The following is a 229,647-nucleotide window of genomic DNA, read 5'->3' as shown; positions in this document are numbered from 1 at the left end:
GTCGACCTGTCCGAGCTTGCCCATGGGGAGGGTGCTGCCCGCACGTTCCTGCCAGTCGTCACCAGCGTCGTGAAAAGCTCTCTGCGTGAGGTCTTCACCCTCGGTCTGTGTCCACCCGATGTCGAGACCGTTGATCCGGATACGATCCCAGCGATGCGCATGGGCGGCGTTGCGGGTCAGCCCCGCCAGCCCGGCCTTCGCTGCCACGTACGGCGCGAGATACGGCTGCCCGCCGAGTTCGGACGTGGAGATGATGTTGACGATGGACCCGGGGACCGCACGCTCGCGCATGTCTTTGACTGCTGCCTGCATCGTGAAGAACGGACCGCGAAGGTTCACCGCGATGTGCTGGTCGAAGAGTTCTTCGGTGGTGTCGAGCAGCGTTCCGCGTGAAGTGAGCCCGGCGGAATTGACCAGAGCATCCACGCGGCCGAAGTGAGAGATCGTCTCGGCCACGCTGTCGAGCGCGGAATCCGTTTGTGCCACATCGGCTTCGATGAAGTGAGTTCCCGGAAGTTCTGTCTCGAGAGCCTTTCCGACGTCCGGGCGTCGGCCGGTGAAAGCCACCTGAGCGCCCTCACGGACTGCGGCGCGTACGATTCCGGCGCCGACGCCTTGCGAGCCGCCACTGACCAGTAAGACGGTGTCGGCCAGGAGTGCGGGCCTGGTTACGCCCGGCGTAGAAGTCATGGGTTTAGTCTGGCTGTGACGAAGACCTCGAGCAACAGCAAAAAACCATCAAATATCCATCATCGTGAGGTAGTTGTGGCGCATCGATTCAAAGTACGGGAGATCGCTCAGCAGTCGGGCCTGAGTGAGGCCACCGTCGACCGGGTGCTCAACGACCGTCCTGGAGTTCGCGACGGCACACGATCGGAGGTTCGCCAGGCGATCACGGACCTGGAACGTCAACGCTCGCAACTGAAACTGGTCGGTCGCACGTTCATCGTCGACGTCGTGTTGCAAACTCCTGCAAGGTTTTCCGACGCCGTCCGTGACGCGCTCGAGGCCGAACTGCCCACCCTTGCACCCGCTGTTGTTCGTTCCAGGTTTCACTTTCGTGAAACCGGTTCGGTAGAAGCGATGACGTCGACGCTCGACAAGATTCGCCGGCGCGGCTCCCACGGAGTCATCGTCAAGGCTCCCGACACTCCGGAAGTCGTGTCGGCGATCGACCGGTTGGTGGCGGCAAGGATTCCGGTCGTCACGTTGGTGACCGACGTTGCCGGCAGCAGGCGAGCCGCCTACATCGGCATCGACAACCGAGCCGCCGGGGCCACCGCCGCGTACTTGATAGATCAGTGGCTGGGGGATCGGGAAGGCAACGTGCTGGTCAGCATGAGCAGCGGGTTCTTCCGCGGGGAGGAAGAACGGGAGATGGGATTTCGCTCCGCCATGCGAGTCTCGGCTCCGCATCGACGGTTGATCGACATTCCGAACAGTGACGGTCTGGATCAGACGAGTAGGAAACTGGTGCGAGCGGCACTCGAATCCGATCCGCAGATCCGTGCCGTGTATTCGATCGGTGGTGGCAACCTGGCCACGGTCGACGCGTTCGACGAACTGAACCGGGAGTGCAGTGTCTTCATCGCCCACGATCTCGACGGTGACAATCGAAAGTTGCTGGGGGAGAGGCGAATATCAGCGGTGCTCCACCACGATCTGCGTGCGGATGTTCGCACTGCCTGTCAGGTGGTCATGAAGGAACACGGCGCCATGGGCGCTCACTTCGGCTTTACGACGTCACCGGTTCAAGTCGTGACACCGCTCAACATGCCCCCGACATAGCTGTGCGCGGTTAAGGAGTCCGGAGACTCCCTAACCGCGCACAGGGCCGAAGGCCTGACTATCGAGCGAAGAGCAGTGCTCGCTTGACTTCCTGAATAGCCTTTGTCACCTGGATGCCGCGGGGGCACGCGTCGGTGCAGTTGAACGTGGTGCGGCAACGCCACACGCCGTCCTTGTCGTTCAGGATGTCGAGACGCTCGGAAGCGGCCTCGTCACGGCTGTCGAAGATGAACCGGTGTGCGTTCACGATGGCAGCGGGACCGAAGTAGCTGCCGTCGCTCCAGTACACGGGGCACGACGTGGTGCAGCATGCGCAGAGGATGCACTTCGTCGTGTCGTCGAAACGAGCACGGTCGTGCTGGCTCTGGATGCGCTCACGAGTGGGCTCGTTGCCACTGGTGATGAGGAACGGCTTCACGGCGCGGAATGCGTCGAAGAAGGGTTCCATGTCGACAACCAGGTCCTTCTCGACGGGCAGGCCCTTGATGGGCTCGACCGTGATGGTGACCGGCTTGCCGTCCTTGGGCAGCATGTCCTTCATCAGCAGCTTGCAGGCCAGACGGTTCACACCGTTGATCCGCATGGCGTCCGATCCACAGACACCGTGTGCGCAACTGCGACGGAACGTGAGGGTGCCGTCGAGGTAACCCTTTACGTACAGCAGCAGGTTGAGCAGACGGTCGGTGGGCAGTGCCGGGACCTGGAAACTGTCCCAGTGCTGGCCCTCGCCCGATTCGGGATTCATCCGCGCGATCTTGAGAGTGACCATGACGGCCCCCTCGGGAACAGCGGGGAGTTTGGGTGCATCTACAGCAGGCGCAGACATCAGTACTTACGCTCCATCGGCTCGTAGCGGGTCTGGATCACCGGCTTGTAGTCCAGACGGATGTCGGAGAGCAGGCCGTCACCCTCCTTGTACGCCATCGTGTGCTTCATGTACTCGGCGTCGTTGCGATCCGGGAAGTCCTCGCGAGCGTGGCCGCCGCGCGATTCCTTGCGGTTGAGGGCGCCGACGACGGTGACCTCTGCCATTTCGAGGAGGAAGCCCAGCTCGATGGCCTCGAGCAGGTCGCTGTTGTAGCGCTTGCCCTTGTCCTGGACCGTGATGTGGTTGTAGCGCTCCTTGAGAGCACGCACATCCTTGAGAGCCTGGGTGAGGCGCTCTTCGGTGCGGAAGACGGAGGCGTTGTTGTCCATCGACTGCTGCAGCTCGGTGCGGATGTCCGCAACGCGCTCGTGGCCGTGATCGGACAGGATGACGCCGACCCAGTCTTCGACCATCGCGGCCGGGGTTTCCGGCATGTCGACGAACTCGGTGGAGTTCGCGTACTCGGCGGCAGCGATGCCGGCGCGACGGCCGAACACGTTGATGTCGAGGAGCGAGTTGGTACCGAGACGGTTTGCACCGTGTACGGAGACACAGGCGCATTCGCCGGCCGCGTACAGACCCTTGACGATCTCGTCGTTGTTGCGCAGCACCTCACCGTTGATCTTGGTGGGGATACCGCCCATGACGTAGTGGCACGTCGGGTAGACGGGCACGGGCTCCTTGACGGGGTCCACGCCGAGGTAGGTGCGCGAGAACTCCATGATGTCGGGGAGCTTCTCGTCGAGAACTTCCTCGGGGATGTGCGTCACGTCGATGTAGACGTAGTCCTTGTTCGGGCCGGCGCCGCGGCCTTCGAGAACCTCGAGGACCATCGAACGCGCCACGATGTCACGAGGAGCGAGGTCCTTGATGGTGGGTGCGTAACGCTCCATGAAGCGTTCACCATCGGCATTACGGAGAATGCCACCTTCACCGCGGACGGCTTCCGAGATCAGGATGCCGAGACCGGCGAGTCCTGTCGGGTGGAACTGGTGGAACTCCATGTCCTCGAGGGGCAGGCCCTTGCGGAAGATGATGCCCATGCCGTCACCGGTGAGGGTGTGCGCGTTGGACGTCGTCTTGTACATGCGTCCCGAGCCGCCGGTCGCGAAGACGATCGACTTGGCGTGGAAGATGTGCAGCTCGCCGGTCGAGAGCTCGTAGCAGATGACACCGGTGGCAACCGGGCCGTCCTCGGTCTCGGTGATGGCGATGTCGAGGGCGTAGAACTCGTTGAAGAACTCGACGTCGTGCTTGACGCAGTTCTGGTAGAGCGTCTGCAGGATCATGTGACCGGTGCGGTCGGCGGCGTAACACGCACGGCGGACGGGTGCCTTGCCGTGGTCGCGTGTGTGGCCACCGAATCGACGCTGGTCGATCTTGCCTTCGGGCGTGCGGTTGAACGGCAGACCCATCTTCTCGAGGTCGAGCACCGCATCGATGGCCTCCTTGGCCATGATCTCGACGGCGTCCTGGTCGGCGAGGTAGTCGCCGCCCTTGACGGTGTCGAAGGTGTGCCACTCCCAGTTGTCTTCCTCCACGTTCGCCAGTGCGGCACACATGCCGCCCTGGGCCGCGCCGGTGTGGCTGCGGGTGGGGTAGAGCTTGGTCAGTACGGCCGTGCGGGCACGGGGGCCAGCTTCGATTGCCGCACGCATGCCTGCGCCACCGGCGCCGACGATGACCACGTCATAACGATGTTCCTGCATGAAGTCTGTGCTCCCCTAGCTCGCCGAGATATTGGGGTCGAAGGTGAAGATGACGTACGTGCCCAGGCCCATGATCAGGATCATCGAGAGAACGAGGATCGTGGTCAGCCAGAAGCGCGTGGAGTCCTTGCGGGAGTAGTCCGCGATGACCGTGCGCAGACCGTTACCGCCGTGCAGCTGTGCCAGCCACAACATCGTCAGATCCCAGAACTGCCAGAACGGGCTGGACCAGCGACCTGCGACGAACGCGAAGTTCAGACGGTGAACGCCACCGTCGAGCATCAGCATGATGAACATGTGGCCCAGGACCAGAACGATCAGGGCGACGCCGGAGAAGCGCATGAACAGCCATGCGTACAACTCGAAGTTGTTCCGAGCCTTCGCGCGCGGGGACCGCGGGTTGTCCAGGCTTGCGGGACGGTCGTATGAGGTGCCCAGGCTCTTGGCTTCGGGTCCGTGAGTAGTCGCCATGTCAGTGCTCCGCAAACATGTTGATGAGGATGCGTCCGGCGCCTGGGATCATCACCAGGAACCAGATCGTCAGAATGGTCCAGAGCATGACGCGCTGGTACTTCGGGCCCTTCGACCAGAAGTCCACCAACATCACGCGCACGCCGTTGAGGGCGTGGTAGAGGACTACGCCGACGAGGCCGATCTCCATGAGGCCGACGAGGGGGTTCTTGTACGTGTCGATGACGGCGTCGTACGTATCGGGATTGACCCGAACGAGTGCCGTATCGAGAACGTGTACGAATAGGAAGAAGAAAGTAGCGACGCCTGTGATCCGGTGTAGAACCCAGGACCACATTCCGGGGTCGCCCCGGTAAAGCGACCTCGTGCGCTCCTTCTGAGGAGCGGCTTCAGTCGTAGTACTCATCGAGTGCTGTGCCTCCAACGTCATTGGTGGACGCGTCGAGCCTGCAGAGAGCTTCGATGTACCTCAGCCCGGGCTCGACGGGATCCTGAACCGACTTGACTCAGACTCTAAACCTATGTGAAACCGGGAACTAATCAGATGCGGGATTCGTACGCGTACCAAACTCTTTGTAAGGTTTGCCTTTCCAATCTCGCCGAGACTGTTTCGGCGTGGTTTCTGCATCCATTCAGTCGGCGTGATTGGATAACGAACCATGGGCGACATCGACTGGAAGTTGTTGCGGCACAACGCGCAAGTGGTCATGCGGCAGGCTTATGCACCGTACTCGGGCTATGCAGTGGGTGCAGCTGCCCTGGTAGACGATGGTCGGATCGTCTCAGGATGCAATGTGGAAAATGTCTCATACGGTTTGAGCCTGTGTGCCGAATGTGGACTCGTCGGTAACTTGGCCGCCACCGGGGGCGGGCGGCTGATTGCCTTCACGTGCTGCGACGCGAAGGGCTCGATTCTGATGCCGTGCGGCCGGTGCAGACAGCTTCTCCTCGAGCACGGCGGGGGTGAGATGCTTGTCGACACGAGCAGTGGGTTCAAGCCGCTGAGCGAGCTGTTGCCTGATGCTTTCGGGCCGGAACAAGCAGAGGGGCTCCGCCATGTTTGACGCAGTTTCCATCATCGGCGCCAAGCGTGACGGCCGCGAGCTGTCGGGAACCGAGATCGACTGGATAGTTCAGGCGTTCACACAGGGGATCGTCGGTGACGAGCAGATGTCGGCGCTCGCGATGGCGATCTACTTCCGCGGAATGTCGCGAGCAGAGACCGGTCGATGGACCGAGGCGATGATCGAATCCGGCGGGAGGATGGACTTTTCGGACTTGCCGCTGCCCACCGTCGACAAGCATTCGACCGGTGGAGTGGGGGACAAGATCACCCTTCCGCTTGCACCCCTCGTCGCTGCCTGTGGTCTTGCAGTCCCGCAGTTGTCGGGCCGCGGACTCGGCCACACCGGTGGAACTCTCGACAAGCTCGAGGCCATTCCAGGTTGGCGAGCCGAGCTCACGGCGACGGAGATGGTCGACATTCTCTCGGACCCGAAAATCGGCGCGGTGATCTGCGCTGCCGGAGCGAATCTGGCCCCCGCGGACAAGAAGCTCTACGCGCTGCGCGACGTGACCGGAACGGTGGAATCCATTCCGCTGATCGCAAGTTCGATCATGAGCAAGAAGATTGCCGAGGGAACCGGCGCCCTGGTGCTCGACGTCAAGGTCGGTTCCGGAGCGTTCATGAAGGACCTCGGCGACGCGCGAGAGTTGGCACGCACGATGGTCGAGCTTGGCAACGACGCCGGCGTGCGTACAAGCGCTCTCATCACCGGGATGGACACCCCGCTCGGATTGACGGCGGGCAACGCCCTCGAGGTACGTGAATCCGTCGAGGTGCTGGCAGGCGGCGGGCCGTCGGACGTCGTCGAGCTGACCCTGGTCCTGGCTCGGGAGATGCTGTCAGCGGCTGGGATCGACGGTATCGACCCCGCCGACAAACTGGCCGACGGCACGGCAATGGACCGGTGGCGCGCGATGATCGCCGCCCAAGGTGGGGACCCACACGCGACGCTGCCGGTGGCCCGGCACAGCGACGTCGTCACCGCGGACCGAGACGGCGTACTGACCCGACTCGACGCCATGGCGGTGGGCATCGCGGCCTGGAAACTGGGAGCCGGACGCGAACGGCAGGGCGAAGCCGTTCAGGCCGGTGCCGGCATCGAGATGCATGCAAAGCCTGGCGACGTGGTCCGTGCCGGGCAGAAGCTGATGACACTGCACACCGACACTCCCGAGAGATTTGATGCAGCGCGACGAAGCCTCGGCGGTGGATGGTCGATCGGGACCGATTCCGACACCGTTTCGCGACCGTTGCTCATCGAGCGAATTGTGGGTGATTCGCGTTAGCGTTGGCGAATGAACGCACCGGAGTTGACCACGATCCGCAGCGCACCCAAAGTTCTTCTCCACGATCATCTCGACGGAGGACTCCGACCCGAGACCGTTCTCGAACTGGCCGAGCAATGTGGCTACGACGAGCTGCCGGCGAATACGGCATCCGAACTGGCGCAATGGTTCCGAACTGCCGCTGACAGTGGATCGCTCGAGCTCTACCTCGAAACGTTCGCGCACACAGTCGCCGTGATGCAGACCCCCGAAGGGCTTGCACGGGTGGCACGTGAGTGTGCCGAGGATCTGGCCGACGACAACGTCGTCTATGCCGAGGTCCGTTTTGCGCCCGAGCAGCACCTGGAACAAGGCCTGAGTTTGGACGAGGTCGTCGAGCACGTTCTCGAAGGTTTCCGGGCCGGCGAATCCGCTGCCAGGGTCGCGGGACGGGAGATCCGCATCGGCTGTCTTCTCACGGCGATGAGGCATGCCGCGCGGTCGCGGGAGATCGCCGAACTCGCGGTGCGATTCCGGGACCGCGGGGTTGTCGGGTTCGACATCGCCGGTGCCGAGGCCGGTAACCCACCGAGCCGGCACCTCGATGCTTTCGAGTACATGCGTGATGCGAACGCTCACTTCACGATTCACGCGGGTGAGGCTTTCGGGTTGCCGTCGATCCACGAAGCCATCGCCTTCTGCGGAGCGGATCGGTTGGGCCACGGCGTGCGGATCGTGGACGACATCGACGTAGGAGTGCAAGGTGGGGCAGAGTTGGGTCGGCTCGCGAACTACGTCCGTGACATGCGCATTCCCCTGGAACTGTGCCCGAGTTCGAACGTGCAGACCGGGGCCGTAGCCGCCCTGGCGGACCATCCGTTCGGACTCTTGGCGGACTTGCGCTTCCGAGTGACCGTCAACACCGACAACAGGCTGATGAGCGACACCACCATGAGCCGGGAAATGGCCGCGTTGGTCGAGACCTTCGGTTACGGATGGACCGATCTCGAACGCTTCACCATCAACGCGATGAAGTCGGCCTTCATCCCGTTCGACGAGCGCCTCGCGTTGATCGACGACGTCATCAAGCCGGGCTACGCCGTGCTCATCGGCTAGATGACGTGCGCCCGACTACTCAGATCGAAGCCGGGCCTCGAACTCGCGTTCGAGTTCGCGCCAGGCCTCGGATTCCTTGGTGAACGGCGCACTCGGAGCCATCCGCGACGGATCGGGGTTGAGGAGGTACGAGACGTACCAACCCAGCTCGTTCGACGCGGACAGAGCCTCCTCGGTGGAGTCGTCGTCGGCGAAATCTGCTGCATCGGTGAACAATTCGACTGCGAGTTCCAGCTGCTCGGCATCTACGACGTCCGGGCCCTGGGCGAGGTCGTCGGCGATACCGGGCAGAACGTAGACGTTCTCGTCCGTGACCTCGATTTCGAGTGAACCGTCGACGGCCGCATTCTGAATTTCGCCGTACGTACTGACCTGCGAGAGATCGTGTTCGTGGTTGTCGGCGAGGTAGCGAGCGAGTGCGCGCTCGCTACGGAAGACGGTGATCAGTCCGTCCTTGCCGAGGAAGATCGCCTGATCTCCCATGTAGCAGCGCAGAGTGTAGAACGTCTCGGCCGAGGTGATGATGCGGATCGGGTCGACACCGACCTCACCCCAGAAGGTCTCGACTTCGTCTTCGTCCTCTTCGAGGTCGTCTTCGTCGAATTCCTCGTCCTCGCCCTCCTCGGCGACATCGTCGGCGTCGACGGTGTTCTCGGCGGCAGCGAGCAGTTCAGCTTCGGCGACCGCCACAGCAGCTGCATCGACCTTCGGGGAGGTGACCACCTTGTCGATGGCGTCGAGAACGGCGTCCCAGTCCTTGACGATCGCAGCGCCGACCTGGTCCCACAGCTCCAGGCCTTCGCGGCCTTCGAAGGTGCCGGCGCCGGTGGCAAGCGCGCCGAGTACCGGATGGCCGCTGAAGAAGCGGATGACCGCGTCGAGTTCGCACACCTCACCGATGTTGCGAGCCATGTTCAGGGTGTCTTCGAGTTCCGAGACCACCAGTGCCTCAGGGTCACCTGCGGCCAGTTCCGGCACGCCGACGAAGTCGAACGTGAAGTTCTCTTCCGGTTCCAACTCGGCTGCCGACAGTCCGGAGACGACGGCCCACGCCGGATGCTCGACCAGGTCGTTGTCGGAGTCCGTTCGGATGAAGGCCGCGAGTTCCGCGACGGAGGAGAACCCGTAGAGGTCTTCCTCATGGCCGAGAAACGCTTCCCACTCGTCGTCGCCCTCGCGCCAGCGGGGTGCCCACAAAGTGACGAGGTCTCCGTCGGTGAGTCCGATTTCGATAGGGACGATGTCTCCAGCCATGGGCGGAAGCCTATCCACCGCAGAGCGAAAGGCATAGCGGGGGTTCGTCACGTTTGTTTCAGTGCCACTCGGAGCTCACTGACCAGTCGCTCTCGTTCGTCGTTGGACTGTTGAACTGCCTGGTGAATTGTTGCCACCGTCAATGCGGCCACCGTGCGAGAATTCATCGCGGTGATTGCGTCGGTAATCCGTAGGTCGACCAGAGCGCCCAGCCCGTCGACAGTCGCCGTGACTATCCCGCCCTCGCTCGAGACGACTGCCCGCAGAGCGCCGACCCCGTCGACGGCTTCCTGCAAGAGTCCGGTCCGGTGTTTCGCCAGCTCCATGATTCGATCAATCTCGCTCATATCGAACGCATCCAGCTCGACGGAAGGTTCTGGCCCTCGGCGGCGTCGACATCGGCCAGTTCGTCTCGGGTCGGTAGACCGAGCCGATCGAGGATCGCTGCCGGGACTCCGGTCTCCTCGAGCTCCACACGATGGCGGGCGCCGGCTTCGATTGCTGCATTTGAGCACAGCGTGAGTATCTGCTGCGCTAACCGCTGCCCGCCGTACCGCAGTTCGTCCTGGCTGATCCTCAGGTCCACGGGCACGGCGTGCTCCGTGGCGCGGACCGCGATGGTTCCGTTGCGGTTGACGGCTACGGCTGTGGTGATCGGCGGTGATTCGCGCTTGTTCTCGGGCATGATTCCCTGTCATTCCGTCGGACGGTAGAAGCCGTGAAAGCCCATGCCGCTGTTCGTGGTTCGGATGGCGCTGATTTCGACTGGGTCGCCGGCTTCGATCATCTGGCCGCCGCCGATCACCATCGCGACGTGGCCGTCCCAGACCGCGAGGTCGCCCGGCATCAGATTGTTCTGATCGACCTGGTTCCCGATTCCCTGTTCCTGAGCCAACCTCGGAATGTCGACTCCGGCCTGGCCGTACGCCCATTGAGTCAGCCCGCTGCAGTCCAGACCGACTCCCGGCGTAGTGCCTCCCCAGGCGTACGGGACACCCTGTTGAGTGAGCGCGTTGCGTACGGCAGCAGCGGCCTCGGCGTTCGGTGCGGTGGCAATCGAGCCGTCGGGAAGTTCGACCTCAACGCCACCTGAACTGCTGGCGCCGGTTGCTCCGGAGCGCGGTATCGCGAGGAGTGAATCGACAGAATCGCCGGAACCACCCGCCGAACCGGAGACTCCAGGTGCGGGATCGGGTATCGGGACGGACGGGACGAGTGCGGACATCTTGTCGGTCGACCCGGCCAACTCACCGCGTACCCGCTCGATAACCGATACCGCGCTTCCGAGGTGCTCCAACGCGGCCGACAACAACATCAATTGGCCCGTCGGTGTCATCAGCGTCGGCCCGGCCTTGATCGCGAGTGTCAGAAAGGACTGGAGAATCTCACCGAGTTCGGTCATTCCCGCGTACACGGACGTTGTCGCTTCGTCCACGACGCCGGCGATGTCGGTCCCACGATCGGCGAGGTTTCGCGTCGACGTCTGCGTCTGCTCGGTTTTGGTCACCGCAGCGGTGAGTGCCGTGGACGAGCTCTGAGAGGACGCCAGTTCGCTCAGAGCAGCGCTTCCCAATTGGTATGCGATCTCGAGGGCGTCCGTGGCGATTCGGATGCCGACGTCGGGTCCACTTGCGCTGGGGGCACCAGTCCCGACAGTGTCGACCAGATCGATGATCGGTCGTGCGAGTGCGTCGACGTCGATCATGAGCGTGCGGCTTCAGCGAGAGTCCTTCGTACCGATTCCTCGGAGTCGAGATAGACGGCATGAGCGTCGAGGGCGGCCGACCGGACACTGGAAATTACAGTGGACAGTCGATCGATGTCGTCGATGTGCGCTTGTTGTGCCCGGCCCGCGACGCCGACGAAGTCGCCGCCGATCAGCCCGAGCACAGCGGACAGAGCCAAGTGATCGCCACCCGCTGCGTCCTGTCGAGCTTGCGCGACGTTGTCGGCAACAGTGCCCAACCGCCTGGCGAACTCCGCGATGCTTTCAGTGTCCAGATCCAGATTTGTCAACTTGTCTTCCCCCCGTTGCGCTTACTCCTTCTTGGACGCCGCGCGGGGTGCTCCGGTTCCCGAGGAACTATTCTGATGGTCATGCAAACGCACGTAGTCGACCATCCGCTCGCGGCGGCCCTCTTGACGACAATGCGTGACGCACGCAGTGAGAACGCAACTTTTCGTTCCGCACTTCGCAGGCTCACGCACATGCTGGTCTACGAGGCCATGCGTGACGCGGAGGTCGAGGAGTTCCCGGTCGACACCCCGGTAGCAGCGACGACGGGCATCCGGCTCGCGAAGCCGCCGTTGTTGGTACCCGTGCTGCGGGCCGGTCTGGGCATGGTCGAACAGGCGAGTGCGCTGATTCCGTCGGCCGGCGTCGGCTTTGTCGGAATGGCACGTGACGAAGAGACTCATCAGCCGGTTCCGTACCTCGAATCCCTGCCGGCGGATCTGTCCGGGATCCCGGTGTTCGTGCTCGATCCGATGCTCGCCACCGGTGGTTCGATGGTGCACACCATCGACTTGCTGGTTGCGCGTGGCGCGACGGATGTCACGGCAGTGTGCGTCGTGGCCGCTCCGGCCGGCGTCGACGCGCTGGCAGCGTCCGGCCACCCGGTTCGTCTGGTCATCGCGAGCATCGATGACGGACTCGACGAGAACGCTTTCATCGTCCCCGGTCTCGGTGACGCCGGCGATCGGCAGTTCGGACCCCGCTAGAGCGAAAGGGCGAAGGTTCGGAGTTCGGCGAGCCGGGCCTTCGCCTGCTCTAGTGCGTTCGCGAGGTCGTCGCGGTTCGCCACCGGGACGACAACTTCGAGATAACACTTGAGCTTGGGCTCGGTGCCGGACGGTCGCACCACCACGCGGATCGACGGTCCGTCGAATATCACTGCGTCCGTGCGCATACCACCGCGAACCTCGGCCAAGTCCTCGACGGTGACCGGCTCGCCCGCGAGTTGGCTTGGCGGATCGGCGCGTAGTCGTTTCATCATTTCCGCGATGTCACTCGAGTCCTCGACGCGGCGGGATACTTGGTCCCCGCAATGCAGTCCGAATTCGACGGCATAGTCGCCCAGAACGTCCAACAGGGTTCTGTTGCTGCCCGCGAGGGTGGCAGCCAAGTCGGCCACCAGAACGGCAGCCGAGATTCCGTCCTTGTCCCGCACCACATCCGGATCGACGCAGTGCCCGATCGCTTCCTCGTAGGCGTAGACGAGTCCGTCGCCGGCGCGCGTGAGCCACTTGAAACCGGTGAGTGTCTGCGCAAACCTGGCTCCGCGGGCTCTCGCCAACTTCGAGAGCAGGGTCGAGGAGACGATCGTCGTCGCCACCAACGAATCTTCGGGCGCCGTGCTCAGTACGTGGTCGGCCAGGAGCACCCCGGTTTCGTCGCCGCGCAACATGCGCCACTGATCACCGTCGCGAACTCCGACGGCGCAGCGGTCGGCATCCGGGTCGAGTGCGATCGCCAGATCCGCGTCGACACGTCGGGCAAGGGCGAGCAGGCGGTCTGCGGCGCCGGGCTCTTCGGGATTGGGGAACTCGACGGTCGGAAACGTGGGGTCGGGATCGAACTGCTCCGCCACGACGTGCAGGTCCTCGAATCCTGCTGCTCGCAGAGTCGCGGCCGCAGTCTCGCCGCCGACGCCGTGCATTGCCGTGAGCGCAATCCGGATCGAGCGTGCGTCGCCGTGCGGGAGGGTCGCGATGCGGGCGATGTACTCCTCGACCAGAGAGTTGTCGGCCGGAATCACCGATGCTCGCGCGACGTCGGCGGCACTACCGATGCGAGCGATCTCGCTCTCGATTTCACGATCGGCGGGGGAGACGAGTTGCGCTCCGCCCGAGAGATACACCTTGTAACCGTTGTCGGCGGCAGGATTGTGGGAGGCGGTGATCTGGATACCTGCCGCTGCCCCGAGCCTGCGCACCGCGAACGCCACCAGCGGTGTCGGCAGTGGGCGGGGGAGCAGGGCCACCTCGAACCCGGCCGCTGCCATGACCTCGGCGGCGGCCAGAGCAAATGCCTCTGAACCGAGCCGGGCGTCGCGGCCGACCACAACGCGGGACCCGCCCTGGCAGCGAGCTGTCAGCCAGGCCGCCAGACCGGCCGTAGTCCGGATGACGACCGCGAGGTTCATTCCGTTGGGTCCGCCGCGCACCGGCCCGCGAAGCCCAGCAGTGCCGAACGTCAGTGGTGCGGAAAAGCGTTCGGTCAGTTCATGTTCCGAAAGGGCTGCTAATTCTGCGCGGGTAACTGGGTCCGGATCGGCGTCGATCCACTCGGTGACGTTCAGTGGTGTCACAGCTGCTCGACCAGTTGACGCAGCAGCACTCCCATCCGGGCCGCCGAGGCTTTGCCTGCCGCCAGCACTTCCTGATGGTCGAGCGGGGCGCCCGTGATTCCGGCGGCCAGATTGGTGACCATGGAGATGCCGAGAACGCGAGCGCCGAGCGCGCGAGCCGCGATGGTCTCGTGAACTGTCGACATGCCGACCAGATCGGCGCCGAGTGTACGAAGCATTCGAATCTCGGCTGGAGTCTCGTAGTGCGGACCGGGAAGCCCGGCGTAAACACCCTCGGCAAGGTCCGGGTCGATCGAGCGAGCCAGCGCACGCAGTTCCGGCGAGTAGGCGTCGACCAGGTCGACGAACTCTGCGCCGACGAGGGGAGAGCGGGCCGTCAGGTTCAGGTGGTCACTGATCAGCACCGGTTGACCGACTGTGTAGTTTTCAGCAATACCGCCGGCCGCATTGGTGAGGATGACCGTTTCGGCACCGGCAGCAATGGCTGTCCGGACCGGGTGGACGACGGTACCGAGATCGTGGCCCTCGTATGCGTGCGCGCGCCCGAGCAGCAGCAGGACTTCGGTGTTTTCGACGCGCACCGAACGAATGGTGCCCGCATGGCCGAGAGCGGACGGTGGGGCGAAGCCAGGAAGATCCGCCATCGAGACTTCGGCTGTCACGTCCGCACCGGCGTCGCCGAACACGTCTGCGGCATCGGTCCACCCCGACCCGAGCACGATGGCGACTGACGGTGACGAAGAGCCAGTCATGGCGGACAGAGCAGCGGCGGCGGCCTCGGCGATCGTTCCCATGTGAGCAACCCTACTGAGGAGTCGGGTCGGTTCGCCGGGTGAGTTGGCGGGCGTTACTCTCCCATCCATGCCTTATCTCGAACGCGACGGCGACGTATTCATCCTGTACCTCGGCAACGAGGGCGAAACGGACAACGAGAACCGCTTCGGCCCTGAGTGGATCGACGCTGTTCACAGCAAGTTGGACGAGGTCGAAGCGCACGAGGGGCCCGCAGCCCTGGTGACGACGGCGACGGGCAAGTTCTACACGAACGGCCTGGACACGACGTGGATCTTCGGCAATCTCGACGGTCTCCCCGGCTACCTGGACAAGGTCCACACCATCTACAGCCGTTTGCTGACCTTCCCGATGGCCACGGTCGCGGCCGTGCAGGGGCACGCGTTCGGCGCCGGCGCCATGCTCGCGTCCTCGCACGATTTCCAGATCATGCGCGCGGACCGCGGCTTCTACTGCCTCCCCGAGGTCGGACTGAACATGCCGTTCACTGTCGGCATGTCAGCACTGCTGAACAGTCGTCTGCCCAAGCAGACGGCGGTCGACGCGATGACGACGGGGCGTCGATTCGGCGGCGCCGACGCACTTGCTGCCGGCATCGTGCAGGAAACGGTCGACGGCGACGGAGTACTCGCCGCTGCTGTGGCCAAGGCGTCGGCACTGACGTCGACTCACGGCAAGAACTTGGCGGGAATCAAGGCAGGCATCCACCGCGATGCTCTTGCAGACCTCGCTCAGGTGACTGACAAGAGCAACTTCTCCTTCGGGTGAGACAATGATCGCGTGAACCAGAATGTCGACAGCGCAGTCAGGTCCGTAGAGGCCGATCTGATTGCGCTGTCGCATTCGATTCACAGCGACCCGGAACTCGCCTTCGAGGAGTTCCGCAGCGCTGCCAAAGTGTCGGACCTGCTGGCGCAGCACGGTTTCGCGGTCACTCGCGGGATCGTCGATCTGCCGACGGCTTTCGATGCCACCTACGGCAGCGGAGAGTTGGTCATCGCGATCTGCGCCGAGTACGACGCGCTGCCCGAGATCGGTCATGCCTGTGGGCACAACATCATTGCCGCCGCCGCGGTCGGGGCCGGCATCGCGTTGGCTACCGTGGCCGACGAACTGGGGATCACCATCCGAGTGATCGGTACTCCGGCTGAGGAAACCGGTGGCGGCAAGGTCCTGATGCTCGAGCGTGGTGCCTTCGACGGCGTCGGCGCCGCCATGATGGTTCATCCAGGGCCGATCGACATCATCGGTGCGACCTCGCTGGCCTTGGCGGACATCGCCGTGAGCTATCACGGTCGCGAGGCGCATGCGTCTGCTGCGCCGGAATTCGGGCGTAACGCCGCCGACGCAGCGACGCTCGCTCAGGTGGCGGTCGGACTGTTGCGTCAGCACCTGCAGCCAGGTCAGCAGATTCACGGAATCGTCAGTGACGGCGGCACGGCTCCCAACATCGTTCCGGCTCGGTCCGAATTGCTCTACTACCTGCGTGCCGAAACGGCCGCGTCGTTGGCCAATCTGTCCGAGCGTGCCGACGCGTGCTTCGCCTCGGGTGCACTCGGCACCGGGTGCACCCACGAAATCCGCACGGTATCGCCTACTTACACCGAGTTGACCCCCGATCCGTGGCTGGCGGCGGCGTACCGTGAACAGATCGTCGATCTCGGGCGGGTGCCACTGGCAGCGGAATGGGAGCGCTCCCGTCCACTGGGTAGTACGGATATGGGTAATGTGACCAATGTGATTCCGGGAATTCACCCGGTCATAGGCTTGGATTCATCGGGGGCAGTGACACATCAGCCGGAGTTCGCGGCTGCGTGTATCACCACCTCCGCAGATCGAGCGGTAGTCGACGGTGCAATTGCGTTGGCCCGCACTGCTGTCCGGGTAGCGTCCGATCCAGAACAACGCGCCCGTCTGTTGGAAGGGGTAGATCGCCGGTGAACGCGGCAATCGACACGTGGATTCACGCGCACACCGACGACCTCGTCGCGTGGCGTCGACACATCCATGCCAACCCGGAGTTGGCTCGCCGCGAATACGCGACCACCGAATTCGTCGCCACCCGCCTCACTGCCGCTGGATTGTCGCCGAAGATCCTTCCCGGTGGCACCGGTCTCACGTGCGATATCGGACCGGAGGGTCCACGAATCGCACTGCGCGCCGACATGGACGCTTTGCCGATGCAGGAAGCGACCGGGGCGACGTACTCGTCCACGGTCCCCGGTGTGTCCCATGCATGCGGGCACGACGCCCACACCACCATCTTGCTCGGCGCCGGACTGGCTCTGGCCACGCTGCCCGAACTTCCCGTCGGGGTTCGGCTGATATTCCAGCCCGCCGAGGAAGTCATGCCTGGCGGAGCACTCGACGTCATCGCCGCGGGCGCGCTCGACGGTGTGTCCAGAATCTTTGCTCTGCACTGCGATCCGCGACTCGAGGCAGGCCAGGTCGGAATGCGCCTGGGCGCGATCACCTCTGCTGCCGACACGATCGAGGTCGTCCTCGACTCTCCGGGTGGGCACACGTCGCGGCCGCATTTGACCACGGATCTGATCTACGCGCTCGGCACCGTCGTGACCGGGCTGCCGGGAATGCTCAGCCGTCGTATCGATCCGCGTACCGGAACCGTCATGGTGTGGGGCGCGGTCAGCGCAGGTCAGGCGCCCAACGCGATTCCGCAGACCGGCATGATGACGGGCACGGTACGTACCGGCGATCACGACACCTGGGAGTTGCTCGAACCGCTCGTGGAAGAAATCGTCCACGGACTGCTCGCACCCACCGGAGTTCGCTACCAACTCAACTATCGTCGCGGAGTGCCTCCGGTCGTCAACGACGAGGTGTCCACTCGGATGTTCGAGGACGCCATCGCGACCGTCGGACAAGATGCTTTGGCGGACACCCCGCAATCCGGTGGTGGCGAAGACTTTTCGTGGTACCTCGAAACCGTGCCGGGTGCCATGGCGCGGCTCGGCGTGTGGTCGGGTGAGGGCGATCAGCTCGACATCCACCAACCCACTTTCGATCTCGACGAGCGAGCACTCGGCGTCGGTGTGAAGGTTCTGACGAGCCTGGTTCTGGGATAGTTCCGGTTCCCGTCGGGGGTACCGTTTTTCGTGTCGTTCGAGTGAAGGTACGGGCATGTCCATAGGTGTGGGAGTGCGAATCGGCACATTGGTGTCGACGGCTGTCGTTGCGTCGAACGATCCGGGTTCGGCCGATCCGGTGGTATTGGTTCGGGACACGATCCTCAATCAACGCAAGGACGGAACGACGGTGCTCGGTGGCACCGAGCAACTGGGTGCCGGCCGTGAGTTCGCCGAGAGCTGGTCGGGCTTTGTCGGTCGCGTCGGGGACCCGAGTGGCGTCGCGGGAACTGCCGATACTCGTTACCGCGCCGAGGATTTGGTGGCGACCTCGATTCGCTGTCTGTTGCAGGAATGCGAGCCGCTGCCCGATCGTGGTGGTCGAAGCGGGGGAGCGCCCGACATCGTCGCGACCTACCCGTCACGCTGGGACTCGTCGACAGCGGCCCTCATGCAGGATTCGCTGGTCTACGCGGGCCTCGAACGGGTCACACTCGTCTCGGATGCCGAGGCCGTGTCGGCGTGGTTCGAGTCGGAAATCGCGGCACTCGCCGGCACGCTCATCGGCATCTATCACGTGGACGACACCGGGGCAGCGGTCACCCTCGTGCGTTCTGGTGTCGCGGCCGGCCGTGCATTCGGCTTTGCCGGCGACGGGAGTTCGCCGAGTTCACGCCTCGCGACGGCTCTGGGTGCGTTCGGTTGGATGCCGGAGAACCTGGACGCCGTAGTCGTCACCGGTGACGGCGAACCGGCGACAGACAAAGCGGCCATGATGTCCATAGCGGCCGGGATTGCCGAAAAGCTCGGTGTCAGATGTGAACTCGGTCCCGGACCTGAGCAGTCGGCTGCGCTGGGAGCCGCAATTCTGGCTGCCGGATTCACCTCGACGTCGCACACTATCGTGCCGATCGGATTGCCGCCTTCACACGACGTGACCGAGGTGTTCGACACCCTGGGACGCGAGAAGGTGGCGGCAGAAACCGCTGCCGGGGTGGCGACCGCCGAGCCGGAAACTGCAGTTGTCGCAGGCGAATCGGAGTCGCGCGGTTCCAAGCGTGTGCTCATCGGCGTGACGGTTGTGGTGGTGCTCGCAGCACTGGCAGTGCTCGCGTATTTCCTGCTGCTTTGAGCAGGACAGCTATCTAATCGGTAACACCGTTACCCGGACCGACATTGCGGCTGTTTCTCGTCCGCAACTCTCGTACGTACTCGGCCGGCGCTCCGGCAATCTCGGCAGCGTCGGCCATCACACCGATGTAGCGGGCCGACGGCAGCCCGCCTTCGTACGCATCCATGACGTAGAGCCACGCAAGTACCGCGTCGCCGGCGGTGTCGACCCGCACGCGGATCTTGCGGTGCAGACCCAGTTCGGCACCTTCCCAGCGGTCCAGACTCACTTCGTCCTCTTCCGGGACGTCGTAGAGCACCACGAAAACACTGGAATCGGGATCTTCGACCACGGTGGCGAGAGCACCCTCCCAGCCGAGGTCCTCGCCGCTGAAGGTCAGGCGCCAGCCTCGCAGCCACCCTGTCCCGGACATGGGGGAGTGTGGGCAGCGCAACAACATCTGCTCGGGATGCATGTTGGAACCGTAGGCGGCATAAATCGACACGGGCGCAAGCCTAAACCGTGGTCCGAGGGTGTGGCGAAGCGGACCACCGGACGCAAGTAATCTGGTACAAGCACTGCGCGACACGTGGTGCTCGAATAGCGTGACACTGGTCGACGGGAGACCCCTGCCGGCCACGCGAGGACTTGGAGGACACATGACCCGGATCGTGATCATCGGTGGCGGACCCGCCGGCTACGAGGCGGCACTGGTAGCCGCGCAGCACGGGGCCACGGTCACCCTGGTCGATTCGGACGGCGTCGGCGGTGCGTGTGTGCTGTTCGACTGTGTCCCGTCGAAGACGTTCATCGCGTCCACCGGAATCCGCACCGACATGCGTCGTGCATCCGACCTCGGCATCACTCTGGATCCGGAGCAGGCTTCGGTGTCACTGCCGAAGATCCACTCCCGAGTCAAGAGTCTCGCATTGTCCCAGTCCTCGGACATTCGCGCACGGTTGCAGACGGTAGGCGTCGAGGTTCTCTCCGGCACCGCCGAACTGACCGATCCACTCCTCGGCATGGCAGCACACCAGGTTCGCGCGACGCTCGGAAGCGGCGAGCAGAAGACCATCGACGCAGACGTCGTGTTGATCGCCACCGGCGCCAGCCCCCGCATCATCCCGGGAGCCGAGCCCGACGGTGAGCGAATCATGACGTGGCGCCAGCTCTACGACTTGGACGAGCTTCCCGAGCACCTGGTCGTGGTCGGTTCCGGTGTCACCGGTGCCGAGTTCGTCTCCGCGTACACCGAGATGGGCGTCAAGGTCACGCTCGTGTCCAGTCGCGACCGTGTTCTGCCCGGCGAGGATGCCGATGCGGCGCTCGTGCTCGAGGACGCCCTCGCCGAGCGCGGTGTCACCCTCGTCAAGCACGCCCGCGCGGACGCCGTCGAGCGCACCGAGAAGGGCATCGTCGTCAAGCTCTCCGACGGCCGCACGGTCGAAGGAAGCCACGCTCTGATGACCGTCGGTTCCGTCCCCAACACCAACGGTCTCGGCCTGGAGCGGGTCGGCATCGAGTTGGACAAGGGTGGATACCTGCGTGTCGACCGGGTCTCGCGCACCACGGTTTCCGGTATCTACGCTGCCGGTGACTGCACCGGACTGCTCCCGCTCGCGTCGGTGGCTGCGATGCAGGGACGTATCGCGATGTACCACGCACTGGGTGAAGGCGTCAGCCCGATCAAGTTGAAGACCGTCGCGTCGGCCGTCTTCACACGCCCCGAAATTGCAACGGTGGGTGTTTCGCAGGCAGCGATCGACAACGGAGAGGTGCCTGCGCGCACCGTCATGTTGCCGCTCAACACCAACCCGCGCGCCAAGATGTCCGGTTTGCGTCGCGGATTCGTGAAGATTTTCTGCCGCCCGGCTACCGGCGTGGTCATCGGCGGTGTTGTGGTCGCACCCACTGCTTCGGAACTGATCCTGCCGATCGCGATCGCCGTACAGAACAACCTGACGGTCAACGACCTGGCGCAGACGTTCTCGGTGTACCCGTCGCTGACCGGATCGATCACCGAGGCTGCTCGTCAGCTCATGCGTCACGACGACCTGGACTGACAACCGACCAGAGTCTTCTTACAATGTGGGAACTCTGTTTCATATACTGAAGTATTGGTGGGATAGTCGAGATACCGACCGAATCAAGGGTCGGTATCTCGGCGCTCTCCCGCCCCGTTGACCCAGGACGGCTCAGGGTGTTTTTCCTCTGACCTTCATTCTGCGTGCCTGGGAGCTTCATATGACACACGCCGCGCTGTCCGCTCGCATGGACGGACTCCGTAGTTCTGCAATTCGCGATCTGCTCACCCTGACTGCCCGGCCCGACGTCATCAGCTTGGCCGGCGGACTGCCCGATCCCGATTTCATTCCGCGGGAGCGAATCTCGAAGGCAGCCCACGACGCACTCGGTGACCCCTCGTCCGTTCAGTACGGCGAGACCTCCGGCCTGCTGCGCCTCCGTGAGGTGATCGCCGAGCGCGAATCATCCAAGATCGGGCGGACACTCGACGTGTCCGAAGTCGTGATCACCCACGGTTCTCAGCAAGGTTTGAGCTTGCTCGCGCAGGTCCTCCTCGACGCCGGTGACGTCGTGGTCGTGGAGGAACCGGCATATACCGGTGCGCTGCAGGTCTTTCGAACGGCGCAGGCCCGTCTCGTTCCCGTCCAGCTCGACGAGGACGGAATGGACACCGACGCGCTCGAAGCGAAACTCGACGCCGGTCTTCGGCCCAAAGTTGTTCACACCGTGAGCAATTTCCACAACCCGCGCGGCGCGGTGCTTTCGGCGCAGCGGCGAGCGCACTTGGCGGCACTGGCGGACCGATACGGGTTCTGGGTTCTCGAGGACGACCCGTACGGCGAACTGTACTTCGGCGAGAAACCGCCCGCACCGCTGGCGGCGTTGTCGGACAGGGTGATTCGGCTGTCCAGTGCTTCCAAAGTGTTGGCACCGGCGCTGCGCGTCGGCTGGCTGCACGGCGACCGAAAGGTCTGCGAGGCGGTCGAACTGATCAAGCAAGGCGCTGACCTGTGCGGGTCTTCGCTCACCCAGCAGATCGCCGCAGACCTCTTCTCCGACGTCGAATGGTTCGACGCGCATCTCGACGTGCTTCGAGCGGGGTACGGCGCGAGGGCGAAGGCGTTGGTCACGGCCGCCGAGACGGAATTGAGTGGGCGTGCACGCTTTTCCGAGGTCCGCGGCGGGATGTTCTGTTGGATGGATTTCCTCGACGACGTCGACACCACCGAACTCCTGGGTGCCGCGCTCGCGCATGGCGTGGCATTTGTCCCAGGTTCGGCCTTCGCGGTCGAAGCGGACCTTGGTCGAAGCGCTCGACTGTGTTTCGCGACGTATCCCGAAGCGGTGCTGGTCGACGCCGTCGGCAGGCTCCGGGACAGTGTCACCGCAGGTACAGCCTGACTTTGTCGATAGTGTTGCGGAGCAGATCGATCTCCGTACCGGACGGCGGGGTGGTGACGGTGACGTGGTCGGCGACGGCCAGATCCCATCCCGTCGCCTCTCGCACCTGATCGACCGAGATGCCTTCGTGGACACTGGTCAGCTCCAACTCGCCGCCGGGGCCCTGGTGTGTCAGGACACCGAGGTTGGTGAACACCTTTGTCACCCCTGCACCTGCCGGCATGATGCCCTTTCCGCTGGCGTGGGCGCGGGCGGGGCTGGGTGAGGTGCAGAAGTCGAGCGCGGCCGGAAAGGAACTGAGGTCGTGGCGACGCATCACGACGAAGATCTCGGCCGCGTTCGCGATGATCTCGACGGCCCCGCCTGCGCCGGGCAGTCTGACCGTCGGGTTCTTCCAGTCACCGATGAAACTTGTGTTCAGGCTTCCCGTTCGATCGATTTGAGCGGCCCCGAGAAAACCGACGTCGACGTTGCCACCTTGCAGGACATAACCGAAGAGTGCGGCCATACTGAGCACGGATTCGGCGCCGGAGACCACGACGGAGTCGGCGATACCTTCGGCCATCGCCGACGGATGCGCGCCGCACACTCCGGATTCGTAGATCAGTTCTACGTCCGGATTCGACGTGTGGCGCGCGAGATCGACTGCGAGCGTGGGGAGCCCGACTCCGGCGAAGACCCGGCGCTTACCCGCCAACTCGCGTGCCGCGACGGCGACGATCGTTTCGGTGGAGGTGGTGTTACCGCTGACAATCGTGGTGGTCACAGTCTGCTCCCGTAGTCGACAGGTGTGGAGAGTTTTGATCCGACCTCGAGATCCGACCAGTAGTCAGCTCCGAGCTTGGCGAGATATTCGTCGTGATCGCCGAGTGTGTACACCCATTCGTCGAGCCAATTTCTCAGCAACGAAGGGTCTTTGGAAATCTCGGTCCAGCGTCGGTAGAAGCCGCAATCGCGGTCGTAGTATCCCTGTGCGTACGACGGGTGCGCGCCGCGCGGGCAGACGACAACCGCGTCGACTGCATGCGAGGGAATCAGAGTTCGGCTCGGATCTGACCTGATGACCTCGTCGTCGACCAGCTCTTCCACAACGACGATCGCCTTCTTCGCGGCGTAAACGGCTTCTTGCTGCACCCCGGCGATGCCCCAGATCTGTGCGTTCCCGGACGTGTCCGCTCGCTGTGCGCCGATGATCGTCACATCCGGATTCAACGGCGGCACAACGTAGACGCTCCCGCCGCCGTACGGATCCTCGACGAGTCTCAGTTGTGGGTTGAGTGCGGGTAGATCACTACCGGCGTACGACCGCAGCGGGAAGAAGGGAAGCCTGGCCGCTCCCGCCTGATACCGGCACACCATGCCGTAATGACTGTATTCCTCGACTTCGAGGGGGAGCGGGTCCTGGTTCTCGATGCGTCTGCGTAACTCGTACAGAGAACCTGCGGAGCCGCTGGCGAAGAACGAGGCAACCAGCTTTCGGACGCAGCCGGCGGCGACGAGTTGATCGGAAACGATGTCCGGCGTCATCCGGCAGAGCGTGAGGTCCTTTCTGCCCTGCCGGATGATCTCGTGTGCCGCGGCAAAAGGAATGAGATGCGAAAATCCCTCCAGCGCAACGGTCATCCCGTCTTCGACGTATCGGCCGACGGCCTCTTTCATCGAGAGGGTCTTGTCCACGTGTGTACCTCTTCTTGTTCTTTCGCGCACTCGGTCGGTTTCGGAACTTGACATGTTCGGCCGGTGTGGCGCAACAATGTCGGGTGGAAATTCATCAGATCAACGCATTTCTCGCGGTGGCTGAGGAGCTACATTTCGGCCGTGCGGCGCAGCGGCTTCGGATTGCGCAACCGCCGCTGAGTCGAACGATCAGGCAATTCGAGAAACAGCTCGGTTCGCCGTTGTTCGATCGGAGCACTCGAACTGTGCGGCTCACTGCTGCCGGTGAAGCGCTGCTGCTTCCGGCGCGCGAGATTCTGGACGCGTGCCGGATGGCCGAGATCGCGGTGTCTGCGGCAGGCAAGGGAACGACAGGTCGCGTTCGCCTGGGTTTCGCGGGGACTTCTTCGCATCTGCTCGTCGGGCGGTGGGCGAAATTGGTGAGAAAGACCAATCCCGGTATCGAATTCGTGCTCGACAGTTCTGCTTTCGCGAACGAGGCGTTGTTGATGCTGCTCGATCGACGACTCGACATCGGGATGGTGCGGTGGACCGTACCGCCGCTCGGGATCACGTCGAGATTGATCGCCGAGGAGAACTTTCTGGTGGCCATGTCCAAAGACCACCCGTTGGCGTCGAGGGACTCGGTTCGGTTGATCGAATTGGAGTCCGAGAATTGGGTGACGCTTCCGGCGGAGCCAGGTTCGATTCTGCGGGAGTCTCTGCTCACTGCCTCGAAGAACGCAGGGTTCCTGGCTCGCATCGTGCAGACGGCACCGGATTCGATGTCGTTGATCGCGCTGGTGTCCGCGGAAATCGGATGCTCGTTGACCATTTCCTCGGTGGCCCAGAGCATCGTGAATCCTGATGTTGTCTTTGTTCCGGTCATGGACCCACCTCCTCCTCTTCAACTGCGTATCGCCTGGCGAGAGGGAGACGACAGACCTGCTCTTCTCGAAGTGTTGAAATTGTCCGAGCAGGCGCTGCCGTCCCTGGCCTAGACGGTTGCCCGACCGGTAGGAATCTCACCCGCTTCGGACTTCGGCGAGTTCGCAATATCGACAAGAGTGTTTTCGAGTTCGAGTTCGTCGTAGTCCGCTTGTTCGGCCGTCGAGAGTTCGCCCGCGTTGTAGCCGGTACGTCGGAGCAGGAGCAGGGTGCAGATCAGCGAGACAAGGGCGTACAGCCCGGATACGATCGCGACCCCGACGATATTGCCTGACGTGTTGAGCATCCACTGCGCCAGTACGGGAGTTCCGCCGCCGACGACAAGGGAACACAATTGGTACGCCGTCGACAGACCGGTGTAACGGATGTTGGCGGGGAAGGCCCGAGCGAGAACGCCGGCGATGGCGCCGTAGAACATCGAGTGCGGGATCGTGGCCAGACACATCGCGACGACTGCGATGGTGAAGTTCCCGGTTCGGATCGCGAAGAACATGGCGGGCATGAGGACGAACTCCGGTATCACCATCAGGCACATGGCTTTTCGCATGTCGATCTTGGAGACCAGGACGGCACCGAAAGGTTGGACGATGAACTGCACGACGAGCGCGATCGCGATGGCGGCCAGGAAGGTTCCTCGATCGTATCCGAGTTCTTTTGTAGCCCAGGACAATGCGAAGGTGTTCTTGAAATAGGTGACCTGGGCGAGGGGGAGTGCGCCGGCGCCGAGGAGAACCAGTACCCAGTGCTTGCGCAAGACTTCGGCGAGCGGAAGCTTGACGACCTTCTTGCGTGCGAGAACGGCCTTCATCTCGTCCGACTCTTCGAGTTTGAGGCGAATGATCATCCCGAGAATGACCAGCACCGCCGAGATGATGAACGGGATGCGCCATCCGTACAGGAGGAACGACGGCGTCGGCATCGAGGACAGAAGGAAGAACGCGATGGTGGCCAACAGATTTCCGGCGGGTGAGCCCTGTTGGGCGAACGCGGAGTAGAGGATGCTCTTGCCCTTCGGTGCATTCTCGCTGGCAATGAGCACTGCGCCGCCCCACTCGCCACCGACCGCGACTCCTTGGATGACGCGAAGGGTGACCAGACCGATCGGCGCCCAGATCCCGACCTGTGCGTAGGTGGGGAGGAGTCCGATGCCTACCGTGGCGACACCCATCATCATCAAGGTGATGACGAGAGTGTTCTTGCGTCCGATCCGGTCGCCGAGGTGACCGAAGATGATCCCGCCGATCGGCCTGGCGAGGAAGCCTGCCCAGAGTGTGATGAAGGCGAGGAGAGTTCCGACTCCGTTCGGGAGAGTGTCGGAGAAGAAGATGTCGCCGAATACCAGGGCAGCGGCAGTGCCGTAGATGTAGAAGTCGTACCACTCGATAGTGGTTCCGATGAACGAAGCGATACCGGCTCTTCGCGCCTTGGCGTTGATCTCCTCGGAACTGCGAGTGGGTGAACTCATGCGTGGCGACCTTTCTCTGCAACATTCGCGGCGCCGAAACGTGGCGTGCCTGAATGAGATTCGCAGAGTGGTGTAGGTCACGTCCAATACCAACTTGGTCGCCTATTGATACCTCAGGAGTATCAATAGGCGACCATGATCAGCTCTTCCGGTATGGAAGGATCGGGGTGATTACTCGGACCAGTTGTACGTCCGCTCGACGGCCTTGTTCCACTCCGCGTACAGCCGTGACCTTTCGGACTCGTCCATCGCCGGTTCCCAGGTTTGGCCGACGGCCCAGTTGTTGCGGATGTCTTCGGTGTCGGCCCAATAACCGATGGCGAGGCCCGCTGCGTATGCAGCACCGAGAGCTGTCGTTTCGTTGACCACCGGGCGGATGACGGGAACTCCGAGGATGTCCGACTGGAACTGCATCAGGGTTTCGTTGACCACCATGCCGCCGTCGACCTTCAGTGCGGACAGTTCGACTCCCGAATCCGCTCGCATGGCGTCGATGACCTCGCGGGTCTGGTATGCCGTCGCCTCGAGCGCTGCGCGGGCCAGGTGTCCCTTGTTGACGAACCGCGTCAGACCGACGATGACACCCCGGGCATCCGGTCGCCACCGAGGTGCGAACAGCCCGGAGAACGCGGGCACGAAGTAGGCGCCGCCGTTGTCGTCGACACTTGCGGCGAGCGGCTCGATGTCCTTGGCGTTCTGAATGATTCCGAGATTGTCTCGAAGCCACTGGACCAAGGAACCCGTCACGGCGACGGAACCTTCGAGTGCGTACACGGCTGGGGCTTCGCCGAGTTTGTAGCAGACGGTCGTCAGTAGTCCGTGCTTGCTGTGCACCGGCTTCGTGCCCGTATTGAGAAGCATGAAATTGCCGGTGCCGTAGGTGTTCTTGGCTTCACCCTCGGAGAGGCAGGCCTGGCCGAATGTGGCTGCCTGCTGGTCACCGAGGATTCCGGCGACCGGCACACCGGCGAGATTGCCGCGTGGACGTCCTGTGCCGTAGACCTCTGAGGAACTACGGATTTCCGGGAGCATCGACATCGGGATTCCGAAGTCCGCACAGATCGATTCGTCCCACTGGAGGGTCTCGAGATCCATCAGCATCGTGCGTGACGCATTGGTGACATCTGTCACGTGGACGCCCTCGGTCAGGTTCCACACGATCCACGTGTCGACAGTGCCGAAGCACAATTCGCCGGCCTCCGCTTTTGCTTTCGCACCGTCGACGTTGTCGAGAATCCAGCGGATCTTCGGCCCGGCGAAGTAGGTCGAGAGTGGTAGTCCGGTCTTGTCTCGATACTTGTCCGGACCCTCGTCGCCGCCCAGTTCGACACACAGTTGATCCGTGCGCGTGTCCTGCCACACGATCGCGTTGTAGATCGGCTCACCCGTCGAACGCTCCCAAACGACGGTCGTCTCACGCTGATTCGTGATTCCGACGGCAGCGATGTCGGCCCGCGTGAGATCGACCTTCGCGAGAGCGCCGGCCACCACCTCCCGAGTGTTGATCCACAGCGCCGCCGGATCGTGCTCGACCCAACCTGCTCGCGGGAAAATCTGCTCGTGTTCTTTCTGCGCAACGCTCACCACGGCGCCGTCGTGATCGAAGATCATGCAGCGGCTCGACGTCGTGCCTTGGTCGATGGCGGCGATGTATTGATTCACTGTGCTCCTAGGTTCGGGCGTGTTCGCAGTAATCCGTGCGCTGTCGCAGTATGTGGATCAAGCTACTAGCCTGTAAACGGATTCGTCGTCGACTTACAGGAGACCGGGTTGAGTAAGCAGCAAGGTGCGCAGTTTCTCGGCCCGCAGCAGCGCGAAGCTGCTTGGGAACAACTTCAGACCGAGCAATTCGACGTCGTCGTGGTGGGCGGTGGTGTCGTCGGTGTCGGAGCGGCCCTCGATGCGGCCACCCGCGGGCTGAAGGTTGCGTTGGTCGAGGCCCGTGACTACGCATCCGGTACGTCCAGTCGCTCGTCGAAGATGTTCCACGGCGGTCTCCGCTATCTCGAGCAACTCGAATTCGGCCTCGTTCGTGAAGCATTGCGTGAGCGCGAGCTCTCGCTGACCACGCTCGCTCCGCACCTGGTCAAGCCGCTGAAGTTCCTGTTCCCTCTGGCTCACCGCGTGTGGGAGCGCCCGTACATGGCCGCGGGAATCTTCCTCTACGACCGAATGGGCGGCGCCAAGTCGGTCCCCTCCCAGAAGCACTTGACGCGGGCGGGCGCACTGCGCATGTCGCCGAGCCTCAAGCGCAGTTCACTGACCGGTGGCATCCAGTACTACGACACCGTCGTCGACGACGCTCGGCACACCATGACCGTTGCACGGACCGCCGCCCACTACGGCGCGGTCGTCCGAACGTCGACGCAGGTCGTGGGATTTCTGCGTGAAGCGGACCGGGTCTCGGGAGTTCGTGTTCGCGACTGCGAAGACGGCCGTACCGCGGAGGTCAAGGGTCACGTCGTCATCAATGCAACCGGTGTCTGGACGGACGAAATCCAGGCCCTCTCACGTCAGCGCGGACGGTTCCGGGTGCGAGCGTCGAAGGGCGTACACATCGTCGTCCCGCGCGATCGCATCGTCAGTGAAGCCGCCATCATCCTGCGTACCGAGAAATCGGTGCTGTTCGTCATTCCGTGGGGCAGTCACTGGATCATCGGCACCACGGACACCGACTGGAACTTGGATCTCGCTCACCCAGCGGCAACCAAAGCAGATATCGACTACATCCTCGGCCACGTGAACTCCGTTCTGGTCACGCCGCTGACGCACGCCGACATCGACGGTGTCTACGCAGGCCTGCGTCCGCTGCTTGCCGGTGAGAGCGACGAGACGTCGAAGCTCTCGCGCGAGCACGCCGTTGCCCGTGTGGCTCCAGGCCTGGTCGCCATCGCCGGTGGAAAGTACACGACGTATCGGGTCATGGCGGAAGACGCCGTCGACGTCGCAGCAGAAGACATTCCGGCGCGAGTGGCATCGTCGATCACGGAGAAGGTGCCGCTCGTCGGCTCCGACGGATACTTCGCGTTGATCAATCAGACTGTGCAACTGGGCGAGCAGTACGGCTTGCATCCGTATCGCGTCAAGCACTTGCTCGACCGCTACGGTTCACTCATCACGGAGGTCCTCGAACTCGGCCGACAGACGCCGGAGTTGTTGCAGCCCATCACAGATGCCCCCGATTACCTTCAGGTCGAGGCTGTGTACGCCGCCGCGGCCGAGGGTGCATTGCACCTCGACGACATCCTGGCTCGCCGCATGCGCATCGCAATCGAGTACCCGCATCGTGGTGTCAACTGTGCGCAACAGGTTGCCGGATTGGTTGCCCCGATTCTCGGTTGGGATGCCGCCACCGTCGAGCGCGAGGTCGACACGTACCGAGCGCGCGTCGAAGCGGAGATCGAGTCGCAGACCCAGCCGGACGACGAGTCGGCCGACGCCTTGCGCGCCGCAGCGCCGGAGTCTCGGGCCGAGATCCTCGAACCCGTCGTCGTGGTGCCGGATCGGGTCTGAGTCGCCCGTCGTTTGTTCTCGGTCTGTCGCGGGTAGGCGGATGTCGAATCACCACCCGTGTCAGCACAGACCGGTCGAGCGTCGCCCAGGAGGATCCCAATGTTCGGTAGTCGGTCGAGATCTGCTGAGGAACACATAGCCACTGCTTATCTGGTCACTCACCTGTGCGGAGCGATGGTAGGGCTGCAACTCTCGCGGTCACTCTCGGACTCGTACGGCGCGTGGGCCGACGGTGAGCTGGACTCGTTGCCGGGTGAGCTCGAGTACGAGATCGAGCAGCTGCTGCAACTGATCGAGGACACCCAGGGCATATCTCTGCCGCGGTACTCCAAGATCGACGCGACGGTCAATCGGATCAGGCGCCTCGTCCATGTCGACGCCATCTGGCGCAACCGTCTCGTGAAGCTGGCAACTCTCGAGATCATGCGGACCGCTCTGTGCGGCAAGAGTGCGATGTGGGAGGTCCTGAGAGACATTCCGGCCGGGGAGACGGAGGAGCAGTACCGCGAGCTCAACGACCTGGTGTCCAAGCAGATCACCACCGTCACGGCTCTGCATCACCGCGCGGCTACGGAAGCTTTTCAGGGGACGGACGGGCGGGAATCGGCGAGCGGCGGCGACCCCATCCGCTCGAGTAAGTAAGGTTTGTACCGTTCGGTGAAGAATTCGATGAACGGTAGACCCCGAGGTGTATGGAGATGGCTGAGCGCGACCAAGCACTGACAGAACCCACGGCAGTGTTCGCGGCGTTGGCGGAGATCCTCTACTCCGCCGCAGACAGCGCCGAGGTGTACTCCGCGATCTGTTCGGCGGCTGTCGAGTTGATTCCCGGTTGCGATCACGCAAGCCTGATGCTGCGACGGGGAAACACCAACGTCACGGTAGCGGCAAGCGACGAGATCGCCGAGCATGCAGACGATCTCGAACGTGCGACTGGTGAGGGGCCGTGCATCGACGCCCTCGACACGGAGGCGCCGCAGCTCGAGTCAGATCTTCGCACTCCGAATCAGTGGCCCGAGTTCGCTCGGAAAGTAGTGGCAGAGACACCCATTCGTGGCTCGATGGGGTTCCGACTGATGGTCGATCGTCAGAAGTTCGGTGCCCTCAACCTCTTCTCCGACACTCCGGGAGCATTCACGGAAACTGTTGCCGACCACGCGATCATGTTGGCATCGTTTGCATCCGTGGCCGTCACCGCGCTGAACCGAGGAGAGGATGCCGACTCGCTGCGGCGAGGTCTGGCGAGCAGTCGCGAAATCGGTCAGGCCGTCGGTCTGCTGATGGCATTGCATCGGGTGTCCGACGACGAGGCCTTCGACATTCTGGTGCGAACCTCGCAGAACATGAACGTCAAGATCGCCGAGTTGGCGCGCAAGGTCATCGTCCAGCATCGTTCGACTCTGGACTGAGCGCTTCGTTCGCCCCGGGAGAGCCGAGGAGTTGAGATCGCTTGCGATCCACCGTCTCTCGAAGTGCCGTCACCACCGCTGCGACTTCCGGTCGGCGCAAGGATTCAGAACGAGCCACCAACCAGTACGAAAGTCTGACTTCGATGTGAGCCGGCAGCACGCGAATCAGATCGTCGTGCTGCTCGGCCATGAAGCAGGGGAGCAGGCCGATGCCGGCACCCGCGCGCGTTGCCTCGATGTGGACGAACACGTTGGTGGACGTGACGGCCTCGCGCATGGAAACCGTGAGCTTGCGGGCCAGATCGAGTTCGTCGACCTGCAGCATCGAGTCGATGAAATACACGAGCGAGTGTTCGGCCAGCTCTTCGGCACTTTCGGGCACTGCATTCTGACGTAGATACTCTCGGGAGGCGTACAAACCCAGCGCGTAGTCGGCCAGATGGACGGCCTCGGCGCGGTGAACTTGAGGTTTGCCGACAACAACCTCGATGTCGAGCCCCGAGCGTATCTGCGACGCCTTTCTGGTCGCGACGACTATCTCCACGCTCACGCGAGGATGGCGTCTGCGAACCGCTGCGCCGGCGGGGGCCGCGATGTATGCGCTGAAGCCGTCGGTGGCCGAGACCCGCACGACGCCGTCGAGTTGCTGCTGACCGGTGGAGTCGAGTGCCAGTTCGTTCACCGCGGCCTCGATGCGCTCGGCCGCGCTGAGGGCTTGTCTGCCCAGGTCGGTCAACTCCCAGCCGCCGGACGAGCGGACCAGTACACGGCCGCCGAGGCTCTTCTCGAGCGAGGCGATGCGGCGCGAAATGGTGGTGTGGTTGAGGCCCAGGTCGTCGGCGGCGGTGTTGAAGCGGCCGGTGCGACCGACCGCGAGAAGCACCAGTAGGTCGTCCGGGCTCAGTCCGAGTGTCATATCTGCATTTTTGCACCTGTATGGTGCGAGATTTGTCATTGTCGTGCCAAGAATCTGCACCGATACTCATCGAGTCACAAAAAATGTGCGAGCGGTCACATTCCTGATCGTGAAGAGCAGGCGAATCGCGAACTGAAGACGAGGGAGTCCACGATGAGCGTCGACAACATGCCGAAACCCGAGAGCCAAGCCCCACCATCGGGGCTGAAGAAGGTGGTCGGCGCCTCGATGGCGGGCACCGTGGTCGAGTGGTACGAGTTCTTTCTGTACGGCACGGCGGCCACGCTGGTCTTCAGCAAAGTCTTCTTTCCTGGCGGCGGCAACGAGCTGGATGCGATCATCGCGGCTTTCATCACCTACGCCGTCGGATTCGCCGCCCGGCCACTCGGCGGAATCGTCTTCGGATATTTCGGAGACAAGTTCGGCCGGAAGCAGTTGTTGCAGTTCAGTTTGCTGCTGGTCGGTGCCGCGACCTTCCTGATGGGCTGCCTACCGACCTACGGTCAGATCGGCTACTGGGCGCCGGCACTGCTGGTCACGCTGCGCTTCATCCAAGGATTTGCTGTCGGCGGCGAATGGGGTGGGGCGGTACTCCTTGTCGCCGAGCACAGCCCGAATCGATCTCGCGGGTTCTGGTCGTCCTGGCCTCAGGCCGGCGTGCCGATGGGCAACCTGGTGGCCACTGTCGTGCTGTTGATCCTGACGTCGACGCTCTCGGACGAATCCTTCATGAGTTGGGGCTGGCGCGTTGCCTTCTGGCTCTCCGCGGTGATCGTTCTGGTCGGGTACTACGTTCGGACCAAGGTCACCGACGCTCCCATTTTCATTGCGGCGCAGAAGGAAGCAGAACTGGTCAAGGCAACCTCGTACAGCGTTTTCGAGGTGGTCAAGCGTTACCCGCGCGGAGTGTTGACCGCGATGGGCCTGCGTTTCGCCGAAAACGTCATGTACTACCTCGTGGTGACCTTCTCGATCACCTACCTCAAGGTCGTCGTTCATGCGGACACGGCGCACATCCTCTGGTGGATGCTGATGGCACATGCCGTGCACTTCGCAGTGATTCCGTTGGTGGGCAAACTGTCCGACACGATCGGTCGACGCCCGGTGTACATGATCGGCGCCGTCACCGCCGGAACATGGGGATTCTTCGCCTTTCCGATGATGAACAGCGGGCACAATGCAGTCATCTTGTCGGCAATCATCATCGGGCTTGTGTTCCACGCGTTCATGTACGCCGGCCAACCCGCGATCATGGCCGAGATGTTCCCGACCCGGATGCGCTATTCCGGTGTCTCCCTGGGATATCAGGTCACGTCGATCGTGGCAGGTTCACTGGCTCCGATCATCGCGACCGGACTGCTGAGCAAGTTCGACTCCTCGGTCCCCATCGCGATCTATCTCCTGTTGGCATCCCTGGTCACCATCGTCGCAGTCGTTTTCGCGCGGGAGACCAAGGGAATCTCGCTCGAGTCCGTCGATGCCGCCGACGCACGAGTGCTCGCCGACGAGCGGGCCGGTGTTTCCGCATGACGCTCTCCGGCAAAACGGCACTGGTCACCGGTGGTGCCAGCGGTATCGGCGAGGCGTGTGCTCGACTCCTTGCCGCCCGCGGCGCCCACGTCACCGTCGCTGATCTCGACGACGTCGCTGCGAAGGCGCTGGCCGACGAGATCGACGGCACTGCGTGGGCCGTCGATCTCCTCGACACCGACCAACTCGTGGATCTGGCACTCGAGACGGACATACTTGTCAACAACGCCGGCATTCAACGGGTCAGTCCCATCGAGGATTTCGACGTCGAGGACTTCCGGAAGATTCAACGCCTCATGGTCGAAGCGCCGTTCCTCCTGGTCAGAGCGGCCCTGCCGTACATGTACCGCAAAGGATTCGGACGCATCGTGAACATTTCCTCGGTCCACGGGCTCCGCGCTTCGGCATTCAAGAGTGCGTACGTCACGGCAAAGCACGGACTCGAAGGGCTGTCGAAAGTTGTTGCGCTCGAAGGTGCCCCACACGGTGTCACCAGTAACTGTGTCAATCCGGGCTACGTCCTGACACCACTCGTGCGATCCCAGATCTCCGACCAGGCAAAGGTTCACGGAATCAGTGAATCCGAGGTTGTCGAGAAGGTGATGCTCACTGAGAGCGCGATCAAACGGATGGTCGAGCCCGCGGAAGTGGCATCGCTGGTGGGGTGGCTGGCATCGCCCGAGGCGTCGATGGTGACGGGGGCTTCGTACACCATCGACGGCGGGTGGAGCGCCAGCTAGATCACTGGGGCTGCTGTGTTGTTCAAGCTGCCGGGTTCAGGCTTCGGGAATATCGATTCCGAACTTCTCGCGGGTGATGACCTCGGGTTCGGGACCGCCGCGAACTCCGGTGTCGAGTGCGTCGATTGCGGAGAGTTCTTCGGCGGTGAGTTCGAAGTCGAACACGTCGAAGTTCTCCGCGATCCGCGAGGGAGTCACCGACTTGGGGATCACCTGGCGGCCCTGCTGGAGGTGCCAGCGCAGCATCACCTGTGCAGGCGACTTGCCGTGAGCGGTCGCGATGGCGCCGATGGTGGCGTCCTCGAGGGTCGAGCCGTGGGAGCCGTCGCGGTAGAACGTGATTCCGCCGATCGGTGACCATGCCTGAGACAGAATCCCGTGATCGGCGTCGGCCTCGAGCAAAGTCGACTGCCTGAAGTACGGATGAACCTCGATCTGGTTGACCGCCGGCACCACGGACGTTGCGTCCAGGAGTCGGGTGAGGTGATCCGGCATGAAGTTACTGACTCCGATGGCGCGGACCTTGCCGTCGGCCAGAAGCGTTTCCAACGCCCTGTACGCGTCGATCGTGCGCTCGAACTCGCTCGGCAACGCCTGATGGAGGATCAGGAGGTCGAGTTGTTCGACACCGAGTTTGCCTGCGCTCTTGTCGAAGGCATGCAGAGTCTCGTCGTATCCGTAGTCGGTGATCCAGACCTTCGTCTCGACGAAGATGTCCGCGCGATCGAGTCCGGATCGCCGGATCGCCTCACCGACGCCCTTCTCGTTGCCGTAGGCCGCGGCAGTGTCGATATGGCGATAACCCGTCGACAGCGCGGACTCGACGGCGGCGAGTGTTTCGTCCGGCGGCGTCTGGTACACGCCGAAGCCAAGCGCTGGGATGTCGACGCCGTTGTTCAGTTTCAGACTCGGGATGCTCATGTCGTCCACGGTAGCGGCGGCCGGGGGTTCGGCGGGAGTGACTGCTCAGCCGGGTAACGGCAGTACCTCCCTCGACCGGCAGTACTTCAGCTCGGTTGGCAGGTGCCGCCGATGGGTAAAGCCTGCGCTCGTTCGCCTACCCAGCGGCCGATGTCGCTGAGCATCGCAGTACCGTCGGCGAAAGTGCCCGAGTCCGGCTTGGCTGCGATGGCGACAGCGAGTTGTCCGGTGCCGCTGCTGATGATCCCGAATTGGCGGACCAGATAGCCGCCGTCGTCGTCCGGCCCCCACCCACCTTTGAATCGAGCGGCTGGGATCACTCCCAGGCCCCACTGTTGGTCGGGGCTGATGCTGCCCATGAGCCCGAAGACTTCGGTGGCGTCGCTCCGGCATGGCAGGGTGGCGGCGAATTGCGCTTGGACGGCAAGTGGCCATTGTGTTTGACCGAACGAGCTGAATTCTGGTCGTAGCGTGCGTGATTCCACGGTGGTGGACATATCGCCGGAGGCCACGAGGACTGACTCGACCTTCGCTGCGGCAGTGGTCGGATCGCCGAGGCCTCGCCACAGTTCTTCGGCTGATTCGTTGTCGGAGGTGGTGATCGCCTGCTTGACCGTTGTGAGTTCTGTGTTGTCGGGTTCGTGGAGGGCTGCGATGGACAGTGGGACTTTGATGGTGGACCAGGCGACTCCGTTCTGCCACTCGCCGGCAACGAGTGACTGACCTCCGCCGACGGGCACGAGTGCGATACCCACGGCGCCGCCGAGGGTGTTGCCCAGGGCCTCGAATCCGGCGAGCGGGCCGACACCGTTGCCCGGGGCGGCAGGAGTCTCTGTCGGCTCCGGTGGAACGACGACGATTTCGGTGATCGTCTCGACCTTCTCCGACGACTCGTCTCGCGTCGGAATCGTGCAGCCCGCGAGGGCTGCTGCAGAAGCAGTGGCGAGTGCAACCGCCAGGAGTCGTCGGCGCGTCCCGCTACGAGCCTCGACGCACTGCTCAATAGACATAGACCACCGCGTTGTTTCCGCCGGTACACGTGACGACTTTGTTGCCGGCGCAGTTCATCGAGTACCGAGTTCCCGTGACCGGACTGACCGCGCTGATGGAGACCGGGCCGCCGCGTCGACCCTGGCTCACGTACTGGTAGCGCACTTCTTCGGCGAACTCACAGGACGTCACGCTGGTGCCGACGGCGGACGTCGTGAATTCGTTGTTCGAGAACACCGATCCACAACGCGCTGCGCTGCCAGGGACCGACTCGTTGGGCGCGGGTGTGACGACGCCGTTCTGCGGCGCGGCCGCAGGTGAGGTGATCACCACGGTTTCCGTGCGTGCGGTGTTCTCGTCGGAATTGTCGTTCAAGACGAGAGGGAGAACCCATACGTAGACCACGACGGCGACGAGTGCGACTGTGACAACTCCCAGTAGGACCCACAGCCATGCATACGATTTCGGCGGGCGGGGAGGCATCGGCGAATATCCAGTGCCTTGACCGTATGGGGGCCGGGGCGGGGTGTAAGCAGGCTGATGTCCCGAGTACGGAGCCTGACCGGGTGTGATGCCCGGCGGCGGAGGAGGGGGCGGAGGGAGAGGTGTCGTGTGGTTGGGGTCGTTGTTCCAGGGATACGGCGACTGTGGTGTTGTCATTGCGGGCTGCTCCTCTGCCTACTTGATAGAAGTGGGCCGAGTTAGTCGTCGATCACCGCACATCGAAATTGCCGATTGTTAGGTTTCTGCGAATTGCCCGTCTTAGTTATATACGACCGGTCTGACTTCTTTTGCACTTGTGGCTCGTCAATGAGTGAGCACTATCTTCAACCCGACTATGAGGGTGGCGACGGCAGCGAGGCCGAAGGCTGCCAGATGTGTGTTCGTACTGACTTTCTCGCCGTGCAGTCGGCTGATCACGTAACTGGTGGAACCGATCCGCAGGATCAAGACGATTTCCGCGATCAACTGCGCCGTCCGTGGTTCCAGGAAGTTGAACCACGCCGTCGCGAGAATGACGACAGGAACAACCGCAGAGGTGAGGATCGGGACGGAATCGCGAAGCGAGTCGATTCTCTCCGCGGTCGTCAGTCGGCGATCGTTGCGAATGCTCTCGCCGACGCCCTCGGCAAATGTGTGGGCGATGTATGTCGACAATGCCGTGCCGACCACAATCGCGGCGCCGAGCGATTCCTGAGATTTCGTCACCGGTATGAGTGCGGCGAGGACAAGAATGTTGCCGTAGATGTACGCGGTGGTCCTCGCGGCCACACGTTCTTGTCCCAGCGGCGCACCGTGAGACGTGATCGGACGGTTCAGCAGGGTTCGCAGGTCCCACTCCATGTTCAGAGCATGGCAGATCAGACCCTGGGGCTGTAGTGCATCGGGTTATCTCGCTGCTCGAGCGGGGGCAGGTTGCGCGCCGGTGTGTGGACCAGTGGTGCATCGGCGGGGATTCGGCCGTCAGCTCGATCCCATCCCGCGCGAGCACGTGGCTGATACCGGTATCGCCACGGCACCAGACGGAAGACGGCGTTGACGGTGCGGCCGACAGCGTTGTGAATTTTCTGATCGCGACTGGTCCACGAGTAGCCGAGTAGGTCTCGAACCGGTTGGTCGTACATTCCGACCGTCAGCCACACGAATCCGCGGGCGAGGGGGATTCGGGCGAGCCGCCACAACGGATCGGGTAGCCACGTCATGTACGGGGGCTTGCCGAGTCCCGACAGGTCGAGGACGTCGCGGGTCGCCTTGTTGTCTTCGAGTACGTTGCGGCACATGTGGTCCCAGTACTCCTGAAATGCTTCCCAGGTCTCGGGAACAGGGCGCATGCTCATCTCGTACAGGCGGTACCACTGAATGTGCTCGGTGAAGAGCTGACGTTTCTGGGCCTCGGTCAAGCCACCGGAGAAGTTCTCGGCAGTGACGATGGTGCCCATGAAGAATGTTGCGTGCGCCCAGTAGAAAGTGTCGGGATCAAGTGCGTGATACCGACGCCCCAACTTGTCGACGCCCTTGATTCGTGTGTGATAGCCGCGGACTTCTTCGGCTGTCTGCTGCGCGCGATCGCCGTCGAAGACCACGCCTGCAATGGGATACAGCGAGCGGTACAGTCGTTCCCACCGCTCGTCGAAGAATTGCGAATGCTCCTCGACTCCGGCGCCGAGGCCGGGGTGCATGTTCTGCATCGAACCGGCCCAGACGCCTTGCAGCATCCCGCGCCAGTCGCCGAAATACTTCCACGTCAGGGAATCCGGACCGAGGGGAACCGGGGTGCTGCTGTCGTCAAGTTGACTACGCATGTTGTCAGATTAGGATCGACAACAGCGGTAGTCAAGGATCGGATACCGGGTGCATTGAAGATCAAGTGTCGGCGAAGTGGGGAAGTTGTGAGCATCGAAGAACGCAGGGCCACTCGAAAGGCGACGTTGTTCGACGTCGGAGTGACACTGCTCGGTGCGGTCGACGGTCCGGCCGTCAACGTGCGTGCGGTCTGCAAGGCTGCCGGTCTGACCGAGCGGTACTTCTACGAAAGCTTCACCGATCGCGATCAGTACGTTGTCGCGGTCCACACGTTTGTCGCCGAGCGTGCGCAGTCGGCGCTTGCGTCGGCAGTGGAGTCGGAGACGACATCCGAGGCGGTCGCCACCGCTGCGGTCGACGCTTTCGTCAAGCTCATGGTCGACGATCCGGCGATGGGGAGAGTGCTCCTGATCGCCCCGCTCTCGGAACCCGTCCTGAGCGGCCGCGGTATCGAATCGATGCCGGCGTTCGTGGACCTCGTGTACGACCAGTTGTCCGAGATCGCTGATCCCGTGGACAAGCAGCTGGTGGCAGTCGGGCTGGTCGGGGCGTTGTTCACACTGTTCATCGGTTATCTGGACGGCACGATCGTCGTGGACCGTGAACGATTTGTCCGCCACTGCGTCAGGCTGCTGATCAACGCTAACCAGGCGTGAAGGGCTGGCAGGCCGGGCAGAAGAAGATATTTCGCTCGGTGAGCTGATCCGGTCCGAGGGTGTCTTCTCTGATGCGAGTTCCGCAACGGCGGCATGGTTTTCCGCGTCTGCCGTACACCCACGTTTGCCTACCGGGGCGGGTGTCGCCGGTCGTGACCCGGATGCGACGCGACTTGTTGACGTTGATGGTGCGAAAAGACAGATCCACTATCGCGTCGAGATTCCCCGCGAGATGTGTCGGCGTTTTCGGGTGAATACCTCGTAGGAAGCAGATCTCGTTTCGGTACACGTTGCCCAGTCCGGCCATCACCCGCTGATCCAGGAGCGCGATTCCGATCGGTACGGAGTCGGCGGCCCGAAGATTTCGGGCGGCCACGGAACTGTCCCAATCGGTCCCGAGCAGATCCGGTCCGAGATGTCCGACGGCCTCCTGTTCCTGCCCGAGTTCGAGGATCTCGGTGATTCCCAGTGAAAAGCCAACTGCTACAGAGTCTTCGGTGGCCAAGATGATGCGCGCTTGATGGGCGGGTCGGCGCCAGCGCTCGCCGGGGCGATAAATCTGCCACTGACCTTCCATCTTCAGATGCGTGTGAATGGACGCTTCGCCCACTCGGATCAGGAGATGTTTTCCGCGGCTGGCGACGGAATCCACGCGGTGGCCCGAGAGATCAACCGTGGCGTAACGAGGAACGCGGACGTCGCAGGTGGTGAGTACCTTCTCGGCCAGGGCAGCGCGCAGTTCATTGGCGGCCCGCCACACGGTATCGCCCTCAGGCATGGTCGCCGCACCCACACTTCAGGATCTCAACTTCCACGATCTCAATCATCATGACCCCAATCCTCATGACCGCAACCGGAATCCGCGAGGGGTGGCCGCGAAGCCGGCTTCGACCAGGACCGGAGCAAAATCGTTGCCGTGGATGGTCTCTCCGTCGACCTTCTCCACTACCAACTTGTCGATGGCGCGAGAAGTCACCTTCTGAGCAAGTGACAGTGCTGCCAGGCGCAACGTTCCGCCGTCGTCGGTGAATGTCAGGATCGTGCGACCGCCGCGCTCGACGAACAGAACCAACTCACCCTCCACCAGAACTACCAGTGCGCCGGCTTTTCGTCCGGGTCGGTGTCCTGGTGACTCTTCGCCCCCCGACGCCGGCCACGGCAGCGCCGCGCCGTACGGGTTTGCCGGGTCGCACGCCGCGAGAGTGACTGCAGCCGAGGAGGTGTGGCGCCCCTCGATGGAATCACCGAACGTCCGCAAGCGGTCCACCACGGGAGGCGTCGAGAATTGAGCGCCGCCCAGGGTGTCCACGAAGTATCCGCGTCGAGCGCGCCCGTTGTCCTCGAACGTGCTCAGTACCTTGTAGATCAACGCGAAACCGCCCGGCACGTTCTCGCTCATCACCGAACCGCGGGTGACGACGCCGTATCGTTCGAGCAGCAGATCAGCCGTGGCGTGCGCCCGGATAGTGGGGTCAGGTTCGATACCTGGCAGCTGGAACCACCGACCGGAGGCGGTTGCCGGTCCCGTGCGCGCGGGCGTGGAAGCGCGGGCCATTCCGCGGTACGGACGGGCCCGCGGAACACGGCGAGGCGATCGGTGACTGGTTGTTGTTCTGGTGGTGTCGGAGAGAAGTGCGCGCAGCGGTGCAACGGTGTCGTTACCGATGTGTCCGAGCCACACCAACTCCCACAGTGCCGTCGTCACCGCACTGTCGACCGTGTCCGCAGCCGACTCCGTAGTTCGCAACGCGTCGACCAACTGGCGGAAGAAGTAGGCACCGCCGCCGGACAGCAGGTCGAGGATGCGCTTCTGCAATTCCGAGACGTCGGTGTCGGCGGGTGAATTGAGCGTGATCGGTGCCAGATCGGCGGGGTGCAGCACTACCCACCCGTCTTTGCCCGAGATAGCTCCCGATCCGGACCACAGGACTTCACCCGTCGACGTGAGTTCGTCCAACATCGCGGGAGAGTAGTCGGCAACTCGGCTCGGCAGGATCAACGATTCGAGAGCGGACGCCGGAATCGGAACGCCGGCAAGTTGATCGACCACCGTTGCAACACCGTCGATTCCTCGCAGCGTGCCGCCCACGTGCTGCCAACTGGGAAGGAATCGTCCGAGCGTCGCGGTGCTGACCGGCTCGACCTCCTGCCGTGCCGCGGCGAGCGAGCGACGCCGCAAGCGACGCAGGACCTCGGCGTCGCACCATTCGCTCCCGGTTGCAGACGGGCGGAATTCACCTTCCAGCACCCGCTTTTCGAGCGCGAGCCGACCGAGAACGTCACGCGCGACTGATACTCCGAGACCGAAGCGTGCAGCCGCGTCGGCGAGAGTGAAGGGACCGTGGGTGCGGGCGTACCGGCTCAGGAGGTCGTCGAGTGGTTGATCGACCGGCTCGATGAACGCGGCCGGAACGCCGATGGGTAGGGGAACGCCGAGTCCATCGCGAAGCCGCGCTGCATCTTCGACGACGGTCCACCAGCTCTCGCCCGCATACGAGACGTGGAGGGCGCGTTTGTCCGTAACCAACTTCTCGAGCCATGAGACCGGGTCCTCGAGACAGCGTTCGGTGACTTCTTCGGTGGTCAGCGGGCCGAGCATGCGGAGGAGGTCGGCAACACCCTCGAGGTCCTTGGCCTTTCGGTCAGGGACGAGCCGTTGCAGTTCACGTTCGGCCTGCTCGATCACTCCGGCGTCGAGGAGCTCGCGTAGTTCGACGCGGCCGAGGAGTTCGGCCAACAGCGTGGAGTCCAAGGACAAAGCGGCGGCGCGTCGCTCGGCGAGGGGGCTGTCGCCCTCGTACATGAACGCACCCACGTAGTTGAACAGGAGCGCACTGGCGAACGGAGACGGAGAGGCCGTCTCCACCTCGACGATTCGAATCTGCCTTTTCTCGATCTTGCCGAACAATTCCTTCAGTGCAGGCAGGTCGTAAACGTCCTGCAAGCACTCGCGTACGGTCTCGAGCAGGATCGGGAAGGTCGGGAACTTGCGGGCGACGTCCAGCAGTTGCGCCGACCGCTGACGCTGCTGCCACAGTGGTGCACGTTTTCCGGGATTGCGGCGGGGGAGAAGCAGTGCGCGGGCGGCACATTCGCGAAATCGGGAAGCGAAGAGAGCGGAGCCGCCCACCTCTTGGGTGACCAGATCTTCGATGTCCTCGACGTCGAAGGTGAACAGTTCGGCGCCGGGAGGTTCGTTCTCGGTGTCGGGGAGTCGGATGATGATGCCGTCGTCGGAGGCCGTCGGGCTGGAATCGACGCCGTATCGTTCCTGCAGGCGCGCCCCGATGGCGAGGGCCCACGGTGCGTGAACCCGTTGGCCGTACGGGGAATGCAGCACCAGACGCCAGTCACCGAGTTCGTCGCGGAAGCGTTCGACCACCAGGGTTCGATCCGACGGCACCTGCCCGGTGGCATTCTTCTGCTCACCGACGAGTTGGATCAGGTTGGTAGTCGCGTTGTGATCGAGCCCGCCCACGCGGCAACGCTCGACGACGTCGGCTTCGTTGCCGAGAGCCGTTTCGCGGACGAACTGCCCCAACGCCTGTCCGAGTTCGGCGGGGCGACCGAGTCCGTCGCCGTGCCAGAAGGGCAAACGACCCGGCATGCCGTAGGCGGGGCTGACCAGAACCCGATCGAAGGTGATCTCCTCGATCCGCCAACTGGTGGCGCCGAGCGCAAAGACGTCGCCGACCCGGGATTCGTAGACCATTTCCTCGTCGAGTTCGCCGACGCGGGACGCTTTCTCGCCAACCATGTAGACGGTGAAGAGGCCGCGGTCGGGGATTGCGCCGCCGGAAGTGACGGCCAAACGCTGCGAACCCGGGCGGCCCGTGAGCGTGTTGGACTCACGATCCCAGACAAGGCGAGGACGTAACTCGGCGAACTCGTCCGAGGGGTACCGCCCCGCCAGCAAGTCCAGAGTCGATTCGTACGCCGAACGGGGAAGCGTTGCAAAGGAACCGCTTCGGCGCACCGTCTCGAACCAGTCGTCGACGTCGATCGGTTCGAGAGCGGTGGCCGCAACAGTTTGCTGAGCGAGGATGTCGAGGGGATTGGCCGGAACGGCCATCGCTTCGATCTTGCCTTCGACCATGCGCTCGACGGTCACCGCGCAATGAATCAGGTCGGTGCGATGCTTGGGGAAGACGACGCCTCGCGATATCTCGCCGACCTGGTGGCCGGCGCGACCGACACGTTGCAGGCCGCTGGCAACAGAAGGCGGTGCCTCCACCTGGATGACCAAGTCGACGGCGCCCATGTCGATTCCGAGTTCGAGACTGCTGGTGGCGACGACGCATCGCAATCGACCCGATTTGAGGTCGTCTTCGATGAGGGCTCGCTGGTCTTTGCTGACCGATCCGTGGTGGGCGCGAGCAAGGAGGGGTTCTGCGCCGTAGTTGACCTCGGTGGGAGCCCCGATCTGCGCGGGCGGGCGAGATGTTTTCTCGACGGCCAGACCGATGCGTTCTGCATGAATCTCGTTGAGCCTGGCTGTCAATCGTTCGGCGAGGCGGCGAGAGTTGGCGAACACGATGGACGATCGGTGGTCGAGAACGAGGTCGACGATCTGTTCCTCGACGTGGGGCCAGATCGAACCGGCTTGCGGGGTGGGAGATTCGGAACCGTCGTCCGGCGTCGCGATCCCCAGTTCGGTCATGTCCTCGACGGGAACACGGACCGTGAGGTCGAATGTCTTGGCGGCAGGCGGTGCCACGATTCGGATCGGTGCCGAACCGGCGAGGAACCGCCCGATCTCCTCGTGCGGACGGACAGTGGCCGACAATCCGATGCGTTGCGCCGGACGCTCGAGCAAGCCGTCCAGGCGTTCCAGTGAGAGCGCAAGGTGCGAGCCACGCTTGGTACCCGCCACCGCGTGAACCTCGTCGACGATCACGGTGTCGACACCGACCAGTGTTTCCCGGGCAGCGGAGGTGAGCATCAGGAACAACGACTCAGGCGTGGTGATCAGGATGTCCGGAGGACGTTTGATCAACGAGCGTCGATCGGCCTGGGACGTATCGCCGGAACGGACACCGACGGTGATCTCGGGCGGGGTGAGGCCCAGACGCTTCGCCGTCTGCGTGATGCCGACCAGCGGCGCGCGAAGGTTCCGCTCGACGTCCACACCCAGCGCTTTGAGCGGCGAAATGTAGAGGACTTTGGTGGCGCGTTCGCCTTCGTCCTTGGCGGCGAGTTGATCGAGCGCCCACAGGAACGCCGACAATGTCTTGCCGGAGCCGGTGGGTGCGACGACAAGAGTGTGAGAGCCACTCGCGATGGATTCCCAGGCGCCGAGCTGCGCAGCAGTCGGAGCGCTGAAAGCGCCGCCGAACCACTCGCGTGTGGCGGGCGAGAACCTACCGAGGACGTTGGTCACGACCACCATATTGCCCCTTCCCACCGACAGCGTGTTCGTGCCTGCAGCCGAAGCGCAGAGCATACTATTTGCCCTGTTATAGCGATTCTCTTGTTATCGAGAAGGCGAGTGCCTGATGGAAGCAGTCAAGATTGTCCTCGAGCTGGCGGTAGTGCTCGGGGCGATTGTCATGGGTACCAGATCGAGCGGTGTCGCTCTCGGTCTGTGGGGCGGCGCAGGTGTTGCCGTCCTCGTGTTCGTCTTCGGAGAGGACGTCGGCAGTCCGCCGGTCGACGCTCTCCTCATCGTCCTGTCCGTCGTCCTCGCGTCGTCGATGATGCAGGCGGCCGGAGGTATCGACTGGATGGTCACCATCGCGGCCAAGTTGATCGAATCTCGCCCGAAACAGATCACGCTGATCGCGCCGTTGGTGTCATTCCTGTTCTCGGTCGGTGCCGGCACGTCCAACATCCTCTACCCGCTGCTCCCCGTCATCTACGACGTCTCGTACAAGAACGGTGTGCGGCCGTCACGACCGCTGTCGCTGTCAGTTGTCTCGACCGGTGTGGCGCTGGCGTGTAGTCCGGTGTCCGCGGCAATGGCGGCAATGGTCACGCTGACCGACGTGCCGCCTTACGATTTCGAACTCATCGACATCATCAAGATCACCTTCCCGGCTGCTGTTGTCGGCATCGTCCTTTCCTCCATCGCGGTCAACCGACTCGGCAAAGATCTCGACGACGACCCGGAGATACAGGCGAAGATGAAGTCGGGCGAATTGGCCGGACCTGGTGCAGCCTCCAAGACCGAACTCGTCTCGACGAAGACCGGACGAAACGCGGCACTGATCTTCCTCGCCGGCGTCCTGGCTATCGTGATCTTCGGCCTGTTCAAGGGGATTCGTCCCGAAGCTGCCGACGGTACTCCGATGGGGATGACACCGATCATCGAAATGCTGATGTTCGTCGTGGGTACGTTGATCCTGCTGGTGTGCCGCCCGAATGTCGCCGACGTGCCGTCGTCGACGGTGTTCCGTGCCGGTATGGTCTCGGCCATCGCGCTGTTCGGTCTGGCATGGCTGACGGACACGTTCATCAGCGCCCATTCCGAGCTGATCACGAGCACCGTCGGCGACTGGGTCAACGCCGCGCCGTGGATCTTCGCGCTCGGTGTCTTCCTGGTCTGTGTACTGACGACCAGTCAGTCGACCGCTACGAGGACCATCGTGCCGATCGGTCTCGCTGCCGGGATTGCACCCGGTCTGGTGAGCGGAATGTGGGCCGGAGCGTTTGCCGGCGTCTATCTGTTGCCGACAAACGGTTCGCAGATCGCGGCTGCGAACTTCGACCTCTCGGGCAGCACGAAGCTCGGTTCCAAGCTCGTCGACCACTCGTTCTTCCTGCCGACCATCATCTTGGCCGTCACGACGATTGCGGCCGGCGCGTTGTTCGGAGTGGTGCTCGGTTGAGTATTGCGGCTGAGTCAGCCCTGAGTGACAGCGCTGAGTCAGCTGTTGCGGTAGTGGTCCCAGCTCGCCTTGCACGCGTGGGCGAGCTGGTCCACCCGTTCGGCGTCGGGTGTAGGCCAGTCGACGCCGGGTTCCATGATGTAGGCGGCCAGTTCGTCTCCCAGTAGGAATTCTCGTTTGAATTCGGCCTGAACCGCGCTCAACGTGATCCCGGCTTCGGCGGCGCGGGCGCTCAATTCGGCGAATCTGGCTCCGGCTCGAATGATTTCGAAACTGCCGAGGTACGGCTGATTGAGAGCGACGGCATCCGGATCGTCGACCTGAAATCCCTTGCGATGTGAGACCGCCAGTGTGCGAATGAGCTCCGGATCCATCGTCACGGGATTGTCGCCGCGTCGATTACCGTCGTGATCGCCACGATTGGAGAGTGCGACGACGTCGGGGAGCCGATCTGCTTCCGGCCGTTCGACATTGACGGCGCCGTCCTGCCGGGTGGTGTGGTTCATCGTGTCGTGGAACGACAAGGTCGTGAACGATCGACCGAGTTCGAAGCTCTTCGCCACCATGGCTTCGATCAGTGCGTCGCGAGTTCTCTCGTAGACGCCCAAACCGTGTTTAGCTGTCTCGGTGAAGGTCTCGGCGAGGTCCTTCCAACCCGCGTCGTCGGTCGGCTCGAGCAGCAGGGGGTAGAACGAGAAGGTGACAGGGCGAACTGCGTCGACGCCGGTGAGGTCCGCTTTGTTGCCGGCACCGGCCTCGTGGACGCGGGCGAATGCTTCGCGCAGTGACGCTTCCAGGTTTTCGGGCTTCGCACGGTTGGGATCGCGAATCATGCGAGGGTGCGGATTCTCCACGTACACGATGCGCGAATCGATTTCGGCCCAACGGCGCACGATGGGACTGGTGGACATGTCGGTGAAGTCGAACTGCAGCCGCTGTGTGAACTCGGGTGCGAGAAAACGTGAGAGTTCTGCTGGAATCGCGGAACCCGAGTGTGGGCAACTGACAAGAAGGTCGGCTTCGGCGATGGCGTCGTCGAGACTGCGGGAGTCGCGATCGGCATAGAACGTCAGGTCCTCCGGCGTGAACACGGTTCCGGCCGGGATGAGTACTGGTTCTCCACTGGTCATGAGCCCCAGCGTAATCGAGTACAACCGTGCGTACTCAGTATCCGCTGAGTCGTTCCACGAGAGCTGTTTTGATCTCCGGGCGACCAGCCGCGACAAGAGTGAAGGTGGCTTCACGCATGAGCCGCTCGGGGGTGTTGCTGCCGACCAGAGCGCGGCTTCCGGTCGCAGTCACGAGTGCGGCCGACGCGCGTATCGCAAGTTCCGACGCTCGGGCGCGGGCGGCCGACATGTCGCCGCCGTCGCGCAGTGCTGCATCGAGATCGGCGCGCGCCCGGGTGGCTTGTTCCTCGAACGCGTCGGTGTCGACTCCCAGATCCGCAAGTTCGGTGACAGCGCGGCGGGTGATGCCCATGGCCATCGCGCCGTTGAGCCACAAGCCGGGGAGCTGGGTGCTCTGGAATTGTTCGTCGCTGACGACAGCACAGACGTCGGTATCGGGAATTTCGAAAGCGTCGAACACGATTCGGACGGTGTTGCTCCCGCGCGCCGCGATCAGTGGAAGCTCCTCGATCGTCAGACCCGGGGCCTCGCCCACCGGTACGACGGAATGAACGATGGAATTGTCGAACTCGTCGCGCGCCGACACCAAGAGAACATCGACGATGCCCCAACCGGTGACGAAGGGGGCGATCCCGTCGAGGACGTAGCCGTCGTTCACCCGCTTCGCCCACAGGAGCGGTGGGCGGGGGATGGCGCCGGCATAGGCAACCCCACCGCGAATCGTGCCGGAAACCAGACCGTCCCAGTATTGTTCGCGCAGAGGTGCATTGGGACTCGCCGCCAGGGCTCCGACGACGCCGTGATGCTGCATCCAGGTGAACGTCGTCGCGAGGCAACCGCCGCACAAGGTTTCGAGGACCTCGACCAGTTCTTCGCTGCTGGGGCCACCCTCACCGAGGGCGGCGATGCCGTAGAAGCCGTCGGCGGCGAGCGCGTCGAAATGGCTGCTGGGGATTTCTCCGTCGGCGTCGACGCTGTCGGCGACGGGAAACAGAACGGTATCGGCGATTTCGCGCGCAAGTTCCGGCCACATGGTCACGCTGTCAGGGTAAGCCGTGAGCCGGGGGTTGTGGTGTGGAACTACAGCCGCGCATCTAGAACGAGGGCGGCGAACTCACGATGAGGAACCTCGCGACCGCATCGGTGCGATTGAACCACCGGTGCGGGATGGTCGAGGTGTAGAGGAGGGTGTCGCCTACGTGAAGAACGTGATGCTCGTCCAGTCCCACCTCGACCTCGACAGATCCTTCGAGAACATGAATGAACTCTTCGCCGGCGTGCTCGGTGTGCTCACCTGCCTCGGAATGAGGTGCTGCCGTGATCTCGTTGGGTTCCATGGTCCGTGAGCCGGTGGAGCAGAATCGAATCACCGAATCGTGTGCCAGTTCGAAGGTTCGCCCCTCGCCGGCGCGGACGAGGCTGGACGGAGTTCGCTCACCCTGTGCCAAGAGTGCGTGCGCCGTGGTGCCGAGCGATTGCGCGAGGCGATGAAGGTTCATGACACTGGGTACTGCGTGGCCGTTTTCGGTCTGGCTCAGGAAGGGCTGGGACAAGCCCGACTTCACGGCAACCTCGCGCAACGTCAGTCCGGCTTCTTTTCGCGCCGTCCGCACGGCAGCCCCGATTGCGGTCGCTATCGCCTTCTGGTCGTCGTCCATGTGCCGAAGATAGCAGTGCTCTGGTGAAAGTTTTGATTACACAGACGAAACAAATTCGACCACGGTAAGAAATTATCGACGTGCTGAATAGTCCCGTACACGAAACACTTCCAGCTTCGGACGGAGATCGGCGCATGGCCATCCATCCTGTCGACCAGCGGCTCCCATTTGCCCGCCAGTCTGCTTTTGCTCTTCAGCACGTCCTCATCATGTACACCGGCTGCATCACGGTTCCGCTGGTTTTCGGTGCCGCCGTAGGGCTGGACCGCAGCACAGTCGCGATGCTGATCAGCGCGGACTTGCTCGTTGCAGGCATCATCACGATCATTCAGAGCCTGGGCGTCGGGAAGGTCGCCGGTGTCCGGCTGCCGATCGTCTGCGGGGCGACCTTCGCCGGGCTGACGCCGATGATTCTGATCGCCAAGGAGTACGGCCTGCAGGCGGTGTACGGGTCCATGCTGGTCGGTGGCGTAGTCGGCATTGCGTTGGCCGTGCCGTTCGCCAAGATCGTCCGATACTTCCCACCCCTGGTTACCGGCGTCGTCCTCACAGTGATCGGCATCTCGTTGATCGGTGTCGCAGGAGGACTGATCGTCGGAAACGACCCCACCTCCCCGTCGTTCGCCGACCCGAAGAATCTGGCGCTGGCTGCCGCAGTCGTTGTGGTCGCGGTGGCCTTCATCTGCCTCGGCCGCGGGATGTGGACGCAGCTCGGTGTACTGATGGCGCTTGTGATCGGCACCGTGATCGCCATCCCGATGGGCCTGATCGATCTGAGTGGCGTCGGCGGCTCGGCCTGGGTGGGCTTCCCGATGCCGTTCCACTTCGGCGCTCCGGAGTTTCCCGTCACCGCCGTGGTGGCGATGAGTATCGTCATGGCAGTCGTCTTCGCAGAGTCGACGGCGAGCATGCTGGCGGTCAGCGAGATCACCGGAAAGCCTTTGAAGAAAGCAGATCTCGCACGAGGGCTGGTGGCCGACGGGATGTCGGGAGTTCTGGGCGGAATCTTCAATGCCTTTGTCGACACCGTTTTCTCGCAGAATGTCGGCGCCGTTGCCACGACCCGGGTGTACAGCCGGTACGTGACCGCTACCAGCGGTGCCATTCTGATCGTCCTCGGCCTCATCCCGCGAATGGGTGAAGTGGTTGCAGCCCTGCCTGATCCGGTGGTCGGCGGTGTCGGAATCATCTTGTTCTCCACTGTCGCCGTGGTCGGAATCAACACGCTGCGCAAGGTCGATCTCAGCGACCCGATCAACACCACGATCGCCGCTGTATCGGTGGGGATCGGTATTCTTCCGGAATTTGCGGAGGGGATGTTCGAGCGATTCCCCTCCTCGGCTCAGATCCTCCTCGGTAGCGGCATCACCTTGGCTGCGGCCTCGGCCTTTTCGCTCAATCTGCTGTTCAATCACACCCGACTCGGTGAACTCGCGAGGCGATCGCGAGAGAGCCTCCATGCCACTGCAAAATCTGAACCCGCCACCAGCTCTGCAGGAGACGCCAGTGTCACAGTCCCAGTCTGATCCCTTCGAAGTGCCCGTCGTCGACATCTCGCCTTACGTGCTCGGTGGTGCCGACCAGGACAAGGCGCGAGTGGCTGCCGAAGTCGACCATGCTTGTCGGACTGTAGGTTTCATGCAGATTCGGGGCCACGGTGTTCCGGCCGCTGTTTCTTCCGGCCTCGCCGAAGCGATGGACGACTTCTTCGGGCTGCCGATGGAGACGAAGTCGGGCTACCGAATCGAGGGCGCGAATCGTGGGTACAGCCCGCCCAAGAGTGAGTCGCTGAGCCTGAGCCTCGGCGTCGAATCCGCGACCAGAATGAACGACTTTTTCGAGGCCTTCAACGTCGGAACCGAAGCCCGATCATTCACCGAACTCGAACTGTCGGAGGACGATTACGGAATCAACCTGTGGCCCGCAGTGTCTGGTTTCACGGAGCGGGTGGAGAATTACTACGCCCATGGCGAGCGGGTGGCACGCACACTGACCACCATTTTCGAAGACGCGCTCGGGCTGACCCCAGGATTCTTCGAGTCGATCACCGACCACTCCATCGACGTACTGCGGATGAACAACTACGCGTTACCCGAAGGGACGGTGACGTTGGACGGTGAGTTGAAGGGGATGGGCGAACATACCGATTTCGGGCTGGTCACCGTGCTGTGGGCGGATCAGGTCGAAGGTTTGCAAGTACTCGGGAGCGACCGACGCTGGCACGATGTCTGGCCGCACGACGGCGCGCTACTGGTCAACCTCGGGGATCTCACCGCGCGACTGACCAACGACAGGTGGATGTCCACGCTGCACCGAGTTGCGCCTCCGGTGGTGAACGGCACCATCAAGCGCCGGCGATCGGCGGCCTTCTTCCATGACGGAAACGTCGACGCGGTGATTGCGACCTTGCCGAGTTTTCAGGACGACTCCGGCTTGGAGTACGAACCCATTACCGTTCGCGATCACATCAAGGCCAAATTGGCCGGGTCGAGGCAGGGGAAGTCCAACGCCGCCGCAGGTCGTGAGGCGGCTCGGGTACTTTCGGCTGCAGAGCTCGAGGTCAAGCAGTGAGTGCACGGAACATCGTCCTGATCCACGGAGCATGGGCCGGCGGGTGGGTCTGGGATCGTGTGTGTGGCCCACTGAAATCGGCCGGCTTCAATCCTGTTGTGGTGGAGCTTCCCGGCTCGGGAAGTTGGAACTCAGACGACGTGATCGATCTCGATGTCGTTGCCGAACATGTTGTGGCAGTTGTCGAGTCCTTGGACGGGCAGTGCGCCCTCGTCGGTCACTCCGGCGGTGGCATCGTGGCCTCACAGGTGGCTGAGTTGCTGCCTTCGCGGGTAACGGGTCTTGTGTACGTCGCAGGGATGATGCTTCCATCGCAGACGGACTTCGGGATGCTCTGCATCGAACTCGGTCTGGAAAGTCCGGTCGGGATCTCACGTTGGTTGGTTCCCGCCGACGACGGGGATGCGACGGCTGTTCCGCCCGAAGCCGGTGCCGCTGTGTTCTTCCACGAAGCGCCGGTGGCTGATGCGATCTTCGCCGCGCGCATGCTCGTTCCACAACTGGAGTCAGCCCGCCTGATGGCACCGGTCTGGACGGAAGAGCGATTCGGAACCGTGCCGAGGTTGTATGTCGAATGCACGCTGGATCGAACCGTGCCGATCGAGGCTCAACGCGCCATGCAGAGACTTGTCCCCGGTGCCCAGGTGGTCAGCCTGGGCACCGACCATGCACCGCAGTTGTCGGCGCTCCCGGAGTTGATCGACGCGATCACCGATTTCGCCCGGCAGGTGTTCAGCCGAACTCGACCCCTTGAGCCAGCGGAAGCTGGTCCGAGTAATTGACGGTATTGGTGGCTCGGCGCATGTATGCCTTCCACGAATCCGAACCCGACTCGCGTCCGCCGCCAGTCTCCTTCTCCCCGCCGAATGCGCCGCCGATCTCCGCACCGGACGTTCCGATGTTCACGTTCGCGATGCCGCAATCGGAGCCGTCGGCGGCGAGGAAGCGCTCTGCTTCTCGCTGATCGAGTGTGAAGATCGAGGACGAAAGTCCTTGAGGCACGCCGTTGTGCAGCGCAATGGCGTCGTCGAAGTCGGTGTAGGTCAAGACGTAGAGGATGGGTGCAAAAGTCTCCGCCCGCACCACCTCGGTCTGTGCGGGCATACGAACGAGGGCAGGTGTCACGTAGAACCCGGAATCGCCGACGCGGTCCCCGCCACACACCACAGTTCCGCCGTCCGCGCGTGCGGCCGAGAGCGATTTCTGCATCGTCTCGAACGCGGCTTCGTTGATCAGCGGCCCGACCAGAACACCGGAATCGAAGGGACTGCCGACCTCGAGCTGTGCGTACGCGGCCGCAACGCGCTCGACGACGTGATCGGCGATCGACTCGTGCACGATGAGCCGACGAAGTGAGGTGCACCGCTGCCCCGCAGTTCCGGCGGCGGAGAACACGATTCCGCGTACGGCAAGCTCGAGATCTGCCGACGGTGTGACGACTGCGGCGTTGTTGCCACCCAACTCGAGGAGGCTTCGCCCGAAGCGTTCGGCGACCCGCGGAGCCACCGCGCGGCCCATCCGCACGGAACCGGTGGCGCTGACCAAGGCCACCAGTGGGTTGACCACCAAGGCCTCACCGACATCGCGTCCGCCGATGATCAACTGGTGCACGTCGATCGGTGCATCACAGTCGGCGAGGGCGCGTCGGAGGAGGGCGTCACATGCCAGCGCAGTCAGCGGCGTGGTCTCCGAAGGCTTCCAGACGACGGCGTCACCGCACACGAGAGCGATGGCGGTATTCCACGACCACACCGCGACGGGAAAGTTGAACGCGGAGATGACTCCGACAACGCCGAGAGGGTGCCACGTTTCCGTCAACCGGTGTCCGGGACGCTCGGACGGCATGGTGCGTCCGTAGAGCTGCCGGGAGAGACCGACGGCGAACTCGCAGATATCGATCATCTCCTGTACCTCGCCGAGAGCCTCCGAGGTGACCTTCCCGGCCTCCAACGTCACGATTTCCGCGAGGTCATCCTTGTGCTCGGTCAGTAGGCTGCCCAGCCGGCGCACGACCGCGCCGCGCGCCGGAGCGGGGACGGTGCGCCAGGTGAGGAACGCGCGATGCGCCGCGTCGACGGCGTCGTCGACTTCTCTACCGGAGTGCTGCCGAACGGTACGCAGTTGCGTACCGGTGATGGGGGTTCGTGCGCTCAGGTCGCCGGCGGGCCACTCGACACCGCACGCGGCAAGGGCGCTTTCGGCGCGATCGGCGAGGCTCGAAGAATCAGGCAGGTTCACTGGGGAGTCCTCTGTTGTTGTGGGCGGGAGGCAGCACGGCACGTGACGCCTCTTGTTGTGCGCGGTACAGCTCGAACGGATCTTCGATGGTGCGGTCGATGGCGCCCTCCAATCGATCCTGCCCGTATTCGGCGCCGGGCGCATCGGAAACGAATCCGGTCACGGAATCGAGATTGGATGCGAAGATCCCGGCCGCGGAGGCAGGTAGGAAGTCCTCGTAGACGATCGGGTCGCGGACGACAACAGTTCCTTCGTTTCGGTACGTGAAGTACGCCAACCCCGCGGCATCGAGTTCGCTTTCGGAGTGCGGAAATTCGCTGTCCCAATCGGCGTCCTCGGGCGTGGCGATCAGTCGGTCGTAGATCGCTCGCCCGCTGCGGGTCAACGCGATTCCGCGTGCCTCCACCTCGCCGAATCTGACGCGGACGGGCTCAGTGGTGACCGATCCGTCGTGCTGACGGAAGAGTCTGTCTTCGGCCAATGCACGAAACGACGTCTGCCGCAGAAGTAGTGGTGGTCCGCTCCATCTCGGCGGGCCTTGGATGCGGTCGATCATGGTGATACCGCGCTCGGTCATGCGGCGGTACAACTCGTCGATGTCGAGCACTCGCGGGGTGAGGTGATTGACGTGGGTCGAGCCCTGCCCCGCAATGTCTGCAGCGACCGGCGAGATTGCGGCGAGTTCGCGGTACCAGCCCGCGTCGATGGGATCGGTGCCGAGCCGAAACGCCGAGGTCGCTGCATCGACGAACTGTGTCGCCTCGGGCTCCGTCAGCCCGCCCTCGCGACTCGATTGCCGTGCCCACTGCAGAAGTTCGGGAGAGAACAGGGTCCGGCGACGCAGGAACCTGGTGATCCGACGCTCGAGGTCGGTGTCGAAGAACCTGGAATCGGAACTGGTCAGCACCGAGGTGAAAACGCGGAACGGGTTCCGGGCGAGTTCGGCGGGATCGGTGGGGCGAAATGCCGTCGAGACAACGGGAATGGGGGAGTCGGTGAGCCGGAGGTCGTAATAGCCGACCGGAAACATACCGAATCCGCCGAAGACGGTGGCTACGTCACGTAGTTCGTCGAGAGTCCCCAGTCTGATGGCGCCGTGACGCTCGGCGCTGACTCTCGCCAGGCTGCCCAGGCGCTCCGCAGAATCCGGATGTTCGGCGGCAAAATCACGGTTCACCTGCATCGTTACATCTACCAAGGTGTTGTAAGCGGGGACCTCGTCGCCATACATCTTGGCGAGGGCCGCTGCGAACCGTGCACGTAGCTCCCAGGTTTCAACCATACGAATGTCCGATTGCGTTAGCCTGCGCAGGTGCGAGAAACAGAAACCAGTGACGTTGCCGGTGTTCCGGTCGACGAAACCGATCGACTTTTGATGCGTGAATTGGTCTTGGACGGCCGTGCCACTCTCGCGAGTCTTGCTGAGAAGGCTGGACTCTCGATCTCCGCAGTCCAATCGCGAGTGCGTCGTTTGGAATCTCGCAAGGTGATCCGTGGGTACTCCGCGAAGATCGATCCGGAGGCACTCGGTCACAATCTGTCAGCATTTGTCGCCATCACTCCTCTCGATCCCTCGCAGCCCGACGATGCGCCTGCCCGCTTGCGTCATCTGCCGGCGGTCGTCTCGTGTCACTCGGTAGCCGGGAGCGAAAGCTACGTCCTCCTGGTCCGGGTGGCGTCACCTCGGGCGTTGGAGCGATTGCTGCAGGAGATCCGTACGGCAGCCAACGTCAACACACGAAGCACCATCATCCTACAAACTTTTTACGACGAATGACGCTTGTTCAATAACTTTTACGGTCCTCTATCGACACTCCCGGAAAATTGACATAGCCTTCGCGTATGAGTACTGCGATGCGAGACTTCGGTGACAGTGCGCTCTTTCCGGTCTACGACGTGTTGAAGGCCAGCATCCTCGTCGACGGATTCGATCTGATTCTCGACGTCGAAGGGTCGCGGGGTTCCTATCTCCGTGACCTGCGAGACGGAACCGAGTATCTGGACATGTTCGGTTTCTTCGGCTCTTCGGCCCTGGGTATGAATCACCCTGCGATCGCAGGCGACGAGGAGTTTCAACAGGAGTTGGCTGTCGTGGCCTCCAACAAGCCGAGTAACTCCGACATCTACACCGAACCCATGGCGCGCTTCGTTGCGGCTTTCGCTCGGGTACTGGGGGATTCGGCACTCCCACACTTGTTCTTCGTCGACGGCGGAGCCCTGGCGGTGGAAAATGCACTCAAGGTTGCCTTCGACTGGAAGAGTCGGTGGAACGAAAGCCGCGGGTTGTCAGCAGATCTGGGGACAAAGGTCCTGCACCTGACCGAGGCTTTTCACGGCCGCAGTGGTTACACGATGTCGCTCACCAACACCGAACCGGGCAAGGTCGCGCGATTCCCCAAGTTCGACTGGCCACGTATCGACTCGCCGTACCTGGCAGACGGCCGCGATGTCGAAGCTGCGGAGAGGCAAGCTCTCGATCAAGCGCGCCGAGCTTTCGCCGACAACCCCGACGACATTGCCTGTTTCATCGCCGAGCCGATCCAGGGCGAGGGCGGCGACCATCACCTCAGGCCGGAATTTCTGCAGGCGATGCAGGAGTTGTGCCACGAAAACGACGCCCTCTTCATTCTCGACGAAGTACAGACCGGTTGCGGAATCACCGGAACTGCCTGGGCCTACCAACAATTGGGTCTGAGTCCGGATGTGGTGGCGTTCGGCAAGAAAACGCAGGTGTGCGGAATCATGGCCGGCGGGCGCGTGGATGAAGTGCATGACAACGTGTTTCACGTCAGTTCTCGGATCAATTCGACGTGGGGTGGCAACCTCACCGACATGGTTCGTGCCCGGCGGATACTCGAAGTCGTCGAGCAGGACCGACTGATCGACCGCGTGCGATTCACGGGTGCGCATCTCCTTGCCCGGTTGACCGAAGTCTGCGGGCGGTACGCGGCGGCAACCGAGCCGCGCGGTCGTGGCCTCATGTGCGCGATCACTCTGGAAGACAGTGACCTTCGCGATCGCGTCGTACAGCGACTGCGTGAAGACGAGCACGTGATGATACTGCCCACCGGGAAGAGGGGAATCAGATTCCGGCCCGCGCTGACGGTGACCACCAGTGAGCTGGACGACGCGGTCGACGCGGTCGAGCGCGTGCTCGCACGCGAGACCTAGGGCCTCTGTAGCTGTTCCCACACTCGATCCGGTGACATCGGTGTGGAGTACATACGCACTCCACACGCGTTGGCAATCGCGTTTGCCAACGCCGGTGCTACAGGATTGAAGGGGGCCTCACTCATCGATTTCGCGCCGAAAGGCCCGAGCTTGTCGTACGTGTCGGCAAACAGTACTTCGGTGATCGGCAGATCCCCGATCTGGGGAACGTGATAATTGCGCAACTGCGGATTGATCACCCGACCTTCTTCGATGACGATCTCCTCCGACAGCGCAGCGCCGAGCGCTTGTCCCACACCGCCTTCCACCTGCCCGCGCAGTTGTGCCGGGTTCATGACGGTGCCGGCATCGGCGGCCTGAACCGACTGCAGGATCTTCACCCGGCCGGTGTTCGTGTCGACGGCAACGCGAAAACCGTGAACGTTGAACGAGACCGAGCGCGGTGTCCCGTCGTGGCGACCGTCAGCGGCGAGCGGGCCACCTTCGAGTAGCGTCGCGAAATCGAGGCAACCGTGGGACGTTTCGACACCGTCCGGCGAAAGGTCGTCGATCTGCGCGCCGCGACCGCTCGATCGCACCGCACGGGTCAGTATCCGCTCGCGAAGGCGCTCGCAGGCGATCAGGAGCGCCTTTCCGGCGACCACCGTTCCTGTCGACCCGAATGCTCCGGTGTCGTATCCGCCGGCATCGGTGTCGGATTGAACAATCGTGATGCGATCGACTGTCGTCCGCAATTCGGTGGCCGCGATCTGTTGGTGAATCGTAGTGGTTCCGTTGCCGAACTCAGCGGTGCCGATGTTCACGACGTACCGACCGTCGGCCTCGAGTGCGACGGTGGTGTCGGAGAAGTGACCACGCGGCGGGATCGTCGCGATCATGGCAATTGCCATGCCCCGACCGATCTGCCAACGCGACCCTGCCGGTGCAGCCTCTCCGCGTCCGCTCGACAGTGCACTGTCGACGAGGTCGATGCACTGGTCCAGCCCGTAGCTGCCGAATTCGAGATCACCGTCCTCGACGTGCCAGTCGACAAAATCGTCTCCGGGTACGACGACGTTTCGCCGCCGAAACTCGAAGGGGTCCATGCCGAGACGATCAGCGAGCTGATCCATGGCCGATTCGACGGCGAAGATGATCTGGCCGAGCCCGTAACCACGGAAGGCGCCGGACGGAACGTTGTTCGTGTAGACCGCTTCGGCGTCGACGCGTTTGGTTGCAGCGCGATAGACCGCCATGGATTCGGCGCAACCGTGGAACATGACTCCGATCGAATGGTTCCCGTACGCCCCGGCGTCGGAAAGGACGTCGATGGCCAGTGCAGTGAGAGTTCCGTCGGCATCGGCGCCGGCGCGAACCGAAACTCGCATCGGGTGCCGTGACGGTGCGATGGTGAACTGATCGCTGCGGCTGAACTCGTAAGCAACGGGCCTACCCGTTCGCAGGACGGCGAGTGCGACCAGATCTTCGGTGAGTAGTTCCTGCTTCCCGCCGAAGCCTCCACCGACCCGCTTGGCGAACACCCGGATTCGGCTGCGATCGAGATCGAAGATGTGCGCCAATTCGTCCCGAACCAGAAACGGCACCTGTGTGCTGCTTCTGATGACGAGACGGCCGTCCTCGTCGAGCCACCCCACTGCGCCGTGAGTTTCCAAGGCCACGTGCTGGACTCGCGCAGTTTTCCACGTACCTTCGACGACTGCAGTGGCATCCGCGAGCGCACGGTCCAGATCGCCGACACCATCGTGAAGCGCGGCAACCACGTTGCGAGGGACTTCGGCGATCCGCGAGCTCTCGTCTTTGTCGCCGTGTAGGAGCGGAGCGCCGGGGGAACGCGCCAGATCTGGTTCGAATACCGCGTCGCGTACCTCGTAGTCGACTTCGATCAGCGAGAGTGCACGTTCCGCCTGCGTCGGGGTTTCGGCGATGACCGCGGCGACGCGCTGGCCGCGGAAACGGACGGTCCTGTCGAACACCCGCGTGTCGTCCGGATCGTCGTTGCGGTCCTCGTGCCGGGCGGTCGAGAACAGCACGTCCGGACTGTCATGAAAAGTGAGGACCGCGGCGACGCCCGGCGCCGCTTCGGCTGCTGCCGTGTCTATCCGCGTTATGTGTGCGTGTGCGTGCGGACTGCCGAGTACTGCGACGTGAAGCAGGTCGACCGGCTTCTCACCCGGGGAGAAGTCCATGGTGTACTGCTCGGTTCCCGTGACGATGCGCGCGGACGCCGGTGCTGCGATCGAACGCCCTTGTGCTCCACCTATTTTGACAGTCTCCGTATTGGATGTACCGGCGAGAGCGTCACGAATGGACCGATAACCGGTGCAGCGGCACAGGTTACCTTTCATCGAGCACGCGAGATCGGATTTTTGCTCGACCGACAACGCTGATGCGGTGACTACCATTCCCGCTGTACAGAAACCGCATTGGAATCCGCCCGCGTCCACGAATGCCTGTTGAATGGGGTGAAGTTTCTCCGGGGTTCCGAGACCGGAGGCGGTGACGACGTCGCGGCCGTCGATGCGATGGGCGGGAAATATGCACGAATGGGTGGGGTGTCCGTCGACCAGCACCGAGCAGGCGCCGCAGTCTCCGGCATCGCACCCCTTCTTGACGGAGTTCGCTCCGTGCTCGCGGAGGAAAGTTCGCAGGCACTGTCCTGGGCGGGGCTGGTCGTCGCGCGGAACTCCGTCCACCGAGTACTTCATTCCAGTTCACCTCGGATTTCTTCGGCAAGAAGCTCGGTCATCGCCTTCCGCCACGGCGCAGTTCCATGGACATCGGTGAAGTAGGCGTCTTCCGGAATCCTGCTGCGCAACGCATCCGCAAGTGCTGTGGCGTCGGGGAGTTCGTCGAATTTGAGAGCGTACGGACGGCGGGTCGCGGCGGTGATCGCCAGCGTGAAACCGTCGGCGCCGCAGCGTCCGGCCACGGCTACGGCCGATCGCCCGAGTGACGTCTGAGCCAGCTTTCGCATCGCGGTACGTGCAGTCAATGCATGCACGGGAATCCGGATACTGCGGATGATCTCGCCGGACCTGAGTACGTTTCGAGAATCGTCGATAACGAAATCGACTACCGGGAACGAGTATTCGGTACCGTCCGGACGCCAGATCGTCAGTTCGGCATCGAGAGCGGTACACAGAGTCGTCATCGCTCCGGCCGGGAAGGAGAGCGCGATGTTGCCGCCGACTGTCGCGTATCGCAACACCTTCCACGATGCGAGTAGTGCGTCAGCGCAGTGTTGGAACAGCGCTGCGGCGCGCCAGGATGCGGGAAGTTCGGCGCGGCACAGTTCCTCGATGGTGCAGGTGGCCGCGATCTCGAGACCGAGATCGCCGACCGCCACAGCTTCCCAGTCGAAGCCCGCAAGGTCGACAAGGGTGGTCAGGTGCGGCTGCGGTTCCGAGTACAGCCAGGTGCCGCCACCGATGAACCCGATGCCGGGTGACGCACAGGGGAGTTCGGCGCGGGTCCGCGGCACCAGAACTTCGTCGACGCTGTGCAGGTCCATCGCGACCTCAAGCCTTTCCGAGTAGATCGCGGTGTGCGCGTGCGACATCCGAGGCCACGACGTCCTCGTCGACGGTGGTGACTCGTCCGTCGGCAACTACGATTCGCCCGTTGACGAGCAGTAACTTCAGCGGGGGAGTCGAGCCGAGTACGAGCGCCGCCACCGGATCGGTGATGCCGGCATGCGCGACGGTGTCGAGTTTCCACACCGCCAGGTCGGCAAGTTTTCCGACCTCGATCGATCCGATTTCGCCCTCGCGGCCCAGAACTCGTGCGCCGGCGATCGTTCCCAATTCCAAGGCTTTTCGCACCGTCATCGTCTGCGGTCCGCCCTTCGCGCGAGCAAACAGAAGTGCATGACGAGACTCCTCGATCAGGCTGCAAGCTTCATTGCTCGCCGCGCCGTCCACGCCGAGCCCCACGGTGACCCCGCCGTTCACCAGATCGGCGGCACGGGCGATACCGGCTCCCAGGCGCGCGTTGGAGGTCGGGCAGTGCGCCGCCGCAGTTCCGGTTCGCGCCATCGTCTCGATACCGGCGTCGTCGAGATGGACTGCGTGGGCGTACCAGACGTCCGGGCCCACCCAGCCGACTCGTTCCATGTATTCGACCGGCGTGCAACCGAAATGCTCGCGGCAGAATCTCTCCTCGTCCAGTGTCTCGGCCAGATGCGTGTGCATACGCACGCCGTTTTCGCGGGCCAGCGTCGCGGACTCGCGGAGCAATGCCTCCGTCACCGAGAAGGGTGAGCAGGGAGCTACCGCGATCTGCAGCATCGATCCGGGATTCGGGTCGTGCCAACGGTCGATCACCGACTGCGTGCCGGTCAGGATGTCATCGAGTTTTTCCACGACGTGATCCGGTGGCAGGCCGCCGGAACTCTGGCCGAGATCCATCGACCCACGACACGGGTGGAATCGAAGGCCGACCTGCGCAGCCGCGGTGATCTCGGCCTCGAAAACGTCGCCGGCGTCGCGGGGAACGACGTAGTGGTGGTCGGTGGTGGTCGTACATCCGGTTTTCGCCAACCACGTGAGGCCGCCGGTGGCCGCCACGTGGACGGCGTCGGCGTCGATACCTGCCCAGACGGGGTACAGGGTGGTCAGCCACTCGAAAAGCGTCGAGTCCGCGGCCAGGCCTCGGGTGATCCATTGGTAGAGATGATGATGTGTGTTGACCAGACCCGGCGTGATCAGGCAACCACTCCCGTCGATCACTTGCGCACCCGGGTATTCGGGTGGCGTTCCGGCGCCGACGTCGACGATCTTGTTGCCCGAGATCACCACATAGCCGTCGGAGTACTCGGAGCGGTCGCCGTCCATCGTGACCACATGAGCGCCCGCCACGACGAGTGTTGCCCCGAGAGCTGATTCGGTCACGACAACCAACCGGCGTAGGTGGTCCACGACGGTCCCGCGTCTGGTGCGTCGGATCGGGCGACCGCAGCTTGGATCAGGCCGTACGGACGATCCGCAGCGTGGAACACCTCGTTGTCGTTCTCCACTCCGAAGCGGCCGAGTGCATATTCGAAATGATGCTTGTTGGGTGCGGACAGTCGAACCTCCGCGATGATCGGGAATTCCTCGAGGATTGCCTTGCCGATGTGGAAGAGCGTCTGCTGCAGGGCAAGTGAATGTACCTGTGCGAACTGCTTGACGATCTGTGCCTTGATGCCCGCGTAGACCGATTCCCAGTCGACGTCGGTGGTGACGAATCGCCACTGGGCGACCAACGTCGTCGCCATGACGCGGTCGTCGGTCGGCTCGAGAACGGTGTACGGATCTTCGAGAAAACCCGAGAACTCACTACCGGTCGATTTGAGGATCACGAGGTCCTTCAGGCCGCCGATCACCCATGTCCCGGTATCGGCGATGGTGATCGACGCCGTCCGAACTTCCTGACCCTTCCGAATCCAGGTGTAGTCGTGCTCGCTGCCGTCGACAATCGCACGCTCCCAGGCGTATTCCTCGATCTCGATCCGCGCGCCACTGACCGGTTCGATGTCGTCGACGAAATGACGGGCGAGTTCGAGTCCGTACGTCTCGATCGAGATCAGACCCTTTTCCTTGGCGTAGGAGTAGGCCGTTTGTTTCTGCGTGTCGGTCGGCAGAACCTTCGATTGATCACCGGTGAGGTACGCGTCGGCGAAATCTCCACGCAGGCAGGTGGAGACGTTGATGTCGTGAATTTCGTGACGGGGGGTGTCTCGATAGATTCGGACTACTCGATTTTCCGCTTTGCCGTACTGGTGACCCGATAGTTCGATCGATCCGCTCAACCGTTCGGTGTTCGTACTGCCGGTTGTGATGTTGCCGGTCGTGATGTTTTCGGTAGTCACGTGTTCAGCTCCCGCGATAGGTGGAATAAGCAAAGGGAGACAGCAACAGTGGGACGTGATAGCCCCGTGCCGTGTCGTCCACCCGGAAGGTCACTGTCACTTCCGGGTAGAAGTTTTCTTGTCCGTTGGTCTCGAAATACGTTCCGGTGTCGAAAGTCAGGGTGTAGTGACCGGCGGTCAGGCCACCGGGAGCAAGTTCGGGGATGCGGCCGTCGGAGTCGGTCTCCGCAGTGGTGACGGAGGCGCCGTCTCGATCACGAAGTTCGACGCGAATCCCCGCCGCGGGGTTGCCCGTCGTCGCGTCGAGAACGTGCGTGCTGAGGGTCTTGCTCATGCTGTGCCTCCGGCGAGTGCATCGATCAGACGGGCGAGTCTGATCCGATTGATGGCGGCCAATTCGGTTCGAAGCACGGAACGCTCGGTCGCCGGGTCGTTTCGGAGACGACCTCGAAGGATGTCGAGGAGCTCCGTTCCAGATTTCCCCGACGCGCAGACCAGGTAAACATGGCCGAATGTCTCTTCGTACTCGGCGTTCTTCCGTCGAAGTTCCGCGAGTACGTCTTCTGTCGCCGACGAGACTCCCGACTGTTCACGGGTAGAGGCCGCGCTCTCGCTTCGCTCACCGATTCGTGGGTGGCCGGAGAGAGCGTCGTCGATCTCGGACTCGGGAAGCTCGGCCAGCACCGCATCTGCTTTGTCGAACAGAGCTTCCAGATCGGCGAACGGGCGAGACGAGGCGATTTCCTGTGCCCACACGGCGGAATGGCAACACTCGAGCAGCGCCGCGACTGCCTGGTGGTCACCGAGCGCATCGAAGGCTCCGAGACCACTGGAACTCGTTGTAGGCATGTCCACAGGATTACTTGAGCATGTTACGGATCTGTAGCGCAGCAATTACGGGAGATGATGTGTCTCGATCTTATTTCTCCGGCTGCTCTTCCCCGATCACGGTTTCTCGGCGACCGATACATTCTCAGGTATGACCGATACTCCGAAGCTGTCTTCCGTCGTACCGTCCCTGGCGAACCTCCGAGACATCGGTGGCCCCGAATCGAGCTTCGGTGGCACCGTCCGCACCGGGAGCGTGTTTCGTTCCACCGATCTGGCATCGCTCAGTGCGGACGGCGTACAGACCCTCGCCGATCTGGGCATCGTCACGATCTACGATCTGCGCACCGAATCCGAACGCGAGACGGCACCGGATCTGGCGCCGGACGGTATCCGAGAAATCGGCCTGGACGTATTGGCGGACAAGCAGTATCGCGCCATTCCGGCTCAGATGCAGCAGATGATCGCCGACCCGGCGTTTGCTGCCGAAGCGTTGGGCAGCGGCCAGGCGCTCGAGTACTTTCAGGGAAGTTACCGCGATTTCGTGACCTTGCCGAGTGCGGTCGCGTCGTACCGGCAACTGTTCGTCGACTTGGCGCAGCCGCCCAGCTCGCCGGCACTCATTCACTGCACCACGGGCAAGGATCGCACGGGTTGGGCAGCGGCCGCGTTACTGCTGTTCCTGGGTGCCTCCGAGGACGCGGTCTTCGCGGACTACCTCGAAACCAACAAGATTTTGTTGCCGATGTTCGCGCCGCTCCTCGAACGATTCGAGGCGAAGGGTATCGACCCGACCCTGCTCGAAGGTGTTCTCGGTGTCAGGCGCGAGTACCTGGAGGCGTCGATGGCAGAGCTCGCGCAGGTACACGGATCCATCGAGGCCTACTTCACCGACGGCTTGAAGATCGACGCGTCGACCCAGGACCAATTGCGGAGCAACCTGCTCAGCTGATCAGGACCTGCTCGGCTCGTCGCGGCGGGAAGTTCGTCGCCTCGTCACGAGGCTGACGATACCGATCCCGATGGCGATGCCGAGCAGGTCGGCGCTGCCGTCCCAGATCGAACCGGAACGCGAAATGGGCAGCGCTGCTTGAAGAACCTCGGACGTCGCGGCAAAAATCACGAGCCACACCGCGGTGAGCCACACCGGGATCCGCGCGTGCAACGAGGTGATCGCCAGCACCGCGAACATCAATGTGTGAGTGATCTTGTCGGTGTTCTCCGGGCTCGAGGGCACGGTGGAACCCGGGGAGAAGAGCATGATCAGGGCAATGACCACGGCGATCGCCAACGGCCAGTATCGGTTGTTCTTCAATTCGTCTGCCCCTCGACGACGACGAGTCCGAGTGCACCTTCGGCGAACCTGGTGACGGCGTCGGCGGCTGTCGTGAGCGCCTCGGTGTGCCCGTCGCGGGCCCAGCCGGTGAGCAGGGCGGTGGAGTCGAGAGGTGTCAGAACGACCTCGGCGAGAAGCTCACCGGTGTTGGGTTGGCACACTGCCCAGGAGTAGACGCTGTTTTCGTGCCACTGAGCGCTTCGCTGACTCACGTAATCGGGGTCGGTGATACCACCATCGGCAAGGGCGGGGCGGTCGTCCACACGCTCGTCTGCGCGCAGTGCGCGTAGATACCAGCCGCCTGCGTTGATCTCGATCGGCTCCATCAGTCGGAGTCCCGCTCGCGGCGGCGCTTGGCTTTGCGTTCCCGGTCGGTACCGAACAGCAGTGCACCGGCCAGGGGAATCGCGAGGAACCACAACCAGGTACCGGTGACGAAGAACAGGATCACCGCGAGAATCGGGACGACGGCCATGACGCGACCGGACCAGTCGGGGTTGAAGCCTCGCTCCGCCGGTGCGTCGGGAGGCGTCACCATCGACAGGGGAGCGGTGCCGGGGGCTTGGTAGTTGCCCGGAAGATCGGCGAACACCGGAACGAGTTCACTGCGAGTTGTTGCGGCACTGACGATTCCGCTTCTCTCGTCGAACTCGGTGACGGTGAGGCGGCCTGCGGCGAAGTGCTCGCTCAGGAGATCGAGTGCCTGCTCGCGTTCTGCAGTGCCGATGCGAATGTCGGGGACGTCAGCCATCGTTACAGCCTACTCAAACGACTGTGCGCCTTTCCGGTAGTGGGGACTACCGGAAAGGCGCACGGGGCCGGAGGCCCTACTTCAGTTCTGCGAGAACCGTTCCCTGCGTGATTGCTGCACCCGGCTCGACGGACAGTCCGGTGACGACACCGGCCTTGTGCGCGTTGACGGGGTTTTCCATCTTCATGGCTTCGAGAACGGCGATCAGATCGCCTTCTGCGACTTCCTGGCCTTCGGTCACTGCAACCTTGACGACGGTGCCCTGCATCGGAGCCGTGACAGCGTCACCCGATGCTGCACCTCCGCCGGCGCCGCCGCGCTTGCGCGCCTTCGGCTTCTTGCGGATCGCACCGGAGGCAGCGCCGCCGCCGTTGCCGAGCGAGAACTGGCCCGGGAGGGAAACCTCGACGCGACGTCCACCGACCTCGACGACGACGTTCTGACGCGGCAGAGCCTCGTCCTCGTCGTCTACGGGAGCACCGGCGCCTGCGTACGGCTCGATGGGGTTGACCCAGTCGGTTTCGATCCACTTGGTGTAGATGTCGAACTTCTCGCCGTCACCGATGAACGCCGGGTTCTCGACGATGTGGCGGTGGAACGGGAGAACGGTCGCGAGGCCGTCGATCTCGAACTCGGCCAGAGCGCGCGATGCCCGCTGGAGGGCTTCTTCGCGGGTGGCGCCGGTGACGATGAGCTTGGCGAGCATGGAGTCGAACTGTCCGCCGATGACGTCGCCGGCAACGACACCGGAATCGACGCGAACGCCGGGGCCCGTGGGCTCACGGTAGACGGAGACCGGGCCGGGGGCAGGCATGAAGCCGCGGCCGGCGTCTTCGCCGTTGATGCGGAACTCGAAGGAGTGTCCACGCGGGGTGGGATCTTCCTTGATGGAGAGTTCTTCGCCGTTGGCGATGAGGAACTGCTGACGCACGAGGTCGATGCCCGCGGTCTCTTCCGTGACGGGGTGCTCGACCTGCAGGCGGGTGTTGACCTCGAGGAAGGAGATGGTGTCGCCCTGAACCAGGTACTCGACCGTTCCGGCGCCGTAGTAGCCGGCTTCCTTGCAGATGGCCTTGGCGGATGCGTGGATGCGTGCGCGCTGGTCGTCCGTCAGGAAGGGAGCGGGAGCCTCTTCGACGAGCTTCTGGAAGCGACGCTGCAGCGAGCAGTCGCGGGTACCGGCGACGACGACGTTGCCGTGCTGGTCGGCGATGACCTGAGCCTCGACGTGGCGGGCCTTGTCCAGGTACTGCTCGACGAAGCACTCACCGCGACCGAAGGCTGCGATGGCCTCACGGGTGGCCGACTCGAACAGCTCGGGGATTTCCTCGATGGTCTGGGCGACCTTCATGCCGCGTCCACCGCCACCGAAGGCAGCCTTGATCGCAACCGGGACGCCGTATTCCTTGGCGAATGCGACGACCTCGTCGGCGCCCTTGACGGGATCCTTGGTGCCTGCTGCCATCGGCGCCTTCGCGCGTTCTGCGATATGGCGTGCCGTGACCTTGTCGCCGAGGTCGCGGATGGACTGCGGTGACGGACCGATCCAGATGAGGTTCGCGTCGATGACGGCCTGGGCGAAGTCGGCGTTCTCGGAGAGGAAACCGTAGCCGGGGTGGATGGCGTCGGCGCCGGACTTCTTGGCTGCGTCGAGGATCTTGTCGAACACGAGGTAGGACTCGGCGGACGTCTGTCCACCGAGGGCAAATGCCTCGTCTGCGAGCTTCACGAACTGCGCGTCTGCATCGGGCTCGGCGTAAACGGCAACGCTGCCGTAGCCGGCATCCTTGGCCGCCCGGATGACCCGTACCGCGATTTCACCGCGGTTCGCGACAAGCACCTTCGTAATGTGCGCGCTGGCATGACTGGGCACTGAGCCTCCTGTGGTTCGCATAGTCTGTCTCCGCGGTGTATTCCTCTGGGATTTCACCATCGGGGGATTGGCATCACTTCGGAGTGTATGCATCGCTTCGGCGCTGGTTGTAACCGGATCGCTAAAGCCCACTCCGGCTTAGGAAACGGTTTCGAAAACTACCGATGAGTAGCTGTCGGAGGTGGCGGCGTCCGGTTCGGTGACGATTTCTTCGATGGTCCGGCGCAGTGCGGCCACGTAGGCGTGAACCGCGGCGTTCGCCGTCTCGTTGCCTGGGTACCTGACCGCGAGGTTGAGTCCCTGGGGTGTGCGGTTGATCCAGATGTAGACGTCGTGCGTATATGCCTTGCTTCGAAGTGCTCTGGCGTTCCATTCGGGCCATTGTGCGGCTTCGGGCACGAAGCGAACGTCCATGTAGGACACGACGAATCGCGGTCGGATCGGGGTTTCGAGATGCTCACCGATCCGATCGAACGGGACAGCTGCGGCAGGCTTGACCGAAGCGATGGATTCGGCGGCGCGTGTCGCGAGGTCGCCGAACGAACAGTCCGATCCAACGGCGAACTCGACCGGGCACAGTCCGACGAACCAGCCGAGCGCACCCGCCCACTCCTGAGCGCTGCGGGTGTGAACCGGCGTCACGACCTCGAATCGATCGGATCCCGCGACTTCGCGACCTACAGCGGCAAGTCCGCCGAGAAGTCCGGCGAAGTACCCCACGCCGGTGGCTGCACACGTCGAACTGAAGGCCTTGGACTGGTCGGCGTCGAGCAGCCAGGTCGACAGGCCGTTCTGAGAATCGGTTCCACGGTCACCGATCGGTAGCGGGAACTGGGGTAGACCGTCCGTGCCGAGAGCCTTTCGCCAGATCTCGACCGCAGCCTTCTCGGCTTCCATGTCGGCCATCTGCTCGCGTTCGACGGCACCGAAATCGACGTAGCTGCCCACCGGAAACAGATTTGCAGCACTACCGGTCGAGGCCTCGCGGTACAGAGCTGCGATCTCGTGAGCGACCAGCACGATCGAGAACCCGTCGATGATCGAGTGGTCCGCCGCGAAGAACACGGTGAACGGACCGTCGCCACCGCGGGGCGTCAACGTCGCGAAGACGTACGACGGCCAACTGTGCGGGGACGCGTAATCGTCGAACAGGCGGTGAAGGTGGTCGAAGTTGTCCTGGCTGGACGCGTCGTAGCCGTGGCTGACGACCCCGATGTCGATTCCGCCGAGCGGGACCGTGTGCCGGGTGATCTCGCCGCTCGAGGGTTCGAGGACGGTATGCGAGCGCAGAACTTCGTGACGGTCGATCCACCGGCCGAGAGCGACTCGGAACGCATCGACGTCGAGCGGGCCGGAAATCTCGAAAGCTGTTCCCAGCCAAGACTTGTCGCCTGCGCCTGCAGCGGAACGGTTGAGATGTGCCTCGTGAATGTAGGAGACGGGCCGTGGATCCGGAACCCAGGGCCCGGTTGCGCACGGCAACCATTCGACGAGTGCGCCGGCCGGAATCGCATAGTCGGCCAGTTCGGTGAACTCCATGTTTTCAGCCCCGCAAGTGCCGCTTGATGCGCGCGAGCATGGCCGACATTCCGCGCAGACGGAGCGGGCTCACGGCTTCTGCGAGACCGAGCGCCGAATAGAAGTCGTCGGGTACACCGAGGATCTCGTCGGCGCTGTGGCCGTCGAGCCCCTGCGCGAGGATCGATGCGAAACCACGCGTCGTGGGAGCCTCGGGGGGAGCGCTGAAGTACAGACGGACGTTGTCGCGATCCGAATCGTCGACCGAGAGGAAGAGCGGCGACTGACATTCGGGGACCGGCTCCATCGCGCTCTGCTCGAGCTCCGCCGGCAACGGCGGCAGCTCTCGGCTGAACTCGAGAAGAAGGGTGAGCTTGTCCGAGGCGCCGACGGCCGCGAAGTCGTCGACGATCTCGGCCAGAGCCGAAGGAAGAGCGCTCATGACGCCGATACAGAGGACGGAACGGCGCCGGGCTCTTCGCCCTGGACGATCGGGACGCGCACGGCATTGCCCCACTCGGTCCACGAACCGTCGTAGTTACGAACGTTCGGGTAGCCGAGAAGATGAGTCAACACGAACCAGGTGTGACTGGAACGCTCACCGATGCGGCAGTACGCGACGATGTTGTCGTCGGCCGACAGGTCGCCGTAGATCTCGCCGAGTTCGGTACGGGTGCGGAAGCGGCTGTCCGGTGCCGCTGCCTTCGCCCACGGGATGCTGAGCGCGCTGGGAATGTGTCCACCACGCAACGCACCCTCTTCGGGGTAGTCGGGCATGTGGGTGCGCTCGCCGGTGTACTCCTGCGGAGATCGCACGTCGATGAGCGGCCCGTCGCCCAAGTGCGCGAGAACGTCGTCCTTGAATGCGCGGATGGGAGCGTCGTTGCGCTCGACGACCGGGTAATCGGTCGACGTGATGTCGGGAACGTCGAAAGCGGTGTCGCGGTTCTCGGCGATCCACGCATCGCGGCCACCGTCGAGAAGACGGACGTCCTCGTGGCCGAAAAGAGTGAAGACCCACAGTGCGTAGGCCGCCCACCAGTTGCTCTTGTCGCCGTAGATGACCACGGTGTCGTCGCGGCCGATGCCCTTGCGGTTCATCAACTCTGCGAACTTCGCACCGTCGATGTAGTCGCGGGTGACCGGATCGTTGAGGTCGAGATGCCAGTCGATCTTCACGGCTCCGGGGATGTGGCCGACGTCGTACAACAACACGTCTTCGTCGGATTCGACAACCTTGAGGCCCGGCGCACCGAGATTCGCCGAGAGCCATTCCGTCGAGACCAACCGGTCGGGATGCGCGAACTCGGCAAACGCGGTTGAGGGATCGGGGGCAACGGGCACGGGCGTACTCCTGAAGACGAATCGTTCGGTTCGAACACGGACTTGATCGATTCTATGCGCTGTGCGCAAGGTGAGACGCCCGGAAGCAGGTTCTGCCTGCTCGTGCCCGTTGCCGACCCTAAATCCTCGGTGTTCCTGCTCCGACGCTCGAATCTCTCAATTGTTCGGTGACACTTCCGATCGGCGTCACGCCCCGGGCGCAGACTTCTCTCAGAATCCGGTCGAGTTCGGTGAGGAAATTCACCATGGTTTCGTTTGCCGTCTCGGTATCGGGAAAGCGTGAACGCAGCGAGAGACCACGGTTCGTTCGCGAAATCCAGAACTGGGCATCGTCGGCGACCGTCACATTGCTGATGTGATGGGCGTTGAGGAGATCATGATCGTCTGTGCCGGGTAGTTTGCGGTAATCGATGTACGACACCATGAAGACGTCGGTGCGCGTGCGTCGAATCTTGTCGCCCAAAGCATCTCGAACCTGGGCCATGGTGACGCCCTCGAGCGTCAACGCAACTCGGAACGACGCGTGCGTATGTGCAAGGGATGCACCGAAATCCGCGTCGGGAGTGATCTGGACCGTGATCGGCGCGCTGGTGGTGAGCCAGCCGATCGCGTCGGCCCACCGCGGATCTTTGCGGATGTGAAGCGGAAATTGCAGCGGAAGCGTCGACCGCCCGGTGTACGAGTGGACGGAAAGTCCCATCGCAGTGAGGATTCCGGTGAACACGCTACCGCCGGCGGATAGGCAGATCTCGTCGAACGTCGCCGTCAGCTCCTCGTCGAGCAGCACGCGCACATCGGCGCCCTGCGGCGCGGGCTTTCCGCCCTCGACGCCGAGTTCCAAGGGGAAACTCGGTGATGTGCCACCGCAGATCTCGTAGAACCTTGCCCACTCTCGGATTCGAGGGTCGTTGTCGACGGGAAGCAGAGCGTCTGCCTCCAGTTCGCAGTACCGCACGAAACTTCCCGGGTCACCCAGTCGGCTCATCACTGCGTCGACGGCCTCGTGGTCGGTCAGGTCGGGTAGGGCGATCAGTCCCTCGTAGATCTGTCGCAGTTCCCCGAGAGCGATGACCAACGAGTAGCCGTCGACGAGTGTGTGATCGAACGCGCTCAGGACCGTGTAATGCTCTTCGCGTTCGACCGTGGCAAACGTGTATGCAGGGAAGGTCAGTGGATCGCATACCGTCGTGAATCGCTTCTTGAGATGCGCTCGGAGGTCTTCGGTCGAATCGAATTTCAGAGGTTCCGAAGTCTCGATGTGTGTGCCGTCGGGATCGAGTCCCATTCGGGTGGTGGTGAACTCGCCCACCTCGAATCCTGTGTGCAGAGTGTCATGGCGACTGATGAACAGGCGCAGCGCGAGATCGAGTGCAGGCCGATTCAGTTCTCCGGGAAGGTCGAATGCGGCTGCCATCCACACACTCCGGCCCATGCCGTGTGTTCGCGCAGTCTCGAGGTGAAAATGCTGGTTGTACGACGGTGGTACTTCCGACTCGGTGACGGCGCCGTCCGCGGGCTGAAGCGACCATTCGGTGACGATTCCGGGGTCGAGTCCGTATCGATCGATCGAGGTGACATGCATCAGGCCACTCCCTCTGGTGCCACGAACGAGTAGTCGCCTTGAGCTGCAACAGTTTTGATGATCTTCGAGACATGCTCGGCGAAGCGGGTGGCCGATTCGTGGGCAATGGGGGTGTCGGGGTGAGACACGGCGATCCAGGTTCCGGTGTGCATCCGGTTGATCCACATCGACGCGATCTGAGTCTCTTTGCCGCCGACGATTCCCGTTGCCTTCGTCTCGGCGTAACTGTATGGATCCGGCATGCGTCGGCCGTCGATGTATGAGACGATCGGCGGCGGGGTGAGCGTCTTCGACAGTCCGCCGGGTGCGGAATCCGACTCGGCCAAGCTCGACAGAACCAGATCGATGACCTGCTGCACAGAGACATCGAGGAGTGCCTTGCCGTCGTGGTACCCCTGCTGCCCGAGCTTTGCCAACTCGGTGAAGCGTCGCTTGTCGTCGACGTCGATGCCGACCGGGATCAGGTTGATGTACCAGCCCTGCGCAAACGAGTCGGCCTCGGTTCGTGTGCTGACCGGCGAGAGGGCGATGTACTTGTCGCGTCCGGCGAGTTCGAATTCCGCAATCGCGAGCGCGGTGAACATTCCGCCGATGAAGTTGGCGCCGTTGGCTTTACAAACCGCACCGAACTTCTCGCACTCGATGTCGTCAGCCAGGTCGAAGCGTGAACCGATAGCCGGTTTGGGCGCGTCTTCGGCCCCGAGAGGGAGCGGAAATCCGGGGAACGAGCCGCCGCTACGCATGAGGTAACCGAGCCACTGGTGCACTTCGGGTGACTGCATCGTCAGCTCGGTCGTCCGTGCGCGCTCGACGCGACCGAACTGCGCGTAACTTCCCGCGGGGCCCAGTTCGGGATGTGACCCGGTCGTTTCCGCTGCGTAGAGCTGACGCAATTCCGCGTACATCAACACCATCGAGTTCATGTCCGAATGGGCGTGGTCGACTGCATGGAACAGGGTGAAGCTCGGATCGGCTTCGAGGTCGGCATGGTGGTGCTCGACGGCACCGAACACGAAGGCCGGCCACTGCAGCGCGCTGGTTTCGGTGGCGAACTTGGTCGCGACGAGCGCGCGGATCGCCTCGGATTCGGAGACGTCGTCGCCCACGCGGTACTCGAGTTCGATGCTTTCGACCGGCACCACGTGTCGACGGACCTCGAACGAGGTGTCCGCAGCGTCGGTGGTTGCTTCGTCGAACGAGAACCAGCTGTGCAGCGTGTCGTGGCGACGGATGTAGCGCTGAAGTGCTCGCGTCATGGCGTCGCGGTCCAGTGTTCCTGCGAAATCGAAGGCGATACCGATCCACGGAGACTGCGGATCGCCCTTCTCTGCGGTGACGCGGGCGCGTCGCAGGTGGCGATCCTGCATCGTGGTCGGGGGTAGTTCTCGGTCGATCTCGGCTTCGGCGGCTCGTTGAGCGGAAGCATGCGTGACGCCCCATTCGATTACCCGCCCAGGAAGCGGGTGCCAATGGGTGATCAAGTTCAGATCCATCGAGTAGAACTCCTGCGTGTGTCGTCGAGAAGCCTGCTCTGAAAATGGGCAGACGACGAACTATCCCATCTGGGGGACTGAATTGTCCGAAATACTACAATCTAAACAAGAACAGGTTCTAGAAGCGTTGTATTCGATTAGGATCATTCGGTGCTTCCGGACCCTTTAGGTGACGCTGTCGGCGCCGACCACAAGGGCGGGCGGCGAGCTGGTTCTCTGACGCCCTGGCTCGGGTTGGCGACGAGTCTGGCGGCGGCATTCATGCAATTGCTCGACGCGACAATCGTCAACGTCGCGCTTCCGAGTATCGCCGTCGATCTTCAAGCAGGCGTATCGGCGCAGTTGCTCATGGTCAGCGTGTACATCCTGGCTTTCGCGTGTTCGTTGATCACTGCAGCGCGGCTGGGGGACCTGTTCGGCCGTAGGGTTGTTTTTCTGACCGCCCTGTCCGTATTCGTCGTTGCCTCGTTGTTGTGCGGGCTCGCGCAGAGCGCGACGATGTTGATCGTCTTCCGGGGTCTGCAAGGATTTGCGGCCGGTTCGATGTCAGCCCAGACGTTTGCCATCATCTCGGGTCTGTTTCCGAAGGCCAGGCATCCGCGAGTCTTCGGGATCTACGGTGCGACCATCGGGCTCGCAACAGTCAGTGGGCCTCTGATCGGTGGGCTGCTGATCGAGTGGAATCTGTTCGACTGGGGCTGGCGCCTGATCTTCTTCGTCAACATCCCGATCGGCATCGCCGCCTTGATTCTCGGATATTTCCATCTCGTCGATGCTCGCGCTGAGCATGTGCGCTCACTGGACCTCATCGGCGCCGCACTGTCATCACTGGCGCTGTTCCTGCTGATCCTTCCCCTGGCCGAGGGAAGGGCGCGTGGATGGCCCACAGGTCTTGTCGTAATGCTCGCGATGTCGGCGCCGGTGGCAGTGGCGTTTGTGCTCTACGAATCGCGTTTGGCGAAACGAGGCGGCGATCCGGTCCTTCGTCTCGAGCTTTTCCGCGACCGAGCCTTCACAATCGGCGCGGTTCTTGCGTTCGTTTTCTTCGGAACTCTGACTTCCTTGATCTTCACCATCAGTCTCACCCTGCAGTTCGGCTTCGGGTTCTCCGCATTGCGAGCGGGCGTCATGACGCTGCCGTGGGCCGTCGGAATGGGCGTGGCGGCGGTTCTCTCATCGGCGGTGTACCGGATGCTCGGAAACCGTGTTCTGATCCTGGGGATGGTCGTCTTTGCCGGCTCGCTGATCGCGCTGTCGATCATCCTCGAACGCGAAGGAACCGATCCACGCTGGCTCGCGCTCGCCGGTCCGCTGCTTCTCGGGGGCGCAGGTCTCGGACTGTTCGTGGCACCACTGCAAACCGCGATCCTTGCGACGGTCGAACCCGCGCACGCGGGTTCGGTGTCGGGACTGCTTCCTACCGTTCAGCAGGTTGGCAGCTCCATCGGACTGGCCTTGATCGGAGTGGTGTTCTTCTCGCTCGTCGCGGGGCAAGCTCCGCAAGCAGTGCAGGGGGAGCGGCCCGAGTACGTTGCGAACCTTGAAGCTGCCGGCGTTGGTCCCGGCCTGATCGACATCGCCGAAAAGGCCTTTGTCGATTGCGCAACAAGCCAATTGGCATCCGGAACACCGATGGAGGTGGCGCCGGAATGTCGCCGGGACGGCTCCGCCGGTGCCGGGGGTCAATCCGTTCAGGTGGCAGTTGATGCCGCGTACGCATCGACTCGCGCGGCGGCCGGCGAAGCATTTCTCCAAGCGCAGCGCCGTGTGCTCGCGATCATCGCAGCAATTGCGCTCGGTATCGGATTGGCGTCGACTGCTCTGCCGCGGGTCAATTCGCCGGTCTGAAAATTGCCCTTGACTCGAACAGGTGTTCGAGTACCCTGTGTGCAGGGGATCGGGGGATTCAATGAGTGTCTTGTTGTCGGACGTGGTGTCTGGTCCTGCGGTGGGGTTACGCGGACGGTTGTGGCAGTTGTCTGCTGCGGAGTTGCGTGCTGCTGCTGTCGAGGCGAGTGCTGAGATTCTGCGCCTCGAGGCGGTTCGTGTGGCCGTGGTGGACGAGTTGTCGTTGCGCCCGGATGATCAGGTGATTGCCAGTCGCGGGGTGGGTGCGTGGTTGGCGGCGAACACGATGTTGCAGGTTCGGGACGGGAAGAAGATCGCCGCGTTGGGTGCGGCTTTGCGGCCGTTTCCGGCGGTGGCGGCTCGGTTCGATGGTGGGGATTGCTCGTTCGATCATGCTGTGTTGATCGTGGCGTTCTGTGAGTCACCGCCGAAGGGGATGCCGGAGGAGGCGCTCCCTCGTTGTATCGACCTACTGTTGGCGGCTGCGTCGGGGGTGGAGGCGACGACGACGAAGGTGCGGAACGTGATCGCGACCTTGGAGCGAGTGTTCGAATCCGATGAGATTCCACCCGCCGAGGATACCGACCTCAACGAGCTCCGGATCGCGTCGACATTGAACGGTCGAGTGGTGGTGCGCGGCGATTTCGACGCCCTCACCGGCGAGATGTTGCTGTCGGCGTTGTCGAATCTGACGATGCCCACCCCGGCACCGGACGGCACTCCCGATGCCAGGTCGGCGGCGAAACGCACCGCGGACGGGTTCACCGAACTGATCCGGCGTTATCTGGACTGCGCCAAGACCGGTACCGATGGTGGTCAGCGTCCACACGTGAACGTGCACATCAACGCCCATGATCTCGCTGAGCATCGAGACTGCGCCGCAACACCCTCCACTGCTGATGGTGAAGAGTCTCTGTCGGATCTCGATGTCGGGCACATGCCCTGGCTCGGGCCACTCTCGGTGTCGCAGACCCGACTTCTCGGATGTGATTGTTTCCTCTCCACCGTCCTGCTCGACGATCACGGCGCGCCGTTGGATGCGAAACCCGGGAAACGGTTGGTGACCGCGGAGCAGCGAGTGGCGTTGATCGCCCGAGACAAAGGCTGCGCGTTCCCCGGCTGCACGTGTGTACCGGCGTGGACTGATGCGCACCATATCCGGCACTGGGCGAACGGTGGCCCGACGGTGATGAACAACCTGGTCCTGCTGTGCCGTTCACATCATCGGTTGATGCACCGGAAATCCGGGTTCGTCGGGAAGTGGGAGATTCGGATCGGTGTCGACAACAAGCCGTGGTTCATTCCGCCGCCCTCGATCGACCCGCAGCAGCACCCGCGGCCGGCCAACACCACCTTCAAAACCTGAAGGGTCAAACCTTTTCGGTGACAACAAAAACGACCAGCTTCGCATCGGCATGGACCCGATGCGGGGCTGGTCAGTGGTGCTTAGAGAAAACGTGCTTGGAGAAAACGCGTCAGAAGATGCTCTGCGTGCGCCAGAGATCCGAGACGGAAACCCCGACACGCTCGAGAAGTGTTCGTACCAAAGGTAATCCGATACCGATGACACTCGAGGGATCACCCTCGATCCTCTCCACGAACCAGCCGCCGAGACTGTCGAGCGTGAATGCTCCGGCGACTTGGAGCGGCTCGCCCGTTGCCAGGTATGCCTCGAGATCTTCGGTGGACGGTTGCGCGAAATGAACCACTGTTGCGCTGTGATCCGAGGCCATGCGGACGATGCGGCCGTCGGCGACGCGTAGGACACAGTGCCCGGTCAAGAGAGTGGCGCTGCGTCCGGCCATTGCGGCCCATCGCTTTCGGGCGATATCGACGCTGCCCGGCTTGCCTTGAAGTTGCCCGTCGATCAGGAGCATCGAATCGCACCCGACAACGACTACGTCGGTGAGATTGTCGGCGGCAAGACCGGGAACGATCTCGGCGGCCTTGGCCTCCGCCAGTACCGTCACGACTTTTTCGGGGGCGGCGTCGGGTCCGAGGTTGTCGGCGATCTTGTCCTCGTCGACGCCGGAGACACGCACAAGCGGCGAAACCCCGGCCGCCCGCAGAACTGCGAGGCGAGCCGGGGACGCTGAAGCCAGAACCAGTTGAGTCACGTCAGCAGAGTGATCGTCAGCTGCGACGGATCGCGGGGTTCAGGTACGCGTACGGCGAGAACGGCGCACGCGTGCGGTGGAACTGAGTCGGATCGCCCCAGGTCTCCGCGGGAACGTTCGACTCGGGAGCTTGACCGCTGCCGGCAGCCGCAGCAAGCACGCTGACCAGTGCCGTGATCTCGACGTCCGTGGGCGAACCCTTGACGATCTTGATGACCGACGCGTCGGAGGTCGACGTCTCGGTCAGCTCCGTGAGCGAAGCATCCGTCGCGGTTCCCTCGACGACCGCACCGTTGGTCGGTGCAGTCTCCGCCAGTGCGACATCTTCGCTGAGAATGTCCTCGGTGGTTGCGGTCATAGGGGAATGTTCCCATGCTTCTTGGGCGGAAGGGAAACGGCCTTGCGCTCTAGCAGTCGCAACGCGGAAACGATTTGACCGCGGGTGTGCGACGGAGGAATGACAGCGTCGACGTATCCGCGCTCAGCGGCGACGTACGGGTTGACGAGTGTGTCCTCGTACTCGTTCTGCAGCTTGAGGCGCAATGCATCGACGTCTTCGCCGTTCTTCGCGGCTTCGAGAAGCTGCTTGCGGTAGACGAATCCGACAGCTCCGGATGCACCCATGACGGCGATCTGAGCGGTCGGCCATGCCAGGTTCACGTCGGCGCCCATGTGCTTGGAGCCCATGACGTCGTACGCTCCGCCGTAAGCCTTGCGGGTGATGACCGTGATCTTGCCGACCGTTGCTTCTCCGTATGCGTAGAGGAGCTTCGCGCCGCGGCGGATGATGCCGTTGTATTCCTGCTCGGTTCCGGGGAGGAAACCGGGAACGTCGACGAGGGTGATGATCGGGACGTTGAACGCGTCGCAGGTACGCACGAAGCGAGCGGCCTTCTCTGAGGCGTCGATGTCGAGGCAGCCCGCGAACTGGGTGGGCTGGTTGGCGACGATGCCGACCGAGCGTCCGTCGACGCGACCGAAACCGACGATGATGTTCATCGCGCGCTCGGCCTGGACCTCGAGGAACTCGTCGTCGTCGAGGATGCGACGGATGACCTCGTGCATGTCGTACGGCTGGTTGGCCGAGTCCGGGATGAGGGTGTCGAGTTCGATGTCCTCGGCGGTCAGGCTGTCTTCGATCGAACCGACGATGGGGTCGGTGATCTCGCCGCGGGGAGCCGCTGCCTGGTTGTTGGACGGCAGGTAGCTGAGCAGGTCCTTGACGTAGTCGAGTGCGTCCTGCTCGCCGGAAGCGACGTAGTGGGCGACGCCGGACTTGACCATGTGGGTGCGAGCACCGCCGAGGTCTTCCATCGTGACGTCTTCACCGGTGACCGTCTTGATGACGTCGGGGCCGGTGACGAACATCTGGGAGGTCTCGTCGACCATCACGACGAAGTCGGTCAGTGCGGGGGAGTACACGTGGCCGCCGGCGGCGGGTCCCATGATCAGTGAGATCTGGGGGATGACACCCGAGGCCTGGACGTTGCGGTGGAAGATCTCGCCGTAGAGGCCGAGCGAGACGACGCCTTCCTGAATGCGCGCGCCTGCACCTTCGTTGATGCCGACGAGGGGCCGTCCGGTGCGGATCGCGAGGTCCATGACCTTGACGATCTTCTCACCGTAGATTTCGCCGAGCGATCCGCCGAAAACGGTGGCGTCCTGTGAGAAGACACAGACGTCGCGGCCGTCGATGGTGCCGTAACCGGTGACGACGCCGTCGCCGACCGGGCGGTTGTCAGCGAGACCGAAGTTCACACTTCGGTGCCGTGCCAGTGCGTCGAGTTCGACGAAGGAGCCCTCGTCGAGGAGGGCGGTGATGCGCTCGCGGGCGGTCAGCTTGCCTTTGGCGTGCACCTTGTCGATGGCGGCTTCGCCGCTCGGTGCCTGCGCCTGGGCTTGGCGATTCCGCAGGTCCGCGAGCTTTCCCGCGGTCGTGTGGATATCGGGTGCGGCCGCCGCCTCCGGCGCGTTCGGCTCTTGGACAGTGGTCATGGACGTGAGCTTAACGAGAGTGCGTGGGGGGCTTCGAAGGCAGGTCCGATTGTCGCTGTCTTGCAGGCTCAAGCTACTGACCAGTACATTCTCGCCGTCGTCATAGGCTGGGGCTATGTGGACCGACTTGAACCGACCGCCCCTCGACGGCAATGCCCTACGACGCGCACTCGTGCGCAGTGACAACGACGACGCGCGCGTTTTCTGGAACCGCCTCGACGTTGTCGAGGAGACCGGTTCGACGAACGCGGATCTCCTTGCGCGAGCGGCAGATCCGGATGCCGACCGTCACGTTCTGATCGCCGAATATCAGGCGAGTGCCCGTGGCCGTCATTCGCGCACGTGGGTGAGTCCGCCGCAAGCGCAGATCTCGATGTCGGTTCTGCTGTCGATGCCCGGAATGAATCTCGCGGACATGGGTTGGCTCCCGCTATTGTCGGGAATCGCGGTCGTCGACGCGCTGCGCAACGTGGCCGAAGTGCCCGCAGAACTCAAGTGGCCGAACGACGTCCTCATCGGTGACAAGAAGGTCGCCGGCATTCTGGCCGAGGTGGCGAGGACGGCGCCCGATCCCGCGGTGGTGGTGGGGATCGGGCTGAACGTGAGCCTCGGCGTCGAGGAGCTGCCCGTCCCGACCGCTACGTCACTGCTGATCGAAGAAGCATCGACTGTCGACCGCGACACTCTCGTTCGCGCAATCGCCCGTGAATTGGCAACGCAATTCCGTGCTTGGGAATCGTCGAAATGGGATACATCTGTGTTGGCTGCCGAATACCGGCAGCGCTGCGGGACGCTGGGCAAACGAGTCCGCGCGGTCTTGCCGGGCGACAAGGAGGTGTTCGGTATCGCGACCGACGTCGACACTTCCGGACGCGTCGTCATCGAAATCGAGGGAACAGATGGGGAGACCTTTGCGGTCGCAGCGGGTGATATCACGCACCTTCGCGCCGCCCCGGTCACCGAATCGTGAACGTTGCCGGATTTTCTGGCACCAAAGTGCTAATTTTTGGCCCGGACCGGTTTTGAACCAACCGTCCGTCCTTCATTTCACTCAACTGCGGGATTTACCGAGCTGCCTAGGGGCGTCATGACCACACCGATCGTTGTTCCGACCGAAGCCGAGACGGCCGAGAGCGCTCGCCGCGTACTCACCGGCGTGACGGTGCTGCTCGGTGTCCTCACATTGGGACTGGGTATCGCGGTACTCGCGTGGCCGGATGCCACGCTGTTCGTGGTCGCGGTTGTCATTGCGATCCAGCTGTTCGGATTCGGAATCGTTCAGATCATCCGTTCGTTCGCGGACGTGACGGCTTCGGGTGGAACTCGCACGCTCGTCGCGATCTCCGGCGCGTTGGCAGTGCTCCTCGGATTCCTGGTTCTCCGTAGCCCTTTGCAGACGGTGGTTCTGATCGCGTTGGTGATCGGTGCCTGGTGGGTATTCCGTGGCGTTCTCGATCTGGTCGACGCGGCGTCCGGGCACACCGTCGATCGCGGTCTGTCGATCGTGCTCGGAGTCATCAGCATCGTCGCGGGTGCAATCGTCCTTCTGCAGCCCGAACTCTCGCTCGACGTCTTCCGCATCGTGGTCGGCGTGTGGATGGTGCTGTACGGCATCATCATCGTCGTGACCCCGTTGGTGCTGCGAAAGATCGCGCAGCCCTGAGCGTTGCCCTGAAGACGGGTGTGCCTGAAAGTCGGTGTGTCTGAAAGTCGGTGCGGGGTGGCAGACTTCCCGTCATGGGATATCCCGAAGACGCCCTCGCTCAGGACGAGGAACTGATACTGCATCGCCATCCTCATTGGAAGATGTTGGTGCTTCCGGCGCTGACGTTCGTGCTTGCGACGGCCGTCGCCGGGTTCTTGCTGGGCCTCGCACAGACGAGATTGGACGGCACGGCTCGCACCGTGTCGTCCATTGCCGTCGGAATCATCTGGCTCGGTGTCGTGGCCTGGCGGTCGGTTGCGCCCTTCACGGTTTGGAAGTTCACGCATTTCATCGTCACCGATCGGCGAGTGCTCATCCGCCACGGAGTGCTCACGCACACGGGTATCGACATTCCCATGGGGCGGATCAGCAATGTTCAGTTCCGTCACGGCCTGATCGATCGAATGCTCAAGACCGGAACTCTGGTCATCGCATCTGCCAGTGACGATCCGCTCGAGTTCGACGACATTCCTGACGTCGAGCACGTTCACGCCCTGCTGTATCACCAGGTTTTCGATTCCATGCAGCAGCCACCCTCGCAGGCACCGCAGTGGCCGTCAGGTGAAAACGACGACCCGAACGATCGAAATGGCTGGTAATCAACGTGCAAAGGCGTGTTGTCCGTAGTCTGTTCGTGTGACTGCCGTATTGCTAGCCGAAGACGACGAGGCCATTGCTGCACCCCTTTCCCGCGCCTTGGGGCGTGAAGGGTATTCGGTGACGGTCGAACCGACCGGACCCGCTGCGTTGCAGCAGGCGCTCGAAGGTGATTTCGACCTGTTGATTCTCGATCTCGGCCTTCCGGGCATGGACGGCCTCGAGGTCTGCCGACAGATTCGTGCGCATCGCACCTCGCTCGCCGTGCTGATGTTGACCGCCAGGACCGACGAAGTCGACTTCGTGGTCGGGTTGGACGCGGGCGCCGACGACTACGTCAGCAAGCCGTTTCGTCTCGCCGAGTTGATGGCACGTGTGCGAGCACTCCTGCGTCGCCACGGTGGCCGCGAGGACACGATCGTCGAGGTCGGTGGCATCAGGCTCGAGCCCGCGGCACGACGCGTACTCGTCAACGGCTCCGAAATCGCCTTGGCCAACAAGGAATACGAGCTTCTGCGGGTCCTCCTCGAGCACGCCGGGGAAGTGGTCTCGCGCGATACGATCCTTCGTGAGGTGTGGGGCGACGTCGAGCTTCGTGGATCGAAGACGCTCGACATGCACATGTCGTGGCTGCGCCGCAAGATCGGCGACGAGGGCCCCGCAGTGGAACGCAGGATTGCCACCGTCCGCGGTGTCGGTTTCCGAATCAACACCGACTAACTTCTCGAGAATCAGGAACTGCCGGCATGCGGCGTCGCATATTGCAGTCGATTCTCGCTGTCGTGATCATGACGGCGTTGCTGCTGGGGGTTCCGCTGATCTACACGGCGTGGCTCTGGGTGGAGGACGTGACGCGAAGTGATCTCCGGGTGCGCCTCGACCGGATGGCCGCTGAGGTCATCGCGCAAGAGGGGACGAACGGACTCGTCGAAGGTGCGTTGAACACAGATTCGCTCAAGGTTCTCACCCCGAACGACGGGCGCCTCGTTGTCGTGTATCCGACCGTCGTCGACGGCGCCGCACGCGTCGACGTCGGTGAGGCGACGGTCAAGAACGCACTCGTCGAATCGCTCGCGATGGGAACGTCCGGCTCGTTGCGCCTCGAGGTGCCGTCGGAGAACCTGCGCACCCAGCAGAAACAAGCGGTGATGGCTGTCGGCGTGCTCGTGCTTCTGTCCATCACGGCAGGCACCGTGGTAGCTGTGGTCACTGCGCGTCGGCTTGCCGATCCGCTGCAGGATGTGGCCGACCGGGCGGCGCGCCTCGCCGAAGGCGACTTCCGGCCGGATCCTCGTCGGCACGACATCCCCGAACTCGACCGCGTGTCCGACGTCCTCGATGCGGCAACCGTGGAGATCTCCGTGCGGCTGCAACGAGAGCGCGCGCTGGTTGCGGACGTCTCGCATCAACTGCGCAGTCGACTGACTGCAGTGCGGCTGCGCCTGGACGAGTTGTCCGTTCACGAAGATCCTGACGTCGTGAACGAGGCCGAGGAAGCCATGGCGCAAGTGGACAGGCTCACCGACGGAATCGACGACCTGATTCGCTCGTCGCGCACCAGTGGGTCATCGGCGAGTCTGGTGTCGGTAGTCGGCGAGCTGGAACAGGTGACTCGCGACTGGCAGGCTCAGTTCGACGGAGAGGGACGCAGGCTGCGCCTACGCGGCGATCGCACGGTGATGGCCGCGACCACAGGCTCGCGTCTGCGTGAAGCTGTTTCCGTTCTGGTCGACAATTCGTTCGAACACGGTGAAGGCACGTGCACGGTGTCGGTGCGATTGATCGACGGTACGGGTCGCAGTTCGTCTCGCCGTGACTCGATGGTGTGCGTCGAGGTCACCGACGAAGGCTCCGGCGTGGAGAACGATCTGGCGCCGCACATCTTCGACAGAGGATTTTCGGGGGCGGGGTCCACCGGCGTCGGGTTGGCGCTCGCACGTGCACTGATCGAAGCCGACGGGGGCCGACTGGAACTGCAGAGGCGTAAGCCTGCCTTGTTCGCCGTCTTCCTGCCGGTGGCCAACACGGCGCCGACCGCGGACGTCGTTCCGCGCCGCGAACCGCGCTGACCGAAAGGCCGGCGCAGACGGAAAACTCAGGAGTGCCCGAGCTCCTCTTCGGCGTCAGGAATTACCGGGTCAGGCGCCGTGGTTTCGGATAACGCTGTGGTTTCGGACAATCCTGTGGTGTCGGACAGCTCGAGCGGTTCCGGATTCTCGTCGGGAAACACGAACTTGCGGAAGGCCCAGAATCGGAACGCCATCTGCAGCAGGTTGCCGATGACATATGCACTGATGAAGTCGGCGATGTTCTCCGTCGCCAGGCTGACTTCGGGTACGCGCAGGTTGAAGACGTAACTGGAGATGTACAGCGGGATGAAGCTGATGACGACACCGATGGCGCTGATGATGAAGAACAGCGCAGCTTCGTGCGCTGGTTCACGGCCACCACGGTTCTTGAACGACCACTCGCGGTTGAGAATGTACGACGCGATCACCGCGACGACGCCGGCGATGATCTTGGCCGTGATCGGCTTGGATTCGAGGATCGACAGCTTGAGTGTGTAGAAGATGCCCGAGTCGATGAGGAAGGTCGTTCCGCCGACGATCGCGAATTTGATCAGCTCGCTGTGACGCAGAGCGATGTCACGAAACGGTTGGGGTATGCGGGCAATGACCCCGTCGACAAAAGGCACAACAGACGAGTTTACGAAACGAAACCGCGTTACCACCAATTTGCCGCGGATTCATCAGCAGAATCACAGATTGGGAACGCTGAATGAACGGGCGAACGCGGCACATGACAACATAGAGAGCCGTGACCGGCAACAACGATCCCGCGCAGATCCCCGCCCGCCCGACCACCCCTCGACCGGCAAAAGCATCCATGCCCGTCGTCACCATGATCGGTGGCGGACAGTTGGCCAGGATGACTCACCAGGCGGCGGTGGCCCTGGGCCAGACGCTCCGAGTGCTCTCCGGGACTTCGGACGAGCCGGCAGCTCAGGTCAGCCCCGACGTCGTGCTCGGCAGCCACACCGACCTCGACGCTCTTCGACGCGCAGCGGTCGGTTCCAACGCGTTGACGTTCGACCACGAGCACGTGCCCACGGAGCATCTCGAGGTTCTTGTCGCCGAAGGCGTGAACGTTCAGCCGCCGCCGCAGGCTCTGATCTTCGCTCAGGACAAACTGCTGATGCGTCGCAAACTTGCCGAACTGGGCGCGCCCGTACCTGCGTACGCCGAAGTGACGTGGGCAGAAGACGTCGTGCGTTTCGGTGCGCAACACGGTTGGCCGCTTGTCATCAAGGCAACTCGCGGAGGCTACGACGGCCGCGGAGTCTGGATCACCGACGATCAGGACGAAGCAGAAGCCATCGTCACCGAGCAGCTGGACAAGGGTGTTCCGCTGATCGTCGAGGAAATGGTCTCGATGCGTCGGGAACTGTCCGCCATGGTGGCGCGGTCGCCGTTCGGACAGGGCGCTACGTGGCCGGTCGTGGAAACGGTTCAGCGAAACGGCCAGTGCGCCGTCGTGATCGCACCTGCTCCCGCCCTTTCGAGTGCCGTTGCCGAGGAAGCCGAACAATTGGCGTTGCGCATCGCGTCCGAGCTCGGTGTTGTCGGCTCGATGGCCGTCGAACTCTTCGAGACGACCGACGGCACTCTCGTGGTCAACGAGCTGGCCATGCGCCCGCACAACTCCGGTCACTGGACGATGGACGGCGCCCGCACCTCTCAGTTCGAGCAGCACCTGCGCGCGGTTCTCGACTACCCGCTCGGAGATACGTCGCCGATCGCGCCGGTCACCGTGATGGCCAACGTTCTCGGTGCGCCGGAAGCTCCCGAGATGACGATGGACGAGCGCGTCCATCACCTGTTCGCGCGGATGCCTGACGCGAAGATCCACCTGTACGGCAAGGGTGAGCGCAAGGATCGCAAGATCGGACACGTCAACATCGTGGGCGTCGCCGGATCCATCGACGATCCGAATTACGTTGCCGCAGTTCGGGAACGCGCCGAGCGCGCAGCACATTGGCTTTCGTACGCAGTTTGGACCGACGGATGGGATGTACACGGTGAGTGAGAGCGCGCAGGTCGGCCTGATCATGGGCAGCGATTCGGATTGGCCGACCATGGAAGCTGCAGCCGAAGCTTTGGCCGAGTTCGGTATCCGCTTCGAGGTCGGTGTCGTCTCGGCGCACCGCACGCCTCAGCGGATGCTCGACTACGCCAAGGAAGCTTCCGGCCGCGGAATCAAGGTCATCATCGCCGGTGCCGGTGGCGCCGCGCATCTTCCGGGCATGGTTGCCTCGGCCACGCCGTTGCCCGTCATCGGTGTTCCGGTGCCGCTCAAGTACCTCGACGGTATGGATTCGCTGCTTTCGATCGTCCAGATGCCGGCCGGCGTCCCGGTGGCGACAGTGTCGATCGGCGGCGCTCGCAACGCCGGTCTGCTGGCTGCTCGGATTCTCGGTGCTTCGGATCCCGCACTGCAGCAGCGGATGGTGGCGTTCCAGGAGAGCCTCGAGTCGATGGTGCTCGACAAGGACAAGGCGCTCCGCGAAAAACTGCTGGGCTGATCTTCTCGTGTGTGCACGACGCGGGCTGCCGCTGATCCGAGCGAGTCGGGGCAGCGCGCAGTCCGCGTTCGTCACCCGCGTCGCCCTGCTGTACGCCAGGATTCTCGGCGCGGACATCCGCTTCGACGACGAGTTCGGAATCTTTGTCGCCTCCGGACTGCGCTGCGGGTTCGCCAGAGGCGGAACAACTCTCGGTGGTGTATATCTCACGCGGCGGAACACGACTCGATCCGTCCTTCGTCACGAGGCCGTTCATGCAGACCAATGGGCCAGGTACGGAATCATATTCGGGTTGTTGTACCTGCGTGAGGAACTGCGTCATCGCGGGCCGCGCAACCGCTTCGAAATCGAGGCCGGTCTCGAAGACGGCGGTTACCGCACCTGAGTGAAAGCTCGTCAGTAAAAGCTACTCTTGGCGGCATGGCTCGTTTTCCGACTAGTGAACGCTTCGTCCGCTGGAGCGCGGAACATGCTCGCGGTGTGGACATCTGCATTGCGACGGTTGCCGCACTGTTCAGCGTTGTCGTTGCGGTCGAGGCGAGTCCGCTGGCGGTGTTCATCTCGCTGGGTATGACCGTTCCGTTGGCGTGGCGACGCTCGCGCCCCGAACTCTCCGGCATGGTGATCGCAGGGTTCGCAGTTCTACACGTGATCTTCATCGGCAACACACTGCTCGCATCGGCCGTTGTCGTCCCCATCTCCCTGTACGCGCTGGCCGCCTATGGTGCTCGGTGGAGTTCACTCACCGGGCTGGTGCTCGCGTTGCTCGGCTCGATTGCCGGGACTGTTCGATACTTCGGCTACGACGGAATCCCGATGTCCTCGCAGGTCATGCAGTCCGTGGCCGTCATGATCTTCATGCTCGCGGTCTGGGCGTTCGGTGATTTGCGTCGAGTTCGTACCAAACAATTGGAAGGTCTGACCGAGCGCGCACGGTTGCTCGAACTCGAGCGTGCGCAGGAAGCGGAAATCGCGACGATCAGCGAACGCTCGAGGATTGCGCGCGAGATGCACGACATCGTCGCGCATTCGTTGACCGTTGTCATCGCTCAGGCCGACGGTGGACGCTACAGCGCGGCCAAGGATCCTCAGGCTGCAATTCAGGCACTCGAAACAATTGCCTCCACCGGCCGCCAAGCGTTGACCGACATGCGATCGCTGCTGTCCGTCCTGCGTGAGGACACGCCCCGTGATTTCTCGGTGATCCCGGGCGCCGGCGACATCGACAGTCTCTTCCACGAGTTACGCAGCAGCGGACTCGACATCGCCGTCAGCGTGACCGGGGAACCACGCGAACTCTCTGCGGGTGCGGGGTTGACGGCGTATCGCATCGTGCAGGAATCGCTGACGAACGTTCTCAAACATGCGGGGCCTGGAGCACAGGCGAGCGTCGAGATGACATGGGCTGAAACCGAACTCGTTCTCGGTATCACCGACGACGGACGAGGCGGCAGCGCCGCGCTGGTCGAATCGTCACCAGGCGGACAGGGACTGATCGGAATGGCCGAGCGAGCCAAGCTGCACGGAGGCAAAGTGACCGCCGGACCGAAATCAGGCGGCGGATACAGCGTCCGGGCCGTCTTGCCGTACGAACGAACGTCTGGGTAGGTCTTGAAACGTCCGAAGGTCTTAAGGTGAGTGGCATGGACGAACACGTGGCTCCGATCGCAGTGGCACTGATCGACGATCAGCAGCTGGTCCGCGCAGGTTTTCGAATGGTCATCGACTCACAGCCGGATCTGTCGGTGGTTGTCGAGGCTTCGGACGGTCAGCAGGCGCTGACCGAGTTGGCCGCCCGTCATGTCGACGTCGTTCTGATGGATGTCCAGATGCCGAAGATGGACGGCATCGAGGCGACTCGTCGGCTCCTGGCCGACCCCGATGCGCCGAAGGTCGTGGTGCTCACCACCTTCGACAACGACGAGTACGTGATGTCGGCTATCCGGGCGGGCGCCAGTGGTTTCCTGCTCAAGGACGTGCCACCGGAGCAGTTGCTCGACGCCATCCGCACCGTGCACCGCGGGGACGCGGTGATCGAAGCCCGGGCCACTCGGCGACTGCTTCAGCACGTCGGGCCACTTCTGGAAGGCTCGGCGCCCGAAGCGCAGTTGCCCGAAGAGTTGACGCCGCGCGAGGTCGAGGTGCTCGAAGCCATGGCGTACGGGCTGTCGAATTCGGAGATCGCTGCGAAATTCCACGTCTCCGAGACGACAGTGAAAACCCATGTCGGACGGGTTCTTTCAAAGACTCATTCTCGTGATCGTGTACAGGCAGTCGTCTTCGCCTTCCAGATCGGACTTGTCCGGCGCGCAGATCTCCTCGGCACCGAGGGCTGACACGCCGCCCTGTCCAGTCCTACCCCGGGATGACACCGGGCTCTCCAAGATCGCCCCGCACTCCGACGCGGAGACCACTTGCGCTGCAATAACGTCGATTCCGTCATAGCGAGAAGCTTTACGGAGGGCAAAAAATGCATGCGCACACCACGACGGAACCAGCCGCAGTGCCGGCGATCACTGCCCGCGGTGTCACCAAGGTGTACGGCACCGGTGAGACCACGGTTCACGCGCTCGGCGGAGTCGACGTGGACTTCGGTCGCGAGCGGTTCACCGCGATCATGGGCCCGTCCGGCTCCGGAAAGTCGACGCTCATGCACTGCCTGGCCGGACTCGACACGGTCTCGGGTGGGCAGGTTTTCCTGGGCGACACCGAAGTCACGAAACTCGGCGACACGGAGCTCACCGAACTGCGACGCGAGCGGATCGGATTCGTCTTCCAAGCGTTCAACCTGCTACCGGTGCTCACTGCTCGGGAGAACATGCTGCTGCCGATGAAGCTGGCAGGTAGTGAACCCTCGCCCGAGTGGATGGACGAGGTGATCGGAAAGCTGGGCCTGTCGCAGCGCCTCGACCACCTGCCGCACGAATTGTCCGGCGGTCAGCAGCAACGCGTAGCCGTCGCCCGCGCACTACTGCCGCAGCCCGACGTGATCTTTGCCGACGAGCCTACCGGCAACCTGGATTCCCGTTCCGGGACAGAGGTTCTGGGACTCTTGCGCACCAGTGTCCGGGAGACCGGTCAGACGGTCGTGATGGTGACACACGATCCGGTGGCGGCGTCGTACGCGGATCGAGTCGTGTTGATCGCGGACGGGCGTATAGCCGGAGAGATCGACCATCCCACCGTCGACTCGGTGATCGGTGCCATGCGAGCTCTCGGTGCCGACGACCTGGCCGATGTTCCTGCAGTTTCGGGTGCACTGCGATGAGAGGTCTGGCGTTTGCGCAGGCGCGGGCACATGCCGGGCGCTATGTGGCGTCGATACTCGCGGTGGTGATCGCCGTCGGATACATCGTCGCGACTTTGACCTTGAGCTCGACTGTCGACGCGAGTGTGAGCAAATCACTTGCGACGCAATACGAAACCACAGATGTCGTCGCGTCCGGTCCAGGCGTGACAGAAGCACTGCTGAGCGCGGTGCCGGGCGTCTCGGCGGTGGCCGACGACGTGTCGACCTATGTTCGTGTCGACTCCGAGGCAAAGGGCGCGTCCTACGGGGATGCGCTCTCGATTGTCGACAATCCCGAATTGCGTTGGGAGAAGGTGTCGGAGGGATCGATTCCGGCTGGTCTGGGGCAGGTGTTGGTGAGCGCGGACTCCGGGATACCGATCGGTGCCCGAATCACAGTCACGGCACGGGATTCGACGGTCGGTGCCGCCGCACCCACCGCGGAGGTAGTCGGACTGGTCGACCTCTCCGGTTCGGCGCAACGACTGGGCGGGATCAAGATATTCACCACCGCCGAGCAGGTGAGCGCGTGGGCCGGTGACAGTGCCGAACGTGAGTTCCGTGTCGCCGGTGACGGTTCACGCTCTCAGCAAGAACTCGTGGATTCGATCTCGAGCGCGTTGCCCGCGGACTCCACCGTGCTGACCGGCGAAGAAGCCACAGACAACGCCGCAGCCGAATACATGGGCGGCACCAAGATCCTCAGCACGGTGTTGCTCGCCTTCGGCGCCATCGCCGTTGTTGTTGCCGCGCTGGTGATCGCCAATACATTTGCCGTGCTGCTCGCGGCGCGCACTCAGGAACTTGCGTTGCTGCGATGCGTCGGCGCCACGGCCAAACAGGTTCGCCGGAGCATTCGCAGTGAAGCCGCGGCGGTCGGCGTGATCGCCTCGGTGATCGGCGTCGGACTCGGTGTCGGACTTGCCTGGGCAATCGGTCGCGTAGCAACGGCCGCAGATGTGCCGGTTCCTCTTTCGTCACTGAGCGTCACCCCGGTGACCGTGCTCGTCGGTCTTGCCGTCGGCATCGTGATGACGATGCTCGCTGCATCTGCGCCCGGGCGGGCGGCAACGAGGCTCTCCCCGCTGGCAGCACTGCAGCCGATGGAGTCCAAGCCCGAGAGCGTTCAGGTATCGGTGGTGCGCCGGGTTCTCGGCGTCGTGACCCTGCTCGCGGGCATCGCGATGACCGTCCTGGGAGTGACGAATCAGCAGGTGCCGGCCGCAACCGCCGGTGGATTGTTCTCGTTCCTGGGGATCGCGGCACTGTCCGGTCGAATCGTGCCTGCACTGATCAATGCGGCCGGCGGAGTGTTGGCGAGACTGATCGGTCCGGTGGGAAGCCTGGCAGCAGGCAACGCCGGTAGGAACCCACGCCGCACCTCGGCGACGGCCACCGCATTGTTGATCGGTGTTGCCTTGACGAGCACGCTCGTCGTGGGAATCGCGACGGTCAAGGAAGCCGCACCCGCGGCGATGGACAGTCAATTCCCCGTCGACGTCATGGTGAGCAGTTCAGGTTCGGCACCGCTTCCCGCAGGGTTGGGCACAGACATCGCCGCGGTCAACGGTGTCGGCGCGGTGAGCGGTCTGGACAAGGCCGAACTGACGATCGACGGGCGCGGTTCGTTGGCCGGATTCGGCGTCGACGCTGCGCGGGTGAAAGATGTTCTGCGTACCGAGATCTCGGTACCCGCGGCCGGTCAGTTGGTGCTCTCGCCCGCTGACCTGACCGAATACAAGCTCTCGGCGGGCGATACGGCGACGGTGCGTGGGGATCGCGGCGTCGTGAACGTCAGCGTGGTCGAGGGCGTGAAAGGTCAACCAGCACTACTGGATCGAGGCGATCTCGGTGCAGCGGCCACCGCGCCGACCACCGATTCGTACTGGGTAAGGCTGGGGACGGATACTGACGAACAGGCTTTGGCCGCCACCGACCGCATCACGGAACTGGCACGCCAGGAAGCGCCGGGCAGCGATGTTCAGGGCATGACCGAGATGCGTTCAGCTCTCGATTCGATCCTCGACACCATGCTCATGGTGGTTGCCGGATTGCTGTCGGTAGCGGTGTTGATCGCTTTGATCGGCGTCGGAAACACCATGGCACTGTCCGTTCTCGAACGGCGCCGCGAATCCGGACTGCTTCGCGCACTCGGACTGACCAAGAAGGGAATTCGAGCCATGTTGATCTGGGAAGCGCTGCTCGTGGCAGGAGTCGCATCGGTGATCGGAGTGCTGTTCGGGATGGTGTTCGGTGCAGCCGGTACCGCATCGGTATTCGGGATCGAGGACGTCGCCCTCAGCGCAGTGCCGTGGGTGCAGTTGGTAGCCATCGTGTTGATCGGCGGAATCTGCGGTGTGATCGCGTCACTGCTCCCCGCTAGGCGGGCGGGGCTGGTGTCACCGGTAACAGCTCTCGCGAGCTAGCGTTCAGAACTGTTTCGTGACCTTCTCGGTGCCCACTCGGCGCGCGGTAGCTTCCGCGTCCGGGTGGGCCACCTGCACGAGTGAGGCGCCCGCGGCGAGAACTGCCAGAAGCCCGTCGATCAATTCGTCTGCCGTGTCCCACGTGCGACTGGAGAGGACACGATCCGTCGACACCAATTCGACGTTCTTCGCCGATGCCCGTGCCGCGTCGATCGTGTCCGCTACGGACCGGCCTTCGAGCGCCGAACCGGCTCCGGCGCTACGGAACTGGTCGCCGTGCACACGGATGGAGGTTGCGTAGTCGGCGACGCCGAGCGGAAGATCGCTCAAACCTTTGCCGAACGCGTCGAGTGAGAGTGCGGCTACCTCCGGTACGTCCGCAACATCGTCCAGTCGGTCGGCAGTGACGAAAGCCAGTTCGGCGTCGGCGTCGGGGGAGAGGACCACCTCACCGCCTGCCCACCACACACCCAGCAAGACGGCGACGCTCTGCCAGTGCGCGGGAAGCAGCACGGCAACTTTGCCGCCCGGCTCGAGAGCGAACTCGTCGCGGACCATATTCGCTGTCTTTGCCGCCCAGTTGGCCAGAGTGCTCGCAGACAATTCGATGCGCTCGCCGGTGGCGTCGTCGTAGTAGGTCACGCGAGGGCCGGCCGGGTCGGCAGCCAGGATCGGTCCGAGGAGGGCGTCGGTCAGGTTGTCTACAGGCGAAGGCACGTCGTCAGCTTACGCAGCCGTTCAGTTCACACAATTTTTCAGTTGACACAGCGCGGGCCGTTGGAGGCCGCGTCGATCGGCGGGCCGGGAGGGGCGGGAGTGGGGCTGGTCTCGGTGGTGCTCGACGATTCAGTCGTGCTTGTCGCTCCTTCGGGCGGGGATACCGCGTCCGCGGACTGCGGGCCGCTGTAGTCCTCGGCAATGACAACCCGAACCTTGCCCGAGGACAATGACGAATCCGCCTTGACCGTCAGACCGCCGAGTGCCTCGGCCACCGCGAGTGCTGCGTCGTCGTCCGCGGACTTTGCGAACACCGTAGATTCGGTGACGTCGGAGCCGGTGTTGTTGCCGACCTGACCCTGCTTGTATCCGAGGGCACTCAACGCTTCGGAAACCCCGCTGGCCAACCCTGCGATGTCACTGGCGTTTGCGACGTCGACAGTGATCGAGGACGCATTCACCGTGGTCGGTGCTTCGGAGGTCTCCTCCGAGTCCTCGCTGTCGGCGCCGACCAATCCCGCGATGTACTTCTTGACGGCCTTGGGATCGACCTTGACGATGGACTCGCCGTAATCGGTCATGCCGTTGATGTCGAGAACGGGAATTGTCTCGAATTGCACCTTGCCGCCGGCCAGATTCTGCAACTGCTTGGCGAACTCGATGATGTCCCAGTCGTCGTCGATCACGACGGAACGCTGGACAGCCGAGGTCAGCTGACTGAGCTTGCCGGGGTCACTGAGGGTTTTTGCGCTGAGTACCTTGCTGACGAGAGAAGCCATGAACACCTGCTGGCGAACGATCCGGTCCAGGTCGCCGCGAGGAAGATCGTGTCGTTGTCGCACGAAGCTCAGCGCGTCGGCACCGTCGAGTGTCTGTTTCCCGGCCGCGAAATTGGCTCCGGACATCGGTTCGTCTACCGGCGCGTTGAGGCACACGTCGACTCCGCCCACTGCGTTGGTCAGCAGGACGAATCCGAGTAGTCCGACTTCGGCGTAGTGATCGACGGTGATGCCGGTCAGATTCGCCACCGCTCCGATGAGCGCGGTCCGGCCGGCTTCCGTCGACTTCTTGTCTGCGTCGCTGTCGGACGACCCGTTGTTGACCAACTTCAGCCGTTCGGTTTCCTTGGTGGCACCGAACGCGGCGTTGATCTTCGACATACCGATACCCGGGACGTTGACGTACGCGTCGCGGGGAATCGAGATCGCGGTCGCGGAACTCCCGTCGTTGGGGACGCGGATCAAGATGATGGTGTCGGTATTGGACGCAACTTCCTCACCTGCGCGCAACGAGTCGAGCTCGCTTTGTGAGAGCGGGTTGCCGTGCGCGTCCGTTCGACTGTCCGTTCCCACCATCAGAATGTCGATGGCGCCGTCCTTGCCGCCACCGAGGCCGAGTCCGCTGGCAGTGGCAAGGCTGTTTCTCAACGAGTCCACACCCCGCCACGCGAACCCGGTGACCAGCAGTACGAGCACGGACAGCACCGCGACCGCTATGCGAGCCGGGCTCGTCTTGGTCCGAATCGGCGCAGGTCGTGGACGCGCGCGGCGCTGCGGTTGCTGGTGGGACACCCCTTCAGGTTACTGGTCCGATGCTCGGCCGCGGGTACCTCGACGCGGCGTGCCAGACTCAACCGTGTGACGAATATCCTGCTCACCGGCGCCCGAGGGCAGCTCGGAACACGTATCGATGCTCTCGCAACGTCGGCGGGTCACACTGTGACGGCCGTCGGTTCCCGCGAGCTCGACATCACCGACAGCCGCGCGGTTGACGACTTCGTCTCGCCTGATTCGGTGCTGATCAACTGCGCTGCGTACACGGCCGTCGATGCTGCCGAGACCGACCAGGAGGCGGCGAGGGCGGTCAACGAGATCGGACCGCGGAATCTCGCGCAAGCCTGTGCGCGGGCGGGTTCGCGGTTGATCCACGTTTCGACGGACTACGTCTTTCCGGGCGATGCAAGCTCGCCATACGACGTCGATGCACCGACCGGTCCCGCGACGGTCTACGGCCGAACCAAACTGGACGGCGAGATCGCTGTTCGAGAGTCGGGGGCTGACGCGGCCGTTGTCCGCACCGCGTGGGTGTATTCCGGTGTCGGCACGGATTTTGTCGCCACGATGAGAAGGCTCGAAGCCGAACGCGAATTCGTGAACGTCGTGGACGACCAGATCGGGTCACCCACGTACAGCGTCGATCTGGCCGGCGGCATCGTCGAACTCGCGCTGCTGGACTTCACGGGTGCGTCGACATTCCACGTGACGAACGGCGGGCAAGCAAGTTGGTACGAGTTGGCGCGAGCTGTTTTCGAGGAGATCGGAGCAGACCCTGCTCGGGTGCGCCCGTGCAGTAGTGCGGAGTTCGTACGCCCTGCCCCGCGCCCGGCATATTCGGTCTTGTCCGAGCGCGCGTGGGTTACCGCGGGAATGACGCCGCTGCGTCCGTGGCGAGAGGCTCTGCACGCCGCTCTGGCGTGAGCATTGTTCGGGACAGTGGCCGCGGACGGCTAGGCTGACCGGCGTGAGTCCCAAGCTGGCCGTGGTAACGGTGACCTACTCGCCAGGCGAGCATCTCGAGAATTTCTTGAGCACGCTCGCTGTGGCGACGACAGAAAAACCCCAGGTCATCATGGCCGACAATGGGTCGACCGATGGTGCCCCCGAGGCCGCCGATGCCAAGTACGAGCATGTCCGTCTGCTTCGAACCGGCGGAAACATCGGGTACGGGGGAGCGATAAATCGGGCTGTAGCGGAGATCGATTCGTCGATCGAATTCGTCGTGATTTCCAACCCGGACGTCCAATGGGCACCCGGTTCACTCGACGAATTGGTGGCTGCGGCAAATCGGTGGCCAAGGGCCGGTGCACTGGGGCCGAAGGTCCTCGAACCGGACGGCAGTGTCTATCCGTCGGCGCGAACGGTGCCCGACATCACCTCGGGCGTCGGGCACGCGTTGCTCGGTACCGTATGGCCGAAGAACCCGTGGACTGCTCGTTACCGTCAGGAGAACGAGGCCGTCACCGAGCGTGCAGTGGGGTGGCTTTCCGGGTCGTGCCTGCTGGTGCGACGCGACGCCTTCGACACCATCTCAGGTTTCGACTCTCGTTACTTCATGTACATGGAGGACGTGGACTTCGGTGACCGCCTCGGAAAAGCCGGGTGGCTCAACGTATTCGTCCCCTCGGCCGTCGTCACCCATGCCAAAGGCCATGCGGCAGGACGTCATCCGGAACTGATGTTGCCTGCCCATCATCGCAGTGCGTACCAGTTCCAGGCTGATCGCCATCCGCACTGGTGGCAGGCTCCGCTACGACTTGCCTTGCGCGGTGGCCTCGCGGTGCGATCCAAGATCGCCGTAGCTTCTGCAGTTCGCGAGCGCGCTCGCACCGACAACTCGACCGACAACCCATCAGTTTCGAACCACGGGGGAAAATGATGTCCGATCCGAATCCGACCGACGCCGTAATCCTGGTAGGCGGCAAAGGCACTCGGCTGCGTCCGCTGACGCTGTCGGCACCCAAGCCGATGCTTCCGACCGCCGGCCTGCCGTTCCTGACGCACCTGCTCGCCCGCATCGAGGCAGCCGGAATCAAGCACGTCGTGCTCGGAACGTCCTTCAAGGCAGAGGTATTCGAGGACTACTTCGGCGACGGCTCCAAGATGGGCCTCGAGATCGACTACGTCTTCGAGACCGAACCGCTGGGCACCGGTGGCGGAATCCGCAACGTTCTGCCGAAGTTGCGCGGTGACAACGTCATGGTGTTCAACGGCGACGTGCTCGGTGGCACCGATCTGAACGGCATTCTCGAGACCCACGAGAAGACGGACGCCGACGTGACCCTGCATCTGGTTCGTGTGGGAGACCCGCGAGCATTCGGTTGTGTTCCGACCGACGAGGACGGACGAGTCTCGGCATTCCTGGAGAAGACTCAGGATCCGCCGACGGATCAGATCAACGCCGGCTGCTACGTCTTCAAGCGCGAGATCATCGAACAGATCCCCGAAGGACGACCGGTATCGGTCGAGCGCGAGGTGTTCCCGAATCTCCTGGCCGAGGGCAAGCGGGTGTTCGGCCACGTCGACTCGTCGTACTGGCGTGACATGGGAACCCCCGAGGACTTCGTTCGCGGTTCCGCCGACCTGGTGCGAGGTATCGCACCTTCGCCGGCTCTCGAAGGTCCGCGCGGCGAGTCGCTGGTTCACCCCGGGGCCGGAATCGCGCCGGGCGCTGTTCTGATCGGCGGCACGGTTGTCGGTCGAGGCGCAGAAGTTGGTGCAGGCGCTCGCCTCGACGGTGCAATTCTCTTCGACGGCGCCGTTGTGGAAGCCGGGGCGGTGGTCGAACGATCGATCCTCGGATTCGGCGTCCGTATCGGACCCCGAGCGCTGGTCCGCGACGCTGTCATCGGCGACGGCGCGGACATCGGTGCGCGGTGTGAATTGTTGCGCGGCGCACGCGTGTGGCCGGGGGTGACGCTGCCGGACGGTGGCGTGCGCTTCAGCACAGATGTGTGATCGTTAGCTGACCTACTGGAATACTGGCGGGTATGACTTCTCTTCCGAGCCGTTACGTTGCCCTCGGTGACTCGTTCACCGAGGGCGTCGGCGACGCCGACGAACGATTCCCCAACGGTCTGCGCGGGTGGGCAGACCGAGTGGCCGAGCAGCTGGCGGTGAACAATCCCGACTTCCGCTACGCCAACCTGGCGATTCGTGGTCGCCTACTCGGACCGATCATCGACGAGCAGTTGGAACCCGCTCTGGCGTTGAAGCCCGATCTGGTGACCATCTACGCCGGCGGAAACGACATGATGCGTCCGAAGCTCGACATCGATGCGATGGTCGCCCGCTACGATTCGGCAATCGGTCAGCTCACTGCATCCGGTGCTCGGGTTCTGATGTTCACCGCGTACGACACCGGATGGTCCGCCTTCTTCGGCAAGCTCCGCGGACGTCTGGCGATCTACAACGAGCTTGTTCGCGAGGTGGCGGACCGCCACGACGCGACCCTCGTCGACTTCTGGCGATTCTCCGAATATCAAGACCTTCGGATGTGGGACTGGGATCGCCTCCACATGTCGCCCTCCGGGCACGAGAACATGGCGACGCGTGTGCTCGACGTGCTCGGCGTCGAACACGGATTGACCCCGCCCGATCTCGGGCCTGCGCCGGTCCTCACGAAAGCCGAAACTCGTCGCGAGGATCGTCAATGGGCGCGAGAGTTCTTGGTGCCGTGGGTAGCTCGGCGCGTGAAGGGAACATCGTCGGGCGACGGAGTGAGCGCCAAGCAGCCCCAGCTTTCTCCGATTCAGTCCTGATTCTTGCGCTGACGGGCGAGCGCGACCAGGTGGTCGATGGTCTCGCGTTCCGCTGTAGGTGGGAGCGCGTCCACCGGCCACCATCTGAGGTCGGTGGACTCTGCGCTGCGGACGATATGTGAATTGTCCGGCGCCACAACAAGAAACCGTAGATCGAGATGGCGAGTCGGTACTCCGAGTGAGCACGTGATCGGATGCGTGTGGGCGGAGAGTAGGTCCGCGTCTATCCGAACGTCGTGAATTCCGGACTCCTCGCGAGCTTCCCGCAATGCCGCATCTACCACCGTCTCGTCGTCGGGCTCGCAGTGGCCGCCGAGCTGAATCCACCTGCCCACCTTGGGATGCAGGGTCAGCAAGACGTGGCAGCCACTCTCGTCGAGAACGAGAGACGACGCGGTGATGTGTCCCGGTGCGTGGCGACGAAGGCAGCCGTCCGGAGCCGAATCGAGGAACGCGAGCATCGTGTGCCTCAATGATTCGTCCGCTTCGGAGGACGTCTCCCAGCCCTCCAGGACGCCCTTGGCGGAGGCGTGCAGCGATTCGGCTGACATGGACCTACAGCTCCACCAACGCGTCCCCGGGGGCGGAGACAGAGCGCGGAGTCAGTGGTTCGAGGGGGTGCCCGATTGCGATGGCACCGAGTGGCTGCCAATCCGCCGGGAGATCGAGTTGTTCGCGTACGAGATCGGCGGCGAAGATCGTCGATCCGATCCAGCAGCTTCCCACGCCGCGGGTGGCCAACGAGACCAGCAGTCCCTGCACTGCCGCGCCGGCGGCGACCGTGAACATCGTCGACTCCGCCGCGGTTCGTCTGGCATCCGGATAACTGTGTGCGCCATCGGGCACGCAGAAGGGAATGACGACCTCGGGGGCGTCGAACAGGATGTTTCCGCGGGCAACCCGGGCCTCGACGGATTCGTCACTGCGACCGTCGGCGCGAAGATCGGCGGCCCACTTCTCGCGCATCTGCTCGAGAAGAGCCGTGCGGACCGACTCCGTGCGTAGCCACACGAATCGAACCGGTCTCGTGTGGTGCGGTGCGGGAGCGGTGAGTGCCTCGGCGATCGAGCTGCGAATGATCTCCGCGTCGACGGGATCACTTACGAACTGTCGGACCGATCGACGCAACAGCAGCGCCTGGCCACGGCCCATCGCCGTAGCTTCCTCGGTGCCCAGCCAGAACAGATCGTCCGGGCCGCGGCGAATCAGATCCTGGCCACTCGAACCGTCGTCCTCGAACCGAAGCCCACGAACGACGGCGACGGGAACGCCGCCCAGCTTGCCCTTGACCAAGTCGCCCGCAGCGGCGATTTCGTCCGCGATCGCGATCTCGGTGACGATCAGATCGTTGCCCTGATTGTCCTGTGCTCCGAGGTAGCCGTGCAGGACCGGAATGCCGGAGGAACCGATTGCGGCGTCGGTCTGCCCGTTGCGCCACGCACGACCCATCGTGTCGGTGACGACGACGGCGACGGACTTGCCCGTGCTCTCGAGAATTCGGGCGCGCAGACCCGCAGCGCTCGCATCCGGATCCACGGGGAGCAGCGCCAATTCGGCACCGTCGACGTTGGAGCCGTCGATGCCCGATGCGGCCTGCACGATTCCGAGTTTGTTCTCGGTGATCAGAGTGCGGCCCTTGCGTGCCACGACGCGGACGGCTTCCTGATCCACCAGGAGGCGTCGTGCCGCGTCGCGCTCTTCCGGATCGGTCGGTGAGGAAACGATGCGACCCTCGACTTTGGAGAACACCTTGCTCGTGACGACAACGACGTCGCCGCTCTCGAGCCACGGCGTCGCGTCGACGACAGCGGTGGCCAAGTCGTCTCCGGGCCGGAACTCGGGAAGCCCGAGCACGGGAATGACTTCGATTGCGGCGCCGGGGGAGTGATCACCGGGAGAGTGATTTCTGTCGCGGCTTGCTTCGGTTCCGGGCTCGGTCACAGTTCGACTCCGGCGATCTCGAAAGCCGTGCGAACCATTTTCGCGGTCTCTTCGGGGGACGTCATCAAAAGTGGGATGCTTCGCACGTCCACCCCGTCGATGTCGGCCGTGTCACCTTCGTCGACGAGCCAGCCGTCGAGAATACCGTTGATCGAACGAGCTCCGTAGTGGCGACCGATCGCCTCCGAAGTCGTCTCGACCCCGATCACCTCGAGGCACTCGTCAGCCATGCCGCGCAACGGTTTTCCGCCGATGACGGGGGAGAGGCCGACAACCTTGGCCGCGGTTGTTCGCAGGGCACCGCGAATGCCGGGCACCGCGAGGATCGCGCCGACGCTCACGACGGGATTGGACGGTGCGATCAGCACGATGTCGGCACCGTCGATCGCCTCGACCACCCCTGGCGCGGGCTTGGCCTGCTCGGCGCCGACGTGAGCGAAGCTGTGCGTTTCCACCTGTGCCCGATGGCGTACCCACCACTCCTGGAAATGAATCGCCTTCTGCTCACCGCCTTCCGGATCGGTGATCACGACGTGTGTTTCGCTGCGGTCGTCGCTGACGGGAAGCAGTGCGACACCGGGATTCCAGCGATTGCACAACGCTTCGGTGATCGCGGACAACGGATATCCCGTGCGGAGCATCTGGCTGCGAATCAAATGCGTTGCGATATCGCGATCTCCGAGGCCGAACCAGTCCGGCTTCGCGCCGTACGCGGCGAGTTCTTCTTTCGCATTCCAGGTTTCGCCGGCGTGCCCCCACCCGCGTTCGGTGTCGATGCCGCCGCCGAGTGTGTACATACAAGTGTCCAGATCGGGGCAGATGCGCAGACCGTGCATCCACACGTCGTCCCCGACGTTGACGACGGCCGTGATGCGATGTGGGCCTTCGTATTTCTCGAGGGATTCACCACCGGCGATTCCGAGCGCGTTTTGAACACCTTGAAGGAAACGGGCCCCGCCGACGCCGCCAACCAATACAGTCACGTTCACGACAACAGAGCCTAGGCGGTCGGCGCGTCGTCGTGTCTGGCGGGCAGAAGGTCCCGTCAATTGAGGGCCGGAATACTAATGGATTCATCTCGTTTAGCTTGACCGCGACACGCTGGACGTGTGTAATCTCAAATGTGTCATTCCAACCGCTACTTGTGAGTTCACTTGCAGCGGGGCCGGTTTCGAACACAGTTTCGAACGGTCGACGGGGTGGGGTTGAAGATGGAGTGAAAATTCTGCGCTATTACAGGTGAGGAGGCGGAACGATGCCCAATGAAAATGTCGAGATCAGTTCTCTCGCAATGACAGTAAGCGACGAACCGCAGACCGATTCCCGAGCAGGCGCAGCAGAAGGTGCCTGCAGCAGTGAGTTCGACGGTATGAGTACTCGGCCAGTGCTGAGTCTCGTCACCGGCTTCGAAGAATTGTTCGACACCATCGAGGATCAGTGGCAGGAGCGTGCTCTCTGCGCGCAGACCGATCCCGAAGCGTTCTTTCCTGAAAAGGGAGGATCGACGAGGGAAGCAAAACGGATCTGCCTCGGTTGTGAAGTTCGTGACGAGTGCCTCGAGTACGCGCTTGCGAACGACGAACGGTTCGGAATCTGGGGAGGGTTGTCCGAGCGCGAGCGTCGGCGACTCAAGCGGGGGATCATCTGATCTGCTGCTGAATCGGTTCTGTCAGCGTCGGGGCTGACGGGCGGTCTTCGAAAGTCTGACCTGCAACGGGGAATTGCAGGTCAAGCAACGACTGTTTTGTTCTTCGTGTGGATTTACTTCTTCGTGTGACATCAGTTTTTTCGTCTGACAGTGCGTCAGTCCTCGTCGGGCAGTATCAGTCCTCGTCGGGCAGCGTGGGGTCGATGACCTGTGGGTCGACGCCCAGATACGTGCCGACTTGATGGACCAACACGTCGTGCACCAGATCCGTGAGTTCTTCCGGATCCTTCGCTCGCTGCTCCAATGGGCGGCGAAACAGCACAATTCTTGCGCGAGTCGTATTTCCGTGACGGTCGATTCCGGCCGGAATCAGTCGTGACAGTGGAACCGGGCCGTCTGCGATGACCTCCGGCGGCCATGTGACGGACTCCGGATCGTGCGCGTGAATCTTCGGAACTTCGTCCACTGCGATGTCGAGTTTCGTCAGCCGGTCGTGCCATGTGAGGTCGACGGGAGAGAAGGCGTCGAGCACCAGGAGATCGAACTTCTCCGCGCGGGTACGCCTGGCGGGCACCTCCGGGGGAAGTAGCGGTCCGCGCAGGCCACGGCCGTGTCGCTCGATGGAACGAGTGGTGACCGAGCGTCGGCGGCGGGCTTGTGGCATGGCGCCAGATTACGACAGGAGAAACTGCTCGGTGTGTCCGAGTAGGTTCCGGACGTGGGGAGGGCTAGGCTCCGTACCTGTGAGATCTCTGCGTCGCTGCTGCCGCCCCGGGTGCAAGAACCCCGCCGTCGCGACGCTTACGTATGTCTACTCGGACTCCACTGCGGTTGTCGGGCCGCTGGCAACCGTCGCCGAGCCCCATTCATGGGATTTGTGTGACACTCACGGCTCTCGAATCACCGCCCCCAAGGGGTGGGAACTCGTCCGCCACGAAGGCGGATTCGCGTCGAGTACTCCCGACGAAGACGATCTGACCGCTTTGGCCGAAGCTGTACGTGAGGCCGGTCTCGGAGATCGCAGCAAGTCCAACGTCGATGCAGATGAGGACATACGTCCCGCAGCTCCGAGTACTGCCCGTACAGGGCGTCGTGGACACCTACGCGTTCTGCCCGACCCGTCCAACTGACGCGAGATTCGTCGCCGTAGACGCTAGGCTCGACCGAGTACTTCCACACCCGAGTACTGCGAATCTCCGGACGCCATGCGCCCGGACGTTCCCGTCTGTGAGGGTGCATGCACAAGGAGAGTTTTCAGTGGGGCGAACAGCCGAGTCGGTTGCTGCAATCATCAAGGCGTACGACGTACGCGGTGTGGTCGGTGAGCAGATCGACGAAGATTTTGTCCGCGACGTCGGTGCGTCGTTCGCCCGACTGGTCCGCGACGAGGCCGGCGCCGCCACGACGGTTGTGATCGGCTACGACATGCGCGCATCGTCGCCCACACTGTCTTCGGCTTTCGGTGACGGCGTGCTTGCTCAAGGGCTCGACGTCGTCTACATCGGATTGGCGTCGACCGACGAGCTCTACTTTGCATCCGGTTTGCTGAACTGCCCGGGCGCGATGTTCACGGCGAGCCACAATCCCGCCAAGTACAACGGCATCAAGATGTGTCGGGCCGGCGCCAAGCCGGTCGGTCAGGACACCGGCCTCGCAGTCATCTCCGCCGAGGTCGTCTCGGGTGTTCCCGCGTACGACGGACCGGCAGGCACCGCCAGCACCAAGGACGTCCTCGAGGAATACGCGAGCTACCTCCGCGGATTGGTCGACCTGGCGGCGTTGCGCCCGCTGAAGGTCGCAGTCGATGCAGGCAACGGTATGGGCGGCCATACCGCGCCGGCCGTATTCGGGCCGATGCCCCTCGACGTCCTGCCGCTCTACTTCGAGCTCGACGGCACGTTCCCCAACCACGAAGCCAATCCGCTCGATCCGGCCAACCTCGTCGACCTGCAGGCCTACGTGCGCGAAACCGGAGCGGACATCGGCTTGGCGTTCGACGGTGACGCGGACCGTTGCTTCGTCGTAGACGAGAAGGGCGACCCGGTCTCGCCGTCCGCGGTGACGGCACTTGTCGCCAAGCGCGAACTCGCGAAGGAACCGGGCGCGTCGATCATCCACAACCTGATCACGTCACGGGCAGTGCCCGAACTGGTCGAAGAACTCGGCGGCGTCGCTATTCGTACCCGAGTCGGCCACTCGTTCATCAAGCAGGAGATGGCCGAGACCGGTGCCGTGTTCGGCGGCGAGCACTCCGCTCACTACTACTTCCGCGACTTCTGGGGCGCCGACTCCGGCATGCTCGCGGCGCTGCACGTACTCGCCGCACTGGGCGAGCAGGATCGTCCGCTCTCCGAGTTGATGGCGGAGTACACCCGCTACGCGGCCTCGGGCGAGATCAACTCCACCGTGGCTGACGCGGCAGATCGTACGGCCGCTGTACTGGCGGCATTTGCCGACCGCACCGAGTCGGTGGATCGCCTCGACGGTGTCACGGTCAGTCTCGAGGGAAATGCCTGGTTCAACTTGCGCGCGTCCAACACCGAACCACTGCTGCGACTCAACGTCGAAGCACCCACGTCCGCCGATGTCGACGCATTGGTGAACGAAATTCTGGCGATCGTCCGGGCTTGAATCCGAGTCTGATCGGTTTGTCGGTGAGCCGAAGCCCTGGGATAGTTGGGGGACTATCTCAGGAACGACGGCCTCGGGAACGAGGGCTTTGCCACCACGGACCGCGTGGAGCTGGAATGCTGGATGGTGCGGGAACTGCTAACGGAGAAGGGGGTGCGGTGAGATGACAGCGCCGATGCCGCTTCTCGACCTCGACGACAGCGAGGGTTTGTCAGCTGCCGATTCGGAAGGGCTACTGCGGTCTGTAGCCATGGGCGGCGCACAGATTCGGGCCACCGCGTCGGCCGTCGGTGAGGGTGTGATCTCCCGATTGGCCGGTCTGCGTCCGCGCAGCGTCGTACTCATCGCCGGCGCGGGTGGCGCCCGGCACGGAGCCAGGATCGCGCTTGCTCTCGTCGGAGATTCGGTCGGTTGCCCGCTCCTCGTTCTCGACCGGACGCCGTCGTGGGCCGGGCCATTGGACGTGATCGTCGTCGCCGGTGACGATGCCGGTGATCCACGCCTCGTCGAATCCGTTGACAGTGCCGTACGCCGCGGCGCCGAGGTTGTTGTCGCCGTTCCCGACGAGGGGCCCATGCGAGCCGTGGCGGCCGGGCGCACCATGCCCTTGCCACCGCGGCTCTACGCCTCGCCCCGGCACACTATGACGCGGTTCCTCGCCGTCTTCCTCGCGGTTGCCGCCGAAATCGAGGGCAAGGGATCGATCGAGGACCGTTCGGCGGTGCTCGGTCGAATCGCCGACGCAGTTGATGCGGAGGCGCTGCGGGACGGACCTGCCAACGAGGTATTCCACAACCCGGCCAAGTCGTTGGCCACCAGGATGAGCGGCCGGCGAGTCGTTCTGTGTGGAAGTGGTTCCGTGACAACAGCACTCGCAGAGTTCTCGAGCGTTGCGTTGATGAGCTCCGGCCTGAACGCCGCTGCCGCCGAGATCTCCGAGGTGATTCGTTCGGCGCGGGCACTGTTCGCGCCGGACGCAGCTTCACGTGATTCGGTGTTCCACGACCCCTTCTTTCACGATCCGCAACTCGACGGCGCGCTGCCGACCCCGCCGGCGCGGGCGTTCGTCTTCGCGACCGAATCCACGCGCGGGGAGGCGAGGCGCCGGATGGACGCACTGGCTGACGCCGACCTGGTGGTTGCGGCAGACGAAGACCAGACCAACGTGGTCATATCGGAGATGGAGCAGGTATTCGTGTTGGCGTCTCGAATAGACATGGCCGCGGCGTACGTGCAGTTGACAGGCGGTGCGAAGTAAGTGCGTGAACTCGAAGGTGCACTTCGTTCTTACGCGTGGGGCTCGCGAACGGCAATTGCCGAACTACGCGGTCTTTCGACTCCGTCGAATCATCCCGAAGCGGAATTGTGGTTGGGCGCGCACCCGGGTGACCCGGCGCGCGTGATCACCGAATCCGGAAGCGAGTCGTTGCTCGAGGTCCTGCACCGCGAACCCGAACGCGAACTCGGCCGTGAGAACCTCGAGGCATTCGGTGAGCGACTCCCATTCCTGCTCAAGCTGCTTGCGGCGGAAGAACCGCTGTCGCTTCAAGCGCACCCCAGCGCCGTTCAAGCCGACGAGGGATTTCGTCGTGAGAACGCACTCGGCGTTCCCATGGAATCGCCGATTCGCAACTACAAGGACGGCAGCCACAAGCCCGAACTCGTTGTCGCGCTCAGCAGATTCGAAGCGCTTGCCGGATTCCGCGAGCCGACGCGGACTGTCAAACTGCTGCGCGCTCTGGCCGTCGACGAGTTGGAGCCGTACATCGGTCTGCTCGAAGGCCAACCCGATTCCGACGGACTGCGGGCGTTGTTCACGACATGGATCACGCTGCCGTCCACGGTGCTCGGGACCTTGCTCCCTGCCGTACTTGCCGGGTGCATCACCTACGTCGCGCACCACGACGCCGAATTCGTGACCGAGATCCGCACCGCGCTGGAATTGAGCGAGGCGTACCCCGGCGACGCCGGTGTTCTGGCGGCACTGCTGCTCAACCGCGTCACCCTCGAGCCCGGCCAAGGACTGTTTCTCGCTGCCGGCAATCTCCACGCGTATCTCCATGGACTCGCGGTCGAGATCATGGCCAACTCCGACAACGTTCTGCGTGGTGGGCTGACACCGAAGCACGTCGACGTGCCCGAATTGCTGAGGGTTCTGGACTTCGTCGGGGCCGATATCGAAGTGCTCGATCCGGCCCCGTCATCTGGATCAGGTCAGTCAGGATCAGGTAGATACGAGTACGTCACGCCGGCGCCCGAATTTCGTTTGACGCGTCTGGAGTTCGACGCGAATTCCACGGACATCGTCGTCGACGCTTCAGGCCCGCGGATTCTGATCTGCACCGACGGCGCGGTCACTGCGACGTGCGGCACTGACACTCTCTACCTCGATCGAGGCCGAGCGGCGTGGATCGCTGCCGACGAGCCCGCGATACACCTGAGCACACGGACCCCGACTGCGCAGGTTTTCAGTGCCGTAGTCGGAAACTAGGAGACATTGTGTCGGCTCATGGTGGCAAGAAGGCAATTCTGGCGGCCCTCGGAGCCAATGCCGGAATTGCCGTAGCCAAGTTCGCCGGATTCTTGATCACCGGATCGTCGTCGATGCTCGCCGAATCGGTGCACTCGGTGGCCGACACGTCCAATCAGGGTTTGCTGCTCCTGGGGCAGAAGAAGGCAGAACGTGACGCGGATCAACTGCACCCGTTCGGCTACGGGCGCAACCGATACTTCTATTCGTTCGTCGTTGCACTGGTGCTCTTCACCCTCGGTTCGCTGTTCGCGATTTACGAGGGTATTCACAAGATTCAACATCCGGAAGAACTCAATTCGGCTTTCGTGGCAATCGCGATTCTTGTCATAGCGATTTGTCTGGAGGGCTACAGCTTCCGGACCGCAGCGAAGGAATCACGACCGCTCAAGGGAAATGCGTCGTGGTGGAACTTCATCCGAACCTCTCGTAGCCCGGAACTCCCGGTTGTGCTGCTCGAGGACACCGGCGCATTGATCGGTCTCGTCCTTGCACTCGGCGGCGTCGGCCTCACGATGGTGACCGGAAATCCGGTCTTCGACGGCATCGGAACTCTGTGCATCGGTGTCCTGCTCGGCATCATCGCGATCATTCTGATCATCGAAATGCAGTCGCTGCTGATCGGTGAGGGCGCAACGGCGGTGGAGACCGAACTGATCCTCAACGCCCTGGTCGACGGAACTCGTATCGAACGCGTCATTCATTGCAAGACGCAGTACCTCGGTCCCGAGGAGATCCTTGTTGCTGCCAAGGTTGCGGTGCCGATCGGATCGACGATCTCGGACGTGGCGACGGCGATCGACGAGGCCGAGTCTCGCGTGCGCGCTGCAGTGCCTGCGGCGCGGGTGATCTACCTCGAGCCGGACCTGGATCGTCTCAGCGCAGGAGATCGCCCTGAAACAGATCTACAGGCTCCCGACAAACCCTGAACAAAGCTGCGCCTGCGGGCTTAGGCTGATGCCATCTCTCTACTTGCCCATGGTGGGACCTGCTGGTCCCCAGCAAGGAGGCGGCAATGGCTGTCAAGGACGAGCAGGCCGGATCTGGACGGTCGAAGCTGTTTCGAACCAAATCGATCGAGCAGTCCATCAAGGACACCGACGAGCCGGAAACCAAACTCCGGAAAGAACTGAACTCGTGGGATCTCACGGTGTTCGGTGTCGCAGTCGTCATCGGTGCGGGCATCTTCACACTCACGGCTCGGACGGCGGGAAATGTCGCCGGGCCGTCGGTCTCGCTCGCGTTCGTCATTGCCGCCATCGCCTGCGGACTGGCAGCGCTGTGTTACGCCGAATTCGCGTCGACGGTCCCGGTTGCCGGTAGCGCGTACACGTTCTCGTACGCGACATTCGGCGAATTCGTCGCCTGGATCATCGGCTGGGATCTCATCCTCGAATTCGCCTTGGCGTCTTCGGTGGTCGCCAAGGGCTGGTCGCTGTACCTCGGCGAAGTGATGGGCTCACGCAGCCCGATCGTCGAATTGGGGCCGATCTCATTCGACTGGGGTGCGGTGCTGGTGATCGCTGTCATCACGATCCTGCTCGCGACCGGCACAAAACTCTCGTCGAGGGTGTCGCTGGTGATCACGGCGATCAAGGTCGCGGTGGTGTTGCTGGTGATCGTCGTCGGCCTCTTCTACATCGACACCGACAACTACTCGCCGTACATTCCGCCGTCGGAGCCGGGCTCGACGGGAGAGGGCATCCACCAGTCGTTGTTCTCGTACGTGACCGGGGCCGGTGGCAGCACGTTCGGGTGGTACGGATTGCTCGCGGCAGCCAGTCTGGTGTTCTTCGCGTTCATCGGCTTCGACGTCGTCGCCACGACGGCGGAGGAGGCGAAGGAGCCGCAGAAGGCGCTGCCACGCGGCATCCTGGGTTCGCTCTTGATCGTCACGGTTCTGTACGTGGCGGTGACACTGGTGCTGACGGGGATGGTGAAATACACCGAGCTCGAGGGCGATACCTCCAACCTGGCAACGGCATTCGCTTTCCACGACATCACGTGGGCGAAAAACGTCATCTCGTTCGGCGCTTTGGCCGGTCTCACGACAGTGGTGATGGTGCTGATGCTCGGGCAGACCAGGGTGCTCTTCGCGATGGCACGCGACGGTCTGATGCCACGACGCCTGGCACCGACCGGCAAGCACGGAACCCCTGTGCGGATCACGATCTTGGTCGGCGTCGTGGTCGCGGTGCTCGCCGGCGTTTTTCCGATCGGCACCCTCGAGGAAATGGTCAACATCGGCACACTGTTCGCTTTTGTTCTCGTCTCGATCGGGGTTCTCGTGCTCCGTCGGACGCGTCCCGACCTACCTCGCGGATTCAGGGTGCCGCTGGTCCCGCTGGTCCCGATTCTGGCCGTCCTCGCGTGTCTGTGGCTGATGTTCAACCTGTCGGTGGAGACCTGGATGAGGTTCGTGGTCTGGATGGCCCTCGGCGTTGTCATCTATTTTGCCTACAGCAGGCAGCATTCGATGATCGGGAAGCGTGAACGCGGCGAAATCGAGTAAATGTACAAAAATTGTAATTTGTCTATCACTTGTACAAAATCAGTAGTACTGTCTACCTCATAGTGAACTGACTCACAGTTTTCGGGTCGGTCCGAATCGAGGAGGTAGACCGTGTCGACGTACGTGGACTCGCAATCCGGCCAGACGCTCCCGCCCGAGCAGTGGCGTGACAAGAAGAGATACCTCTGGCTGCTCGGCCTCGTGCCGCCGACGGCGGTCTTCATCGCCGTCGGATTGGTCGCGTTGTTCAACAGTCTCGGATGGAATGCGGTCTCGCCGGTGTGGTGGTGGATCGGGCCGCTTCTCGTCTACATCCTGCTCCCGATCCTCGACGTCTTCTTCGGCCCGGACGGCGAGAATCCGCCGGACGAAGTGATGGAGCGCCTCGAGAACGACAAGTACTACCGGTATTGCACCTACATCTACATACCGTTCCAGTTGGTCAGCCTGGTCCTGGCCTGCTACCTCTGGTCGGCGACCGATCTGTCCTGGCTCGGAATCGACGGGGGACTTGGGCTGATCTCCAAGATCGGTCTGGCGATCAGTATCGGTTGTGTCGCAGGAATCGGGATCAACACCGCACACGAGCTCGGTCACAAGAAGGACGATCTCGAACGCTGGTTGTCGAAGATCACTCTGGCGCAGTCGTTTTACGGCCACTTCTACATCGAGCACAATCGTGGACACCACGTGCGCGTCGCCACGCCCGAGGATCCGGCGTCGTCTCGCTTCGGTGAGAGCTTCTGGACCTTCCTGCCGCGCAGTGTGTGGGGATCTCTGCGCTCGTCGTGGTCCCTGGAAAAGGCCAGACTCGATCGACTGGGTAAGAAGCCGTGGACAATTCGCAACGACGTCCTGCATTCGTGGTTGATGTCCGTCGTACTGTTCGGTGTCCTCGTCGCCGTCTTCGGCCTCTCGGTACTGCCGTTCCTGGTGCTGCAGGCCGTGTTCGGATTCTGTCTGCTCGAAACCGTCAACTACCTCGAACATTACGGACTGAAGCGTCGTCGTCTGGACAGCGGGCGGTACGAGCGTGCAGCACCGGAGCACAGTTGGAACAGTGATCACATCTGCACCAACATCTTCCTGTATCACCTCCAGCGTCACAGCGATCATCACGCGAACCCGACGCGTCGTTATCAGACGCTTCGAAGCATGGACGGTGCGCCCAACCTGCCCAGTGGGTACGCGAGCATGATCATCCTCGCCTACGTTCCACCGCTGTGGCGAAAAGTGATGGATCCCAAAGTCCTTGCGCACTACGGCGGCGACATCACCCGCGTCAACGTTCAGCCGTCCAAGCGTGATCGCATCCTTGCTCGGTACGGAGCAGCGTGATGAGCAGCTATCGATGCCCGGTCTGTGAATACGTCTACGACGAATCGAAGGGTGCACCACGAGAAGGGTTTCCGGCGGGCACGCCGTGGGATGCCGTGCCGGACGACTGGTGCTGTCCGGACTGCGGCGTGAGGGAAAAGCTGGACTTCGAGCCGATGCCGGCAACGGCGGGGAGTGAATCATGAACGACTACAAGCTGTATCAGTGCGCGCAATGCGGCTTCGAGTACGACGAGGCAGTCGGCTGGCCGGAGGACGGTATCGAACCGGGCACTCGCTGGGATGACATTCCCGAAGACTGGAGTTGCCCGGACTGCGGGGCGGCGAAGAGCGACTTCTTCATGGTTGAGGTCGAACGACGGTGAGATGCGTCGGCGACGAACGGACCTAGGTGCGGCGGTAGTGTCGTCACCATGACTTCGACGCCCACTCGTCTGCCGCAGAAAGAAGCGTCGCGCCTGCTGCTGCGTACGTCGGTGCTCGATTCGATGCGTGAGTTGTTGACCGAGCGCGACTGGTCCGAGGTGACGCTGACGGTTCTGGCCAAGCATGCCGGTGTGAGTCGTCAGACGCTCTACAACGAGTTCGGCTCGAGGCAAGGGCTTGCCGAGGCGTACGCGCTTCGCCTTGCTGACGGCTTCGTCGACGCGGTGGACGAGGCCATGGTGGCGAACGACGGACGTGCAGTCGAGGCGTTGACGGCGGGTTTCGGATCGTTTTTCGCCTCCAGTGCAACCGACCCGTTGGTGATCTCTCTGCTCACCGGTGAGGCCAAGCCGGACCTGCTTCGCCTGATCACCACCGACAGTGCGGTCATCATCGAGCGCGCGTCGTCGCGGCTTGCGGAGAGTTTCCAGCGAGGGTGGATTCAGGCGTCACCCGCCGACGCCGGAATTCTGGCCAGGGCGATTGCGCGTCTCGGGCTGAGCTACATTTCGATGCCGCCGGAGTCCGAGGCTTCGGTGGCGGAGGATCTGGGCATACTGCTCGGGCCGTTCATCGACGTGGCGCGCGAGGGCCGCGCAGTAGAGGGGCGGGCGGGAGAGGGCGTCTAACCGATAGCCTGGTACACCGATAGGCTTGTGCAGAGTATGCACGTCAACCAGGAGAGGCAGATGACGACCTCAGTTTCAACAACGCCCGTGGCCGAGAGCCGTAACGGCATCGACTTCAAAGTTGCAGATCTTTCGCTCGCGGAGTTCGGTCGCAAGGAAATCCGTCTGGCAGAGCACGAGATGCCCGGCCTCATGGCGCTTCGTCGCGAATACGCAGAGGTGTTGCCGCTCAAGGGCGCTCGCGTTTCCGGCTCGCTGCACATGACCATTCAGACCGCGGTGCTGATCGAGACGCTGACCGCGCTCGGCGCCGAGGTCCGCTGGGCTTCATGCAACATCTTCTCCACGCAGGATCACGCTGCCGCCGCCATCGTCGTCGGTCCGCACGGCACCCCGGAAGAGCCCAAGGGCGTTCCGGTTTTCGCCTGGAAGGGTGAAACCCTCGAAGAGTACTGGTGGGCAGCCGAGCAGATGCTGACCTGGCCGGGTGAGCCTGCCAACATGATTCTCGACGATGGCGGCGACGCCACCATGCTGGTGCTCAAGGGCGCACAGTTCGAGAAGGCCGGCGTCGTCCCGCCGACGGACGACGACCAGGATTCCGACGAGTACAAGGTCTTCCTTGCACTTCTGCGTCAGTCCCTCGAGTCCGACAAGGGCAAGTGGACGGCAATCGCCGAGTCCGTCCAGGGCGTCACCGAGGAGACCACCACGGGCGTTCTGCGCCTGTACCAGGTTGCCGCTGCCGGTGAACTCACGTTCCCCGCTATCAACGTCAACGACTCGGTCACCAAGAGCAAGTTCGACAACAAGTACGGCACGCGCCACTCGCTGCTCGACGGCATCAACCGCGGCACCGACGTTCTGATCGGCGGCAAGGCTGCGCTGGTCTGCGGTTACGGAGACGTCGGCAAGGGTTGTGCCGAGGCACTTCGCGGCCAGGGCGCTCGCGTCGCGGTCACCGAGGTCGACCCCATCAACGCCCTGCAGGCGCTCATGGACGGCTTCGAGGTCAAGACAGTCGAGCAGGCCATCGGCTGGGCCGACATCGTGATCACGTCCACCGGTAACAAGGACATCATCACGTTCGAGCACATGAAGGCCATGAAGCATCAGGCCATCCTGGGCAACATCGGTCACTTCGACAACGAGATCGACATGGCCGGCCTCGAGAAGTCCGGCGACGTCACGCGGATCAACATCAAGCCGCAGGTCGACGAGTTCACGTTCGCCGACGGCCACTCGATCATCGTGCTGTCCGAAGGCCGCCTGCTCAACCTCGGCAACGCGACGGGCCACCCGTCGTTCGTGATGAGCAACAGCTTCTCCAACCAGGTCATCGCGCAGATCGAACTGTGGACGAAGCCGGACGAGTACGACAACGAGGTCTACCGCCTCCCGAAGCACCTCGACGAGAAGGTCGCCAAGATCCACGTCGAGGCACTCGGTGGCACGCTGACCAAGCTCACGAAGGATCAGGCAGAGTACATCGGCGTCGACGTCGAAGGCCCGTACAAGCCCGAGCACTACCGCTACTGACCCGGTGATTCGTCACTGAGGATGTAGCGTCCGCCGTCCCCCGGTCTGCGCAAGCAGGCCGGGGGATAGGCTTGTCCGCCGTGGGAACACTGGTGGCATTGGAAGGCCTCGACGGCGCTGGAAAGCGAACGTTGATCGGCAAAGTGGAGAGCGAACTCCGCCGCGGCGGCACGTCGATCGCGACTCTGGATTTTCCGCGGTACGGGAAGTCGATCCACGCAGATCTTGCTGCCGAGGCACTCAAAGGATCGCACGGAGACCTGGCTGAATCCGTGAACGCGATGGCAGTCCTGTTCGCCCTGGACCGCGCGGGTGCGGCGGATCGGATCTCGGACCTGTTGTCCGCCAACGACATTGTTCTCCTCGACCGCTACGTGGCGTCCAACGCCGCCTACAACGCGGCGCGCGCGCATCAGGGCGTGGACGGCGAGATGGTCGCCTGGGTCCGTGAATTGGAGTTGGGTCGACTCGCTCTTCCCGCTCCCGATCTGCAGTTGTACCTAGACGTACCGGTAGCTCTGGCCGAGCAGCGTGCCCGCTCGCGTGAGGCCGAGGACGCGTCGCGTCAGCTCGACGCCTACGAGCGCGACGGCGGCCTACAGGCCAGAACCGGTGAGCTCTACAAGCAGTTGGCAGCGACGGACTGGGTCTCGCCCTGGTGGATCGTGGGGCCGGAGACGGACCCGGGCGAACTGGCGCGCAGGCTCGCGGATTTCGCGTGATCGGTCACCCTTGCGGCCGGGATTCGAACTTTCCGGCACAGTAGAGGGAAAGACGCGGCACGCCGCACGGCCTCGTAACGGTCTGATTCATCGCTCCGAGATGCAACGATAGGGATATGAAACCAAGGATTCTGGTTGTCGACGACGACACGGCACTCGCCGAGATGCTCACGATCGTGCTGCGTGGTGAGGGTTTCGATCCCTACGTGGTAGGCGACGGAACCCTGGCGCTCGCGGCAGTGCGTGAGACCCGGCCCGACCTCGTCCTGCTCGATCTCATGCTTCCCGGAATGAACGGGATCGACGTATGCCGAGTTCTGCGTGCGGATTCCGGCGTGCCCATCGTGATGTTGACGGCCAAGACCGACACCGTCGACGTCGTACTCGGCCTCGAATCCGGCGCGGACGACTACATCATGAAGCCGTTCAAGCCGAAGGAGCTGGTGGCGCGGGTGCGTGCTCGCCTGCGCCGTACGGAAGAGGAGCCGGCCGAACTGCTGAGCATCGCCGACATCGTGATCGACGTTCCGGCACACAAGGTCAGCCGCGGCAGCGAGCAGATCTCGCTCACACCACTCGAATTCGACCTGCTGGTCGCATTGGCGCGCAAGCCGCGCCAGGTGTTCACCCGTGAAGTCCTCCTCGAGCAGGTGTGGGGATACCGCCACGCCGCCGACACCCGCCTGGTGAACGTGCACGTTCAGCGTTTGCGCGCCAAGGTCGAAACTGATCCCGAGAATCCCGAAGTGGTTCTGACGGTCAGGGGGGTCGGCTACAAGGCCGGACCGCCGTGAGCGGAGTTTCCAGGTGGCGTCGTCGTCTCAACCGACGGCTGACGCCATTTCTGCGGTGGTGTCACTCGATGAGCAACACCCTCGCGCACACGTGGCGACGCTCGCTCCAATTGCGAGTGGTCGTCTCGACTTTGACGTTGTCCTTGATCGTCATCGTCATTCTCGGTGTCGTGCTGACCAGCCAGATCACCGATCGGCTGTTGGAAACGAAGATCACCGCGGCGACCGAGGAAATGGACCGAGCCCGCGGCATCGTCGAAGACCAACTGGCGGGCGTCGACGATTCGACGGCGCTCAACGTTCAATTGGAAAGCGCTGCATCCGGACTGACGAGCCGTCGAAACCAGACCTCGGGCCAGGCCTCCGGGTCGGCCGGCACCTTCGACCCGGTGCTCATCGTGCCAGGGGACGGGCCGCGCCAGCCGACGAGTTCGGGACCGGTCGATCAGATCCCCGACAACCTTCGCGAGTTCGTCAAACGCGGCCAGATCAGTTACCAATTCGCGACGGTGTCCAACCCGAACGGTTACTCCGGACCCGCGCTGATCATCGGTAGCCCCACCGCGTCGTCGATATCGGGACTCGAGCTGTATCTGATCTTCCCGCTCGCCAGCGAAGACCGAAGTCTGTCTCTTGTTCGAAGCACCCTGCTGATCGGTGGAGCCGTGTTGCTGGTGCTCTTGGCGGCGATTTCGCTGTTGGTTGCCAGACAGGTCGTGCTTCCCATCCGATCGGCCTCGCGAATCGCAGTGCGTTTCGCAGACGGCCGACTCAAGGAACGAATGCCGGTCCGCGGCGAGGACGACATGGCGCGCCTGGCCATGTCCTTCAACGAGATGGCCGAGAGTCTGTCCAAACAGATCACCCAGCTGGAGGAGTTCGGCAGTCTCCAGAAACGCTTCACCTCCGATGTCAGCCATGAACTCCGCACACCTCTGACCACGGTCCGGATGGCCGCCGACCTGATCTACGACGGCAGCGAGAACCTCGACCCGATGCTGCGTCGGTCGTCGGAACTGCTTGTCGCCGAGCTGGACAGGTTCGAGGGGCTTCTGGCGGACCTCCTCGAGATCTCCCGCCACGACGCCGGTGTCGCGGAACTCGCATCCGAACAACTCGACGTGCGTATGTGTGCGCGAGCGGCCGTTTCCACGGTTCGCCATCTCGCCCGCGAATCCGGCACCGAACTGATCGTGGACATGCCCGACGAGCCCGTCATGGCAGATGTCGATCCGCGCCGCGTCGAACGCATCCTGCGAAATCTCCTGGCCAACGCCATCGACCACGGTGAGGGGAAGCCGATTCTGCTTCGCCTTCGCGCCGACGACAATGCCCTCGCCTTCATCGTCCGCGACAGTGGCGTCGGGTTGCGTCCGGGCGAGGAGAAGTTGGTCTTCAACCGGTTCTGGCGATCGGACCCGTCCCGCGTGCGCCGCAGTGGCGGCACCGGACTCGGCCTCGCGATCAGCGTCGAAGACGCGAATCTGCACGACGGCAAGCTCGAGGCCTGGGGCGAACCGGGAGTCGGCGCCTGCTTCCGGCTGACGCTCTCGCGCACCCGTGGCAAGAAAGTCGTGTCGAGCCCACTGCCTCTCAAGCCGACGACCACAAAGTTCGTCCGCACGCCGAGCGAAGCCGACATCGTCGCCGATACCGTCGGCGAGGTCACGTCGTCCCTGCCGACTCCGCGCGAATCGGACTCGCGGAACGAGTCCAACGGTGGGGATCGATCATGATCGGAACCCGCCGCCGTCTGGCACTTCTCGCAACAACGCTCAGCGTGCTGTTGCTGACCGGCGCGTGCGCGAGTTTGCCGGAATCCTCTTCGCCGCAGGCAATCGGAACTCTGGCAACCGCTGTGCCCGGAACCTCCGTCGAATCACCGGCCTCGGGGCGAGAGCCGGACCTGCTGGTACGTGACTTCGTCAAGGCGAGTACCGATCCGTCCAACCGGCACGCCGCAGCCCGTCAGTACCTGACCAAGGACGCTTCGGCGCGTTGGGACGACGCGGCAAGTGCTGTCATCGTCGACAAGGTCGATGTGCTCTCGGTTTCTCGAACCAGCACCGAAGCCGTCTACACGATTCGTGTGAACAAGGTCGGTCGCCTCGACCCGGGAGGACTGTACGTTCCCGAAGAGGGCAGCTTCGAAGCGAGGATGACCCTGGCGTTGACCGACGGCGAATGGCGGATCAGTGATCTGCCTCCCGGCGTGATCATGGAGCGTCCGCAGTTCCTCGGCGCTTACCAGCGGAAGTCGTTGTTCTTCCTCGACCCCACCAGCCAGACGGTCGTCCCCGATCTTCGCTGGATCTCCGGCGGGCAGGACCAGGTGGCGGCTCAGCTGATCGGTCTGATGATCGACGGACCGAAGGCAGCGCTGGCGCCGGCTGTGCGAAACGAACTGGGCAATGGCGTGTCGGTGATCGGTCCGATCACCAAGGCCGACGGTAAGCCGGGACAGGTCGGAGTCGGTCTCGGTGGTGTGCGCATCAACTTCCGCCTTGACAACCCGATGGATGCTGCTACTCGCGGTTTGTTTGCAGCACAGGTCATTTGGACGCTCGCCAACGCCGATGTGGCAGGGCCGTACGTTCTGGAGATCGACGGCGAACCGCTGGACGCGGCTCATGCCGACGGCTGGACCACCGCCGACGTCGCATCCACCAACCCACTGGCCACCACGAGTGCAACCGTCGGACTGCATGCACTGCGCAACGGTTCACTGGTGAGTGTCACCGAGCAAGAGGCGACTCCGGTGCCCGGTTTCGCGGGCAATGCGGGCAACCTCACGGCGGCTGCTCTCTCACGGGACGGCAAGTTGGTGGCAGCCGTCGCGGACACCGCTCGGCCGGATCCCGGCACAAGATTCGACTTGTCGCTCGGGACATACGGCGAAGGGTCCGTTCCGGTACTCGAAGGCAGCGCCATCACCAGGCCTTCGTGGGAGTTGGACAACAACGCGGTCTGGACGGCTGTGAACGGCAATACCGTCGTTCGGGTCGTCCGTGAACCAGGCACCGGCCGGGTGTCGGTCACCAACGTCGACGTCGGGGCCCTGACGTCGGTCGGTTCCACGATCTCGGAACTGCGTCTGTCGCGGGACGGCGTGCGAGCGGCGATGATCATCGACGGCAAGGTCTACCTGGCTGTGGTCGTGCGCACCGCCAGCGGGGTCTACGCCCTGACGAGTCCACGCGCAGTGGCCTCCGGCTTGGGCAGTACCGCGCTCTCACTCGACTGGAGCAACAGCGACACCATCGTGATCGCGCGCAGTGGAGCCGACATACCGGTCGTCCAGGTCGCGATCGACGGCTCACGGATGGACGCGCTGCCGAGTGGAAACCTGACCGCTCCCGTCACCTCCGTGGATGCATCGCCGACCACCGAGTACGTCGCCGACGCGCGTGCGGTGTTCCAACTGAACAACAACGACCCCGCCGGGGATCGCCGCTGGCGTGAGGTGACCGTGCTGACCGGACAGAAGGCGATTCCGGTTCTGCCTGGCTGACGTCTCTGCGCTCTGGTGAATGTCTGCGCTCTGATGCATGTCGGTGCTCAGGTTCATGATTCGGCCATGGGGGACAAGAAATTCGGTGCCGGTCTGCTCGACCTGCTGTTGCCACGCGAGTGTGGTGGGTGTGGCCGCTCGGGGACTCTGTGGTGCGGTGAGTGCGCGGAACTGCTGCGCGATCATCCGCTTCAACTGAGTCCGCGCGTGGATCCGGGCGTGCCCGTCTGGGCACTCGGCCGCTACGACGGCCCCAGGCGACGCAGTGTGATCGAGATGAAGGAACGGGGTCGTCGGGACCTCGCGATGCCTCTGGGGATCGCTGTGGCCGACGCGTTGGCCACTCTGGAACGGTGGGGCGAGCTCGGCAGCGGGGGTCGTCCGCCGATCGTGCTGGTGCCGGCTCCCACGCGCGCCCGAGCGGCGCGATCTCGCGGGGGTGATCCGGTTCGCCGGATAGCCGAAAGTATGCGCGGAAAGCGGGAAATTGGTTCTGTCGCGGGTCGTCCGGTACGTGTCTGTCCGATTCTCCGGATGACGCGAGGTGTACGTGACTCGGTGGGACTGTCCGCGGCCGACCGGGTGACCAACGTGAACGGTCATGTGTCTCTCGACACCACTGCGATCTCTTCGATTGCCGGGGACAGTGACATCGTCCTGCTCGACGACGTCCTCACCACGGGAGCGACTGCGGCAGAGTCGGTTCGGGCCCTCTCGCTCAGTGGGATTCGGACAACTCTCGTGCTTGTCCTTGCAGGGGCTTAGATGAATTTCGTTGGAACAGTGGCACTCGCGCGCGTTACGTACTAGCGTCGGCGGCACACCCGAAAATACTGGTAGGAGGTGGTACTTCGATACTGGTGCCGGGCGGATCCCCTCTCGGTACTTGCAGAATTTGCCGCCGCCCACCGTGGGGCGGGGCCGTAATTGGGAGGTACGAGTGACGACCCCTTCGCAAGCCTCGTTTTTCATCGAGGACGCCACCATCGAGCGTTCCGAGAATGCCGCAGCTCCGAGATCCGACATCGTAGTCAAGGGACGAAATGTCGAGATCCCCGATCACTTCCGAATCTACGTTTCGGAAAAGCTGGCGCGACTCGAACACTTCGACCCCTCCATATTCCACTTCGACGTGGAACTCCAACATGAACGCAACCGACGACAGGCCAAGAGTTGCCAGCGCGTCGAGATCACCGCTCGAGGTAAAGGCCCGGTGGCCCGAGCCGAAGCGTCCGCAGACAGCTTCTACGCCGCCTTCGAATCGGTGATCGACAAGCTCGAGAGTCGCCTCCGTCGAACCAAGGACCGCAAGAAGGTCCATTACGGCGACAAGCGACCGGTGTCCGTCGCGGAGGCAACCGCCTCCCTCGTCGACGCAGACTCACTCGGAGTCACACCGGACATTTCGCTGAACGGTCAAGAGCCGGACGAGTACGACGGCCCGGGACGCGTGGTCCGCACGAAGGATCACCCGGCCGAGCCGATGACCATCGACGACGCTCTCTACGAGATGGAACTGGTCGGACACGACTTCTTTCTCTTCCATGACAAGGAGTCGGACAAGCCGTCCGTCGTCTACCGTCGTCACGCTTTCGACTACGGATTGATCCGCCTGACATGACCCAATCGGTGGTGGGTTTGCTCGCTCGCCGCCGGTAGCGCCTACCATGGAATCCGGCCGGAGTTTTCGGACCCCGGCCGGATTTTCAGTGTGTGACCCCCTGTCGCCGAAGATTGAGGACGAAGAAGACTGTGCCGTCGCTGTCGCTATCGAAGCTGCTCCGTGTTGGTGAAGGTCGCATGGTCAAGCGGCTCAAGCACATCGCCGAGCATGTGGAATCTCTGTCGCCCGATGTCGAAGGCCTGACAGACGAGCAACTCAAAGCCAAGACCACCGAGTTCCGTGAGCGCTATGCCGCCGGGGAAACTCTCGACGAGTTGCTGCCCGAGGCATTCTCGGTTGCCCGCGAGGCGTCGTGGCGCGTGATCGACCAGAAGCATTTTCACGTGCAGATCATGGGCGGCGCGGCCCTGCACTTCGGCAACGTCGCCGAGATGAAGACCGGTGAGGGCAAGACCCTGACCTGTGTTCTTCCGGCATACCTGAACGCGATCGCGGGTGACGGCGTCCACGTGGTGACGGTCAACGACTACCTCGCCAAGCGTGACTCCGAGTGGATGGGCCGCGTTCACCGCGCCCTCGGCCTCGAGACCAGTGTGATTCTCTCGGGCATGACGCCGGCCGAGCGCCGCGTCGCCTACGCAGCCGACATCACGTACGGCACCAACAACGAGTTCGGCTTCGACTACCTGCGCGACAACATGACGCATTCGTTGGACGACCTGGTCCAGCGTGGCCATGCGTTTGCCATCGTGGACGAGGTCGACTCGATCCTCATCGACGAAGCCCGAACCCCCCTCATCATCTCGGGCCCGGCCGACGGCTCCAGCAAGTGGTACAGCGAGTTCGCGCGCATCGCGCCGCTGCTGAAGAAGGACGTTCACTACGAGGTCGACATCCGCAAGCGCACCATCGGTGTGCACGAGGCGGGCGTCGAACTGGTCGAGGACCAGCTCGGTATCGACAACCTGTACGAAGCCGCGAATTCGCCGCTGGTGAGCTACTTGAACAACGCGATCAAGGCCAAGGAGCTCTACACCAAGGACAAGGACTACATCGTCCGCGACGGTGAGGTCATCATCGTCGACGAGTTCACCGGCCGCGTGCTGGTCGGCCGCCGCTACAACGAGGGCATGCACCAGGCGATCGAGGCCAAGGAGAAGGTGGAGATCAAGGCGGAGAACCAGACCCTTGCCACCATCACCCTGCAGAACTACTTCCGTCTGTACGACAAGTTGTCGGGCATGACGGGTACCGCCGAGACGGAAGCTGCCGAGCTTCACCAGACTTACACGCTCGGTGTGATCCCGATCCCGACCAACCGTCCGATGGTCCGAGTCGACAACGGCGACCTCATCTACAAGACCGAGGAAGCCAAGTTCGACGCGGTGGTCGACGACGTCGTCGAGCGCCACGAGAACGGCCAGCCCGTCCTGATCGGTACCACCAGCGTCGAGCGCTCGGAGTACTTGTCCAAGCAGTTCACCAAGCGCGGCGTTGCCCACAACGTCCTCAACGCCAAGTTCCACGAGAAGGAAGCGACCATCATCGCCGAGGCCGGTCGCTCCGGCGCGGTCACCGTCGCGACCAACATGGCCGGCCGCGGTACCGACGTCGTGCTCGGTGGTAACCCGGACATCATCGCGGACATCGCGCTGCGCAAGAAGGGCCTCGACCCGGTCACGACGCCGGACGAGTACGAGGCAGCCTGGGACGCAGTCCTGGACGAGGTCAAGGCTGAGGTCAAGGCAGACGCCGAGAAGGTCCGCGATGCCGGCGGCCTGTACGTCCTGGGCACCGAGCGTCACGAATCGCGCCGAATCGACAATCAGTTGCGTGGTCGTTCCGGACGTCAGGGTGATCCCGGCGAATCGCGGTTCTACCTTTCGCTCGGTGACGAGCTCATGCGCCGCTTCAACGGTTCGGCACTCGAGTCGATCATGACGCGCCTGAACCTGCCCGACGACGTCCCGATCGAAGCCAAAATGGTCTCGAAGGCCATCAAGAGCGCTCAGACCCAGGTGGAGCAGCAGAACTTCGAAATTCGCAAGAATGTCCTCAAGTACGACGAGGTCATGAACCAGCAGCGAACGGTCATCTACAAGGAGCGCCGCCAGATCCTCGAGGGTGAGGACATGGAAGGCCAGGTCGAGCAGATGATCACTGACGTGGTCACCGCCTACGTCGACGGTGCCACCGCTGAGGGATACGTCGAGGACTGGGATCTCGAGCAGCTGTGGACGGCGCTGAAGACGCTGTACCCGGTCGGCATCGATCACAAGACGTTGGCCGGGGAGGACGGCGCAGGCATCAACAGTGACCTGAGCCGTGACGACCTGCGAACCGCTTTGCTCGAAGACGCCCACGCGGCGTACAAGAAGCGCGAAGCCGAGATCGATGCGATCGCCGGCGAAAACGGTATGCGTGAACTCGAGCGTCGTGTCTTCCTCTCGGTCCTGGACCGTAAGTGGCGTGAGCATCTCTACGAGATGGATTACCTCAAGGAGGGAATCGGTCTGCGTGCGATGGCCCAGCGCGATCCGCTGGTCGAGTACCAGCGCGAGGGTTACGACATGTTCATCGGCATGCTCGACGGATTGAAGGAAGAGTCCGTCGGATTCCTCTTCAACCTGCAGGTCGAGGCAGCTCCGGCGCAGCCCGCAAGTGGAATTTCCGTCACCGCGGGCTCTGCCGCCGCGGCGTCCGCCACGGCGCCCAAGCCGCTCCCCACGCAGGAAGCCGCGGCCAGGACAGCCGGAACTGCCGCCCCGACGGCGTTGCGCGCCAAGGGACTTGACGACGAAGGTCCGTCGCGTCTGACGTACACCGGCCCGGACGAGGACGGCAAGGCAAAGGCAACACGTGACTCGGCTGCCGACACCGGCGACGGTGCCGCCTCTCGTCGCGAACGTCGTGAAGCCGCACGGACGCAGTCGAAGAGCAATCGAGCTCCGAAGTCCAAGCGCAAGCGCTGAGGTATTAGCGCAGTCAGTACTCGGCAGGCTGGACGGTCACACCACGTGTAGTGCGGTGACCGTCCAGCCTGTTTCGTCTGTGTGGTCGATCCGGCCTGCGACGGCAAAAGTCTGCGTGCCTCGTGTGTACGTCGCACAGACTTCGGCGGTACTCTCCGACACTGCTTGAACGTGGGTGCGGTGAACGGCCGCGCCGCCCAGCTTCCGGGCCGAGAAATCCGAAGTGTAAAGTCTCGCAACAACTTCCAGGACGGACGGCGTCAACACGCCCTTGAGTTGCCGTGGATTTCGTCGTCGGTCGACGGTTTCGAGAACCAGACGTAGTGATCGGTTCCAGAAGATGTCGGCACCTACCAGCCGCGGTTCCGGAGCGTGAGTGAACCCGGTACTGGGCGACGTTCCGTTGTGTGGCGTCTTTCGCGGGCGACGCAGCATCCGGTCTGTTCGGCACTGCGTTCGGTCTGGCCGGCACTGTGGCCGCGACAGCACGACGGTATGCGGGTGAGGCTCGAATTGCGGCGCCGGCTCGAGAACGATCTTGCAGTCCTGCTCCATGACATCCCCCCGGATGATCCTGCGTCCGAGACAGCTGTCTCGGACTTCGCTCCCCCGAGCGATGGTGAGAAGCATGACACGAATCGCTCGAGATGTCGCCGTGATCACCATCGCGACTTAGGGTGATGGCGTGCGGGGACTTCTGTTGGATGTCGGTGGCGTGCTGTTCGGTCCGGGATCGGATCTCGACGGCTTGAGCGCGGTCGTGCGCGCGGTGAAGGCCCGCGGAATCGTGACGGGAATCGTCAGCAACGATCCCGGCGGCGCCAGTGCTCAGTGGTTGCGGGATCTCGGCGACGGGGTCTTGGTCGACGACGTGATCTTGTCCGGTGATGTCGAGATGGCAAAGCCCGACGCCGAGATCTATCTGTTGGCAGCGAGTCGTTTGGGCGTCGAGCCGGAGGATTTCGTTTTCGTGGATGATCTCGAAATCAACGTCCGGGCGGCGGTGGCCGTCGGGATGGTCGGGGTCCATCATGTCGGCTCGGAATCGACCATCGAGGAGTTGTCGATTCTGTTCGATCTCGGCGAAGGAGGGGACACGAAGCCATGGTGAACAGACTGACGACTCAGGATGCCGCTTTCTACTTCCTCGAAGCCGGGACGACGCCGATGCATGTCGGCTCGTTGGGGATCTTCAGGCAACTGCGAAACGGGATCGATCACGAGGAATTGCTTCGACTGGTCGAAGAGCGGCTCGGATCGGTTCCGCGTTACCGCCAGCGAGTGCGTGAGGTGGCGTTCGGTCTGGCCCGCCCGGTATGGGTGGACGACTCGGATTTCGACATCACTTATCACGTTCGCCGATCTGCTCTGCCCAAACCGGGTTCCGACGAACAGCTGATGGATCTGATCGCGCGGCTGACGTCGAGACCACTCGACAGCACGAGGCCGTTGTGGGAGATGTACCTGGTCGAGGGGCTGACCAGAAACAGATTTGCCATCTTCACGAAGTCTCATTCGTCGTTGGTGGACGGCGAGGCGGCTCCAGAGATCAGTCAGGTGATCTTCGATCCGGAGAAGAATCGAGCGCCAGGCCCCGAAGAATTGTGGATGCCCGCCAGGCCGCCGAGCGATACCAGCTTGTTGGTCAGTGCACTGGCGGATCTCGTGACGAGCCCGGGGGAGGGGATCGCACGGGCGCGTGCAGCGTTCAACGACGTGACCACGTCCGTCACCGAGGCTGTGAGTGCACTCGGGAAACTCGCGGAAGTGGTTCGAACGGCGACGCAGGTAGCCCCGTCGAGCCCGCTCAACGCCACCATTTCGCGCAATCGACGCCTTGCGGTGGCCAAGACGTCTCTGGAGGACTATCGACGCATTCGTGCGCGGTACGGGTGCGAGATCAACGACGTGATTCTGACCGTCATCGCAGGTGCGATGCGGAACTGGTTGCTCTCGCGCGGTGAACCGGTGACCGAGGCGACCATCGTGCGAGCGATGGTGCCCATGTCGGTCTACACCGACGGCCCGGAGAGTCCTGACGTCGACGATCCGCAAGCGCCCGGACATGTTTCCTCGTTCCTCATCGACCTGCCTGTCGGTGAACCCAACGCGGTGGTTCGGCTCTCGCACGTGGCCCATGCGACGGAGGCATTCGCGCGTCAGGGTCGGCGGGTCACCGCGCAGACGATGGTGCGAATGTCCGGGTTTGCGCCGGCGACGCTGCATGCGATGAGCTCCCGCGCGGCCAGTAGTCTGTCGCAGCGAATGTTCAACTTGATGATCACCAATGCGCCAGGGCCGCAATTTCCGCTTTACCTCGGTGGTGCTCGGATGCTCGAGATGTATCCCGTGTCGCCACTGCTCAAGAATCAGACACTCAGCATCGCCCTGACGTCGTACGACGGAAATGTCTACTACGGTTTGAATGCCGACCGTGACGCGATGTCGGACGTCGACGTCGTTCGTTCGCTGATCTTCGAGTCACTCGAGGAATTGACGGATGCGAGTCGGTGACGAACGAGCATGAAGGTGGTCTCATGAGGGTGTACGTACCGGCGACGGTCGAGATTTTGCAGCAGTTGGTCGCAGATCAGGAGTTCGACCCGATGAGCCGGACGGCTTTTGCGGTCACCCCGACTCTGCGTGAGTCGTACGCGGCGGGGGACGACGACGAGTTGGCCGAGGTCGCCATGGGTGAGGCTGCGCGTGCGTCGCTGCGACTGATCGCCGGAACCGAGGGTGACGTCACCTTCCGGCGTGCTGTCGTTGCCGCCGACGTCGACGATGCCGATGTGAAGTTACGGCCCGATCTCGACGATTCGGTAGTCCGATTGGCGGGTCCTGTCACGATGGCTCAGGTTGCATCTGTGCATGTCGACCTCGAACAGGCAGAATCGGACATCGAGCGCGCTGCTGGCATAGTCGACGCGGCGGATCTCGGTGACGCCGATGCCGAGTTCACGCTCGGTGACGCGGAGGACCACGAGTTGGCGTGGTACGCCGCGCAGGAGTTGCCGTTCTTGCTCGACCTGCTGTGAATGTGCTTACCGTGAAGTAACCTACGGTACCGTAACCTGATAACCTACGGTACCGTAGGCAGTGGGTTCGGAAGGTGAGAGGTGGAGGTCTGATGGGTCTGAAGGACTGGATCGAGGCACCGGCAGCGTCGGTAGTTCCGGCAGCGCGGTCGAAGCTCAATCTGCTTCGCGGTGCGGCGGCTCGGCTGACCACACCATTGCTTCCCGACGACTATCTTCACCTCGCGAATCCGTTGTGGTCCGCGCGCGAGCTGCGTGGTCAGATCGTCGAAGTCCGGCCCGAGACCACGGACTCGGCGACCATCGTCATCAAGCCGGGTTGGGGATTCGACTTCAACTACCAGCCGGGGCAGTACATCGGCATCGGTCTGCATATCGACGGCCGTTGGCATTGGCGGTCGTACTCACTTACCTCGCCTCCCAACTGGGAGAACAAGCGCATTTCCATCGCGGTCAAGGCCATGCCCGAGGGCTTTCTCTCGAGCCACCTCGTCAGCGGGGCCGTGCCGTCGGGAACCATCGTTCGACTGGCCACGCCTTCGGGCAACTTCGCGTTGCCGGATCCGCCACCGGAGAAGATCCTGTTCATCACTGCCGGCAGTGGCATCACTCCGGTCATGGGCATGTTGCGGACGATGAACCGGCGCGGTCAATTGCCCGACGTCATGCACATCCACTCGGCTCCGACGGAATCCGACGTGATGTTCGCCGACGAACTCACAGCACTGCACGCCGAGCACGAGGACTTCGTGAGCCACGTTCAACTCACGCGACGTGACGGAAAGTTCAAACTCAGTTCTCTCGACACGGTCTGCCCCGACTGGCGCGAGCGCCACACCTGGGCGTGCGGACCCCTTCCGTTGCTCGATGAGCTCGAAGACGTCTGGAAGGCGGAAGGCATCGAGGATCGACTCCACATGGAGCGGTTCGCCGTATCGCGCATCGACGCTTCGGCCGACGGTGGCACGGTCACGTTCGAGAAGTCGGGTAAGACGATCACCGTCGACGGTGCGACGACGCTTCTGGAGGCAGGCGAGCAGTCCGGTGCCTTGATGCCGTTCGGTTGCCGCATGGGCATCTGCCAGACGTGTGTCGTACCTCTCGTTGCCGGCCACGCGATCGATCTACGCTCGGGGAAACAGCACGCGGAGGGCGAGCGCATCCAGACGTGCATCTCCGCCGCCGCCGGCGACTGTACGCTGGACGCATAGCTTCTAGGCACACGGAGGACCACGGTGGCCATCACCGATATCAAAGAGTTTTCGCACCTCACCGAGGCCGATGTCGAAGCTCTCGGACGTGAACTCGATCAGATTCGACTCGACATCGAAGACTCTCGTGGGATCCGGGACGCCCGCTACATTCGTCGCGTCATTCGCGTCCAGCGGGCGTTGGAGCTCGGCGGGCGTATCGCATTGTTCGGCAGTCGGTACCGACCGGCATGGTTGGTCGGCACGACCCTGCTGAGCCTGTCGAAGATCATCGAGAACATGGAGCTCGGGCATAACGTCATGCACGGGCAATGGGACTGGATGAACGATCCCGAGATTCACTCCGTCTCGTGGGAGTGGGATCAGACCGGTCCTTCCGAGCATTGGAAGCGCGCCCACAACTACCAGCACCACACGTACACCAACGTCGTCGGCATGGACGAGGATCTCGGTTTCGGGATTCTGCGTATGACTCGTGACGAGCCGTGGAAGCCGATCAACCTCTTCCAGCCGATCGCCAACGTGATCTTGGCGGCCACGTTCGAGTGGGGCATCGCGCTGCACGACCTCACGGCGGCAGCCGAGTTGGAGGGCGCGGAAAAGGGGCAGCTGAACTCGCAGGCGAACAAAGACTTCGCGCGCAAGATCTTTCGTCAGGTGGGCAAGGACTTCATCTTGTTCCCGGCGCTGACGGGGCCGGCGTGGAAGTCGACCATGTCGGCCAATGCGACCGCGAACCTCGTGCGCAACCTGTGGGCGTACGTCGTCATCTTCTGTGGCCACTTCCCGGACGGTGCCGAGAAGTTCACGGTTGCCGAATTCGAGCAGGAGACTCGTCACGAGTGGTACCTGCGCCAGATGCTCGGTAGCGCGAACTTCAATTCCGGCAAGCTCATGGGACTCATGAGCGGCAATCTGAGCTACCAGATCGAGCATCACGTGTTTCCCGATCTGCCGAGCAACCGCTATCCCGAAATCGCTGTGAAGATGCGTGCATTGTGCGAGAAGTTCGATCTCCCGTACACCACCGGTTCGCTCTTCAAGCAGTATCTTCTGGCTCTGCGCACCATCCACAAGTTGGCTTTGCCGGACAAGTGGCTGACCGCAACCTCGGACAATGCTCCGGAAACGTCTTCGGAACTGCGGTTCCGCGACTCGGGATTCCGGGACGCAGCCATGGCGATGGTCGAGGACCTTCGTACCGATCCGATCACCGGTAAGCGTCTCGGTTTGTTGACCGCACTCAAGTCACAGGCCCGTTCCCGCATGCCGAAGCGTCGGAAGTGATATAGGTTACATCGGGAAAAACCTAACCTACGGTGCCGTAAGTTACGCTACAGTAGGTGCAGTTGATCTGAACGATTCGAATCGATGATCGTTCTGCACTTACTACTTTGCGCCTAACTCACTGCTAGGAGGCTTTCCATGGCGATTGCAGATGTCAAGGAATACGCACATCTCACGGACGCCGACATCGAAGCGCTCGGCCGCGAACTCGACGCGATTCGTCGCGACATCGAGGAGTCGCGCGGCGAGAAGGATGCGCGATACGTGCGCAACGTCATTCGTCTGCAGCGTTCGCTCGAAATCGGCGGCCGCGCAGTGCTTTTCGCCAGCCGTCGTCGTCCGGCGTGGCTCGCCGGAGTTGGCCTGCTGACGCTCTCGAAGATCATCGAGAACATGGAACTCGGGCACAACGTGATGCACGGGCAGTGGGACTGGATGAACGACCCGGAGATTCACTCCACCTCGTGGGAGTGGGACGTCACCGGCCCGTCTGCGCATTGGAAGCAGACCCACAACTACCTGCATCACAAGTACACCAACGTCCTCGGAATGGACGACGACGTCGGATACGGGCTCCTCCGCGTCACCCGCGATCAGCGCTGGAAGCCCTTCAACGCCGGCAACCTGGTCTACAACACGCTGCTCGCGCTGTTCTTCGAGTACGGCATCGCCGCTCAGCACCTCGAGCTCGGCAAGGTGGCCAAGGGCCGCGCCGACAAGGAAGAGACGCAGCGCAAGCTCCGTGAGGTCGGCGAGAAGATCGGCAAGCAGGTCCTGCGCGACTACGTCATCTACCCGGCCATCACCGGCCCGGCGTGGAAGAGCACGTTGTCGGCCAACTTCACCGCCAACACTCTGCGGAACGTGTGGACCAACGCGGTCATCTTCTGCGGCCACTTCCCGGACGGTGCCGAGAAGTTCACCAAGGAAGACATCGACAAGGAAACGCAGGCTCAGTGGTACCTGCGTCAGATGCTCGGCAGCGCCAACATCGAGGGCAGCGCGCTCATGGACTTCATGACGGGCAACCTGAGCTACCAGATCGAGCACCACCTGTTCCCCGATCTGCCCAGCAACCGCTACAAGGACATCGCGGTCACGGTGCGTCAGCTCGCGGACAAGTACGACTTGCCGTACACGACGGGCCCGCTTGCCGTGCAGTACGCCAAGTCCTGGCGCACCATCGCCAAGCTGTCGCTGCCCAACAAGTACCTCAAGGACACCGTCGACAATGCGCCCGAGACGGCGTCGGAGCGGATGTTCGACGGCGAACTGACCTCGACTGTCGATCCCGTGACCGGGCGTCGCAGTGGCCTCAAGAGCGCCATCGCACGTAAGCGCAAGAGCGGAAAGCTGCGCAGCCTCCTCGGCCTGCGCTGATCGTCGACTGCGCTGACCGTAGACAGCAAGCGGCCCGACACCATTCGATGGTGTCGGGCCGCTTTGCTGTTCTCGCCCGGAACGTCGCTCGGGGGCGCTCAGTACTGATCGTTGGACTTGATCGCTTCCAGCAGTTGTCGCACAGCGACGACGCGTCGAGCTGATTTGCCCTCCAGCAGGTCGAGCTTGCATTCGGGATCTGCCGGCGGTCCGAGGTGCGTGCATCCGCGCGGGCAATCCTCGATCGTCGCAGCGAGATCCGAGAACGCCGCCACCACGTTCTCGGGCGAGATGTGCGCCAGACCGAACGAACGGATGCCCGGGGTGTCGATCACCCAGCCGCCACCGGCGAGCGGGAGTGCCACCGATTGCGTCGACGTGTGCCGGCCCTTGCCGACGCCGGATACGATGCCGACCGCTCGATTGGCATCGGGGACAAGGCGATTGACCAGTGTCGACTTTCCGACGCCGGAGTGTCCGATCAGGGCGGTCAACTTGTGCTCGAGGATCTGCGTCAGTTCGTCCAGGGGATCGTCGCGACCGGCGACGACCACTTGGATGTCGAGGTCGGCGAACGTGCTCGCGAATTCCTCCGGCGGTTCGAGGTCGCTCTTGGTCAGGCAGACGATCGGCGTCAGGCCACCCACGTAGGCGGCGACCAGTGCGCGCTCGACGAAGCCGGTGCGCGGTGGGGGATCGGCGAGTGCCACGACGATGAGTAACTGCTCCGCGTTCGCGACGACGATACGTTCGAAGGGATCGGTGTCGTCGGCGGTCCGTCGTAGAACCGTCGAACGCTCGGAGACCCGGACGATGCGCGCCAGGGTGTCGGTTTTGCCCGACAGATCGCCGACTATGTCCACCTGATCGCCGACGACGATGGGGGTCCGGCCAAGTTCGCGGGCGCGCATCGTGACGATCAGCCGGTCGGGATCGCCGCCGAGGACGCAACCCCAACGGCCACGATCCTTCGACACCACCATCCCCGATTCGGCCGAGAGATGTTCGGGCCGAGTCTTCGTACGGGGGCGGGATCCGCGCCCGGGGCGTACCCGGACGTCGGACTCGTCGTACTGCCGCGGACTCAGAAGCTTGCCTTCGGTGTCGCCGGCGAACTCTCGAGCATGTCGATCCACATGTTCTCGAAGCCGGGCAGTGTCTTGGCTGTGGTTCCGACATCGTCGACCTCGACACCGTCGACGACCAGGCCGATGATGGCGCCGGCTGTTGCCATGCGGTGGTCGGCATACGAGAGCCATTGTCCGCCATGGAGTTCCGCGGGAACGATCGTCAGGCCGTCATCGGTTTCGGTGACGGAGCCGCCGAGTTTGTTGATCTCGTCGGCGAGGGCGGCGAGACGGTCTGTCTCGTGCCCGCGCAGGTGCGCGATTCCTCGTAGATGCGAGGTGCCCTCGGCGAGAGCGGCCAGGGCCGCCACGGTGGGGGTCAGCTCTCCCACGTCGTGGAGGTCGATGTCGATGCCGCGCAGTTTCTCCGGGCCGCGGACGGTCAGGACACCATCGGCGAGAGTGACGTCGGCCCCCATCGAGGCGAGGATCCCGCGGATCGCGTCGCCGGGTTGCGTCGTCGACGACGGCCACGTCGGGACGCTGACGGTTCCGCCGGTCACTGCGGCAGCGGCCAGGAACGGTGTGGCGTTGGAGAGATCGGGTTCGATCGCCCAGTCGACGGCGCGCACCGGCCCCGGTGCCACACGCCAGGTGTCCGCGTCACCGCCCGTGGCTGGCGTCGTCACGGAAACTCCGGCCTCGCGGAGCATCTCGACGGTCATGTCGATGTGTGGCATGGACGGGACGGGCTTGCCGTCGTGATGGACGGTGACACCCTCTTCGAACGCAGCAGCCGAGAGCAGGAGACCGGAGACGAACTGCGACGAACCGGATGCGTCGATGGTGACCGTCCCGCCGCGTAGGGACCCGGTTCCGGTGACGGTGAACGGGAGTGCGTCACCCTCGATCCGAGCGCCGAGACCGCGCAGTGCTTCCAAGATGGTGCCGAGCGGTCGTGTGCGTGCTTGCTCGTCGCCGTCGAAGTGGACGATGCCGTCGGCCATCGCGGCGAGTGGCGGCAGGAAGCGCATCACGGTGCCGGCCAGGCCGCAGTCGACCTCGCCGCCGCGCAGGGGTCCAGGGGTGATGCGAAGCGTGGTCGCATCACCGGCTTCCTCGACGCCGATGCCGAGGTCACGCAGAGCTGCGATCATCAGGTCGGCGTCACGGCTGCGGAGTGCACCGGTGATCGTGGACGGGCCATCCGCAAGTGCGGCCAGAATCAGAGCTCGATTGGTGATGGACTTGGATCCGGGCAGCGTCACCACTGCATCGACGGGTGCTTGGGCCCTCGGGGCGCTCCACAGACTCAGACTCACATGGTCCATCTTCTCTCATCGGTGGGGGAATGGTCGAAACCGTGCCACCCTGGGTGTCATGTGCGGAAGGTATGCGACCACAGCGGACCCGGCCACCCTGGCGGTGGAACTCGATGCGCTCGACGAGACCGACCACTCGGCGCCCGTCGAAGCCGATTACAACGTGGCCCCCACGACCGAGGTGTTGACCGTCGTCGAACGCCACGATCGGGAGAACCCCGACAGCGATCCGACCAAGAGGATTCGGCGGATGCGGTGGGGATTGGTGCCGTCGTGGACCAAGGAACTGGGCAAAGGCCCGGTCCTGTTCAACGCCCGCGCCGATTCGCTGGCGGAGAAGCCGGCGTTTCGGACCGCCTTCAAGTTCAAGCGTTGCCTGGTCCCCATGGACGGGTGGTACGAGTGGCGGACCGAGGCCACCGGCGGGAAGAAGGCAGCGAAGATTCCTTACTACATGCACCCCGACGACGGATCACGGCTGTTCATGGCGGGCGTGTGGTCTGCTTGGCGGGACCCGAGGGTCGAGAACGCGAGCCCCGTCCTGAGCTGCTCGATCGTCACGGTCGACTCTCTCGGTCACCTCGAGCAGGTTCACGACCGCATGCCCCTCGCCCTGCCTCGTGACCGCTGGGAGGCGTGGCTCGATCCCGACAACACCGTCGATTCGGCTCTGCTCGAACCGGTACCGGACCTCTTCGAGCGGATCGACGTCGATCGAGTCCGGCCGCTGGTCAACAGTGTCAAGAACAACGGGCACGAGTTGATCGAGCCGGACGTCGACCGTGCCGGCGAGCAGATCAGCCTGCTCTAGCAGTCAGCCGAGAGCCCAGGTGACGGTCACTTCGAACGAGACCTGCTGGGTTCCCGGGGCGAGAACCATGTCGGACATCGAGGCGTCGGGAGCGCGCATGGTCTGACCGCCACTCGTGTCGTGTGCCTCGGTGATGGTCACGACGTTTTCGAGCGACGTCCCGGACAGATCCGCGTACTGCTCGGCACGGTTCTTCGCGTCCTCGAAGGCACGGGTGCGAGCGTCGGCCAGAAGCTGAGAGTCGTCGTCGATGGCGAAGGCGACGTTACCGAGCCGTGCCGCGTTTCCGCCCGCCGCGATGCCGGCGTCCAGGACAGAAGAGGCCTTGTCGAGATCGCGGACGACGATTCGTACCGAGTTGGTCGCCCGGTAGCCGGTCACGTTGCCGCCGACGAACGGTCCGCCGCTGGCGTCGTACTGCGGCTGGACGGACAGATCGCTTGTCTGCACGTCCTCGGGGGCAACCCCGGCGGCGACTATCGCATCGATCAATTGACGGGCCTTGTCATTCGCCTCCGAGACTGCTCCCGATACATCCGGGGCAACCACCTCGATGCCGATGTCGGCATTGAGGATGTCCGGCGCCCCGCGGACCTGCCCTGATCCGACTACCGTGACTTCCTTGGCGGCATTGTCCGAACTCCCGCAGGCCGTCAGCGAGACGGTGAGGGCTGCCGTCGCAGCGGTCAGTGCAAGAGTTTTCAGGTGTGGTCGCATGGTGAGACCGTAGCGACCGGATACTCAGCCCGCCGTGATTTGCGCCGTGACCGCGCCACTGAGCTGCGTGAGGTCCGTCGGAGCCAGTTCGATTTCGAGCCCGCGTCGGCCGGCGCTGCAGAGAATGCGGTCCCAGTCGAGCGCCGACGCATCGATCACTGTCGGCAGTTTCTTGCGCTGGCCGAGCGGTGAGATACCGCCGAAGACGTAGCCGCTCGAGCGCTCGGCTTCGGCGCGATCGGCCATGACGGCTTTGCTCGCACCGAGGGCAGCGGCTGCAGCCTTGAGGGAGAGCTTGTCCGGGACCGGCAGAACCGCGACGGCGAGCTTGCCGGTGTCGAGTTTGACGACCAAGGTCTTGAAGATCTGTGCGGCCTCGACACCTGTCGACTCTGCCAGTGCGGTGACCGCCTCGTCGCCGAAAGATTCGGCGCGAGGATCGTGGTCGTAGCTGTGGACGCGGTGCGGTGTCTTCGACTTGTCGAGAAGTACGGTCGCAGGGGTCGCTGTTCCGGCCATGAGGAACACCCTATGTGGATCGCCGACAGGTGCATCCGACCAGGCCGGGAACAGAGTCGCTGACTCCCGTGTTGGTACCAGTTGATGAAACTTGTCCCGAGAAGCGAAGGAGCGACCGTGCTGGCTGTGTGTGAGCCACCACCGGCCCGTGGGTCGGATCTTCAGTTGGCGGTAACCTTGATCCCTACGGCTAGTGAAGGGATCAGAGTGCTGGAACACGACCGGCCCAAGGACGAACCGTCAGGGGTAACTGAACCTATCGACGGCACTGTGTCCGAAACGCCCGAAACTGCGGATGAGTTGATTGCCCGGTTCGAGCGCGACGCGCTCCCGCTGCTCGACCAGTTGTACGGCGCTGCCCTGCGCATGACGCGGAATCCGGCTGATGCCGAGGATCTCGTGCAGGAGACGTACGTCAAGGCGTACACCGCTTTCCGTTCGTTCCGTGCCGGTACCAACCTGAAAGCCTGGCTGTACCGGATTCTCACGAACACCTACATCAACTCGTACCGAAAGAAGCAGCGCCAACCCGCGCAGTATCCGACGGACGAGATCACCGACTGGCAGTTGGCCGCCACCGCCGAGCACACCTCGACGGGGCTGCGATCGGCCGAGGTGGAGGCGCTCGACGCGTTGCCTGACGACGACATCAAGGCGGCGCTGCAGTCGCTTCCCGAGGAATTCCGTATGGCCGTGTACTACGCCGATGTCGAAGGATTCCCGTACAAGGAGATCGCGGAGATCATGGGCACACCCATCGGAACGGTGATGTCGCGACTGCACCGTGGTCGCAAGCAATTGCGTGGTCTTTTGGCCGATGTCGCAAAAGACCGGGGATTCAATCGGGACGGCGCGGTCGACACAGCCACAGTCGCAGCCACCGAGACGGAAGGTGTCACACGATGAGTGAGCAGGACGAATTCGAAAGGCTCGACTGCTCGGCAGTCATCGCCGACGTCTGGTTGATGCTCGACGGTGAATGCGACGATTCGAGTCGTGCTCGCCTGCAGCGTCATATCGACGATTGTGGATCGTGCCTCGAGGCCTACGGGATCGAAGAGAAGGTCAAGAGCCTGATCAACCGTAAGTGCGGTGGAGACCACGCGCCGGAAAGCCTGCGTCAGAGGCTCACCGTCGAGTTGCGTCGGACCATCGTCATAACGACTACCGAAACCGACAGCTAGCCCGTCAGCGAAGATCTGAGCGGCAGCAGTCGGAAGGCAGTAACGCCGAGGGGCGGGGAAGCAATGCTTCCCCGCCCCTCGGACGTTTTGTTGCGCTACATGTCAGGCGTTTGGACGCTTGCCATGGTTAGCGGCGTTGCCCTTACGGCTGCGCTTCTTACGACCACGCTTACCCATGATTGGTCTCCCTTCTGTTTCTTTCGCGTCATTGTTTCACGCCGATGCCGGTGTGGTTCCATTGGCAGGTCGATCGAGTGATCCGTCGACGTATTTTCGTGGTCAGAGTGCAGTTCCGACAGAAGTGAGGTTCACGATGGCAGAAGACGTGCGCGCCGAGATGGTTTCGACGGTCTACCAGGTCGTCGTGAGCGAGGGAGACGTCGTTGCGGACGGCGACACCCTGGTCATCCTCGAATCCATGAAGATGGAGATTCCCGTCCTGGCCGAGGTTCCGGGAACGGTGACGACGGTGGGCGTCAAGGTCGGCGACGTGATTCAGCAAGGCGATCTGATCGCCGTGATCTCCTAAGCCGGACGATGTCCACTCTCAGCGACCTCCTCGCCGAACACACCGACCTTCCCGGTGCGGCGGTCGACCATCTCCAGCGCGTCGTGGGGGAGTGGCAACTGCTCGCCGACCTCTCCTTTGCCGACGTTCTCTTGTGGGTGGGCACCGAATCGGAGAGGAACCGATCCGAGGGGACGGTCATCTGCGTCGCGCATTGCCGGCCGACAACGGCATCGACGGCTTTTCCGGAGGATGCGGTCGGAACGGTCGTTTCCGAGTCCGAGCACCCGCAGGTTCTTCGCGCTCTCGTGGAGGGCCGCGTCGTGCGCGGGGAAGACGAGACGTGGCGTGAAGGTATGCCGCCGCGTCGGGAAGCCGTTCCGGTGCGTCTGGACGGGCGAGTCATCGCTGTTCTGAGCCGCGACACCAACCTGTCGCACCAGCGAGCGCAGAGTCCGCTCGAACTCGCGTATCTCGATTGCGCCGAAGACCTGTGTCAGATGATCAGCGACGGAACCTTCCCGATCCGAGAATCGCGCTCCGACACGAACTCGAGCCCACGTGCGGGCGACGGCTTCATCCGTCTCGATACCGAAGGCACAGTCGTCTATGCCAGCCCGAACGCGCTCTCGGCCTATCACCGGATGGGTCTGAGTTCGGATCTGGTGGGCCAAGACCTCGCAGCGCTGACCCGTTCGTTGGTCACCGACCCGTTCGAGTCTCAGGAAGCTGCGGGATACATCCGAGATACGTTGGCGGACAAGCCCGGTCGCCGTATGGAGATCGAGGCGCGCGGGGCGACCGTTCTGCTGCGGGCCCTGGTTCTCAAGCCTGGCGGCCGGCATGTCGGTGCTGCGGTCGTCGTCCGCGACGTCACCGAGGTCAAGCGTCGTGATCGCGCTCTCCTGAGCAAGGACGCAACCATCCGCGAGATTCACCATCGAGTGAAGAACAATCTGCAAACCGTCGCGGCGCTTCTGCGTCTACAGGCCAGGCGAACCGGCAACGACGAAGCGCGACAAGCGTTGACAGAGTCGGTGAGACGCGTGACGTCCATCGCCCTCGTTCACGACACCTTGTCGATGTCGGTGGACGAAGAGGTGGATCTCGACGAGGTGATCGACCGGTTGGTTCCCATGCTCTCCGATGTCGCGGGAGTAGGTGTGCCGGTGACGATTCGGCGTGAGGGCAGTTTCGGAGTGTTCTCCGCCGAGCGCGCCACCCCGCTGGTCATGGTGCTGACGGAGTTGGTGCAGAACGCGATCGAGCACGCTTTCGATCCGGGTGTGACCGGCACGGTCACACTCAGTGCCGAGCGTTCTGCACGCTGGTTGGACGTGATCATCCACGACAACGGGCGCGGCCTGCCGGAGAACTTCGACCTCGAGAAATCCGATCGCCTCGGACTCCAGATCGTGCGGACTCTGCTGGGAGCCGAGCTCGGTGGCTCGCTCGGACTGCACCCGGGAAGCGGAGGCGGTACCGACGCGGTTCTGCGTGTGCCGCTCGGTAGACGTTCTGCGCGTTACTGATTCGAGCAGCGTTAGCGATTCGAGCAGACAAAAAGCCCGGCACCATGTGGTGCCGGGCTGTCGTCTTCGACTGTGCAGAGGGGCTGTTCTCCGCCGCGAGTCGAACGTCTCGGTTCTACCTAGACGGAAGTGCGTGCACGGGTACGTGCGTTACGACGCTTGAGTGCGCGACGCTCGTCTTCGCTCATTCCGCCCCAGACGCCTGCATCCTGGCCGGACTCGAGAGCCCACGACAGGCACTCGGCGGTGACGGGGCAGCGGTTGCAGACAACCTTGGCATCAGCGATCTGAGCGAGGGCCGGTCCGCTGTTTCCCACGGGGAAGAACAGTTCGGGATCCTCGTCGCGACAGATTGCGTTGTGGCGCCAGTCCATCTTTTTTCGCTCCTTAATTGGGTGTGTATTCACACCATTTGGTACCAATGAGTTTGTGTGTGCGTCATCAATGTTTCCGCACTGTTCCTTGTGAATGCTTTCACGAACTCGCGGTATGTCAATAGGTTTGAACGGGTTCGTGGGCCAACTCACTAATTTGTGACACACCTGACGGCCACCTGGGCGTCACCGGCATTTTACCCGATTTCGACCTTTTGGCACCAGAGTTTTTGCAGGTCAAACGTGTTGCCTGACTCACGTCGTAATCGGTGCGAACACTTCCAGTGCATCCGGGACCGAGGTGAATTCGACCTTTTCACGAAGTCCGATGTAGTCGCCGTCCATCTGCAGTCCGATCGGTCGCGACGATTCGATGGTGATTGTCGGAACGTCGTCGGTGCGTAAGAGGACCTTCGATTTCGGCTCCGCGCCGCGTGCGAGTAGTTGCCGCACAACCCGCAGGGACGGCAGAACTTTGGTGCTCGTCATGGCGAAGATGCCGAGTCCACTGTCGAAGGTCGTTCCCGGATTGGTGTGGACGGGACGCTCTTCCAGATATGTCCACGGGCTCGAGTTCGAGACGAATGCGTAGTGGACTCCGGAGACGGGATCCTGATCGGGAAGGTGGACGGTCAGCGCTGGTTCGGCTCGCTTGGCACGGAAGAACGCCGCGATCGCGGTTCGGACATACCGGGCGGGTGTGGCGGCGTCACCGTTCTTACGGCTGGCGTCGACGGCCTCGCACACATCGGCGTCGAGGCCCATTCCGGCGTTGAACGTGAACCAACGGTTGTCGCAGTGTGCGAGCCCGATTCGGCGCCTGGTCCGTTCGGAGAGGAGGTCGACGAGTTGGTTCGTGGCGTCGATCGGGTCGGCGGCAATACCGAGTGAGCGCGCGAAAACGTTTGCCGAGCCTCCCGGGACGACAGCGATCGTCGGGATCGGACCGACCGGAACCGATTTCATCGACGCGGGATGCGGTGACCCGAGCAGTCCGTTGACCACTTCGTTGACCGTTCCGTCGCCGCCGTGGACGATCACCGAGCCGAAGCCGTCTTCGTGGGCTTCGCGCGCCAGTTCGGCGGCATGACCCCGATGTGTGGTGTGCGCCACAGTAAGTCGCACCCGACTCTCGAGGGCGTGTGCCAACAGGTCACGACCGGCAGCGGTGGTGGAGGTGGCATTGGGGTTGACGATCAGCAGTGCGCGCACGGGGCATGAGCCTATCCGGTGTCGTGTTCTAGGCTGGCCTCGTGCCGAATACCGCCAGTCCGAACGCCCTGCCCAAGACAGTCACATGGGCAGGTGCCCTCGTGACGCTTCAAGGGCTGGTTGCCGCCGGGTTCGCGATCGTCGCAGTGATTCGCGGTGCAACCGGCCACGATCAGAGCGTCACCAACGGATACGGATTTGCCGCCTGGGTCGCGATCCTCGGCGGCGCGGTGTTGGCTGCCGGTATCGCTTTGCTGACGGGCCGCCGGTGGGGCCGGGCAATCGCCGTCGTCGCGCAGTTGCTGCTCCTGCCGGTCGCCTGGTCGCTCCTGACCGATTCGCATCAGGTGCCGCTCGGCATCGTTCTGGGTGTCGTCGTTCTCGGCGCTCTGGGCTGCCTGTTCTCGGCTCCGACGTCTCGATGGATGGCAGCGGAGTACGGAGCGTACGCAGACGAGGTCTCGCCGGAAGAGGGGTGCCCGGACGAGACCGAAGAGCCGCGGGACAAGTAGGACGGAACGCCTACGCTGCTTCAGACCTACTCAGCTTCCGCTCTACTCAGCTTCGGCGGCGAGAGCTCCGAGGTGAGTACCGGTCAGGCGATACGTGGTCCACTCCGTCTTCGCGTCGGCGCCGAGTGACTCGTAGAACTTGATCGAGGGGGTGTTCCAGTTGAGCACCGACCAGGACAGCCGGGTGTAGTCGTTGTCGGTGCACTCCTTGGCGAGTGCGGCCAGAAGAGCCTTCCCGTGGCCTGATCCGCGCTGACTGGGCTTGACGTAGAGGTCTTCGAGGTAGATGCCGTGAGCGCCGTCCCACGTCGAGAAATTGCGAAACCACAACGCCATGCCGACGACGTCGTCGGCCGAATTCACAGCGACGTGCGCGAAGGCCGTCGCGGCCGGCCCGAACAACGCCTCGCCGATCTGTTCCGCCTTCACGGTGCACTCGTCGAGGGCCTTCTGGTAGTCGGCCAACTCGTAGATCATGTCGGTGATCGGCTGGACGTCTGCGGGCGTGGCGCGTCGGATCATAAGGAGAATCTTAGGCCTCAAGCCTCGACGAGCGGCGGCACGTTGTGATGGACGAGGTGGGTGGCGCCGTGCTCGTAACCGAGAACCGAGTATGCGCCGGGGGACAAGGCGAAACGCTTTCCTTCCGTCACCGGGAGCTCGAGCCAGCGGGCGATGAGTGCGCGTGAGAAGTGGCCGTGCCCGATCAGGATCACGTCGCGTTCGGGTAGTTGCGAACGCACCATCGACAGCACCATGTCGGTCCGGGCGTGGATCTGATCGGCCTGCTCGCCGCCGGGGCACGGGTGGGTCCAGACGGTCCAATCGGGCACCGTTGCGCGGATCTCGGGCGTCGTGAGGCCTTCGTAATCGCCGTAGTCCCATTCGGACAGTGCATCCCAGGTTCGCTCTTCCGGCAGGCCGGCGAGATCACCCGTCAACTGTGCGCGCAGCCGCGGACTCGTCAGAATCATGGGGTTCCGGAGGTCGAGGGTTCGCAAGCGATTTCCGGTCGCGGTTGCCTGCATCTCGCCGAGCGGAGTCAGCGGAACCTCGGTCCGGCCCGTGTGTTTCCCGGTGCGTGCCCACTCGGTTTCACCGTGTCGCATGAGTACGACGCGAGCACCGAGGGGGATCGACGAGGGGGCGGACTGGGACGTCATGTCGACCATCATTGCAGGCTGCCTCGCGTGTGTAGCTCGCCTCCTGGCGCGAAGTGCGCAAGGATCTACGTGTGACGACGGTTCTCGCAGTGGCGAATCAAAAGGGCGGCGTGGCTAAAACCACCACCGTCGCTTCTCTCGGTGCGGCTTTGTCCGCGCTCGGACAACGAGTTCTGGTGGTGGATCTCGACCCGCAGGGCTGCCTGACGTTCTCGCTCGGACACAACCCGGATCGCCTCGAGCGTTCGGTCAACGAGGTCCTGGCGGGTGATCTCGACGCGGTCGACGCCGTGCTGAAGACGGACGACGGTATGGATCTCCTGCCGGCCACGATCGATCTCGCGGGCGCCGAAGCGCTGCTCCTGATGCGACCCGGTCGAGAGTTCGCGCTCAAGCGGGCGCTGTCTCCGCTCCTGGGCTCTTACGACGTCATCATCATCGACTGCCCACCGTCGTTGGGTGTGCTCACACTCAACGGATTGACTGCGGCGCAGTCGGTTCTGGTTCCACTGCAATGCGAAACCCTCGCACACCGCGGCGTCGGACAGCTGCTGCGTACGGTTCGTGAAGTCCAAGCCATCACCAACCCGGATCTTGTTCTGCTCGGCGCACTTCCGACTCTGTACGACGCTCGAACCACGCACAGTCGCGACGTGCTCGCCGATGTCAGCGACCGCTACTCCCTGGCCGTTCTGGCGCCTCCGATCCCACGCACCGTCAAGTTCGCCGAGGCGTCCGCGTCGGGCGCGACGGTCCTCGCCGGACGAAAGAACAAGGGTGCGGATGCCTATCGTGAACTCGCGGACAATCTCGTAAAGCATTGGGCTGGAAACGAAGTCGTGACTTTCGCGCCGGAGCTGGCGATCTGAGGAAGGTGAGCTTCTAGCGCAGCGCGAACAAGGTATCGCCGCGCTGTTCCAGAATCGTCTCGCCCGCACTGGCGAGCGCGATCGGTGTCGCCGTCTCACCGCGGTCGACTGCGATCATGCGCTGCACCGCTCCGTCCGACGGACTGACGGCTGCAATGCCGCCCGGAACGGGGATGAGCATCTGACCGGCAACCATGCTTCCGGGTCCGGACGTTCCGTTGACGATCCACGTCGGAGCCAGATCGCTCAGGCGCAGGTTGACGGTCTGCGAGCCGGTCCACCACGTGATCGAAGCCTTGTCGGCGCGGGTGCGGGCGCCTTCGGTCACCGTTCCCTCGATCGGATAGTCGACGATCGGATTGCCGGATCCGTCGAAAATGGTGATGCGAGAAACGGTTCCGTTGGCGGCAGGGAGGTAGACGGCCGTCTTTTCGCCGGCCACGGCAAGCAGGCGGGCGCCCTCGGAGTCGAGGAGAATCGCGGATCCGTACTCTTCGGGTTCCTGGGCGTCCTTGGGTGCGGGATTCATCACCGTCAACCTGTTGGAGGCTTCACCGGGGCAGCGCTCGAGTACCGAGACTCGGTTGGCGCTCGACGCAGCGTCGAGCAGCGTGCATCCGGTGCGGGGTTGCTTGTTGGGGTTGACCTTCGCGTCGACCCGGCCGTACTCGAGGGTTCGGACGAGGTCCGAGCGCCACAGCTCCATTCGCTCACTGCCGCGCGAAATCAGGTAGGTGCCGTCCGCTGAAAGGCTGACCGCAGAATCGGCGTCGCTGTTGCGCTGGTCCTTTCGGGCGCCGGTGTCGGCGACCAGCGACGTGACCTGAGAGCAACCGCGATCGTCCTGATAGACGCTGACGACGCGATCCCACGAACCGATCGCGCCGCACAGCGGAATGTTGCGCGCGTATCGCCACACTTCTTCGCCCGTTGCCGGATCGCGGCCGATCACCTCGGAGCCGTCGGCGGTGACGACGGCATTTCCGACGGTGATCGGTGCCGTCGAGTCGGCACTGGGAGATTCCCACGTCTGCTTCAGGATGTCGGGTAACAACACCGACGTCGACAGAGGTGGGAGTGGAGATTCAGCGGTGACCGAGGTGGTTCCGCGCGCATCACTGCGCAACCACACAACGGTCACCGCCACGATTACGGCCAGCGCGATTGCCAGCGCACCGATCACATCTGAGCGAGTACGCCTTTCGGGAGCCAGCACATCGGCAGCTTACTCTGCGGCGCCTGCCGTCGCGGAAGCCGCGGGGCGACGACGCCGACGGCGACGCGGCTTGGCCGCTCCGTCTTCGTCCGAGTTCTCGGCAGCGGTTGCCGCGGGTGCCGAAGGGGGAGCTGTGGTGGCGCCGGCGGTGGTGGACGTCGCGGCGTCGGTCGAAGCGCCGGCGCGGGTGCGGCGACGGGTCCGGTTGCGGCGGGGAGCGGCCTTCTCTTCGTTGCCGTCCGAGTCGGTCGACTTCGGCGCGTCTGCTTTGTCCGTTGCTGCTTTGTCCGTTGCTGCCTTCTCAGGGGCGGCCTTGGCCTTGCGAACAGTGCCCTTGGCATCGGCCGGAATGGACAACTCTTCGTAGAGGTGCGGCGAGCTGGAGTAGGTCTCGACCGGGTCGGGGATTCCGAGGCTCAGTGCCTTGTCGATGAGCTGCCAGCGAGGGATGTCGTCCCAGTCGACCAGCGTGACGGCGATGCCGGTGCGTCCGGCGCGGCCGGTACGACCGATGCGGTGGACGTAGGTCTTCTCGTCCTCGGGGCACTGGTAGTTGATGACGTGGGTGACGTCGTCGATGTCGATACCGCGGGCAGCGACGTCGGTGGCGACCAGAACGTCGACCTTGCCGTTACGGAAGCCCTTCAGCGCCTTTTCACGGGCGATCTGGCCGAGGTCACCGTGGACGGCACCGACGGAGAAGCCGCGCTCGGCGAGATCGTCGGCCACCTTCTGGGCTGTGCGCTTGGTGCGGGTGAAGATCATCGTCGCGCCGCGGCCTTCGGCCTGCAGGACGCGGGCGACCATCTCGGCCTTGTCGAGCGCGTGTGCACGGTAGATGTGCTGGCTGGTGCGATCGTGCACCGCGGAGGATTCGGCCTCTTCGGCGCGGATGTGCGTCGGCTGCGTCAGGAAGGTGCGAGCCAGGGTGATGATCGGGCCGGGCATCGTCGCGGAGAAGAGCATCGTCTGACGCTTGTCGGGGACCATGCCCATGAGGCGTTCGATGTCGGGGAGGAATCCCAGGTCGAGCATTTCGTCGGCCTCGTCGAGGACGAGAACGCCCACCTTGCCCAGGATCAGGTGCGACTGGTTGGCGAGGTCGAGCAGGCGACCCGGGGTGCCGACGACAACGTCGACGCCCTTCTGGAGTGCCGAGATCTGCGCCTCGTACGGACGGCCGCCGTAGATGGGCAGAACCTGGAGACCGCGGTCGCCGACCCGGAGGTACTTGCTGGCGTTCTCGAGGTCGCGGGCAACCTGGATGCACAGCTCGCGGGTGGGAACGATGATCAGAGCGCGGGGCGTGCCGTCGAGAACAGCTGTGCCGTTCTCGGCGGTGACGATGCGATGCAGGAGCGGGACGCCGAAACCGAAGGTCTTGCCCATTCCGGTGCGGGCCTGACCGATGAGGTCGTCACCGGCGAGAGCCAACGGAAGGGTGAGTTCCTGGATGGCGAAGGTGCGCTCGATGCCGATCTCGTTCAGTGCGCGGACGATTTCGTCGCGGACACCGAGTTCGGCGAAGCTCGGGGGTACATGGGTGTCGTCGAGCTGGACGGAAACGGTGTTCTCGGTTGCTTCGTCTTCGTGGTCGACAGTGATCTTGCTCAGGGGACTAGCCTTTCCTCGTGGCGGTACGCACGCACAAGGTAAGGGGCCAGGCCGTAAGTCGGCCGATGTCGATGCCCTCTTTTTCTTCGGTCATGCCTACGCCTCAGCACTGAATTCCACTCGGACGAATTCGAACCGTCCGGAGATCTCGGCGAAGCGGGCGACAACCGTCGATGCAGGTGCGCGCACATTATCGGTGGGGTTCGTGTGAATACAGCCGTCCCGGCTAACCAATTGGCCCGGGGGAACTGGCGAACTCCCAAGATCATTGTAGCTGCACGTTGTCCGTCCCTCGCGATGACATGTCGAAGATCACCGAATCGGACATGCGGTCCTTGCCGGTCGCGTCGGCCGTCGAAGCACTACAGTTCGTAGTCATGGGCGCACACGATCTTGATGCTTCGACGGACGCTGGAACCGGAGGCCGAGTCGCTTCCGATCACCCTGGCGTGATCGATTTGTTTGCCGTTCTCGCGTATGGCGAGATTTCGGCGTTCTACCGTTTGGCGGAGGACGCACAAATGGCACCGGACCTGCGAGGCAAGGTGGCGTTCGCCAGCATGGCCGCCGCCGAGATGGACCACTTCGAGACTCTGGAAACGGCGTTGACGGAACGTGGCCACGAGATCTTCGCCGTCATGGACCCGTTCGTTCGAGCTCTCGACAACTACCACGCGTCGACGACACCGTCGACGTGGCTGGAATCGCTCGTGAAGGCGTACGTCGGCGACGGAATCGCTGCCGACTTCTATCGCGAGATCGGGCACTCCCTCCCGGCGGATGTCGCGGAAATCGTCGAGGACGTGCTGTCCCAGACGGGCCACTCGGAGTTCGTGGTGCTCGAGGTGAAGGCAGCAGTGGAGGCCAGTACTCGCGCCAAGGACCGGTTGATGCTGTGGGGACGCCGTCTTCTGGGCGAAGCAATCACGCAGGCACAGTTCGTGCTGGCGCAGCGTGAAGATCTCACCGATCTGGTGATCTCCGCCTCCGGCGACCTCAACGGAGTTGTCGCGTTGTTCGACGGCATGCAGGCAAAGCATGCCGAGCGGATGGCGATTCTCGGACTCGTCTAGGTGCCTGTTCGCTCTGGGCACAGCGTGCAGAGGAGCGTGGGCGGTCGTTGCTGCATTAGCCTTGCGTCGACAACGGATGTAATTCACGAACAGTTCGGAGGTTGACCGTGGAGGTCAAGATCGGTGTAATCGACAGCCCGCGTGAGCTCATCGTCAACAGCGAACAGACCCCTGACGAGGTCGAGACACTGGTCGCGGCTGTCCTCGGTGGCCGCGAGCCGGTTCTGGCTCTCGTCGACGACAAGGGCCGCAAGTTCCTGGTGCAGGCTTCTCGTGTGGCGTACGTGGAGATCGGTCCGTCCGATATCCGCAAGGTCGGATTCGCGCCTACCGTCTGACGCGTAGCTGTAACAGCAGAATGGGCGGGCAGTCGTGAGACTGCCCGCCCATTCTCGTTCGGGTTCCGGTTACTTCGTTTCGGCTTGCAGCGGCACGTGTGAGAGACCGCCCCACGCGAGGGTCACGGTGATTTCCACGGCTTCTTCCTTCGGGATCGGCCGCGCGGCCTCGAGCCAGTACCGCGCAGTGAACTGGCTGGCACCGACAAGACCGACCGCAAGGATGCGCGCGCGGTACGGATCGAGTCCGGAATCCTGACTCACCAGGTCGAACACGGCGTCGACGCAGGCTTCGGTGGCTTGTTCGACGCGTGTCTGGACCTGAGGTTCGCCCATGATGTCGGACTCGAACACCAGGCGGAAGCCCTGGGAGTCGTTGTCGACGAAGTCGAAGAACGCCTGGACCGCGGCGCGGACACGCTGTTTGTTGTCCGTCGTCGATCGCAGGGCCTGGCGTACACCCGAGATGAGGCTGTCGACGTAACTCTGCAGGACTGCGACGTACAGTTCGAGTTTGCCTGGGAAATGTTGGTACAGAACTGGCTTGCTGACACCGGCACATTCGGCGATCTCGTCCATGCCGGCCGAGTGGTACCCGTTCGCAACGAATACCTCACTTGCAGCTGCGAGGAGCTGGAGGCGGCGCGCATCGCGGGGGAGGCGGGTGCTGCGACGTGTTCCGGCAGGCTTGCCAGCCGTTGTACCGCGATCGGAGTCAGTCCGATCCGCGAGTTCTGTCATGTCGCTTCCAATCTGAGCAAAAGTAATTCGGTCGGCGCGCGGATCCGCGAGTCGCGTGTGCGTACCCGCCAGTATCCTCCGTCACACCGGTCGTAGCCGAATGAACGATACCGTGTGTCGCCCGGGCGAGTCGCGCGTGCCTCGGTGAGCGAGACCAGCGGTCTTTCTCGTTACAGGACGGGCTGCCATGACACGCCAGGACCAGCAAGTTTCGGTCAGCCCGGGCGAGCGACTTGCCGTGTGTGAGATTCTGGACGACGTGACTGACCCAGGGGGACCGCGCATGCGTGGACGAACTACGCAGAACCCTGAACGTGAGGAACGTCGAATGCGTAGCGGAACTGGAGCGCCTCGCGACGAACGTCGGCCGGAGGTGCCGGATGATCGTGCCTACGGCGAACGCGACTATCGCGGCATTTCCTCCCATCAGCCTTTGCGCGCCCAATGGGATCCGACCAAACGAGAAGTGGGCCGAACCCCGCGTAATCCGCGACCGGACCGGGCAGCGCGAAAGCAGAGCAAGCTCGGGCGCTTCGTCTCGACCTACGGTTGGCGGGCCTACGCGATTCCGGTTCTCGTGGTGCTCACCATTCTTGTGATCGTCGATGCGGTACGGCCGGACGCCACAGACTCCGCGAGCAAGACGTCGGCCACCGCCGACCTCGCGCACAGCACCGACGGAACCGATGTCATCGGTGCCCCACCGGCCGGAGACGGAACTTTTGCCTCGTCGATACCGTCCGGTGCCCTTCCCGACGGTGGTCCGTTCACCGTCGCGGGGGGTGGAACGTGGCACGTCGTACCCGGTACGACGGGCAAGGTCGGACAGGGAACCGAACGCGAGTTCACGTACACGGTCGAGATCGAGGACGGCGTCGACACGACCGGCTTCGGCGGAGACGAATCGTACGGACGCATGGTCGACCAGACACTGGCCAATCCGAAGAGTTGGACCAACGATCCCAAGGTCGCGTTCCGGCGCGTCGACGCCGGCGAGCCGGACTTCCGGATCTCCTTGACCTCACAGATGACGATCCGCGAAGGCTGTGGATACGAAATCGAACTCGAAGGATCCTGCTACAACCCGAGCATGGACCGAGTCCTGCTCAACGAACCGCGATGGGTGCGAGGCGCCATTTCGTTCCAGGGCGACATCGGCTCGTATCGGCAGTATCAGATCAATCACGAGGTCGGCCATGCCATCGGATACGCCGCTCATCAGCCGTGCGAGACCGAGGGCGGACTCGCACCGATCATGATGCAGCAGACCTTCGGAACCGCGAACAACGACATCGCTAGGCTTGATCCCGAGGGCGTCGTTCCGATGAACGGACTCACGTGCCGCTTCAATCCGTGGCCGTACCCCCGAGCGTGACCGGATCGAGAATCCCTGATCTCGTCTTGAACTAGGAGTGTTTCGCGGTGTCTGCAACACCCGTCGTATTGCCACCACTGGTGGAGCCGGCAGCCGAGTTGAGCCGGGAGGAAGTTGCCCGATACAGCCGGCACCTGATCATCCCGAACGTAGGCATGACCGGTCAGAAGCGGCTCAAGAATGCACGAGTCCTGTTCATCGGCGCCGGTGGATTGGGTTCACCGGCACTGCTCTACCTCGCGGCCGCAGGAGTGGGCACCATCGGGATCGTCGAGTTCGACGAGGTCGACATGTCGAACCTGCAGCGTCAGGTGATTCACGGACGCTCCGACGTCGGACGCCCGAAGGCGCTCAGTGCGAAGGAGTCGATTCTCGAAATCAACGAGCACGTCGACGTCCGGTTGCACGAGTTCCGCCTGGACAACTCCAACGCGGTCGAACTGTTCTCCGAGTACGACCTGATCCTGGACGGTACGGACAACTTCGCGACGCGGTACCTCGTCAACGATGCTGCCGTCATCGCGGGAAAGCCGTACGTGTGGGGCTCGATCTACCGCTTCGAAGGGCAGGTCTCGGTCTTCTGGGAAGACGCCCCGGACGGCGCGGGACTGAACTATCGCGATCTTTACCCGGAGGCGCCGCCGCCAGGCATGGTCCCCTCGTGCGCCGAGGGTGGTGTGCTCGGAGTCCTGCCTGCGACCGTCGGTTCGATCATGGCGACCGAGGCGGTCAAGCTCATCACGGGGATCGGCGAACCGCTTCTCGGACGCCTGATGATCTACGACGCACTTGCGATGACGTTCCGGACGATCCGCCTTCAGCGTGATCCGACCCGCGTGCCGGTCACCGCCTTGATCGACTACGACGCGTTCTGCGGTGTCGTGTCCGAAGAGGCGAGTGCCGCTGCTGTCGGTTCGACGATCACGGCGCCCGAACTGGAGGCCATGATCGGCGAGGGACGGTCGATCGAGCTGGTCGACGTACGAGAACCGGTTGAATGGGACATCATGCATCTGCCGGGGGCCGTGCTGATCCCGAAGGACCGCATCCTGTCCGGTGAAGCTCTGGCGACGTTGCCGCAGAACAAGCAGATAGTGCTGTACTGCAAAACCGGCATTCGTTCCGCCGAGGCACTGGCATTTCTCAAGAACGCCGGTTTCTCCGACGCGGTCCACGTTCAAGGCGGCGCGATCGCCTGGGCGAACCAGGTGGATGCGAGTCTGCCGGTCTACTAGGCGCGCCTCGCGGGAGGCGGCGCCGCGCACCGGTAGCGTTGGGGTGTGAGCACAGGCCAACCTCCCCAGCACGTGTGCTCCACCTTCGGCCTCCGTGAAGTCGATCCCATCCCACTCGGTGCGGATTGGGACGGCGGGTGGCTGTGTGGAGACGTTGTCCTTTCAGCAGTCGCGGATCATGCCCGCGCAGCGTGGTCGGCGAAGGTGCGAGAGAACCTCGAAGTCGACGGCGTTCGGCTGGCTCGACCGGTGCGTTCGACCGACGGTCGTTACGTCGTCTCGGGCTGGCGTGCCGACACCTTCATCGTCGGATCGCCGGAACCACGTCACGACGAAGTGGTCTCGATGTCCTGCCGACTGCATGCGGCGACGGCCTCGCTCGAGCGCCCGCGCTTCCTTGCGCAACCGCCCGTGCCGCCGTGGGCCGAGGTCGACGTATTCGTCGCCGCTGATCGCGCGGCATGGGAAACGGTTCCGCTGAGGATCGCGAAGGGCGTCGAGCAACTCGAGACGCCCACTCCTGACGGTCGCAAAAGTCTGGAACTGATCGCCGGGCTCGCTACTTTGCGTAAGCCGGTGCAGAGCCCGGACCAGCTCGTGCACGGCGATCTGTTCGGGACAGTGCTGTTCTCGGGCAGTATGGCGCCCGGAATCACCGACATCACGCCGTATTGGCGGCCGGCTGCGTGGGCCGCCGCCGTCGCTGTGGTCGACGCGATCTCGTGGGGCGGTGCCGACGAGGCACTGGTCGGCCGGTGGGAAGATCTCCCCGAGTGGCCGCAGATGCTTCTACGTGCGGTGATGTTCCGCTTGGCGGTTCATGTTCTGCATCCTCGCTCGACGGCGGACGCGTTCCCGGGGTTGGCCCGTACGTCCGACATCGTGCGCTTGCTGCTCTAGATCGGGGCGCCGGTACCGAAGTCCGAGACCAGGCCCTCGAACAGCTCGCGTGCGGCGTTCGAGGCGGCCACGGTGTTCCCGTCGACGACAGCGTTGACGAGGTTCGCGTGCTGCGAGTGGAATCCTTCGCCGGTTGCATCGATGTGCTGTTGGATCGTGGTCTCGATGACCGGGAGCAGGGAGTCGTAGAACTCCAGGTAGACCTCGTTGTGGCTGGCCGCGACGATTGCTCGGTGCAGGGCGACGTCCGCGGTGGTGGCAGCGTCGACGTCCTGACCCTCCCATGACGCGGTGCGAAGCTCGAGTAGCCGCGTCAGTTCGGCGATGTCGTCTTCGGTTCGCCGTGCGGCGGCGAGGGTGGCTGCAGTGATGTCGAGTGCGCGCCGAAGTTCGAGTACATCCCGCTGGTGGGCAGCGGCAAAGTAGTTGCCGAGAGTGCCACCGAGGTCGGAGACAGCAACGACGTAGGTGCCCGATCCCTGACGACGTTCCAGCATTCCGGCGTGTACGAGCGCCTGGACCGCCTCGCGCACGGTATTGCGACCGGTCCCGGTCAGCTCCGACAGTTCCGGTTCGGTGGGGATTTTGGAACCGATCGGCCAGGTTCCGCTCCGGATCTCGTTGCGGAGTTGTTCGGTGACCTGCGAGATGAGACTTGCGCGTCGAACGGGTTGCACGTGGTTGTTTCCTCGGGTCCGGGTAAGTGGTGTGAATGTGACGTTAGATTACCGCGCTTGTGCGAGTTCGTCCGGTCATCCTATGATTTCCCGGTGACTGCTCAACTGGAGAGAACCGAAACCCGCTCGTTGGTACAAGGCCGTGTGCTCGTCTTCGCTGCGATTGCGATGTCTGCGCTCGTACTTCGACTTGCGGTGACCTCGTTCTCGCCCTTGGCGGCCGAGATTCGCGACGAGATCGGCTTCTCCGCCTCGATCGTCGGTGTCTTCGGCATGGTTCCGACCGCAATGTTCGCCATCTTCGGTCTCATCACTCCCGCCATCGCGAAACGTATCGGGCTCGAGCGAACGGCCCTCGTTGCAATGCTCATGGCCGGCGTCGGAATGTTGTTGCGCGCCATGATGTCTCAGACATGGTCGTTGCTGGCCCTCTCGGCTCTGGCACTGGCAGGCATGGGAATCGGCAATGTCGTGATCCCGCCGTTGGTCAAGCGGTACTTCTCGGATCGCCTCGCCACCATGAGTTCGGTCTACATCGTGGCCGTGCAGATCGGCACCATCGTTCCGGCGTTCGTCGCAGTCCCGGTCGCCGACGCCTTCGGGTGGCGGTTCTCGATCGGCTGGTGGTCCGCCTTCGGCTTCGCCGCAGCAGTGCCGTGGTTGATCACCCTCGCTCGCTCGCGCAAGGCTCGCGCGAACGAAGCCGGGTCCGTCGAGAATTCATCGGATTCGGTTGCGGCAGTGGCAGAACAGCCACGCGGTCAGGTCTGGCGTTCTCCCGTGGCCTGGGGGATGGCCGGCATGTTCGGCATGACCTCACTGATCACGTATTCGATGTTCACGTGGATTCCGTCGATCCTTCGTGACGCCGGAGCCAGTGATGCCTTCGGCGGAACGATGGTCGGAATGTTCTCGGTGATCGGGCTCGTCGCAGCGTTCGGTGCACCGACGCTGTGCGCCCGCATGGCCAATCCCTTCCCTGTCGTGATCGCGTGTGCCGTCTGCTACCTGGTCGGCATGGGCGGGCTGTACTTTGCCCCGATGGCGGCGCCGGTCGTGTGGGTTGTCGTCCTGGGCCTCGGCCCGAGCACGTTCCCGATGTCGCTCACACTGATCAACCTGCGTACTCGTTCACACATCGGTTCCTCGGCACTGTCCGGCTTCACCCAGGGCATCGGCTACTCCGTTGCCTGCCTCGGTCCGCTCCTGTTCGGCGTTTTTCACGACGTGTCCGGTGGATACGCTGCGCCGTTCGGCCTGCTCGTCGTCGCTGTGATCGTGGTGCTCCTGGGCGCCTACCAGGCATGCAAGCCTCGGATGCTCGAGGATTCCTGGCACGCACCTGCGAAAAACTAGCTCACACCCGGTCTTGTTACCGGGTGAGGATCAATTGACTTCGCGGTCATCGCACGCAGCACCGGCGCAATAACCGTTTTCTACCTTTGGGTCTCCAACATATTCAGGAGGCCCTGGTGAGTCATTACATCGAGCATTGGGATGCAGAGGACGTCGACGCCTGGGAATCCGGCGGCAAGGACATCGCGAAGCGGAACCTGATCTGGTCAGTGGTAGCCGAACACGTCGGCTTCTCGATCTGGTCGATTTGGTCCGTGATGGTGTTGTTCATGCCGACGGATATCTACGGCATCGACGCGGCCGGAAAGTTCTTCCTCGTCGCAGTGCCCACACTTGTCGGGTCGGTCCTCCGTATTCCCTACACGGTTGCCACCGCACGGTTCGGCGGTCGCAACTGGACCGTCATGAGTGCGCTGTTCCTCTTCGTGCCAACACTTCTCACGCTCTACCTGATGATGAACCCGGGTGCGTCGTACACCACGTTCATGTTGGTAGCGGCCACTGCAGGTATCGGCGGCGGCAACTTCGCGTCGTCGATGACCAACATCAATGCCTTCTACCCGCAACGCCTCAAGGGGTGGGCGCTCGGTCTCAATGCCGGCGGCGGCAACATCGGTGTGCCGATGATTCAGCTGATCGGTCTGCTGGTGATCGCCACCGTCGGTAACCGCGCTCCGTGGATCGTCTGCGCCGTCTATCTCGTGTTCATTGCGGCCGCCGCCGTCGGTGCCGCGCTGTTCATGGACAACCTGGGCAACCAGAAGTCGGACCTGCGCTCCATGGCCAAGGCACTCAAGTTCTCCGAGTCGTGGGTGATCAGCTTCCTGTACATCGGTACGTTCGGTTCCTTCATCGGATTCAGCTTCGCCTTCGGTCAGGTTCTGCAGATCAACTTCCTCGCCGGCGGTGCCACTCCGGCCGCGGCGGCGCTGCATGCAGCACAGATCGCCTTCATCGGACCACTCCTCGGTTCGATCGCCCGGCCGCTCGGTGGCAAACTGGCCGACCGCATCGGCGGCGGCAAGATCACCATGTGGACGTTTGTCGCCATGGCATTCGCGGCATCGATACTCGTGACGGCCGGAACGATGGACGACAACACCGCGGGCGTCGCCAGCGCCGGAATCATGGTGACATTCGTTCTCGGCTTCATCGCCCTGTTCCTGCTCTCGGGCATCGGAAACGGATCCGTCTACAAGATGATCCCGGCGATCTTCGAGGCGAAGGCCCAGAGCTTCGACCACATGGATCGAAGCGAGAAGGCAACGTGGTCGCGCAGTATCTCCGGCGCTCTCATCGGATTTGCCGGTGCGGTAGGCGGTTTGGGCGGCGTCGGCATCAACCTGGTGCTGCGCGCGTCGTACAGCAGCCCCGCGAAGTCGGCGACCATGGCCTTCTGGGTGTTCCTGGCCTTCTACATCGCCTGCATCGCAGTCACCTGGTTCGTCTTCCTGCGCAAGCCGTCGACGCTGACCACAGACGTCGACGAGGCGAAGGTCGCAGTCACGGCGTGAGCGGTCCGCAGAATCTCAGAACTATCTCGTACCTCAGGAAGTAGGCGTCATGAGCAAGTCGGTTGTTGTCATCGGACACGGAATGGTCGGACACCGATTCGTCGAGGCACTGCGTTCGCGCGACGAAGCGAACAACTGGTCGGTGACCGTACTCTGCGACGAGCAGTACGCAGCGTACGACCGAGTCGGGCTGTCCTCGTACGTCGGAGCGTGGGACCCCAAGGAATTGGCACTGGCCGGCAACGATTACGACGGCGACAGCCTGGTCGACCTCCGTGTGGGGGAAGGCGCGCTCTCGATCGACAAAGATGCACGCACGGTCACGACGACAACCGGCGAGACGATCTCCTACGACGCTCTGGTGATGGCGACCGGTTCGTATCCGTTCGTGCCACCCGTGCCGGGGCACGAGGGCGACGGATGTTTTGTCTACCGCACCCTCGACGACCTCGACGGTATCCGGGCCGCCGCCGAGAAGGCTGGTCCTGGCGCTGTCGGCGTCGTGGTGGGCGGAGGTTTGCTTGGACTCGAGGCCGCAAATGCTCTCTCGCTCATGGGAATGACGGCACACGTCGTCGAACACAATGCGCGATTGATGCCGATGCAGGTCGACGAGGGTGGTGGCGCACTACTCGCTCGCCTCGTCACCGAACTCGGGCTCACTGTCCACACCGGTGTCGGGACGGCGGGAATTTCGCAGGCCGACAATGGAATCGTGGTCGAACTCTCCGACGGCTCCACCATCGACGCGTCGCTGCTCGTCTTCTCCGCCGGAGTACGTCCGCGTGATCAGCTGGCCCGCGACGCCGGCATCGCAGTGGGGGAGCGCGGTGGCATTCTGACCGACCTCGGCTGCGTGACGTCGGACGAGAACATCTATGCCGTCGGCGAATGTGCTGCGGTGGAAGGCCGTTGCTACGGTCTGGTCGCTCCCGGTTACACGACGGCCGAGATCGTGGCCGATCGTCTGCTCGGCGGCGCCGCGGATTTCCCGGGCGCGGACATGTCCACCAAGCTCAAGCTCATGGGCGTCGACGTCGCCAGTTTCGGTGACGCGATGGCGACCTCACCGGGCGCCCTCGAAGTCGTCCTCAGCGACGCGTCCAAGGGGACGTACGCAAAGCTCGTGGTCTCCGACGACGCGAAGATCCTGCTCGGCGGCATTCTTGTCGGTGACGCATCGGCCTACGCGTCGCTGCGCCCGCTGGTCGGTCGCGAACTACCCGGTGACCCGGCGACATTGATCTCGCCTGCGGGGGAGAAGCCGGGTGCAGGCTCGCTGCCCGACGACGCCGAGGTGTGCTCGTGCAACGCCGTGACGAAGGGAGCCATCTGCGGTGCAATCGCAGCCGGCGCATGCGACATCGCTTCGGTGAAGGCGTGCACCAGCGCCGGAACCACTTGTGGCGGTTGCCTTCCCACCGTGAAGCAGCTGCTGGCCGATTCCGGCGTCGTGATGTCGAAGGCACTGTGCGAACATTTCGCGCAGTCGCGGGCCGAGTTGTTCCAGATCGTCCAGTCGACGCAGACCAGAACCTTCTCGGCGCTGATCGCCAAGTACGGCAAGGGCGCCGGTTGCGACATCTGCAAGCCCGTAGTCGCTTCGATTCTGGCATCGACGGACTCCGATCACATCCTGCACCGCCAGCAGGCGTCGTTGCAGGACACCAACGATCACTTCCTCGCGAACATCCAGAAGAACGGTACGTACTCCGTGGTACCTCGGATGCCTGGCGGCGAGGTCACGGGTGAGCAACTCATCGTCATCGGAGAAGTGGCGCGAGACTTCGGCTTGTACACGAAGGTGACCGGCGGTCAGCGCATCGACTTGTTCGGTGCCCGCGTCGAACAGTTGCCCGCGATCTGGAAGCGCCTCGTCGACGCCGGGATGGAATCGGGTCAGGCGTACGGCAAGTCCCTCCGGACGGTCAAGAGTTGCGTCGGTTCGAGTTGGTGCCGCTACGGTGTCCAGGATTCGGTGGGTATGGCCGTCGACCTCGAGAATCGCTACCGCGGTCTGCGTTCGCCGCACAAGATCAAGTTCGGCGTCTCGGGTTGCGCCCGTGAATGTGCCGAGGCGCGAGGCAAGGACGTCGGCGTCATCGCGACGGAGAACGGTTGGAATCTGTATGTGGGCGGTAACGGCGGACAGTCGCCCAAACACGCTCAGTTGCTTGCCGGAGGCCTCGACGACGCGACCTTGGTCAAGTACATCGACCGCTACCTCATGTTCTACATCCGTACTGCCGATCGCCTCCAGCGCACGGCGCCGTGGGTCGAATCACTCGAAGGCGGACTCGATCACCTCAAGGCCGTGATTTGTGAAGACAGCCTGGGTATCGGCGAGGAACTCGAGGCACTGATGGCCAAGCACGTCGAGGGTTACCAGGACGAATGGGCCGGTGTGCTGGGTGATCCGGAGAAATTGTCGAGGTTCGTCTCGTTCGTCAACGCACCGGAAGAAGCCGACCCGACGGTTGTGTTCGACGAGACCGGAGTGCGCAAGGTTCCGGTCCTGATGGGCATGCCGAGCATCCCCACGCGCCGGTAATAGTCGCGTAACCCGTGGGAAACACGGGATCCGTAGAAACGTAGACAAGAACCCGCGCGACGTTGTCGCCGGATCGACAGGAGGACTTCGATGAGTGTCATCGATGCGCAGATCGCCAAGCTGGATTCGGATCGACTCGAATGGACGTCGGCCTGCCCGCTGAGCCATCTGATCCCTGGACGCGGAGTTGCCGTGCTTCTTCGCGGCGGCGAGCAGGTGGCGCTGTTCCTACTCGAGGACGGCACACTCCGGGCTGTCAGCAACTTCGATCCGTACGGCCGCGCCGCGGTGATGTCTCGCGGACTCGTCGGCGACCGGGACGGTGAGCCGATCGTGGTCTCGCCACTGCTCAAGCAGGCGTTCTCGCTGGTCGACGGCCGGGCGCTGGACGACTCGTCGGTTGCGCTGCCGGTGTACGGCGTTCGCGTGTGGGCTGGAGTCGTTCAGGTACACAGCTTGCAGATGCAGGGTGTTCGCTCGACTGTCGCCGATGCAGTCTCGTGAGTGACGACATGCCGTTGGCTGGATTCACGGTAGGTATCACTGCTTCGCGCCGCGCCGAGGAGTTCGCGACCTTGCTGACTCGTCGGGGAGCGGATGTCGTTCACGCTCCGGCGATTCGAATCATTCCGTTGGCCGACGACCGTGAGCTCGAAAGGGTGACACAGCAGATCATCTCGGATCCTCCCGAGGTGGTTGTCGCCACCACCGGGATCGGATTCCGGGGTTGGCTGGAAGCAGCCGACGGGTGGGGTGAGGCGGAAAATCTCGGATCCGCGTTGGGCTCGGCTCGTCTGCTCGCGCGAGGACCGAAGGCCAAGGGAGCAATCCGCGCGGCCGACCTTCGTGAGGAATGGTCACCGGCATCCGAGTCTTCCGCCGAGGTGCTCGAACATCTTCTGGCAGAAGGTGTCTCGGGAAAGCGGATCGCTGTACAACTGCATGGTGCGACCACCGAGTGGGAGCCGATTCCCGACTTCTGTCAGGTGTTGCGCGAGGCCGGCGCCGAGGTCATCGCGGTGCCCGTCTATCGATGGGAACCGCCGGAGGATCCGACGCTGCTCGACCGGATGATCGACGCCATAGCGTCAGCCGGAATCGACGCCGTCAGTTTCACCAGTGCACCGGCCGTAGCCTCGATGTTGATGCGCGCCGACAAGACCGGGGATCTCGGAGACATTCTCGACGCGATGCGGGGTCCGGTGGCGGCCATGTGCGTCGGCCCGGTCACCTCGGCGCCGCTCGAAGCGTTGAATGTACCGACCACAGCCCCGGCGCGGGCACGTCTGGGCGCGCTCGCGAGACACATCGTCGACGAACTCCCGCAGCGAGCCAACAAGATTCAAGCCGGCGAACACGAAATCAGCATTCGCGGCGGTTGCGTAGTCGTGGACGGTGAAGTGAAGCAATTGCCGCCGGCTGCGATGTCGTTGATCCGCACTCTCGGTGCCAGCCCCGGTCGAGTCGTCTCCCGCGACGAACTGCTGGCTTCTCTTCCCGGCGGCGGCGGCGACACCCATGCCGTCGAGACCGCCGTCGCCCGATTGCGCGCGTGCCTCGGCGCGCCCAAAGCCGTTCAGACGGTGGTCAAGCGGGGCTATCGACTTGCCCTCGACCCCGGCGACTACGTACAGAATCCAGGTGACTATGCAACGCGATGACGATGTCCTCGTCCTGGTAGCTCATGGCACGCGTAGTGCACGTGGCGTGGAAATGGTTGCCGCACTGGCCGACGCCGTCGGCACGCGCGTCGGACGCACGCGCGTTGCCTTTGTCGATGTGCTCGGTCCGTCACCTTCGGAAGTCCTCCGGGACACTCCGGGGCGAGCGATTCTCGTACCGGCGTTCCTGGCGTCCGGCTACCACGTTCACACCGATGTTCGACGCGAAGTGGCGATCAGTGAGCACTCGGCTGTGAGTGTGACGCCCGCACTCGGACCCGATCCGGCGCTTGCACGCGTGCTGCTTCGGCGCTTGACCGAAGCGGGGTGGAATCCGGGTGACGCGACAGTGCTTGCTGCCGCCGGGTCGTCCGATGCGCGGGCGCTGCGAGACGTCGAGCGTGCTGCGCTGATGCTTGCCGAAGCGGCGGGGACTCGTGTCGACATCGGGTACATCGCGACCGGGGAGCCGAAGGTAGCCGATGTTGTTGCAGCAGCACGCGTTCGCGGCGCGAAGCGAGTTTTTGTCGCCTCGTACCTCCTCGCGCACGGGCTGTTCCACGAAAGGTTGCACGCTGCAGGAGCCGATGGTGTGACCGAACCGCTCGGCGTCGATCCGGGAGTGGTGGACCTTGTCGTGAATCGGTATGAGAGTGCGCGAAGGGAAGTAGTATCGCTGCATGACGTCTCACTCCGTAACGCCGACGTATGCCGACCTGGTCGCAGCAGTTCGTGAATCCGACGTCAAGGCACAGGCTCTCATCGGTGCACTGACCGAAGAGCAGGCGCGGGAGCCCTCCGGGCTCCCCGGGTGGAGTCGGGGACACGTCGTGACGCACATGTCGCGCAACGCCGACGCGCTGGGCAGATTTGTTGCCGGCGTGCAGGGCGGCGAATCGGGGGAGATGTATCCAGGGGGGGCCGGATGCGCGCAATGCTGCAATCGAAGAGGGCGCAGATCGCCCGGCTGAATTGTTGGCCCTCGACTACCGCTTCTCGGGAACGAGGCTGGTCGACGCGTTGTGCGAGATCCCGACAGATCGACTGGACACACCGGTGCCGTGGCGCAAACCTGTGACGGCATTCGATCTACCGATCCTGCGCTGGAACGAGATCGAGATTCACCTGATGGACCTCGACATCGGTTACACCTGCCACGACTGGCCTGCCGAGTTCGTGGAATTCACTCTCGCCAGTCAGTTGGGCGCACTCGAGACGGCGGTCCCGGGTGTACGAGTGCCGTCACTGTCCGACGCGGAGACCTTGGCCTGGTTGGTCGGGAGGCCGACGAGGGTGGGGCTGCCGACTCTCCCTGCCTGGCCGTTCTGAGATGCAGCCGTTCTGAGATGCAGCCGTTCTGAGAGTTAGAACAGGGTGGGGGCGCTCACGTCGTTGCGTGCTTGGGCCAATCGCGCACTCCACCTTTTCACCAACCACATCTCGACGATCTCGGGTTGGGTGCCGGCGGCATAGGCCCAGCTGTCGAGAAGTTCGCAGTACCGGCGGTAGCGACGCGTCGTGAAGCCGGTGACGGAAGGATCCTCGAGCCAGCCCTCGTGGATGAGCGTCGAGACTCCGTACTGGTCGATCATCTGAGCGCGTCGGCCTTCGTCCTGTACGCCCACTGCCCACATGAAAGCGGCCATCAGCGATACCCCGACACCGGGGGTGAGTGGCCACCCGGACCAGGTGTCGCGCCGGACGACGGGCATCGACTTGTTTTTCGAGCAGTGATCGAGAATGGCTGTGATCTGGGTCAGCGGATCCTCGTCCTCGCGGTGATGGGGATTGAAGACGTTGGGGAACCGCCGTGTGAACCGTCGGCTCTCGTGCGAGCCCTGCCAGGCCGCGCAGAGAAACAGTAGTCCGAGGCCGTCGTGCTGGGCGACAACGAGATCGCTCGACGGGCGAAGGTCGTTGCGTTGAACGATGGCTCGGCCTTCGGTGATCACTTTGCCGTCGAGATCACGCCCGCGCAGGCTGATGGTGTGGCCGGCGTCCTTCAGGTGGGCGTTCCACCAATCCAGGTCGACGGTGGCTTCGTCGTCGAGGACGTGCAGTGGAAAGGTGCGGGAGCGGCACCACTCGACCAATGCGTCCGGCGGTTCGAATCCTTCGTCGACACGATTCATGGCGCGATGATCCCACGAGTCGCCGACAGTAATTCGTGCGACGCGCAGTCCACCGGGATGGAACCGGACACTCGCGGTACGCTCCGCTCATGAAATTCGCGTCCTCGCAGGTGCGGTCGGCGCTGTGGACGGTAGCCATCGCTTTGGCGGCCACGAGTCTGAGCGGATGTATCGGTGCCGTCGATCGGATGGATTTCGACAATCAGATGCGCGAACGTGGCGGTGGGATGACGTCGGAGTTGGTGCGAGGCGGGTTCGACAGCCTCGCACATAGATACGGCGTCGACGCGGTATCGGTGACCAGCATCGACATCAGCCCGATCGAGACGCTCGGAGTCACCGTTCGAGACCCCGGGAAGCCGACCCAGCTCGACAGATTCTCTTTCGACGGAGTCATTCTCGGCGAGCCGAGCCCCGTGCAAGTCAGTGTCACCGACGATCTCGATGCACGATCGTTCACGCTGGATCAAGTGCCGGCATTGACGAACCTCGAGAAGTTGGTCGACGACGCGCTGGAGAACAGCGGTGTCGACGACGGCGAAGTCACCGGGATCTCGGTCAGTCGCACCGAGGCGATTCGCGCATCCGTGATGGTGGAATCTCCACGCTCGCGGGCGCTGGTGGTCTTCGAGCCTGACGGAACTCCCTTCCTGGTGCACCCGCTGTGAGCCGCCGTATCGCTCCGTTGCTGATCTCCGTAGTGGTGATCGTGGTCGTGGGAATCTTTGCTGCACTACTGTCTTCGGTGATCTGGCCAGGACAGGTCGCTCATTTGGCGCCGATTTTCTGTGAAGCTCCCACATCGAGCGCGATGGTCGTCTCGGATACCTTTTCCGACGGCGACGGTACGTCCACCAATTTCACGCTGTATTGCGTCGGACCGCGCGGTCAGACCGTTGATGCCGGGTGGCTGCTGCCGTTCTTGGTGCTGTGGGGCGTGTATTCGCTGGTGCTTGCGATAGTGGTCGGCGTGGTCGGGGTCAACCGGCGTAGGCGCCCAAACGACTGACCCGATCAGCGTGGGAGGACAACCACTTCGGCGACGGCATCGTCTTCCGCGTGTGGCGGAACGAGTGCAAACGCGGAGCGCCCGATCAACCCCGCCAGGTGTGCGGTACGTACAGACGGTTCGGCGCGCCAGCGACCGTCGGCGGATTGTGTGACCGGCAGTAGGCGTACCGCATCGGAAGTCACCGCAGCGGCGTTCTCGATGATGCCGAGCAGTCGCGGTGGTGTGTCGCTTCCCGTCAAGGCGGCCACGACGGTGGGCAGCATCGTCAACAGGGTGGTCACTGCGGCGTACGGGTTGCCGGGGAGGCCGAGAACCACCCGACCACTGGGCAGGACAGCCGTTATCTGAGATCCGCCCGGGCGCGAGGCGACTCGCCCGACAATCGTGCGAGCGCCGAGTCGATCGAGCGCACTGCGCATTTCGTCGGCAGCGCCGCCGCCCGTGGCACCAATGACAACAAGCAGGTCCTGTTCAGTCGCATCCGCCAGTACACGCTCGAAACTGTCGGCCGTGTCCCTCAGGTGCGAATCCGCCACGCACCGTACGCCGTTGCTTTCCAGTAGGTAGGGGAGAATCCCACCGACGGAGTCGCGGGTCTGACCTTCACGCAGTGGACCGGTCCGCCGGATCTCGTCGCCGGTGACTGTCACGCGTGCCCGTACCGGACCACGGACGAGGGCGTCGAACACTTCACCGCTGGCAGCTGCGGAGACCACCGCCGGAGTCACCGCGGTACCAGTCGGGGCGATCGTGAATCCGGTGGTCCAATCTTCCCCTCGTGGTCGAGCGTCGTTGCGGTGCGGCGCATCCGGCAGTCTCCGTACCATCCGAGATGGCTCGTCGACGGACAGATACTCGTCACGAATCACCGAGGTGGCGCCGAGGGGCAGGTGTGCTCCCGTGGCAATGCGAATCGCTTCGCCTTCACCGAGTTCGAGTTGCCCGTCGGCGCCCGCGATACGGATCTCGGTGCGGATTCGCCAGGGACCCTCGCCGGAGACGGCGTACCCGTCCATCGCCGAGACATCGGATCGAGGAAGATCACCCAGGGCGACGAGAGGCTGCGCGAGCGTTGCTCCGAGACTGTCGGCGAGGGCGGCCCGGTGTGGTGACAATGCTGTCAGTGAGTTCCTGACGGCGGCGCGGGCTTGCTCGATCGTCAGGCGCGGATGGTTTCGCGCGCGGTCGATGTCCGCCGGTGTGTCGCAGTCAGTGGTGCCAGTGACACGCAGCGTCGAGAACGGTTCGGTGACAATCGCTTTCATAGGTTGATTCTCCAACCCCGAACTCTCCCGCAATGTGGACAGGCGTTGCCGGAGCTCGCGAAATGTCCACGCGGAGAGCAGGAATTGGGTTCGGTTGTTCTCGTCCACGGCACACGTCACCGGACTGTCCGTCGACGTGGCAGCTATCAAAGCGTCGACTGATACGGCCTCGATGTGCGGCAGATCGGACGCCAGGACCACCACCACGGCGTCGTCGGGTAACCGGGTCGCAGACAATCCGGCCCAGATCGCCTCGACAGGGCCGGCTCCGGCCGGAGTTTCCTGAGTTTGAGTGATGCCAGGATCAAGTTCAGGGCGATGTGGACCGACCACGACGACGGCGTCCAGATGCGCCGTCGCTGAAAGCGCGATGTCGAGGAGCCTGCGGCCGTGAACGAGCAGGCCGGGTTTGTCGACACCACCCATTCGGGTCCCGCGACCACCCGCCAGAATGAGGGCGGCGGTCGGCGGCGTGACGGTCATACCTCCATGCTGCCCCATCGCCCGCGTCACGACGACCGGTGACACGTGAATCAGAAGTGATACCGAGCTTTCTTCAGGTCGATCCGACCGTCCTTGATCGGCACGCCTTCGAGTTCGAGCTTGGCGATCTGACGATGAGCCAGGTGCGCCGACGGTTTGCCGGAGGCGCCGAGAACCCGATGCCACGGCAGGTCGGCAGAGTCCGTTCGCATGATCCAACCGACCGTGCGAGCACTGGAAAGTCCTGCAGCATCAGCGATATCGCCGTACGTCGCCACGAAACCGGCCGGAATCGACGCGATGAGGCGCCGTACCTCTTCGATCTGCTCTTCGGTGGTGGCTGCCATGTCGGTTCCTTCAGAGCATGCTGCGAACGAGGGCGGCGACTTCGTCGGCCCGCACGTGCGGGACCATGTGGTCACAGTCGAATTCGACACCGGTCAGATTTTCACCGAGGTGCTCGGTGAGCGCTGCCCGGAACTCGTCGGTGACGTACGGCGGTTGGACCTTCATCGCCTGAACCAGCACGGTGGGCATCGACGACGGAGGCAGCACGATCGGGCGAGCGAGTTCGCCCCACCCGGTCACGATCGCGGGCGTGGACAGGCGCCAGTTGACGCGTCCGTTGTCCAGTTCGATCAGGTGTTCCGCCATCTCGACGTCGAGGTCCTGGGTGGGAACCTCACCCCACGAGCCGTGAATCTTCTCGGAGTAGGCCTCTGCCGCATCGGTGTAATCCGGTGAGCCGATTGTGAGTTCGGCCACTTCCTGCATGAAAGTCGGATCCAACCCGATCGCCGGGTCGAGCAGGACGAGCCCACGAATGCGTTCCGGTGCGGTGGCCGCGAGGTGCAGCGCCAGCATTCCGCCGAAAGAATGCGCGACGATCACCACCGGTCCGGTGGCATGTTCGTCGAGCGTCTCCAGCAGGCTCGCCACGTGGGATTCGATGTTCCACGGAGGAGCCCAGGTGGAACGCCCGTGACCGCGTAGATCCGGCGAGATCCAGCGCGCTTCGGGCAGTTGGTTTTCGGCCATCGACTGCCAACGTCGGCCGTGACCGGTCAGACCGTGCAGCGAAAGGATCTCCGGTGCCCCGACGGGTCCGTAGAGATACGTATGGAGTGCAGACACGAGGTCAATCATGCCGGATGCAGGCGATGTGTGAGTTGTCGGTGCGCTCTGGTGGAATGCCTGGGTGAGTGAGACGGCAACACGCAGCAAGGTCACCATCCCGCGGGCGCGGTTGGTGCACCGAACTGCGCCGTCTCCGATACCCCGAACGTGGGACGACGGGACGGCCCGGCTGTTCGCGCCGCCGTCCGAGGATCCGTTCCAACTCGCGTTCGGCCCTGTTTCATTCGGCTCGGGGGCCGCCTGGAGTCCCTGGCAGGTACTCGGCAGCCCCGGAACGGGCAAGACGTCCCTTCTCGTGGATCTGGCAGTGCAGAAGATCTCCGGTGGCGAAGATCCTGAATCGGTCCTGGTGCTCACCCAGTCGCGCCGGGCAGCGACGCAGGTCCGCGAGCAGATCACGGCCGGGTTGCTCGGGTACGAACAAGAACGCGGACCGCAGGCAACTCGTGAGCCGTTGGTCCGCACCGTTCACTCGTACGCCTTTGCCGTACTCCGGCTTCAAGCCGCAGCGCACGGCAACGCGCCGCCACGCTTGATCACCGGCGCCGAGCAGGACTCGGTGCTCCGAGAGATGTTGCGCGGCGACATAGAAGACGGTGCGCTCCGGTGGCCGGAGCGCCTGCGACCCGCATTGGGTTTGAACGGCTTTGCCGTCGAACTTCGAGATCTGATGTTGCGAGCGAACGAGCGCGGACTCGGCCCCGAAGATCTGGTCAAGCTCGGCAAGAAGCGTGGACGTCCGGAGTGGGTGGCGGCCGGGCGGTTCGCCGAGGCCTACGAGCAAGGCGTGCTGCTACGCGGCAGTGTCGGTGTCGAGGCTCCGGAGGCGACGGCGCCGGCACTCGACGCGGCCGAGTTGATCGGTGCGGCATTGACCGCGTTCGCCACCGATCCCGAATTGCTTCGCTCCGAGCGCGCTCGGATCCGGCACCTACTCGTCGACGACGCACAACATCTGGATCCGCAGGCGGCGCAGCTGGTTCGGCTGATCGGAACCGCAACTGCGGGCACGGTCATCGCCGGTGATCCCGATCAGTCGGTCTTCGGGTTCCGCGGTGCGGATTCGGCGTTCCTACTCGGACTCGCCGAGCGCGGAGACGAGCGCCAGATCGTCCTGCCCACCACGTTTCGCAACAACGCCGACGTCGCGTCGATCGCGGCCAAGATCGCTGCGCGGCTGCCCGGCAACCTCGCTCATCGCATCGCGGTTCCATCCGATCTCACCGATGAGGACCCGGGGCGGGCGTCGGTGCGGGTTCTCGGTACGACGGCCAAAGAAGCGGCAGTCGTCGCAGATACCTTGCGCCGGGCGCATCTGCTGGACGGGATTGCGTGGTCCGACATGGCCGTCATCGTCCGGTCGGTCCCGCGCACTCTCGCCCCTCTCCGGCGAGCCCTGCTCGCGGCCGGGGTACCCGTCACGACCGCTGCCACCGAATTGCCGCTGGCCAGGCAACACGGAGTGTCCGGCCTGCTGCTGGTCCTTCGGGCGCTTGGCGGCGATCAGTTCACCGGCGACGACGCGCTTGCCCTGATGGCCGGTCCCATCGGCGGCGCCGAGCCGGTCACCCTGCGCCGGTTGCGTCGTGGCCTGCGCCGGGTCGAGTTGGCATCGGGAAGTGATCGGGACTCCTCGGAGTTGTTGCGGCTCATTCTGATCGACGAGGATCGTGCGCAGTCCAAGCGCCTGATGGGCAAGTTGACAGACGTCGAAGCTGCGGCACTCAATCGCGTGCTGTCGGTCCTTCGCAAGGCCCGAGTGCCTCTCGAGCGAGGTCTCGGGGTCGAAGAAGTTCTGTGGGCAGCATGGCAGGCGACGGGGCTGGAACGACGCTGGGCGGCTGCGTCGGCGCGCGGCGGACCTATCGGCTCACAGGCCGATCGAGACCTCGACGCAGTCGTCGCACTTTTCGACGCGGCCGCCAACTACGTCGACCGGTTGCCGCGTTCGCAACTCGCCGGTTTCGTCGACTACTTGACCAGCCAGGAGATACCGACCGACTCGCGGAGCCGGTCGGTCATCACTCCCGACGCCGTCACCGTGGTCAGCGCTCACGCCGCGGCGGGTCGCGAATGGGCGGTCGTGGCGGTGGCGGGTGTGCAGGAGGGGCTCTGGCCGAGTTTGCGGGCACGCGGATCGCTACTGCGTACCGAAGCGCTGATCGACCTGGTCAACGGAGTCTCCGACGGCAGTGACTCGGCTGCCGAACGACTCTCGCGAACCGCACCGCTTCTGGCCGAAGAACGCAGGTTGTTCCTGGTTGCCTGTAGCCGTGCTCGTCGCCGTCTGCTGATCACCGCAGTCGAATCGGCTTCGGGGGACACCGACTTGGTGCCTTCGCGGTTCGTGGACGAATTGATCCGTGGTGACGCGTACTCGGACGATCCGTCCTCCGATCTCGACGTCGTTGCACCCGAGACCGGGGATACCCGGGTTCTGTCGCTGCCTGCACTGGTCGCACAGCTTCGCAGCGTCGTGTGTGATCCCGACATCGCGCATTTCGACCCCGAGAAGCATTCCCGGGCCGCTCGCCAGTTGGCACGTCTGGCTGCTGCCGGGGTACGGGGCGCGCACCCGGATCAGTGGTACGGCACAGCCGAGCCGAGTACCGCTGCTCCCATGTGGCAGCCCGAGGACGGACCGGTTTCACTATCGCCGTCCACCATCGAGCTTCTCGAAACATGCCCTCTCCGATGGGTGTTCGAGCGTCATGGCGGCAGCGACGGAGACAACACTCATGCGATCGCCGGTACGCTGGTCCATACCTTGGTGCAGGCATTGGCCGGCCGGATTCCACCGGATCAGGTCGAGAAGGCACTCGAAAATGCCTGGGAATCCATCGATCTGGGATCGCAGTGGTACTCGCGCCGCGAACTCAATCGAACTCGGGAGATGCTGGCGACGTTCACCGCCTGGATGAACGCAACTCGCGGTGAACTGACCGAAGTCGGCGTCGAGGTCGCGGTCGAGGGGGTCCTCGAACCACGTGAGGAGGGAGCGCCTGCGGTCAAGCTTCGTGGCCGGATCGACCGGCTCGAGCGCGACACCGAAGGCCGTCCGGTGGTTGTCGACGTCAAGACTGCGCGAAACCCTGTCAGCAACGAGGCCGCGCAATCTCACGCGCAGTTGGCGGCGTACCAGGTCGCAGCGGCCGAAGGTGCGATTGCCGGCGAACCAGCCACACAACCCGGCGGTGCACGCCTGGTATTCGTGGCCAAGTCCAACAAGAAAGACGGTGCGGCGCAGCGAGTTCAGCCGCCGCTGACGGCCGAAGCCGTCGAGATGTGGCGAGACGTCATCCACAACGCAGCGGCAGCGACCCAAGGGCCGCAGTATCTGGCCAGGGTCAACGACGGATGTAGACATTGCCCGGTGCGCTCGAGTTGCCCGGCACACGACGAGGGACGACAGGTGAGTAACTAAGTGGCTGCCGCGACGCAGAAGGCACGCCGACCGAAGATCGATCCTGTCGACCTGGCGGTCGCGCTCGGTCAACACCCGCCGACGCCGGAACAGGCGGCTGTCATCGCCGCACCGCTCGGTCCGACATTGGTCGTCGCCGGTGCCGGTGCCGGTAAGACCGAGACGATGGCTGCTCGCGTCGTGTGGCTGGTGGCCAACGGCTTCGTCGATCCCGAGGCCGTTCTCGGATTGACCTTCACGCGCAAAGCGGCACAACAGCTCACGTCGCGAATCCGCAAGCGCTTGGCGCGACTGGCGGGTTCGGACGTTCTGCGGGCACTCGACCCGACCGGCGGAGTGCGTTCCCGGATTCTGGCCGGGGAACCCGAAGTCAGTACCTACCATGCTTACGCGGGACGGTTGCTGTCCGAGCACGGACTGCTGTTGCCGATCGAACCCTCGGCGACGCTGTTGTCCGAGACCGAACTGTGGCAGGTTGCGCACCGCGTCGTGAGCGGCTGGGACAGTGATCTGGACACCGACAAGAATCCGGGGTCCATCACCGAAACCGTTCTGGCCCTTGCCGGTCAGTTGGCGGAGCACCTGGTCGACCCCGAGCAGTTGCTCGAGGCTCACACCGAGTTGGACAAGCTGATTCATACTCTGCCCGCCGGTCCGAAACAGCGGGGTGGGCCGAGCAAAGAGCTGTTGAATTACCTTGATGTGCAACACAAACGCATCGAGCTACTGCCCCTCGTTGCCCGGCTGGGTGAGACGCTGCGGCGTGAAGGCGCATTGGATTTCGGCAGCCAGATGTCGCTGTCGGCCCGTGTCGCCTCCGAACATCCCGAGGTCGGGCAAACCGAGCGTGAGCGCTTTCGGGTAGTTCTTCTCGACGAGTACCAGGACACCGGTCACGCTCAGCGAGTGTTGTTGTCCTCGTTGTTCGGTGGGGGAGCCGACGGCCGGTTGGCGCTGACAGCCGTCGGCGATCCGATGCAGTCGATCTACGGTTGGCGAGGCGCGTCGGCGGCCAACCTGCCACGGTTTGCAACCGACTTCCCGCTTGCCAACGGAAAGCCGGCTCCGACACTCGAACTGCTCACCAGTTGGCGTAACCCGCCGGAGGCTCTCGAATTGGCAAACCTGTCGTCGGCACCGTTGCGCCGACGCGGTGTGGCCGTCAGCACACTTCGTGCGCGGCCGGGAGCCGTCGCCGGAGACGTTCGACTGGCGCTGCTGGGAGACGTCGAACAGGAACGTCAGTGGGTTGCGGAGAAGATCGCCGAAGAGTACGAGGCGGCACGTGCCGAAGACCGCCCGACGCCCACGGCAGCGGTGTTGATCCGCCGCAACGCCGATGCTGCCCCGCTGGCCGAGGCTTTGCGGTCCAAAGGTCTGCCAGTCGAAGTGGTCGGACTCGGTGGGCTCCTGCACACACCCGAGGTGGCGGACGTGATCGCCATGCTCCGAGTGGTCGCCGATCCGCTGGCGGGTAGCGCCGCCGTTCGGCTGCTCACCGGAGCGAGATGGCAGATCGGCGCGAAGGACCTCGCCGCACTCTCGCAACGCTCTCGCGAACTTGCCATCTCCGCCGGATACGGAACAGCGGGTGCGGTCACCGACGCCGAGGCGCTCACCTCGGCAGTTCAGGACGCGCTGCCGGGGGAGAACGCCGAGCAAGCAGGATTGGTCGATTCGATCTCCGATCCAGGCCCGGCAGAACGCTATTCAGCTCTCGGGTACACACGCATCAACGCGATAGCGGCAGAATTGGCGTCGTTGCGCGAACGTATCGGCCAGCCGCTCACCGAACTGGTGGCGGAGGTCGAGCGGGTGCTCGGTATCGGAATCGAGGCAGGCGCGCGAACTCGAGTCGGTGTCGTCGGGACCGCGGGCCGCGAGCATCTCGACGCATTTGCCGACGTCGTCGCCAATTACGCGACGCGTCCAACAGCCAATCTGCCCGGGATGCTCGCATTCTTCGCGGCCGCCGAACAGATCGAAAAGGGCCTCACTCCGGGCGAAGTGGAGGTGGCGCCGGATCGCGTGCAGATCTTGACCGTGCACTCGGCGAAGGGGCTCGAATGGGAAGTAGTGGCGATCCCGCATGTCAGCGACGGGGTGTTCCCCTCGTCCACCGCGTCCGGATCGTGGCTCGGGGCGCTCGCCGAACTGCCACCGTCGTTGCGTGGTGACCGGGCGGTCGACGCGGATTCGGCCGACGGAGTTCCGGTGCTCGACCTCGAGGAGCTCTACAACCGCAAGGACCTCGAGAACGCGATCGCGGCGCACAAGAAGGCCTTGTCCAACCGTCGACTGGACGAGGACCGGCGGTTGTTCTACGTCGCGCTGACCAGAACCGAACGGGCGCTGTTCATCTCGGCGCATCACTGGGCGGAATCCGGTTCGGAACCGAAGGGGCCTTCGGAGTTCCTGGACGAGCTGCATCAGATGGTCACGGCCGAAAACGATGCCGGTGAAGAAGACTCACGCGGTGCGATCGGCGTCGTGGAGGAATGGGCGCCTGCACCGGAACCCGACACCGAGAACCCGTTGGCCTCCACACCCCGTACTGCGCAGTGGCCGCCCGACCCGCTGGGTGCGCGTCGCGGCGCGGTCGAGGCCGGAGCCGCGAGCGTCCTGTCCGCACTTGCATCGCTGCCGCAAGACAGCGAAGAGACGGAAGAACCGGAGGACGATCCGGAGAACTGGGCCTCGGACGTCGACGTTCTACTGGCCGAGCGCGAAGCCCGGGCAAACGCGCGTGCCGAAGTGATTCTCCCGGCGCAGCTTTCGGTGACTCAGCTCGTCGACCTCAAGGCAGATCCGGATGAACTCGCGGCACGGCTGCGTAGACCACTGCCGTACCCACCTAACCCGCTCGCGCGGCGCGGCACGGCTTTTCACGCCTGGATCGAGCGAAGGTTCGGTGCGACCCGACTGTTGGATCTCGACGAACTACCCGGCGCCGCGGATACCGGCGCGGGTCCCGAGACCGATCTGGTGAAACTTCAAGATGCGTTCCTGCGGTCCCCGTGGGCCAATCGCAGCCCGATCGAAGTGGAAGTTCCTTTCGAAACATCCATTGCCGGAACGGTTTTACGCGGTCGGATCGACGCTGTGTTCGCCGATCCCGACGGCGGATGGACGGTGATCGACTGGAAGACCGGTGCCGAACCGTCGGCCGCCAACGAGGACGCTGTTGTGATGCAGTTGGCCGCGTATCGGGTGGCCTGGGCCGAATTGATGTCGGCCAGAGCCCGTTCGGCGGGGCGCAACGAACAGTTTCCGGCCGACAAGGTGCGGGCGGCGTTTCACTACGTTCGATCGGGTCGCACCATCGCACCCGAGAACCTGCCGGACGGTGAGGCTCTCGCTCGCCTCATCCGAACGGCAGGCGCGCAAGATTAGCTTGCGTTTCGACGAGCCTTGAGTGCTTCGGTCACCAGCGGAACCTGCAGGGGAAGACGTGCGATCGAACCGATCTTCTGCGGTGTGGACGTCTTCGGGCTTCGGCACCAGTCGATCGCCATCTGGATGTTGGCGGGGAACACGGCGACAAAGAGCGCGGCGGCAAGGCCCGCGCCGAGCTTGCGGGTCTTCGGCACGGCCAAGGCAGCGCCGATCGCCAGTTCCGCGACGCCGGACACCTGGGTGTAGGTGCGGGCCTGTCCGGGAAGCTGGCGGGGAACGGTGCTGTCGAAGAAGGAAGGCGCCACGAAATGCATGGTGCCGGCGCCGAGAAGGAGGGCCGACAAACGAAGAGCGGCCGCTTGGCTGGGAGTGGACGTCGAACCGGTGAAAGGCATTTGCCCAGCCTGCCTCACGGTGGACCTTCTTGCCACTACCGGCGCCACGACCCGCGCGCTATTCGGCGCCCGAGTTCCGAAGTCGATCTTCGAGGGTTACGCTGCCTGCCGATGTCTGTGTAGGTATTTCGTAAGTTCGAGTGAGAGAGTCGATGTATGGCCGGTAAGCTCCGGGCGCGTTTGACCAGGTCGGAAGCATTGACCGATCAGCCTGACTTCGCCCTTGTCGGGGTGCTGCGCATTCCCCAGCTACAGACAAGTCCGGCGCGGGCCATCTACAAGCGAGTTCTCATCGCGTTGGGTGCTCTCGGCGCCGCCGTGTTGATCGTGTACATCGATCGCGCGGGATACCGGGACGCACAGGACAACGAGCTGTCGCTGCTCGACTGCATTTACTATGCGACGGTTTCGCTCTCGACCACCGGTTACGGCGATATCACTCCGTTCACGCCGTCGGCGCGCCTGGTCAACGTCCTGTTGATCACGCCACTTCGGATCTTCTTCTTGATCGTGTTGGTCGGAACCACACTTTCAGCTCTGACCGAGAGTTCGCGTCAGGCGTTCAAAATTCAGCGTTGGAGGCAGCACGTGCGTAATCACACCGTCGTCGTCGGATACGGGACCAAGGGGCGGACGGCAATCGAAGCAATGCTCGGTGACGGTGTACCGGCGTCGGAGATCGTGGTCGTGGACACCGATCAGACCGTCCTCGATTCGGCGGCGAGCAAGGGCCTGGTGACGGTGTTCGGTTCGGCGACGAAATCGGACGTACTTCGGTTGGCAGGTGCGCAGAATGCGTCGTCGATCATCGTGGCAACCAACCGTGACGACACCGCAGTGCTCGTGACGCTGACAGCCCGCGAAATCGCGCCGAAAGCCAAGATCGCCGCAGCCATCCGTGAAGCCGACAACGCGCATCTTCTGCGTCAGTCCGGCGCAGACTCCGTCGTCGTGTCCTCGGAGACGGCGGGTCGACTCCTCGGCATCGCGACCACGACGCCGACCGTCGTGGAGATGATCGAAGACCTGCTGACTCCGGAGGCCGGATTCGCGATTGCCGAGCGTGCCGTCGAGCGCGACGAGGTCGGCGGCTCTCCGCGTCATCTCTCCGACATCGTGCTCGGGGTCGTTCGTGACGGCCGTCTGGTTCGCGTCGGTTCACCCGAGGTGGACGCCGTCGAAGAGAACGATCGACTGCTCTACATTCGCCGCGTCACGAACTGAGTGTTACCGAGCTTCGTGCGCGCAGTAATGTCGTGAGCGTGAACGACTTCCAGCTGACCGAAACACCTCTGCTCTCACGCTCGAGCGTCGGCCGCGCCGAGGAATTGCGGTCGGACGCCGCTGCACTGACGACGGGTTGGGCGGACGCACTGCTCCTCCGTGTGAATTCACGGGGTCAGGTCAAGGTGTCGCCGGAAGGTCAATTGGTCTTCGCCGAGGCAACCGAGTTGGGGCCCGAACCGGTGCGCGGCGCGGTCTTCCTGGGAATTCGGGAGAATCGCCACGTCTGGGCGGTGCGGGTGTCGCTGCTGGCGGGCACTTTGTCTGAATTGCGGATGCTCGGCGGAACACTCGACGACGCGGACGCCGGTTTGTTGACCGGTGCCGTCGCGATTCTCAACTGGCACGACAGTGCCGGATTCAGCGCTATCGACGGCGCACCGAGTGAACCCACGATGTCCGGCTGGTCACGCATTTCCACGTCCACCGGCCACGAGGAGTTTCCCCGAACGGATCCGGCGGTCATCTGCCTGGTGCACGACGGCGGCGATCGAGTTCTACTCGCGCGTCAGCCGACCTGGCCGCAGCGCCGTTTCTCGATTCTCGCGGGATTCGTCGAGGCCGGGGAGTCACTCGAAACGTGTGTTGTCCGCGAGATCAAGGAAGAAGTCGGTATCGACGTGCACAGCGTTCGATACCTCGGGAGCCAGCCTTGGCCGTTCCCTCGCTCGGTGATGTTGGGCTTCGCCGCAATCGGCGACCCCGCCGCTCCGCTGCTGTTCGCGGACGGCGAGATCGCCGAGGGCACCTGGTTCACGAAGGACGAGGTGCGCGCCGCTCTCGAACTCGGCGACTGGGGTTCGGAAGCGGACGCGCCACTGCTGCTGCCCGGGTCGATCTCCATCGCTCGCGGAATGCTCGAGAGCTGGGTCAAGTAGCAGCCGGAGAAGGTCTACAGACCCAGAGCCTGCTTGACCTGGTTGAGCGACGGGTTGGTCGCAACGCTGCCGTCGCCGTACTTCACGGTCGGAACGACGTGATTGCCACCGTTGACGCTGCCGACGAAATCGGCTGCTGCCGGATCGTTCTCGATGTCGATCTCGGTGTACTCGATCCCCGACGCGTTGAGCTGCGTCTTGAGGCGACGGCAGTAGCCGCACCACGTGGTCGAGTAGATGGTCAGGGCAGGCGCATTTTCGGTAGAAGTCACGGCCGATATAACACCACGACCGAGAGCGTTGTTCCGTATCGGCCCGTGTTCTCTTGCCCACATACCGTCGGGCGCGGCGAATGGAGTGTCGGAACGTCCTGCCATGATGGTCCCCATGCCTGCGGACACCGGACTGGATCCAGAACAATCGGCCGCCGTGCTCGCGCCACGCGGCCCGGTATGTGTCCTCGCGGGCGCTGGAACAGGCAAAACCCGCACCATCACGCGCCGGATCGCTCATCTGGTTGCCGACGGTCACGTGTCGGCCGGTCAGGTGCTTGCCGTGACGTTCACCGCTCGTGCGGCCGGGGAAATGCGTGGACGTCTCCGTGAGCTGGGCGTCGGCGGGAGTGGGCCGCAGGTGCAGGCTCGAACTTTTCACGCTGCTGCTCTCCGTCAACTGAAGTACTTCTGGCCGCAGGTTGTCGGCGACACGCCGTGGCGTCTGCTGGACCGAAAGTTCGCGGTTGTCAGCAGTGCCGCAGCCCGGGTGGGATTGTCCACCAGCACGGAAAGCGTCCGCGACCTCGCCAGTGAAATCGAGTGGTCGAAGGCGTCGCTGATCGCGCCGGAGGATTACCCACGCGCGATCGCCAAGATTCGCCGTGAGGCACCGGTCGATGCCACCAAGGTGGCCCAGGTGTATGCCGCATACGAAGAGCTGAAAGCACGCGGCCAGGACGGCATGCTGCTTGATTTCGACGATCTCCTACTGCACACGGCGGCAGCTCTCGAAGAGCATTCGACAGTCGCCGACGAGTTCCGCGAGCGGTATCGCTGCTTCGTCGTGGACGAGTATCAGGACGTCACCCCACTGCAGCAGCGTGTGCTCGACGCCTGGCTGGGCGACCGAGACGATCTGACCGTGGTGGGCGATGCGAATCAGACCATCTACTCCTTCACCGGAGCCACCCCCAACTATCTGTTGGACTTCTCCCGGAAATTCCCCGAAGCGACCGTCGTTCGGCTCGAACGGGATTACCGCTCCACCCCTGAGGTCGTGTCGTTGGCGAACCGCGTGATCGGTGCCGCGCGCGGGCGGATCGCCGGGACGCGTCTGCAGCTGATCGGGCAACGCGCGCCGGGGCCTGAGCCGGAGTTCATGGAGTTCGACGACGAGCCGGCCGAAGCACTCGGCGTTGCGCGGGCGATCAAACGGCTGATCGCGGCAGGCACTCCTGCTGCCGAGATCGCTGTTCTGTACCGGATCAATGCTCAGTCGGAGGCGCACGAGCAGGCCCTGACGAAGCTGGGCATTCCGTTCCAGGTGCGCGGTGGAGAGGGCTTCTTCACTCGCACCGAGGTACGTCAGGCGGTGGCAGCGCTGCGTCAGGCAGCTGGACGCGACGACCTCCCCGAAGGTGCAGACAACGGCGAAGCGCTGGTCTCACTCGTCCGCGCTGTGCTCGCGCCGCTCGGCCTGACCAACGAAGAGCCTTCGGGTACTCAGGCACGCGAGCGCTGGGCGTCGCTCTCGGCTCTCGTGGCGCTCACCGAAGAACAACTTGTCCACGAACCTGAACTGACGCTCACCGGGCTTCTACAGGAGCTCACGGCCCGAGCCGAGGCGCGGCACCCACCGACCGTGCAAGGTGTGACGCTGGCCTCCCTCCACGCGGCCAAGGGGCTCGAATGGGATGCGGTGTTCCTGGTCGGCCTCAACGACGGCACCCTGCCTATCCAACACGTTCTCGGCGACGCCAATTCGGGCGCCGACGACGTCGCGGTGGAGGAGGAGCGTCGGCTTCTCTACGTGGGGGTTACTCGCGCTCGCGAGCATCTGCAGCTGTCGTGGGCATTGGCCCGCAATGAGGGTGGACGCAAGTCCCGTCGCCGGTCGAGGTTCCTCAACGGGCTCATCCCCGAGGACTCACCGGCTTCGCGCGTTGCCGCGCCGTCGTCGGGGAACAAGAAGCGTCCGCGCTGCCGCGTCTGCGGCAAACCGTTGATCGGGACGTCGGCGACCATGCTCGGGCGCTGCGAAAAATGCCCGTCCAATGTCGACCTGGAATTGCTCGAGCACCTCAAGGCCTGGCGTCTGGACAAGTCCAGAGAACTCAAAGTTCCGGCCTATGTCGTCTTCAGTGACAACACATTGATGGCTATTGCCGAACAACGACCACAAGACAATCGTGGACTGGTTTCGATCCCTGGAATCGGGCCGAAGAAACTCGACAACTTCGGGGAAGACGTACTAGCTGTCATTCGCGGCGAACTGCGTGCGGCAACACTCGATATCTGAAATGCATCCGAATCGACAACGGTGAGTTACATAACCGCAGGTCAAAAATAGGTTGTGCAGATTCGGCAGATTCTCTACTCTGGTTTTCAGTGTTACGGGGCAACCTGTGCGCAGAAACTATCCGGACCGACACGAAATGGAGGTGGCAAAAAAATGACGAACTTGATCTCGTATGAAGCGTGCGCAAGCGCAAAGTTCGCTGTTGCCGCCCCCATGCTGCCGCGTGCAGCGGGATGGGCGCAGCATGCGTTCCGCCTGCGCCCTCAAGCAGCAGCAAAGAAAGCAGCTGTCGAGTCCGTGTTCTTAAGCCATCGAGGTATTTCTCGGTAGGACACATCCGTTCACTTACGGCCACGGACCCGCAGCCCCTGCGGACCGTGGCCTTTGTGTTGGATAGCCCTCTTCATCTGGTTTCCGACTCGGCTCAGGTTCGCACCCATCGAACCCATATCGTGCGACACAGTTTCGCATCCGAGCACTAGGAGACCGAGTTGTCTGCCCAGACAATCCGCGTGGAATCCGAAAACTCCACCACTGCAGTAACTTCCACCGACGTCACTTCGGCTGCAGTCACGTTCATCGAGGTCGCGTCCACCCGCCGCGACCTGCCGTGCCGGGCATCCAACCCCGATCTCTGGTTCGCCGAAGCTCCGGCCGAACTCGAGCAGGCCAAGGCACTGTGCGCGAAGTGCCCCATCCGTTCCCGTTGTCTCAGTGCGGCTCTCGACCGCGCCGAGCCATGGGGGGTGTGGGGCGGCGAGATCCTCGATCAGGGGGCCGTCATAGCGCGCAAGAGACCGAGAGGGCGTCCACGCAAGCAACTTGTGTGCGCGTGAGAGCCCTATTCGGCGGAGCCGGTGTCTTAGTCGGCGGAGCCGGTGTCATCCAGAACCGGCTCCGCGAACCCTGGCAACCAACGAGTCAGGATTTCCATGTACGGGGCATATGCGTCCAACTGGGCGCATATGCCGACCGAACCGAGAAGAACACGGAAGATCATCAAATACTCGGCCGGAAGGTTGAGTGCACGGGCCGTTCGGAACTGCGCACTGTTGAAGTCAGTGGCGGTTCCGGCGGCCTTTTGCAGCCATGCCCGAGTGAAGTGAAATGACTCGGTCTGGATCGGGTCGGTGAAGGGTCGCAGGTAATCCGCGATCTCCTTGTCGGTCACCGTGCGTCCGGGGATCACGAAACCGTTGGCGCGCAACAACTCCGTCAACTCGTCGAATTGTTCCTCGACAGCCAAGCGCACCATAGTGCCGAGAACCCGTGGCAGTCCGTTCGGGAACGGCGCAGCAGCACCGAAGTCGATGACGCCGAGTCGGCCGTCCTCGAGAAGCATGAAATTGCCGGGGTGCGGGTCACAGTGGAGCAATCCGACACGGGCCGGAGACGCGAAGTGGAATTCGGCGAGTAGTGCACCGGCCGCGTTGCGCTGCTCCGGCGTTCCACTCTCGATGATTCTGGTCAACGGGGTTGCCGTCATCCATTCGGTCACGACCACTTTCGGCGCGCTCGCCACGACGTGCGGGATCACGAATTGGGGATCTCCGTCGAACTCTTTGGCAAAAGCTCGCTGATTGTTCGCCTCGATCCGATAGTCGAGTTCTTCCTCCGTGCGCGCGGTGAACTCCTCGATCACGGGCCGTACGTCGACACCGGGCATGACCGAACCGAAGAGACCGGCAAATCTGCCCAGGGTCTTGAGATCGGCGCGTAGAGCTTCGTCGGCGCCGGGGTACTGAACTTTCACGGCTACGTCGCGGCCGTCCGCCCAGACGGCTCGGTGAACCTGCCCGATGCTTGCCGACGCGGTCGGTTCGTCGTCGAACGACTGGAATCGGTCGCGCCACTTGGTTCCGAGTTGCTGGTCGAGCATCTTGTGGACTTGCTTGGTCGGCAGCGGCGGGGCGGCGGCCTGGAGCTTGTTCAGCGACTCGCGGTACGGCTCGGCGAATTCCTCCGGAATTGCCGCCTCCATGACGCTGAGCGCTTGGCCCAGCTTCATCGCGCCGCCCTTGAGTTCGCCCAGCACCGCGAACAGTTGCTCGGCGGCCTTCGCGCTCAACTGCGCGTCGATCTCGCCTTTGTCGCCGCCGGCGAGCTTGCGTCCGAAGCCCATGGCGGCGCGACCGGCCATCCCCAGGGGGATGCTCGCGAGTTTGGCAGTACGGGCAGAACTCTTGCGTGGGATCTCGGACACCACACCATCATGTCTGACTGGGGCGTCCTTTGCCCGAAACAGGTGCCAGGTATTGGCAACTGCAGGATATTTGCCGAGGCCAGCGCCTGGTTGTGATCCGATACGGACGGAGCGCGATCTCGAGCGTCGACGACAGACTGGCCGCATGCGTCGCCGCTGTCTCCGATAATGCGGAGTCGATCTCGGCCAGGGCCAGCGCGACACTTGCATGGATCATCGCCGATTCCGCGTGGCCTGCGCTGCCGAGTAGCTGCGCTGACAGATGAAGCCAATGAGGGTCGAGTTCGGATCGGAGGATGTCGGCGCACCGCAGGCAACTCGACTGACCAGGCAGGACAAGAGGCCCGACCACACCGTTGCCGTCGCGGATGCGGATGGAAAGGTGGGGGAGTCCGCAGCGAACGAGATCGCTGACCAGACGAGGATCAGTTACGACGTCGTCGGCCAGGACCACCAGTTGTTCGTTCCACGTGCGCACGACGTCGGTGTTGCGATACCCGCGCGAGCGACGCGTGCTGACCCCGCCGGCGACCAGTGCGCGCTCGATGGCGTCAGAGAGCGGACCGACACCGTGAATCCGTACCGTCGCGGTGCTTCTGCGGGCAGTGTGGACGAAACCGGAATCGGCGAGTTGCTCGAGCAACTCCTCCGTCACCGACGTGGGAATCCCGCGCCTCGACGCTTCCCAGAGGATGTTTGCGCGGGATCTCGAGCCGTCCATTTTGCGCAGGATCGACTTCACCGCGCGATCGTCGACCCCGACAGGCAGAGTCAGCAGGACGGCACGTCCGGGGGTCCATCCCAGCTGCAGTCGACCGTCCGGGCGCGACAGAACAGCGATCCGCGGGTCCCATCGGGGTCCCGCGGATCGCTGTGAAGTGCTGTCTTGTCTGGCGTCGTCTTGCGTGTGACTGGTCATCATTCGATGCTGGCACGACGGGCCCTCGGCGAGTCCACGTCAGCGGCAGTTATCCACAGGCCGTCATCGCGGCTGATCTGCGAAAATCGGTCGAGAAGGGATTACTTCTCTTCGTCGTCCTCGCGGGTCTTGTCCATCGCTGCCTCGGCCGCACGCTCTTTTGCCTCGACGGCTTCGAGCTGGGCTATCGGGTCGTCGAAATTACCGGCTTCGCCGGCGCCGAGGACACGGGCGACAAATCCGTCCGGTGCGTCGAGATCGCTCGAATCGGGCATCAGGTCGGGATGCGACCAGACGCCGTCGCGAACGTCCATACCGGCTTCCGCGGTGAGCTTCTGCCACAAACCGGCCGCTTCACGGACCTTGCGAGGACGAAGTTCGAGTCCGACCAGCGTCGCAAAGGTCTGTTCGGCGGGGCCGCCGGTAGCGCGGCGACGCCGCAACGTCTCACTCATCGCGGCAACACCAGGCAGTCGCTCGCCGAGTGCGGCGGTGACGACCGTCTCCACCCAGCCCTCGACCAGCGCAAGCAGAGTCTCGAGACGTTCGAGAGCGGCTTTCTGCTCCGGTGTGTTCTGCGGCTCGAACGTGCCCTGCTGCATCAACGCTTCGAGCTTGCTCGGATCGGTGAGAGCGGATGGATCGAGGTCCTTGGCGAATTCTTCCATCGCCGAGAAGTCCATGGTGATTCCGCGGGCGTATTCCTCCACTGTCGCGAGAACACGCTGGCGCAGCCACGGAACGTGACTGTAAAGGCGCTGATGAGCGGCTTCCCGCGCGGCGAGGAAGACCAGAACTTCCTGATGCGGCTGTTCGAGACCCTCACTGAAAGCCTGAACCGCAGCCGGGAGAAGGGCCGCGGTGCCTTCGGGGCCGAGGGGCAGGCCGATGTCAGTGGAGGAGAGCACCTCGGTGGACAGTTGGCCGAGTGCCTGGCCCAATTGCGAGCCGAACGCGAGTCCGCCCATCTGGCCGAGCATGCCCAGCATCGGGCCAGCCATCTGCTGTGCTTCGGCCGGAAGACCCTGGACCCACATGCCCGCTACCTTCTCGGCCACCGGATCACAGAGTCGCTTCCAGGTGTCGATCGTGTTGTCGAGCCAGTCGTTCGGAGTCCACGCAAGAGTGCGGCTCGCTCCGGCAGGGAGCGTTGTCGCGGCGTCCAGCCACATCTCGGCCAGGTGCGCGGCGTCGGCGATCGCCTTGACGTTGCCCTCGGTGATCGGTGTGACCGATCCGATCTGTTGGCGTGCCAGCTTCTTGGCGATGTCGTAGTTGACCGGGCCGGACGTACCGCCCTGGCCCATCGACGAGCCCATTCCGCTCAGCATCTGCCCGAACTGGGTGAGCATCTGGCCGAGCTGAGCCGGATCGAATCCCTCACCGCCCGCGCCGAACCCGAACGGCATGTCACCACCCCCGAACGGATTGCCACCCGCCGTGTTCTTGTCGCGATCGGGATCGTCGTCGGAGTTGGAGAAGCCGAACGGCATATTGCTCATACCTCAACGGTACAAGGCTCGAGCGGTCGGAGTCGCCCTCCGAGTCACGCTGACGGCGAACACGCACGGCGCTCAGGCGGTGCGATCGGTGCTCCGGAGCCTTCGCGCTTTACTCTGGATCAGGTGAATCGACGGATAGTGACGCTCTTGGCCGCACTCGCACCCATCGTCGTGTTGGGAGTCGTCGGAACAATGGTCACTGTTCCTTATGTCGCACTCGGTCCGGGCCCCACCTTCAACACGCTCGGCGACGTCGACGGTAAGCCCGTCGTGGACATCCAGGGGACCGAGGTCGATCCCACCGACGGCAACCTCAACATGACAACGGTGTCGGTTCGCGACGGCCTCAACATCTTCGAAGCGTTCGGACTGTGGGCGAGTGGCAGCAACGGACTCGTCCCTCGCTCGGAGATCTATCCGCCCGAGAAGTCGAAGGAAGAGATTCAGCAGGCCAACACGGCCGACTTCCAGCAATCCGAGGACAGTGCCGAGTTGGCGGCACTGCACTTTCTCGGCAAGCCGGTGGCACTGACTGTTTCGAAGGTGACTCCGGACGGTCCCGCTGCGGGTGCCCTGCAAGAAGGCGACGTCCTGGTCAAGATCGGCGACACTCCGGTAACCACCATCACCGGCGTTCAGGACACGGTCGGTGCGATCGCGCCCGGCACCGCGATCGACGTCACCGTCCTTCGTGAGGGTGTGGAGACCGTTGTGCCGGTCACCGTCGGGGCGCGGCCCAACAAGCCCGAATCGGGTTACCTCGGCGTCACACCCAGCGAGGTCCCGGACGTTCCCTTCACCGTGCAGTTCAATCTCGCCGACATCGGCGGTCCTTCTGCCGGACTGATGTTCACACTGGCCTTGGTCGACAAGCTGACTCCGGGGGAGCTCAACGGCGGAAAGTTCGTAGCCGGAACGGGCACCATCGACTCCGACGGCGAGGTCGGTCCGATCGGCGGCATCAGGTACAAGTTGATCGCCGCGTCCCAAGCCGGTGCTGAGACCTTCCTCGTGCCGGCCCAGAACTGTGACGAGGCGAAACAGAATGCGCCGGACGGGCTTCGACTCGTCAAGGTCGACAACCTGCCCGGCGCAGTGGACTCACTCGAGAGCCTCAACACGGGCGGCGACGCACCCCGCTGCTGAAAGCTGCCTGGCCGCCGACGACTCTGTCAGTCTTCTTCGACCTCGTCGAGCGTCGCGTACAGGGCGTGCACGAGGTGAGGTGCAAGACCGTCGTAGGTGAGCAGTTCCAAGTCACCGTACGGATCCGCATCCTCGTCGGGACGCATCTGTAGGAGCGACAGCGAGGGACCGTCACGGAGCACGCCGACGAACAGTCGAGCCTCGCGTCGATCGGGATGCGCGTTGGCCGTCAGCCGCGCGACCTCGTCCGCCGCGTGCTGATCGGTCAACACCGGCGCCGTGGCGTGGTCGAGATCCGATTCCGCCTCGGGCGGCAGGACGACGATCTCCTGCACCAGGATGCAACCCTGCACGGACTCGGGCCAATGCGTCGTCGCCAGGAACTCGTCGAGTGCCCGTGAACCGCCGATGATGTCCTCGGGAAGCGATTCCTGTTCGATCGGTGTGTATTCGGCGCCCTCGGCGAGTTGGTCGAGCAGTCCGGGTTCGGCCGCGGCGAGCATTTCGGTGGGTACCAACGCGTACAGCTTCGGCGGCTGATCCCAGCCTTCGGCGTCGATGTGGTCGACAACTTCATGAACGCACCGGGCGAGGGCACTCGGTGATCTGCTCATATTCTCTTCACTCACACGTTCATCCTCCCACCTTCTGTCCGGCTCCCCGCTCTCCGTGTTGTCAACCCGTGACCGTTGTTACGTAGAGTGGTCGGAAACGGCCAAGTCCACTCGGGCGTGGCCGCAGTGATCGATGCAATCGGTTGCGACGCCACGGCGTCGCCAAATCTTGGAGCGTGGCACGTGGGCATGCGGCCCCCCGCAGGTTTACCCTCTCTGTCCAGACGCAGTCGAATCTTGTTGGTGGTGGCTGTCGTAGTGGCGGCCTTGCTGCTCGTGGGGCCGCGACTGATCGGCATGTACACGGACTGGTTGTGGTTCGGCGAAGTCGGCTTCCGCGGTGTCTTCACCAAGGTTCTGTTGACGCGATTCGTGCTCTTCCTGGTCGTCGGAATTGTCGTCGGCGCCATCGTGTGGCTCGCGATGCTTCTCGCGTACCGCGCACGCCCGGTGTTCGTCCCGGTCTCCGGGCCCAATGATCCGATCGCGCGCTACCGCACCACCGTTATGTCGCGTCTTCGTCTGTTCGGCGTGATCATTCCGGTAGCGATCGGCATCCTGTCCGGTCTCATCGCGCAGGCCAACTGGGTCACTATCCAGTTGTTCCTCAACGGCCAGGCATTCGGTATCACCGATCCGCAGTTCAACATGGACGTCAGCTTCTACACGTTCGATCTGCCGTTCTACCGTTTCGTTCTCAACTGGTTGTTCGTCTCGATCCTGCTGGCTTTCGTGGCAAATCTGATCACCCACTACGTTTTCGGTGGAATCAAATTGGCCGGACGAGCGGGGACGTTCACTACCGCCGCTCGTGTGCAGTTGGCTGTTCTGGCCGGCACTTTCGTGCTGTTGAAGGCCGTCGCCTACTGGCTCGATCGCTACTCGTTGCTTTCGAGCGGCCGTAAAGAGCCGACGTTCACCGGCCCGGGGTACACGGACATCATGGCTGTGCTCCCGGCAAAGCTGATATTGATGTCCATCGCGATCATCTGTGCTTTGGCTTTCTTCGCTGCGATCTTCACCCGCGACCTTCGTATCCCGGCTATGGCCGTTGCTCTGCTGGTTCTCTCGTCCGTGCTCGTAGGCGCAGTCTGGCCGATGATCGTCGAGCAGTTCTCCGTCAAGCCCAACGCGGCGGACAAGGAGAGTACGTACATCGAGCGGAACATCGCGGCCACCAGGCAGGCCTACGGAATCACGGACGACAAGGTCACATATCAGCCTTACTCGGGTGACGGCGACGCAATTCCGCGCGAGGTGCCGGCAGACGTCACCACTATTGCCAATGCTCGTCTCCTCGATCCGAACATTCTGTCGCCCACTTTCACCCAGCAGCAACAGCGTCAGAACTTCTACGGGTTCCCGCCCTCGCTCGACATCGATCGCTACGACATCGACGGTGAGATGCGCGACTACATCGTGGCGGCGCGTGAGATCTCACCGAACAACCTGCAGGGAAACCAGACGGACTGGATCAACAAGCACACGGTCTACACCCACGGCGACGGCTTGGTGGCCGCTCCGGCGAACAAGATCACTGCGCCGGTCCTGGACCCGACGAAGGACAACGCGAACAACAACAATGCGGGCTACCCGATCTACACGGTCAGCGACATCGCCTCGCAGGACGCGGGAACACAGGTCATCAAGGTCGATCAACCGCGCATCTACTACGGCGAGGTCATCGGTCAAGGCGCTGACGACTACGCAATCGTCGGTGGTGCCGGTGGTTCGGAAGCTCGCGAATACGACACGGAGCAGACCAAGTACACCTACACCGGTTCCGGCGGCGTCTCCATCGGAAACTGGGTCAATCGCTTGGCTTTCGCGGCGAAGTACACGGAGAGGAACATTCTCTTCTCGGGTGCCGTCGGTTCGGATTCCAAGATCATCTACAACCGTGATCCTCGCGATCGCGTCGGTCAGGTTGCTCCGTGGTTGACCACTGACGGAGATGCGTACCCGGCCGCAGTCGACGGCAAGATCGTCTGGATCGTCGATGCGTACACCACGCTGGAGAACTACCCGTACGCACAGCGCAGTTCGCTGGACGGACTGGTCGCGGACAGTGTGGATGCAACGACCGGTCGTTTGTTGCCGAAGAAGGAAGTCTCGTACATCCGCAACTCGGTCAAGGCAACCGTCGATGCCTACGACGGCACCGTGACGCTCTATCAGGTCGACGACAACGACCCGGTACTCAATGCGTGGAAGGGTGTGTTCCCGGACACGGTCAAGCCGCAGAGTGATATCTCGGACGATCTGCGGGCACACTTCCGCTATCCCGAAGACCTGTTCAAGGTTCAGCGGGAAATGTTGGCGAAGTACCACGTCGACAATCCGACCGAGTTCTTCACCAACAACGCTTTCTGGTCGGTGCCCAACGAGCCGACGGTGGAGAATTCGAAGGAAAATGAACCGCCGTACTACGTGATGGTGGGGGACCAGGAAACCGGCGCGCCGTCGTTCCGGCTCACAAGTCCGATGGTGGGATTCCAGCGAGACTTCCTGTCGGCTTACATCACCGTGAATTCGGATCCGAAGGACTACGGCAAGATCACTGTTCTGCAGTTGCCCGTCAACAAACAGACGCAGGGTCCGTCACAGTCGCAGAACTCGATGATCTCGGATGCTCGCGTGGGCTCGGAGAAGGCACTGCTGGAGAGAACCAACACGATCCGATACGGCAACCAGTTGGCCTTGCCGATCGCAGAGGGTGGAATTCTCTACGTCGAACCCATGTATACCGAGCGAAGTAACACAACGACTTCGTTCCCGCAGCTTTCCCGAGTTCTGGTGAGTTACCAGGAGTCTGCGAAGGCTGGCAGCAGGGTTCGTGTCGGTTACGCATCCACGTTGGCCGAGGCGCTCGATCAGGTCTTCGACAATGGTGGAGCCGCGGGTGCTGCCACCGCACCGGGTGGAACTGCCACGACGGAACCGCCGGCGGGAACCGGGACCACCCCCGCGCCGACGGCGCCGACGACGCCTACAGGTCCGGCATCATCGGAAGATGTGTCGAAGGCTCTGGCAGAGGTCAACGCTGCCATGGATGCATTGAAGTCTGCGCAACAGACTGGTGACTTCAGTGGTTACGGAGCCGCGCTGGATCGCCTGCAGAAGGCGGTTGACGCTTACCAGGCGCTGCCGCCCAGTTAGTCGACCTCGTTCGTGAGTCACAGAAGGCCCGCCATCCGACCGGATGGCGGGCCTTCTTGTGTTCTCAGGTGAAGCTGTACGAGCTGAATCAGCGCAGTGCTGCAACGATCGGTGCGTTGGCATCGGAGAGCTGCTGGAACTGTGCGGCGAAGCCGTACTGGCCGGCGAGGTCACGAGCGGTGTCGTAAGCCTGCTGTGCGGCGGGCTTGAGCTCGGCCGGGATCTCGATGGCGGGAGCAACTGCGGGTGCCTCGGCGACGGGAGCCGGTGCTGCGGCGGGAGCTTCTTCGACTGCAGGCTCGCTCGCGACGGTCAGACGCTGGCCGCAGACGGGCCATGCGCCGGGGCCCTGGCTCTGCAGGGTGTTCTCGGCGACGCGGATCTGCTCTTCCTTGGAAGCGTTGGCGGGCGAGCCGGTGCCACCGTTGGCGGTCCAGGTGCTCTGCGAGAACTGCAGGCCGCCGTAGTAGCCGTTTCCGGTGTTGATGTTCCAGTCGCCACCGCTCTCGCACTGTGCGACGCCGTCCCAGTTGTGGGTGGCTGCGGAAGCGGTGCCGGTGCTCATGGTGAGGGGCACTGCGACAAGTGCGCCGGCTACTGCCAATGTGCCGAATGCACGCTTGCTGATGCTGGTGTACGTCATGTCGGGGTAAATCCTCTCCGCGCTTGCTGACATCGGCGGGCCTGCGGGTCGGCGATGATGCTGACTTTCCCGGGCGCTTGTCTCTCCGTGTCTCTGCCCCTCGAAGGTTTCGGGGGTTCCGATCCCGCGGGGCAGAGTGGAGCAGCGGCGGGTCGGCGTTCGCCCGGTTGATTCGGGCCGGGACCGACCGTACGGGAGCGTCGAACGAGGGTCGATTCGCAATTTTCCGGACTGTCTGGTCTGCTCTCGACCCAAAATTTTAGCGTTTGTGCTGGTAGAGCCTTTCCGATGCCGTTTCGACGTACGTTCGTTACATGCTTGTTATGTGTTGATGCTCACGGGCATTTTGTGAACCCAGTCACCCGATTCTTCGACTTTCAGGCGTGTATTTCGCTCCAGCGCAGGCGATTTGCGTTCCGTTCACCTGCTCGTGTAACTTTGTCCATGCATCGCGGGGTGGAGCAGCTCGGTAGCTCGCTGGGCTCATAACCCAGAGGTCGCAGGTTCAAATCCTGTCCCCGCTACTAGAAAAGGACCGCCGCACTGGATTCCAGTGCGGCGGTCCTTTTTTGTGCGCAGCCGTCGTAGGGTGGCGACGTGCGACTCTCGAAGATTCTCTTGGCGATGGCGGTGACTACTTCGCTGGTGACCACCGCTCTGGCGTTCTCGGCAGGAAGCGCTGCCGCCGGTGGGCGGATCACCGATGCGAAGCGCGTGGTCTTCATCGTTCCGGGGCAGCAGCTCTACAACTCGGGAGAAACGCACCAGGCGACCTACCGCGCCCTCGACGGGGCACTGAGCGCTGCGGGCTACGAGACACACTTCGTCGACGCACCCGGCAAGATGATTGCGGCCGACGCCGAGCTGATTGCCGATTCGATTCGCTCCTACGCTACCGGCGCTGACTCCGTCGGGGTGATCGCGCACAGTGCGGGTGGACTGAGCTCCCGGTACTACGCGAAGTTCCTCGGTGGCTCCGAAGTAGTGGATTCATTCGTCGCCATCGGTGCTCCGCAGTACGGTAGCCCCGGTGGCTGCGTACAAGGCCCTGCCGACGGTTACGACACCTGCATGTTCTCCGAAGTTCTCACCAAGCTCAATGCCGGTGAGGACACTCCTGGATCTGCCTACTATTCGGTGGTGCAGAGTTCGGGCGAGTGGGCGGACGGTCGGTTGGACGGGGGCCAGTGCCGGGTGTACGTCGATGGCGTTCCCGGGGCCGGAACCGGAGGAGACCACCTCACCGAGCTCGAGCATCCAGAGGTCATCTCGGGAGCGATCAGCGCTTTGGGGCGCGACTGTGTCGGTACGTTCGTGGACGAGAACGACGGCGACATCACCTGGCCTGACACGCTGTTTCCGTCATTTCGGTAAAGCTTCAGGTCCGGGTTGTTCGGACGAGTAGCCCGGCTACGTGTGCGCTCGCGGCAGTCCTCGCCCCCAAGGCGTCACCCGATTCGATGGCCGCGACTATACGTGCGTGCTCGGTGACGGCGATCCGCCGATTGAGCTCGAGGCTCCACATGTCCGAACGGTGGAGATGTGACTGGCCGTCCAGACGATGCAGGGCTTCGCTGAGCGGGTGATTGCATGCAGTCTCACGAATCAAGGTGTGGAACTCGAGGTCGAGCTTCGAATCCCGACGCTGATCCGGCGGGCTCTCGAGAAGTTCGCGTTGCACCTGCACCATCTTGTTCAGCTGTGACACGGTTTCGTGCGTGGCATTGGCCGTCGCGTTGAACGCCGCGAGACCGTCGAGTACCTCACGCACCTCGAAGACCGCGCGCAGAGACTCCGCGTCCAGCGAATCGACTTTTGCACCCGCATTCCGTGTGTGGACGGCGATGCCCTCGTAGATCAACTGCTGCACGGCCTCGCGGACCGGCGTTCGACTGACATTGAGCTTGCTCGCCAGCGCGGGAACACTCAGTGGTGTCCCCGGCGCCAGCTCGCCCGAAAAGATCAGTTCGCGAAGCGTCTCGTGCACGGACTCGGTGAGTAAAGCTCGTTCGGTGGTGGTCATCTTGTCCTCACTTCGATCCTGCACGATGTCGACGGTACCCGGGAGCGCTATCCAGCGGCGCGCACCCGGTCAGCGCTGCGACTGTCGACCTCGGGCGCCGTCGCGCCTTTCAGTCCTGCCACTTTGGCCGCGATGTTCTCAGCGATCGTGATCGGCGGGTATCCGACTTCGCCCGGTGTGAGAGTCCCTGGCAGTGCTTCGATGACGGCGTCGTAGTTCCCGTCGAAAAAGAATGCGGCAGAGCGACGTCGGATGATCTGACCATCGACGATAGGTGGGTCGACTCGGTGCACTGTCGAGCGCCATCGGTCGTTCGTCCAGCGTGCCATCGCGTCGCCGAGGTTGATCAAGAGTGCGCCGTCGGCAGGTTGGACGTCGTGCCATACGCCGTCGGCACTCAGAACTTGAAGGCCCGGAACTTGATCTGCCCACAGGATGGTCAAGATTCCGAAGTCGGTGTGAGCGCCCATTCCCGTCATGTCGCCGGAGATGCGGATCTCGCCCTCGGGCAGTGCGTAGTTGTTCATCTTCATCGCGTCGATCGAATGGTCGAGCATCGAATCGAAGTACCCGGGCTGCAATCCGAGAGCGTCGGTAAAGGCGCACATCAGGATTCGTGCCAAGCCCTGGGCATGACGGAAATACTCTTCGATTGCCGGTCGGAATCCGGGCGCGGCCACGGGCCAGGTGTTGGCGGCGTAGCTGGACTCGGGTAGGTCGACGCCCGGATAGTCGCTCACCTCTGTGCCCACGACTATTGCTTCGTAGAAATCGTTCATCTGGTTCGCAGCGGCGACGCCCAGGCTCATGCTGAGTGATTCCGATTTCGGTGGTGAGTAGCCGCGGTTCTCGGACGAGGGACGGCGATAGTTGTTCTTCACCGTCAGTGGGAGAGCAAAGAACTCGTCGAGAGCGTCGGCCAGTCCTTCGGTCGCCGATCGTGGAATGCTGTGTCCGACAATCTGTATGAATCCGACCTCCCGGCACGCGCGATCGAGTTGAGCTGCCACTTCCGCACAGGCAGTGCTGTTGGTGGCGTTTGCAACCGCTGCCTCGCCGCGGAGGTACGGGCTGATATCGATCGTAGGGATTTCGAAGACAGGAGTTTCGTGGGTCATTTAAAGTCCTTGCGGCCGGACGTGTGCCACTTACCGACGAGCACACGTGAGAGGAATCCAAAGGCAGAGAAGACGAGGACACCGAACACCGACGCGATCACGATCGCGGCGATCAGATCCTCGGACTGAAGGCGGCTTCGGTAGACGTCGAGCAGCGTTCCGATCCCGGGTTGTCCTTTGGCGAAGAACATGTCGCCGATGATGGCACCGACGACAACAAGGCCGGAGGCGGTGCGGATGCCGGTGAGAATAGCCGGCATTGCCGCTCGCAGTTCGAGTTTCACAAGTCGATCCCAACGCGAGGCGCGGCCGAGGGTGAAGAGTTCGTGCAGTCCGCGATCGACCGATTGCAATCCGAAGTGTGTGTTGGTGATGATCGGGAAGGCTGCGATGAGAACGCACACCAGGGTGCGCGCGGTCATGCCGTAGCCGAACCAGAGCCCGATGAGGGGGACGATGGCGAGGATGGGAATGACCTGCAGCACAACGGCATAGGGATAGACGATCCGCTCGATCCACTTGGCCTGGCTCATCAGCACGCCGGTTCCGACGCCGACTGCCACCGCGACCACGAAGCCGACCAGTGCTACCTGTGCCGTCACTGCGAGGGCTTCGAGCATGGGAGAGAGGTGTTTCCAGTCGAGTAGCGACTTTGTCAGTACTTGACTCGGCGGCGGAAGGAGAAATCGACGTTCCGGGGAGAGAACGAGGTAGCTGACGATCGACCACGCTGCGACCGCGCCGGCAAGTGAGAGCAGCGGATAGAGCAGGAAGGTGCCGAGCGCTCTCATTCGCGAGGGCCGTCCGGGCTGTGACTGTGCTCGCGCGGCGGTCGCAGAATCAGTGCGAACGGCGGAATTGCGTGCGGTGGTGCCCTGTTGCACTGCAAGGACTTCGGTCATCGTGAGCTCCCATGGAGACTGGCCGAGATCTCGGCGACGTGTTCGGTGTATCGGGCGTCGTAGCGCAGTTCCGGGCTACGCGGGTACGGGAAATCGATGTCCACGACCGAATGGATTCGTCCGGGCCGGGCGGTCATGACGACCACCTTGTTTGCGAGGTACACGGCCTCGGATACCGAGTGCGTGATGAACATCGAGGTGAACCCCTTGTCGGTGTAGAGCCTTTGCAGCTCTACCTGCATCTCCAGTCGTGTCATCTCGTCGAGAGCACCGAAAGGTTCGTCGAGCAGCATCACAGCAGGTGTGAGGGTGAGCGCACGCGCCAACGAGACGCGCATCTTCATTCCGCCCGACAACGCGTTGGGCAGTTGTTTCGCGAAGTCCGCCAGTCCCACTGCGCGAATTGCCTCGTCGGCGCGCAATTTTCGGGCTGCTTTGTCGCCGCCACCGAGTTCGGCGGACAATTCGACGTTGGCCTGCACGGTTCGCCAGGGGAGGAGAGTCGGCTCCTGGAAGATGAAGCCAACTGATTCGGTGTCGAGGGCAACCGCGCCGCTGGTCGGTCGCTCGAGGCCGGCCGCCATGCGCAACAAAGTCGACTTGCCGCAGCCGGAGGGTCCGACCACGGCGACGAAGTCTCCTCGCTCCACGTTCAGATCGATGCCGTCCAGCGCGACAGTGCCGGTATCGAACTTCTTGACGACATCGGAAAAGACCATCTGCATCGGTGCGGTGAGCTTGCGAGCGTCGGCATCCTGCATCGTGTTCGCGAGTTCCATCTGAGCCTCCGGTTCAATAGTGCATGCAAAAGTTCTTCAAGATGTATGAACCATCTTGAATTGCATGTATGTCGCCTAGATTGCTGAATGTAAATGTGAGGTGACATTGCAGGTGAAGCGAGAATACTGGCGCGCGTTACCTGATGGAAACAACTAGTCGATTGCATGTAATCCATGTGCTGCAGAGTGTGCACATCGGATCACCCTTCCTGGTTCGCCCACATCCCAATTGTTTTCACGAAGGAGACGCTGTGTATTCAAATCGCAAGGTGCATTCCAATCGCAGAAGTGTGGGAGCGGCCGGCGCGGCACTGGCCATGTGTGCAGCCATCGGATTGACTGCGTGCAGCTCCAGTGAGGCTGAGACGGCCAAGGCTGAATCTCTCGAACCAGCTGCCGAGGCTCAGAACCTAGCGGGTCTCTGTCCGGAAAACGTTGTGGTTCAACTCCAATGGCAGCCACAGTCGGATATGGGAGCGCTCTTCGAGATGCTTGGTCCCGGCTATTCGGTCGACACCGACGACAAGTCCGTCAGCGGGACTCTTGTCGCCGGAGGGAAGGACACCGGAGTCGACTTGACCTTGCGGGCCGGGGGACCGGCAATCGGGTTCCAATCCGTCAGCTCCCAGATGTACGTCGACGATTCGATCACTCTCGGCTTGGTGCACGGCGATCAGGTGATCGCGGCAGCGGCAAGTCAGCCCGTTGTGGCCGTCACGCCATTGCTCAAGTACAGCCCGGCAATCCTCATGTGGGACAAAGAGTCTCATCCGGAATGGGCGAGTGTTGCCGATATCGGCAAGTCCGACGCGAGTGTCGTCGTTTCCAAGGAGCAACTGTTTCCGCAGTGGCTCGTGGCGAAAGGCCTACTGAAGCAGTCTCAGCTCGACACGAGCTACGACGGAGCTCCCTCGCGATTTGTCGGTGACCCGACCATCGCTCAGCAAGGATTCGCGAATTCGGAACCGTACACGTACGAGAAGGAGACGCCAGCGTGGGACAAGCCGGTTTCCTATGACCTGCTGAAAGATTCGGGTTTCGACATCTACGCGTCCAATGTTTCCGTTCGTGCCGACAAGGTCGAGACACTCTCCCCGTGTTTGAGCAAGCTGGTTCCGATCATTCAGCAGGCCACCGCGGACTACATCACTGCGCCGGATACGGCGAATGCTGCCATTGTCGACGTCGTCTCGCAGGACGTGTCGTTCTCTCCCTACACCGAGGGTGAAGCAGCGTTCAGTGCCCAAGTCTTGAAAGAGAAGGGCCTGATCGCGAACGAGGCGGACGGATCCGTCGGCACGTTCGACATGACGCGAGTCGCTCACACCGTCGAAGAACTGAAGCCCATCCTGAACGCCGGGGGTGCGGCGATACCGCAGTCATTGACTGCAGAAGAGATCTACACCGACAAGTTCACCGATCGGTCCATCGGAATCCGCTGAAGGAGCTGACAGCAAATGACGTACGACATGACAGAACTCAACCGCGAGACCCGCATGGGTGGCCTGGGCACGGAGACCACCGACCGCGAGGTCCGAAGAATCGATCTCTCGGATTTCGAGAACCGGCGCAGCGAGATCGCCGAGGAGTTGTGGTCGGCAGCGACCGACATCGGATTCTTCCAAATCGTCAATCACGGGATCGATCTGGACCAGGTCCGCGAGGCTTTCGCGGCGGCCGAGCGATTCTTTGCACTGCCCACCGAGGTCAAAGCGCAGTATCCGCTCAAGAAGGGTTTCAACTCCGGCTGGGAGAGCATGACGCAGGTGCGTCCGTCCATCGGAACACCTGATCAGAAAGAGTCCTACCAGGTGACCCGCCCGCATATGGGTGATCTGTGGCCCACTGCAGACGAATTGGGCGGATTCCGCGAAACGATCCTGGACTTCGAAGCCAAGTGCTGGGGCATTGCGATGGACCTGTTGTCGTGCTTCGCCGAGAAGCTGGGATTCGAACGAGACTTCTTCACCAGGGCACATGACCCGTCGGTGGACACCTACCAGAGCACACTGCGACTACTCCACTACTTCCCCCTTGCCGCCGACGCAGATGTCGAAGGGATGTGGCGTGCCGGAGCGCACACCGATTTCGATTGCCTGACATTGCTTTTCCAGCGTGACGGTCAGGGCGGCTTGCAACTGTGCCCGGGCAAGGAGATGGACACCCAGGAATGGACGTCGGTGGTGCCGGCTGAGGAAGCAATCACCTGCAACATCGGCGACATGCTGATGAGATGGAGTGATGACGTCCTGCCGTCGAATTTTCATCGAGTCAAGAGTCCCGGAGTCACCGACTATCGGGGAGCCCGCTACAGCCTCGCGTTCTTCGCTCAGGCGAACCGCGACGTGACCATCGAGGGGCCGGCGGGCAAGTACCCGCCGATCACTGCCGAGGACTACATCGACCAGCGAGTACGCGCGAACTTCGCGCGTTGATCCGTATCCGTTCCGTCACACACTTTCAGGAGAACTGGCGATGACTACCGCGCCCAAGAACATGACCGACGCGATCATCCGGGACGTGACGTTGTACAGCGGCGGGCAATGGCTGACCGGCCACGACGTCGTCGTCTCGAATGGGGTGGTCGAATCGATCGAGAAGTCGACCGGCACCGACACACCTGGAAGTGTGGACGGATCGGGGGCGTATCTGATCCCTGGGTTCGTCAACACCCATACGCACCTTCAGCAGTCACTGATGCGTGGGATCGCCGAAGGGACACCGCTTCTCGAATGGCTACTCGCGGTCGCAGAAGAGTCGGTTCAGATCACTCCCGAGCGCGCATACGCGGCCACTGTCGCAGCCTCGCTGGAGGCATTGCGCAGCGGTACGACCACCCTGGTCGAACACATGTGGCCGCACCCGTCCAGCGAGGTTCACGATGCCGTGATCCGGGCGTTGCACGACACCGGGATTCGTGCGGTGCTGGGACGCGGAACCGCAGACCGGGCGGACAAGACGAGGAAGTGGGGCTTCGATCCGCGGCTCATGCAACCACTCGGAGACGTTCTCGCACATACGGATCAGATGATGCGGGACGTCGCCGGTTCCCGCATTGACGTGGCAGTCGCGGTACCGAACCCGCGTTCGCTGACCCCGGAGGGGATGTCGGAAGTGCGTGAGTTCGCGCAGGCTCGCGACCTGACGGTCTCGATTCACCTGCTCGAGACGCAGACCGACAACACGATGTGTACCGAACACGCGGGCATGAACGCGGTCGACTACCTGGATTCCCATGGTTTCTTGTGGGACCGGGTGCTGGCGGTCCACTGCGTCGAACTCGACGACCGTGGTCAGAAGGTGCTGGCGGAGCGCGGCGTCGGAGTGTCGTACAACCCCGTCAGCAACATGCGCCTCGGTAGCGGAATCGCGCCCGTCCCGAGTTTCCTCGACGCGGGGATCGCGGTGGGGTTGGGTGTGGACGGTGCAGCCAGCAACGATACTCAGGACATGCTCGAGACGCTGCGCACCGGCGCCTACGTGCAGCGAGCCGCGCGCGGCCGCGCCGACCTGCTCGGCTTCGAAGCCATGATCGACATCGCATCCGGCGGTGCAAACGCAGCACTCGGTCTGCCGGCCAGGTCCGGCGGGATCTCCGTGGGCGATCCCGCCGACCTCACCATGATTCGGTTCGAACGCGACTTCGGTTGCCTCCCGGTGCGAGATCCGGGCGCGTCCATTCTCACGACGGGCAGTCGTCAGATAGTGGACACGGTGTTGGTTGCGGGCGAGGTCGTGCTCCGCGACGGGCACTCCACTCGCGTCGACGAGGCGGAATTGATCCGCACGCTCAGAGCTTTGTGACTGTGCTCAGTCTTCGCTGATCTCCATCTCGATCAGTACGCGGCGCAACAGCTTTCCGGTGGCGTTGCGGGGAAGTTCGTCGATGAAGACGATCTCGCGGGGAACCTTGTAGCGCGCGAGATTCGACCGGACGTGATCCTTCAGCTCGTCGGAGTTCTGGTCGGCGCCGTGGGCGACGACGACAAACGCTCGCAGGCGGTGCCCGAAGTCGGCGTCCTCGACTCCGATGACTGCCGCTTCCAAGACGTCCTCTCGATCGGCGAGCAGGTTCTCGACTTCGAGCGGGTAGACGTTCTCGCCACCGGAGACGATCATGTCGTCGTCGCGGCCGTCGACGAAGAGGAGGCCGTTGGCGTCGAAGTGTCCGACGTCGCCGGTCGAGAGAAGTCCGTCGATACGTTCCTTGTCGCGCCCGTCGGTGTATCCCTCGAAGCTCAGCCCGCTGGCGACGAAGATCCTGCCGATCGTGTGTGGGGTGGTGATCTTCTTGTTGTTCTCGTCGAACAGTTCGACGTGACAGGTCACCGGAGCGCGGCCCGCGGTTCCCGGCGCAATGGTCAGATCCTCGGGAGTCGCGACCGTGGCCACTGCGACCTCGGTGGATCCGTACAGGTTGTAGAGGACGTACCCGAACGAGGCCGTGACTCGCTTGCACAGGTCGGGCGAGAGTGACGAACCTGCCGAGAAGATGATCTTCAGGTTCGACGTGTCGTACTTGGACAGCACGTCGGGACCGAGGTCGATGATGCGAGTGAGCATCGTCGGGACCACGACCAGACTGTCGCACTTGTACTGGGCGACAAGCTTGATCGTGTTCTCCGGATCGAACTTTCGATGCATGACGACGGTCTGGCCGAGCGCCAACGCGAGAGCGAACTGCGAGACGCCGGTTCCGTGGAAGGCGGGGGCCGCCATCATCATGGTCTGTCCGCGGCGCAACGGCACGCGGTCGAGGAACTGCGCCGACGCGAGAGGGGAGGTGTGGCCACGCGGCGCACCCTTGGGAGTTCCCGTTGTGCCGCTGGTGAGGAGGACGAAGCCACCGTTCTTCTCGGGTGCCGGCACCGACGACGTGGTGCGTCCGGCGATGGCCTCGTCGAGAGTAGCTGCCGTGGAACCGTCAGCGGCCGTGCCCTCTGGCCAGGAACGATAGACGACGACGTTGTCCGGCAAGGCATCGGCGATGTCCGCGAACTCGTCGTCGTAGACGAAGGCGACCACCTTCTCCCGCGCGGCGACGTCCACGAGTTGGGGCCGAGCGAAGCCCGTGTTCATGAGAACGAGCTTCGTTCCGTTCTTCGCTGCCGCCAGCATGGTCAGGACCAAGCCTCGATGGTTACGGCACATCGCACCCATGACGGAGTCGGAGGTGATGCCGTCGGCCTGCCACGCCCGGACCAACGCGTTGCTCTGACGCTCGAGCTCGGCATAGGTGATGGGGCCGCGCTCGTCGATGATCGCCACCGCGTCGTAGCCGTTCTCGGCGTGTGCATGGACCGGCCCGGCAAAGGGTCCGTACTTGTCCACGGCTGCAATGGATTTGAGCCCGCGATCGAGGCGAGGGAACGGGACGAGTCCGGCTCGGAACATGACCCCCGCCGCGCCGATGGTGTCAGTGACCTTGGTGACCAATCCGGGCATACGTGAACCTCTTCCGAGCGTCGTTGTAGGACTGATTACACACTAATGCGCAATCAGGTTTCGGTGGTGAAGTTTCACGATGGCGACCGAGCACTCCGCCCCGCCACCTCGAAAGGTGGCGGGGCGGAGTGTTTCGGGATCTGGTCCGTGCGACCGTCACTTCAGTTCGGCGGACGACTTTCCGAGCAGGCGGCGTGCGACGATGAGCTGCTGGATCTGCTGGGTGCCCTCGAAGATGTCGAGAATCTTCGAGTCGCGGCCCCACTTCTCGAGCAACGGGCGCTGCGAGTAGCCGTAAGTGCCGGCCAACTCGACTGCCTTGAGCGTCACGTCGGTGCCGGTGCGGCCGGCCTTCGCCTTGGACATGGACGCTTCGAGCGAGTTCGGCTTCTTGTTGTCGGCCATCCACGCCGCGCGCAGAGACAGCAGGTACGCGGCCTCCCAGTCGGCTTCCAAACGGATGAACTCGGCTGCAGCTGCATGCTGGTTGTAGACCGGTGTGTCGTAGGAGATCTCGACACCGGCTTCGGTCAGGATGCCGCGCAGTTCTTCGAGAGCTGCGCGTCCGACGCCGACGGCCATGGCTGCAACGAGGGGCCGGGTGTTGTCGAACGTCTGCATGACGCCGGCAAAGCCCTGCTCCACGTTGACCTCCGGGCTGCCGAGGATGTTGTCCGCGGGAATGCGGCAATCCTGGAGCAGGAGTACTGCGGTGTCGGAGGCCTTGATGCCCAGCTTGTGCTCGAGGCGAGCAACGCTCAGGCCCGGTGCGTCACGCGGAACGACGAACGACTTGATGGCCGCTCGGCCCTTCGACTTGTCGACCGACGCCCACACGACGATGTGCGTCGAACGCTCACCGGCGGTGACGAAGATCTTCTCGCCGTTGAGAACCCACTCGTCGCCGTCGAGAACGGCGGTGGTGGTCACTGCGGCGGAGTCGGAACCGAAGCTCGGTTCGGTGATGGCCATCGAGGCCCACACCTTGCCGAAACGTTCGAGCTGTTCGTCGGTGGACACTGCGGCGATCGCGGCGTTGCCGAGCCCTTGGTAGGGGATCGAGAGCATGAGTCCGACGTCGCCCCAAGACGTTTCGAGCGAGTTGAGGAGCGCAGACATGTTGCCGCCGTTGGCGTTGCCACCCTTGGCGCTGGCGTCGGACCGTCCGCCGCTGGCGCCGCCGATGTCTCCACCGGAATCGGAGAGGCCTTCGACCATGGCAGCCATGGTGTCGAGCTCGACCGGGTACTCGTGCTCAGCGAGATCGTACTTACGTGAAATGGGTCGGAAGATCTGCGCCGCGACCTGATGTGCCTGGTTCGCTGATGCTTTGAGCTTCTTGGGAAGTTCGAGGTTGATCATCGTGGTTCTCCTGGAAGTTCAGCGGCGTCAGATGAGGACGATGCCCTCGGCAACGCCGATGGCACGGAGGTCGCGGTACCAGCGCTCGACCGGGTGTTCCTTGGTGAACCCGTGTCCACCGAGGAGTTGCACACCGTCGAGGCCGATCTGCATGCCCTTCTCGGAAGCCAGCTTCCGGGCCAGAGCGGATTCGCGAGCAAAGGACAAGCCCTGCTCGGCGCGTGAAGCGCCCCGAAGCGTGACCAGACGCAGTCCGTCGAGTTCGATGCCGATGTTGGCGACCATGAAGGCAACCGCCTGGCGGTGGCTGATCGGCTCGCCGAACGCTTCGCGCTCGTTGACGTACGGAATCACGTAGTCGAGAACTGCCTGGCTGGTTCCGACGGCCATGGACGCCCAACCGAGGCGAGCCAGGCGAATCGCGTCGGCGTATTCGGCCTTGCGCTGCTCGGCGTCACCGTCGCCGAGCAGTGCGGACTCCGACACAGCGACATCGGTGAGGATCAGGCGACCCAGGCCTGCGGCGCGCAGACCCATGCTGGGATCTGCTTCGACGACGAGTCCCTTGGTGTCGGATTCGACGATGAAGAAGGAGGGCTTGCCGTCGAGTTCTGCGGCGATGACGAAGAGTTCGGACGTAGCCGCGGCGGGCACCAAGCTCTTGACGCCGTTGAGCTTGTAGCCGCTGGGGGAGCGAACTGCCTTGGTCTGCAGGGCAAACGGATCGAACAGTGCGCGTGGTTCGTTGACCACCACTGCTGCGCCGGGGACCTGCTCGCCGGTGAAGGCCGGAAGGTAGGTCTTCTGCTGCGCGTCGGTGCCCCACTGCGTCAGTGCGACCGCAACGCCGCTGGGTGCGAGGATCGGAAGTGCAAGCCCCATGTCTCCGTGCGCAAGTGCCTCGGCAACAAGAGAATTGGTGACCGCGCCGCGATCGGCAGCTGCTCCGTCGAGTTCTTCGGGAACGTTGATCAGCGTGATGCCGAGCTCGGCTGCGCGCTTGGAGAGATCGGCTGGTGCCTGCGCTGCGCCGTCGGCGTCGTGCGCTGCGGGACGCAGGATCTCGGCCGCGAACTCGCGCACGGTCTCGACGATCATCTTCTGGTCGTCGTCGGGGGTCAGATCGAAGTAGTCGGCGTTCTTGCTCGGGTTGTCGGGCAGGCGCTTGGGTGCGCCGTTGCCCGAGACCTTCTGGAATCCTCGAGTGGCGGCACCCAGGGTTTTGAAGCCCGTCTTGGTGCCCTCGTAGGTCACGCGATCGATGGTCTGACGCAGATTGAACTTCTCGGCCAGTTCCGAACCGGTGATCTTGGTAAGCACACGCATGGCTGCGCCCATGGCGTCGCGTTTGATCGGGTTCAGGCCGACGGCGGACGTGTCGCGGGGCGCACCCTTGGCGCCGCCGCGCTGCGCGCCCGATTCGCTGCGCTGAGCGCTCTTGTCGGGGGCAACACTGTCTTGCTTGGTCATGATCACCAGCTGTTTCTCGGTGTTGGGGCGTTGGACGATCCTTATCTTACTCATCAGTAAGGTCTGTTGTCGAGAAACCGCGAAATGATGCGCGTCATAGGCTCGAGGGGTGAACCGGACAGAGGTGCCAGATCGGATACAGCGGTACGTGCGCTACACGCCGTTGGTGGTGGTCCCGTGCCTGTTGATCGCCAGCACGTATCCGGGGGAGTATCGAGTTCCCCTCACCTACTGGATTCTGTCGATGCTGTCGGCGCTCGCCTTCGCCGTCGGCCGTCGATGGCCGGTCTTCGCGTCCCTGGTCATCTCGGCGCTCGCCGTTCCGATGTTCGTCGCCGACGCCTGGGGGCTGTCCGAGCTTGTTCCGTATCTCGGGGCGGTCGCCGTCGTCGACGTCACGATGCGGGCCGAGCGTAGAGAAATGGTTGCCGTATCGGCAGCAGGATGGTGCGGTTCGGTGCTCGCGGGGATCTGGTTCGAATCTCACGAAGCGTTCTGGTCTGTCACGACGGCTGTGAAAGTGCTTGCGTACGTGGGGTTGCCACTGCTGCTCGGGCTGTATCTACGCTCGCAGCGTGAATTGGCCGCGAACAATCTTGCGCAGACCCGCGCTGCGGAGCGCAGTGCGCTCGCCCGCGAACTGCACGACCTGGTTGCGCACCACATGGCATCGATTGTCCTGAGAATCGGCGTGGCTCAACATGTCTTGGCGCCCCAGGACGAGGCCGTGCGTGAGGTCCTCGCGGATGTGCGTGGGACTGCGTCCGATGCGCTGGCCGATATCCGTCGCCTCCTGGTCGCACTTCGTGATCCTTCGCTCGGTGAGGTCGCTTTGGTCGAGCCGGATGCCGTCGAGGCGGAAATCGAGGCGGCGATAGATCGTGTGCGTGCGGCGGGTTTCGAGGTGCAGGCAGTCTTCGATGCCCAGGAGAATGTCGAGTCAGGCGCAGCCGATCTCGACGCGATCGGGAGGCTGACGTTGTTGCGGGTGATTCAGGAATCACTGACCAACGTCATGAAGCACGGCGACAAGAAGGGGCTGGTATCGGTCTCGGTCGGTCGCGAAGACAACCGGGTGCATGTCAGGGTTGTCAACCACGTCGAGGGATCGCCTCGGAGTGCAGGTCATGGCCTGGTGGGAATGCAGGAGCGTGCGGAGTTGGTCGGCGGCGAGATGACCGCCGGCACCAACAGTGACGGGAAATGGGAAGTGCACGTGAATATTCCACTCGTTGTCTCGGGCGATGTCTCGTGATCAGCGTGCTGATCGTCGACGACCAGCGACTTGTGCGCGCCGGTTTGCGGATGCTGTGCGCGGCAGCCGAGGACATGACCGTGGCCGGTGAGGCGTCGAACGGCGTCGAGGCGGTAGCGCTCGCTGCAGAATTGGATCCCGACGTGATTCTGATGGACTTGAGAATGCCCGGGCTGGACGGGATCGGCGCCACCCAGCAGATCGTCAAGGCCGGTCGTCGAGCGCGCATTCTCGTGCTGACCACCTTCGACGACGACGATCATCTGTATCCCGCACTCGCCGCGGGGGCTTCGGGATTCTTCGTCAAGGACACCGAACCCGCCGAGTTGCTCGGTGCCATTCGGCGGATCGCCGAGGGCGAGATGGTGTTCACTCCGGAACTTCTCCGCCGGGTTGTGGATCGAGCGGTGATCGGTGGTATCGCAGACACTGCTGCGACGGAGAAGGTTCCGTTGACCGATCGCGAATCGCAGGTCCTCGCGCTGGTGGCAGATGGGAAGAGCAATCAGGAGATCGCGGACACGCTGCATCTCGGTGTGACCACGGTGAAGACGCACGTGGCGAACCTGATGTCGAAGACCGGTTGCGACAATCGGGTTCGCCTCGCCGTGTACCACTTGCAGAACTTTCAGTGACCGGAGTGCGAACCAGACGAAGGCATCGGCATGTCCATCTGCATCGGAGCCGCCTTCTGTCCCGGTTCGAGCACGAGGAATTGGCCCATCATCCCTTGGTCCTCGTGCATCAGCAGGTGGCAGTGGAACATGTACGGGAAAGTGGGATCGGTGTACTCGGACCACTGCAGTGCGACGCGAATCCTACTGCCCGGTGGTGTGTAAACAGTGTCCTTGAGTCCTCGTAAGTGAGGCGGAGGAGTGCGACCGTCGACGTCGAGGATCTGGAACTGTACGTCGTGGACATGGAAATTGTGTGGCCAGTTGTCCTTGTTGGTGATCGTCCACACCTCGGTCGCGCCGACTTCGGCCTCGAAGTCGATGCGGTTCATGTCCATTCGTTGCCCGTTGATCATGTACCACTGCAGATCGAAGGTTCGGGAAACGCTTGCCTTCGACGGATCCAGACTCGGCAGTACGGCCAACTGCGCCGGGAGAGTCGACCGTGACGCGCGGCTGGCAACGCCCCGCAGTTCGAGGATGTCGAAGCGGTCGTTCATGCCGAAGTTCTCGGCGTCGGAGGAACTCACGCCACCGCCGTCCTCGATCGGGAACGACACCAGTGTGGTCGTCGCACCGGGGTCGACGCGAACCACGATCTCGGCTCGTTCGCCGGGGCTGAGCTGAATCCGCTTGATCGCAATAGGTGATTCGAGCAGTCCGCCGTCGGTGGCAATCAGATCGAACGTGCGGTCGTCGGGGAACCCCAGGTTGTAGAGACGGCCGGAAGAGCCGTTCAGAATGCGTAACCGGACGACCCCGGTGGTGACGTCGAGGTAGGCGTCGGAGATGCCGTTGGTGACTATCGTGTCGCCGAGCAGGCCTATGTCGGTCGGATCCGATTCGTCGAAGCTGCCGTCGGCGAGGAATCGACGATCCTGGATGATCAGCGGAACATCGTCGACACCATAGGTTTTGGGGATGTCCAACGCCCGCGTGTCGGCGTCGTCGATCAGGAACAGTCCGGCGAGACCGCGCTGCACGTGCCGTTCGGTGGATCCGTGCGGGTGTGGGTGATACCAGAGCGTCGACGCCGACTGGCCGATCGTCCACGCCGGTTCCCAGCGTCCGCCGGCTTCGATGGTCTGGTGCGGGCCGCCGTCGTATCGGGCGGGCAGATGCATGCCGTGCCAATGGACGGTCGTGGGCTCTGCCAGTGTGTTGTCGATCGTGAATGCGACAGATTCTCCGCGTTCGGCGCGGACGGTCGGCCCCAGAATGGATCCGTTGAAACCCCAAGTGTCGGTGAGTTTTCCCGCGACGATCTCGGTGGTCCCGGCACCGGCACGAAGTGTGAAGTGGCGAACACCGGCGTCGTCGACGGTGGATTCGGCAAGCGGTGGAATCGGTAGCGGACGCGAAGTTCCGGCCACCGCCAACGTGGCGCTCTTCGCTGCCGGGTCGGCGCCGCAGCCCACCGCGAGCCCGAGGGGCGCTGCGGCCAGACCGAACAGAATCGTGCGCCTGGAAATCCGGTTCATCGTTCTCCTGGAAGTAGTGCGTGATCAACTACTTCCAGTCAACGGGCCGAGATGTCGTGCCGAATCCTGCCGACGGGCCTGTCGGAACTCCTCCCTCGGACCCTTGCGGCGGGTGGGATGTTCTGGTACTCGGGTGTTACCGCAGGCGGGCCAGAACGTCTTCGTGCAGCAGTCCGTTGGTGGCGACCGCGCTGCCGCCGTGCGGACCTGCGCCGCCGTCCAGATCGGTGAACGCGCCGCCGGCCTCACGGACCAATACGTCGAGCGCTGCCAGATCCCACAGGGAAACCTCGGGTTCGGCAGCAATGTCGACGGCGCCTTCGGCCACGAGGCAGTAGGAGAAGAAGTCCCCGTAACCGCGCACGCGCCAGACGTGGTCGGTGAGTTCGACGAACTGATCGCGAATTCCGCGGTCCTTCCACCCCGAGAGGCTCGAGAAGCTCAGGCTCGCTGACTCGCTGCGATCGACGGCGGATACCTGGATCGCCCGCGCATCACTGTCCCCGAAGGACGTATGTGCACCCAAACCTGTTGCAGCCCACCATCGCCGATTCAGTGCAGGTGCGCTCACGACGCCGATGACCGGGACGCCGTCCTCGAGCAAGCTGATCAGCGTGGCCCACACCGGTACGTTGCGGACGAAGTTCTTGGTCCCGTCGATGGGGTCGACCACCCACTGTCTGCCCTCGAAGACTGCGTCGCCGCCGAATTCTTCGCCGAGTACGGAATCCGCAGGACGATGCTCACCGAGCGTCGCGCGCACTGCTCGCTCGACAGCCAGATCGGCGTCGGAGACGGGGGTGAGGTCCGGCTTGTCGTCCACTCGAAGGTCGAGGGCGCCGAAGCGGGCGCGAGTGATCGCGTCAGCCTCGTCGGCGATACGGAGGGCGAGTGCGAGGTCGGATGCGCGATCGGTCACGGGTACACAACCTACCGGCTCAATCGGGGAGGACCTCGTTCAGCTTTCCGGTTGCGACGTCGAAGACGAATCCGCGTAGGGAGGTCGTCGCGGTGACGAACGGACTGTTCTCGATGCGCTTCAACGACTGACGGACGTCCTCGTCGATGTCGGGAAACGATTCGGCAGCCCAATTTGGTTTGATGCCGATCTCGTCCTGGATGGATCGCTTGAAGTCGTCGTCGGTGAACGTCAGCATTCCGCAGTCGGTGTGGTGGATGAGGATGATCTCGGTAGTTCCCAGCAGACGCTGGCTGATGGCCAGGGATCGGATCTCGTCGTCGGTGACGACTCCACCCGCATTGCGGATGACGTGCGATTCACCTTCCTTGATTCCCAGCACCCGATAGACGTCGATGCGGGCGTCCATGCAGGCGAGTACGGCGACGTGTTTGCTGGGTGGGAGGGGGAGCGGTCCGGTGAACTGCTCGGCGTAGGCGGCGTTGTTCTGCAGGTATTCGTCGGTGACAGTCATCGTTCCAGTAGGTTCCCTCGGAGCGAGGTTGGCAAGGCTTCCAGTCCCGGTGATCCCAATACGTGACGGGCGGCAGGGCCGAGGTCGGCACCCGGTAGCCTTGAGAACCGTGCATCCCGACGTAATTGCAGACCTGAACGCCCTCGACACCACCCTTCGCACCTGCGAATCGGTTGTGGACGTCGAGGAGCTGCGCCGACGCATCGACGAGCTCGAGCACCAGGCAGCCGACCCGGGTCTGTGGAACGACCAGGAACACGCCCAGCAGGTCACGAGCCAGCTCTCCCACGCGCAGGCCGAGCTGCGCCGGATCGTGGCACTACGCGAGCGACTCGACGAGATGCCGATCCTCTACGAACTGGCAGAAGACGAAGGCCCCGACGCGGTGGCCGACGCCGACGCCGAGCGCGCGAGCCTGCGAGACGACATCGCGGCGATGGAAGTCAAGACCATGCTCTCGGGCGAGTACGACGAGCGCGACGCGCTCATCAACATCCGCTCCGGTGCCGGCGGTATCGACGCTGCAGACTGGGCCGAGATGCTCATGCGTATGTACATCCGCTGGGCGGAGAAGCACGACTACGGCGTCGAGGTCTACGACACGTCGTACGCCGAAGAAGCCGGACTCAAGAGCGCGACGTTCGCGATCAAAGGCCCGTACACGTACGGCACGTTGTCCGTCGAGATGGGCACCCACCGGCTCGTTCGCATCAGCCCCTTCGACAACCAGGGGCGTCGTCAGACGTCGTTCGCCGAGGTCGAGGTACTGCCGGTCGTCGAGACGACCGACCACATCGAGATCAACGAGAACGACATCCGCGTCGACGTCTACCGCTCGTCCGGTCCCGGCGGCCAGTCGGTCAACACGACGGACTCCGCCGTTCGACTCACGCACATCCCGACGGGAATCGTCGTCACCTGTCAGAACGAGAAGTCGCAGCTCCAGAACAAGGTGTCGGCGATGCGCGTCCTGCAGGCAAAGCTGCTCGCGGTCAAGCGTCAGGAAGAGCGCGCCGAGATGGATGCGCTCAAGGGCGACAGCGGCAGCTCGTGGGGCAACCAGATGCGCTCCTACGTTCTGCATCCGTACCAGATGGTCAAGGACCTGCGTACCGAGTACGAGGTCAACAACCCGTCGGCAGTGCTCGACGGCGACATCGACGGGTTCCTCGAGGCCGGCATCCGCTGGCGCATGAGCGAGAACCAGTCCGCATAGCGTTCGGATACCGAAAGGCACGATGACTTTACTTCGACCTGGGCAGAACCTGCTCGATTGGCTTCAAACCACCGGTTTGTCCGTCCTCATGACCGTGCTCGGGGCGATGATTCTCGCCCGGTTGGTCAGTTGGGGAGGCAACAAGGTCACCGACCAGATCGACTCCAACTATCAGTTGGGCGATGCGCTGGTTCGTTCCGAGGCCACCAAGCATCGTCACTCGGTCGCGCAGGTCATCACCTGGGTGGTCATCACGTTCATCTACGTGATCGCGACGCTGAAGGTTCTCGACCAACTGAACCTGCCGATCGGCAGTCTCGTCGCGCCGGCGACCGTTCTCGGTGCGGCGCTCGGTTTCGGTGCACAGCGCGTCGTGCAGGACATTCTTGCCGGTTTCTTCATCATCACCGAACGCCAGTACGGCTTCGGTGACACCGTCCGGCTTGCGATCACCGGCTCCTCCGACGACGCCGAAGGTGTCATCGAGGACGTGACCCTGCGCGTGACGCGGATGCGGAACTCCGACGGCGAGGTCATCACCGTTCCCAACGGCCAGATCGTGAAAGCGACCAACCTGTCCAAGGATTGGGCACGCGCCGTCATCGACGTTCCGGTTCCGGCGACCGCCGATCTCACCCGGGTCAACGAGGTGCTTCGCCAGGTCGGAGTCGACGCGATGGCCGACCGCGGACTCAAGAAACTGCTGCTCGACGAGCCCACGGTCATGGGCGTCGAAAGCCTGGAGGTCGATCAGGTCAACGTGCGGATGGTCGCGCGCACACTCCCTGGCAAACAGTTCCAGGTCGGACGCGCTCTTCGCGTCCGCGTCGCCGCAGCACTGCGACGTCAGGGGATCACGGTGTCACCGGATCTGCACACCGTACGGACCGAGGAGGCGAGCGAATGACCGATCAGGAACCGCGCCGCGGACTCGACCGACTGTTTCACCTGGACTGGCTCCCGTCCCGGATTTTCGGCGGCCGGATGCGAACCTCTACCTTCATTCTCATCGTGGCGTGGATATTGACGTATCTGTTGCATACGTATCTCAATCCTGAGGACCCGACCGCAGTGACACCACCGCCCAGCGTGGACACGTCGCAGACCGAGCCTTACGTCGCGCCCTCGGTCAAACCGTCGACGACGACCCCCGTGCCGTCCTCGACCGAGCCGACGACTACGTCCGAGACCCAGTCTCCGGAATCGAGCACGGGCAGCTCAGGTTCTCCGACTCCGACTTCGGGTCCCGCGCCTGCGCCGGGCAACGCCGAACAGTCCGCGACCACGGTGCCGACCACTCCGGCGACGACGACCGTTCCCCAACCTGGCGCGGCGATGCAGGCACCGACGTCTGTGCCGCAGTCACCCGCGACCACCGGTACCGGATAAGGACGAGGGTGCTCGCGCGTGGCGCCAAGGTCACCGTTAGATAACGGCTAGACTGGCTAGTTGTGATCAGCATGAAGAATGTGTCGAAGTCCTACAAGGCCTCCACCAGGCCGGCGCTCGACAAGGTCAGTGTGGAGGTGGAGAAGGGGGAGTTCGTCTTCCTCATCGGCCCCTCCGGCTCCGGCAAGTCGACGTTCATGCGGTTGCTGCTCAAGATGGAGTCGCCCACGTCCGGCGACATCGAGGTCGCGGATTTCCACGTCAACAAGTTGGCGGCCCGCCGCGTGCCGAAGCTTCGCCAGAGCATGGGCTGTGTGTTCCAGGACTTCCGCTTGCTTCAGCAGAAGACGGTCTCCGAGAACGTGGCCTTTGCGTTGGAAGTCATCGGCAAGCCCCGCAACGTCATCGCGCGCACTGTGCCCGAGGTTCTCGACATGGTCGGTCTGGCCGGCAAAGCCGATCGACTGCCCACCGAACTTTCCGGCGGTGAGCAGCAGCGCGTCGCCATCGCCCGCGCATTCGTGAACCGCCCTCTCGTGCTGCTCGCCGACGAGCCCACCGGCAACCTGGACCCCGAAACGAGCCAGGACATCATGCTGCTGCTCGAGCGGATCAACCGCACCGGCACCACCGTCGTGATGGCGACCCACGATCACCACATCGTCGACTCCATGCGTCGACGCGTCATCGAACTCGATCTCGGCAAGGTGACCAGAGACGAAGCGCGGGGTGTGTACGGCGTCGGCAGGTAGCGCCGACTACGACCACACGTCCCGTACGCCCACCGGTTGTCGTGAAACAACCGGCCTCTCGAAAAGGAATCGGATTCCCCGATGCGCGCCAGCTTTATTTTCAGCGAAGTCCTGACCGGCCTACGCCGCAACATCACGATGACCATCGCCATGATCTTGACGACGGCGATCTCCCTCGGACTCTTCGGCGGTGGTCTGCTGGTCGTGCAGATGGCAGGCAAGACCCAGCAGATCTTCCTCGAACGAGTCGAGGTGCAGATCTTCCTGACCGACGACATCTCTTCGGCCGATCCCGGTTGCGAGCAGGAGATCTGCAGTTCGTTGCGCAAGGAACTCGAGCAGACTCCGTCCGTCGTCGCGGTTCAGTACCTCAACCGCGAAGACGCCGTGAAGGACGCCACCGAGCGCGTGTTCAAGGACCAGCCCGAACTGGCAGCGCTGGTGAGCCCCGACAGCTTCCCGGCGTCGTTCAAGGTCAAGCTCAGTGACCCGGAGCGGTTCGGCGTCATCAACGACACCTTCGGTTCGAGGCCCGGCGTCGAGAGTGTGCTCAATCAGCGCGAGTTGGTGGACCGACTGTTCAGCGTGCTCGGTGGAGTGCGCAACGCAGCGTTCGCGATCGCGATCGTCCAGGCGATAGCGGCCATCCTGCTCATCGCCAACATGGTCCAGATCGCCGCGTTCACGCGTCGTACCGAGGTCAACATCATGCGGTTGGTCGGCGCGACGCGTTGGTACACCCAGCTTCCGTTTCTCCTCGAAGCCGTCGTGGCGGCCTTGATCGGTGCGGTGCTCGCCATTGCCGGACTGTTCACGGCGAAGAACGTCTTCATCGACGGGGTCCTGTCCGACGTCTACGAAGCAAACATCGTGGCGCGGATATCCAACAGTGACGTGCTGTTCGTCTCGCCGATCCTCGTACTTGCCGGTGTCGGAATGGCCGCGGTGACGGCGTACGTGACGCTGCGTCTGTACGTCCGCGAATAATCGGTTTGCACGAGCTTCTATGCTGGAACAGCAAGAACCATTCGACAGCAAGACAGCGGACTGAGAGGCCCGGACAGTGAAGGAAAAGGGCCGCAAGGTCATTGCGACCAATCGCAAAGCACGCCACAACTACACGATCATCGACACCTACGAGGCCGGTATCGCGCTCGTCGGGACCGAGGTCAAGAGTCTGCGTGAAGGCAAGGCGTCGCTCGTTGATGCGTTCGCCACCGTGGACAACGGCGAAGTGTGGTTGCGCTCGTTGCACATTCCGGAGTACACGCAAGGCACGTGGAACAACCATTCGCCACGTCGTACCCGAAAGCTCCTGCTGCACAAGCGTGAGATCGAGCACCTCGTCGGCAAGACCCGCGAGGGAAACCAGACGCTGGTCCCGCTGTCGATGTACTTCAACGACGGCAAGGTCAAGGTCGAACTCGCACTGGCAAAGGGTAAGCAGGACTACGACAAGCGCCAGGACATGGCCAAGCGGACCGCCGAGCGCGAGGTGACCCGCGAGCTCGGTCGTCGTATCAAGGGCATGCGCTGACCTCCATCCTGCTTGCCCTCGTGGCGGCAGTTGCCTACGGAGTCAGCGACTTCGTCGGGGGAGTTGCGTCACGACGAGTTGCCGCACTGCGTGTGGTGATCGTCTCGTATCCGCTCTCGCTCGTCATCGTTCTGATCGCAGCACCTTTCGTATCCGGGACGCTGACGCTGAACGGTTTGATCTGGGGCGCGATCGCGGGCGTCACGAGTGGTCTGGCGGTCTGGTGGTTCTATCTCGCGCTGGCAACCGGCCCCATGTCGGTGGTCTCGCCGCTGACAGCTGTTCTGGTGGCGGGCATTCCGGTGCTCGTCGGCTTCGCTTTCGGTGAGCGGCCGGGGTTGATCGCGTACCTGGGTATTGCCGTCGCGCTGGTCGCCGTCGTCCTGGTCAGCCGCGAGTCGCCTGACGACACCGCGGGTGAGGTTGCCGGCGGAATCACCCTCCGCTTCACCAGACAAGTGGCTCTTCTGACCGTCGGAAGCGGTGGCGCATTTGCGCTCTCGTTCATCGCACTTCACCAGATCGGCGAGGGCAGCGGGCTGTGGGCGTTGGCCGTATCTCGAGGCGCCGCGACCGTCGTGGTGTGGTTGGTCGCGCTGGCGGCCGGTCACTTCGTTCTCCCACGAGGCGAGCCACTCAAGCTCGCGGTGTACGTCAGCGTCCTCGACGTCGTCGCGAACGGGACGATGATCTACGCCTTCCAAGGCGGAATGCTCTCACTGGTCAGCGTGATCGGTTCGCTGTATCCGGCTGCGACGGTTCTGCTCGCCATGGTGATGCTGGGCGAGCGGGTAAGCCGCGTGCAACAAGCGGGAATGCTGTTGGCGCTGGCGGCAGTCGGCATGATTGCCGTCGCGGGCGCCTAGATTTTTTCGAGTTCCAGCGTTTTCAGTCCTAGCGTTTCAGCCGCGTCTGTCGGCCGGCGCTGCGCGTAGGTGAACCCGCTCGCCTTGTTTTCCGAAGAGGCTGATCGCCTCGGCCGGCCGGCCGTCGGCAGCACTGATGCGGTGCGGGATGTGCGTGTCGAACTCGGCGGCCTCGCCTGCGCCCATGATGAAATCCCGATCGCCGAGTTGGAGTCGGATGCGCCCGGACAGAACGTAGACCCACTCGTAGCCCTCGTGGGATCCCGGTTCGCGATCGTCGTCGGTGGGCGAGATGATCATCTTGTAGGCCTGCAGATTGCCGGGTTGACTGGTCAGCGGAATGACCGTCATACATCCGACCGTTCGAGGTTCTTCTCGAACGCGGGGGTCCTTGATCTTGCTGTTCACCAGGTCGTCCAACGGGACGCCGTGTGCCTTGGCAATCGGCAGCAGCAACTCCAAGTTGGCTCGGCGAGTACCGGATTCGAGTCTCGACAGTGTGCTGACGCTGATGTCGGTGGCCTCCGACAAATCGGCCAGGGTCATCCCGGACTGTTGGCGCAACGCACGTAGGCGAGGGCCGATGCCGGCTAGTACGGCTTCGAACGATGGTTCGGTCATGCACTCATTTTGCCAAAGTGGCAACAGTGTTTGTCAAGACTGCGTTCTCTTGTCATTCTGGATTCATGACGCAGAACTCATTCGACGTAGCAGTAATCGGAGCCGGTGCGGCAGGCCTCAACGCCGCACTCATTCTCGGTCAGGCACGCAGGTCCGTGATCGTCTTCGACAACGGATCGCCACGGAACGCGTCCGCCGACCACATGAACGGATTCCTCTCCCGTGACGGCATGAACCCGGCAGAATTGTTGACCATCGGCCGAGGTGAGGTCCGCAAATTCGGCGGCGAGTTCCATGACGGCACCGTTGTCTCCGTGACACCGGACGGCGAGAAATTCTCGGTAGAACTGGCTGGCGGCAGCAAGATTCAGGTGCGCAAGGTGCTTGTTTCGACGGGTCTGACGGACCGCCTACCGGTAGAACTCGAAGTCTTCGGCGAGCGTTGGGGACGCGATGTGTTGCACTGCCCGTACTGCCACGGGTACGGCGTGCGTGATCAGCCGCTCGGCGTGATCGCCAAGAGCGCGGAATTTGCGATGCACCAGGCGCTCATGGTTCGCCAGTGGTCCGATGACGTGGTTCTCTTCCTTCATCGCATCACCGAACTGAGTTCCGAAGATCGGGAAAAGCTTGCGGCTCGCGGTATTTCGATCGTCGAGGGTGAGGTTGCCGGTCCCGTCGTCGAGGATGATCGGTTGGTGGGCGTGCGGTTGGCCGACGGCAGTGTGGTCGCGCGTTCGGCGGTCTTTGTCGGTGGCGCCCTCACGATGGACCCCAACGATGCGATCTTGCGCGCATTCGGTGCGCAGCGCGCCGAGACGATGATGGGCGATTTTGTCACAGTCGACATGATGGGGGCCACAAGCGTGCCCGGCGTGTTCGCTGCGGGCAATGTCGTGGACCCGGGTGCCCAGGTCATCATGGCCGCAGCCGCCGGGGCGAAGGCCGGAGCGGGGATCAACATGATGTTGACCAACGACGACCTCGAGGTTGCACTCGCGCTTCGCAGTTGAATTGTGCGTAGCGTGGGGTGATGGACGCAGTGAGAGTGTTGATCACGGGTGCGACCGGATACATCGGCGGACGTCTTGCCCCTCGCCTGGTCGAAGAGGGTCATCGAGTTCGAGTGGTGGTGCGCAGCCCGGAGAAACTACGCGATGTTCCCTGGCACGATTCCGTGGAGATCAAGCGCGGGGATCTGACCGACAGTGGCACCCTCTCAGGTGTTTTCGACGATATCGACGTGGTCTACTACCTCGTTCACGCCATGGGTGGGGGAGGGTCGTTCTCGGATATCGACAAGCGAAGCGCGGAGAACGTCGCCGCCGCTGCCCGCGATGCGGGGGTGCGACGGATCGTCTACCTGGGCGGGCTTCATCCGTCCGACCGAGAGTTGTCGACTCACTTGCAGTCCCGGCTCGAAGTCGGTCGGATCCTGCTCGACTCCGAGGTTCCGACGGTTGTGTTCCAAGCTGGAGTGGTGATCGGATCGGGTTCGGCGTCCTTCGAAATGGTGCGCCACTTGACCAATCGGCTTCCGGTGATGACCACACCCAAGTGGGTGCACAACAACATTCAGCCGATCGCGGTGCGTGACGTACTCCACTATTTGATTGCAGCCGCGGCGACGACGCCGGAGGTCAACCGCGCCTTCGACATCGGTGGGCCGGATGTCATGCAGTACGGCGAAATGATGAACACCTACGCCGACGTCGCTGGATTGGTACGCCGACGCATCCTCGTCCTGCCCGTCCTCACCCCGCGTCTGGCAGGTCACTGGGTGGGATTGGTCACGCCGATCCCACGAGGTTTGGCGATGCCCCTGATCGAATCCCTGCAGAACGACGCGGTGATGCACAATCACGACATCGACGGCTTCATCCCGCCTCCCGCCGAGGGCCTCACGCCGTATCGAGAAGCGGTGCGACTGGCACTTCGAAAGATCGACACCGGTGAGGTGGAGACGGCGTGGTCCGGTGCAACGATTGCGGGCGCTCCATCCGATCCTCTTCCATCCGACCCGGATTGGGCCGGCGAAGCGGTCTACGTCGATCATCGCGAACGTGACTGCGCGGCGGATCCGAAAACCCTCTGGTCGGTGGTCGAGTCGATCGGCGGCGAGAACGGTTGGTATTCATTCCCTTTGGCGTGGGCCATTCGGGGGTGGATGGACCGCGCGGTCGGTGGTGTCGGACTGCGCCGGGGCAGGCGGGATCCACGCCGGCTCAACACGGGCGAAGCCCTGGACTTTTGGAGGGTCGAAGAAATCGATCGAGGCAAGTTGCTCCGATTGCGCGCCGAGATGAAGGTCCCGGGCGGAGCATGGTTGGAGTTGCGAGTATCAGAAGGCCCAGTCGGTGCCGACGGACGGCCGGTGGGTTCCCACCTCGATCAACGCGCGGTCTTCTTCCCTCGCGGGCTCGCGGGTCGGGCGTACTGGTATTCGATCCTTCCTTTCCACGGAGTTGTTTTCCAGGGGATGATCACCAACATCACCGGTGCCGCCGAGCGTGAGATGGCTGCAGTGCAGGAAACGGGTGCAGTGCAGGAAGTGGGTGCAGTGCAGGAAACGGCTGGGGCGAAGGACACGGAAAGTGCCGCCGATTAATTGGTATGACTTCCGAACTTCGGCGCGTTATAGTGAATAGCCCCACGAAAGACGCGGGGCACACACGGGGCTGAACGGTTTCGACTGCGTGTGTTGAGTTAGGGGAAGCGTGTCGGTGCAGGCAAGAGACCACCGTAAGCGTCGCTGCAAACCTATAAGCGCCGATTCCAATCAGCGCGACTACGCTCTCGCTGCCTAAGTAGCGAAGCGTGTCTGTCAGCCCGGGGTTGCCCTCGACCCGGTTCCTGGCATCAGCTAGAGGGCTTTACTGTTCGGCTCGGTCACGGAGTCGAATGGGACATCAAACAGTGACTGGGATCGTCATCCTGGCTTGTTCGCGAGACTGGGAGATCCAAGTAGAGACTTAGCGAACTGCACACGGAGAAGCCCTAGCGATTCAACGTAGGACCCGGGTTCAATTCCCGGCAGCTCCACAACAGGTCGGGCCGGAGAGCACACGCTCTCCGGCCCGACCTTTTTGCTGCCTTTTTGCTGCTGTCTTGCTGCCGCACTCTGCTGTGTGGCCCGGGCCTTCTTGCGATCAGGAGCCGAAGAATCCCAGGTCGACCGAGCCGACGAAGCCGGGAGCTTCCTTGGCCAGCGGCTTGCCGTCCAGATCGGCAGGCAATGCAACGCCCAGGCTCTTGAGGATTGTCGGGGTGATGTCGGCGATCGTGTACGAGTCTGTGTTCTTACCGGCCGCGTATCCCGCGCCGCGTGCTATGACGAATGTCGTTGCTTCCGCGGGTGTCTGACCGCCGTGCCCACCGGCGGGCTTGTGCCCGTGATCCGCAGTGACCAGTACAGTCCACTTCTCGCCGGTCTTTGCTGCGCGCTGATCGACGGCATCGACAATCTTGCCCACCTGAGCATCGACCGAGGCGATGGACTCTTCGTACGCAGCGCCGTTGGTGCCGCCGCTATGTCCCGCGCCGTCCACCTGATCGAGTTGGGTGAAGATCAGGTCAGGTCCCTTGTCTGTGATGTCGCGGGCGACGGCGTCTGCCGTCGAAGCGTCGGTGGCCGCTCCGGAACCTGCATCGGCCGTGGTGACGACAACGTCGGCTTTCGGTGTCCCACTGGAGGCGATGTTGTCGATGCCGCCCCAGGTGGAGATCGATTCGGTGAGGAGGGAGGGCTTTGCTGTTTCCAACCGGGTGAAGACGCTCGGGTAGAGGTCGAAGCGGGCGCCCGCGTACGTGTTGTCCTTGACTCCGTGCTTGGTATCCCAGACTCCGGTCAGGATGGTCGACCACGACGGTCCGGAGATGGTGGTGTGGCCGAGGATGGAAGATTCTCCGCTGGTTCCTTCGGCGATCAGCTTCTGGAGACGGGGAGCGTCGGCGGTCTTGATGTGGCTGAGCATAGTGCCGTCGAGGCCGATGACAACTGTCTTCTCGGCGGCCGACGGATTGAGGTCGGACGATCCGGGAATCGCTGCAGCAGTTGCAGTTCCGGCAGCAACAGCGCCGGCGAGGAGGAGTGTGATAGCGGCTGAGGTGCGTGCGATTTTCTTGGTCACGCTAAGCATCTTGCGATAGGACTAGACCAATTGCACTACCTGGATGTGAGGGTTGTCCTGTTGTTCACGGCAGATTCAGATTGGACTAGACCAATGTTTCCTCAGGCGGCCCAACCGTCGAGGATGACGCTGACCGCGTGATCGAGGTGAAGGGGCTCGCCGTCCCATCTTGGGATGATCGCGTCGTCGGGTATGTCTCCGCGCAGTAGGCCATCAGCGAATCCCTCGGTCGGTGGTGCTGGGTCGATGACGTCACCATTGGCGTAAAGGAACTCGAACTTCTGCTCGCCGAGAGCAGTGATCGTGAACTGGCCGTCATGCAGCGCGCGGTGGCAGGTGCCGCACAGCATGATCAGATTGTCCAAGTCCGTATTTCCGCCGCGTCCCCAGAATTTCACGTGATGTGCGTGTAAGAAGCGAGTCCGCCCGCAACCCGGTGTGCGGCAACATCCGTCGCGGTAATTCAATGCCAGCATTTGTTTGGCGCTGACGACGCGGGTCCCTCGGCCCAGATTCAAAACGCATCCCTCCTTTGTCGTTCCCAGGCGAAGTTTCGCGTTGCAGAGCACTTCCTCGGCGGCACTTTGGGGGAGCGCGGGTCCACTCGGTACACGGACGGTGTTCGCTTCGTGGAAGAACACAACTTCGTTCGCGGCGGCCTTGGACGTGCGGTCTGTGACTGCGGCGGTGGCGAGCTCTGCCATCGCGACGAGTCCTGGTCCGATATTTCCGGCCGGGTTCTTTGTAGCCTTCTCGTCGACAGGGCGGATGGCAGCGGTTCGGGTGCGTTCACGTTCCGCCGCCGCCAATGCTGCGAGGATTCGGGCGCCGTCCTGCGCGGGCAGGCGTCCTTTGATGACAAACTCGCCCGTATCCGAGTCCCAATGCCAGCGGACCTGAAGATGTTCGGGCGCTTTGCTTTTGCCGGATTCATTGTCGGTTGCTTTACGCAGACCTGCGGCGAGACGATCGATCTGGGCTGCGGGCGCCTCGCATCCGAACCGAACCATCTGCTTTCGTTTGACGGCGTGGTGACCCGGGTGAGTGCGCGAACCTTCGAGTAGGACAGCCGGCCTTGCTCGAAGGCCTTCCGCATCTCGGGCAAAGGTCGGAGCGCTTTGGCGACGCGAACATATTCCCTGCCGGTGTGCAGGCTCATTCCACATTTCCACGACAGCCAGTGGGCGCATGAATGCAGTCCAGGGCCGGACCAGCCGCGGTCTTCGTCGAACTTCGACAGGAGGGTGAGGAATCGAGCCGTGGCCGCGGCGATCTGGCCGGCGAGAGCGCAGATTTCGGAGCCGAGTTGCTCTACGTCGCTTCGGGTGGAATCCGGCGTTTCTTCATTGATCGGTGCCGCGGTATCGGTCAGTTCTGCGGTATCGGTCAGTTCTGCGTTCATCGTTGCCCCCGGCGCGTGTCCGACAATGTTTCGAATGTACGTTCGATAATAGATGCCAGTACCGACACACATCCGTGGATGAGGACGGAAAGCGTCCCCGCGGGGACGTCTAACCGCTGCCGATCGAGTACTCGGCGTAGGTACCGACATCCTCGAAGCCGACGTTTCGATAGAGCTGTGCGCCGTCGCTGGACGCCTGAAGTACAGCGGTTCGGGCACCTCGCTCGCGGGCGATGTCGAGTGCGGCAAGGGTGACCGCCGAGCCGAATCCGCGTCGGCGCGCCGTTTCGAGTGTGACGACCCCATACAGTCCGGCGACGTCGGCGGCAAAATGGACCTCGGCTCCGGCGACAGGCTGGGAGTTCGCGTATCCCACGACAAACGAACTCCGCGAGCGCTCATCGAGGATGTCATCGGCGGTGTCTTCGAAGAAACGTATTACTGCGGTTGAGGGCGGCGACCAATTGGCGGCCATCACGGCGGCGTAGTCGGCGAGCTGCGAACGAGTCGTCACTCGCTGAACGCACAGTTCTGAGACAGGCGTTGGGCGTGGGACGACGTTCAAGTCTGCCGTCATCGCTCTTTCTTCCTCGGAGCGCACGCAGCCGACGGCTGACAAGCGAGCGCCGAGGTCAGAGGGCTTGTCGCGCGGACCTGTCCACCAGGAGAACGGACGACCGGTTGCTCGAAGCCACGCGAGTACGTCGAGTAGTCGTCGGTCTTCTTCCGGGCCTTCAGCAGCAGGTACAGCGAAGCGCGCACCAGCGATGATGTTGAAAGTGTCGTCGGTGAGGCCGCTGTCTGCGACGACAACATCTGCAGAGACCGTGACCGATCCCGTCGGCAAGTGTTCATGCAGGTGGCAGGCATGGGATACCAAGTTGGCGTCCATGGCGTCGAGGACATCGCCGACGAGTGCTTCACGATTCACAAAAGAAATTCTACGAACCCCATCCAAATGGTTTTCGGCTCCGAATGCCGTGTATGACGCCCAACCGACGGCAACAGCAGGACGGTGACCAGCACCTGGTGGTGCTAGTGCTGCCTGGAGGAAAGGTATCGAGCCATCGCCCGGCTCGCGCCTGGCATCTGTCCAACCTTCGGATGTGCCCGTTCACCGCTCAGCTTCGCCTCTCCGGTGTGAAAGCGGTGCAGGCTCGCTATCGAGTTCGAGGTTGGAACGGTGCCGAGCGCAGTCCGGTCGCCGACGCCCGCGCCGCACTCGACGCGATAACGAAACGTAATTCACAAGCTCAGGTGATCCTGCTGGGGCACTCGATGGGCGGACGGGTCGCCGCCGAACTCTGTGGCGATCCGGCGGTGGTCGGTGTGGTCGCGCTGGCGCCGTGGTGGCCCGATGGAACGTCGGTGAATCTGCGTTCGGACACACCACTGTCAGTCCTTCACGGCACGGCTGACTCCTGGACCGATCCGGAGGTGTCGCGGCGAAAGGTCGACGAACTGCAGGCGTCGGGTAAGAGCGCTGAATGGATCGGCATCGACGGCGCAGGCCACTTCATGCTCCGTCGGGCGGCGACTTGGCATCGCCTCGTCGCGGATGCAATCGCAGGAATGAGTCGCGGGGTAGCCGCAACAAAGATGGGAGAACGACGATGAGTTCCGACAAGCGCAAGGTGGCCGTCGTCGGTAGTGGTGTCGCAGGTCTGACAGCGGCGTGGGTGCTCAGTAAGGACAGTGACGTCACCCTCTACGAAGCGGATTCACGGCTCGGCGGGCACGCGGACACCCATTCGGTCACCGACCCGGAAGGGCGAAGCCTCGCCATCGACACGGGGTTCATCGTCCACAACGATCGCACCTATCCGACATTGTTGCGATTGTTCGCAGAACTAGATGTGCCTACGCAGGAATCCGATATGAGCATGTCGGTCAGGTGTGGGGGGTGCGGGCTCGAGTACTCGGGAGGCCAAGGGTTGCGCGGCGTTCTCCCGACGCCGGGGCTGCTGGTGAACGGCAGTTTTCTGTCGATGTTGATGGAGGTCAAGCGCTTCCACCGCCGTGCCCGCGCATTGCTCGACAACACGGATCCGTCGGCACCTGACCAGACACTTGGGGTGTTTCTGCGCAGCGGCCGGTTCTCCGACTACTTCACCGCTCACTTCATGACTCCGCTCGTGTCGGCAGTCTGGTCGTGTGATCCCGGCTCGGCGCTGAAATATCCCGCGCGGTACCTGTTCTCATTCCTCGATCACCACGGAATGCTGAGCGTCACTGGATCGCCGACCTGGCGAACAGTCACCGGTGGATCGGGCGAATACGTTCGTCTCGTCGCCAAAAGTATCGGGGATATCCGCCTCAACACGCCGGTTCGCGCCGTCCACCGGTTCGACGATCGCGTCGACATTCGTGACGGCGACGACCAGATCCAGACCTTCGACGCAGCCGTGGTCGCAACGCATCCGCAGCAAGCACTGAAGATTTTGGCGGATCCGACGCCTGCCGAATCCCAGGTCCTCGGCGCAATGCCGTACTCCGTCAACCACACCCAACTTCACACCGACGAGAATGTGCTGCCCGGCAACACCAATGCGCGCGCGTCGTGGAACTACTACATCCCTGAATGCAACGCGAAGCCGGATCACGTTCTGGTCAGCTACGACATGACGAGGTTGCAGCGGCTCCCGGAGACCGGCCGGCGATACCTGGTGACCTTGGGGGGAGGCGAAATGGTGTCCCCGGACTCGGTGATCGATCAGATGACCTACGAGCATCCGCAGTACACACCCACCTCCGTCGCCGCTCAAGCGCGGCTTCCCGAGTTGGACTCGGACGTGCTCGCGTTTGCCGGTGCGTACCACGGATGGGGCTTCCACGAGGACGGTGCACTCTCTGGCCTGCGCGCCGCCGAACGCGTCGGAGGTCGGTGGCCGTGACCGCACCCATCACGCCGTCCATCGTTCATACGAGCATTCGGCACGTTCGAACGGAGCCGTTGCACAACGAGTTCGAGTACCGAAGCTACAGTTGGCTCGTCGACGTCGACGATTTGCCCGAGCTTCCGAAGGCTTTGCGGCCCTTGGCGAAGTTCGACGCCGGGGATCACCTCGGCGACCCCACTCGATCGATTCGTGCCAACGTCGAGACTTTTCTGGCAACCAACGGATTGGAGTTCGCCGGCGGTCGCATCCTCATGCTTGCGAACGCGCGTGTGTTCGGCCATGTGTTCAACCCGCTGAGTGTGTTCTGGTGTCTGAACGACGACGGCAGTCAGCGGTGCGTCGTTGCCGAGGTTCACAACACCTACGGCGAGCGGCACTGCTACCTGCTCGAAACCGACGAACGTGGCGCGGTTCGCACGTCCAAAGAGTTCTACGTATCTCCGTTCAACGATCTGGACGGCGAGTACCGGATGCGACTTCCGCTACCCGACACCGCGCTCGCGCTCTCGATAGTTCTGGCCCGTGACGGCAAGGCGCCCTTCGTGGCCACGGTGTCCGGTCGTTGTGTGCCGGCGACGACGCGCGAGATCGTGCGCAGTGCGCTCGCCATCCCGCTGGCTCCGCTCCGAGTCGCCGCGCAGATCAGATTTCAAGGAATCCGGCTGTGGGCCAGGCGCTTACCCATCGTTCCCCGACCGCAACATCACCCGCAGGAGGCAGTGCAATGACCACAACCACTCTCGGCACCGAACCTTCCGCTCACACGATCGAAACCGAGCGGTGGCCGGGCGTCGCCACCGTGCCGAGCGGGCTCAAAGTGCGGGTTGCATCACCGGTTGCCCGCGCCCTGTTCCACAAGGCGGTCGCACGTTTGCCGCTGCGTGTCCAGATGCCCAACGGTGAGTTCTCCGGTGGCGGTAGCCCCGATTCGCCGTTGATGGTCATTCACCGCCCAGACGACTTCGCTGCTCGTGTGGGTGACAGTGGTTTGATCGGATTCGGCGAGTCGTACATGGCGGGCGATTGGGAAGCGTCCGACCTCACTGCGGTCCTGGAAGTCTTCGCCTCCCGCGTGGCGACGCTCATTCCCGACTTCCTGCAGCGGCTACGAGGCCTCTACATTCCGAAGCAGCCTCGCAGTGAACGGAATTCGACGCAGAACACGCGCTCGAACATCTCCCGGCACTACGACCTCTCGAACGAGATGTTCGAACTGTTCCTCGACGACACTATGACGTATTCCAGTGCCCTCTTCGAGGATCTGTCGGTAGGGGCGACCCCGTCGTGGGACGTGTTCGCAGCGGCGCAGCATCGGAAGATCGATCGACTGCTGGATGGCGCAGGTGTCGGACCCGGTTCGCGAGTGCTCGAAATCGGCACAGGCTGGGGAGAATTGGCGATCCGAGCTGCCCAACGGGGAGCGACGGTGCGCTCGGTGACACTTTCGGTCGAACAGCAGGAATTGGCAGCGAAGCGGATAAGCGCTGCGGGATTGGCAGATCGCGTTCAGGTCGACCTTCTCGACTATCGGCAGGTACAGGGGGAGTACGACGCCGTTGTGTCGGTCGAGATGATCGAGGCCGTCGGCCACCAGTACTGGGGAAGCTACTTCCAGACGATCGACGCCCTGCTGGCGCCGGGTGGGCGCGCGGCGATCCAAGCCATCACGATGCCGCACGATCGAATGCTCGCGACCCGCAACACCTACACCTGGGTGCACAAGTACATCTTCCCCGGCGGATTTCTCCCGTCGGTGCGGGCGATCGAGGACGTCACCGAGCGCATGACAACCCTGCGGGTGCGTGAGCGGATGTCGATGGGCGATCACTACGCGCAGACGTTGCGACTGTGGGACGAGCGATTCAGCGCTCGCACCGACGAGGCGTCCGCGCTCGGGTTCGACGCAGTGTTCGCGCGCATGTGGCATTTCTATCTCTGCTACTCCGAGGCGGGGTTTCGGTCGGGGTATCTCGACGTCCAGCAAATTGTTCTCGATCGGAGGAACCAGCGATGACTGCCACAATGGATCGAACGGCACAAGGTACCGGCGTTGCGGGTCGTCTCTCGGACATCCTCAGTCCACTTGTCGGCGGCGAACTTCCGGTGCGGTTGACTGCATGGGACGGCAGCACAGCAGGTCCGGAAGATGCTCCGAAGGTGACGCTTTACAGCCCGAACGTTTTGCGACGCTTGCTCTGGAATCCCGGCGAGTTGGGGGCTGCGCAGGCGTATGTTCTCGGTGAACTCGACGTCGAGGGCGATCTAGGCGATGCACTCACACACGTGTGGAAGGTGTCTGCCGAGCGGGGGCTCGGGTCGATTACCCCGACACCGTCGCTCGTCTTGGCCGCGGTCAAGGCTGCGCGATCCTTCGGTGCTTTCGGGAGACCTTTGGCTCCGCCGGCGTCGCAGGCTCAGGTGAAGGGGCGCCTGCACAGCCTCGCCCGCGACCGCGAGGCGATCGGGCACCACTACGATTTGTCGAACGATTTCTACCAATTGATCCTCGATGAGAACATGGCGTACTCCTCGGGCTATTGGACTTCCGATGCACCGGACTACACGCTCGAAGACTCACAGACAGACAAGCTGGACTTGGTGTGCCGCAAGGTCGGTCTCGATCGAGCGCGAGGCTTGCGGTTTCTCGATGTCGGCTGTGGTTGGGGCTCGCTCAGCCTGCATGCAGCGCGGGAGTACGGCGCCAGGGTTGTCGGAATCACGATCTCGGCGGAGCAGAAGGCTTTTGTCGACGCGAAGGTCCGCGCGCTCGGTTTGGAAGACTGGGTCGAGATTCGCCTCCAAGATTATCGAGAGATTCCAGACGGTCCCTTCGATGCGGTCGCTTCCATCGAGATGGGTGAGCATGTCGGTGAGGACAACTATCCGACCTACGTGAAAGCGCTCCACGACAATGTTATTGCCGGTGGCCGTGTGCTGATTCAGCAGATGTCCCGCACTGGCCCGCACCCCGGGGGAGGTCCGTTCATCGAGTCGTTCATCGCGCCGGACATGTACATGCGGCCCGTCGGTCGCACTGTTGCGATGATCGAGGAAGGTGGACTCGAAGTGCGGGACGTCCACGCCCTGCGTGAGCACTACGTGCGGACCGTCGACGCGTGGATCGAGACCTTCGAATCGAACTGGGATCGCGTCGTGGAACTCGTAGGTGTCGAAGTCGCTCGGGTGTGGCGTCTCTACCTCGTCGGCGGAGGAATGGCATTTCGGGACGGCAGGATGGGCGTCGATCAGATTCTGTCGGTCCGGCCGCACGGTGATGGTCGATCGGGTATGGAACCGGTACGGCCGCAGTGGGTGTCGCGGCGATGAACGGATTCGACTGGGGCGCGTTCGGAGTGGTCACACTCACGAGTCTGCTGGCGATCGCCGTCGGAATGGCGGTGACAGCCACGATCGGTGTACGGATCGGGCGCCACAACGTTGTCGACGTGTCGTGGGGCGCCGGCTTCGTTCTGATCGCGCTCGTGTCCGCGATAGTGGGAACCGGCGACCTCTGGCGCCGGTTGCTGATGCTTGCGCTCGTGGCGATCTGGGGTCTGCGGTTGGCGACGCACATGGCGATTCGATCGCGTGGCAAAGGTGAAGACCCGCGGTACGAAGAAATGCTCGGACGAGCGACGGGTAATCGAACGCTGTATGCGATCCGCAAGATCTATCTCACGCAGGGGATTTCGTTGTGGTTCGTCTCCCTGCCGATCCAGGTCGCAGCAGTGTCGAACGGCAGCTTCGGACTTCTTGTCGTACTCGGAATCGCGCTGTGGATTGTCGGCGTCACGTTCGAGACGGTCGGCGACCGACAGATGGAGGAGTTCAAATCCGATCCGGGCAGCCGTGGCCACATCATGGATCAAGGTTTGTGGGCATGGACGCGGCATCCCAACTATTTCGGCGATGCGTGTGTCTGGTGGGGGATCTTCCTCGTCTCGGCGTCCGTGTGGCCGGGGGTGTTGACCGTCCTCTCACCGATCGCCATGACGTACTTCCTGGTCTTCGCCACCGGAGCGCGGTTGCTCGAGCGACACATGGAACAGCGTCCGGGCTATCGCGAGTATCAGCAGCGGACAAGTTACTTCATTCCTCGCCCGCCGAAAGCCCGCTCCGGGACGTAGGCTCTTTCGGGTGAGGCCAGAGCATGGGTGATCTGAAACTGCCGGCTGCGGTATGCGCGGTTGCCGTCGGCGGAGGGTTGGGCGCGCTCAGCCGCTACGGTCTGGGGGAGCTTTTTCCCCACATCTGGACGACGCTGGTCATCAACGTCGTCGGCTCGTTCGTTCTCGGTGTTCTCGCGGCCCTGCTCGTGCACAACAAGGTTGGGTACCTCTTTCTCGGCACGGGCTTCTGCGGCGGCTTCACCACCTTCTCGTCCTTCGCGGTTCACGCCGTGACGGAGAGTCCGTGGCGATCGATTCTCTATGTTCTCGGGACGTTGCTTCCCGCGATCCTCGCTGCAGCACTGGGCAAAGGGCTCGGTGAACGCTGGATCCGCGCGCGGGACGGAGCGTCGGCATGACAGTTCTCCTGGTGGCGCTCGGCGGCGGCGCTGGTGCGAGTGGCCGGTACCTGTTGGCGCGGTATGTGCCCGCGTACAAGGGATTTCCGGCTGCGACGTTCGCCGCGAACGTGATCGGCTGCTTCCTCCTTGGATTGTTCACCGGGGCAGCTCTTTCCACCGAGATGGCCGCACTTCTGGCGACCGGCTTCTGCGGCGGCTTGTCCACCTATTCGACATTCGCGACCGAGAACGTCGGGATGATCGAGAGGCGCCAGACGGCGCTTTCTCTGATCTACATCGTCCTCAGTCTGATCGTGGGACTGTCCGCTGCGTGGTTGGGAATCCAGATCACGGATTGACGGATCCGGCGCCGAGCGTGCACGCCACGCGGCCAGGGTAGACAATTGTCCACAGTCGCGTCGACACAGTGGTCGACCACCGGGCCGAGGGGGATTCGTGGCGCACGAACGAGCAGGACAAGTGGCTCTGCCAGAGGATCTGATCAATGTTCCTCATCTGGTCACCGCGTATTACACGCGCACTCCGGATCCTGAGAACCCGATGCAGCAGGTACTTTTCGGCACTTCAGGACATCGCGGTTCCAGTCTCGACTCGGCGTTCAACGAAGCTCATATCCTGGCGACAACCCAGGCGATCGTCGAGTACCGCGCTTCGCAGGGAATCGACGGCCCGCTGTTCATCGGCCGGGACACACATGCGCTCTCGGAGCCGGCCTGGCTGTCGGCCTTGGAGGTCCTGGTCGCCAACGACGTCGTCGTCCTCGTCGATTCACGCGACGCCTACACTCCCACCCCGGCTGTCAGTCACGCGATCTTGCGATACAACTCGACGGGTCCGGAGGCCAAAGCCGACGGCATCGTCGTGACACCGTCACACAATCCGCCTCGTGACGGTGGCTTCAAATACAACCCGCCGCACGGCGGGCCCGCGGACACGGATGCGACGTCGGTTATCGCCGATCGAGCGAACGAGCTACTGCGCAAGGGGCTTTCCGGGGTACGGCGTGTGACGGCGGCACAAGCGCTGGACCGCGTCGAACGCTACGACTTCCTCCGCTACTACGTCGAAGACCTCCCCAGTGTCCTCGACCTCGACGCGATCCGCGATGCCGGAATCACGATCGGTGCAGACCCCCTCGGCGGGGCAAGCGTCGACTACTGGGGCGCGATTGCCGAAACTCACCGACTCGACCTCGAAGTGGTGAATCCTCTCGTCGATCCGACCTGGCGGTTCATGACGCTCGATACGGACGGCAAGATCCGCATGGACTGCTCGTCGCCCGACGCGATGGCGTCGCTGATCGGGATTCGGGATCGCTACGACATCGCGACCGGAAACGATGCGGACTCCGACCGCCACGGCATCGTCACTCCCGACGGCGGTTTGATGAACCCGAATCACTATCTGGCCGTTGCCATCGAGTACCTGTTCGCGAACCGGCCAGGTTGGGGCGCAGATACCAAGGTCGGCAAGACCCTCGTGAGTTCCTCGATGATCGACCGTGTCGTGAGCAGCCTGGGCCGCGAATTGCTCGAGGTTCCGGTCGGGTTCAAGTGGTTCGTTCCCGGATTGCTCGACGGGTCTGTGGGATTCGGCGGCGAGGAAAGCGCCGGCGCGTCCTTCCTCCGACACGACGGTTCCGTCTGGACGACGGACAAGGACGGCATCATCCTTGCGTTGCTCGCGTCGGAAATCACCGCGGTGACGGGAAAGTCTCCGTCAGCGCACTACGCCGCGTTGGCCGAGAAGTTCGGGAGCCCGGCGTACGCACGTATCGATGCGCCCGCGACACGCGCACAGAAGGCAGTCTTGGCAAAACTGTCTCCCGACCAGGTGAGTGCGACCGAGCTGGCGGGTGAACCGATCACCGCGACACTGACCGCGGCGCCCGGAAACGGCGCGGCGATCGGTGGTCTCAAGGTGACGACGGAGAACGCGTGGTTTGCAGCGAGGCCGTCCGGCACGGAGGACGTGTACAAGATCTATGCCGAGTCGATGAAGGGCGCCGATCATCTGGCTCAGGTTCAGGCAGCGGCCAAGGACTTGGTGTCCAGCGTCTTGAAGGCGAACTAGCCCGCGGACCGCTCATGTCGCCCGGCTAGAATTCCGGGCGACATGAAAACTCGTGCAGCCAAGCTGCCACAGGAAATTTGGGTACTGGTCGCCGCCAGCTTCGTCATCGCCCTCGGATTCGGGTTGGTCGCCCCGGCACTACCTCAGTTCGCACGCAGCTTCGACGTATCGGTCACCGCCGCCACGATCGTGATCTCGTCTTTCGCTTTCATGCGGTTGGTGTTCGCGCCGATGAGCGGCACTTTGGTACAGAAACTCGGTGAGCGTCCGGTCTACATCGTCGGCCTTTTGATCGTCGCGGTCTCGACCGGTGCGTGCGCTTTCGCGGGGGAGTACTGGCAACTTCTGCTGTTCCGGTCGTTGGGCGGCATCGGGTCGACCATGTTCACGGTGTCGGCTCTCGGGCTGATCATTCGCATGTCACCGTCGGACAGTCGCGGCCGCGTGTCGGGTCTGTACGCGACGAGCTTTCTCATGGGATCGATCGGCGGCCCGCTGGTCGGCGGTGCGCTGTTGCAGTTCGGTCTGCGGATGCCGTTCATCATCTACGCAATTGCGTTGGTGATCGCCGCGCTCGTTGTCTTCGTGAGCCTGCGTGGATCTCATTTGGCGTCACCGGACAAGGCTGTCGATGTGAAGTCGATGACTCTCACAGAAGGCCTCCAGTCTCCGGTGTACCGGGCAGCGCTCGGATCGAATCTCGCCTTCGGCGGCGTGATCTTCGGAGTTCGCGTTGCCATGGTTCCCCTGTTCGTCGTCGAGTTCCTCGGCCGAGACCCCTCGATTGCGGCCTACGCCCTGACGATCTTCGCCGTCGGCAATGCGTTGGTGTTGATCGTCTCCGGACGACTCTCGGACCGCTTCGGACGCAAGCCCTTTGTCGTGAGCGGCCTACTCATCTGCGGTCTGGGAACCATCGCAATGGGATTCACCGACAACCTCGTGGTGTTCTTCGCCATTGCCGCAGTGACTGGTGTCGGCTCCGGCCTCATGAGTCCGGCCCAGCAGGCCGCGGTTGCCGATGTTGTCGGATCGACGGCCCGAGGCGGACCCGTTCTGGCGGTATTCCAGATGATGTCCGACATCGGTGGGGTAGTGGCGCCGATTTGTGCCGGACTGATCGCCCAGCATGTGTCGTACTCGGCGGCCTTCGCGGTGATGGGAGCCGTAGTAGTCGTGTCGGCGACGGGGTGGTTGTTCGTCCCGTCGCGAACGAAGCCTGTCGAATCCGTTGTAGAAGATCTGACTGATGTGACGGTGCTAACGGATACTCCTGCGCGGACAAACCTGGACTGACCGGGCATTCTGTACTCTCGATCGGGTGGCAATTCGCATCGTGAGTCTTGTGGCCCGATTGGGTTTGGCGGCCGTCTGGCTGATTTCCGGGGGACTCAAGTTCTTTGATCCCGTTCAGACGAAGATCGCGGTGCGCGCCTATCAACTATTGCCCGAGTCACTGGTGGGTCCGGTGGCGACGGCTCTTCCCCTGGTCGAAATAGTCCTGGGCCTGCTGATCCTCGTCGGGTTGGCGGTGCGAGCATCCGCTGCAGTCTCGGTGGTCATCCTCACGGTTCTCATTGCGGTGATCATTTCGGTGTGGGCCAGGGGATTGTCCATCGACTGCGGATGTTTCGGCGGCGGAGGTGCAGCCGACGTCGGCGCTTGGGACTATTCGAAGGAGATTCTCCGCGACCTGGGCTTCTTGGCACTTGCCGTCTGGCTGCTCGTGTTCCCGCGTTCGCCACTCGCGTTGGGGCCCGGATCACGCGCGGCGTTCTCAGTGGATACTCAGTCTTCAGTGGCAAGGTAAGCAATCGGTAAATCGTTTCGACGCACGAAGGACTGCATCAGCGTGAGCACCAAGAGCAGCAAGAACAAATACTCTCCGGAACCGGTCTCGAGCCGCTCCACCTACATCATCGGTGGCCTCGCGGTGCTCGTGATCGCGGCCCTCGTCATCGGCGGTGTCTTGTGGACGAACAGCAAGAACAAGCCCCAGAACGACGGTTACGGCTCCGTGCAGAGTTCCGAAGTTGCCGTCACGGTGCAGGACAACGGAGTGGTGCTGCTCGGCAAGCCCTCCGCCGCGACAACCATTGATCTCTTCGAGGATCCGCTGTGCCCGGCCTGTGCTGCTCTCGAACACCTCAGTGGCCAGGCTCTCGCGGCCGCCGTCGACAACGGTGACGTCGCCGTGCGGTACCACATGCTGAACTTCCTCAACCGGGCCTCGGGCAGCGGTGACTACTCCACACGGGCCGGCGCCGCTCTGCTCTGCGTCGCTCAGGGTGGTGACGCGATTGCGTACTCCGCATTCCACAACAAGCTTTTCGCGACCGACACGCAGCCGGCCGAGGGCGGCAGCAGCGACCACACCAACGACGACCTCGCCCAGATCGCTCGTGATGCGGGCGCATCCGAGGACGTGGCAACCTGCATCTCTTCCGGTACCAACGTCGAAGCCGCCGCGGCCAATGCCGCAGCCGCCAGCCAGGCGCTCAAGGATGTCGGGTCGAACGGGACGCCCACGGTAGTGGCGAACGGCAAGATCGTTGACACGGGCAGCAGCGACTGGGTTTCCAAGCTCTCCTCCTGAGCTGAAGCGGCCGCTCCGACGAGGAGCGGCCGCTTCGCTCTGACCAGGCGATTTGTTGCCCAGGAGTCAAGTGGTGTAACTTTCTTCCAGCAAGCGGAAAGCAGAACAGCCGCTGCGAGTTCGACTGTTAGAGCGAACTGAATACGGGGCTATGGCGCAGCTGGTAGCGCACCACACTGGCAGTGTGGGGGTCAGGGGTTCGAGTCCCCTTAGCTCCACCCAAGACAAATGCTCTGCACCAAACGGTGCAGAGCATTTGTTGTTTTCGAGCCAGTGTTGTGTTGTCGACCCTGTGTTTTTCGAGTCTCAATTGCATGCAGCACAGTTCTGCCTAGATGTGTCGACCGCCATAACGCCAGGGCGTCAATGTTTAATAACGTCCGCGATGAGGCCTGATCATCCCGTGCATTCTCAGCATGGGGACCGTTGGCGGAACGGAGAACCACGAGTGCACACGTGGTGATAATCGGGGCAGGATATGCGGGCGTCATGGCAGCGAAGCGACTGCTGAGAACTCGGTCGGACATCACGGTGACCGGCGTGAATCCGCGCCCACACTTCGTGCAACGAATCAGGCTCCATCAGATGATCGCGGGCGGCTACGACGCGACGGTCTCGTTCGACAGGGCGCTACCGCGTGCGGCACACCAAGTCTTCGGAGAGGTGACGACGATCGAGGCGGGGCTCGGCAGGCTTACCCTCGACGACGGCAGTGTGCTCGACTACGACTATCTGGTCTACGCAGTCGGAAGTAGGCAGTTACCCAGCACTATCGGCGGGGCGGCGGAGCACGGGTTCAGCGTCTCCGAATTCGAGGACGCGGTTCGCCTCGAATCCAGAATGGCGACACTCGACGGGAAGGCTACGGTCTGCGTTGTCGGCGGCGGTCTCACCGGAATCGAGACTGCCGCAGAATTGGCTGAGCAGCGAAGCAGCCGAATCACTTTGGTGACCGGAGGAATCGTGTCCCCGGATCTGTCAGAGCGTGCGCGATCTGCAATTCTCAGAACATTGACCGATCTTGGGGTCGACATCGTCACCGAATCCCGGGTGACGCGGATCGACGGTTCGTCCTGCGAGCTTGCGGGAGGCGCACGGGTGGAGGCAGATTGCACGATTCTCGCGACAGAATTCGGGGTCCCCGATCTGGCGCGCCGAAGTGGCCTTCCCGTCGACGGTCTCGGTCGTCTGAAGGTCGACGACCGACTCGAATGCTCGTCCCACCCCAACATCGTCGGTGCGGGTGATGCGGTCGCAGTCGGTGATCTTTTACTGAGGATGAGTTGTCAGGCCGCGATTCCCTTGGGAGTCCATGCGGCCGAGACGATCCTGCATCGACTCGAAGGTTCCGCGCCGCGCCCGGTGGCTCCGAAGTTCGCAGGCCGGTGCATCAGTCTCGGGAGGCGGCGAGGTGTGTTCCAGCGGACCACTCGTGTCGACGACGCAGCGGGCATGTTCATCGCAGGCAGGGCGGGTGCGTTCGTCAAGGAACGAGTGTGTTCATCGACGACCGACTGGGCACTCACTCCGCGCCGCTCTTTCTTCTACAGCTGGACATGAGGAGCGCTGGTCACGCTCGATCACAGACTCGATCGATGATCGCCGCAGTCTTGCGGACGTACGGTTGGCGGACGACGTCTTCGTGGCACGCGTCGACGTCGTCGAAATCCAGTGAGCCCGTGGCAATGAGTGACCAGATCTCGCGTCCACGGTTGTTGGTGGCTCCACGGATCACGGTGACG

General features: G+C 63.2%; 221 protein-coding genes, 2 tRNA genes, 1 other RNA gene and 1 pseudogene (2 of these 225 only partly in view). 129 read left to right on the top strand and 96 right to left on the bottom strand.

The features are described from left to right. A protein-coding gene (locus ABH939_RS09390) for an SDR family oxidoreductase (RefSeq protein ID WP_003940964.1) crosses the window boundary here: on the bottom strand, nt 1–690 show its 5' portion. 102 nt of this gene lie to the left of the window's left edge; only the first 690 of its 792 coding nucleotides appear in the window; its start codon is at nt 688–690; its stop codon lies beyond the left edge, outside the window. A 75-nt stretch (nt 691–765) separates the two neighbouring features. On the opposite strand from ABH939_RS09390, the gene ABH939_RS09385 reads away from it, so the two are divergent. Continuing rightward, a complete protein-coding gene (locus ABH939_RS09385) occupies nt 766–1,788 on the top strand; it encodes a LacI family DNA-binding transcriptional regulator (protein WP_064688920.1) in 1,023 nt (340 codons plus the stop codon). 58 nt (nt 1,789–1,846) lie between these two features. Here ABH939_RS09385 and ABH939_RS09380 read toward each other — a convergent pair whose 3' ends face one another. The 4 genes from ABH939_RS09380 to sdhC are packed head-to-tail and all read right to left on the bottom strand — an operon-like array spanning nt 1,847 to nt 5,242. Further along, nucleotides 1,847–2,614 carry a succinate dehydrogenase iron-sulfur subunit gene (locus tag ABH939_RS09380; protein ID WP_003940925.1) on the bottom strand — a complete coding sequence of 256 codons (768 nt, stop codon included), beginning with the start codon at nt 2,612–2,614 and terminating at the stop codon, nt 1,847–1,849. Next, complete coding sequence (gene sdhA / locus ABH939_RS09375; protein ID WP_003941011.1) at nt 2,614–4,365, bottom strand: succinate dehydrogenase flavoprotein subunit; 1,752 nt, start codon at nt 4,363–4,365, stop codon at nt 2,614–2,616. The genes ABH939_RS09380 and sdhA overlap by 1 nt, the downstream gene beginning before the upstream one ends. A 15-nt stretch (nt 4,366–4,380) precedes the next feature. Beyond that, entirely contained in the window at nt 4,381–4,836 is a 456-nt protein-coding gene (locus ABH939_RS09370; protein WP_003940699.1) for a succinate dehydrogenase hydrophobic membrane anchor subunit, read from the bottom strand. A gap of 1 nt (nt 4,837) precedes the next feature. Then, a complete protein-coding gene (gene sdhC, locus ABH939_RS09365) occupies nt 4,838–5,242 on the bottom strand; it encodes a succinate dehydrogenase, cytochrome b556 subunit (protein WP_020969155.1) in 405 nt (134 codons plus the stop codon). Nucleotides 5,243–5,495: 253 nt separating this feature from the next. Between sdhC and ABH939_RS09360 the strand changes: the two genes are divergently transcribed. From ABH939_RS09360 to ABH939_RS09350, 3 genes are read left to right on the top strand one after another with little or no spacing between them, the layout of a single operon-like run. Then, on the top strand, nt 5,496–5,900 hold the full coding sequence (locus tag ABH939_RS09360) for a cytidine deaminase (RefSeq protein WP_042449639.1): 405 nt from the start codon (nt 5,496–5,498) through the stop codon (nt 5,898–5,900). Further along, nucleotides 5,893–7,188: a thymidine phosphorylase gene (locus tag ABH939_RS09355; protein ID WP_003940738.1), complete on the top strand. Its 1,296-nt coding sequence runs from the start codon at nt 5,893–5,895 to the stop codon at nt 7,186–7,188. Before ABH939_RS09360 ends, ABH939_RS09355 begins: the two co-directional genes overlap by 8 nt. A 9-nt stretch (nt 7,189–7,197) precedes the next feature. Next, the gene (locus ABH939_RS09350) at nt 7,198–8,283 is read left to right on the top strand and encodes an adenosine deaminase (RefSeq protein WP_050654872.1); all 1,086 of its coding nucleotides are present in this window, start codon (nt 7,198–7,200) and stop codon (nt 8,281–8,283) included. A gap of 15 nt (nt 8,284–8,298) precedes the next feature. On the opposite strand, the gene ABH939_RS09345 is transcribed toward ABH939_RS09350, so the two are convergent. Genes ABH939_RS09345 through ABH939_RS09325 form a run of 5 tightly spaced genes read right to left on the bottom strand, consistent with a single transcriptional unit; the run spans nt 8,299 to nt 11,553 of the window. After that, entirely contained in the window at nt 8,299–9,537 is a 1,239-nt protein-coding gene (locus ABH939_RS09345; protein WP_003940713.1) for a hypothetical protein, read from the bottom strand. Nucleotides 9,538–9,584: 47 nt separating this feature from the next. Further along, the gene (locus ABH939_RS09340) at nt 9,585–9,884 is read right to left on the bottom strand and encodes a YbaB/EbfC family nucleoid-associated protein (protein WP_037129075.1); all 300 of its coding nucleotides are present in this window, start codon (nt 9,882–9,884) and stop codon (nt 9,585–9,587) included. After that, nucleotides 9,881–10,222 (bottom strand): hypothetical protein, encoded by a 342-nt coding sequence (locus tag ABH939_RS09335; protein ID WP_007727323.1) that lies wholly within the window; start codon nt 10,220–10,222, stop codon nt 9,881–9,883. Before ABH939_RS09335 ends, ABH939_RS09340 begins: the two co-directional genes overlap by 4 nt. Before the next feature lie 9 nt (nt 10,223–10,231). Continuing rightward, nucleotides 10,232–11,242, bottom strand: a complete 1,011-nt coding sequence (locus tag ABH939_RS09330; protein ID WP_064688921.1) for a C40 family peptidase — start codon at nt 11,240–11,242, stop codon at nt 10,232–10,234. Further along, on the bottom strand, nt 11,239–11,553 hold the full coding sequence (locus tag ABH939_RS09325) for a type VII secretion target (RefSeq protein ID WP_312637528.1): 315 nt from the start codon (nt 11,551–11,553) through the stop codon (nt 11,239–11,241). Before ABH939_RS09325 ends, ABH939_RS09330 begins: the two co-directional genes overlap by 4 nt. A gap of 81 nt (nt 11,554–11,634) precedes the next feature. On the opposite strand from ABH939_RS09325, the gene upp reads away from it, so the two are divergent. Then, on the top strand, nt 11,635–12,258 hold the full coding sequence (gene upp, locus ABH939_RS09320; RefSeq protein WP_007727319.1) for a uracil phosphoribosyltransferase: 624 nt from the start codon (nt 11,635–11,637) through the stop codon (nt 12,256–12,258). On the opposite strand, the gene ABH939_RS09315 is transcribed toward upp, so the two are convergent. Both ABH939_RS09315 and ABH939_RS09310 read right to left on the bottom strand, forming a co-directional pair. Beyond that, entirely contained in the window at nt 12,255–13,847 is a 1,593-nt protein-coding gene (locus ABH939_RS09315; RefSeq protein ID WP_333835943.1) for a phospho-sugar mutase, read from the bottom strand. The genes upp and ABH939_RS09315 overlap by 4 nt on opposite strands. Next, nucleotides 13,844–14,641, bottom strand: coding sequence for a purine-nucleoside phosphorylase (locus ABH939_RS09310; RefSeq protein WP_083057787.1), 798 nt, complete (start codon nt 14,639–14,641; stop codon nt 13,844–13,846). Before ABH939_RS09310 ends, ABH939_RS09315 begins: the two co-directional genes overlap by 4 nt. Before the next feature lie 67 nt (nt 14,642–14,708). Here ABH939_RS09310 and ABH939_RS09305 point away from each other — a divergent pair, with 67 nt between their 5' ends. From ABH939_RS09305 to ABH939_RS09290, 4 genes are read left to right on the top strand one after another with little or no spacing between them, the layout of a single operon-like run. Then, nucleotides 14,709–15,407 (top strand): enoyl-CoA hydratase-related protein, encoded by a 699-nt coding sequence (locus ABH939_RS09305; RefSeq protein ID WP_003940710.1) that lies wholly within the window; start codon nt 14,709–14,711, stop codon nt 15,405–15,407. Nucleotides 15,408–15,419: 12 nt separating this feature from the next. Continuing rightward, nucleotides 15,420–16,580: a M20 family metallopeptidase gene (locus tag ABH939_RS09300; RefSeq protein ID WP_083057788.1), complete on the top strand. Its 1,161-nt coding sequence runs from the start codon at nt 15,420–15,422 to the stop codon at nt 16,578–16,580. Further along, nucleotides 16,577–17,725, top strand: coding sequence for a M20 family metallopeptidase (locus ABH939_RS09295; protein WP_003940741.1), 1,149 nt, complete (start codon nt 16,577–16,579; stop codon nt 17,723–17,725). Before ABH939_RS09300 ends, ABH939_RS09295 begins: the two co-directional genes overlap by 4 nt. 55 nt (nt 17,726–17,780) lie before the next feature. Further along, complete coding sequence (locus tag ABH939_RS09290) at nt 17,781–18,857, top strand: hypothetical protein (protein WP_030535059.1); 1,077 nt, start codon at nt 17,781–17,783, stop codon at nt 18,855–18,857. Nucleotides 18,858–18,870: 13 nt separating this feature from the next. Here the strand turns inward: ABH939_RS09290 and ABH939_RS09285 are convergent, their stop codons facing one another. Beyond that, complete coding sequence (locus ABH939_RS09285; protein ID WP_003940753.1) at nt 18,871–19,341, bottom strand: gamma-glutamylcyclotransferase; 471 nt, start codon at nt 19,339–19,341, stop codon at nt 18,871–18,873. Nucleotides 19,342–19,495: 154 nt separating this feature from the next. Between ABH939_RS09285 and ABH939_RS09280 the strand changes: the two genes are divergently transcribed. Together ABH939_RS09280 and ABH939_RS09275 are read left to right on the top strand one after the other, a co-directional pair. Then, a complete protein-coding gene (locus ABH939_RS09280; RefSeq protein WP_003940987.1) occupies nt 19,496–20,899 on the top strand; it encodes an NAD(P)H-quinone dehydrogenase in 1,404 nt (467 codons plus the stop codon). A 181-nt stretch (nt 20,900–21,080) separates the two neighbouring features. Then, a complete protein-coding gene (locus ABH939_RS09275; RefSeq protein ID WP_007727308.1) occupies nt 21,081–22,262 on the top strand; it encodes a PLP-dependent aminotransferase family protein in 1,182 nt (393 codons plus the stop codon). Here the strand turns inward: ABH939_RS09275 and ABH939_RS09270 are convergent. After that, complete coding sequence (locus ABH939_RS09270; protein ID WP_003940707.1) at nt 22,243–23,028, bottom strand: 3-oxoadipate--succinyl-CoA transferase subunit B; 786 nt, start codon at nt 23,026–23,028, stop codon at nt 22,243–22,245. The genes ABH939_RS09275 and ABH939_RS09270 overlap by 20 nt on opposite strands. Beyond that, the gene (locus ABH939_RS09265) at nt 23,025–23,939 is read right to left on the bottom strand and encodes a CoA transferase subunit A (protein ID WP_003940930.1); all 915 of its coding nucleotides are present in this window, start codon (nt 23,937–23,939) and stop codon (nt 23,025–23,027) included. Before ABH939_RS09265 ends, ABH939_RS09270 begins: the two co-directional genes overlap by 4 nt. An 83-nt stretch (nt 23,940–24,022) precedes the next feature. Between ABH939_RS09265 and ABH939_RS09260 the strand changes: the two genes are divergently transcribed. Continuing rightward, on the top strand, nt 24,023–24,919 hold the full coding sequence (locus ABH939_RS09260; RefSeq protein ID WP_030535055.1) for a LysR substrate-binding domain-containing protein: 897 nt from the start codon (nt 24,023–24,025) through the stop codon (nt 24,917–24,919). Here ABH939_RS09260 and ABH939_RS09255 read toward each other — a convergent pair. Both ABH939_RS09255 and glpK read right to left on the bottom strand, forming a co-directional pair. Continuing rightward, nucleotides 24,916–26,331: an MFS transporter gene (locus tag ABH939_RS09255; protein WP_042449618.1), complete on the bottom strand. Its 1,416-nt coding sequence runs from the start codon at nt 26,329–26,331 to the stop codon at nt 24,916–24,918. The genes ABH939_RS09260 and ABH939_RS09255 overlap by 4 nt on opposite strands. 171 nt (nt 26,332–26,502) lie before the next feature. Then, nucleotides 26,503–27,993: a glycerol kinase GlpK gene (gene glpK / locus ABH939_RS09250; protein WP_058039065.1), complete on the bottom strand. Its 1,491-nt coding sequence runs from the start codon at nt 27,991–27,993 to the stop codon at nt 26,503–26,505. A gap of 108 nt (nt 27,994–28,101) precedes the next feature. On the opposite strand from glpK, the gene ABH939_RS09245 reads away from it, so the two are divergent. From ABH939_RS09245 to ABH939_RS09235, 3 genes are all read left to right on the top strand, one after another. Next, entirely contained in the window at nt 28,102–29,844 is a 1,743-nt protein-coding gene (locus ABH939_RS09245) for a glycerol-3-phosphate dehydrogenase/oxidase (protein ID WP_404649567.1), read from the top strand. A gap of 174 nt (nt 29,845–30,018) precedes the next feature. After that, nucleotides 30,019–30,486: a hypothetical protein gene (locus tag ABH939_RS09240; protein ID WP_228232568.1), complete on the top strand. Its 468-nt coding sequence runs from the start codon at nt 30,019–30,021 to the stop codon at nt 30,484–30,486. A gap of 50 nt (nt 30,487–30,536) precedes the next feature. Next, nucleotides 30,537–31,253 carry a GAF and ANTAR domain-containing protein gene (locus ABH939_RS09235; RefSeq protein WP_003940742.1) on the top strand — a complete coding sequence of 239 codons (717 nt, stop codon included), beginning with the start codon at nt 30,537–30,539 and terminating at the stop codon, nt 31,251–31,253. Here the strand turns inward: ABH939_RS09235 and ABH939_RS09230 are convergent. Further along, the gene (locus tag ABH939_RS09230; protein WP_042922131.1) at nt 31,222–32,169 is read right to left on the bottom strand and encodes a LysR family transcriptional regulator; all 948 of its coding nucleotides are present in this window, start codon (nt 32,167–32,169) and stop codon (nt 31,222–31,224) included. The genes ABH939_RS09235 and ABH939_RS09230 overlap by 32 nt on opposite strands. Before the next feature lie 153 nt (nt 32,170–32,322). Here ABH939_RS09230 and ABH939_RS09225 point away from each other — a divergent pair, with 153 nt between their 5' ends. Further along, nucleotides 32,323–33,699 (top strand): MFS transporter, encoded by a 1,377-nt coding sequence (locus ABH939_RS09225; protein ID WP_003940819.1) that lies wholly within the window; start codon nt 32,323–32,325, stop codon nt 33,697–33,699. After that, a complete protein-coding gene (locus ABH939_RS09220; RefSeq protein WP_165638229.1) occupies nt 33,696–34,439 on the top strand; it encodes a 3-hydroxybutyrate dehydrogenase in 744 nt (247 codons plus the stop codon). Before ABH939_RS09225 ends, ABH939_RS09220 begins: the two co-directional genes overlap by 4 nt. A gap of 36 nt (nt 34,440–34,475) precedes the next feature. On the opposite strand, the gene ABH939_RS09215 is transcribed toward ABH939_RS09220, so the two are convergent. From ABH939_RS09215 to ABH939_RS09195, 5 genes are all read right to left on the bottom strand, one after another. After that, entirely contained in the window at nt 34,476–35,360 is an 885-nt protein-coding gene (locus ABH939_RS09215) for an aldo/keto reductase (RefSeq protein ID WP_217018668.1), read from the bottom strand. Nucleotides 35,361–35,446: 86 nt separating this feature from the next. Further along, complete coding sequence (locus tag ABH939_RS09210; protein ID WP_030535049.1) at nt 35,447–36,370, bottom strand: hypothetical protein; 924 nt, start codon at nt 36,368–36,370, stop codon at nt 35,447–35,449. Beyond that, the gene (locus ABH939_RS09205) at nt 36,360–37,010 is read right to left on the bottom strand and encodes a serine/threonine protein kinase (protein ID WP_234551630.1); all 651 of its coding nucleotides are present in this window, start codon (nt 37,008–37,010) and stop codon (nt 36,360–36,362) included. The genes ABH939_RS09210 and ABH939_RS09205 overlap by 11 nt, the downstream gene beginning before the upstream one ends. Before the next feature lie 147 nt (nt 37,011–37,157). Continuing rightward, nucleotides 37,158–37,694 carry a hypothetical protein gene (locus ABH939_RS09200; protein WP_003940745.1) on the bottom strand — a complete coding sequence of 179 codons (537 nt, stop codon included), beginning with the start codon at nt 37,692–37,694 and terminating at the stop codon, nt 37,158–37,160. A 17-nt stretch (nt 37,695–37,711) separates the two neighbouring features. Next, on the bottom strand, nt 37,712–38,653 hold the full coding sequence (locus tag ABH939_RS09195; protein ID WP_404649566.1) for an oxygenase MpaB family protein: 942 nt from the start codon (nt 38,651–38,653) through the stop codon (nt 37,712–37,714). Nucleotides 38,654–38,740: 87 nt separating this feature from the next. On the opposite strand from ABH939_RS09195, the gene ABH939_RS09190 reads away from it, so the two are divergent. Then, complete coding sequence (locus ABH939_RS09190) at nt 38,741–39,310, top strand: TetR/AcrR family transcriptional regulator (protein WP_054781863.1); 570 nt, start codon at nt 38,741–38,743, stop codon at nt 39,308–39,310. Here ABH939_RS09190 and ABH939_RS09185 read toward each other — a convergent pair. Both ABH939_RS09185 and ABH939_RS09180 read right to left on the bottom strand, forming a co-directional pair. Next, entirely contained in the window at nt 39,297–40,088 is a 792-nt protein-coding gene (locus ABH939_RS09185) for a DNA-formamidopyrimidine glycosylase family protein (RefSeq protein WP_030535047.1), read from the bottom strand. The genes ABH939_RS09190 and ABH939_RS09185 overlap by 14 nt on opposite strands. A gap of 63 nt (nt 40,089–40,151) precedes the next feature. Further along, entirely contained in the window at nt 40,152–44,699 is a 4,548-nt protein-coding gene (locus ABH939_RS09180) for an ATP-dependent helicase (protein WP_042449813.1), read from the bottom strand. A 106-nt stretch (nt 44,700–44,805) separates the two neighbouring features. Here ABH939_RS09180 and ABH939_RS09175 point away from each other — a divergent pair, with 106 nt between their 5' ends. After that, entirely contained in the window at nt 44,806–46,137 is a 1,332-nt protein-coding gene (locus ABH939_RS09175) for an anaerobic C4-dicarboxylate transporter family protein (protein ID WP_003940851.1), read from the top strand. A gap of 38 nt (nt 46,138–46,175) precedes the next feature. On the opposite strand, the gene ABH939_RS09170 is transcribed toward ABH939_RS09175, so the two are convergent. Genes ABH939_RS09170 through ABH939_RS09160 form a run of 3 tightly spaced genes read right to left on the bottom strand, consistent with a single transcriptional unit; the run spans nt 46,176 to nt 48,925 of the window. Further along, a complete protein-coding gene (locus tag ABH939_RS09170; protein ID WP_075832819.1) occupies nt 46,176–47,267 on the bottom strand; it encodes an N-formylglutamate amidohydrolase in 1,092 nt (363 codons plus the stop codon). 34 nt (nt 47,268–47,301) lie between these two features. Beyond that, entirely contained in the window at nt 47,302–48,306 is a 1,005-nt protein-coding gene (locus ABH939_RS09165) for an acyl-CoA dehydrogenase family protein (protein ID WP_081377504.1), read from the bottom strand. Nucleotides 48,307–48,361: 55 nt separating this feature from the next. After that, nucleotides 48,362–48,925 (bottom strand): helix-turn-helix domain-containing protein, encoded by a 564-nt coding sequence (locus ABH939_RS09160; protein WP_007727247.1) that lies wholly within the window; start codon nt 48,923–48,925, stop codon nt 48,362–48,364. A gap of 134 nt (nt 48,926–49,059) precedes the next feature. On the opposite strand from ABH939_RS09160, the gene ABH939_RS09155 reads away from it, so the two are divergent. From ABH939_RS09155 to ABH939_RS09145, 3 genes are read left to right on the top strand one after another with little or no spacing between them, the layout of a single operon-like run. After that, nucleotides 49,060–50,451, top strand: a complete 1,392-nt coding sequence (locus ABH939_RS09155) for a uracil-xanthine permease family protein (protein ID WP_007727244.1) — start codon at nt 49,060–49,062, stop codon at nt 50,449–50,451. After that, nucleotides 50,432–51,496 carry an isopenicillin N synthase family oxygenase gene (locus ABH939_RS09150; protein WP_042449601.1) on the top strand — a complete coding sequence of 355 codons (1,065 nt, stop codon included), beginning with the start codon at nt 50,432–50,434 and terminating at the stop codon, nt 51,494–51,496. Before ABH939_RS09155 ends, ABH939_RS09150 begins: the two co-directional genes overlap by 20 nt. Beyond that, on the top strand, nt 51,493–52,278 hold the full coding sequence (locus ABH939_RS09145) for an alpha/beta fold hydrolase (protein ID WP_333835971.1): 786 nt from the start codon (nt 51,493–51,495) through the stop codon (nt 52,276–52,278). The genes ABH939_RS09150 and ABH939_RS09145 overlap by 4 nt, the downstream gene beginning before the upstream one ends. Here the strand turns inward: ABH939_RS09145 and ABH939_RS09140 are convergent. Both ABH939_RS09140 and ABH939_RS09135 read right to left on the bottom strand, forming a co-directional pair. Beyond that, nucleotides 52,229–53,734, bottom strand: a complete 1,506-nt coding sequence (locus ABH939_RS09140; protein ID WP_075832825.1) for an aldehyde dehydrogenase family protein — start codon at nt 53,732–53,734, stop codon at nt 52,229–52,231. The two genes, ABH939_RS09145 and ABH939_RS09140, sit on opposite strands and share 50 nt — an antisense overlap. Continuing rightward, a complete protein-coding gene (locus ABH939_RS09135) occupies nt 53,721–55,016 on the bottom strand; it encodes a VOC family protein (protein WP_075832827.1) in 1,296 nt (431 codons plus the stop codon). The genes ABH939_RS09140 and ABH939_RS09135 overlap by 14 nt, the downstream gene beginning before the upstream one ends. Nucleotides 55,017–55,046: 30 nt before the next feature. On the opposite strand from ABH939_RS09135, the gene ABH939_RS09130 reads away from it, so the two are divergent. Together ABH939_RS09130 and lat are read left to right on the top strand one after the other, a co-directional pair. Continuing rightward, nucleotides 55,047–55,511, top strand: coding sequence for an Lrp/AsnC family transcriptional regulator (locus tag ABH939_RS09130; RefSeq protein ID WP_003940830.1), 465 nt, complete (start codon nt 55,047–55,049; stop codon nt 55,509–55,511). A gap of 65 nt (nt 55,512–55,576) precedes the next feature. Then, nucleotides 55,577–56,905: an L-lysine 6-transaminase gene (gene lat / locus ABH939_RS09125; RefSeq protein WP_047271731.1), complete on the top strand. Its 1,329-nt coding sequence runs from the start codon at nt 55,577–55,579 to the stop codon at nt 56,903–56,905. Here lat and ABH939_RS09120 read toward each other — a convergent pair. The 6 genes from ABH939_RS09120 to uraD form a co-directional block, all read right to left on the bottom strand. Beyond that, nucleotides 56,902–59,610 carry a molybdopterin-dependent oxidoreductase gene (locus ABH939_RS09120; RefSeq protein ID WP_404649565.1) on the bottom strand — a complete coding sequence of 903 codons (2,709 nt, stop codon included), beginning with the start codon at nt 59,608–59,610 and terminating at the stop codon, nt 56,902–56,904. The two genes, lat and ABH939_RS09120, sit on opposite strands and share 4 nt — an antisense overlap. Continuing rightward, on the bottom strand, nt 59,607–60,416 hold the full coding sequence (locus ABH939_RS09115) for an FAD binding domain-containing protein (protein WP_030535037.1): 810 nt from the start codon (nt 60,414–60,416) through the stop codon (nt 59,607–59,609). The genes ABH939_RS09120 and ABH939_RS09115 overlap by 4 nt, the downstream gene beginning before the upstream one ends. Before the next feature lie 7 nt (nt 60,417–60,423). Then, the gene (locus ABH939_RS09110; protein ID WP_231915147.1) at nt 60,424–61,737 is read right to left on the bottom strand and encodes an 8-oxoguanine deaminase; all 1,314 of its coding nucleotides are present in this window, start codon (nt 61,735–61,737) and stop codon (nt 60,424–60,426) included. Nucleotides 61,738–61,790: 53 nt separating this feature from the next. Further along, nucleotides 61,791–62,693, bottom strand: coding sequence for a factor-independent urate hydroxylase (pucL, locus tag ABH939_RS09105; RefSeq protein ID WP_336872359.1), 903 nt, complete (start codon nt 62,691–62,693; stop codon nt 61,791–61,793). 64 nt (nt 62,694–62,757) lie between these two features. After that, on the bottom strand, nt 62,758–63,087 hold the full coding sequence (gene uraH, locus ABH939_RS09100) for a hydroxyisourate hydrolase (protein WP_007727227.1): 330 nt from the start codon (nt 63,085–63,087) through the stop codon (nt 62,758–62,760). Next, entirely contained in the window at nt 63,084–63,602 is a 519-nt protein-coding gene (gene uraD, locus ABH939_RS09095) for a 2-oxo-4-hydroxy-4-carboxy-5-ureidoimidazoline decarboxylase (RefSeq protein WP_064689005.1), read from the bottom strand. Before uraD ends, uraH begins: the two co-directional genes overlap by 4 nt. Nucleotides 63,603–63,732: 130 nt before the next feature. On the opposite strand from uraD, the gene ABH939_RS09090 reads away from it, so the two are divergent. Continuing rightward, complete coding sequence (locus tag ABH939_RS09090) at nt 63,733–64,533, top strand: tyrosine-protein phosphatase (RefSeq protein WP_083057789.1); 801 nt, start codon at nt 63,733–63,735, stop codon at nt 64,531–64,533. Here the strand turns inward: ABH939_RS09090 and ABH939_RS09085 are convergent, their stop codons facing one another. The 9 genes from ABH939_RS09085 to ABH939_RS09045 form a co-directional block, all read right to left on the bottom strand. Next, nucleotides 64,534–64,896, bottom strand: a complete 363-nt coding sequence (locus ABH939_RS09085) for a VanZ family protein (protein ID WP_054782298.1) — start codon at nt 64,894–64,896, stop codon at nt 64,534–64,536. Then, the gene (locus ABH939_RS09080; RefSeq protein ID WP_003940792.1) at nt 64,893–65,243 is read right to left on the bottom strand and encodes a hypothetical protein; all 351 of its coding nucleotides are present in this window, start codon (nt 65,241–65,243) and stop codon (nt 64,893–64,895) included. The genes ABH939_RS09085 and ABH939_RS09080 overlap by 4 nt, the downstream gene beginning before the upstream one ends. Continuing rightward, nucleotides 65,243–65,668 carry a DUF1707 domain-containing protein gene (locus ABH939_RS09075; RefSeq protein ID WP_003940708.1) on the bottom strand — a complete coding sequence of 142 codons (426 nt, stop codon included), beginning with the start codon at nt 65,666–65,668 and terminating at the stop codon, nt 65,243–65,245. Before ABH939_RS09075 ends, ABH939_RS09080 begins: the two co-directional genes overlap by 1 nt. A 76-nt stretch (nt 65,669–65,744) precedes the next feature. Then, nucleotides 65,745–67,541 (bottom strand): acetyl/propionyl/methylcrotonyl-CoA carboxylase subunit alpha, encoded by a 1,797-nt coding sequence (locus tag ABH939_RS09070; RefSeq protein ID WP_030535031.1) that lies wholly within the window; start codon nt 67,539–67,541, stop codon nt 65,745–65,747. Nucleotides 67,542–67,679: 138 nt separating this feature from the next. After that, the gene (locus tag ABH939_RS09065) at nt 67,680–69,080 is read right to left on the bottom strand and encodes a condensation domain-containing protein (RefSeq protein ID WP_003940858.1); all 1,401 of its coding nucleotides are present in this window, start codon (nt 69,078–69,080) and stop codon (nt 67,680–67,682) included. Nucleotides 69,081–69,084: 4 nt separating this feature from the next. Further along, nucleotides 69,085–69,501 carry a SufE family protein gene (locus ABH939_RS09060; RefSeq protein WP_003940804.1) on the bottom strand — a complete coding sequence of 139 codons (417 nt, stop codon included), beginning with the start codon at nt 69,499–69,501 and terminating at the stop codon, nt 69,085–69,087. After that, nucleotides 69,498–70,403: a sulfurtransferase gene (locus ABH939_RS09055; protein ID WP_003940962.1), complete on the bottom strand. Its 906-nt coding sequence runs from the start codon at nt 70,401–70,403 to the stop codon at nt 69,498–69,500. Before ABH939_RS09055 ends, ABH939_RS09060 begins: the two co-directional genes overlap by 4 nt. Nucleotides 70,404–70,521: 118 nt before the next feature. Further along, nucleotides 70,522–71,985, bottom strand: a complete 1,464-nt coding sequence (locus ABH939_RS09050; protein ID WP_218748899.1) for a condensation domain-containing protein — start codon at nt 71,983–71,985, stop codon at nt 70,522–70,524. Beyond that, complete coding sequence (locus ABH939_RS09045; RefSeq protein ID WP_064112572.1) at nt 71,985–73,478, bottom strand: condensation domain-containing protein; 1,494 nt, start codon at nt 73,476–73,478, stop codon at nt 71,985–71,987. Before ABH939_RS09045 ends, ABH939_RS09050 begins: the two co-directional genes overlap by 1 nt. Before the next feature lie 150 nt (nt 73,479–73,628). Between ABH939_RS09045 and ABH939_RS09040 the strand changes: the two genes are divergently transcribed. Then, nucleotides 73,629–75,326 carry an MFS transporter gene (locus tag ABH939_RS09040; protein WP_404649564.1) on the top strand — a complete coding sequence of 566 codons (1,698 nt, stop codon included), beginning with the start codon at nt 73,629–73,631 and terminating at the stop codon, nt 75,324–75,326. A 61-nt stretch (nt 75,327–75,387) separates the two neighbouring features. After that, entirely contained in the window at nt 75,388–76,692 is a 1,305-nt protein-coding gene (locus ABH939_RS09035; protein ID WP_231783244.1) for an HNH endonuclease signature motif containing protein, read from the top strand. Between the two features lie 109 nt (nt 76,693–76,801). On the opposite strand, the gene ABH939_RS09030 is transcribed toward ABH939_RS09035, so the two are convergent. Genes ABH939_RS09030 through ABH939_RS09020 form a run of 3 tightly spaced genes read right to left on the bottom strand, consistent with a single transcriptional unit; the run spans nt 76,802 to nt 79,438 of the window. Further along, entirely contained in the window at nt 76,802–77,443 is a 642-nt protein-coding gene (locus tag ABH939_RS09030) for a nucleoside triphosphate pyrophosphatase (protein ID WP_007731146.1), read from the bottom strand. 16 nt (nt 77,444–77,459) lie between these two features. Then, entirely contained in the window at nt 77,460–77,801 is a 342-nt protein-coding gene (locus ABH939_RS09025; RefSeq protein ID WP_404649563.1) for an acyl-CoA carboxylase subunit epsilon, read from the bottom strand. Next, nucleotides 77,798–79,438 carry an acyl-CoA carboxylase subunit beta gene (locus tag ABH939_RS09020; RefSeq protein WP_003940853.1) on the bottom strand — a complete coding sequence of 547 codons (1,641 nt, stop codon included), beginning with the start codon at nt 79,436–79,438 and terminating at the stop codon, nt 77,798–77,800. The genes ABH939_RS09025 and ABH939_RS09020 overlap by 4 nt, the downstream gene beginning before the upstream one ends. 115 nt (nt 79,439–79,553) lie before the next feature. Here ABH939_RS09020 and ABH939_RS09015 point away from each other — a divergent pair, with 115 nt between their 5' ends. The 5 genes from ABH939_RS09015 to ABH939_RS08995 all read left to right on the top strand — a co-directional run bounded on the left by ABH939_RS09015 (nt 79,554) and on the right by ABH939_RS08995 (nt 83,809). Then, on the top strand, nt 79,554–80,408 hold the full coding sequence (locus ABH939_RS09015) for a biotin--[acetyl-CoA-carboxylase] ligase (RefSeq protein WP_003940755.1): 855 nt from the start codon (nt 79,554–79,556) through the stop codon (nt 80,406–80,408). A 117-nt stretch (nt 80,409–80,525) separates the two neighbouring features. Then, complete coding sequence (locus ABH939_RS09010; protein ID WP_003941007.1) at nt 80,526–81,101, top strand: HdeD family acid-resistance protein; 576 nt, start codon at nt 80,526–80,528, stop codon at nt 81,099–81,101. Between the two features lie 74 nt (nt 81,102–81,175). Then, the gene (locus tag ABH939_RS09005) at nt 81,176–81,742 is read left to right on the top strand and encodes a PH domain-containing protein (protein WP_003941034.1); all 567 of its coding nucleotides are present in this window, start codon (nt 81,176–81,178) and stop codon (nt 81,740–81,742) included. Nucleotides 81,743–81,779: 37 nt separating this feature from the next. After that, nucleotides 81,780–82,460: a response regulator transcription factor gene (locus ABH939_RS09000; protein WP_003940916.1), complete on the top strand. Its 681-nt coding sequence runs from the start codon at nt 81,780–81,782 to the stop codon at nt 82,458–82,460. 26 nt (nt 82,461–82,486) lie between these two features. Beyond that, nucleotides 82,487–83,809, top strand: coding sequence for a HAMP domain-containing sensor histidine kinase (locus ABH939_RS08995; protein ID WP_003940828.1), 1,323 nt, complete (start codon nt 82,487–82,489; stop codon nt 83,807–83,809). Nucleotides 83,810–83,835: 26 nt separating this feature from the next. On the opposite strand, the gene ABH939_RS08990 is transcribed toward ABH939_RS08995, so the two are convergent. Further along, nucleotides 83,836–84,435, bottom strand: coding sequence for a GtrA family protein (locus ABH939_RS08990; protein WP_007731156.1), 600 nt, complete (start codon nt 84,433–84,435; stop codon nt 83,836–83,838). Nucleotides 84,436–84,626: 191 nt separating this feature from the next. On the opposite strand from ABH939_RS08990, the gene ABH939_RS08985 reads away from it, so the two are divergent. The 7 genes from ABH939_RS08985 (at nt 84,627) to ABH939_RS08955 (ending at nt 92,037) form a co-directional block, all read left to right on the top strand. Then, nucleotides 84,627–85,826, top strand: a complete 1,200-nt coding sequence (locus ABH939_RS08985; RefSeq protein WP_404649599.1) for a 5-(carboxyamino)imidazole ribonucleotide synthase — start codon at nt 84,627–84,629, stop codon at nt 85,824–85,826. Next, the gene (purE, locus tag ABH939_RS08980; RefSeq protein ID WP_039973205.1) at nt 85,810–86,322 is read left to right on the top strand and encodes a 5-(carboxyamino)imidazole ribonucleotide mutase; all 513 of its coding nucleotides are present in this window, start codon (nt 85,810–85,812) and stop codon (nt 86,320–86,322) included. Before ABH939_RS08985 ends, purE begins: the two co-directional genes overlap by 17 nt. 7 nt (nt 86,323–86,329) lie before the next feature. Continuing rightward, entirely contained in the window at nt 86,330–86,707 is a 378-nt protein-coding gene (locus ABH939_RS08975; protein WP_058039082.1) for a hypothetical protein, read from the top strand. A gap of 35 nt (nt 86,708–86,742) precedes the next feature. Continuing rightward, nucleotides 86,743–87,930 carry a sensor histidine kinase gene (locus ABH939_RS08970; protein ID WP_063316640.1) on the top strand — a complete coding sequence of 396 codons (1,188 nt, stop codon included), beginning with the start codon at nt 86,743–86,745 and terminating at the stop codon, nt 87,928–87,930. Between the two features lie 35 nt (nt 87,931–87,965). Continuing rightward, nucleotides 87,966–88,658, top strand: a complete 693-nt coding sequence (locus ABH939_RS08965; protein ID WP_003940960.1) for a response regulator transcription factor — start codon at nt 87,966–87,968, stop codon at nt 88,656–88,658. A 134-nt stretch (nt 88,659–88,792) separates the two neighbouring features. After that, the gene (locus ABH939_RS08960; protein ID WP_042450120.1) at nt 88,793–89,590 is read left to right on the top strand and encodes an ABC transporter ATP-binding protein; all 798 of its coding nucleotides are present in this window, start codon (nt 88,793–88,795) and stop codon (nt 89,588–89,590) included. Continuing rightward, nucleotides 89,587–92,037, top strand: a complete 2,451-nt coding sequence (locus tag ABH939_RS08955; protein ID WP_404649562.1) for an ABC transporter permease — start codon at nt 89,587–89,589, stop codon at nt 92,035–92,037. The genes ABH939_RS08960 and ABH939_RS08955 overlap by 4 nt, the downstream gene beginning before the upstream one ends. 3 nt (nt 92,038–92,040) lie before the next feature. Here ABH939_RS08955 and ABH939_RS08950 read toward each other — a convergent pair whose 3' ends face one another. Together ABH939_RS08950 and ABH939_RS08945 are read right to left on the bottom strand one after the other, a co-directional pair. After that, nucleotides 92,041–92,754, bottom strand: a complete 714-nt coding sequence (locus tag ABH939_RS08950) for a TIGR03089 family protein (RefSeq protein ID WP_003940786.1) — start codon at nt 92,752–92,754, stop codon at nt 92,041–92,043. A 38-nt stretch (nt 92,755–92,792) separates the two neighbouring features. Further along, the gene (locus ABH939_RS08945) at nt 92,793–94,277 is read right to left on the bottom strand and encodes an LCP family protein (protein ID WP_037125651.1); all 1,485 of its coding nucleotides are present in this window, start codon (nt 94,275–94,277) and stop codon (nt 92,793–92,795) included. A 114-nt stretch (nt 94,278–94,391) separates the two neighbouring features. Here ABH939_RS08945 and rfbD point away from each other — a divergent pair, with 114 nt between their 5' ends. From rfbD to ABH939_RS08925, 4 genes are read left to right on the top strand one after another with little or no spacing between them, the layout of a single operon-like run. Further along, a complete protein-coding gene (rfbD, locus tag ABH939_RS08940; RefSeq protein ID WP_054802243.1) occupies nt 94,392–95,231 on the top strand; it encodes a dTDP-4-dehydrorhamnose reductase in 840 nt (279 codons plus the stop codon). Between the two features lie 43 nt (nt 95,232–95,274). Continuing rightward, nucleotides 95,275–96,189 carry a glycosyltransferase family 2 protein gene (locus ABH939_RS08935; protein WP_003940999.1) on the top strand — a complete coding sequence of 305 codons (915 nt, stop codon included), beginning with the start codon at nt 95,275–95,277 and terminating at the stop codon, nt 96,187–96,189. Next, nucleotides 96,186–97,268, top strand: a complete 1,083-nt coding sequence (locus ABH939_RS08930) for a sugar phosphate nucleotidyltransferase (RefSeq protein WP_037125580.1) — start codon at nt 96,186–96,188, stop codon at nt 97,266–97,268. Before ABH939_RS08935 ends, ABH939_RS08930 begins: the two co-directional genes overlap by 4 nt. Before the next feature lie 32 nt (nt 97,269–97,300). Then, nucleotides 97,301–98,071, top strand: a complete 771-nt coding sequence (locus ABH939_RS08925) for an SGNH/GDSL hydrolase family protein (RefSeq protein ID WP_003940765.1) — start codon at nt 97,301–97,303, stop codon at nt 98,069–98,071. Here ABH939_RS08925 and ABH939_RS08920 read toward each other — a convergent pair. Genes ABH939_RS08920 through cofD form a run of 3 tightly spaced genes read right to left on the bottom strand, consistent with a single transcriptional unit; the run spans nt 98,062 to nt 101,001 of the window. Then, on the bottom strand, nt 98,062–98,622 hold the full coding sequence (locus ABH939_RS08920) for an NUDIX hydrolase (RefSeq protein ID WP_003940680.1): 561 nt from the start codon (nt 98,620–98,622) through the stop codon (nt 98,062–98,064). The genes ABH939_RS08925 and ABH939_RS08920 overlap by 10 nt on opposite strands. Nucleotides 98,623–98,626: 4 nt before the next feature. Next, complete coding sequence (locus ABH939_RS08915; RefSeq protein ID WP_075832843.1) at nt 98,627–100,012, bottom strand: coenzyme F420-0:L-glutamate ligase; 1,386 nt, start codon at nt 100,010–100,012, stop codon at nt 98,627–98,629. Then, nucleotides 100,009–101,001, bottom strand: coding sequence for a 2-phospho-L-lactate transferase (gene cofD, locus ABH939_RS08910; protein ID WP_404649561.1), 993 nt, complete (start codon nt 100,999–101,001; stop codon nt 100,009–100,011). Before cofD ends, ABH939_RS08915 begins: the two co-directional genes overlap by 4 nt. Before the next feature lie 380 nt (nt 101,002–101,381). On the opposite strand from cofD, the gene ABH939_RS08905 reads away from it, so the two are divergent. Continuing rightward, on the top strand, nt 101,382–101,660 hold the full coding sequence (locus ABH939_RS08905) for a WhiB family transcriptional regulator (RefSeq protein ID WP_020907098.1): 279 nt from the start codon (nt 101,382–101,384) through the stop codon (nt 101,658–101,660). 175 nt (nt 101,661–101,835) lie between these two features. Here the strand turns inward: ABH939_RS08905 and ABH939_RS08900 are convergent, their stop codons facing one another. Continuing rightward, nucleotides 101,836–102,324, bottom strand: coding sequence for a metallopeptidase family protein (locus ABH939_RS08900; RefSeq protein WP_075832845.1), 489 nt, complete (start codon nt 102,322–102,324; stop codon nt 101,836–101,838). Nucleotides 102,325–102,403: 79 nt separating this feature from the next. On the opposite strand from ABH939_RS08900, the gene ABH939_RS08895 reads away from it, so the two are divergent. The 18 genes from ABH939_RS08895 (at nt 102,404) to secA (ending at nt 122,887) form a co-directional block, all read left to right on the top strand. Further along, nucleotides 102,404–102,790, top strand: coding sequence for a DUF3499 domain-containing protein (locus ABH939_RS08895; RefSeq protein WP_007731177.1), 387 nt, complete (start codon nt 102,404–102,406; stop codon nt 102,788–102,790). A gap of 127 nt (nt 102,791–102,917) precedes the next feature. Beyond that, a complete protein-coding gene (locus tag ABH939_RS08890) occupies nt 102,918–104,291 on the top strand; it encodes a phosphomannomutase/phosphoglucomutase (protein ID WP_003941022.1) in 1,374 nt (457 codons plus the stop codon). 163 nt (nt 104,292–104,454) lie between these two features. Continuing rightward, a complete protein-coding gene (locus ABH939_RS08885; protein WP_058039087.1) occupies nt 104,455–105,549 on the top strand; it encodes a hypothetical protein in 1,095 nt (364 codons plus the stop codon). Next, nucleotides 105,550–106,782: a mannose-6-phosphate isomerase, class I gene (gene manA, locus ABH939_RS08880; protein WP_064688946.1), complete on the top strand. Its 1,233-nt coding sequence runs from the start codon at nt 105,550–105,552 to the stop codon at nt 106,780–106,782. An 8-nt stretch (nt 106,783–106,790) separates the two neighbouring features. Beyond that, nucleotides 106,791–107,750, top strand: a complete 960-nt coding sequence (locus tag ABH939_RS08875; RefSeq protein WP_042450115.1) for a cation diffusion facilitator family transporter — start codon at nt 106,791–106,793, stop codon at nt 107,748–107,750. An 86-nt stretch (nt 107,751–107,836) separates the two neighbouring features. Then, entirely contained in the window at nt 107,837–109,333 is a 1,497-nt protein-coding gene (locus ABH939_RS08870) for an amino acid permease (RefSeq protein WP_007731185.1), read from the top strand. A gap of 111 nt (nt 109,334–109,444) precedes the next feature. Next, on the top strand, nt 109,445–110,671 hold the full coding sequence (locus ABH939_RS08865) for an alkane 1-monooxygenase (RefSeq protein ID WP_166502047.1): 1,227 nt from the start codon (nt 109,445–109,447) through the stop codon (nt 110,669–110,671). Further along, on the top strand, nt 110,671–110,856 hold the full coding sequence (locus ABH939_RS08860; protein WP_003940827.1) for a rubredoxin: 186 nt from the start codon (nt 110,671–110,673) through the stop codon (nt 110,854–110,856). Before ABH939_RS08865 ends, ABH939_RS08860 begins: the two co-directional genes overlap by 1 nt. Then, nucleotides 110,853–111,035: a rubredoxin gene (locus ABH939_RS08855; RefSeq protein WP_003940894.1), complete on the top strand. Its 183-nt coding sequence runs from the start codon at nt 110,853–110,855 to the stop codon at nt 111,033–111,035. Before ABH939_RS08860 ends, ABH939_RS08855 begins: the two co-directional genes overlap by 4 nt. A 48-nt stretch (nt 111,036–111,083) precedes the next feature. Then, the gene (locus ABH939_RS08850) at nt 111,084–111,725 is read left to right on the top strand and encodes a TetR family transcriptional regulator (protein ID WP_003941024.1); all 642 of its coding nucleotides are present in this window, start codon (nt 111,084–111,086) and stop codon (nt 111,723–111,725) included. A gap of 60 nt (nt 111,726–111,785) precedes the next feature. After that, on the top strand, nt 111,786–113,264 hold the full coding sequence (gene ahcY, locus ABH939_RS08845; protein WP_003940766.1) for an adenosylhomocysteinase: 1,479 nt from the start codon (nt 111,786–111,788) through the stop codon (nt 113,262–113,264). An 80-nt stretch (nt 113,265–113,344) separates the two neighbouring features. After that, entirely contained in the window at nt 113,345–113,986 is a 642-nt protein-coding gene (locus ABH939_RS08840; RefSeq protein WP_007731190.1) for a dTMP kinase, read from the top strand. A gap of 116 nt (nt 113,987–114,102) precedes the next feature. Then, nucleotides 114,103–114,780 (top strand): MtrAB system response regulator MtrA, encoded by a 678-nt coding sequence (gene mtrA, locus ABH939_RS08835; RefSeq protein WP_003941013.1) that lies wholly within the window; start codon nt 114,103–114,105, stop codon nt 114,778–114,780. Next, nucleotides 114,777–116,516: an MtrAB system histidine kinase MtrB gene (mtrB, locus tag ABH939_RS08830; protein WP_019747781.1), complete on the top strand. Its 1,740-nt coding sequence runs from the start codon at nt 114,777–114,779 to the stop codon at nt 116,514–116,516. Before mtrA ends, mtrB begins: the two co-directional genes overlap by 4 nt. Further along, nucleotides 116,513–118,291 carry an MtrAB system accessory lipoprotein LpqB gene (gene lpqB, locus ABH939_RS08825; protein WP_003940768.1) on the top strand — a complete coding sequence of 593 codons (1,779 nt, stop codon included), beginning with the start codon at nt 116,513–116,515 and terminating at the stop codon, nt 118,289–118,291. The genes mtrB and lpqB overlap by 4 nt, the downstream gene beginning before the upstream one ends. 33 nt (nt 118,292–118,324) lie before the next feature. Beyond that, complete coding sequence (locus tag ABH939_RS08820) at nt 118,325–119,056, top strand: ComF family protein (RefSeq protein WP_003940811.1); 732 nt, start codon at nt 118,325–118,327, stop codon at nt 119,054–119,056. 175 nt (nt 119,057–119,231) lie between these two features. Then, the gene (gene hpf / locus ABH939_RS08815; protein ID WP_075832854.1) at nt 119,232–119,912 is read left to right on the top strand and encodes a ribosome hibernation-promoting factor, HPF/YfiA family; all 681 of its coding nucleotides are present in this window, start codon (nt 119,232–119,234) and stop codon (nt 119,910–119,912) included. A gap of 131 nt (nt 119,913–120,043) precedes the next feature. Next, the gene (gene secA / locus ABH939_RS08810) at nt 120,044–122,887 is read left to right on the top strand and encodes a preprotein translocase subunit SecA (RefSeq protein WP_007731191.1); all 2,844 of its coding nucleotides are present in this window, start codon (nt 120,044–120,046) and stop codon (nt 122,885–122,887) included. Nucleotides 122,888–122,923: 36 nt separating this feature from the next. On the opposite strand, the gene ABH939_RS08805 is transcribed toward secA, so the two are convergent. After that, entirely contained in the window at nt 122,924–123,442 is a 519-nt protein-coding gene (locus ABH939_RS08805; RefSeq protein WP_228402140.1) for an Rv3235 family protein, read from the bottom strand. Between the two features lie 130 nt (nt 123,443–123,572). On the opposite strand from ABH939_RS08805, the gene ABH939_RS08800 reads away from it, so the two are divergent. The 6 genes from ABH939_RS08800 to ABH939_RS08775 all read left to right on the top strand — a co-directional run bounded on the left by ABH939_RS08800 (nt 123,573) and on the right by ABH939_RS08775 (nt 129,803). Continuing rightward, entirely contained in the window at nt 123,573–123,998 is a 426-nt protein-coding gene (locus tag ABH939_RS08800; RefSeq protein ID WP_003940859.1) for an HAD-IA family hydrolase, read from the top strand. Further along, nucleotides 123,992–125,401 (top strand): wax ester/triacylglycerol synthase family O-acyltransferase, encoded by a 1,410-nt coding sequence (locus ABH939_RS08795; RefSeq protein WP_007731194.1) that lies wholly within the window; start codon nt 123,992–123,994, stop codon nt 125,399–125,401. The genes ABH939_RS08800 and ABH939_RS08795 overlap by 7 nt, the downstream gene beginning before the upstream one ends. Nucleotides 125,402–125,424: 23 nt before the next feature. After that, entirely contained in the window at nt 125,425–125,925 is a 501-nt protein-coding gene (locus ABH939_RS08790; protein WP_030535010.1) for a DUF6912 family protein, read from the top strand. Between the two features lie 92 nt (nt 125,926–126,017). Beyond that, the gene (locus tag ABH939_RS08785) at nt 126,018–127,136 is read left to right on the top strand and encodes a ferredoxin reductase (RefSeq protein WP_003940928.1); all 1,119 of its coding nucleotides are present in this window, start codon (nt 126,018–126,020) and stop codon (nt 127,134–127,136) included. A gap of 24 nt (nt 127,137–127,160) precedes the next feature. Further along, on the top strand, nt 127,161–128,423 hold the full coding sequence (locus ABH939_RS08780; protein ID WP_003940901.1) for an acyl-CoA desaturase: 1,263 nt from the start codon (nt 127,161–127,163) through the stop codon (nt 128,421–128,423). Between the two features lie 138 nt (nt 128,424–128,561). Continuing rightward, entirely contained in the window at nt 128,562–129,803 is a 1,242-nt protein-coding gene (locus ABH939_RS08775; RefSeq protein ID WP_003940700.1) for a fatty acid desaturase, read from the top strand. Nucleotides 129,804–129,901: 98 nt separating this feature from the next. On the opposite strand, the gene rsgA is transcribed toward ABH939_RS08775, so the two are convergent. Both rsgA and aroA read right to left on the bottom strand, forming a co-directional pair. Further along, on the bottom strand, nt 129,902–130,939 hold the full coding sequence (gene rsgA, locus ABH939_RS08770) for a ribosome small subunit-dependent GTPase A (protein ID WP_322942470.1): 1,038 nt from the start codon (nt 130,937–130,939) through the stop codon (nt 129,902–129,904). Continuing rightward, nucleotides 130,888–132,201, bottom strand: coding sequence for a 3-phosphoshikimate 1-carboxyvinyltransferase (gene aroA / locus ABH939_RS08765; RefSeq protein WP_214924701.1), 1,314 nt, complete (start codon nt 132,199–132,201; stop codon nt 130,888–130,890). Before aroA ends, rsgA begins: the two co-directional genes overlap by 52 nt. Nucleotides 132,202–132,250: 49 nt before the next feature. Between aroA and ABH939_RS08760 the strand changes: the two genes are divergently transcribed. Continuing rightward, nucleotides 132,251–133,003, top strand: coding sequence for an SOS response-associated peptidase (locus ABH939_RS08760; RefSeq protein ID WP_214924700.1), 753 nt, complete (start codon nt 132,251–132,253; stop codon nt 133,001–133,003). A 3-nt stretch (nt 133,004–133,006) separates the two neighbouring features. On the opposite strand, the gene ABH939_RS08755 is transcribed toward ABH939_RS08760, so the two are convergent. Together ABH939_RS08755 and ybaK are read right to left on the bottom strand one after the other, a co-directional pair. Beyond that, entirely contained in the window at nt 133,007–133,720 is a 714-nt protein-coding gene (locus ABH939_RS08755; RefSeq protein WP_064688951.1) for an SIMPL domain-containing protein, read from the bottom strand. Between the two features lie 24 nt (nt 133,721–133,744). Further along, nucleotides 133,745–134,239, bottom strand: coding sequence for a Cys-tRNA(Pro) deacylase (ybaK, locus tag ABH939_RS08750; protein WP_047271686.1), 495 nt, complete (start codon nt 134,237–134,239; stop codon nt 133,745–133,747). Between the two features lie 207 nt (nt 134,240–134,446). On the opposite strand from ybaK, the gene ABH939_RS08745 reads away from it, so the two are divergent. Both ABH939_RS08745 and rsrA read left to right on the top strand, forming a co-directional pair. Further along, a complete protein-coding gene (locus ABH939_RS08745) occupies nt 134,447–135,145 on the top strand; it encodes a sigma-70 family RNA polymerase sigma factor (RefSeq protein ID WP_007731206.1) in 699 nt (232 codons plus the stop codon). Then, complete coding sequence (gene rsrA / locus ABH939_RS08740) at nt 135,142–135,423, top strand: mycothiol system anti-sigma-R factor (protein ID WP_003940722.1); 282 nt, start codon at nt 135,142–135,144, stop codon at nt 135,421–135,423. Before ABH939_RS08745 ends, rsrA begins: the two co-directional genes overlap by 4 nt. A gap of 102 nt (nt 135,424–135,525) precedes the next feature. Here rsrA and ABH939_RS08735 read toward each other — a convergent pair whose 3' ends face one another. Beyond that, the gene (locus tag ABH939_RS08735; RefSeq protein ID WP_022597109.1) at nt 135,526–135,600 is read right to left on the bottom strand and encodes a 50S ribosomal protein bL37; all 75 of its coding nucleotides are present in this window, start codon (nt 135,598–135,600) and stop codon (nt 135,526–135,528) included. A 136-nt stretch (nt 135,601–135,736) separates the two neighbouring features. Here ABH939_RS08735 and ABH939_RS08730 point away from each other — a divergent pair, with 136 nt between their 5' ends. Together ABH939_RS08730 and ABH939_RS08725 are read left to right on the top strand one after the other, a co-directional pair. Next, nucleotides 135,737–135,952, top strand: coding sequence for a biotin/lipoyl-binding carrier protein (locus ABH939_RS08730; protein WP_007731208.1), 216 nt, complete (start codon nt 135,737–135,739; stop codon nt 135,950–135,952). 8 nt (nt 135,953–135,960) lie between these two features. Beyond that, complete coding sequence (locus ABH939_RS08725; RefSeq protein ID WP_214924698.1) at nt 135,961–137,463, top strand: sensor histidine kinase; 1,503 nt, start codon at nt 135,961–135,963, stop codon at nt 137,461–137,463. Nucleotides 137,464–137,582: 119 nt separating this feature from the next. Here the strand turns inward: ABH939_RS08725 and ABH939_RS08720 are convergent, their stop codons facing one another. Both ABH939_RS08720 and ABH939_RS08715 read right to left on the bottom strand, forming a co-directional pair. Beyond that, nucleotides 137,583–137,837 (bottom strand): WhiB family transcriptional regulator, encoded by a 255-nt coding sequence (locus ABH939_RS08720; protein ID WP_003940950.1) that lies wholly within the window; start codon nt 137,835–137,837, stop codon nt 137,583–137,585. 255 nt (nt 137,838–138,092) lie between these two features. Further along, a complete protein-coding gene (locus ABH939_RS08715; RefSeq protein ID WP_007731209.1) occupies nt 138,093–139,049 on the bottom strand; it encodes a diacylglycerol kinase family protein in 957 nt (318 codons plus the stop codon). A gap of 41 nt (nt 139,050–139,090) precedes the next feature. On the opposite strand from ABH939_RS08715, the gene ABH939_RS08710 reads away from it, so the two are divergent. After that, nucleotides 139,091–139,561 carry a hypothetical protein gene (locus ABH939_RS08710; protein ID WP_322942471.1) on the top strand — a complete coding sequence of 157 codons (471 nt, stop codon included), beginning with the start codon at nt 139,091–139,093 and terminating at the stop codon, nt 139,559–139,561. 42 nt (nt 139,562–139,603) lie between these two features. On the opposite strand, the gene ABH939_RS08705 is transcribed toward ABH939_RS08710, so the two are convergent. Continuing rightward, on the bottom strand, nt 139,604–140,083 hold the full coding sequence (locus ABH939_RS08705) for a GNAT family N-acetyltransferase (protein ID WP_003940724.1): 480 nt from the start codon (nt 140,081–140,083) through the stop codon (nt 139,604–139,606). A gap of 17 nt (nt 140,084–140,100) precedes the next feature. Further along, nucleotides 140,101–140,724, bottom strand: coding sequence for an acid phosphatase (locus ABH939_RS08700; protein WP_080552758.1), 624 nt, complete (start codon nt 140,722–140,724; stop codon nt 140,101–140,103). Between the two features lie 71 nt (nt 140,725–140,795). Between ABH939_RS08700 and ABH939_RS08695 the strand changes: the two genes are divergently transcribed. Beyond that, nucleotides 140,796–141,593 carry a ParA family protein gene (locus ABH939_RS08695; protein ID WP_030535000.1) on the top strand — a complete coding sequence of 266 codons (798 nt, stop codon included), beginning with the start codon at nt 140,796–140,798 and terminating at the stop codon, nt 141,591–141,593. Between the two features lie 13 nt (nt 141,594–141,606). Here ABH939_RS08695 and ABH939_RS08690 read toward each other — a convergent pair whose 3' ends face one another. Continuing rightward, nucleotides 141,607–142,809 (bottom strand): hypothetical protein, encoded by a 1,203-nt coding sequence (locus ABH939_RS08690; RefSeq protein WP_404649560.1) that lies wholly within the window; start codon nt 142,807–142,809, stop codon nt 141,607–141,609. A 9-nt stretch (nt 142,810–142,818) separates the two neighbouring features. Continuing rightward, nucleotides 142,819–144,423 carry a DEAD/DEAH box helicase gene (locus tag ABH939_RS08685; RefSeq protein WP_030534998.1) on the bottom strand — a complete coding sequence of 535 codons (1,605 nt, stop codon included), beginning with the start codon at nt 144,421–144,423 and terminating at the stop codon, nt 142,819–142,821. Nucleotides 144,424–144,800: 377 nt separating this feature from the next. Between ABH939_RS08685 and ABH939_RS08680 the strand changes: the two genes are divergently transcribed. Next, on the top strand, nt 144,801–145,496 hold the full coding sequence (locus ABH939_RS08680) for a ferritin-like fold-containing protein (RefSeq protein WP_029255047.1): 696 nt from the start codon (nt 144,801–144,803) through the stop codon (nt 145,494–145,496). A gap of 107 nt (nt 145,497–145,603) precedes the next feature. Continuing rightward, complete coding sequence (locus tag ABH939_RS08675) at nt 145,604–145,834, top strand: DUF3107 domain-containing protein (RefSeq protein ID WP_003942312.1); 231 nt, start codon at nt 145,604–145,606, stop codon at nt 145,832–145,834. Between the two features lie 69 nt (nt 145,835–145,903). Here the strand turns inward: ABH939_RS08675 and ABH939_RS08670 are convergent, their stop codons facing one another. Beyond that, nucleotides 145,904–146,575: a TetR/AcrR family transcriptional regulator gene (locus tag ABH939_RS08670; RefSeq protein WP_003942309.1), complete on the bottom strand. Its 672-nt coding sequence runs from the start codon at nt 146,573–146,575 to the stop codon at nt 145,904–145,906. Nucleotides 146,576–146,903: 328 nt separating this feature from the next. On the opposite strand from ABH939_RS08670, the gene ABH939_RS08665 reads away from it, so the two are divergent. From ABH939_RS08665 to ABH939_RS08655, 3 genes are read left to right on the top strand one after another with little or no spacing between them, the layout of a single operon-like run. Further along, on the top strand, nt 146,904–147,950 hold the full coding sequence (locus tag ABH939_RS08665; RefSeq protein ID WP_007731223.1) for a DUF3152 domain-containing protein: 1,047 nt from the start codon (nt 146,904–146,906) through the stop codon (nt 147,948–147,950). Nucleotides 147,951–147,997: 47 nt separating this feature from the next. Beyond that, nucleotides 147,998–149,185, top strand: a complete 1,188-nt coding sequence (gene moeZ / locus ABH939_RS08660) for an adenylyltransferase/sulfurtransferase MoeZ (RefSeq protein WP_003942292.1) — start codon at nt 147,998–148,000, stop codon at nt 149,183–149,185. Between the two features lie 45 nt (nt 149,186–149,230). Then, nucleotides 149,231–150,085, top strand: coding sequence for a TIGR02569 family protein (locus tag ABH939_RS08655; RefSeq protein WP_007731227.1), 855 nt, complete (start codon nt 149,231–149,233; stop codon nt 150,083–150,085). Here the strand turns inward: ABH939_RS08655 and ABH939_RS08650 are convergent. Then, nucleotides 150,082–150,762 carry a FadR/GntR family transcriptional regulator gene (locus tag ABH939_RS08650; RefSeq protein ID WP_404649559.1) on the bottom strand — a complete coding sequence of 227 codons (681 nt, stop codon included), beginning with the start codon at nt 150,760–150,762 and terminating at the stop codon, nt 150,082–150,084. The genes ABH939_RS08655 and ABH939_RS08650 overlap by 4 nt on opposite strands. 93 nt (nt 150,763–150,855) lie before the next feature. Between ABH939_RS08650 and ABH939_RS08645 the strand changes: the two genes are divergently transcribed. The 8 genes from ABH939_RS08645 to ABH939_RS08610 all read left to right on the top strand — a co-directional run bounded on the left by ABH939_RS08645 (nt 150,856) and on the right by ABH939_RS08610 (nt 159,173). Continuing rightward, the gene (locus tag ABH939_RS08645) at nt 150,856–152,118 is read left to right on the top strand and encodes an MFS transporter (RefSeq protein ID WP_404649558.1); all 1,263 of its coding nucleotides are present in this window, start codon (nt 150,856–150,858) and stop codon (nt 152,116–152,118) included. A gap of 113 nt (nt 152,119–152,231) precedes the next feature. After that, nucleotides 152,232–153,632: a nitrate/nitrite transporter gene (locus ABH939_RS08640; protein ID WP_085989607.1), complete on the top strand. Its 1,401-nt coding sequence runs from the start codon at nt 152,232–152,234 to the stop codon at nt 153,630–153,632. Between the two features lie 49 nt (nt 153,633–153,681). Then, the gene (nirB, locus tag ABH939_RS08635; protein ID WP_050654902.1) at nt 153,682–156,183 is read left to right on the top strand and encodes a nitrite reductase large subunit NirB; all 2,502 of its coding nucleotides are present in this window, start codon (nt 153,682–153,684) and stop codon (nt 156,181–156,183) included. A 90-nt stretch (nt 156,184–156,273) separates the two neighbouring features. Beyond that, nucleotides 156,274–156,687, top strand: coding sequence for a nitrite reductase small subunit NirD (gene nirD, locus ABH939_RS08630; protein ID WP_003942316.1), 414 nt, complete (start codon nt 156,274–156,276; stop codon nt 156,685–156,687). Next, nucleotides 156,684–157,844, top strand: coding sequence for a uroporphyrinogen-III synthase (locus ABH939_RS08625; protein ID WP_003942336.1), 1,161 nt, complete (start codon nt 156,684–156,686; stop codon nt 157,842–157,844). The genes nirD and ABH939_RS08625 overlap by 4 nt, the downstream gene beginning before the upstream one ends. After that, nucleotides 157,831–158,580: a sirohydrochlorin chelatase gene (locus ABH939_RS08620; protein ID WP_404649598.1), complete on the top strand. Its 750-nt coding sequence runs from the start codon at nt 157,831–157,833 to the stop codon at nt 158,578–158,580. The genes ABH939_RS08625 and ABH939_RS08620 overlap by 14 nt, the downstream gene beginning before the upstream one ends. Beyond that, nucleotides 158,525–158,815, top strand: a complete 291-nt coding sequence (locus tag ABH939_RS08615; RefSeq protein WP_244993289.1) for a maleylpyruvate isomerase N-terminal domain-containing protein — start codon at nt 158,525–158,527, stop codon at nt 158,813–158,815. The genes ABH939_RS08620 and ABH939_RS08615 overlap by 56 nt, the downstream gene beginning before the upstream one ends. Further along, nucleotides 158,715–159,173: a maleylpyruvate isomerase N-terminal domain-containing protein gene (locus ABH939_RS08610; protein ID WP_404649557.1), complete on the top strand. Its 459-nt coding sequence runs from the start codon at nt 158,715–158,717 to the stop codon at nt 159,171–159,173. Before ABH939_RS08615 ends, ABH939_RS08610 begins: the two co-directional genes overlap by 101 nt. Nucleotides 159,174–159,208: 35 nt before the next feature. On the opposite strand, the gene ABH939_RS08605 is transcribed toward ABH939_RS08610, so the two are convergent. Continuing rightward, on the bottom strand, nt 159,209–159,976 hold the full coding sequence (locus tag ABH939_RS08605; protein WP_003942311.1) for a hypothetical protein: 768 nt from the start codon (nt 159,974–159,976) through the stop codon (nt 159,209–159,211). Between the two features lie 89 nt (nt 159,977–160,065). Between ABH939_RS08605 and ABH939_RS08600 the strand changes: the two genes are divergently transcribed. Beyond that, nucleotides 160,066–160,644 carry a hypothetical protein gene (locus ABH939_RS08600; RefSeq protein WP_042922177.1) on the top strand — a complete coding sequence of 193 codons (579 nt, stop codon included), beginning with the start codon at nt 160,066–160,068 and terminating at the stop codon, nt 160,642–160,644. Next, nucleotides 160,641–160,985 (top strand): hypothetical protein, encoded by a 345-nt coding sequence (locus ABH939_RS08595; RefSeq protein ID WP_007731243.1) that lies wholly within the window; start codon nt 160,641–160,643, stop codon nt 160,983–160,985. The genes ABH939_RS08600 and ABH939_RS08595 overlap by 4 nt, the downstream gene beginning before the upstream one ends. 5 nt (nt 160,986–160,990) lie before the next feature. On the opposite strand, the gene ABH939_RS08590 is transcribed toward ABH939_RS08595, so the two are convergent. The 3 genes from ABH939_RS08590 to ABH939_RS08580 are packed head-to-tail and all read right to left on the bottom strand — an operon-like array spanning nt 160,991 to nt 163,882. Further along, complete coding sequence (locus ABH939_RS08590; protein ID WP_007731244.1) at nt 160,991–162,736, bottom strand: NTP transferase domain-containing protein; 1,746 nt, start codon at nt 162,734–162,736, stop codon at nt 160,991–160,993. A 50-nt stretch (nt 162,737–162,786) separates the two neighbouring features. Beyond that, nucleotides 162,787–163,083: an MGMT family protein gene (locus ABH939_RS08585; RefSeq protein ID WP_003942322.1), complete on the bottom strand. Its 297-nt coding sequence runs from the start codon at nt 163,081–163,083 to the stop codon at nt 162,787–162,789. Between the two features lie 10 nt (nt 163,084–163,093). After that, nucleotides 163,094–163,882, bottom strand: a complete 789-nt coding sequence (locus tag ABH939_RS08580) for an alpha/beta hydrolase (RefSeq protein WP_054187621.1) — start codon at nt 163,880–163,882, stop codon at nt 163,094–163,096. Between the two features lie 52 nt (nt 163,883–163,934). Here ABH939_RS08580 and ABH939_RS08575 point away from each other — a divergent pair, with 52 nt between their 5' ends. Further along, nucleotides 163,935–167,297 (top strand): ATP-dependent DNA helicase, encoded by a 3,363-nt coding sequence (locus ABH939_RS08575; RefSeq protein ID WP_322942473.1) that lies wholly within the window; start codon nt 163,935–163,937, stop codon nt 167,295–167,297. Further along, nucleotides 167,298–170,690 (top strand): ATP-dependent DNA helicase, encoded by a 3,393-nt coding sequence (locus ABH939_RS08570; RefSeq protein WP_322942474.1) that lies wholly within the window; start codon nt 167,298–167,300, stop codon nt 170,688–170,690. On the opposite strand, the gene ABH939_RS08565 is transcribed toward ABH939_RS08570, so the two are convergent. Beyond that, a complete protein-coding gene (locus tag ABH939_RS08565) occupies nt 170,687–171,088 on the bottom strand; it encodes a hypothetical protein (RefSeq protein ID WP_003942341.1) in 402 nt (133 codons plus the stop codon). The genes ABH939_RS08570 and ABH939_RS08565 overlap by 4 nt on opposite strands. A gap of 156 nt (nt 171,089–171,244) precedes the next feature. Between ABH939_RS08565 and ABH939_RS08560 the strand changes: the two genes are divergently transcribed. After that, on the top strand, nt 171,245–172,312 hold the full coding sequence (locus ABH939_RS08560) for a TrkA family potassium uptake protein (protein ID WP_003942296.1): 1,068 nt from the start codon (nt 171,245–171,247) through the stop codon (nt 172,310–172,312). A gap of 38 nt (nt 172,313–172,350) precedes the next feature. Next, nucleotides 172,351–173,250 carry an NAD(+) diphosphatase gene (gene nudC / locus ABH939_RS08555; protein ID WP_007731249.1) on the top strand — a complete coding sequence of 300 codons (900 nt, stop codon included), beginning with the start codon at nt 172,351–172,353 and terminating at the stop codon, nt 173,248–173,250. Between the two features lie 14 nt (nt 173,251–173,264). Here nudC and ABH939_RS08550 read toward each other — a convergent pair whose 3' ends face one another. Continuing rightward, nucleotides 173,265–173,522, bottom strand: coding sequence for a mycoredoxin (locus tag ABH939_RS08550; protein WP_003942350.1), 258 nt, complete (start codon nt 173,520–173,522; stop codon nt 173,265–173,267). 103 nt (nt 173,523–173,625) lie between these two features. Here ABH939_RS08550 and ABH939_RS08545 point away from each other — a divergent pair, with 103 nt between their 5' ends. Both ABH939_RS08545 and ABH939_RS08540 read left to right on the top strand, forming a co-directional pair. Beyond that, on the top strand, nt 173,626–175,764 hold the full coding sequence (locus ABH939_RS08545; protein ID WP_003942300.1) for an ATP-dependent DNA helicase UvrD2: 2,139 nt from the start codon (nt 173,626–173,628) through the stop codon (nt 175,762–175,764). Nucleotides 175,765–176,276: 512 nt separating this feature from the next. Beyond that, complete coding sequence (locus ABH939_RS08540) at nt 176,277–176,600, top strand: WhiB family transcriptional regulator (RefSeq protein ID WP_404649597.1); 324 nt, start codon at nt 176,277–176,279, stop codon at nt 176,598–176,600. 26 nt (nt 176,601–176,626) lie between these two features. Here the strand turns inward: ABH939_RS08540 and ABH939_RS08535 are convergent, their stop codons facing one another. From ABH939_RS08535 to ABH939_RS08525, 3 genes are all read right to left on the bottom strand, one after another. Beyond that, the gene (locus ABH939_RS08535; RefSeq protein WP_172403528.1) at nt 176,627–177,970 is read right to left on the bottom strand and encodes an AarF/ABC1/UbiB kinase family protein; all 1,344 of its coding nucleotides are present in this window, start codon (nt 177,968–177,970) and stop codon (nt 176,627–176,629) included. 4 nt (nt 177,971–177,974) lie between these two features. Then, nucleotides 177,975–178,889, bottom strand: coding sequence for a hypothetical protein (locus ABH939_RS08530; protein ID WP_054782090.1), 915 nt, complete (start codon nt 178,887–178,889; stop codon nt 177,975–177,977). A 98-nt stretch (nt 178,890–178,987) separates the two neighbouring features. Further along, complete coding sequence (locus tag ABH939_RS08525; RefSeq protein WP_404649556.1) at nt 178,988–180,388, bottom strand: zinc-dependent metalloprotease; 1,401 nt, start codon at nt 180,386–180,388, stop codon at nt 178,988–178,990. A gap of 123 nt (nt 180,389–180,511) precedes the next feature. Between ABH939_RS08525 and ABH939_RS08520 the strand changes: the two genes are divergently transcribed. Further along, the gene (locus tag ABH939_RS08520; RefSeq protein ID WP_054187616.1) at nt 180,512–181,534 is read left to right on the top strand and encodes a PDZ domain-containing protein; all 1,023 of its coding nucleotides are present in this window, start codon (nt 180,512–180,514) and stop codon (nt 181,532–181,534) included. 26 nt (nt 181,535–181,560) lie between these two features. On the opposite strand, the gene ABH939_RS08515 is transcribed toward ABH939_RS08520, so the two are convergent. After that, complete coding sequence (locus ABH939_RS08515) at nt 181,561–182,163, bottom strand: PPA1309 family protein (RefSeq protein WP_019747831.1); 603 nt, start codon at nt 182,161–182,163, stop codon at nt 181,561–181,563. A gap of 168 nt (nt 182,164–182,331) precedes the next feature. On the opposite strand from ABH939_RS08515, the gene ABH939_RS08510 reads away from it, so the two are divergent. Then, nucleotides 182,332–185,307, top strand: a complete 2,976-nt coding sequence (locus ABH939_RS08510) for a UPF0182 family protein (protein WP_030534991.1) — start codon at nt 182,332–182,334, stop codon at nt 185,305–185,307. An 88-nt stretch (nt 185,308–185,395) separates the two neighbouring features. Here ABH939_RS08510 and ABH939_RS08505 read toward each other — a convergent pair whose 3' ends face one another. Next, complete coding sequence (locus ABH939_RS08505; protein ID WP_003942299.1) at nt 185,396–185,950, bottom strand: transglycosylase family protein; 555 nt, start codon at nt 185,948–185,950, stop codon at nt 185,396–185,398. Nucleotides 185,951–186,400: 450 nt separating this feature from the next. On the opposite strand from ABH939_RS08505, the gene ABH939_RS08500 reads away from it, so the two are divergent. Beyond that, nucleotides 186,401–186,474: transfer RNA gene (locus ABH939_RS08500), tRNA-Met, on the top strand. 73 nt (nt 186,475–186,547) lie between these two features. Next, on the top strand, nt 186,548–187,324 hold the full coding sequence (locus ABH939_RS08495; protein ID WP_333830558.1) for a lipase: 777 nt from the start codon (nt 186,548–186,550) through the stop codon (nt 187,322–187,324). Between the two features lie 4 nt (nt 187,325–187,328). Here the strand turns inward: ABH939_RS08495 and ABH939_RS08490 are convergent, their stop codons facing one another. The 4 genes from ABH939_RS08490 to ABH939_RS08475 are packed head-to-tail and all read right to left on the bottom strand — an operon-like array spanning nt 187,329 to nt 190,772. Then, nucleotides 187,329–187,973 (bottom strand): GntR family transcriptional regulator, encoded by a 645-nt coding sequence (locus tag ABH939_RS08490; RefSeq protein ID WP_404649596.1) that lies wholly within the window; start codon nt 187,971–187,973, stop codon nt 187,329–187,331. 47 nt (nt 187,974–188,020) lie between these two features. Then, complete coding sequence (locus ABH939_RS08485) at nt 188,021–189,091, bottom strand: isopenicillin N synthase family oxygenase (RefSeq protein WP_166502054.1); 1,071 nt, start codon at nt 189,089–189,091, stop codon at nt 188,021–188,023. After that, on the bottom strand, nt 189,088–189,993 hold the full coding sequence (locus ABH939_RS08480) for an ABC transporter permease (RefSeq protein WP_007731277.1): 906 nt from the start codon (nt 189,991–189,993) through the stop codon (nt 189,088–189,090). Before ABH939_RS08480 ends, ABH939_RS08485 begins: the two co-directional genes overlap by 4 nt. Then, nucleotides 189,990–190,772: an ABC transporter ATP-binding protein gene (locus tag ABH939_RS08475; RefSeq protein WP_404649555.1), complete on the bottom strand. Its 783-nt coding sequence runs from the start codon at nt 190,770–190,772 to the stop codon at nt 189,990–189,992. The genes ABH939_RS08480 and ABH939_RS08475 overlap by 4 nt, the downstream gene beginning before the upstream one ends. Before the next feature lie 251 nt (nt 190,773–191,023). Between ABH939_RS08475 and ABH939_RS08470 the strand changes: the two genes are divergently transcribed. From ABH939_RS08470 to ABH939_RS08460, 3 genes are read left to right on the top strand one after another with little or no spacing between them, the layout of a single operon-like run. Further along, nucleotides 191,024–192,214, top strand: a complete 1,191-nt coding sequence (locus ABH939_RS08470) for a nitrate ABC transporter substrate-binding protein (protein WP_404649554.1) — start codon at nt 191,024–191,026, stop codon at nt 192,212–192,214. Between the two features lie 15 nt (nt 192,215–192,229). Continuing rightward, the gene (locus tag ABH939_RS08465; protein ID WP_003942293.1) at nt 192,230–193,207 is read left to right on the top strand and encodes an isopenicillin N synthase family oxygenase; all 978 of its coding nucleotides are present in this window, start codon (nt 192,230–192,232) and stop codon (nt 193,205–193,207) included. 40 nt (nt 193,208–193,247) lie between these two features. Continuing rightward, nucleotides 193,248–194,576 carry an amidohydrolase family protein gene (locus ABH939_RS08460; protein ID WP_404649553.1) on the top strand — a complete coding sequence of 443 codons (1,329 nt, stop codon included), beginning with the start codon at nt 193,248–193,250 and terminating at the stop codon, nt 194,574–194,576. A gap of 6 nt (nt 194,577–194,582) precedes the next feature. Here the strand turns inward: ABH939_RS08460 and ABH939_RS08455 are convergent, their stop codons facing one another. The 3 genes from ABH939_RS08455 to ABH939_RS08445 all read right to left on the bottom strand — a co-directional run bounded on the left by ABH939_RS08455 (nt 194,583) and on the right by ABH939_RS08445 (nt 199,055). Then, a complete protein-coding gene (locus ABH939_RS08455) occupies nt 194,583–196,217 on the bottom strand; it encodes an acyl-CoA synthetase (RefSeq protein WP_404649552.1) in 1,635 nt (544 codons plus the stop codon). Nucleotides 196,218–196,373: 156 nt separating this feature from the next. After that, on the bottom strand, nt 196,374–197,579 hold the full coding sequence (locus ABH939_RS08450; protein ID WP_003942363.1) for an acyl-CoA dehydrogenase family protein: 1,206 nt from the start codon (nt 197,577–197,579) through the stop codon (nt 196,374–196,376). 27 nt (nt 197,580–197,606) lie between these two features. After that, nucleotides 197,607–199,055, bottom strand: a complete 1,449-nt coding sequence (locus tag ABH939_RS08445) for an acyl-CoA dehydrogenase family protein (RefSeq protein WP_003942317.1) — start codon at nt 199,053–199,055, stop codon at nt 197,607–197,609. A 103-nt stretch (nt 199,056–199,158) separates the two neighbouring features. Between ABH939_RS08445 and ABH939_RS08440 the strand changes: the two genes are divergently transcribed. Together ABH939_RS08440 and ABH939_RS08435 are read left to right on the top strand one after the other, a co-directional pair. Continuing rightward, nucleotides 199,159–200,304 (top strand): histidine kinase, encoded by a 1,146-nt coding sequence (locus ABH939_RS08440; RefSeq protein ID WP_341514200.1) that lies wholly within the window; start codon nt 199,159–199,161, stop codon nt 200,302–200,304. After that, complete coding sequence (locus ABH939_RS08435) at nt 200,301–200,939, top strand: response regulator (protein WP_404649551.1); 639 nt, start codon at nt 200,301–200,303, stop codon at nt 200,937–200,939. Before ABH939_RS08440 ends, ABH939_RS08435 begins: the two co-directional genes overlap by 4 nt. Here ABH939_RS08435 and ABH939_RS08430 read toward each other — a convergent pair. From ABH939_RS08430 to ABH939_RS08420, 3 genes are all read right to left on the bottom strand, one after another. Beyond that, the gene (locus ABH939_RS08430; RefSeq protein WP_404649550.1) at nt 200,933–202,459 is read right to left on the bottom strand and encodes a multicopper oxidase family protein; all 1,527 of its coding nucleotides are present in this window, start codon (nt 202,457–202,459) and stop codon (nt 200,933–200,935) included. The two genes, ABH939_RS08435 and ABH939_RS08430, sit on opposite strands and share 7 nt — an antisense overlap. A gap of 136 nt (nt 202,460–202,595) precedes the next feature. Continuing rightward, a complete protein-coding gene (gene hisN, locus ABH939_RS08425) occupies nt 202,596–203,378 on the bottom strand; it encodes a histidinol-phosphatase (RefSeq protein WP_007731284.1) in 783 nt (260 codons plus the stop codon). 19 nt (nt 203,379–203,397) lie between these two features. Next, entirely contained in the window at nt 203,398–203,892 is a 495-nt protein-coding gene (locus tag ABH939_RS08420; RefSeq protein WP_007731285.1) for a carbonic anhydrase, read from the bottom strand. Between the two features lie 109 nt (nt 203,893–204,001). Between ABH939_RS08420 and prfB the strand changes: the two genes are divergently transcribed. The 7 genes from prfB (at nt 204,002) to ABH939_RS08385 (ending at nt 209,652) form a co-directional block, all read left to right on the top strand. Next, nucleotides 204,002–205,108 carry a peptide chain release factor 2 gene (gene prfB / locus ABH939_RS08415; protein WP_003942364.1) on the top strand — a complete coding sequence of 369 codons (1,107 nt, stop codon included), beginning with the start codon at nt 204,002–204,004 and terminating at the stop codon, nt 205,106–205,108. A 22-nt stretch (nt 205,109–205,130) separates the two neighbouring features. Then, entirely contained in the window at nt 205,131–206,015 is an 885-nt protein-coding gene (locus ABH939_RS08410; protein WP_003942304.1) for a mechanosensitive ion channel family protein, read from the top strand. Continuing rightward, nucleotides 206,012–206,497, top strand: coding sequence for a hypothetical protein (locus tag ABH939_RS08405; RefSeq protein ID WP_007731286.1), 486 nt, complete (start codon nt 206,012–206,014; stop codon nt 206,495–206,497). The genes ABH939_RS08410 and ABH939_RS08405 overlap by 4 nt, the downstream gene beginning before the upstream one ends. 71 nt (nt 206,498–206,568) lie before the next feature. Next, on the top strand, nt 206,569–207,249 hold the full coding sequence (gene ftsE / locus ABH939_RS08400; protein WP_020969258.1) for a cell division ATP-binding protein FtsE: 681 nt from the start codon (nt 206,569–206,571) through the stop codon (nt 207,247–207,249). A gap of 81 nt (nt 207,250–207,330) precedes the next feature. Further along, a complete protein-coding gene (gene ftsX, locus ABH939_RS08395; RefSeq protein ID WP_003942367.1) occupies nt 207,331–208,236 on the top strand; it encodes a permease-like cell division protein FtsX in 906 nt (301 codons plus the stop codon). A 76-nt stretch (nt 208,237–208,312) separates the two neighbouring features. Continuing rightward, the gene (gene smpB / locus ABH939_RS08390) at nt 208,313–208,786 is read left to right on the top strand and encodes an SsrA-binding protein SmpB (protein ID WP_003942330.1); all 474 of its coding nucleotides are present in this window, start codon (nt 208,313–208,315) and stop codon (nt 208,784–208,786) included. An 8-nt stretch (nt 208,787–208,794) separates the two neighbouring features. Next, the gene (locus ABH939_RS08385; protein WP_075832889.1) at nt 208,795–209,652 is read left to right on the top strand and encodes a DMT family transporter; all 858 of its coding nucleotides are present in this window, start codon (nt 208,795–208,797) and stop codon (nt 209,650–209,652) included. 36 nt (nt 209,653–209,688) lie between these two features. On the opposite strand, the gene ABH939_RS08380 is transcribed toward ABH939_RS08385, so the two are convergent. Further along, nucleotides 209,689–210,273 (bottom strand): helix-turn-helix domain-containing protein, encoded by a 585-nt coding sequence (locus ABH939_RS08380; protein ID WP_065455536.1) that lies wholly within the window; start codon nt 210,271–210,273, stop codon nt 209,689–209,691. Nucleotides 210,274–210,338: 65 nt separating this feature from the next. Between ABH939_RS08380 and ABH939_RS08375 the strand changes: the two genes are divergently transcribed. The 3 genes from ABH939_RS08375 (at nt 210,339) to ssrA (ending at nt 213,318) form a co-directional block, all read left to right on the top strand. Continuing rightward, nucleotides 210,339–211,286 (top strand): NAD(P)/FAD-dependent oxidoreductase, encoded by a 948-nt coding sequence (locus ABH939_RS08375; protein ID WP_404649549.1) that lies wholly within the window; start codon nt 210,339–210,341, stop codon nt 211,284–211,286. A gap of 20 nt (nt 211,287–211,306) precedes the next feature. Further along, on the top strand, nt 211,307–212,881 hold the full coding sequence (locus tag ABH939_RS08370) for an SDR family oxidoreductase (protein ID WP_333830598.1): 1,575 nt from the start codon (nt 211,307–211,309) through the stop codon (nt 212,879–212,881). Nucleotides 212,882–212,947: 66 nt separating this feature from the next. Then, nucleotides 212,948–213,318: a transfer-messenger RNA gene (gene ssrA, locus ABH939_RS08365) on the top strand. Nucleotides 213,319–213,422: 104 nt separating this feature from the next. On the opposite strand, the gene ABH939_RS08360 is transcribed toward ssrA, so the two are convergent. The 4 genes and pseudogenes from ABH939_RS08360 to ABH939_RS08345 form a co-directional block, all read right to left on the bottom strand. Continuing rightward, a complete protein-coding gene (locus ABH939_RS08360) occupies nt 213,423–214,403 on the bottom strand; it encodes an alkaline phosphatase family protein (RefSeq protein WP_333830600.1) in 981 nt (326 codons plus the stop codon). A 101-nt stretch (nt 214,404–214,504) separates the two neighbouring features. Then, on the bottom strand, nt 214,505–215,413 hold the full coding sequence (locus tag ABH939_RS08355) for an HNH endonuclease signature motif containing protein (protein ID WP_404649548.1): 909 nt from the start codon (nt 215,411–215,413) through the stop codon (nt 214,505–214,507). Between the two features lie 86 nt (nt 215,414–215,499). Continuing rightward, a pseudogene (locus ABH939_RS08350) lies at nt 215,500–215,805 on the bottom strand (HNH endonuclease); the annotation flags it as partial. 109 nt (nt 215,806–215,914) lie between these two features. Continuing rightward, entirely contained in the window at nt 215,915–216,736 is an 822-nt protein-coding gene (locus tag ABH939_RS08345) for a GNAT family N-acetyltransferase (protein WP_080726644.1), read from the bottom strand. A 53-nt stretch (nt 216,737–216,789) separates the two neighbouring features. Between ABH939_RS08345 and ABH939_RS08340 the strand changes: the two genes are divergently transcribed. From ABH939_RS08340 to ABH939_RS08275, 14 genes are all read left to right on the top strand, one after another. Further along, nucleotides 216,790–217,422 (top strand): dienelactone hydrolase family protein, encoded by a 633-nt coding sequence (locus ABH939_RS08340; RefSeq protein WP_063316608.1) that lies wholly within the window; start codon nt 216,790–216,792, stop codon nt 217,420–217,422. After that, the gene (locus tag ABH939_RS08335) at nt 217,419–218,699 is read left to right on the top strand and encodes an NAD(P)/FAD-dependent oxidoreductase (RefSeq protein WP_007731296.1); all 1,281 of its coding nucleotides are present in this window, start codon (nt 217,419–217,421) and stop codon (nt 218,697–218,699) included. Before ABH939_RS08340 ends, ABH939_RS08335 begins: the two co-directional genes overlap by 4 nt. Next, nucleotides 218,690–219,433: a DUF1365 domain-containing protein gene (locus tag ABH939_RS08330; RefSeq protein WP_042450068.1), complete on the top strand. Its 744-nt coding sequence runs from the start codon at nt 218,690–218,692 to the stop codon at nt 219,431–219,433. Before ABH939_RS08335 ends, ABH939_RS08330 begins: the two co-directional genes overlap by 10 nt. After that, nucleotides 219,430–220,719, top strand: a complete 1,290-nt coding sequence (locus ABH939_RS08325; protein WP_007731299.1) for a cyclopropane-fatty-acyl-phospholipid synthase family protein — start codon at nt 219,430–219,432, stop codon at nt 220,717–220,719. Before ABH939_RS08330 ends, ABH939_RS08325 begins: the two co-directional genes overlap by 4 nt. Further along, a complete protein-coding gene (locus tag ABH939_RS08320) occupies nt 220,716–222,032 on the top strand; it encodes a class I SAM-dependent methyltransferase (protein ID WP_054781425.1) in 1,317 nt (438 codons plus the stop codon). The genes ABH939_RS08325 and ABH939_RS08320 overlap by 4 nt, the downstream gene beginning before the upstream one ends. Further along, nucleotides 222,029–222,832, top strand: a complete 804-nt coding sequence (locus ABH939_RS08315; protein ID WP_037130102.1) for a DUF1295 domain-containing protein — start codon at nt 222,029–222,031, stop codon at nt 222,830–222,832. Before ABH939_RS08320 ends, ABH939_RS08315 begins: the two co-directional genes overlap by 4 nt. Before the next feature lie 23 nt (nt 222,833–222,855). Next, nucleotides 222,856–223,233 carry a CrcB family protein gene (locus tag ABH939_RS08310; RefSeq protein ID WP_058038587.1) on the top strand — a complete coding sequence of 126 codons (378 nt, stop codon included), beginning with the start codon at nt 222,856–222,858 and terminating at the stop codon, nt 223,231–223,233. Beyond that, on the top strand, nt 223,230–223,574 hold the full coding sequence (crcB, locus tag ABH939_RS08305) for a fluoride efflux transporter CrcB (RefSeq protein ID WP_003942344.1): 345 nt from the start codon (nt 223,230–223,232) through the stop codon (nt 223,572–223,574). Before ABH939_RS08310 ends, crcB begins: the two co-directional genes overlap by 4 nt. Before the next feature lie 97 nt (nt 223,575–223,671). Beyond that, nucleotides 223,672–225,309, top strand: a complete 1,638-nt coding sequence (pgm, locus tag ABH939_RS08300; protein ID WP_404649547.1) for a phosphoglucomutase (alpha-D-glucose-1,6-bisphosphate-dependent) — start codon at nt 223,672–223,674, stop codon at nt 225,307–225,309. 42 nt (nt 225,310–225,351) lie between these two features. Then, entirely contained in the window at nt 225,352–226,605 is a 1,254-nt protein-coding gene (locus ABH939_RS08295; protein WP_003942326.1) for an MFS transporter, read from the top strand. Between the two features lie 25 nt (nt 226,606–226,630). Next, complete coding sequence (locus ABH939_RS08290) at nt 226,631–227,119, top strand: MauE/DoxX family redox-associated membrane protein (protein WP_003942318.1); 489 nt, start codon at nt 226,631–226,633, stop codon at nt 227,117–227,119. A 42-nt stretch (nt 227,120–227,161) separates the two neighbouring features. Beyond that, nucleotides 227,162–227,905: a DsbA family protein gene (locus ABH939_RS08285; protein WP_007731305.1), complete on the top strand. Its 744-nt coding sequence runs from the start codon at nt 227,162–227,164 to the stop codon at nt 227,903–227,905. 145 nt (nt 227,906–228,050) lie between these two features. Further along, nucleotides 228,051–228,123 (top strand) — tRNA-Ala (locus ABH939_RS08280). 238 nt (nt 228,124–228,361) lie between these two features. Next, entirely contained in the window at nt 228,362–229,465 is a 1,104-nt protein-coding gene (locus ABH939_RS08275; RefSeq protein WP_404649546.1) for an NAD(P)/FAD-dependent oxidoreductase, read from the top strand. A 10-nt stretch (nt 229,466–229,475) separates the two neighbouring features. Here ABH939_RS08275 and ABH939_RS08270 read toward each other — a convergent pair whose 3' ends face one another. Further along, on the bottom strand, nt 229,476–229,647 hold the 3' portion of the coding sequence (locus ABH939_RS08270) for an alpha/beta fold hydrolase (protein ID WP_165638277.1). Its footprint extends 2,363 nt past the window's final position; the window shows 172 of its 2,535 coding nt (coding positions 2,364–2,535); the start codon falls outside the window, past its right edge — the gene reads right to left on this strand; it ends in the stop codon at nt 229,476–229,478.

The sequence above is a fragment of the Rhodococcus sp. 27YEA6 genome (genome assembly GCF_044908235.1).
GTDB lineage: Bacteria > Actinomycetota > Actinomycetes > Mycobacteriales > Mycobacteriaceae > Rhodococcus_F > Rhodococcus_F qingshengii.
Note: the sequence above shows the minus strand (reverse complement) of the source record. Positions and strands in the feature narration are given on the sequence as shown.

What these genes read in the sequence shown, in the direction of transcription:
- ABH939_RS09380 (WP_003940925.1), bottom strand. Translation starts at nt 2,614, where the DNA reads ATGTCTGCGCCTGCTGTAGATGCACCCAAACTCCCCGCTGTTCCCGAG.
- sdhA (WP_003941011.1), bottom strand. Translation starts at nt 4,365, where the DNA reads ATGCAGGAACATCGTTATGACGTGGTCATCGTCGGCGCCGGTGGCGCA.
- ABH939_RS09370 (WP_003940699.1), bottom strand. Translation starts at nt 4,836, where the DNA reads ATGGCGACTACTCACGGACCCGAAGCCAAGAGCCTGGGCACCTCATAC.
- sdhC (WP_020969155.1), bottom strand. Translation starts at nt 5,242, where the DNA reads ATGAGTACTACGACTGAAGCCGCTCCTCAGAAGGAGCGCACGAGGTCG.
- ABH939_RS09360 (WP_042449639.1), top strand. Translation starts at nt 5,496, where the DNA reads ATGGGCGACATCGACTGGAAGTTGTTGCGGCACAACGCGCAAGTGGTC.
- ABH939_RS09355 (WP_003940738.1), top strand. Translation starts at nt 5,893, where the DNA reads ATGTTTGACGCAGTTTCCATCATCGGCGCCAAGCGTGACGGCCGCGAG.
- ABH939_RS09350 (WP_050654872.1), top strand. Translation starts at nt 7,198, where the DNA reads ATGAACGCACCGGAGTTGACCACGATCCGCAGCGCACCCAAAGTTCTT.
- ABH939_RS09345 (WP_003940713.1), bottom strand. Translation starts at nt 9,537, where the DNA reads ATGGCTGGAGACATCGTCCCTATCGAAATCGGACTCACCGACGGAGAC.
- ABH939_RS09340 (WP_037129075.1), bottom strand. Translation starts at nt 9,884, where the DNA reads ATGAGCGAGATTGATCGAATCATGGAGCTGGCGAAACACCGGACCGGA.
- ABH939_RS09335 (WP_007727323.1), bottom strand. Translation starts at nt 10,222, where the DNA reads ATGCCCGAGAACAAGCGCGAATCACCGCCGATCACCACAGCCGTAGCC.
- ABH939_RS09330 (WP_064688921.1), bottom strand. Translation starts at nt 11,242, where the DNA reads ATGATCGACGTCGACGCACTCGCACGACCGATCATCGATCTGGTCGAC.
- upp (WP_007727319.1), top strand. Translation starts at nt 11,635, where the DNA reads ATGCAAACGCACGTAGTCGACCATCCGCTCGCGGCGGCCCTCTTGACG.
- ABH939_RS09310 (WP_083057787.1), bottom strand. Translation starts at nt 14,641, where the DNA reads ATGGGAACGATCGCCGAGGCCGCCGCCGCTGCTCTGTCCGCCATGACT.
- ABH939_RS09305 (WP_003940710.1), top strand. Translation starts at nt 14,709, where the DNA reads ATGCCTTATCTCGAACGCGACGGCGACGTATTCATCCTGTACCTCGGC.
- ABH939_RS09290 (WP_030535059.1), top strand. Translation starts at nt 17,781, where the DNA reads ATGTCCATAGGTGTGGGAGTGCGAATCGGCACATTGGTGTCGACGGCT.
- ABH939_RS09280 (WP_003940987.1), top strand. Translation starts at nt 19,496, where the DNA reads ATGACCCGGATCGTGATCATCGGTGGCGGACCCGCCGGCTACGAGGCG.
- ABH939_RS09275 (WP_007727308.1), top strand. Translation starts at nt 21,081, where the DNA reads ATGACACACGCCGCGCTGTCCGCTCGCATGGACGGACTCCGTAGTTCT.
- ABH939_RS09255 (WP_042449618.1), bottom strand. Translation starts at nt 26,331, where the DNA reads ATGAGTTCACCCACTCGCAGTTCCGAGGAGATCAACGCCAAGGCGCGA.
- ABH939_RS09240 (WP_228232568.1), top strand. Translation starts at nt 30,019, where the DNA reads ATGGTAGGGCTGCAACTCTCGCGGTCACTCTCGGACTCGTACGGCGCG.
- ABH939_RS09235 (WP_003940742.1), top strand. Translation starts at nt 30,537, where the DNA reads ATGGAGATGGCTGAGCGCGACCAAGCACTGACAGAACCCACGGCAGTG.
- ABH939_RS09230 (WP_042922131.1), bottom strand. Translation starts at nt 32,169, where the DNA reads ATGACACTCGGACTGAGCCCGGACGACCTACTGGTGCTTCTCGCGGTC.
- ABH939_RS09225 (WP_003940819.1), top strand. Translation starts at nt 32,323, where the DNA reads ATGAGCGTCGACAACATGCCGAAACCCGAGAGCCAAGCCCCACCATCG.
- ABH939_RS09220 (WP_165638229.1), top strand. Translation starts at nt 33,696, where the DNA reads ATGACGCTCTCCGGCAAAACGGCACTGGTCACCGGTGGTGCCAGCGGT.
- ABH939_RS09215 (WP_217018668.1), bottom strand. Translation starts at nt 35,360, where the DNA reads ATGAGCATCCCGAGTCTGAAACTGAACAACGGCGTCGACATCCCAGCG.
- ABH939_RS09210 (WP_030535049.1), bottom strand. Translation starts at nt 36,370, where the DNA reads ATGTCTATTGAGCAGTGCGTCGAGGCTCGTAGCGGGACGCGCCGACGA.
- ABH939_RS09205 (WP_234551630.1), bottom strand. Translation starts at nt 37,010, where the DNA reads ATGACAACACCACAGTCGCCGTATCCCTGGAACAACGACCCCAACCAC.
- ABH939_RS09200 (WP_003940745.1), bottom strand. Translation starts at nt 37,694, where the DNA reads ATGGAGTGGGACCTGCGAACCCTGCTGAACCGTCCGATCACGTCTCAC.
- ABH939_RS09195 (WP_404649566.1), bottom strand. Translation starts at nt 38,653, where the DNA reads ATGCGTAGTCAACTTGACGACAGCAGCACCCCGGTTCCCCTCGGTCCG.
- ABH939_RS09185 (WP_030535047.1), bottom strand. Translation starts at nt 40,088, where the DNA reads ATGCCTGAGGGCGATACCGTGTGGCGGGCCGCCAATGAACTGCGCGCT.
- ABH939_RS09180 (WP_042449813.1), bottom strand. Translation starts at nt 44,699, where the DNA reads ATGGTGGTCGTGACCAACGTCCTCGGTAGGTTCTCGCCCGCCACACGC.
- ABH939_RS09175 (WP_003940851.1), top strand. Translation starts at nt 44,806, where the DNA reads ATGGAAGCAGTCAAGATTGTCCTCGAGCTGGCGGTAGTGCTCGGGGCG.
- ABH939_RS09170 (WP_075832819.1), bottom strand. Translation starts at nt 47,267, where the DNA reads ATGACCAGTGGAGAACCAGTACTCATCCCGGCCGGAACCGTGTTCACG.
- ABH939_RS09160 (WP_007727247.1), bottom strand. Translation starts at nt 48,925, where the DNA reads ATGGACGACGACCAGAAGGCGATAGCGACCGCAATCGGGGCTGCCGTG.
- ABH939_RS09155 (WP_007727244.1), top strand. Translation starts at nt 49,060, where the DNA reads ATGGCCATCCATCCTGTCGACCAGCGGCTCCCATTTGCCCGCCAGTCT.
- ABH939_RS09135 (WP_075832827.1), bottom strand. Translation starts at nt 55,016, where the DNA reads ATGGTTGAAACCTGGGAGCTACGTGCACGGTTCGCAGCGGCCCTCGCC.
- lat (WP_047271731.1), top strand. Translation starts at nt 55,577, where the DNA reads ATGAGTACTGCGATGCGAGACTTCGGTGACAGTGCGCTCTTTCCGGTC.
- ABH939_RS09120 (WP_404649565.1), bottom strand. Translation starts at nt 59,610, where the DNA reads ATGAAGTACTCGGTGGACGGAGTTCCGCGCGACGACCAGCCCCGCCCA.
- ABH939_RS09115 (WP_030535037.1), bottom strand. Translation starts at nt 60,416, where the DNA reads ATGGACCTGCACAGCGTCGACGAAGTTCTGGTGCCGCGGACCCGCGCC.
- ABH939_RS09110 (WP_231915147.1), bottom strand. Translation starts at nt 61,737, where the DNA reads ATGGACGGCGACCGCTCCGAGTACTCCGACGGCTATGTGGTGATCTCG.
- uraH (WP_007727227.1), bottom strand. Translation starts at nt 63,087, where the DNA reads ATGAGCAAGACCCTCAGCACGCACGTTCTCGACGCGACGACGGGCAAC.
- uraD (WP_064689005.1), bottom strand. Translation starts at nt 63,602, where the DNA reads ATGCCTACAACGAGTTCCAGTGGTCTCGGAGCCTTCGATGCGCTCGGT.
- ABH939_RS09090 (WP_083057789.1), top strand. Translation starts at nt 63,733, where the DNA reads ATGACCGATACTCCGAAGCTGTCTTCCGTCGTACCGTCCCTGGCGAAC.
- ABH939_RS09080 (WP_003940792.1), bottom strand. Translation starts at nt 65,243, where the DNA reads ATGGAGCCGATCGAGATCAACGCAGGCGGCTGGTATCTACGCGCACTG.
- ABH939_RS09075 (WP_003940708.1), bottom strand. Translation starts at nt 65,668, where the DNA reads ATGGCTGACGTCCCCGACATTCGCATCGGCACTGCAGAACGCGAGCAG.
- ABH939_RS09065 (WP_003940858.1), bottom strand. Translation starts at nt 69,080, where the DNA reads ATGGAGTTCACCGAACTGGCCGACTATGCGATTCCGGCCGGCGCACTC.
- ABH939_RS09060 (WP_003940804.1), bottom strand. Translation starts at nt 69,501, where the DNA reads ATGAGCGCTCTTCCTTCGGCTCTGGCCGAGATCGTCGACGACTTCGCG.
- ABH939_RS09050 (WP_218748899.1), bottom strand. Translation starts at nt 71,985, where the DNA reads ATGCATGTCACCTCGATCGATCGATACGGACTCGACCCCGGAATCGTC.
- ABH939_RS09045 (WP_064112572.1), bottom strand. Translation starts at nt 73,478, where the DNA reads ATGGATCTGAACTTGATCACCCATTGGCACCCGCTTCCTGGGCGGGTA.
- ABH939_RS09035 (WP_231783244.1), top strand. Translation starts at nt 75,388, where the DNA reads ATGAGTGTCTTGTTGTCGGACGTGGTGTCTGGTCCTGCGGTGGGGTTA.
- ABH939_RS09025 (WP_404649563.1), bottom strand. Translation starts at nt 77,801, where the DNA reads ATGACCGCAACCACCGAGGACATTCTCAGCGAAGATGTCGCACTGGCG.
- ABH939_RS09020 (WP_003940853.1), bottom strand. Translation starts at nt 79,438, where the DNA reads ATGACCACTGTCCAAGAGCCGAACGCGCCGGAGGCGGCGGCCGCACCC.
- ABH939_RS09015 (WP_003940755.1), top strand. Translation starts at nt 79,554, where the DNA reads ATGTGGACCGACTTGAACCGACCGCCCCTCGACGGCAATGCCCTACGA.
- ABH939_RS09010 (WP_003941007.1), top strand. Translation starts at nt 80,526, where the DNA reads ATGACCACACCGATCGTTGTTCCGACCGAAGCCGAGACGGCCGAGAGC.
- ABH939_RS09005 (WP_003941034.1), top strand. Translation starts at nt 81,176, where the DNA reads ATGGGATATCCCGAAGACGCCCTCGCTCAGGACGAGGAACTGATACTG.
- ABH939_RS08995 (WP_003940828.1), top strand. Translation starts at nt 82,487, where the DNA reads ATGCGGCGTCGCATATTGCAGTCGATTCTCGCTGTCGTGATCATGACG.
- ABH939_RS08985 (WP_404649599.1), top strand. Translation starts at nt 84,627, where the DNA reads ATGCCCGTCGTCACCATGATCGGTGGCGGACAGTTGGCCAGGATGACT.
- purE (WP_039973205.1), top strand. Translation starts at nt 85,810, where the DNA reads ATGTACACGGTGAGTGAGAGCGCGCAGGTCGGCCTGATCATGGGCAGC.
- ABH939_RS08970 (WP_063316640.1), top strand. Translation starts at nt 86,743, where the DNA reads ATGGCTCGTTTTCCGACTAGTGAACGCTTCGTCCGCTGGAGCGCGGAA.
- ABH939_RS08965 (WP_003940960.1), top strand. Translation starts at nt 87,966, where the DNA reads ATGGACGAACACGTGGCTCCGATCGCAGTGGCACTGATCGACGATCAG.
- ABH939_RS08960 (WP_042450120.1), top strand. Translation starts at nt 88,793, where the DNA reads ATGCATGCGCACACCACGACGGAACCAGCCGCAGTGCCGGCGATCACT.
- ABH939_RS08955 (WP_404649562.1), top strand. Translation starts at nt 89,587, where the DNA reads ATGAGAGGTCTGGCGTTTGCGCAGGCGCGGGCACATGCCGGGCGCTAT.
- ABH939_RS08930 (WP_037125580.1), top strand. Translation starts at nt 96,186, where the DNA reads ATGATGTCCGATCCGAATCCGACCGACGCCGTAATCCTGGTAGGCGGC.
- ABH939_RS08925 (WP_003940765.1), top strand. Translation starts at nt 97,301, where the DNA reads ATGACTTCTCTTCCGAGCCGTTACGTTGCCCTCGGTGACTCGTTCACC.
- ABH939_RS08920 (WP_003940680.1), bottom strand. Translation starts at nt 98,622, where the DNA reads ATGTCAGCCGAATCGCTGCACGCCTCCGCCAAGGGCGTCCTGGAGGGC.
- ABH939_RS08905 (WP_020907098.1), top strand. Translation starts at nt 101,382, where the DNA reads ATGAGTACTCGGCCAGTGCTGAGTCTCGTCACCGGCTTCGAAGAATTG.
- ABH939_RS08900 (WP_075832845.1), bottom strand. Translation starts at nt 102,324, where the DNA reads ATGCCACAAGCCCGCCGCCGACGCTCGGTCACCACTCGTTCCATCGAG.
- ABH939_RS08885 (WP_058039087.1), top strand. Translation starts at nt 104,455, where the DNA reads ATGACAGCGCCGATGCCGCTTCTCGACCTCGACGACAGCGAGGGTTTG.
- ABH939_RS08870 (WP_007731185.1), top strand. Translation starts at nt 107,837, where the DNA reads ATGGCTGTCAAGGACGAGCAGGCCGGATCTGGACGGTCGAAGCTGTTT.
- ABH939_RS08860 (WP_003940827.1), top strand. Translation starts at nt 110,671, where the DNA reads ATGAGCAGCTATCGATGCCCGGTCTGTGAATACGTCTACGACGAATCG.
- ABH939_RS08855 (WP_003940894.1), top strand. Translation starts at nt 110,853, where the DNA reads ATGAACGACTACAAGCTGTATCAGTGCGCGCAATGCGGCTTCGAGTAC.
- ABH939_RS08850 (WP_003941024.1), top strand. Translation starts at nt 111,084, where the DNA reads ATGACTTCGACGCCCACTCGTCTGCCGCAGAAAGAAGCGTCGCGCCTG.
- ahcY (WP_003940766.1), top strand. Translation starts at nt 111,786, where the DNA reads ATGACGACCTCAGTTTCAACAACGCCCGTGGCCGAGAGCCGTAACGGC.
- mtrA (WP_003941013.1), top strand. Translation starts at nt 114,103, where the DNA reads ATGAAACCAAGGATTCTGGTTGTCGACGACGACACGGCACTCGCCGAG.
- lpqB (WP_003940768.1), top strand. Translation starts at nt 116,513, where the DNA reads ATGATCGGAACCCGCCGCCGTCTGGCACTTCTCGCAACAACGCTCAGC.
- ABH939_RS08820 (WP_003940811.1), top strand. Translation starts at nt 118,325, where the DNA reads ATGCATGTCGGTGCTCAGGTTCATGATTCGGCCATGGGGGACAAGAAA.
- ABH939_RS08805 (WP_228402140.1), bottom strand. Translation starts at nt 123,442, where the DNA reads ATGGAGCAGGACTGCAAGATCGTTCTCGAGCCGGCGCCGCAATTCGAG.
- ABH939_RS08795 (WP_007731194.1), top strand. Translation starts at nt 123,992, where the DNA reads ATGGTGAACAGACTGACGACTCAGGATGCCGCTTTCTACTTCCTCGAA.
- ABH939_RS08790 (WP_030535010.1), top strand. Translation starts at nt 125,425, where the DNA reads ATGAGGGTGTACGTACCGGCGACGGTCGAGATTTTGCAGCAGTTGGTC.
- ABH939_RS08785 (WP_003940928.1), top strand. Translation starts at nt 126,018, where the DNA reads ATGGGTCTGAAGGACTGGATCGAGGCACCGGCAGCGTCGGTAGTTCCG.
- ABH939_RS08775 (WP_003940700.1), top strand. Translation starts at nt 128,562, where the DNA reads ATGGCGATTGCAGATGTCAAGGAATACGCACATCTCACGGACGCCGAC.
- aroA (WP_214924701.1), bottom strand. Translation starts at nt 132,201, where the DNA reads ATGGACCATGTGAGTCTGAGTCTGTGGAGCGCCCCGAGGGCCCAAGCA.
- ABH939_RS08760 (WP_214924700.1), top strand. Translation starts at nt 132,251, where the DNA reads ATGTGCGGAAGGTATGCGACCACAGCGGACCCGGCCACCCTGGCGGTG.
- ABH939_RS08755 (WP_064688951.1), bottom strand. Translation starts at nt 133,720, where the DNA reads ATGCGACCACACCTGAAAACTCTTGCACTGACCGCTGCGACGGCAGCC.
- ybaK (WP_047271686.1), bottom strand. Translation starts at nt 134,239, where the DNA reads ATGGCCGGAACAGCGACCCCTGCGACCGTACTTCTCGACAAGTCGAAG.
- rsrA (WP_003940722.1), top strand. Translation starts at nt 135,142, where the DNA reads ATGAGTGAGCAGGACGAATTCGAAAGGCTCGACTGCTCGGCAGTCATC.
- ABH939_RS08730 (WP_007731208.1), top strand. Translation starts at nt 135,737, where the DNA reads ATGGCAGAAGACGTGCGCGCCGAGATGGTTTCGACGGTCTACCAGGTC.
- ABH939_RS08725 (WP_214924698.1), top strand. Translation starts at nt 135,961, where the DNA reads ATGTCCACTCTCAGCGACCTCCTCGCCGAACACACCGACCTTCCCGGT.
- ABH939_RS08720 (WP_003940950.1), bottom strand. Translation starts at nt 137,837, where the DNA reads ATGGACTGGCGCCACAACGCAATCTGTCGCGACGAGGATCCCGAACTG.
- ABH939_RS08705 (WP_003940724.1), bottom strand. Translation starts at nt 140,083, where the DNA reads ATGATCCGACGCGCCACGCCCGCAGACGTCCAGCCGATCACCGACATG.
- ABH939_RS08700 (WP_080552758.1), bottom strand. Translation starts at nt 140,724, where the DNA reads ATGACGTCCCAGTCCGCCCCCTCGTCGATCCCCCTCGGTGCTCGCGTC.
- ABH939_RS08680 (WP_029255047.1), top strand. Translation starts at nt 144,801, where the DNA reads ATGGGCGCACACGATCTTGATGCTTCGACGGACGCTGGAACCGGAGGC.
- ABH939_RS08670 (WP_003942309.1), bottom strand. Translation starts at nt 146,575, where the DNA reads ATGACAGAACTCGCGGATCGGACTGACTCCGATCGCGGTACAACGGCT.
- ABH939_RS08665 (WP_007731223.1), top strand. Translation starts at nt 146,904, where the DNA reads ATGCGTAGCGGAACTGGAGCGCCTCGCGACGAACGTCGGCCGGAGGTG.
- nirB (WP_050654902.1), top strand. Translation starts at nt 153,682, where the DNA reads ATGAGCAAGTCGGTTGTTGTCATCGGACACGGAATGGTCGGACACCGA.
- nirD (WP_003942316.1), top strand. Translation starts at nt 156,274, where the DNA reads ATGAGTGTCATCGATGCGCAGATCGCCAAGCTGGATTCGGATCGACTC.
- ABH939_RS08620 (WP_404649598.1), top strand. Translation starts at nt 157,831, where the DNA reads ATGCAACGCGATGACGATGTCCTCGTCCTGGTAGCTCATGGCACGCGT.
- ABH939_RS08615 (WP_244993289.1), top strand. Translation starts at nt 158,525, where the DNA reads ATGACGTCTCACTCCGTAACGCCGACGTATGCCGACCTGGTCGCAGCA.
- ABH939_RS08605 (WP_003942311.1), bottom strand. Translation starts at nt 159,976, where the DNA reads ATGAATCGTGTCGACGAAGGATTCGAACCGCCGGACGCATTGGTCGAG.
- ABH939_RS08600 (WP_042922177.1), top strand. Translation starts at nt 160,066, where the DNA reads ATGAAATTCGCGTCCTCGCAGGTGCGGTCGGCGCTGTGGACGGTAGCC.
- ABH939_RS08590 (WP_007731244.1), bottom strand. Translation starts at nt 162,736, where the DNA reads ATGACCGTCACGCCGCCGACCGCCGCCCTCATTCTGGCGGGTGGTCGC.
- ABH939_RS08585 (WP_003942322.1), bottom strand. Translation starts at nt 163,083, where the DNA reads ATGGCAGCCACCACCGAAGAGCAGATCGAAGAGGTACGGCGCCTCATC.
- ABH939_RS08580 (WP_054187621.1), bottom strand. Translation starts at nt 163,882, where the DNA reads ATGATTGACCTCGTGTCTGCACTCCATACGTATCTCTACGGACCCGTC.
- ABH939_RS08565 (WP_003942341.1), bottom strand. Translation starts at nt 171,088, where the DNA reads ATGCCTTTCACCGGTTCGACGTCCACTCCCAGCCAAGCGGCCGCTCTT.
- ABH939_RS08560 (WP_003942296.1), top strand. Translation starts at nt 171,245, where the DNA reads ATGGCCGGTAAGCTCCGGGCGCGTTTGACCAGGTCGGAAGCATTGACC.
- ABH939_RS08545 (WP_003942300.1), top strand. Translation starts at nt 173,626, where the DNA reads ATGATGGTCCCCATGCCTGCGGACACCGGACTGGATCCAGAACAATCG.
- ABH939_RS08530 (WP_054782090.1), bottom strand. Translation starts at nt 178,889, where the DNA reads ATGATGACCAGTCACACGCAAGACGACGCCAGACAAGACAGCACTTCA.
- ABH939_RS08525 (WP_404649556.1), bottom strand. Translation starts at nt 180,388, where the DNA reads ATGAGCAATATGCCGTTCGGCTTCTCCAACTCCGACGACGATCCCGAT.
- ABH939_RS08505 (WP_003942299.1), bottom strand. Translation starts at nt 185,950, where the DNA reads ATGACGTACACCAGCATCAGCAAGCGTGCATTCGGCACATTGGCAGTA.
- ABH939_RS08490 (WP_404649596.1), bottom strand. Translation starts at nt 187,973, where the DNA reads ATGACCACCACCGAACGAGCTTTACTCACCGAGTCCGTGCACGAGACG.
- ABH939_RS08485 (WP_166502054.1), bottom strand. Translation starts at nt 189,091, where the DNA reads ATGACCCACGAAACTCCTGTCTTCGAAATCCCTACGATCGATATCAGC.
- ABH939_RS08480 (WP_007731277.1), bottom strand. Translation starts at nt 189,993, where the DNA reads ATGACCGAAGTCCTTGCAGTGCAACAGGGCACCACCGCACGCAATTCC.
- ABH939_RS08475 (WP_404649555.1), bottom strand. Translation starts at nt 190,772, where the DNA reads ATGGAACTCGCGAACACGATGCAGGATGCCGACGCTCGCAAGCTCACC.
- ABH939_RS08465 (WP_003942293.1), top strand. Translation starts at nt 192,230, where the DNA reads ATGACGTACGACATGACAGAACTCAACCGCGAGACCCGCATGGGTGGC.
- ABH939_RS08460 (WP_404649553.1), top strand. Translation starts at nt 193,248, where the DNA reads ATGACTACCGCGCCCAAGAACATGACCGACGCGATCATCCGGGACGTG.
- ABH939_RS08455 (WP_404649552.1), bottom strand. Translation starts at nt 196,217, where the DNA reads ATGCCCGGATTGGTCACCAAGGTCACTGACACCATCGGCGCGGCGGGG.
- ABH939_RS08450 (WP_003942363.1), bottom strand. Translation starts at nt 197,579, where the DNA reads ATGATCAACCTCGAACTTCCCAAGAAGCTCAAAGCATCAGCGAACCAG.
- ABH939_RS08430 (WP_404649550.1), bottom strand. Translation starts at nt 202,459, where the DNA reads ATGAACCGGATTTCCAGGCGCACGATTCTGTTCGGTCTGGCCGCAGCG.
- ABH939_RS08420 (WP_007731285.1), bottom strand. Translation starts at nt 203,892, where the DNA reads ATGACTGTCACCGACGAATACCTGCAGAACAACGCCGCCTACGCCGAG.
- ABH939_RS08410 (WP_003942304.1), top strand. Translation starts at nt 205,131, where the DNA reads ATGACTTTACTTCGACCTGGGCAGAACCTGCTCGATTGGCTTCAAACC.
- ABH939_RS08405 (WP_007731286.1), top strand. Translation starts at nt 206,012, where the DNA reads ATGACCGATCAGGAACCGCGCCGCGGACTCGACCGACTGTTTCACCTG.
- ftsE (WP_020969258.1), top strand. Translation starts at nt 206,569, where the DNA reads ATGAAGAATGTGTCGAAGTCCTACAAGGCCTCCACCAGGCCGGCGCTC.
- ftsX (WP_003942367.1), top strand. Translation starts at nt 207,331, where the DNA reads ATGCGCGCCAGCTTTATTTTCAGCGAAGTCCTGACCGGCCTACGCCGC.
- ABH939_RS08380 (WP_065455536.1), bottom strand. Translation starts at nt 210,273, where the DNA reads ATGACCGAACCATCGTTCGAAGCCGTACTAGCCGGCATCGGCCCTCGC.
- ABH939_RS08375 (WP_404649549.1), top strand. Translation starts at nt 210,339, where the DNA reads ATGACGCAGAACTCATTCGACGTAGCAGTAATCGGAGCCGGTGCGGCA.
- ABH939_RS08370 (WP_333830598.1), top strand. Translation starts at nt 211,307, where the DNA reads ATGGACGCAGTGAGAGTGTTGATCACGGGTGCGACCGGATACATCGGC.
- ABH939_RS08355 (WP_404649548.1), bottom strand. Translation starts at nt 215,413, where the DNA reads ATGGTTCGGTTCGGATGCGAGGCGCCCGCAGCCCAGATCGATCGTCTC.
- ABH939_RS08340 (WP_063316608.1), top strand. Translation starts at nt 216,790, where the DNA reads ATGACGCCCAACCGACGGCAACAGCAGGACGGTGACCAGCACCTGGTG.
- ABH939_RS08335 (WP_007731296.1), top strand. Translation starts at nt 217,419, where the DNA reads ATGAGTTCCGACAAGCGCAAGGTGGCCGTCGTCGGTAGTGGTGTCGCA.
- ABH939_RS08325 (WP_007731299.1), top strand. Translation starts at nt 219,430, where the DNA reads ATGACCACAACCACTCTCGGCACCGAACCTTCCGCTCACACGATCGAA.
- ABH939_RS08320 (WP_054781425.1), top strand. Translation starts at nt 220,716, where the DNA reads ATGACTGCCACAATGGATCGAACGGCACAAGGTACCGGCGTTGCGGGT.
- ABH939_RS08315 (WP_037130102.1), top strand. Translation starts at nt 222,029, where the DNA reads ATGAACGGATTCGACTGGGGCGCGTTCGGAGTGGTCACACTCACGAGT.
- ABH939_RS08310 (WP_058038587.1), top strand. Translation starts at nt 222,856, where the DNA reads ATGGGTGATCTGAAACTGCCGGCTGCGGTATGCGCGGTTGCCGTCGGC.
- crcB (WP_003942344.1), top strand. Translation starts at nt 223,230, where the DNA reads ATGACAGTTCTCCTGGTGGCGCTCGGCGGCGGCGCTGGTGCGAGTGGC.
- ABH939_RS08295 (WP_003942326.1), top strand. Translation starts at nt 225,352, where the DNA reads ATGAAAACTCGTGCAGCCAAGCTGCCACAGGAAATTTGGGTACTGGTC.